The organism is Curtobacterium sp. KBS0715, assembly GCF_005938005.2.
In the GTDB taxonomy this organism is placed as follows: domain Bacteria; phylum Actinomycetota; class Actinomycetes; order Actinomycetales; family Microbacteriaceae; genus Curtobacterium; species Curtobacterium flaccumfaciens.
Genome location: NZ_VCCA02000001.1, coordinates 620,853 through 848,491, shown reverse-complemented (window position 1 = coordinate 848,491; position 227,639 = coordinate 620,853). Strand labels below are relative to the sequence as shown.

Genomic DNA, 227,639 nt, shown 5'->3' with positions numbered 1-227,639 from the left:
CACGCGGTCACCGCCGCGAGCGAGGCGAGGCGCTCCGTTCGACGCTGCCGTTGCAGCACGGGGTCGGGCACCGGTACCGCGGCGAGCAACCGCCGGGTGTAGTCGGTGGTGGGGTGCAGGAGCGTCGTGCCGGTGGTGCCCTGCTCCTCCACGACGCCCTGGCGCATCACCACGACGCGCTCGGCGAAGTGCTGCACGACGGCCAGGTCGTGTGAGACGAACAGGCACGCGAACCCCAGGTCGTCCTGCAGCTCGCCGAGGACCTCGAGCACGGTCTCCTGCACGCTGACGTCGAGCGCCGAGGTCGGTTCGTCGGCGACGAGCAACCGCGGTTCGAGCACCAGCGCCCGGGCGAGCGAGACCCGCTGGCGCTGCCCGCCGGAGAGCTCGCGCGGGGCACGGGACGCCAGGGTCCGCGGCAGCCGGACGGCGTCGAGCACCTCGTCGATGCGGCGACGGCGGTCGGCCGAGGACATCCCGCGACGGTGCACGGCGAGGGGCTCCGCGATGCACTCGGCCACGGACATCCGGGCGTCGAGGGACGCCACCGGGTCCTGCAGCACGACGCCGATGCCGGAGCGGAGGGCACGACGGTCGCGGCCCTTCGCGGTCCGCAGGTCCTGCCCGAACAGCGACACCGTGCCGGACGTCGGCTTGATGAGCCCGAGCGCCACCCGGGCCGCGGTCGACTTGCCGGAGCCGGACTCGCCGACCAGGCCGACGGTCTCACCGGCGTGCACCGCGATGTCGATGCCCGCGAGCGCGTGGACGGCGCGCGCCCCGCGCCCGAACGTCACCGAGACGTCCCGCAGGTCGACCACCGGGGCCGCACCGGGCCTCCCGGCCGTCTCGGTCGGTGTGTCGGCGACGGGAGCCGACGGACGATCGCCCGCCACGTCGAGCCGCGGCACCGCGGCGAGCAGCCGCTTGGTGTACTCGTGCTGGGGTCGGAGCAGGACGTCCTCGACCCCGCCGGTCTCGACGATCTCGCCCTGGAGCATCACCGCGACCCGATCGGCGAAGTCCGCGACGACACCCATGTTGTGCGTGACGAGCAGCACACCGGTGCCGGTCTCGGCGGCGAGCGCACGGAGGAGCTCGAGGATCTCGGCCTGCACGGTCACGTCGAGGGCCGTGGTCGGCTCGTCCGCGATGAGCAGCTTCGGCGCGTTCGCGATCGCCATCGCGATGACCACGCGCTGGCGCTGCCCACCCGACAGCTGGAACGGGAACGACCGGGTGCGCGACTCGGGGTCGGGGATGCCGACGCGACGGAGCAGGTCGACGGCCTCGGCCGCGGCGGCGGACGCGGAGACGTCCCGGTGGTTCCGGATCACCTCGGCGATCTGCGCACCGACGCGGGTGAGCGGGTCGAGGGCGGTCGCGGGCTCCTGGAAGACCATCGAGACGGTCGAGCCGCGCAGTGCCCGGAGCGCGGGTTCGCCGGCGCCGACGACCTCGTGGCCGGCGACGACGGCGCTGCCCGATGCCGTCGCGTTGCCGGAGAGCAGGCCCATCGCGGCGAGGGCGACGGTCGACTTGCCGGAGCCGGACTCGCCGACCAGGGCGAGGGTCTCGCCGGGGGCGACCGTCAGGGACACCCCCCGCACGGCGTCGACGGTGCCGGACTCGGTGCTGAAGGAGACGCCGAGGTCGGTCGTCCGCAGGATCGGTTCGGTCGTCATCAGCGGCCCCGTACGTCGAAGGCGTCCCGCAGTCCGTCGCCCACCGCGTTGAACGCGCAGACGACCAGGATCACGGCCAGACCCGGCGGCACGATGAGCCACCAGCGTCCGGAGTAGGCGGCGGTGAGACCCGCCGAGAGCATGCCGCCCCAGTCCGTCGCTGGCGGCTGCACGCCGAGCCCGAGGTACGAGACGTAGGCGACCAGCAGGATCGCGTCGGCGACCTGGAACGTCGCCGCGACGACGATCGTCGACACCGAGTTCGGCAGCAGGTGCTTGCCGATCGCGCGGGCGTGCGAGCCGCCGATCGCGCGCAGTGTCAGGACGTAGTCGCGGTTCTTGAGCGTCAGGGTCTCGGCGCGGATCAGGCGGGACGGCACGAGCCACGACACCAGGCCGAGGATGACGATGAGGCCGCCGACCCCGGGGTTCGTGATCGCCGAGATGACGAGCAGGATGAACAGGGCCGGGATCGCGATGCCGGCGTCGACGACGCGCATCATCAGGGCGTCGACCCAGCCGCCGACGTACCCGGCGACGGAGCCCCACAGCGTGCCGACGACGGTGGCCAGGACCCCGGCGGCGATGCCCACCATCAGGGAGACCTTGCCGCCGTACATCAGGCGGCCGAGGACGTCGTGGCCGACGGCGTCGGTGCCGAGCCAGTGCGCGGCGCTCGGGCCCTGGTTGGCCTGCTCGAGCAGCGTGTGGGTCTGGTCGGTCGGGTACACGAACGGGCCGACGAAGCAGAACAGCACGATGACGACGATCAGGGCGAGGCCGATCACGGCGAGGGTGTTGCCCCGGAACCGGCGGGCGGCGAGCCGGAACCCGGTGGCCGCGACGGTGACGGGGGCACCAGGGGCTTCGGGGGCCATCTGGACGGCGGTCATGCGCGGCTCGCCTTCACGTCATGGGTGGACGCAGTGTCGATGACTGACGTGGCGGTCATGCGCGGCTCGCCTTCACTCTGGGGTCGATCAAGGACTGTGCGACGTCGGCGAGCAGGGTGCCGATGACGGTCGCGATGGAGATGACGAGCACGCAGCCGAGCAGCGTCGGGTAGTCGGAGGACTGTGCGGCGTTCCAGAACAGCAGCCCCATGCCGGGGTAGTTGAACAGCTGCTCGGTCACCAGGGCGCCGCCGAACAGCACCGGCAGGTAGTACCCGAGCATCGCGACGACCGGGGTCAGCGAGTTCCGGAACACGTGCCGTCGCAGGATCGTCGCGGTCGAGGCGCCGCCGGCACGGGCGGTGCGGACGTAGTCCTCCTGCAGGTTCTCGAGCGTCGAGGCGCGCATGTACCGACTGAACACCGCGATCATCGCGAGGGCTCCGGTCACCACGGGCAGCACGAGTCCGGCGGGGTCCTGGAACACCTCGGCGAGGGTGGTGCCGCTCGGGGCCTGGGACGGCAGCCACGGCAGCTGCTGGCTGAAGACGATGATCAGGACGAGGCCGAGGAAGAACGCCGGCGTCGAGTAGAAGACGAACGCCAGGGCGGTGGCCGCGTAGTCGACCGCACCGTTGCGGCGGGCCGCCTGGAGCATCCCGACCGGGATCGCGACGACGAGTCCGAGCACCGCGGAGATGCCGGTGAGCACGAGGGTCTTCGGCAGACGCTCGGCGATGAGCTGCGAGACCGGCTCGTTGAGCGTGTACGAGGTACCGAGGTCGCCGGTCAGCAGACGACCGAGGAACCGCAGGTACTGCACGGGCAGCGGCTGGTCGAGCCCCTGCGCCTGGTTGAACTGGGCGATCTGCGTCGGGGTCGCGGAGACGCCGAGCACGCCGCGGGCGGGGCCGCCGGGCAGCGCGTGCAGCAGGCAGAACACCACGACGGTGACGATGAGGATCACCGCGAGCGCCTGCAGGACGCGCCTGGTGAGGTAGAGAGCTGTGGTCATGCGGCTTCCGATGGTCGGATTGGAGACGTGCGAGGGACGGGAGGCGCGGTGCGCGTCGGACGCGCACCGCGCCTCCCATCCGTGGTCACGGTCTTACTTGTTCCACTTCCACTGGGCCGGGTGGAAGTTGGCGAGCGAGTCCTGGTCGAAGCCGGACAGGCCCTTCTTGACGACCGAGATCTGGTAGTCGGGGCTCGGCAGCCAGATCACCGGCAGGTCCTTCGCGACCGCGGCGCTGTAGTCCTGCACGGCGGTGGCGTCGGTCGAGGTGGTGGTCGCGTCGATCAGGGAGTCGACCTCCTTGTTGGAGTAGCTGCCGAAGTTCGCCGAACCGCCGGTCTGGAACAGCGACTCACCGGTCGGGTAGGCCGGGAAGTACCAGCTGCCCGCGGTGCCGAAGAACGACAGGTCCCAGTCGCAGCTGGCCTCGTCCGAGGTGCAGGTCGGGGTCTGCGACAGCACGCTCGACACCGGTGCGGTCTTGATGGTGAAGTCGACGCCGGTCTTCGCGAGCGAGGACTGGATCGCGCTCATCATGTTGTCTGTCACGGTCGAACCGGACTGCGACAGCACCTGCATCGAGAACTTCGTGCCCTGCTCGACGCCCTCGCCGCACTGGCTGGCGGACGTGCCCGGGTCGGTGCAGACCATCGTGCCGCCCTGCTCCTCCCAACCGTGGCTGGTCAGCAGGTCCTTGGCCTTCGAGGTGCTGAACGGGTACGGGTTCGACTTCTGCACGTCGGAGACGTAGTCGGACTCCTGTGCCTGCGGGATCGGACCGTACGTCGAGGTGGCGGTGCCGTTGAAGACGACCTTCGACAGCGACTTCTGGTCGATCGACATCTGGACGGCCTGACGGGCGTACAGCTGCTTGAAGACGGCGCCCATCGTCGGGTTGTTGAAGTTGTACGGCATGTACGTGATGGCCCAGCCGGTCCACGGCTCGACCTCGTAGCCCTTCCCCGTGAAGGAGGACTCCTGGTCCATGTCGGTGGCGTTGATGTACCCGTAGTCGACCTCGCCCGAGCGGACGGCGTTCACCTCGGCGTCGGCCGTGGTGAACGGCAGCAGGTTGACCGTCGTGATCGACGGCTTCTCACCACCGTCGTACTTCTTGTTCGCCGTCAGGGTGACCTTGCCGGCCGTGGTGAAGGTCTTGACGCCGTACGGTCCGGAGATGGTCTTCCACAGGTCGTCGGTGGCGTAGTCGGAGATCTTGCCGGCGGCGGTGTTGAGGTACTTCCACACCTGCTTCGCACCGGCGGTGGTCTCGTCGGCGTTGGTCACCTTCGCGGTCGCGCTGGTCTTGTCCCAGGCGTGCTGGGGCAGCGGGATGATGTGGCTCAGCTGGTTGGCGAGCATCCAGTCCGAGTTGTAGGCCTTGTCGAACGTGATGGTGAAGTGCGTGTCGTCGACGGCCTTGAACGACGTCCAGTTGTCCGGTGCCTTGCCCTTGGAGTACGAGCCCCACTGGTCCTTGTTCGCCTTGATCAGGTTGAACCAGAACCCGACGTCGCGGCTCGTGATCGCCTCGCCGTCCGACCAGTGCCGGTCGCCGAGCGTCATGGTGACGCTCTTGCCGTCGTCGGCGAACTTCGCATCGGTGGCGACGGAGCCGGCTTTGTTCCACGCGATCTTGCCGGTGGAGCCGTCGTACGCGACGAGCGGCTCGTACAGCGACTGGGCGATGGAGCCGTTGTTCGTGTTGAGGTGCGCGGCGGTGCCGATCGGCAGGATCCAGTTCGGCGTGAAGTTGGCGGGGAGCGCGTAGTCGATCTCGTCGGTCGATCCCTGCGAGGCGTTGCCGCCTCCGGAACAGCCGGCGAGCAGCGCGCTCACAGCGATCGCAGCTCCGGTGAGGAGCGCCCAGCGACGGGGCTTGGACATGCGGTGTCTCCTTGTGCGAGGGACTTCGGGGAGGTGGAGCACGGGTGCCGGGCGGCACGAGGACAGTCAAGGACCAAAGCGATTGGAAAAACAAACATCTCGATGTAAAAACTGCGTTACTGCCGAACGGACGAAAGGGTGGACCGCTCGATCCGCCCCGTAGGCTCGCGGCAGAACGGACCACCGACCGGTGTTCCGCTCCCGTTCCGCCCGGATTGGAGAAAGTCGTGGCCGATCTCAGCGCCCGCGTCCTCGAGCTCGTCGCCTCGGGGCAGGCCGCCAGCCGGACCGAGATCGCGAAGGTGCTCGGAGCCGCCCCCTCGACCGTCTCGCACGTCGTCGGGCAGCTCCTGGAGCACGGGATCCTCGCCGAGGAAGGCACGGACGTCTCGACCGGCGGCCGCCCCCGCAAGGTGCTCCGCATCGGCGGCGTCGACGAGTACGCGGTCGCCGCGGACGTCGGTGGCGGGCACGCGCGCATCGGCGTGGTCCTGCCTGGAGGCGCGCTCGAGTCGGTCGCGAACGTCCCGTTCGCGCTCTCCGACGGTCCGACCGCCGGGCTCCAGCGCCTGGCCGCGCTGCTCGAGCGGCTCGCCGACGACCGTGGTCGCGAGGGGCTGCGGGGTGTCGGGCTCAGCCTGCCCGGGCCCGTCGACGTCGTCGCCGGCGTCGTGGACCTGCCGAGCCGGATGCCGGGGTGGAACGGGTTCCCCGTGGCCGCGTGGCTGAGCGACCGGTTCGGCCTGCCGGCGATCGTCGACAACGACGCGAACTGCATGGCGGCGGGTGAACAGACCGTGCAGGACCCGGCTCGACGCCAGACCATCACGATCAAGGCCGGATCGGCGATCGGCGCGGGCATCGTCATCGACGGCCGGCTCTACCGCGGGTCGACCGGGGCCGCCGGGGACATCACCCACGTGCGGATCGACGCCGCCGGGGACACCCCGTGCTCGTGCGGCAACACCGGCTGCCTCGAGACAGTGGCGTCCGGTGCCGCCCTGGTCCGGATCCTGTCGAACGCCGGGGTCGACGTCGCGTCGACCGCCGACGTCGTCCGGCTCGCCTCGGACGCGCACCCCGAGGCCACCCGTGCCGTGCGGATGGCGGGCAAGTACCTGGGCGAGGTGCTCGCCGCCAACGTGAACTTCTTCAACCCCGACGCCGTGTACCTGGGCGGCATCCTGTCGACCCTCGACCCGTTCATCGCCGCCGTGCGGAGTCAGCTCTACGAGAGCTGCCACCCGTTGATGACCCAGCACCTGGCCATCGAGCCGGTGTCGCTCGGCGCCGATGCCGGGCTCGTCGGCGCCGGGCAGTTCGCGCTGCAGCGGGGCCTCGCCGCCTCGCTCGAGGAGCTCTCCGCGCCCATTCCCCAGTCCACCACCAGGAACAGGAGCGTCCGTGTCTGAGACCGGTCCCGTCACCCCAGCCGTCCCCGTCGCCGCAGCCAGCACCGCTGGCGCCGCTGACGTCCGTCGCCCGGTCATCGCGATCGCCGGGCTCGCCATCGAGACCTCGACGTTCACGCCGACCCGGACCCACGCCCCCGCGTTCCACCCGGACCGCGGGGACGAAGCCGTCGCCCGCTACCCGTTCCTGGCGACCATGGCGGACCGGGCGGACTTCCGCGGGGCGCTCATCGGGCACGCGCTGCCCGGCGGGATCGTCGACCGGGCGTCGTACGAAACACTGGCCGACGAGATCGTGGAGCGGCTGCGTGCGCTGGGTCCGGTCGACGGGCTCTGGTACGACATCCACGGCGCGATGGTGGTCGAGGGGCTCGACGACGCCGAGACGGACCTGCTCGGCCGCATCCGCGCGGTCGTCGGCCCCGACGTCATCGTGTCCGCGTCGATGGACCTGCACGGCAACGTCACGCGCGAGCTCGCCCACCGGGTCGACCTCGTCACCTGCTACCGGATGGCCCCGCACGAGGACACCCTCGAGACGAAGGAGCGTGCCGTCCGGAACCTCGTCGACGTGCTCACCGAACGACCCGTCGGTGCGCAGCGCCCCGTGAAGGCCTGGATCCCGATCCCCGTCCTGCTGCCGGGCGAGCAGACCTCGACCCGTCTCGAGCCGGCGAAGTCCCTGTACGCGCAGGTCCCGCTCGTCGAGCAGACCGAGGGCGTGCTCGACGCCGCGATCTGGGTCGGGTACGCGTGGGCCGACCAGCCCCGCGACCAGGCCGTCACCGTCGTCACCGGGTGGGACGAGGCCGCCGTCGCCGCCGGTGCCGAGCGGCTCGCACGTGCGTTCTGGGACGTCCGCGAGGACTTCGTGTTCGTCGCCCCCACCGGCACGTTCGAGGAGTGCCTCGACGCAGCGCTCGCCCCGGGTGCCGCGAAGCCGTACTTCGTCTCGGACTCGGGTGACAACCCCACGGCCGGCGGCTCCGGGGACATGACCTGGGGCCTGACGCAGGTGCTCGCCCGCCCGGAGTTCCAGGACCCGTCCGGCCCGACCGTCATCTACGCGAGCGTGCCCGGACCGGCCGCCGTCGCCGCGGCGGTTGACGCCGGCGTCGGTGCGACGATCACCGTAACCGCCGGTGCCGAGGTCGACCACGTGCACGCGGGCCCGATCACGATGACCGGCCGGGTGCACGCGATCAAGCACGGTGACCGCGACGCCGAGACCGAGGTCGTGCTGCAGGTCGGCAGCGTCTTCGCGATCCTGACGAAGTTGCGGAAGCCGTACCACCACGAGCACGACTTCACCGACCTCGACCTGGCACCGCGGCAGGCGGACGTCGTCATCGTGAAGATCGGGTACCTCGAACCGGAGCTGTTCGACATGTCCGCGGACTGGATGCTCGCCCTCACCCCGGGCGGTGTCGACCAGGACCTGCTGCGCCTCGGGCACCACAGGATCGAGCGGCCGATGTTCCCCTACGATCGAGTGTTCCCGACGGCACCGGACCTCCGCGCCCGCATCGTCCCCGCCTCCAACGAACCGCTCGGAGCCCCTGCATGAGCACCACCGCCGCACTCGAGATCGCCGTGACCTCTCCGGCGGGTGCGATCACCGCGCGGGACGGCGGCGCCGACCGCGTCGAACTCTGCGTCGGGCTCGAGCTCGGCGGGCTCACCCCGTCGCAGGCCCTGGTCGAGACGACCCACGAGACCGGGATCCCGGCGCACGCGCTGGTCCGCTGCCGTCCGGGCGGGTTCGTGCACTCCCCCGACGAGGTCGAGCTCATGGTGCGCGAGGTCCGCACGGTCCTGCGCTCCGGGGCCGCCGGCGTCGTGGTCGGTGCCCTGCGCCCCGACCGGACCCTGGACGAGGACGCCCTCCGCCGCTTCGTGGACGCCGCCCGCTCGGTCAGCGCCACGGCCGAGGTCACCCTGCACCGCGCGATCGACCACGCGACCGATCCCGTCGCCGCTGCCGGGTCGCTCGCGGCGCTCGGGTTCACCCGCGTCCTGACCTCGGGTGCCGCCCCCACCGCGGTCGCCGGCGCCGAGACGATCGCGCGCATGGTCGAGGCCGCCGGGCCCGTGCAGGTGATGGCCGGCGCCGGGGTCACCCCCGCCGACGTCCGCGCCCTGCTCGCCACCGGCGCCGCAGCCGTGCACCTGTCGGCCAAGCGTCCGGCCGCGGACAGCACGCACGCCGGGGTGCCGATGGGCGCCGGGGACGACGGCTCGGCGCACTTCGTCACCGACGCCGAGGTCGTCGCGGCCGCGCGGCGCGCGCTCGACGCCTGAGTCGTTCACCGTCACACGGGAATGGCGGCCGTCGGCACCCGCTTGACGCCCCCATGACATCGTCAGCAGCGCGCCGCGGGTGGCTCAGCGTCACGTCCGTCGCACTCGGGTCGTTCGTGCTCGTCCTGTCCGAGTTCCTGCCCATCGGACTGCTCCCCGCCATCGCCGACGACCTGGACGTCGGCATCGGCACCGCCGGCCTGATGGTCGTCGCCACCGGACTGGTCGGCGCCGTCGCGGCACCGGTCGTCACCGTCCTGACCTCGCGACTCGACCGCCGGGTGGTGCTCGTGTCCCTGACCGTGCTGCTCGTGGTCGCCGACGGCCTCGCCGCGATCGCGCCGTCGTTCTGGGTGCTGCTCATCGCACGGATGCTGCTCGGTGTCGGCATCGGGGGCTTCTGGGCCATCGGCGCCGGGATCGCCGGGCGACTCGTCCGGCCGGAGCTGACGATCCGTGCGACCTCGCTCATCACGGCCGGCGTCTCCGTCGCGACCGTCGTGAGCCTGCCGCTCGGCGCCCTGGTGTCATCGCTCGCCAGCTGGCGTCTCGGCTTCGTGATCGGTGGGGCGCTCGGTGTCGTCGCGCTCGTCCTGCAGCTGGCGATGCTGCCGAGGATCCCCGCGCAGCAGCGGGTGCGGTTCGCCACGCTCGGGTCGCTGCTCCGCGTGCCCCGTGCCCGGGTCGGGCTCATCGCCGCGGCCTTCGTCTTCGCCGCCCAGTTCGCCGCGTACACCTACATCGCGCCGTACCTGCAGCAGCTCGTCGGCGTCGGCCCGGACACCGTGACGATCGCGCTGCTGGTGTTCGGCGTCGCGGGCATCGTCGGCAACTTCGCCGCGGGCTTCACGCTCGACCGCAGTGTCCTCGCCACCATCGGGGCGTCGAAGTTCGTGCTCGCGGCGGCCGTCGTGCTGCTGCCGCTGCTCGCCCACTCCGTCGTGGGGGTCTTCGTGCTGCTCGTCGTGTGGGGCCTGGTGTGGGGTGCGCTGCCGCTCGGGATGCAGACCTGGATGTCGACGGCGTCGCCGGCCGGGTCCGAGACCGGGCTCGCGCTGTTCGTCACGACGATCCAGCTCGCGATCGCCGCCGGTTCGGTGCTCGGCGGTGCCGCGGTGTCGTCGTTCGGTCTGGCTGCTGACTTCTGGCTGGCCGGCGGGGTCGCGATCGTCGGCGCCGTCGTGCTCGTCGCGATGGGGCTGCGGAAGTCGAGTGCCGTGCCGGTGGTCGAGCCGGTCGCGGCCGACCCGACGCCGACCGGCCCGGTGGCCGTCGCCTGCCCCTGACCCCGGTCGGGATCGGTCGCAAGACACCGGTGTTCGCGCACTGAACACGCGCAGACCGCGGTTCAACGGGTGAACACCGGTGTTTTGCGGAATCGGTCAGGCCAGGATGACCACGCGGTCGGCCGCGGCGATCGCCACCGGGTCGTGGGCCGCGTGCACGACCACGACCCCTGCCGCGGCCTCGTCGGCGAGCGCCGCCACCACGAGCGCAGCCGACACGGCATCGACCCCCGCGGTCGGTTCGTCCACCAGCAGCACCCCGGCACGCTGCGCCAGCCCGAGCGCGACGAGCGTCCGCTGACGCTGCCCGCCCGAGAGCTCCTCGACGGGCCGGTCGGCGAGGTCCGTGATCGCCATACGCTCGAGCTGCGCGTCGACGATCGCCCGGTCGGCGCGTCCGAGCGGCCGCCACCACGCGCGGTGCCGCCACCGCCCCATCGTGACGGCCGCGCGGACGGTGAGCGGGAGCGTGGTCGGCGGCACGGACTGGGTCACGTAGGCGACGCCGTCGGACGGGAGGCCCGTCACCCGCCCGGCGGTCGGCCGCACGACGTCCGCGACCACGTCGAGCAGCGTCGACTTGCCGGATCCGTTCGGTCCGGTGAGCGCGGTGACGACCCCTGCGGGGAACGTCACGTCGAGCGCGTCGAGGACAGTCCGGTCGCCGAGGACGGCCGTCACGCGGTCCAGGTGGACGGCGGGTCGGGGCTCGGTCGGCTCGGTCGCAGGCACCTGAGCACGCTATCAGTATCGATACTCGTTTTCATGTAGCGTCTCGGACCGTGACCTGGCTGACCGATCCGTTCTCCGTCGACTTCATGGTTCGCGCCCTGGTCGGCGGCTCCCTGGCGGCGGTCCTCTGCGCCGTGGTCGGCACGTGGGTGCTGGTCCGGGGCATGGCGTTCCTGGGCGAGGCGCTGTCGCACGGCATGCTGCCCGGCGTCGCGATCGCCACCCTGACCGGGATCCCGCCGGTGCTCGGCGCCGCGGTGAGTGCGGGCGTGATGGTGCTCGGCGTCGGGGCGCTGCGACGTCGCGCCCGACTGTCGTACGACACCTCGATCGGCCTGCTGTTCGTCGGGATGCTCGCGCTCGGCGTGATCATCGTCTCGTCCTCGCGGTCGTTCGCCACCGACGTCACCGCGATCCTGTTCGGCGACGTCCTCGCCGTCACCCGAACCGACGTCGGCGGCCTCGCGATCGCCGCAGCCGTGGCCCTGGCCGTCGCCGTGGCGTTCCACCGGCCCTTCACCGCGCTGGCGTTCGACACCCGCAAGGCCACGACGCTCGGACTGCACCCACGCCTGGCCGAGGTCGTGCTCATCGGGCTCGTCACCCTGGCGGTCGTCGCCTCGTACCGGGCCGTCGGCACCCTGCTCGTCGTGGGCCTGCTGCTCGCGCCGGCGGCCGCCGCCCGCGCCTGGACCCGGCACGTGGCCTCGACGATGCTCCTCGGCGCCGGGATCGGTGCCGCCGCCGTGCTCGTCGGGCTGCTCGTCTCCTGGCACGCCGGCACCGCCGCCGGCGCGAGCATCGCCGCGGTCGCCGTCGGCAGCGTGGTGGTCTCGCGCGCCCTGGCCGTCGTCGTCCTGCGGCGCACCCCGATCCCCACACCGGCGCGCGCGGCCGCGCCGGCCGTACCACGATCCGCCGCACCGTCTCGAGAGGGAGCATGAAGCACTCGACCACCAGTCGCGCCCCCGCGCGCCTCCTGTCCACCATCGGCCTCGCCACCGGCCTGGCCCTCACCGTCACCGCCTGTTCCACGGGCACCCCGTCGGCCGACAGCTCGACCGGCACCGCCCGCCCCCACGGCTACGTTGCGGGCGCGAGCGAGTCCCAGGAACCCCAGGTGCGCCTCCTGGCCGTGTCGGCGACCGGCGCGACCGCGCTGCACGACCTGCTCACCGAGGAGACCACCGAACTCGAGGACGTGGACGCACCGGAGCACTCGGCGACCGACGGCCGGTTCCTCGTCACGAGCGATACCGACCGCACCACGATCGTCGACGGCGGGTCCTGGACGGTCGACCACGGCGACCACACGCACTACTACGCCGCCGAACCCCGGGTCGTCGGCACGATCGACGGCGGCGGCCGGGTTGCGGTGCACTCGTCCGAGACCATGACGACGATCACCTGGCCGGACCGGGCCGAGGCCGTCGTGCTCGACCGTGAGGCACTGGGCCAGGGCGAGGTCGACGAGACCGCCCGGATCGACGCGAGCGTCCTGCTGCCGATGGGCGAGCAGCTCGTGGCGGCCCACGGCGACACGGTCCGCGTGCTCGACCCGGACGGCGAGGCGACCGCCGCCGCCGAGCAAACGTGCACCGACCCCGCCGGCGGGATCGTCACCCGCGCCGGTGCCGTCGTGGGCTGCGCCGACGGAGCGGTCGTGGTGGACGACGCCGGCGAGACCTCGTTCGTCGACCTGCCCGACGGCGCCGAGCGTCCGACGGCCTTCGCCGCACGTCCCGGCCGCCCCACCGTCGCGGGCCTGGCGGGCACGAGCGGGTTCTGGTTGCTCGACGTGCGTCAGGGCTCCTGGCGGCTCGTGCCGACCGATCGACCCCTGCGCGCCGTGGTCGCGGTGGACGACGAGGACGAGCACGTGGTCGGGGTCGACGACTCCGGGCGGGTGGTCGTCGTGACTGCTTCGACGGGGAAGGTGGCCACGACGAAGGCGCTCATCGACACCGGCGCAGACGACCCCGCGCCGCTGCTGCAGCTCGACGCCCAGCGCGCCTACCTGGCCGACCCCACGGACGGCACCGTGCACGAGATCGACTTCGCCGACGGCGCCCGGGTCGCCCGCACGATCGAGCTCCCCGTCGCCCCCGCCGCCTTCGCCGAGGTCGGACTGTGACGGGCACCAGGGCCCTGACCGCGGGCCTCGTCGCCGCGGTCGTCGCCCTCGTCGCCACCGGGTGCACCACCGCAGGCTCCGACCGCCCCCTCGTCGCGGTGACCACGAACATCCTCGGCGACGTCGTCAGCGAAGTCGTCGGGGACCAGGCCGACGTCATGGTCCTCATGCCCCCGGGCGCCGACCCCCACTCGTTCGAAGTCTCCGCGCAGGAAGCCGCGCGACTGCGGAGCGCCGACCTGGTGGTCGAGAACGGGCTCGGACTCGAAGAGGGGGTCGCCCGTCACGTCGCTGCGGCGGCCGAGGACGGCGTGCCGGTCTCCACCGCCGGGGACGCGTTCGACCCGCTGGAGTGGACCACCGAGGACGACAGCGGCCCCGACCCGCACTTCTGGACCGACCCCGCCCGGATGGTCGACGTGGTCGAGGCCATCGACCAGGACCTGCGCGACGCCGGCATCGAGCCGACCGGCACCGACGCCTACCTGGACGAGCTCCGCGACCTGGACGACACGATGACGACCGCGTTCCGGACCGTGCCCGAGGAACGCCGGGCGCTCGTCACGAACCACCACGTGTTCGGGTACCTGGCCGACCACTACGGGTTCCGGGTCGTCGGGGCGGTGATCCCGAGCGGGACCACCCTGGCCTCCCCCAGTGCCGCCGACCTGCGCGACCTGGCCGACGCGATCGACGAAGCGGGGGTCCGGACGATCTTCGCCGACGCCTCGCAGCCCGCGCGACTGGCCGAGGTGCTGGCCGAAGAGGTCGACCTGCACGTCGAGATCCGCCCGCTGGCGACGGAGTCCCTCACCGAGGACGGCGACGCCTCCACCTACCTCGGCATGATGCGCTCGAACACCGAGGCCATCGTCGACGGCCTGTCGACTGGTAATTGAGAATGAGAATCAATACAGTGAACAGCATGACGAACACGAAGACGCTCCGGGCCGTGTGGCCCGCCGCCCTGCTCGGCGCGGCCGCCCTGGCCCTGACCGGGTGCGCCACGAACACCGACGCCGGGTCCGACAGCACTGCGACCCCGAAGGCCGACGGGACCCGCATCACCCTGACCTACGACGGCGGCCTGCTGGTCCTCGACCAGGAACTGCGGGTCGTGGCCGACGACGCGATCGACGGCTTCACCCGGGTCAACCCGGCCGGTGACGGACGCCACGTGCTCGTCACCGTGCCCGAGGGCTTCCGGGTCCTCGACACGCAGGCCGAGCCCGCCCTGACCGACGCGGTGTTCCCCGCCGAAACCGGCGGCCACGCGGTCGTCCACGGCGACCGCACCGCCCTGTTCGCCGACGGCACCGGCGACGTGACGACGTTCGACCACACCGAGCTCGACGGCGCCGACCTGCCCGAGGTCGAGACGACGAAGTCCGAGGCCGCCCACCACGGCGTCGCGATCGAGCTCGAGGACGGCACGCTCCTGACCACCATCGGCACCGAGGAGAGCCGCTCCGGTGTGCGCGCCCTGGACGCCGACGGCAAGGAGACCACCCGGTCCGAGGAGTGCCCCGACGTGCACGGCGAGGGTGCGGTCAAGGGTGAGGTCGCGGTGTTCGGCTGCACCGACGGTGCGCTGGTCTACCAGGACGGCGCGTTCGAGAAGATCGACGCCCCGACCGACTACGGCCGCACCGGCAACCTGTTCACCACCGAGGACTCGTCCGTCGCGGTCGGCGACTACAACGACGACCCCGACAGCGAGGGCTACCTGCTCGACCAGATCGCCCTGATCGACGCGGCCTCGGGCGAGTACACCGTCGCGGACATGCCCGACGGCGTCGGCTTCACGTTCCGCGACCTGGCCCGCGGCCCCGGCGACGAGGCCGTCGTGCTCGGCGACGACGGCGCCCTGCACACCTTCGACGAGACCACCGGCGAGCAGCTGGAGTCGTACCCGGTGATCGACGCGTGGGAGGGCCCGACCGAGTGGCAGGACGCCCACCCGGCCCTGAAGGTCGAGGGTGACGTCGCCTACGTCACCGACCCCGCCGAGCAGAAGGTCCACGCCGTCGACCTGACCACCGGCAAGGTCATCGCCTCGAGCGACGAGCTGCCGGGCGTGCCCAACGAGATCGCGGTCGCGTAGCGACGATCGCGCGACGGGGTCCGGAGCACGACCCCGAGACGGACAGGAGGCCCGTGGCGATCCCGCCACGGGCCTCCTGTCCGCTGTCAGCGCGTGGACCGCGCGACGTCAGCCGCCGTGCGTCAGCCCTTGACCGGGATCGACTGCGCCTTGAGCGCCGCGATGGTCTTGGACTGCCCGGACTCGAGCGCCTCGGCCAACGTGCCCGAGCCGGACGCCGCCTGCCCGAAGCCGTCGGAGACGTCCGAGTAGGTCTGCGTCATCGTCGGGCCCCAGGTGAAGGGCTGGATGTCCTTCGCCGCGGTGGCGAACTCCTCGTAGATCTTCTGGCCGCCGTAGAAGTCGAGCCCCTCGGTCAGGGCCGGCAGGTCGGCGCCGGTGGTCGAGGCCGGGTACAGGTTGGCCTCCTTGTTCAGTGCGGAGAGCGCCTCGGTCGAGGTGTTCAGCCAGACCAGGAACTTCGACGCCTCGGCCGGGTGCGCGCTGCCCGCGAAGACGACGTTCGACGAACCACCCCAGGCGGCCGACTTGGTCTCACCGGACTTCCACTGCGGCATCGGCGCGACGGCCCACTTGCCGGAGGTCGACGGCGCACCGCTCGAGATGGTGTTCGCACCCCAGACCGCGGAGACCCAGGTCCAGTCCTTGCCGCTGTCGTAGGCGCTGTTCCACTGGTCGGTGAAGCTCGGAAGGGTGTTGACGAGCTTCTTGTCGATCAGGTCCTGCCAGTAGTCGGCGACCTTCTTCGACGCGTCGTCGTTCAGGTTGACCTTCCAGTCCTGGCCCGAGTTCTCGAACCACTGGCCACCGGCCTGCGAGACGAGCCCCGCGAACTGGTTGACGTCACCCTTGGCGAAGTTGGTGATGTTGCCGCCGAGCGCCTTGATCTTCACGGCGTCCTCGGCGTACTCCTCCCACGTCTTCGGGGCGTCGAGGCCGGCCTTCTCGAACAGGTCCTTGCGGTAGTACAGCGCCATCGGACCGGAGTCCTGCGGCACCGCGTAGACCGACTTCGACTCACCGAAGGTCACCTGGTTCCACAGGCCGTCGGAGAAGTCCTTCTTCGCGTCGCTGATGCCGGCGCACGCGCCGATGTCCTCGAGGCCGCCCTGCACACGGAACGCCGGCAGGGTGTCGTACTCGACCTGGCCGATGTCCGGCGCCTGCTTGGCCTTCAGCTGGTTGAAGAAGTTCTGGTAGGTGCCGCTGTTGCCGTTCGCGACGATCGAGACCTTGACCTGGATGTCCGGGTTGGCCTTGTTCCAGATCGCGACGACCTTGTCCATGTTCGGCACCCAGGTCGTGAAGTCGAGGGTGACCTTGCCGTCCGAGGGCTTGCAGCTGGCGGCCATGGTGTCGGATCCGCCGCCGCTGCTGCTGCCGCCGGTGCTGCAGCCGGCGAGGGCCACGGTGGCGGCCACGGCGATCGCGGCGACGCTGAGGAACTTCGTTGTCTTCATGCTGTTTCCGTTCGGATGTGGTGTGGGGAGAGCTGGTGCGGGAAGGGGTGCGGGTCGAGGGGCTACTTCAGGCCGCCGGAGCCCAGGCCGGAGCGCCAGAAGCGCTGCAGGCTCAGGAAGGCGATGAGCAGCGGGATGATCGAGACGAACGACCCGATGAGCACGAGGGTGCGCAGGTCCGGGTACTGGTTCACGCTCGAGTTCCACGTGTAGAGGCCGAGGGTGACGGGGAACAGCGACGAGTCGCGGAGCATCACGAGCGGCAGGAAGAAGTTGTTCCACACGGCGACGAACTGGAACAGGAAGATCGTCACGAGCGCGGGCGACATGAGCCGGACCGCCACGGTGAAGAACGTCCGGACCTCGCCGGAGCCGTCGATGCGGGCGGCCTCGATGATCTCGTCGGGCACGCTCGACGCCGCGAACAGCCGCGACAGGTAGACGCCGAACGGGCTGACGATGCTCGGCAGGAACACCGACCAGAACGTGTCGGTCAGGTCGACCTGGCTGAAGATGAGGAACAGCGGCAGGGCCAGGGCGGTCGCCGGCACGAGCACGCCGCCGAGGAACACGTTGAACAGGACCTCGCGGCCGCGGAACCGGTACTTGGCCAGGGCGTACCCGCACATCGCGGAGAGCACGGTGCCGAGCAGACCGGCGACCCCCGCGTAGGCGATGCTGTTCAGCAGCCAGCGCAGGTAGATGCCGTCCTGCCGCGTGAACAGCTCGACGAGGTTGCCGAAGAAGTCCTGCACCGAGGTGGCACTGAACCACAGCGAGAACGTCGAGTTGAAGTTCGCGGCGGTCTTGGTGGACGAGACCAGCAGCCAGAAGATCGGCAGCAGGAAGTAGAGGGTGAAGACCCCCATCACGATCATCGCGGCGCTGCGCGAGATGACGCTCTCACGGGGACCGCGCGCTCCGCGCTGGTGCGGACGGGAGGCCCGGTTCGGCTCGAGCGGTCGGCCGACGTCGCGGACGAGGTCACCTTGGGACGGGGCGTTGACGGTCATTCGGCGGCCTTCCGCTGGGTCAGTCGGAGGAACCCGATCGACAGGACGAACGTGGCGACGGCGAGGACGACCGAGAACGCCGCTGCGAGGTTGAAGTTCGGCACCGAGGACGTCGAGTAGACGAGCATGTTCGGCGTGAACGTCGACGAGATGGTCGAGGTGAACTGGCGGAACACGGTCGGCTCGGTCAGCAGCTGCAGGGTGCCGATGACGGAGAACACCGCGGTGAGGACGATGGCCGGCACCACGAGCGGGATCTTGATCGACAGGGCGATCCGGAGCTGGGACGCACCGTCGAGCTTCGCCGCCTCGTACACCTCGGCGGGGATCGCGAGGAGCGACGAGTAGATGATGAGCATGTTGTAGCCGACGTAGACCCAGGTCACGACGTTGGCGACGGCCCACAGCACGGTGCTGCCGCCGAGCAGGTCGACCCGCGAGGTCACCGCGGAGAACGGCGACAGGTCGGGGGCGTAGAGGTAGCCCCACATGATCGCGGCGATGACGCCGGGCACCGCGTACGGCGCGAAGAACGCCAGGCGGAAGAACCGCTTGCCGCGCAGCAGCGGGGAGTCGAGCAGCAGGGCGAACAGGAGCGCGAGCCCGAGCATCACCGGCACCTGCACGACGCCGAACAGCAGCACGCGGAGCACGGAGCTCCAGAACTCGCCGTCCTGGAACACCAGGGCGTACTGGCTCAGCCCGCCGAAGACCTGCGTCGGGGCGCCGAACGTGCCCTGCCGCTCGATCTTCTGCAGCGACTCCCACACGGCGTAGAGGATGGGGACCAGGTAGAACGCCGTGAACAGCACGGCGAACGGCAGGACGAAGATCGCGATGGCGCGGCGGTAGCGGAACCCGCCGCCCCGGCGTCGTCGGGTCGCGCTGGGCGACTGTGCGGTGGTGGTCATGAGCGGTTCCTGTCGGTGCGGATGATCTGGGTCCCGCCGGGGGCGATGGCGGTGGTCCCGGTGACGGGGCGGTCGGCGACGAGCTCGTGGCCGGCCTCGTGGTGCTCGACGGTGCGGTCGGAGTGGTTCAGCAGGAAGACCCACTCGTGGGTGTCGTCCCGGCGTCGCACGACCTCGAGTCCGGGGCGGACGGCGGGGTCGGCGCGGACCCCGGCCTCGTCGAGGACGCGGTGGACGAACCCGCCCAGCGCACCGGCGTCCAGCACCGTGGACGTGTACCAGGCGGTCCCGGTGCCGTGCTCGTTGCGGGTGACGGCCGGGCGGCCGGCGAGCGAGCCCTCGGCGTAGTCGACGACGCTCGTCGCACCGCGCAGCTCGACCGGCTCCGACCAGACGCTGCCGGTCGTGCCGTCGGACAGCGCGATCGTGGCGTCGGCGGCGAGCGGGAGGAACTCGTCCACCCGCACGCCGAGCAGGTCACGGAAGGCGCCCGGGTAGCCGCCGGTGCGGACCCGGTCGCGCTCGTCGACGATGCCGCTGAAGCAGCTGACGATCGCGTGCCCGCCGCCGGCGACGTGGTCGGCGATGACGGCCGCGTGCTCGTCGCGGACCAGGTACAGCTCGGGGACGACGACGAGCGCGTACCCGTCGAGCGGTGCACCGGGGGCGACGACGTCGACGGTCACGCCGAGGTCCCAGAGCGCGGCGTGGAACGCGTGGACCTGCTCCAGGTAGCGGAGCGCGGTGCTGGGGTGGGCCTCCAGGTCGGCGGCCCACTGGTTCTCCCAGCTGAACACGAGCGCGACGTCGGCGACGACGCGCGACCCGCGCAGTTCGCCGAGCCGCTCGACCAGGGCGCCGAGCGCGACCACGTCGTGCCAGGTCCCCGACTCGGTGCCGGCGTGCGGCAGCAGCGCCGAGTGGAACTTCTCGCTGCCCTGCACGGATGCGCGCCACTGGAAGAAGCAGACCCCGTCGGCCCCGCGGGCGATGTGCGCCGCGGTGTTCCGGAGCATCTCGCCCGGAGCCTTCGCGACGTTGTGCGGCTGCCAGTTGACGGCACCCGTCGAGTGCTCCATGAGCAGCCAGGGGGCGCCGCCGGCCAGGCCACGCGTGGTGTCGGCGGCGAAGGCGAGCTCGACGTGCGGCCGGGGCAGGCGGTGGTCCAGGTAGTGGTCGTTCGCGATGACGTCCATGTCGCCGGCCCACGACCAGTAGTCGAGCGCCGTGATGTGCGCGGCGACCATGAAGTTCGTCGTGACGGGCTTGTCGCTCAGCTCGCGCAGGACTGCTGCCTCGGCGCGGTGGTGGCCGAGGAGCTCGTCGGACGAGAACCGGTCGAAGTCGATGGTCTGCGCCGGGTTCGTGAACGACAGCGTCGCGCGGGGCGGCAGCACCTGCTCCCACGCGGAGTAGCGCTGGCTCCAGAACGAGGTGCCCCAGGCGGCGTTGAGTGCGTCGACCGTGCCGTACCGGGCCTGCAGCCAGCCGCGGAACGCCTGGGCGGAGACGTCGCAGTAGCAGTGCGCGTTGTGGCAGCCGAGCTCGTTCGACACGTGCCAGAGCCGCACGGCGGGGTGCTCGCCGTAGCGCTCGGCGGTGGCGCGGACCAGGGCGAGGGCGTGCTCGCGGTAGACCGGGGAGCTCGGGCAGAACGCCTGGCGGCCACCGGGCCAGCGGGTGGTGCCGTCGGCGACGACGGGCAGGACCTCGGGGTACCGGGTGGTGAGCCACGGTGGTGTCGAGGCGGTGCCCGTGCCGAGGTCGACCCCGATGCCCGCGCCGTGCAGCAGCTCGATGACGGTGTCGAGCGCGGCGAAGTCGTACTCACCCTGCCGCGGTTCGACGTGCGACCAGCCGAAGACGTTGATCGCGACGAGGTTCACGCCGGCCTCGCGCATGAGCCGGACGTCCTCGACCCACACCTCGGGGTCCCACTGCTCGGGGTTGTAGTCGCACCCGAACGCGAGGCCCGTCGAGCCGAGGCCGAGCGCGCCGGTGGCGGCCGTCGGCAGGGTGGTGGTCGTCACGGGGATCCTCGCTGATCGGGGCGGCCCCGGCCGCCTCGGTCGCGTGCGACCCCTTCGACGGCGAAGGCCACCCAGTGTTCTGGGAGCGCTCCCAGTCCGCACCGGCCGATCGGGGCCGGATGTTTCTGGGAGCGCTCCCAGATCAAACACCAGCGGCTGCACCCTGTCAACTGCGAGGCGTTCCGAGGGCTCCTCAGCGCCGGATATGGTTGCCCCATGTCCGAGGTCCGATCCGCTCGTCAGCGCGCCACGATCCAGGACGTCGCCGACGAAGCGGGGATGTCGCGCGGCACCGTCTCACGGGTGCTCAACGACGAGCCGTACGTCTCGCCGAAGGCGCGCGAGGCCGTGCAGGACGCCGTCCGACGCGTCGGCTACGTGCGCAGCGCCGCCGCCCGCAGCCTGGTCACCCGGCGTTCCGGGGCGATCGCGCTCATCGTCCACGAACCCTCGGTCGTGGTGCTCGACGACCCCAACATCGGCAACATCCTGATCGGCACGAACGCCGTGCTGTCCGACGCCGACCAGCAGCTCGTCACGATCATGGTCGACTCCGCCCGCGACAGCGAGCGCGTGGTCGAGTACCTGCGCGGCGGGTTCGTCGACGGCGCCATCGTGCTGTCCGCCCGCGACGGCGACCCGATCACCGGCGCGATCGAGGAGATCGGCATGCCCGCGTGCTTCGTCGGGCACCCGTCCGACGCCGCGAACATCTCGTACATCGGCATCGACAACCGCGCCGCAGCCGAGCAGATCACCCGGCGCCTGATCGACACCGGTCGTCGTCGGATCGGGATGCTCGCGTCCGGGCTCGACCGCGACTCCGGCCAGGACCGTCTGGCGGGGTTCACCGCGGCACTCGGCGAGCGCTTCGACCCCGGCCTCGTCGCCCGGAACCCCCTGTTCAGCTACACCGCCGGCGCCGAGGGCATGCGCGAGCTGCTCGAGCGCGCCCCGGACATCGACGGGGTGTTCGCTGCGTCCGACGCCGTCGCCGCCGGTGCGATGGACGTCCTGCAGCGCAGCGGCCGGAGCGTGCCGTCCGACGTCGGAGTGGTCGGGTTCGACGACAGCGCCTGGGCGCTGCGGTGCGACCCGCAGCTGTCGACGGTGCGGCAGCCGGCGCGCCTGCTCGGCGAGCAGGCGGCGCACCAGGTCCTCGAGCAGATCGGCGGCACCGACGACGGTCCACGCGGTCTGCTGTTGCCGACGGAGGTCGTCTGGCGCGGGTCCGCGTAGCCGGCCGCGGACGGACGGGAGGCCCGTGGCGGCGTCGCCACGGGCCTCCCGTCCGTCTGTGGGTGCGTCCTGCACCCGGCCGGGTCAGCCCTGCGGGGGCGAGTACAGCTGCAGGTCGTTGCCCTCGCTGTCCTTGAAGGGGATGATCTTGCCCCACGGGTGCTCGCTGATCTCGCCCTGGATGTCCGCGCCGCGCTCCTTGAGCGCGGCGACCTCGTCCTCGATGCTGCCGTCCGGCTGGAACGACACGACGGCGCCGCCGTCGCTCGCCTGGCTGGCTGACTCGCGCCCGTTCAGGCCGATCATCAGGCCGCCGGCGTCGATCTCGCTCCAGTCGTCGGACTGGTCCTTGACGGTGAGACCGAGCGTGTCGCGGTAGAACGCGACGGCGCGCTCCATGTCGCTGACCGGGACCCAGACTGCTGCGACTCCACTTGCCATGGTGTTTCCTCTCGTCGTGGTGTGCCGTGGACGGTAGGCAGCGCTCGTGCGCGGGGGCACAGGCTCGGTGTCCCCCGGTGCCGGGTCAGCCGGCCGCCGGACGCCACATGCTGATCGGGGTCGCCGCGCGGAACCCCGCGATCGGCGCACCGTCCGTGAACCCGTGCCGTCGGTACAGCCGACGGTTCACGGGGGTGGAGGACTCCAGGTACGCGCCGTCCGCCGTCCGGTCCGCCCGCTCGAGTGCGTGGCCGAGCAGCAGTCCGCCGATGCCCCGACCACGCGCTGACGCCGACACCCCGATCTCGGCGAGGTACCAGTGCGGGGTGACCGGTCGGGCGCGCTCCATGCGGCGCAGGTGGGCCACCGCACGGAGCACCCCTCCGAGCCCCAGGACCCGGAGGAACGCCGGCACCTGCCGCACGAAGGCCCGAACGCCCCCGCGCTGCCGACCGGGTGCCTGCCAGAAGGCGGCGCCGACCACCCGGCCACCGATCGTGGCGACGTCCACCCGTCGCGCGGGCATCGGCACCGACCGGATGAGCGCGGCGAACAGCCCGGTCAGCACGGCCGGGCGCTCCTCGCCGGGTCGCGGCGGCCGGAACTCGGCGAGCACCGGGTCGTCGGCGAAGGCCTCGGCGAGGACGGCCGCGGCCGCCTCGAGCTCGGCGGGTCCTGCTGCTCGGACGACGGTCTCCATGCTGACTCCTCGGGTGCTCGCTGATTTGGCCGCCTGGCCGACTTCATCCTCGCGGTCGGTCCTGCACGCGCCCCGTACGCTTCCTGTGATGACCGACGAGCAGCAGACGCGCGGGTACCGCAGCCGACAGCACCGGCGTGCGGAACTGCTCGACGCCGCCGCCCTGGTCGTGCGGGACGACGGCCTGCGCGGCCTCACCACCCGGGCCGTCGCCGCCCGAGCCGGCGTCGCCCACGGTGTCGTGCACTACGCCTTCGGGGCCCGGCGCAACCTGGTCGTCGCGCTGCTCGAGCGGCAGGCGCGTGCGGTCCTGCCGCCGGTGCTCGCGGCCGCCGACGAGCACGACGACCTCGCCGCCGCGCTCGAGGCGGGGATCTCGGCGTACCTCGACCTGGTGCGGCGCGAACCCGAGCGGTTCCGGGTGCTCGAGGCCCTCAGCGCGACGGCCCTCGCCCCGGACGGCGACGGGGACCTGCTCGACGCCGAACGACGACTCTGGCGCGACGGCGTGGTGGCCGGGATCGAGCGCTGGACCGCGCGGCACGGGGCGGCGCCGTCGGAGCCGGTGCCCGTGGTCGCCGAGGCCGTGATCACCCTGGTGGACGGGCTCGCCCGCGCCGCGTGGAGCGATCCGGACGGCACCGCGACCGCCCGATCGCGGGCGTTGCTGGTGCGCGGATTGACCACCGCGGTGACCGCCGTCGTGACCACCGCGGTGACCTCCGAGCACTGACCTGCAAACCGACCGGGGAAGCGCTCCGAATGTCATGTGTGCCGCACACTGCGGCGCGTACAGAAAAGAGGGCTGATCATGACCAGCAGCGCAGCAACCGCACGCACCACCTCCGGTTCGACGTGGACCCAGCGGGGCGCGTTCGTCTTCGGTGTCGTCTTCCTGATCGTCGGCATCGCCGGGTTCATCCCCGGACTCACCATGGACATGGGCTCGATGTCCATGGCCGGCCACGGCTCCATGGCCCTGCTCCTGGGCCTGTTCCAGGTGTCCGTCCTGCACAACATCGTGCACCTGCTCTTCGGCATCGTCGGGCTGCTCGCCGCCCGCCGTGCAGCCTCCGCACGCCTGTACCTCGTCGCCGGCGGCATCGTCTACGCGGTGCTCTTCGTATACGGGCTCTTCACCGCGGGCATGGCCGGTGGCGCGAACTTCGTGCCGCTGAACAGCGCGGACAACGTGCTGCACGCCTTCCTGGCCGTCGCGATGATCGTGCTCGGCTTCGTCCTGCCGCGGATCGGGACGCGCACCGCGCGCTGAACCGCAACACACGACGGACGGGAGGCCCGTGGCGACACCGCCACGGGCCTCCCGTCCGTCGTCAGGGGCGTCCGTCGTCCGCGTCGACGACACCCGGGGTCGGGCTCGTGCCCGTGAAGGCGTCGCGCATCGTGCCGACACCGCGCTCGCCCTCGCGGTTGAACGACCACCTGAGCATCGGGTCGCCGATCGGCAGGTCGTGTGCGGGGTGCGAACCCATCGGGGTGCTGTGCCACGTGTGCCAGGTCTTGCCGTACGAGTTCACCAGGTGCCCCATCAGCTCGGTCTCCACCGCGATCGGCAGGCCCGGAGCGACGAGCTCACCGGAGAACACCTCGTGGTTGTGCGGGTGCCACGACGCCTGCTCGTCCTCGGGCAGGTGCGCCTCCATCTGCACGTCGGGCTCGCCCTTCACGCAGTGGAAGCCGACCACGTAGACGTCGAAACCCCGCAGCGGCGCCGAGGTCTGCAGCACGGCGGCGCCGCGGTCGAGCAGGGCGAGCTCGAAGCCGCCGGCCGATCCGGGCGGGGTGACACCGGTCTTCCGGTCGTGCACGGTGGGGTTCAGGGGCATGGGGGCGTCCTTCCGTCCGTTCGAGATGCGCGCCATGCAACCCGGCAGCCCCTCGGAACGCTGTGCGGTTGCGGCGTACTGTCCGCTGCATGCCCGCACTCATCGACACGTTCACCCTGTCCAACGGTCTGCACATCCCGAAGATCGGCTTCGGCACCTGGCAGATCCCGTCCGGCTCCGACGCGTACGACGCCACGAAGACCGCCCTCGACCTCGGCTACCGCCACATCGACACCGCCCTGGCCTACGGCAACGAGGCGAGCGTCGGCGAGGCCGTCCGCGACAGCGGCATCCCCCGCGACGAACTCTTCATCACCACGAAGCTGCCGGCCGAGATCAAGACGGCCTCCGGCGCACGGGATGCCTTCGAGGAGTCGAGCAACAACCTCGACCTCGGACACGTCGACCTGTACCTGATCCACGCGCCGTGGCCCTGGAGCGACATGGGCTCCGACCACCGCGACGGCAACGTCGAGGTGTGGAAGGTCTTCGAGGAGCTCTACGACGCCGGCCGCACCAAGAGCATCGGAGTCTCGAACTTCGCCGTCGCCGACCTCGAGGACCTGCTCGGCCGCACGGACGTCGTCCCGCACGCCAACCAGATCCGCTGGTTCATCGGCAACACCCAGGACGCGACGACCGCCTTCGACCGCGAGCACGACATCCTGACCGAGGGCTACTCCCCGCTCGCCACCGGCGGACTGCTCGAGAACGAGCAGATCGCCGAGATCGCGGCGAAGTACGACAAGACCGTCGCCCAGGTCGCGATCCGGTACCTGCTCGAGAAGGACGTCCTGCCGCTGCCGAAGTCCACGACCCCGTCGCGCATCGCCGAGAACGCCGACGTCGACTTCGTGCTGGCCGCCGAGGACGTGGCCGCGCTCGACGCGCTCGAGGACACCGCGAGCTGACGCCAGCCCCACCCCGGACTGGAGGCGCGGTGCCAGCTGACACCGCGCCTCCGGTCCGTCAGACGGCGGGCTCCACCCCGATCTTCCGCAGCCCGAGCGCAGCCTTCTTCCGCACCCACGGGCGGTCGTCGGTCAACTTCTCCTCCAGGGCCTCGCGCGCTCGGGGGTTCGGCCGCTTGCTCAGTGCGAACACCGCATGCCCGCTGATGTCGTGGTCGTCCATGAGTTGCAGGAGGACGTCGACCGCTTCGGGCCGCTTCGACTTCCCCAGCGCGAGGGCCACCATCTGGCGAGCACGGCCGTACTGTGGATCGAGCGCGAGCGCCGCCACATCGTCGAAGTACGTGTCCACGTACGCGGTCTCGATCGAGTTCCCCACCGCCCAGCGCGTACCCGCTTCGTCGGTGAAGTTCCGGAACGCATCGATCAGCGCGGGCATAGCTACACCCTTTGCCGATGGGTTCGTCAGCGTACGAACGACTGCCCGCTGCATCGTCGGCGTCCGCGCCTTCCGCAGCCACTCGAGCAGCGTCGGTACCGCGTCCTTGTACCGGATACCCGACTGAGCGAAGGCGGACAGGCTCCGGAAGTCGTACCCCAGCGCCCGGAGGTCGGCCAGGATCGCCGACTGCTCGGCAGTTTCTTCTGGTGTGAGCGGCATCAGGACCCCGGGAGCACTTGGTGGATTTTGACCAGCTTCTGTCTTTGCGCCTCCAGGAGCCGCGGAGACGGGGTGGTGTTCGTTCGGAGATACAGGTTGAAGGTCACGCCTTCCTGCTTCGCGATCTCGGCAAAGTCACGCAGCTGCGAAGTCCATCCCTGGTACGAAACGTTCTTCACCTCGCTGAGACTGCTGCCTTCCTCAAAGAAGTCGGGGATACGATAGGCGACTTTCCCGCTTGGCGCATCGAACCGTTTTGAGTTCTTGTCCATCTGGAGGTAATCGGCGGCCCATGCCTCCCCGGACCTGCCCTTCGCTGCGTTCGCGGCCAGCCTGGACGCAACCGCCTCCGCCGCCGCCTCTGCATCCGCGCGAGCCTGCGCAAGCTGGTAGGTCCTTGCAGTAGCACGCCCCCCTGCCCCGGCCATGCCCACAGCGGCCGCGCCCTTCTCCGCAGTCCCCTCGAGGGGAAGGGCGTTGAACAGGTCGAGGAGCTGACCGAGCTGCCAGGCGGCCCATTGCGTGCGCGCCTCGCCTGCCAGTGCCTGCTTCCTGGAGACCTCGAAGTTCGAGTACGGTCCGACCGGTTGGGGCTGCGCGATGCGAACACCGCTGACGTACGTGTAGGTCGTTGCCGGCCGGGGTGCAGACGGTCGGCGCGGGATGGTCACCCAGACACGGCCGTTCGCGCCGTGGTTGATACCGCTCGGAGCGTGGGGGTTGACGTGCTCCACCCCACCGCCACAGTTGCCGCCTCCGCCGATGGCCAGGTAGCACTCGCCGGTCGCGTCGGTGTTGTTGACGGGGTCGTTCGCACCGTACCCGTACGCGTTGTTCTGACGAGGGTTGTCCGTCCCGGAGACCGGGTCGACCGACAGGAATCGTCCGAGCGACGCATCGTAGGCACGCGCTCCGAGTTGCACGAGCCCGGAGAAGTCCGACACGGGTGCGTTGAGGAAGCCACGCTTCGATCCCCACGTCGGCGAGGGCTCGCGCAGGTTGCCGAACGGATCGAACCAGCGTCGGACAACCTTGCCGTCCGAGACCGAACTCTCCAGGTCGGCGTTCCCGTCGATGTCACTGTCGAGGGCCTTGACGACCTGACCCGTCGGTTCGACGGAACGCTCTGCGATCAGGACGCCGGCGAGGGCGTACGTGCGCGTGGCTCTCGGCTCTGCGTCCGAAGGCTCCTGCCTGAGCTCGGTGTCACCGAGGAAGAGCGCGGCGCCATCGACCGGGTCGATCTGGAGCAGGAGCGCTCCTTCGGCGTCGTAGATCTCCTGCTGTTGCCCCGAGCCGGACTGGATCGACGACACACTGCCGTCGGCGCCGTACGACAACGAGAGGTCGTCGTTCTGGATGGTGTTGCCGGCGGGATCGTAATCGTAGGTCGAGTTCTCGACAGCTGATCCGGCTGTGGCCTTGGCAACCTGCTCCACGGCGTGCGGGTGGGCGGACCCTGGCGATGCATAGGAGTAGCTGGAGACGACGTCACCGCTGGCCACGTGCTTCGTTTCCGAAGTCCGGTTCCCGGTTTTCGTGTCGTACTCGTACGAGTTCCAGAAGGGGCTCGCGCCACCGAGACCGCCGACGACGGGATCATTCGCACAGCTCGCTGTCGGGGTCCATGCTTCGGTCAGTTCCTGCAGGGAGTCGTACGCGTAGCACTGGATTTCGCTCCCCGCTGCGCCCGTCGTCGACGTCGACGTGATCGATCCGGCAGCGTTCCTCGTGTAGGTCCGCTTCGCCTGGACGACCGTGGACGAACCCGTCCCGGTTTGATCCAGGATCCCGGTGAGCGCGCCGGTGGCCGCATCGCGCGTGTACGCCGTCGTGTTGACCACGGTGCCGTCACGATCCACCTGTGCGACCCGGTTGAGCGCGTCGTACGTCAGTCCGGCGTAGCTCTTGATGCCCGCGAGACTGCTCGGCGCCCCCAGTGCGTTGTACGTGTAGGTGGAGCGCTCCGCAGCGATACCCCCGATCGCGGGAGCGGTCACCGAAGCGAGCGATCCGTCGGTGTTGTAGGCCTGCTTCGTCGTGTAGGTGGTTCCCCCGAAAGCCGGAGCATCAGCCGGGATGCTGACCGTGCGCGCGGTCGGCTGGTTGGAACCGTCGTAGCCTCCGATCGAGGTCGTGTAGGCGCTCCCAGGGTGACCAGGAGTGGAACCGACGTACCGCGTGCTCGAACTGAGTTGTCCGATCTTGACAGAGTCGTAGGTCCACGAGCTGTCGATGGCGCCGTTCGTGCCACCGACGTAGCGGGCGGTCTCACGATCGAGGTCGTCGTACTGCGTGGTCAACGTCACGCCGCGCGCGTCGGTGCTGCTCGTCTGGCGACCCGCGGCATCGAAGGCGTACGTGGACGAGCCAGCGTCTGGATCGTTCGCTGCGACACGACGGCCCAGCACGTCGTAGGACCACGACCACCGGTTTCCCGCCGGGTCCTGCATCGAACTCAGCGCACCGCGCCCGTCGTAGGTGTAGCGCGTGTCTTGGCGCTCGGTCGAACCGAACGCACCGAGGTACTCACGGTAGGTCGTCTTCTTGCCGAGCGAGTTCGTGAAGATCGATGTCGGCGTCCCCCCTGCCGGCGGGAGGACGTCCACTTCGTCCGCACCGGAGTACCGGGTCGTCGTACGGTACTTCTCGACCCCGTACGAAGACGTGATCTCCGCCGTGGAACGGCCGACGGCGTCGTACTGCGTCTCGACGCTGGACTGGATCTGCTGCTGACTCACGGGGAGGAACAGCTTGTTGGACGGAGCGCTTCCGCTCGACCAGTAGTCGTTGTTCACCAAGGTGGGTCGGCCTTGACTGTCGTACGCCGTGTCGGAGACGACGCTGCCCCCGGAACTCGACGGGCGCTGCGTCTGCACTTGCCGGCCGAGCCCGTCGTAGAGCGTGAAGGCGGTGGTCGTTCCGGTCGCGTTGAGCGAGGTGGTCGCCACGGCGAGAGGGGCAGTCTGGGACTCGGTGTAGGCGTAGGCGTAGTTGGGCGCTGAAGGAAAAGCAGCCTTCGCCCGTCCTGGCATCCAGACCTGGGTCCGCCGACCGAGCGGGTCGTAGCTCGCCGTCGTGACGCTGCCGTCGAAGTCGGTCACGCTCAGGACCGAGTTCCGCCCCGGCTCCAGCGTCTCCGTGTGCTTCCAGCCCTTGACGTTCGTCGTGGTCACAGCCGTCACCGGGCCGCCGGTCGTCGGTGTGTAGGTCGTCGCCGTCGTCCGCCCGATCTCGTCAGTGGAGGAGGTCACCCTGCCCATCGCGTCGAACTGTGCAGCAGTGGCCTTCGTCCACACCGGAACCGACCCGGAGTACGACGAGACGGTCTCCACCTTCGTCGGATCAGCGCGCGTCGGGACGGCGCCGAGCGCATCGTTGTCGTACGTCGTCCGAACATCCGACATGACGTCGCTCACATCGGGCGTCTCCGTGTCGCACGGGACATCGACGACCTTCTCCTCGAGCGGTACGCCGACCAGCCAGGTGGTCGTGTTCGCCGGAGCGTAGGTCGTGGTCGAGCAGGTCGACCCAGCGTCGGAACTCCGCGTCTCTTCCTGGATCTCCTCACCGTGGGAGTCGTAGTCCTTCGAGGTGACCACTGACCTCGTCGCCCCAGAGGAAGTCGGCTCCGTCACCCTCGAGGTGCCCTCGTCGACACGACGAGCTTGCAGCGTTCCGTCGTCCGCCAGGACCGACGAAGACCACGGAGTCTGCACCGTGGTGGAGATGACCGCTCCGCCGACCCCGGCCCGGACGACCGTTTCACGCGTCCGTCCGGCGAGCCACGGTGAATCGTCCACTCCGGGCGCTCCGGTCACCGCGACGGACTTGGTGCCACCCGCGTCGGAAGCCCTGTCGCCGTCGAGCCCCCGGTAGAAGACGTACGCGGTGACCTGTTGATCGGCCGGCGAGGACTTGGCGCCATCGCGCACTTCTACGGTGTCGTAGCCAGCGTAGTTCGACCAGGTCCGGTACTTCGACGGCACGAACGGCGTATTCGAGTAGCGCCATGCCGGCTTGCCGGTGTACGCGTAGCTCGTCTCGTGCGGCCGGTCGTTGCCCCCACCGGTGCGGGGATCATCCACGACACTCGTCACGACGTACTTGTGGAAGAAGTCGAGTTTCGGTTCCTGCGCCGGAACGACGTTGCCCGTCCACCACTGCGGGAAGCACCGCCGCACGTTGTTCGCCAAGTCGCCCTTGAGCGACGGGACTTCTGCCGGCGTGCAGTCCTGGCCCGAGTAGTTGACGGATGTCACAGCACCTGTCTCGGAGGTGATGGACGAGATTCGCTGCTTGTCCAACGGCGCGAGGCCATCGACCGCCCAGACCCGGTTCTGCATCGCCACGCCGCCGAACTTCACGGCGGGCTCGGTGAGCGAGCTGCTCCCTGAGTACCCGGTGTGCTGCACCTGCGTCATCCACAGCGCAGCGTTCGTCCCGTCTCCCGGCGACGGGAACGAATGCGACAGCGTCCACTTGTCGACGGTCGCGTAGGAAGATCCCGACCGCACCGCTGTCGTCACCGTGTCCAACATGCCATCGGTCCAGAAGCTCGGGACAGTGGTGGCGGTGCATGCCGACGTGCAGAACTGGTCCCACGGCACGTCCGGGTAGTAGGTCGGCTTCGCGGGCTTCGTCGCGGCAGCTGTTATGGCTTCACTCGTGCAGTTTGCGTGGGTTGAGTCGCTGCACCGTCCGTACGCGTTGTAGCCGAAGGTGACTCGTCCGCTCGCGGCGTTGGCCGTGTAGACAGTGGCGGCAGTGAGTCCGTAGTCGATGTGATCGAGCTGGCCGCCTCGGACGTAGCTGGTGGCACCCGAACCGTTCTTGCCGTAGCTGTTCGTCTCCGCGTCGTAGTAGAAGGCCTCGGCATTCCCATGGACATCGACGACGTAGTCCAGGTTCCATCGCCACGCCTGTGTGCAGGACGACGCAGCGAACGTCGACGCATGGCAAGGCTCCCCGGCGTCGTTCCCGAACACCGGCACCGTCCAGGTCGAGTTGGTCGTGGCCTTTCCGGACGCCCATCCAGGCAGCTGGTTCTTCCCGAAGTAGTACTGCGTTCCGTCGGTCGTCGTGACGCGCCAGCAGTCGGTGTCGTAGGTCCCGTTCGGCGAGCAACCGGATCCGGTGCCGACGAGGTGCTCGATGCGTGACCCGTCATCGGATTGCATCTTCCACGTTCCGGAAGTCTTGTCGCGAACCAGCGCCGCATTGTGGCCAGCGAGGGAGAGCGTCGCGTTGTCCGCTTTCCAGCACTGGTCACCGGAGGTCTTCACCGGACCGGACGCACCGTCGTCCTGGGAACATGGCACGTACCGGCGCTCGATGGAGCCGGCCGCCGCGAGGTCCCACCCGTCTCCGACGGCCGAGGGCTGGTTGTTCGTCGAGCCGGTCTCGCCGTCGACACTCTGCGAGTCGTACGCAAGCGCGATGTTGGGGCTCGGGCCTGCCGGCGGTGCAGGAGCCGTCATCGGGTACTGCCAGGTGAAGTCTCCGGTCTGCGCGGACACGTCCCACGACCCGGATTCCTTCATGGACGTTGCGGAGAAGCTCCCCGAGCCACTGCTCGACGCCGTCGCACTCGTTGCGGCGAGGGTCACCGTGCGAGCAGCGAGCATCGGTGTCAGGACCACGCTCTTCGCCGAGGTCAACGTTGCCACCGGCACCGCCGCTGCCGCAGAGTACGGCTTGTCGCCGTCCAGCTGCACCCAGCGTGTGCGGTGTGCGTAGTCCGCACCGAACTGCTGTGCGAGCAGCTTGGTCGGTACCTTCACCGCGACGGGAGCAGCGTTCTTCCGGGTCGTCGGGCGTGTGAGCTTGATCACGATGCCTTGGAGGTGTTGGTGTTTCGCTGCGGCACGAGAGGCCACCCGTGCGGTCACGTGTTCGAGGACACCGGTCGAGGTGTCGGCACGTGCGGCGGCGACTTCGAGTCCCGTGTCACCGAGCGCGCGCCATGCCCCGCTCACCCGTGCTGCGGTCCCCCCGGCGGAAGCAGAGGTGACGAGGCCAGTCCCCGGCAGCTCCCCACCGAGGGAGAGATCCCAGCTGTTCGCCGTCAGGTGCTTCGTCGGAGTCGTGACCGTCTTCGATGACGACGCCTGGACGTGCTGGTCGATCGCACGCGCATGGCGACCCGAAACGGAGGTCCCGAGATCAGCGACGATGCTCGAATCGCCGGAATTGACGTAGGTCAAGACGGAGGTGGTGACCGCCACGACTGCGATCAGGGCGATCGATGCTCGAGTCCTCAGGCGCTGACGGGTCTGCGGCCGTGAACGGTGCCGGCTCACGCGTCAGCGCCTTCGACCGCAAAGCGAACGGTTACAGCTGCTCGATGCACGAGTCCCCCAGTTTTCGGTTCAGGGCCGCGCGCGGAGCTTCCGTGGACGGCTTCCGGATCGTATCGATCGGGAACACATAGACAGGTGCCCCCCGAACGCGGGTGACCCGGGCTCGATCCGCGGAGATCCGGGCCTCGCGCCTCTGCAGCTGTGAGGACTATCACCCTCCCGGCCATGCCCGCCGGTCCGGGCGAACTCCGCCTCGTGGCTGTGTGGTGTGCCGTGTTCGGGGGTCTTCGCCGGGTTCGGGGTCTCGCTACGGTGTGCTCGCGCAGTTCGCGCTCGGGATGTTCACAGGGGGTTCAATGCCGCACGGCAGAACCGTGGTCGCGACAGTGGCCACATCAGCGTTGGTGCTCGGTCTGCTCGCGACGACGGGCGCACCCGCGTTCGCCGACGGGTCCGCCACCACCACACCGACCATCGCGGACAGCCAGTCCTCCGCGACCTCGGCGGACGCCTCCGAGATCGCGCAGGCCCACGACCACGGCGTGACCGTCTCGGACGAAACCACCCCGACGAGCCTGCTCACGGCGAACCCGGACGGCTCGTTCACCGTGACACAGGACACCATCCCGGTCCGCACCCAGCAGGCCGGGCAGTGGATCCCCGTCGAGACCGACCTCGTTCCCGTCGACCAGTCCTGGATCGCACCGAAGGCCACCGACACCCACGTCCGGTTCTCCCGCGGCGGCACCGACACCCTCGCACAGGTCCAGACCGACACCGGCGCCTGGGTCAGCGAGTCCTGGCCCGCCGGCGGCACCCTGCCCTCGCCGACCATCGACGGCGCCACAGCCACCTACGCAGACGTCCTGCCCGAGGTCGACCTGCGCCTCACCGCAACACCGTCAGGCATGGCGGAAGTGCTCGTCGTCAACACGCCAGAAGCTGCCACGAACCCGGACCTGCAACAGGTCGAGCTGCAGATGCACGGCGCCACCGTCTCGACCTCGTCGACAGCATCAACAGCGACTGCGGCCGATGGATCCACCCTGCAGTCGTCGAAGCCGACCTGGTGGGACTCCTCCGACGGCGGCGATGCCGACGGCCCCGGCGGCGCAGGCAGCGCCACCCCCCTCGAGCACACCACGACCACCACCGCAGTCACGCTCGACGTCACCGACGCAACCGACACCGCACCGACGTTCCCCGTGTTCGTCGACCCCGACTGGTCCTCCGGTCAGAACGCACTCTGGTTCGACGACATCGCCTACCCCACCCAGTCCTACCTCAACGGCCAGGCAGCGAACGGCTACCAGAGCGTCGGCTACGCCGTCGAGAACGGCAAGACGTTCATGTCACGCGCGTTCTGGCAGTTCAACCTCGGCCCCCTCGACGGCAAACACATCACCGAAGCACACTTCAACGCCATCGCGAACTACAGCTGCGGCGAAGCCACCGTCCAGGCCTGGCGCTACGGCAACGTCACACCCGGACAGAACTGGAACGACGACCAAGCCAACCAAGGCCAATGGCGCGACCACATCTCCGACGCCGAGATCCCCAGCGTCGCCGGCTGCGCCATGCCCGGCAAAGCCGTCGGCTGGGACGTCACCCGCGGCGCCGCCGCCACCGCCGGCAACACCCTCCAGATCGGCCTCCGCTCCCCCACCGAAGGCAGCCTCAGCCGCAAACACTTCGCCTACAACGCCACACTCACCATCGAGTACAACACCGTCCCGAACGCCCCGACGCACTTCCGGATCACCTCACCGACCCGCACGTGCGGGGACTCGACTGATTCCGCCGCATGGATCAACAACGATGCGCAGAGCCTGACCCTCTCGGTGCAGAGCTCGGATCCCGACGGGGAGAACCTCGCGACGAAGTTCTACGTGTACAAGGCGTCGGACCTGGCAACGCACGTCGGTGACGGAGTCGTCTCGGTCCGAGCGGCACAGGGAACGCAGACGGCAGTCCTGCCGAAGGGCTACCTGCCCGACGGGGACTTCGCTGTCCGCGCGCGTTCGAACGACGACAGCGAGTGGGGCGACTGGTCGTCGTGGTGCTACATCCACTCCGACTCGACTCCTCCGAAGGCTCCTTCGGTGACGGGTGTGGACAAGCCGCACACCGTCGGGGTCGCGACCTCCGTCACCGCCACCACACCGACGGACGCGTCGATCGCCGGGTTCGCGTGGTGGGTGAGCGCTTCTCGCTCGGACATCCAGCCGGTCACGGCCGCAGCGAACACTGCCATCGGGTTCCCGGACTGCGGCCTGCACGACGGGATCGTGACGTACGTGTGTGCCACGTCCTCGCGGACCGCGACCATCCGGTTCGCACCGACCGACAACAGCAGCGTTCTCTGGGTGAAGAGCATCGACAAGGCCGGCAACGTCTCCGTCACCGCGGCATCCCCGGACACCTCGAACCAGGGTTGGCCCATCGTGGCGGACTCCGATCCCACCGTCGACAGCGAGAGCGCTGCACACACCTGGACGGGGAGCTCAGGGCACGTGGGAGGCGACGGCACTTCCGGATCACGAAGAGTCCTCCTCGACGAAGCATCGACCCCGACCAGCCCCCGGTCGTTGACCCTCGACCCGAGCGCGGTCACGAGCGGCCCCATCGATGACACCGGGTACGCCGGTCCGTTCGACGCCACGCGTGTCCACCAAGACGACCTCGTCCGGATCAACCGCTACTACGGCGACTACGGTCACATCGCCGTCACAGCGCGCACGCGAGCCGGCAAGGACTTCCAGTCCACGCTGGGCGAACTCCTGAGCCCCGCCGCACCCGCGCCTTCGCACAGTCGGCTGCTCTGGTCGTGTCCGACGTCGGTCGGCGACATGACGACCGGACGTGCCTGCAGCGACTCTGGTGTGCAGCTCGGCTACTCGTGGACGGTGGCGGCCGATGTGCCCACGGGGACGAAGCCCGTACACGCGTACCGGTGCGTGCACGGCGACGTCGACTACTTCACCTCCATCGACCCGGACTGCGAAGGCTTCACCAAGGACAGCGACCTCGGCTTCTTCGCCGCGGCAGGGACCAGCACGACCTCGGGTCCCATCGTGGACACGACGAAGAGCTACACGGTCTCCGCATGGCTCCGGCCCTCGAAGACCTCCGTCGACGAGACCAACACGGCGATGTCCCTCGACGGACAGACCAATTCGCCGTTCTACCTGCAGTACGTCGACGGCAAGTACCGCTTCTGCGTCAAGGAACAGACCGACACCCCGTCCGTCGACTGCACCAGTCCCGCTCAGACGTCCGCGTCCCCGGGCACGTGGGCCTTCGTCACGGGTGTCTGGGACCCCGCGAACAACCAGGTCCGGATCATGGTCAATGCGTCGTCGTCCGGGGTGGGCGTGACCGGTCACTCGCTCGGAGCAGGCGAGAGGTCGAGCAGCGGCGGCCTGCTCCTCGGCAGCGGTGTCAGCGACGGAGCGCCCGTTGATTCGTGGAGTGGTGACATCGCGATGCCGTCCATCACCCAGGGCGTCGCAACCCGGACGCAGCTGCGTTACTTGATGACCTCCGGGAGCTACCGCTACTGACGGTTGATCCGCGCCGCGTGCTGAGTGGATGTTCACAGGACGACGGCGCGGGTCTCTCCGACGGTGCATCGCCGAGTTCTCGGGGCTGAGCGGGGCGGGGATCCCCTCGTGGCTGTGTGGTGTGCCGTGTTCGGGGGTCTTCGCCGGGTTCGGGGTCTCGCTACGGTGTGCTCGCGCAGTTCGCGCTCGGGATGTTCACAGGGGGTTCAATGCCGCACGGCAGAACCGTGGTCGCGACAGTGGCCACATCAGCGTTGGTGCTCGGTCTGCTCGCGACGACGGGCGCACCCGCGTTCGCCGACGGGTCCGCCACCACCACACCGACCATCGCGGACAGCCAGTCCTCCGCGACCTCGGCGGACGCCTCCGAGATCGCGCAGGCCCACGACCACGGCGTGACCGTCTCGGACGAAACCACCCCGACGAGCCTGCTCACGGCGAACCCGGACGGCTCGTTCACCGTGACACAGGACACCATCCCGGTCCGCACCCAGCAGGCCGGGCAGTGGATCCCCGTCGAGACCGACCTCGTTCCCGTCGACCAGTCCTGGATCGCACCGAAGGCCACCGACACCCACGTCCGGTTCTCCCGCGGCGGCACCGACACCCTCGCACAGGTCCAGACCGACACCGGCGCCTGGGTCAGCGAGTCCTGGCCCGCCGGCGGCACCCTGCCCTCGCCGACCATCGACGGCGCCACAGCCACCTACGCAGACGTCCTGCCCGAGGTCGACCTGCGCCTCACCGCAACACCGTCAGGCATGGCGGAAGTGCTCGTCGTCAACACGCCAGAAGCTGCCACGAACCCGGACCTGCAACAGGTCGAGCTGCAGATGCACGGCGCCACCGTCTCGACCTCGTCGACAGCATCAACAGCGACTGCGGCCGATGGATCCACCCTGCAGTCGTCGAAGCCGACCTGGTGGGACTCCTCCGACGGCGGCGATGCCGACGGCCCCGGCGGCGCAGGCAGCGCCACCCCCCTCGAGCACACCACGACCACCACCGCAGTCACGCTCGACGTCACCGACGCAACCGACACCGCACCGACGTTCCCCGTGTTCGTCGACCCCGACTGGTCCTCCGGTCAGAACGCACTCTGGTTCGACGACATCGCCTACCCCACCCAGTCCTACCTCAACGGCCAGGCAGCGAACGGCTACCAGAGCGTCGGCTACGCCGTCGAGAACGGCAAGACGTTCATGTCACGCGCGTTCTGGCAGTTCAACCTCGGCCCCCTCGACGGCAAACACATCACCGAAGCACACTTCAACGCCATCGCGAACTACAGCTGCGGCGAAGCCACCGTCCAGGCCTGGCGCTACGGCAACGTCACACCCGGACAGAACTGGAACGACGACCAAGCCAACCAAGGCCAATGGCGCGACCACATCTCCGACGCCGAGATCCCCAGCGTCGCCGGCTGCGCCATGCCCGGCAAAGCCGTCGGCTGGGACGTCACCCGCGGCGCCGCCGCCACCGCCGGCAACACCCTCCAGATCGGCCTCCGCTCCCCCACCGAAGGCAGCCTCAGCCGCAAACACTTCGCCTACAACGCCACACTCACCATCGAGTACAACACCAAGCCGAACACGCCGAGCGGCATCACGATCACGAGTCCGACGCGCGCCTGTGGCACGAGTGACGCCAACAGCGCGTTCGTCAACAACGCAGCCCAGCCCATCACGTTGCAGGTCAAGGCGAGTGATCCCGATGGTGGACTCGTGCGCACGACCTTCCACGTCATGCGCTCCGACGACCCGGACACGATCGCCTGGTCGGACGGCGTCGACCTGACGAGCGCAGGGCCCCAGAGCGTCCAGATCCCGAAGGGCGCCCTCGCTGACGGCCACTACATGTTCCGTGCGAAGAGCAACGACGGTACCGACTGGGGCGGCTGGACGGGCTGGTGCTACTTCTCCTCCGACAGCACCGTGCCGAACCCTCCGACCGTCTCCGGGCTGCCCGCCTCGTACAGGGTGGGCACGAAGGTGACCGCCACGGTGACCGCCAGCACCAAGGACAAGGACATCCGCGGGTTCCAGTACTGGCTCTCCGACGGCGGCAGCCTCCAGCCGGTCCAGCCGGTTTCGGAAGCGGTGTCCACCGCGACCGGGTACCACTCGTGCGACCTCCGGGACGGCATCGTCGTCTACGTCTGCGCAGATGCCAGCGGTACGGCGAAGATCAGCTTCACACCGTCCGACAGCACGAGTCGACTGTGGGTGAAGAGCATCGACAAGGCCGCCAACGTCTCGACCGCGTACGCCGGGAGCGGCAGGGACGGCCTGGTGGTCCCCGGCAACAGCGTGGCCGCAGATGACGATCCCCGTGTCGGTACCGGTCCCTCGAACGCAGGACACGCCTGGTCGGGCCAGCAGGGCGAATCGGTGTCGGGTCGCGGAACCGTCGCCTCGCCGACCGTGATCGGCGACGACAGCTCGTACGCCGGTACCGGCGCACGGGCAGCGCAAGCGCTGACGCTCGACCCCACCACGAGCACGACGCCACTCGACGTGGGGGCGATCCCGTTGGGGGCCCCCTCCATCGAGCAGGACGACGTGGTTCGCGTCAACCGCTACAAGGGTGGGGGTGCGCACTCGACGTCTGCGACCGGCAAGACCTACGAGATGGGGCTCGGCGGACTGCAGGTCTACGGGCCGTCGGCCGACGTCCCGTCGAACATGATCCAGGTCAAGACCTGCACGAGTGGCATCTACACGGCCACGGTCACCGGCGCGTGCCCATCTGGTTTCACCATGCAGGTCGGTGCGGACGGCAAGCCCAAGGCGCTCGGGTACGCCTGGAAGACGGCAGCGGACGTCCCGGCCAAGTGGAACGGGTCAGCCGAGGTCTTCCAGTGCCTGTCCGGTGAGGACTACTTCCTGTCGCGCGACACCGCGTGTGAGGGCAAGACGAAGAAGTGGAGCCTCGGCTACTGGGCTGCCCTCTCCGGCTTCAACCGCACCGCCTCAGCGCCGATCGACACGACGAAGAGCTACACGGTGTCTGCCTGGATGAAACCGTCGGCGGCGCAGGAGGGTCGGTACGGAACGGCCGTGTCGATGGACGGACCGACCGGGTCGGTCTTCTACCTGCAGTGGGCGGGAGACGACTACCGCTTCTGCGTGAAGTCGCAGCCCGACCTGACGAGCGGCACGTGCGTGTCACCAGCGCGGACTCGGGGGCTGACGGACCAGTGGACGTTCGTCACCGGCGTCTGGGACGCGGACAACCAGCAGATCCGGATCGTGGTCAACCACGACGCTGCCGGCGAAGGCGTCGCCTACCACGCCCTGGGCGCGGACGAGCAGGCGAGCACCGGGGGGCTCCGCGTCGGTGGCGCAGTCAGCAGCGGCGGCCCGTCGGACACCTGGACCGGCGCGATCGCGATGCCGACGATCAGCCAGGGTGTCGCAACGATGACCCAGCTCCGGGTGTACTCCGTGCAGGGCACCTACGCGTACTGAAGCGGGGCACGATCACCTGATCGACAGATTGACCGCGACGACGCCGAGCACGAAGATCAGGACGATGACCACGAGGCCGATCGTGGGTACCAGCACCTGTCGCCGCACCGTGGGAGCACCAGACGCCCCGATGACCCAGGTCGTGATCGCGACGACGAGTGCGAGGAGCGGCACGAGGAACTGCGCGGTCTCCCCGACGGCGTACGAACACTGCAACGTCACGTCGAAAGCGCAGGGCGTGTACTGCTCCAGTTGCGCGGCGACCATCCCCGGCAGCGAGCCGATCGCCGCGAACACCTCGAGGAACACGAGGAAACAGAACGCGAGTCCGAGCAGCCACCAACCACGTGGACGGCGCTGGACTTCGTCGATGGATGACCGCTTCATGTGAGCCCGACCGTACCGCAGGGGCGACACGGAGCACGGACTCGTAGGGTCGAGTCGTACCGACCGCACACCCGGGTGGGTCCGTGCCCCACAGCGGACCTGACGACGGGAACAGATCGTCCCTGTTGCCGGTTGCACCACACGGTGTCGCAGCCAGTGACACGAGAGCCCAGGAGGCCACCATGACCACCACCGAGACCGCCATCCTCGCCGGCGGATGCTTCTGGGGAGCGCAGCAGCTCCTCCGTCGTCGTCCCGGCATCGTCAGCACCCGCGTCGGCTACTCCGGCGGCGACGTGCCGAACGCGACGTACCGCAACCACGGCGACCACGCCGAGTCTGTCGAGATCGTCTTCGACCCGTCCCAGATCTCGTACCGGGACCTGCTGGAGTTCTTCTTCCAGATCCACGACCCGTCGACGAAGGACCGCCAGGGCAACGACATCGGTCGCAGCTACCGTTCGGCCATCTTCTATACGACCGACGAGCAGAAGCAGGTCGCGCTCGACACCATCGCGGACGTCGACGCGTCGGGCATCTGGCCCGGCAAGGTCGTCACCGAGGTCACCGCGGCCGGCCCGTTCTGGGAGGCCGAGGACGAGCACCAGGACTACCTCGAGAAGAACCCGCACGGCTACACCTGCCACTTCGTGCGTCCGGGCTGGAAGCTCCCGCACCGTGACGAGGCGACCGCGGCCGTCTGACCTGACGACCGCCGCGGATCAGCGCGATCCGCCGAGCAGTTCCAACCAGTCCCCGGGAAGGCGATCCGCCGGCCCGGGGACTGCCTGCGTCACGGGGTGGCTGGTGGGGGCCGCGAGCTCGAGCCCCTCGGAGCGGGTGTCGTCGCGGTAGTCCCACGCCCAGGTCTCGCCGGGCTCGTAGCTCTGGATGACCGCGTGCCCGGTCTCCTCCCAGTGCCGCGTCGCGTGCGTGTTGAGGGAGTCGTCGCAGCAGCCGACGTGGCCGCACGCCGCGCAGCGGCGCAGGTGCACCCACCACGAGCCGGTCGCGTCGCACTCGACGCACCCGTCTCCGCTCGGTGCGATCTCGGGGTGGATCATCTCGGCCTGGTCCGTCATGGCCCCATCATGCCTGTGAAGGGCCACATGCGGTCGGGAGGCACGGGGCGGGCCCGCACCGCGCCTCCAGGCCGTCATCGGGTCGCGTCCAGGGCGAGGCGTGGGGCGGTCGTGCGGGTGGCCGGGCCAGGATGGCCCTGGGGCCGACAGCCGATCGGCTCGCAGAGGGAGGACACCGTGGACACAGCGCCGTACTCGCAGCCGTTGCGGGAGTACATCGAACAGCTGCGGACCGAGGGGTACAGCGTCGCGGACGGCCAGACGGCCGACCCGGAGCTGATCGACCCGCACGGCAACCCGGTGCTCACCTGGCAGGACGACTACCCGTACTCGGAGCGCCTGCCGCGGGACGAGTACGAGTACCAGAAGTACCTGCTGCAGATCGAGCTGCTGAAGTGCCAGTACTGGCTCGAGGACACCGGCCAGAAGGTCGTGGTGCTCTTCGAGGGGCGTGACGCCGCGGGCAAGGGCGGCACGATCAAGCGGTTCACGGAGCACCTCAACCCCCGGACCTCGCGGGTCGTCGCGCTGAGCAAGCCGACCGAGCGCGAGCGTGGTGAGTGGTACTTCCAGCGGTACGTGCAGCACCTGCCGGCCGCGGGTGAGATGGTCCTGTTCGACCGCTCCTGGTACAACCGCGCCGGCGTCGAACGGGTGATGGGGTTCTGCAGCGACGACGAGTACGAGTCGTTCATGACCCAGGTGCCGCAGTTCGAGCGGATGCTCGTCGACTCCGGCATCCACGTGACGAAGTTCTGGTTCTCGGTGACCCGGCGCGAGCAGCGGACCCGGTTCGCGATGCGCCAGCTCGACCCGGTGCGGCGGTGGAAGCTGTCCGACATCGACCTGCTGTCGCTCGACCGGTGGGAGGACTACACCGAGGCGAAGACCGCGATGTTCACCAGGACGAGCAAGCGCTACGCGCCGTGGACGATCGTGCGGTCGAACGACAAGAAGCGCGCGCGCCTCAACGCGATGCGGTACTTCCTGACGCAGTTCGACTACCCGGACAAGGCCGCCGACGTCATCGGCAAGCCGGACCCGCTCATCGTCCGCCGCGGCAAGCGGGACGTGGACGTCGAGTGATCCCCCGCCGGTGATCCCCCGCCGCTGATCCGCCCGCCGACTCGGAACGTTTACACGCCGAGGCCTGCCGTCACGCACTCGAAACAGACGGGCAACGGCGACGACACAGGGCCGCAAGACACTTGTCGCACTACCTGTCACCCGACAGGTACTCCGCGAAAGGTCTGCAGTCATGCGTTCTCCGCAAGCACCGCTCCACGCACCGCGCGCCACGTCCGACGTCGACACCCAGGGGCTCGCCCGCCTCGGCTACGAGCAGGAACTCCACCGCGGGGTCGGCTCGTTCTCCTCCTTCGCGGCGGGCTTCTCCTTCGTCTCGATCCTCACCACGGTCTTCCAGCTGTTCGGACTCGGCTTCGGGCTCGGCGGTGCTGCGTTCTTCTGGGCGTGGCCGCTCGTCTTCGGCGGCCAGCTGCTCGTCGCGCTGAACTTCGCGCAGCTCGCGGCCCGCTGGCCCATCTCCGGCGCGATCTTCCAGTGGTCGAGCCGCCTGGCCGGAGCCCGGTTCGGGTGGTTCACCGGCTGGACGATGATCATCGGCCAGATCCTCACCGTCGCGGTGGCGGCCATCGCCGTGCAGGCCGTGCTCCCCGCGATCTGGGACGGGTTCCAGGTCGTCGGCGGTCCGGGCGCGGACCCGTCCGTCGCGTCGCCGACCGGTGCCGCGAACGCGGTGGTCCTCGGTCTGGTGATGCTCGCCGTGACGACGATCGTGAACATCACGAGCGTCCGGCTGATGGCCCGCGTGACGAGCTTCGGCGTGCTCATCGAGATCATCGGCGTCGTCGTGCTCATCGGCGCCCTGTTCCTCCTGCCGCACCGCAGCGCCTCCGTGGTGTTCACGACCACCGGGTCGACGAGCACCGAGCCGTACGTGTGGGCGTTCCTGGCGTCCTCGCTGATGGCCGCGTACGTGATGGTCGGCTTCGACTCGGCCGGTGAGCTCGCCGAGGAGACCCACAACCCGCGCCGGACCACCCCGAAGACGATCGTCCGGGCACTCACGGTCTCCGGCCTCGGCGGCGGGCTGCTCATCATCGGCGCCCTCGTCGCCGCCCCGAGCCTGACCGACGGCAAGCTCGCCACGCAGGGCCTCGCCTGGGTGATCACCTCGACCCTGGGCGACGTCTTCGGGCGACTCCTGCTCTGCACCGTCGCCGTTGCGGTCTTCGCGTGCACCCTCGCCGTGCAGACCGCCGGAGCCCGGATGGTCTACTCGATGGCCCGCGAGAAGGCGCTGCCCTTCCACCGCACCCTCGCCCGGGTCTCGCCCCGCACCGGCACCCCGATCGCCGCGTCGATCGTCGTCGGGGTCGGCGCCGGGCTGGCCCTCGCCGTCAACATCGGGCAGTCCGCGATCTTCACCGCCCTGTCGAGCCTGTGCATCGCGATGCTCTACCTGGCCTACCTCGGGGTCACCGGGCCGCTGCTGGTCCAGCGGATCACGCTCCGTCGTACCGGGCTGCCGACCGGGGTGGACGAGGACGGCAAGCCGCTGTTCACCCTCGGTCGCTGGGGCATCCCGCTCAACGCCCTGGCTGTGGCGTTCCAGATCGGCATGGCGATCAACCTCATCTGGCCCCGGCCGGAGATCTACGACCTGACCGGCACCTCGTGGTGGCTGCAGTACAGCGCCCTGCTGTTCATCGGCGGCGTGCTGCTCGTCGGCTGGGCGTGGTCGAGCTGGCGGCACCGCACGCACGGGCCGATCACCCTGGCCGAGGTGCCCACCACCGCCTCGGTCCCCGCCTCCGTCGAAGCCTGATCCGGAAGGAACCCCATGCGCGACCTCCACCAGACCGACAGCGTGCTCGCCTCCCGGTCCGACGCACGCGCCCAGGCCGGCTCGCAGTCCGAGTACATGCCGTACCTGCCGGCATCGTCGTCACCGTTCGCCCCCGAGGGCGTCGACCCCGCACAGCTCGTCTGGGCCGAGACGGTGGCGCCGGGCGGGTACACCCACAAGGTGCTGGCCCGCGGGTCACGGTTGCGGTTCGACGACCCGACGGGTCAGGCCTGCGCCAACGTCCTGGTGTTCAACGCGCTCGAACCGTGGGAGCGGCTCAACGTCGCCGACACCCAGAAGATCCCGTGGCAGGCGTACCTGGGCCAGGGTTCGCCGCTGCTGAGCGGGGACGGCCGGGCACTCGCGACCGTGCTCGAGGACACCTCGGGGCACCACGACGCGTTCTGCGGCACCTCGACCGACGCCTGGAACGAGCGGAAGTACGGCGACGCGGCACCCGAGGGGCGCACCCCGAGCGGTCGGTCGCTGTTCGCGAAGGCCGCCGCCAAGCACGGGCTCACCAAGCGGGACCTGCCGCCGAGCATCTCGTTCTTCCAGGGCGTGCGGATCGACGCCGAGGGGGCGATGACCTTCACCGGTTCGGCCGGCGCGGGCACCCACGTCACGCTCGTCGCCGAGCTGCCGCTGCTCGTCCTGGTCGCCAACGTCGCGCACCCGATCGACCCGCGCCCGGACTACCTGGTCGGACCGCTGCGGGTGCACGCCTGGCGCGGCGCCCCGACGACCGCGGCCGACGAGCGGTTCACCGCGACGCCGGAGCTCACCCGCGCCTACCTGAACTCGATCGACCACGCGGAAGCCCGAGGCCTGTGATGACCGACACGACGACCCACACCCCCACCTCCACCGTCCCGGTCGGAGCCGTCCACGACCCGGACGTCGCCCTCGACTGGAGCGAGTCCCTGGTGCCGGGCGCCGTGGTCCGTGACGACCGGGTCGCCCCGCTCGCGCCGTGGTCCGCCGTGGTCCGCGCCGGTCAGGTGCTCACCATCGTCGACGTCGGCGGCAACCAGAGCGCCGACTGCCTGCTCTACGACGCCCACGACCCCGACGAGCGGTACAGCGTGCCGGACACCCTCGCCGCACAGGGCAACGCGTACGTCCGGACCGGCACCGTGCTGATGTCGAACGAGGGCCACCCGCTGATGACCGTCGTCGCGAACGAGATCGACCGGCAGGACACCATCGGCGGCGCGTGCTCGAAGGAGTCGAACACTCTGCGGTACGGGCACCACACCCGGTACCAGCACGGATGCCGCGAGAACTTCCTGGCCGAGGCCGGCCGCCACGGACTCGGTGCCCGCGACATCGTGTCGAACCTCAACTGGTTCATGAACGTGCCGGTCGAGGCCGACGGCGCCCTCGGGATCGTCGACGGCATGAGCGCCCCCGGCAAGCGGGTCGCGATCCGGGCCGAGCGGGACGTGCTCGTCGTCGTCTCGAACTGCCCGCAGATCAACAACCCCTGCAACGACTTCTCCTGCACACCGCTGCGCATGATCGTGGTCCAGCCGTGACCGCCGCGCCCGACCCCACCGGGACCGCCACCGTGAACCAGACCCCCCTCAGCACCGACACCGTCCTCGTCGCGAACCGCGGTGAGATCGCCCGCCGCATCATCCGGTCCGCAAAGGCGCTCGGCATGCGCACCGTCGCCGTCTACTCCGACGCCGACCGTGCGGCACCCCACGTCCGCGAGGCCGACACAGCCGTCCGGCTCGGACCCGCACCCGCCCGCGACTCGTACCTGCGCATCGACGCGGTGGTGCAGGCCGCGAAGGACACCGGCGCCGGACTCGTGCACCCCGGCTACGGGTTCCTGTCCGAGAACACCGACTTCGCCCGCGCCTGCGAGGACGCCGGCATCCGGTTCGTCGGGCCGACCGCCGACCAGATCGTCCGGTTCGGCGCGAAGCACACCGCCCGCGAGCTGGCCGCCGCCGCCGGGGTCCCGATGCTCGCCGGCACCGGGCTGCTCGCCAGCGTCGACGACGCCGTGGCCGAGGCCCAGCGCATCGGGCTGCCCGTCATGCTCAAGGCCACCGGAGGCGGCGGCGGGATCGGCATGCAGGCCTGCTCGACCCTCGACGAGGTCCGCGAGGCCTACACGAGCGTCGTCCGCCTGGCGACCGCGAACTTCGGGTCGGCCGGCATCTTCCTCGAGCGGCTCGTGCGGCCGGCCCGGCACGTCGAGGTCCAGCTCTTCGGCGACGGCGAGGGCCGCGTCGCGGTGATCGGCGACCGCGACTGCTCCCTGCAGCGCCGCAACCAGAAGGTCATCGAGGAAGCCCCCGCACCGGCGCTCCTCGAGCACGTCCGCGCCGAGCTGCACGCGTCCGCCCGCCGCCTGGCCGAGAGCGTCGGGTACCGCAGCGCCGGCACCGTCGAGTTCGTCTACGACCCGGTGCGCGAAGAGGCGTCGTTCCTCGAGGTGAACACCCGCCTGCAGGTCGAGCACCCGGTCACCGAGGAAGTCTTCGGCGTCGACCTCGTCGAGCTCATGCTCCGCCTGGCCCGCGACGGTGCCGCCGGCATCGACCCCGACGTGTTCGACCGCACCTGGACCCCGAACGGCCACGCCGTCGAGGCCCGCGTCTACGCCGAGGACCCGGCGAAGGGCTCGCTGCCCTCCAGTGGCCTCGTCACCCAGGCCGTGTTCCCGAGCGCGACCACGGCATCCGGCGAGCGCACCGGCATCCGCGTCGACGGCTGGGTCGAGACCGGCTCCGAGGTCTCCGCGTTCTACGACCCGATGCTCGCCAAGGTGATCGCCACCGGGGAGACCCGCGACGACGCGCTCGACCTGCTGCGCGACGGGCTCGCGGCCACCCGCATCGACGGCATCGTCACGAACGCCGGGCTCCTCCGTGCGCTGACCGACGACCTCGAGCTCCGCACCGCCACGCACTCCACCTCGACGCTCGACGCGACCGAGGACCCGGACCCGCGCATCGACGTCGTCGCCCCGGGCACCATGACGATGATCCAGGACCTGCCCGGCCGGGTCGGGTACTGGCAGGTGGGCGTCCCCCCGAGCGGCCCGTTCGACGCGGCGTCCTTCGCCGAGGCGAACCGCGCCGTGGGCAACCCGGACGGTGCCCCCGCGCTCGAGGTCACCGCCACCGGCCCGACACTCCGGTTCTCGGCCGCCGCGGTGGTCGCGCTCACGGGTGCGCCGGCGCCGGTCACCCTCGACGGCGAACCCGTGGCGCTGTGGGAGCCCGTCGAGGTCAGCGCCGGCCAGACCCTGGCGATCGGCACGGCCCCCGGTCCGGGCCTCCGCACCTACCTGGCGGTCCGGGGCGGCTTCGACGTGCCGACCTACCTCGGCTCGACCGCGACCTTCACGCTCGGTGGCTTCGGCGGTCACGCCGGTCGGGCCCTGCTCGCCGGCGACGTCCTGCGCCCGGGCTCCCCGGACTCGGACGCCCCGCACCCGGCGTTCCCGTCCGGAACCCGTCTGGGCCTGGTGGGCGGTCCGACCCCGGCCGACCGCCGCACCGCGCTGACCGACGCGTGGGAGATCGCCGTCACCGAGGGACCGCACGCCGCGCCGGACTTCTTCACCCGTGCCGACCTCGACGTCTTCTACGCCACCGACTACGCCGTGCACCACAACTCGGCGCGCACCGGCATCCGGCTCATCGGCCCGCGGCCGGAGTGGGCGCGGACCGACGGCGGCGAGGCCGGCCTGCACCCGTCGAACATCCACGACACCCCGTACGCGGTCGGTGCGATCGACTTCACCGGGGACACCCCGATCATCCTCGGACCGGACGGACCGTCACTCGGCGGCTTCGTCTGCCCCGCCGTGGTCGCCAGTGGGGACCTGTGGAAGCTGGGCCAGCTCCGACCGGGTGACACGGTCCGGTTCGTCCCCGTCCGCGAAGCCGACGCCGCCGCGCTCGACGCGCACCGGGCCTCCAGGACGGTGCCGCGCACCGGAGGCGACGGCGACGACGGCGTGATCGCCCGCATGGACGCGACCGACGTGCGGCCGAGCGTCGCGTACCGACGCGACGGCGACGACAACGTGCTCGTCGAGTACGGCGACATGACGCTCGACATCGCCCTGCGGATGCGCGTGCACGCGCTCATGACGAAGCTGCAGGAGCACACGCCGAAGGGGATCCTCGACATCACGCCGGGCATCCGCTCGCTGCAGGTGCACACCGACGCGTCCGTGCTCAAGGCGCGCGACGTGGCGGGGCTGCTCCGCGAGCTCGAGGACGAGATCCCGCCGACCGACCAGCTCGTCGTGCCGTCGCGCACCGTGAAGCTGCCGCTGTCGTGGGACGACCCGGCCACCCGCCTGGCGATCGAGCGGTACATGAACGGCGTCCGGAACGATGCCCCGTGGACCCCGTGGAACATCGAGTTCATCCGTCGCATCAACGGGCTCGAGAGCGTCGACGACGTCTTCCGCACCGTGTTCGACGCGAGCTACCTGGTGCTCGGCCTGGGCGACGTGTACCTCGGCGCCCCGGTCGCGACCCCGCTCGACCCCCGGCACCGCCTGGTCACGACGAAGTACAACCCGGCCCGCACCTGGACCGCCGAGAACTCCGTCGGCATCGGCGGCGCGTACCTGTGCATCTACGGCATGGAGGGTCCGGGCGGCTACCAGTTCGTCGGCCGCACCGTGCAGATCTGGAACCGGTTCCGCCGCGGCGGGCTGTTCCAGGAGAACCCGTGGGCGCTGCGGTTCTTCGACCGGATCGAGTGGTACCCGGTCGGTGCCGACGAGCTGCTCGAGCTGCGCGCCGAGACGGACGCCGGACGGGGCTCGTTCGAGACCGTCGAGGGCGAGTTCTCGATCGCGTCGTACAACCGGTTCCTGGCCGACAACGCCGGGTCCATCGCGGACTTCCGGGCGCAGCAGGCGCAGGCGTTCGGCGAGGAGAAGGAGCGGTGGCGGGCATCGGGCGAGTTCGACGTCCGTGACGAGCCGGCCGCCGTGGTGGCCGACGCCGTGACCGTGCCCGAGGGGTCGACGGCCGTGTACGCCCCCTTCACCTCGACCGTGTGGCAGGTGGACGTCCGCCCGGGTGACCGCGTGGACGAGGGGCAGAAGCTGCTGGCCGTGGAGGCGATGAAGATGGAGTCGATGGTGCACGCACCGGTGCCGGGCCACGTGCTCGAGGTGTACATCAAGCCGGGCGACCAGGTCGCACCGGGCCAGGTCCTCGCCGCGATCGGAGCGGCAGCGTGAGCGGCACGAGCGCCGGCGTGAGCGGGATCGGCGCGGCGAGCGCCGCCGTGAGCGGGATCGGCGCGGCGAGCACCGGCCCGACCGCCGCCACCGCGGCCGCCACGACGTCCGCCGCGGCCCGCGTCCGTGACGCCTTCGCCCGCATCGACGCCGTCGACCGGCCCGAGGTCTGGATCACCCTGCGCGACCGCACCGACGTGCTGGCCGAGGCCGAAGCCGTCGACCCGACGCTGCCCCTGGCCGGCCTGCTGTTCGCCGTGAAGGACAACATCGACGTCGCCGGCCTGCCCACCACCGCAGCCGCCCGCTCCTACGCCCACGAACCCGCCGCCGACGCCACCGCCGTCGCCCGGCTCCGCGCCGCCGGAGCCGTCGTCGTCGGCAAGACGAACCTCGACCAGTTCGCCACCGGCCTGGTCGGCACCCGCTCGCCCTTCGGTGCGGTCCGGAACGCCTGGGACCCGACGCGGATCTCCGGCGGCTCGTCGAGCGGTTCCGCCACGGCGGTCGCCCTGGGCATCGTCGACTTCGCGCTCGGCACCGACACCGCCGGGTCAGGCCGGGTGCCCGCCGCGCTCGGCAACCTGGTCGGGGTGAAGCCGACGAAGGGGCTCGTGCCGAACACCGGGGTCGTCCCCGCCTGCCGCTCGCAGGACTGCGTCACGGTGTTCGCCCGGTCGCTCGACCTGGCGCGCACGGCGGCCGAGCTGATGGCCGGTCCGGACGGCGTCGACCCGCTCGCGCGGCCCGACCTCGCCCTTGCCGACCTGCCCGCCGTCCCGCGCATCGCGGTGCCGCTGCCGTCGCAGCTCGAGGGGCTCGCACCCGGCTGGGCCGAGGCGTTCGCCGCGGCCGTCGACCGGTTCCGTGCGCTCGGACACCAGGTGGTCGAGGTCGACATCGCACCCCTGCTCGACGCCGCGTCGCTGCTCTACGACGGCGCGTTCGTCGCGGAGCGGTACGCGGCCGTCGGCGCCCACGTCGAGGCCCACCGCGACGAGGTCGGTGCCGACCTCGACCCGTCGGTCGCCGCGATCGTGCTCGGTGGCGCACGGCCGACCGCCGCGGAGCTCTTCGCCGACCAGGAACGACTCGACGCCTTCGGGGCAGCGGGTCGCGCCGCGCTCGAGGGCACGACCGCCCTGCTCACCCCGACGACGACCTGGCACCCGACGCTCGAGCAGGTCGCGGCCGACCCGATCGGCGCGAACAGCCGGATGGGTCGGTACACGAACTTCGCGAACCTGCTCGACATGGCCTCACTCGCGGTGCCAGCGGGCTTCGTCGACGGGCTGCCGTTCGGCGTCATGCTCACCGGTCCGGCGTTCACCGACCGGCGCCTGGCGGCGTTGGCGGCCGCGTTCGCCGCTCCGACCGTCGACCTGCTGGTCGTCGGGGCGCACCTGCGCGGTCAGCCGCTGAACGGACAGCTGGTCGCGTCCGGCGGATCGTTCGTCCGGGAGGCCCGCACCGCGTCCGACTACCGGCTGTACGCCCTCGACACGGTGCCGCCCAAGCCCGGGTTGGTCCGCGTGAGTCCGGTCGCGTCCGGCGCTGCTGCGCCGGGCTCGGGCTCGGGCATCGTCGGGGAGGTCTGGCGCCTGCCCGCCGCCGGCTTCGGCACCTTCGTCGCAGCCCTGCCGGCACCGATGGCGATCGGCACCGTGGCGCTCGACGACGGCACCGAGGTCACCGGGTTCCTGGTCGAGCCGTTCGCGGTCCAGGGGGCCGAGGACATCACCCACCACGGCGGCTGGCGCGCGTACCGGGAGCAGTCGTGACGGACACCGGCTGTCAGGATGGGGGCATGTCCCCCGACGACCGGCCCGTGCGCCCCGGCCGACCGCGGGTCGTGCCGAACGCCGACTCCGCGCTGAGCCCGCGCGACCAGATCCTCGACGCCGCCGCCGCGCTGTTCGTCGAGAACGGCATCAGCGCGACCTCGACCCGGGCGATCGCCGAACGGGTCGGGATCCGGCAGGCCTCGCTGTACTACCACTTCGCCGGCAAGGACGACATGCTCGTCGAGCTGCTCACGACCTCGGTGCGCCCGAGCCTCGAGCTGGTCCGCGGCCTCGAGCAGCTCGTGCCGGAGTCGGCTTCGGCCGCCGGTGCCCTCGCCGCGTTGGTCGTCGCCGACGTGGACACCCTCGCCCGCACGCCGCACAACATCGGCACGCTCTACCTGCTGCCCGAGGTGCAGGGCGAGCGCTACGACGGGTTCCGGGCCGAGCGCGTCGAACTGCAGGAGGCCTACGGGCGCCTCGGCTCGCGCGCTGCCAGCCCGGACGTCGCCGCCGGTGTCGCGCCGTCGCGCCTCGGTGCCGTGCTCATCCAGATCACCGAGACCGTCATCCAGCTCCGCCGGTCCGGCCCCGTGCAGGACGCGGACCGCGACGCCCTCGTCGCGACCTGCCTGCGCGCGTGCGGCCTCGACACCGCCGCCGTGGAGGGGGCCCGGCGCGACGCCGAGTCCCTGCTGGCCGCCGTCGCGGTCTGACCCTCCCTCTCCCCTCTGCAAGGAGTCACCATGACCACGATCACCCCCGCCGCACACCGTCCGCTCGCCGACGCGCTGCTCCCCCGCACCGCCGTCGTCAACACCGCGCTGGTCCTCGGCGGCGCGCTGCTGACCGCCGGTGCCGCGCACGTGTCCGTGCCGATCTGGCCCGTCCCTATCACCGGGCAGACCCTGGCCGCGCTGCTCGTCGGCAGTGCCCTCGGTGCCCGTCGCGGTGCCCTGTCGATGCTCGTCTACGCGCTGCTCGGTGTCGTCGGGCTGCCGGTCTTCGCGGACGGTTCGGCCGGGGTCGGCGTGCTCGTCGGCCCCTCCGGCGGGTACATCGTCGGCTTCGTCGCCGCCGCCGCCCTGGTCGGTTGGGTCGCCGAACGCTTCGGCGACCGCCCGCTGCGGAACGCGCTGCTCTCCTTCGCCCTCGGCACCGTCGTCACCTTCGTCGCCGGGATGGCCTGGCTCGCGGTGGCACTCGGCCTCGACCTGCAGCAGACCCTGCAGTACGGGCTCTACCCGTTCGTCCTCGGTGGTGTGGTGAAGACCCTGATCGGCGCCGGCGTGATCTCCCTCGGGTGGACCGCAGCCCTCCGCTCGGCAACCCACCGGTGAGCGCTCCGTCAGGACTCCGGCGCCGGCCGTAGGGGTTCCGTCAGGAGGCCTTCCGCGCCGCTCGAGCGCGCGAGAGCGTGTGGTCGTGACACTGACTGCGATCATGCCGACGCTCCGCGCGTCGCTCCCCGATCCGATGGACCCGTTCCTCTGGCCGGCCCACACCGTCGCGACCACCGACGATCTGCTGGTCTCGGCGATCTCGATGGTCCGGCTCGCCGACCTCACCGGCACCCCGACCGTGCACACCGCCGAGCAGTCCCCGCCCCGGTACCGCCCGCGCGGCTGGGCACCTCGCGACGTGAGCGTCGCCGTGGCGGCGGTCACCCGTGTGCGGCGACCGCGCACCGAGGTGGTGCTCCTGGAACTCGACGCGGTCCTGCCGACCTGCGCCGTGCTCGATCAGGTGCGCCTGATCGGACGCCGGAGCACCGCTCCCCTCTCCCCGATGTACGTCGTCACCCGCTGTGACGGTCAGGCCGACGGTCCGTTCCACCGCCTCCCGGCTCCGTTGCCCGCCGACGTCCGCGAAGGCGACCTGGTCTGCTTCCCGTGCCTGGCGACCGTCCGGCACCGCGACGTCGTCGAGCCGGTCCGGGCGGAACTCGCCCCGGTGCGCGCGGAACTCGCGCCGGTCGATCGATGACCACGGCGCTGCCGGTCCGCACCCGGCTGCTCGACGGCACCCACCTGTGGGGCCGGTACTCGATCCGACCCGTCGGGCGGACGCTGTGGAGCTCGCGGACCCTCGTCGTGTTCCCGCCCGGCACGACCACCGGCGAGCGCCTGCTGCTGCGTGCCTGGCACGTCTGGCCGGCCGTCGGGGCGGTCGTCGCCCTCGCCGCCCTGGTGCTCGCCGTCTCGGTCCCCGCCGTCGGCACGACCACCGCGCTGCTCCTCTACGGCGGTGGCTTCGCGGTCCTCGCCCGCGCCACCCGCTCGCTTCGACCGCGGGTGCGGTCCGTCACGGTGACGACGTTCCTGGGCGACGGCCGCCGCGAGGTCCACGGCGACGAACGCCTGCTCACCGGCTCCCTCGATGCGCTGTCGATCCTGGAGCAGGCGCTCCGGGCCGACCGCATCCGCCCCGTCGACTTCGAACTCATCTGGGCGGACGTGTGGAACGCCCTGGAGTCCCCGGACCCGGGCCACCGCGCGCAGCGGTCATCCTGAAGCCCGTTCCCGCGCCGCGCGTTTGTATGGGTCCGGGAAGGAGTACGCGATGAAGCACATCCACTACGACGCCACCACGATCCTGGTCGGTGACGACGTCGCCGACGCCGTGATCGAGTACGCCGCGGCCCTCGCCGGGGGCGACCGGGCCGACACCGTCGACGTCCCCGCCGTGGCCGACGACGGGACGATGACCACCACGAAGATCCTCATCGGGCCCTCGAGCGAGATCGTCATCGAGGACGCGGAAGAGGACGAACTCGAGATGGACAACGGGGAGTTCGTCGGGCGACTGCGCGCCGCCGCGAAGACCTTCGGGCACAGCGAGCCGATCCACGCGAACACGCGGTCGGACCTGGCGGACGCGGCGGAGGCTGCCGAGGAGTCCTGACGCCCGGGCGTCGCGCTGCAGCGTCGAAACGGAGAGGGTCTCCTGTACTGTGGTGGTCCGGAGAGCTTCTCCATTTATTGAGCCACAGCCTGGAGGCCCGCCATGCCCGAGCAGACCGCTCCCGCCGGGCGCGCCCCACGTTCACCGCACTCCCCGCGTCCCGCGCGCGCTGACGCGCTGCGGAACCGGGACCACATCCTGCGGGTCGCCGAGCGCGCGTTCACCGAGCACGGTGTGACCGGCTCGCTCGACGCGATCGCCAAGCAGGCCGGCGTCGGCGCCGGCACCCTGTACCGGCACTTCCCCACGCGCGAGGCCCTGCTCGCCGAGCTCCTCGCCGCGCGCGACGAGCACCTGGTGGCCCGTCGCGAGGCGCTGCGCGACGGCTCCGTGGACACCGGCGACGCCCTGCACGGCTGGCTCGACGCGGTCACCGAGTGGGCCGGCACGTTCGACGGGCTGCCCGAACCACTCCGCGCCGCCGCCTCGTCCGACTCGTCGCCGCTCGCCCTGACGTGCCAGGGGTTCATCACCACCACCGACGAGTTCCTCCGTGCCGCGCAGCGCTCCGGTCGTGCGCGTGCCGACGTCCGCGCGCGGGACCTGTTCCTCGCCGCATTGGCGACCAGCTGGGTCCGGGGCGCCGCGATGGCCGACGACTCGTCCTCCGCCGCGCTCTCCGCCCTGTCGCGGCGCGGTTGGGAAGCCCCTGCTCTCCCCTGACCTCCACCACTGTTGAAAGGGCACCACATGAACCGCATCGGCATCATCGGCAGCGGAGCAATCGGCACCGCGATCGCACGCCTGGCCGTCGCCGCCGACCTCGACGTCCTCATCGCGAACTCGCGCGGCCCCGAGTCGCTGCAGGACCTCGTCGCCGAGCTCGGCCCGCGTGCCCAGGCCGGCACCGTGCGACAGGCCGTCGAGTTCGGCGACGTGCCCGTCCTCGCGATCCCGCTCACCGCCTACCCGGCACTCGCCCCCGACCTCGACGCCTTCGCCGGGCGGACCGTGCTCTCGACGGGCAACTACTACCCCGGTCGCGACGGGCGGATCGAGCCGCTCGACACCCTCGCGACGACCACGGCGGAGTACGAGCAGACGCTCCTGCCCGGCACCCGGATCGTCAAGGCGTTCAACAACATCGTCGCGCACCACATCCCGAACCTCGCCGGCTCCGCGCCCCGCACCGCGCTGCCGATCGCGGGCGACGACGAGCAGGCCAAGGTCGTGGTCGCCGAGCTCGTGCAGCGGCTCGGGTTCGACACCGTGGACGCCGGCACCCTGGCCGACTCGTGGCGCTTCGAGCCGGAGTCCGGGGCGTACACGGGGATCTACGCGGCGAGTGCTGAGGGGTTCGCCGCGGACTACCTGGCCGATCAGGGATCACCATTGCCCGCCGAGCGGCTGCGGGACACACTGGCGGTGTCGCACCGGGCGGATGTGGCGAACCGGCAGTTCTGACGATCGCAACTCTTTGGGGGACCCTTGCGACGACGAGACCATCAGCTCCTCACTGCAGCAGCGGGCGTGGTCTGCCTCGCCGTGGTCACCGGGTTGTCCGCATGTGCCGCGCCTGGGGGTGCCTCTGGGCCGCAGCCCGATGCGATGAGCGCAGCGCGGGCGGAGAACATCCTCGACGCGAGCGCCGACCAGGCATGGCAGCTGGTCGCGTCACGCCATCCAGGGCTCGCGCGGCCCGCGGTCGACCGCGTCCGGACTGTCTCGCACGCCGACTGGGCCCCGACGCAGGAACGGTGCATGACCGCGGCGGGGTTCCCGCAGGCGAAGGCGATGCCCGACGCGAGCCTTTCCTCCGGACAAGTCGCGGCGGAACAGTCCGAGCCGTTCGCGGTCGCTGAGTACACGTGCGGGGCCGAGTACCCCATGGCCGCGAAGTACCAGACTGCCTTCAACGAGTCCCAGCTGGAGTGGCTCTACCGCTACTCCACGGGCGAGCTCACGAAGTGCCTGCAGGACCGCGGCATCGCGGTGGAGCGCGGCCCGAGCGAGCAGGAGTTCATCGACAGCGACGGGGCGTGGTCGCCGTACCGGTCGGTCGATCTGCCGCAGTCCCGGTACTACGAGCTCGTCACCGCCTGCCCGGAGATCCCGGACTCGATCTACGGCTGAGCGGTTCGGGAACGAACGGCGCTGAAGAACGAGACGAGCCCCGGTCGGAACCGGGGGCTCTTCGTCGCGTTGCTGGGAAGCCGTTTCACGGTTCTCAAAAATGCCGCGTAGTGACGCAAATGCCTGGGACACTAATGCGTCATACCTTCCTCCGACCGCTTCCGCGTTGTCGTCTGAGGTTCTCACGCGCGCACCGCTCTCGGGCCGCCGCGTGTGTCGGAGGGGCCGGGCAGGATGTCCAGATGCGACCCTTCCCCCACATAGATCTGCCCCTTGCCGGAACGCAGCCAGTTGAACGCAATGCCTGACGGAGCGACCCTCACCTCGACCGCAATCGGCGTGCTGGGCGTGATCGGAGGACTGGTCAGCACGGTCACCTCCGTCCGAGCCTCCGGAGCGCGACGCCACGTCGAACGGGCGGCCGGAGCATCGACCCTGCTGGCAAGCATTGACGCACTGCCATCAGCTCATTCCGCTGGCTCTCGTTTCGTCACCGCCGATGACGATGACGAGTTGCGCAGTGAACTGAGTCGAATCGTCCGTGAGAACGCGGCGGCGTACGTGCAACAGAACCCGACTCCCGTCGGCATCGACTTCGCCCGTGTCACCGTGCCCGCATACTTCGTCCTCTTCACAGCCTTCGGTGCCATGGGTCTGATCGGTGCTCACGAAGCGGATAATGAACCGGACAAGTTTGCACTCCGGATCATGGGTGGCGCATCGCTGCTGCTTGCCCTTGGTCTCGTCGCAGTGACCGCGCTGCTCGTCGACCGGATGGTAAAACGTAATCGCGTGCGTCGCCTCGCTGGCACCCCTGGACGGGAGCACTACTTCGGCCCCTTGGCCGAGGTATGGGAGATTGGTTCGGGGATGTGGCGAAACCGGCGTGCTCGACGACGAGACAACACTCTCGACGACGTCTCACCGACAGCGCGACGACAAGACCTTCGTCAGCAGTAGCGAGAGCCAACGCGTTCGCTAGACCAGATCGTCGCGGCGTGTCCCCACTCTCACGAACCTCTCTCGCGAACAGGCGGCGCCATTTCCACACCTGCTCGCCGATGCGCGATTTGCAGGATGGCACGCCGGCGTTCGGTTCGCCACTTCTCACGAGCATCGAGATCACTATCTGGCGGCATCAGTCCTTCCAAAGCCGCCGGAGGGCACGGCGCAACTGACGAAACTCCGTCCCAATACCGAAGTTCATCTGCAGCTTGCTCCAAGGCATCAACCGTGTCGGCGAGAAGCGCACGCACCGCGTATCCGACGGATTCCGCCGGTAGAAGCTTTAAATCTGCTTTCGCACCGTTTGCCACACGCCAAAGAGTCGTCAGTTCAGTCAGTCGGCGGCGTATCGGATGAGCGTCAAAACCGATACGAAGCGACAATCCGTGGCGCCGAATCTCCTCGGTGAGTTCAGCGAACGGCGGCCGTCGATGATTGAGCAGATACTGCCCAAGCATTTCGGAACTACCGTGAAGCGTGGGCCCGATACAAGCGATCCGGTCGGCTAGACGTCGCGCGTCCTCTGCCCGAAGGGTGTGTTGCCGAGCCTTGCGGTCATGTCGCAACTGCGTTCGAAAGAGCCATACCGCGCCCATTAAGGACACTGCGGTGGCAAGGAGCTGTCCGAGGACATCGACCGCGGTCGCCGGATCAAGGACCTTCTCGACGAACCCGCTCCACCATGCCTCAGGCGTCATCGTCAACTGCTTCGACTCGCAACTGGTCCGCAATCGTGTGAAGCCGAGCAGCGAGGTATCCGACACGGCGCATCCCGTGATCACTGATCCACGCGTGCAAGTAGACCGCCGGATTGGAGACGTCCCGTTCTCCACCTCTCGACAATGGTTCGTTTCGCGCCCCCTTCAACCCCGGCGACCGGTCGTCTTCAGCCGCGCGAACAGCTCGGTTGAACTCCTCCCGGCTGAGAGCGCTCCCATGAGCGATGACATTGCGAACCGACTTAGCAAGGATCAGCACACAGTGAGCTTCCGGATCCCCCACAACATCATGCACTTTGCGAGCGTAGTCCTGAGATAGATGTTTTGCCGCTTTTTCAGCCCAAGCGTTCGGGTCACTGAACGTGACGTTGTACCCATCGGGATCAATGAGGGAGTCGATCTGCTCAACATTAAGGCGGCTAGGGACCGCTGCCACGCCGGGAGATACCGCATTGATGATGTGCTGAACCTCTGGGCTCTTCTTCATCGCCGCGTCAAGAGCATCCTGCTGCAGCTTCACAAACCGTGCCGGTTGCTTTGAGATCGCGGCGATGTGCCAGCGATGCTGAAACAGTTCCCATTCCGTACCTATACGGAAGGCGAGGTCGGTCGTCAACCCCTTCCGAAGAGAGAGGTTCTTCTCCGATCCGCTTTCCCCAACCGCCCGGTAAACCTCCTCATAACGGTCCTGCGCGTCGGTAAGCCTGCTCTGGAAGTCTTGGATCACCCGGTCTGGATTCAGCACTTTAGCCACAGCGAGAGACTAGCAATACTCAGGTCTCTGCGAGCCGCGGGCTGTAGGCCCTTCGCGCAGGCCGCCCTGGCCCACTCCCGCCGCCACTCTCCATCCGGAAGACCACTTCACTTGTGCCAAGCAGCGCCCGTCCGACCTCGGCTCCGCCAGCAGCACCGGCACTCCAACCCGAGGTGCACTGCCGTGCGCCCGGAAGCCCGACTGCGATCGTGACGATGCGGACGAACTCGGGCTGATCATGGTGCCGAGGAGCAGGCAGCCATGGTGCGGAGCCGCGCGATCAGGAGAGTGCACCACGTCTACGCCGAAGCCACTTCCCCGAACGAAGAAAACCCCCGCGTGAACGGGGGTTTTCTGTGGCGGTACCGGTGGGATTTGAACCCACGGTGGAGTTGCCCCCACACATGTTTTCGAGACATGATCCTTCGGCCGCTCGGACACGGTACCGGGAAAGAGTTTACACGATCCCGGAGGCCCGTGATGACACCACGGGTCGGCTCCCCCTCCACAGGCGGTCACCTGCAGGGCTCTCGCCACACCCACAGGTCCTCCTCGTCTCCGGCAAGACCGGCGGGCGTACCGTCCACGGCATGAGATCCCGCACGCTCATCGCACTCCTCACCTCCGTCGTCGGCAGTCTCGGCGTCGTCGGTGCCGCAGCCGTCGGCGCCCGCGCCGGCGTGAAGGGCCAACGGGCAGCGGCGCAGAGGGTCGTCGACATGCTCCCGATCCACGCCGACTGGTGGCGCGAACGACAGCAGCACGAAGGGCAGCTGCTCTACGTGGCGATCGGTGACTCGGCAGCGCAGGGCGTCGGTGCGACGGCACCCGGCCGTGGCTACGTGGGGCTGCTCGCACGGCGCATCCGGCACCGTTCCCACATGTCGGTTCGGGTGGTGAACCTCAGCGTCTCCGGCTCGACCACGTGGGGTGCGAAGCGTGATCAGCTGCCGAAGCTCCGGCACTACGCGCCCGACATCTGCACGGTGTCGATCGGGGCGAACGACATCGCCGACTTCGACCCGGACAAGTTCGAGCGGAACATCCGGGCGATCTACGGCGCGGTGCCGTCGCACGCCGTGGTGGCCGAGCTGCCGTGCATGTTCGTGCCGGACCGGGAGCGCAAGGTGGCGGTGGCGAACGAGATCGTGCACCGGGTGGCCGACGAGTTCGGGCTGACGGTGGCGCCGCTGCACACCATCACGAAGCGGGTCGGGCTCCGCCGCACCTTCTTCAACAGCTACGGCGACCTGTTCCACCCGAACGACCGCGGTTACGAGATCTGGGCGAGCGCGTTCGAGCCCGCGGTCGACGCGCGCGTCGACACCGTGGCGGCGATCCGGCACTACCTGTCCGTGCGCGAGGCCGAGAACCTCGGTCGTGAAGCCGGGGCCGTGGCGAATGCCCGCGCCGAGCAGGACACCGACGGGGCCGAAGCACTCGACCACGCCTCGCGTCAGGGTCCGGGGCCGGTCGAGCGCCTGCGCCACCGCATGACCGGGTCGATCGCGGTGCCCGACGAACGAGACCAGTCGGACGAACCAAACGGACCGGACGAGCCGGGCGACCGCGCCGGTGATGTCGGCCGTACGGCCTAGCCTCGACGACATGGCGCGCCCGCAGTCCCTCTACCGTTGCACCGAGTGCGGCTGGACCAGCATCAAGTGGGTCGGCCGGTGCGGTGAGTGCCAGACCTGGGGCACCGTCGAGGACAGCTCTGCGGCGTCAGCGAGCACCCGGGGTACGTCAGCGGTCGCCGTCACCGGCGCCCGGGTCGCGCGACCGATCACCGAAGCCCGCGGCACCTCCGTGCAGCGCTGGCAGACCGGCATCGGCGAGTTCGACCGCGTCCTCGGCGGCGGCGTGGTGCCGGGTGCCGCGGTCCTGCTGAGCGGCGAGCCCGGCGTCGGCAAGTCGACCCTGCTGCTCGAGGTCGCCTCCCGAGCCGCAGCCTCGGGCAAGCGCGTCCTCTACGTCAGCGCCGAAGAGTCCGTCGACCAGGTCCGACTCCGTGCCGAACGCACCGGGGCGATGCACGACGACCTGTACCTGGCGAGCGAGGTCGACCTCGGCGTCATCATCGGCCAGATCGACCAGGTCCAGCCCGACCTGCTGATTGCCGACTCCGTGCAGACCATCTCGTCGAGCTCGATCGACGGCATCGCGGGTGGCACGTCCCAGGTGCGCGAGGTCGCCTCGACCCTGATCCGCATCGCGAAGGACCGCGCCCTGCCCGTCCTCATCGTCGGCCACGTCACGAAGGACGGCACGATCGCCGGCCCGCGGCTCCTGGAGCACCTGGTCGACGTCGTCTGCCACTTCGAGGGCGACCGGCAGACCGCGCTGCGCTTCGTCCGGGCGCTCAAGAACCGCTTCGGCCCCACCGACGAGGTCGGGTGCTTCGACATGGGTGGCGACGGCATCCACGAGGTCCCCGACCCGAGCGGCCTCTTCATGTCGAAGAACGCCACCCCGGTGTCCGGCACCTGCGTCACCGTCGCACTCGAGGGGCGTCGCGCGCTGCCGGTCGAGGTGCAGGCCCTCATCGTCCCGAGCTCGGCGCCGCAGCCACGCCGGGTCGTGAACGGTGTCGATGCCTCGCGCGTGGCGATGCTGCTCGCGGTGCTCGAACGCCGCGCCGGCCTCAAGCTGTCCGACGCCGACGTCTACGTGTCCACGGTCGGCGGCATGAAGCTCACGGAGCCCGGTGCCGACCTGGCCATCGCGCTGGCCCTCGCGAGCGCCGCACGAGACCGTCCGTACCCGCACACGCTCGCGGCCGTCGGCGAGATCAGCCTCGCCGGCGAGATCCGTCCGGCCACGGGCACGAAGCAGCGTGTGAACGAGGCCACCCGCCTCGGGTTCACGACGGTGCTCGGCTCGGACTCCGGGCACCTGCGCGAAGCCCTGCGTGTGGCGTTCTCGATGACGCAGTCGCCGCGCGAACGCGAGCTCGACCGCGCGTTCTGAGGCGCTACGCGCGCAAAGCGGCCAGCAGGTCCGCCGGCGCGGCCTGCATGGTGTGCGGGCCGGCGATGTCGAAGAACACGCCCTCGAGCATGTCGAGGTGGGCGGCCAGGAACTCCTCGAGCCGCGGCCCGTCGTAGACCATGACCTGCCGGATCTTCTCGTCCGGCACCATCGCCGTGTAGGCGTCCGCCGACGAGAACAGCAGCAGGATGCGCTTGTCCGACCCCTCTCGGCCGAACACCCGCACCTGCATGTCCTTCTTGCCGGTGACGAGTCGGGGGACGATCACGATGTCGTGGCGGAGCGCGAACGCCACCGCAGCGACGTCCTGCTTCGCGAGGGCTTCCTCGAGCTGTTCGCTCCGGAAGCGCTGTTCCTTGTCTGCCATCAGCTCAATTCCACCAGATTTTCGTCGTTCCGTGACGCACGGGTAGCCAGTCGGCCCAGAGCACGCTAGCCTGATGGAACCGCTTCGGCGGCGCTCAACGTCCGGGCGAGGTGGTTTGCCCCTCAACCCGGGCCCCAGGGTCACTGGCCGACAGGCCTGGCCCCGAACCCGTCCCGCCGGCACCTGCCCGCGTGGCGCATTACCCCCGTCGACGTACGTCGGGGTCTCCGTCGGTGCATCTGCACCTTGGCGGAAGCAAGAAAGCTAAGGAAACGCCATCATGGCATCTACCGGTACCGTCAAGTGGTTCAACAACGAAAAGGGCTTCGGCTTCATCGCCCCGGACGACGGCAGCGCTGACGTCTTCGCGCACTTCTCTGCGATTGCTGGCAACGGCTACAAGTCGCTCGAGGAGAACCAGAAGGTGGAGTTCGACATCACCGAGGGCCGCAAGGGCCCGCAGGCGGAGAACATCACCGTCCTCGGCTGATCACATCAGCTTGAACAGGCCCCGTCGTCTTCGGACGACGGGGCCTGTTGCTGTTCCCGGCGCCCTGCTCGGCATCTCGCACAACCAAAGCCACGCCGAACCACGCGAGCGCCTGGCGCGAATGCACTTCGGTTGTGCGGAACGGATCGGAACCGCGTACCGCGAACCGCGAACCGCGAACCCGCCGCCGCCGGCGCCGCCTACTGCAGGATGAACTGCACCGAGCTCTTCGACTCGAGGTTCCCGACGGCGACCTGCAGGTGGTAGCTCGCGCCTCCAGCGGTGACCGCCGGCCGTGACGAGTCGCACGTCGACGTGGACGAGCGGGTGCGGTCCCAGGCGATCGCCGGGGTCGTGAGCGTCTGACCGGACTTGATCGTGACGTCCTGGTTCGTGCCGCCGGTCTGGCAGTCCTTCGACGACCAGTACTGCTCCTGGCCCGAGCTGATGGTCAGCACCTGCTGCGCCGATCCGAGGTCCAGGTGGCAGGAGTTCGTGCCGGAGTTCTTGATCGACATCGCGATCTTCGGGTCCTCGGTGGGGCCGTAGGCCGACTTGTCGAGCACCGGGGTCAGGACGATCTGGTCCTTCGTGCAGGTCGACCCGTCGGCAGCAGCGGACTTCGACGCAGAAGCCGAGGCGGAAGCCGACGGCTTCGGCGCAGCGGACCGCGAGGACCCGGAACCGGACCCAGAACCGTCCGACGACGCACCGGCAGCAGACCCGGCAGCAGCAGAGGCACCAGCAGAGGCCGACGCACTCGGCGCCGCCGACGTGGCCCCGCTCCCCCGCCCGACGACGATGAGCACCACCACCAGGACGACGACCAGCAGCGCCCCGAGCACGAGCGCCCGGCGGCGCCAGTAGACGACCGGCTTCTCGGGCCCGACGGGGTGACGCAACGACGACATGCGCACAGGGTAGACAACGGCGCGTGCCGCACACGGCCACCCCGCCGGGCGGCACGAGAAAGCGTCAGAGGTTCTTCAGCATGCGGGTGTTGCCGAGGGTGTTCGGCTTGACCCGTGCGAGGTCGAGGAACTCGGCGACCCCTTCGTCCGACGAGCGGACCAGTTCGGCGTAGACGTCCGGTGAGACGACGCTCTCGCCGATCTCCAGGTAGCCGTGCTTCGCGAAGAAGTCGACCTCGAAGGTCAGGCAGAAGATCCTGGCGACGCCGAGTTCGCGTGCGTCGTGCTCGAGCGCTTCGAGCATCCGGTGCCCGACGCGCTTGTGGATCCACTGCTCGTCGAGGGCGAGCGTGCGCACCTCGGCGATGTCGTCCCAGAAGACGGCGAGCGCGCCGCACCCGATGGGAGTGCCGTCGGGCCCTTCGGCGATCCGGAACTGCTGGATCGAGCCGTACAGGGCGACGTTCTCCTTGCCGAGCAGGATGCGCCGGTCGACGTAGGGGGCGATGAGCCGCTGGATGTGGGGGACGTCCGAGGCGAGCGCGGGACGCACGAGGATCCCGTGGTCGTCGCGCTCGTGGAACGCGTGCTTGCCGTGCTCTGTCATCCGCCTCACACTACCGGGGTCGCAGGGGGACAGCCCTGCTGAGTGCCGCCCAGGTCGATCGGCCTACCGTCCGGTGCATGCCTCAGATCATCGAAACCGTCGACGTCAACGTCCCCGTCCGCCAGGCCTACGACCAGTGGACCCGTTTCGAGGAGTTCCCGCACTTCCTCGACGAGGTCGAGAAGATCGTCCAGGTGGACGACAAGACCACCGACTGGACCGTGAAGATCGCCGGCCAGGAGCGCGAGTTCCGGGCCCTCATCACGGAGCAGCACCCCGACGAGCGTGTCGCGTGGACCGTGAAGGACGGCGAGACCGACCACGCCGGTGTCGTCACCTTCCACAAGCTCTCGGACTCCGAGACCCGCGTCACCGTGCAGATCGATTGGGAGCCCTCCGGCATCCTCGAGAAGCTCGGCTCGGTCGTGGGCGTCGGCGGCCACGCTGTCAAGAAGGACCTGCAGAACTACAAGGAGCGCGTCGAGAACGCACCGACCCAGCCGGGCTGGCGCGGCGACGTGCAGGCGTAGTCCGCACCACACGACGGACGGGAGGCGCGGTGCCAGCTGGCACCGCGCCTCCCGTTCGTTCGTCCCCCGTTCGGCATCCCCCCATCGAAATGCCGACCTGACGAGCGAGCGCGAGCCTGGCAGAGTGGTGACACCGGCCGACGCGCTGGATCAGTTTTATCATGTCTGAGACAGATGTGAGAGTGGGGACACGTGATCGAGTACAACGACGACGACGCACACCGTCGGGAACTGTCGCGCAAACTGCAGCTCCTGATGGACGTCGTCGAGGCCAACTCGGGCCAGCGACCCCCGTACAAGGAGATCGCCGCCGAGATCGAGGCGCAGGGTGCGTCGATGAGTCGACCGCGCTGGGGCTACATGCTCGGCGGCAACGGTCCGGCCGTCCGCGACCAACGACTCCTGGCGGCCCTGGCGACCTACTTCGGCGTCCCGGCGGAGTACCTGACCGACGCGGCCGGCAACACGGACGTGCCGGAGCGGGTGCAGGCGCAGCTGGAGCTCGTGCTCGAACTCCGCAAGCGCGAGGTCGTCGCGTTCGCGACCCGGCGTCTGGGCGAGTTCGCCTCGGCGGACGAGATCCGCGACTTCACCGACCACCTGCGTCGCCTGGACGAATCGGGCGGCACCCCGTGAGCGGGTACCGCGACCGCTTCGACGCCCTGCGTCGGCAGACCGAGGCCCGACGCCGCGTGCAGCGCCTCGGGCTCCCCCGTCGGCTGTCCCTGCCGGAGCTGACCTCCCGCGCCGAGGCGGCGCTCGGCAAACCGATCCACGTGCGCACCACGGAGCTGCCGGGCGACCTGTCCGCGCGGCTCATCCAGCGCACCGACCACGCCCTGCTCGAGACCCGCCCCGGGCTGTCCGAGCGCTCCCGGGTGGCGTGCGTGCTGCACGAGCTCGCCCACGTGTTCATGGACGACACCGGCTGCGACCACCAGGCGTACACGGGGCTGCTCAGCGGCCGGACGGCGTTCACCCGCTCGCTCGACACCCCGCACGAGCAGGCCGTCGAACTCGTCGCCGACCAGCTCGCGCTGCGGATCGGGCTGCTCGACCCCGAGGGCCAGCCCGGGATCTTCCGGTGACGCGGTGACGCTGCACGTCTGGGGGTCGATCCCGGTCTGGCTGATCCTGGCGGTGCTGGTCGCCCGGCTGCTCCTGGTGCGCACCCAGTCGGCCAGCGTCACCTGGCTGATGGTCTGCTGCAGCTGCGTCGCCGTCGGACTCACGATCAACCAGCCCGACGTCACGACGTTCCTCGCCGGTGTGACGCACGTGCCCAACATCGCCGACCTGATCGGCCGCTGCCTGATGGTGTGCGGCATGTTCGCCCTCGCGCAGTCGGTCGAAGCCGCCGCGCGCTCCGCCAAGCTCCTGCGCGCCAGCCGCATCATCGGCTGCGTGCTCGTGCTCGTCGCCCTCGTCGTACTGTTCAGCCTCATCGACGCACCGACGCCCACGGCGCAGTTCATGGTGGCCTACGGTGACCAGCTGCCGACCGCGCTGTACTCGGCGGTGGAGATGACCTACATCGCCATCGTCATCGCCCGGTCGGCCGTCGCCGTGCTGCGCGGGTTCCGGAGCGGTGACGGGCTCGGCCGCCTGTACTGGCTCTTCGTGGTCGGTGCCGCCGGCCTCGTGCTCCTCGCCGGCATCGCGATCGCCCTCGACGCCGTGCACGTCGCCGGTGCGGACGGTGCGGTCGGGGTCCTGTCGAAGCTCTACACCCCGGTGTTCCTCGGCTCGATGGTCCTGCTCGCCATCGGCGCGGCCGGCGGCGTCCTGCCCGACGCCGCACGGGAGTTCCGCGACTGGCGGGCCGCCCGGCGCCGGTTCCGCGTGCTCGAACCGGAACTCCGGCGGCTCGAGACGGCATCGGGCAACACCGGGCTCTACTTCACGATCGTGTGGCAGCGTCGCCAGTGGCGGAGTCGGCAGCACCGACTGTCCGTCGAGATCGAAGACCGCGCGCGCGAGGCCGGGCAGGACGTTCCGGCCGCTGCGACGCTCACCACGGCACGACTCAGGGAGATCACATGACCGGCGCACGCATCACGGCACTCGGCACCGCGGCAGGAGCGGTCGGCACGCTCGGACTCGGCGCTTTCGTCGCACGGCGGTTGCTGTTCCCGACGCCGTACACGGCGACCGCCACGGTCCGCAGCGCCACGGACACCGAGGTCGAGCTGACCGCCACCCGCGACACCCGCCTGCCGGGCACCTACGACCTGCAGCGCGACGACACCCGGGTGCAGGTCGGCGCGATCGTCACCGCGAGCGGGGCCGGCAGCGACGGCGACACCGTCCGCCGCAGCGTCACCGTCCCCGTGGCGACCGGTGCGTGGGCCTGGGACGCCCTGCGGTACGACGGACCGGACGACGTGCCCGGCACCGAGCCCGAGGGCGCCACGACCCACGTGGTCCACGTGCACGGGCAGTCCCTCGGCCCGCGCCAGGTCCTGCGCGGTGTCGGGGTCTGGCGTTCGCTCGGCGCCTCGTCCGAGGTCGTCGACACCACCGACCTGCCGCTCCGCTCCCTCGACGCCGGTGCAGCAGACCGCATCGTCGCCGCCGTCCGCGCCGCCCGAGCCCGTGGCGCCCAGCGCGTCGTGCTCCAGGGCTGGTCCGCCGGCGCGCTCGCCTGCTCCGTCGCCGCCGCACGCGTCGACGTCGACGCAATCGTGGCCGTCTCACCCCTGCTCGACGTCGCCTCGGCACTCCGCGGGGCCGTCCGCGGCGCCCACCTGCCCGCGTTCGTCGGCACGGTCGCCGCGCGCATCGCGACCACGAACGTGCTGTCACGGCTCGCCGGGGCTCCGACCCCCGTGACGACGACCACCTGGCAGGACTCGTCGACGCCGACGCTGCTGATCCACTCCGACGCCGACGCCCTGGTCGCGGCCGACGACGTCGCCGCGCGGCAGGGCGCCACCACGGTCACGTTCCGCACGGCGCCGCACACGCTCGAGTGGAACGAGGACCCGGAGCGCTGGGAGCGCGCCGTCCGCGACTTCGCCGCACAGCTGCCCGACGCCGCCTGACGCGGCGGGCACCCGCCCACACCGCCGACCGGCACCACCCCCGGACGTGCAACGGCCCCGGTCTGCGAACAGACCGGGGCCGGCTGCGACTCGATCCGTTGGGGGGAACCGATCGAGCGCGACGCGCGAGGAGTTGGGGGGAACGTCTCGCGCGTTGTCATCACAGTACCCCCGGACGGGGGTCCGTGGCCGGAAGGACGCGCAGATCGGCGTTGCGGGATCTGAACGCGACCCGAGAACGGACAGGAGGCCCGGTGCCAGCTGGCACCGAGCCTCCTGTCCGTGGGGTGTCAGGCCCTAGGACTCGATCTCGCCCTGGGGCGTGTCGGTCGCGGCCTCGACCGCGGCTGCACCGGCGAGGACCTCTTCGCGGCCCGGCTGACGCCCGGTCTCGAAGTGGAACGCACCGTCGACGAAGTCGACCTTCACGTGGTCGCCGGCGTTGAGCTCACCCTGCAGGATGTGCTCGGACAGCTGGTCCTCGACCTCGTGCTGCATCGCGCGACGCAGCGGCCGAGCACCCAGGGACGGGTCGAACCCGACCTTGATGAGCTGCTCCTTGGCCGGCAGCGTGAGCTCGACGGTCATGTCGCGGTCGAGCAGGCGGTCCGCCAGACGCTTCACGAACAGGTCCACGATCTGCAGCAGCTCGGGCTGCGACAGCTGCGGGAACACGATCGTGTCGTCGACACGGTTCAGGAACTCGGGCTTGAAGTGCTTCTTCAGCTCCTCGTTGACCTTGCCGCGCATGCGGTCGTAGCCGACGGCCGAGTCACCCTCGACCTGGAAGCCCACCGGGCCACCGGCGATGCCCTGCGAACCGAGGTTCGTGGTCATGATGATGACGGTGTTCTTGAAGTCGACCACGCGGCCCTGACCGTCGGTGAGACGGCCTTCCTCGAGCACCTGCAGCAGCGAGTTGAAGATGTCCGGGTGGGCCTTCTCGATCTCGTCGAACAGGACCACGGAGAACGGCTTGCGGCGCACCTTCTCGGTGAGCTGGCCGCCCTCCTCGAACCCGACGAACCCGGGAGGGGCACCGAACAGGCGGGACACGGTGTGCTTCTCACCGAACTCCGACATGTCGAGGGAGATCAGCGCACCCTCGTCGTCGAACAGGAACTCGGCGAGGGCCTTGGCGAGCTCGGTCTTCCCGACGCCCGTGGGGCCGGCGAAGATGAACGAGCCGGAGGGACGGTTCGGGTCCTTCAGGCCGGCACGGGTACGGCGGATGGTCTTGGACAGGGCCGAGATGGCCTCTTCCTGACCGATGACGCGCTCGTGCAGTGCCTTCTCCATGAAGACGAGACGCGAGGTCTCCTCTTCGGTGAGCTTGAACACCGGGATGCCCGTGGCCTGGGCCAGGACCTCGGCGATGATGCCCTCGTCGACGGTGCCGGACGCGGCGACGTCACCCGCACGCCACTGCTTCTCGAGGCGGAGACGCTCGCCGAGGAGCTTCTTCTCCTCGTCACGCAGGCTCGCGGCCTTCTCGAAGTCCTGCTCCTCGATGGCGGCTTCCTTCGACCCGCGGACCGTCGAGATCTTCTCGTCGAACTCGCGGAGCTCCGGCGGCGCCGACAGGATCGACAGACGCAGGCGAGCGCCGGCCTCGTCGATCAGGTCGATGGCCTTGTCCGGCAGGAAGCGGTCCTGCACGTAGCGGTCCGCCAGGTTCGCCGCGGCGACGATCGCGCCGTCGGTGATGGACACCTTGTGGAACGCCTCGTACTTGTCGCGGAGACCCTTGAGGATGTTGATCGCGTGGGGCAGCGACGGCTCGTTGACCTGCACCGGCTGGAAGCGACGCTCGAGTGCGGCGTCCTTCTCGAAGTGCTTGCGGTACTCGTCGAGCGTGGTGGCACCGATGGTCTGGAGCTCACCGCGGGCGAGGAGCGGCTTGAGGATCGAGGCCGCGTCGATCGCGCCCTCGGCTGCACCGGCACCGACGAGCGTGTGGATCTCGTCGATGAAGACGATGATGTCACCGCGGGTGCGGATCTCCTTCGTGACCTTCTTCAGGCGCTCCTCGAAGTCACCGCGGTAGCGGGACCCGGCGATGAGCGACCCGAGGTCGAGCGAGTAGAGCTGCTTGTCCTTCAGCGTCTCGGGCACGTCGCCCTTGACGATCGCCTGGGCGAGGCCCTCGACGACGGCGGTCTTGCCGACGCCGGGCTCACCGATCAGGACGGGGTTGTTCTTGGAGCGGCGGGAGAGGATCTGCATGACCCGCTCCATCTCCTTCTCGCGCCCGATGACGGGGTCGAGCTTGCCGTCACGCGCGGCCTGGGTGAGGTTCCGACCGAACTGGTCGAGGACCTGCGAACCCTGCTGCGCGTTCTGCTGCTGCTCGCCGCCGACGGCGACCGCTTCCTTGCCCTGGTAGCCGGACAGGAGCTGGATGACCTGCTGGCGCACCCGGTTCAGGTCCGCGCCGAGCTTCACGAGGACCTGGGCTGCGACACCCTCGCCCTCGCGGATCAGGCCGAGCAGGATGTGCTCCGTGCCGATGTAGTTGTGGCCGAGCTGCAGCGCCTCGCGCAGGGACAGCTCGAGCACCTTCTTGGCGCGCGGCGTGAACGGGATGTGCCCGGTCGGCTGCTGCTGGCCCTGCCCGATGATGTCCTGGACCTGCTCGCGCACGGCGTCGAGCGAGATGCCCAGCGACTCCAGCGCCTTGGCGGCGACGCCCTCGCCCTCGTGGATGAGGCCGAGGAGGATGTGCTCGGTGCCGATGTAGTTGTGGTTGAGCATCTTCGCTTCTTCTTGAGCGAGGACGACAACACGACGGGCCCGGTCGGTGAATCTCTCGAACATGTGCTCTCCCTTGGCCCCTGATGAGCGGAGCCGACGCTGTGCCGGTCTCGTGTGAGTCCGGCCAAGTACTTCGAGAGTAACCAGCGCTCCCCCCGGGGGCTGCCCCTGTTCGCCGTGGGCGTGACCAGGGTGCGTCTTGTGCGCAGTGAGCGAACGACGAGACGGGCTGGGCCCCGCCGCCGGTACCGGACCGACGCGCCAGCGGCGGGTCGGCCGTGCCGGTGGGATAGGCCCGTGGCGGGATCGCCACGGGCCTCCAGTCCGCTTGTCGGTCGCGCCGGGTCAGGAGCGCCGCACCGCGCGACGCAGGTCGCGTCGGAAGCGGCGCGCGTCGACGCCCAGGGCGTCGAGGACGTCGTGCCCGGACCCGGCGAGCGGATCGTCGACCGAGTCGAGCACGGCGAGGACGACGTGCGGCGGTCGGATGCGCTCCGAACGGCCGGCGATCGTCGCGGCCCGGGCGAGCACGCGCATCGCAGCCGGCGTGCACGCGACGCGGTCGTGTTCGCCGGGGCAGGTGCTGTGTGCCCCGACGAAGGCGCGGATGCCGGAGCGGACGGCGTCGGGTGTGATCCGGTGGGCGTCGAGGACGGGCCGGAAGCGGGGCATGCCGGCGCAGAGCGTGACGGCCGCCAGCAGCAGGTGTTCGGCGTCGACGAAGCCGAAGCCGGACTCGTGGGATTCGAGGTCGGCGAGCAGCACGATCTCGCGGCCGTGCCGGACGGAAGGGAGGGCGACGGAGAGTTGAGCGGTCTGCATGTATTCAGAATATCGCATACCCCGGCGAACGACCAGCCCGCATCGGAGGTCGGCTCGGTACGATCCGCTCATGGAGCAGCCCGTCGTCGGCCTCGTCGTCCACCCGACCAAGAACGTGCAGGAGTCCGTGACGACCCTGCAGCGCTGGAACGCGTCCGGCCAGGGCGAGCTGCTCGCCCGACGCGCGGACGCCCAGCGCATCGGCGGTGGGGTCGACGTGGTCGACGACGACGACTTCACCGACCGCGTCGACCTGGTCGTGGCCCTCGGCGGCGACGGCACCATGCTCGGCGCGATGCGGCTCGTGGCGAAGCGCCCGGTGCCCGTCCTCGGCGTGAACTACGGCAACGTCGGGTTCCTGGTCGAGATCGAGCCGCCCGAGCTCGAGAGCGCACTGGAACGGCTGTCAGCCGGCGAGTACCAGCTCGAGCCGCACCACGCGCTCGAGGCACGGTTGTCCTGGGGCGGCGCCCGCACCGACTACCTGGCATTCAACGACCTGACCATCGTGCGGCGGCCCGGTGCCGGGCAGGTCTCGGCCGACCTCAGCGTCGGGGGCCTCGGGTACGGGTACTACCGGGCCGACGCCATCGTGGCCGCGACACCCGCCGGCTCCACCGCGTACAACTACGCCGCCGGTGGGCCGGTGCTCTCCCCCGCGCTGTCCGGCTCCGTGGTGACGCCGGTCGCGCCGATGGCCGGGATCGACCGCTCCGTGGTGCTCGCCGCGCGGGAGCGCTACCGGTTCGACATCGCCGAGGGCACCAGGAGCGCAGCGCTCGAGGTCGACGGGCTCGTGGTCGGCGAGGTGGCCACCGGGGCGCAGATCGACATGCGGCTCCGCAAGGACGCCGGCAGCGTGGTGCGCCTGGACGCCGAGCGGCACGGGCGCACCGGACGCGTGAAGCTCAGCCTGCTCGACCTGCCGGTGCGGCCAGACCAGCTGGTCGAGCTCATCCCGAGCGACCTGCGGCAGAAGCTCCGGCGCGAGATCGACGACTGACGCCGCGTCGGTGCTGGCCCTGGCACCGGGCCGGGCACCGGGCCTGGCCCCGGTCCGGGCCCCGGTCCGGACCCCGGCCCGGGCCCCGGTCCGGACTCCGGGAACGTGAATGGCCCGCTCGAGCAGTGCTCGAGCGGGCCGTCCCATCACCCCACCGGATCGTCTTCCCACAGAACGACCCGGTTTCCCCGCACCGGCACGGGTGAACGTGCCGACCGAAGTCCACTGACCTAGTCGGTCAGGTACAGCTGCATGTCCTGCGAGACCGCTTTGGCGAACAGACGCAGCTTGGCGCGCGACTCCACCCGGCTGACGGCCTGGCGGGTCGTGTGCACGATCTTCGAGATCTCGTCGAGGGTCATCGGCTTGTCGTCGTCCAGGCCGTAGCGCATGCGGATGACGTTCGCCTCGTCGCTGGGCAGCTCGGCGACGATGGAGCGGATGTCGCGGTGCAGCAGCGTCGTCTCGGTGAGCTCGTTCGGGCTCGCGGCGTCCTCGTCCTCGATGAAGTCACCGAGCTCGCTGTCGTCGGAGTCGCCGACCACGGTGTGGATCGAGACCGGCTCGTGCGAACGGCCCTTGAGGTCGACGAGTTCCTCGACGCTCATGCTCAGCTCGGCGGCGACCTCCTCCGGCATCGGCGCACGGCCGAGGTCGACGGTCAGGTCACGCTCGGTGCGCGAGATCTTGTTGATGAGCTCGACGGTGTGCACCGGGATGCGGATCGTGCGTGCCTTGTCGGCGAGACCACGCGAGATGGCCTGGCGGATCCACCAGGTGGCGTAGGTCGAGAACTTGTAGCCCTGCGTGAAGTCGAACTTCTCGACGGCACGGACCAGGCCGAGGTTGCCTTCCTGGATGACGTCCATGAAGGGCAGTCCACGCTGCGAGTACCGCTTGGCGATGCTCACGACGAGGCGGAGGTTCGAGGTGATCATGCGCTCCTTGGCGCGCTCACCGTCACGGACGAGCCAGCGGAGTTCACGCTGCAGGGTCTTCGCGAGACCCTTCTCGGTGGCGAGCTTCTCTTCGGCGAAGAGCCCGACCTCGATGCGGCGTGCGATCTGCGCTTCTTCCTCGGCGGTGAGGAGCGAGAGACGGCCGATGTGACGGAGGTAGTCGCCGACCTGGTCGACCGAGGCACCGCGGACACCGGCGAGCTGCTCGTCGGCCTCGACCTCGGTGTCGAGGGAGGTGGTGGCGGACTCGGCGGTCGCGGTCTTCGATGCCGATGCCTTCTTGGTGGCGGTGCGGCGGGTGGTGCTGGGTGCAGCCGTTGCGATCGTCATGGTGTTTCTCCCTGCGTTCGACGGTGATGGCTTCGTGGGGCGTTGCCGGGGGGTGCTGATGAGTAAAGCGGCCCGGAGGTGTACCCCACAAATCGTTCGGAGCGATTCTCAGGGTTCTCCGTGCTTCATCATCGAAAGCGTCCCCCGCGGGGTACAGCCCACCGCCAGTCTGGTCCCCCAATCGGCCCTGGATCAAGCGGATAACGCCGTGTTTCCGGCGTTGCAGGCGTGTTTCACCAGCGTTTCCGATCGTGTACCCCAGGCGACTGCGCACTCCGGACATGCAAAAGGGGTACGTCCGACCGGATCAGTGCGATCTGGTCGTCGTACCCCGAATACCGAATGGGTGGGGGTCACCAGGAGGGTTCGAGCCACCCGTCCCGGCGCTTGGAGACCTCGAGGTCTGCGTCTCGGTCGAACTCGTCGTACTCGCTCTCGATGTCACCGACGAGGCTGCGGCCCGTGAAGGGATGTGCGGTGGTTGCCATGCGGACGATGCTCACCCCGGCACGCGTCGGCGAGGTGAACGGTGCGTGACGGTCCGTCGGCGCTCAGACGTCGAGGTCGTCGACGTCGCCCTCGTCGTCGATGGGTGCGCCGTCGGCTCCGCGGTCGGTTCGATCGGCACCGTCGGGCAGGCCGGACGTGCCGGACACCGGGTGCCCGAAGGCGTCCTCCACGTCGAGGTCGTCGAGGTCCTCGACGGGTTCCGGGAAGGTCGGCATGCGCGACAGCGTCACACCGCGCGGTGAACGTCGGGTGAAGTCAGCGAAAGGACGTGCGCGCCGGTCAGCGCGCGGGGTGCAGGGTGCTGCGGCTGCGGCTGCGGCTACTCGGCTGACGTCGGAGCCGGCGCGGGACGACCGTGCTCACGCTCGAAGCGGGCGCGCTCTTCGGCCTCGACCTTGGCGTACGCGGCACGCTCGGTCCGGTCGGCACGCATGATCGCGCGCATCACGAACCAGAAGATCAGGCCGACGACGATGGTCGGCGTCAGGGCGAAGACGATCCCGCTTACGACTCCTTCAGGCACCCGAGCATCGTACCCCGACTATCTGTTCCGACCGGACTCGCAAGCTCGTCCGGGGCTGGCGTCGCGCAGCGCTGGCGCGCTGCCCTAAGCTCCAGCGCCCTTGACCAGCGGGAACAGGATCGTCTCGCGGATGCCCAGGCCCGTGATGGCCATGAGCAGGCGGTCGATCCCCATGCCCATGCCGCCCGACGGGGGCATCGCGTGTTCCAGGGCCCGCAGGAAGTCCTCGTCGACGCGCATCGCCTCGAGGTCACCGCCGGCCGCGAGCTTCGCCTGCTCGACGAACCGCTCCCGCTGCACGACCGGGTCGACGAGCTCGGAGTACGCCGTGCCGAGCTCGAAGCCGCGGACGTACAGGTCCCACTTCTCGACGACGCCCGGACGGGTGCGGTGCTGCCGGGTGAGCGGCGAGGTGTCGACCGGGAAGTTCATCACGAACGTCGGGCGGTCGAGCGAGTCGATGACGAAGTGCTCCCAGAGCTCCTCGACGTACTTGCCGTGCGTGGCGTGGGCGACCTCGACGCCCTCGGCCTCGGCGAGCGCCTGCAGCTCGGACAGCGGGGTCTCCGGAGTGATCTCGCGCCCCGCGGCCTCGGACAGCGAGCCGTACATGTCGATGCGGGGCCACTCGCCACCCAGGTCGTAGGTGCTGCCGTCGGGCAGGGTGACCTCGAGCGCACCACCGGTGACCGCGCGGGTCGCGTTCTGCACGAGCTCCTGCGTCAAGTCGGCCATCTGCTCGTAGTTGCCGTACGCCTGGTACGCCTCGACCATCGCGAACTCGGGCGAGTGCGACGAGTCGGCGCCCTCGTTCCGGAAGTTGCGGTTGATCTCGAACACCCGGTCGATGCCACCGACGACGGCACGCTTCAGGAACAGCTCGGGTGCGATGCGCAGGAACAGCTCGGTGTCGAAGGCGTTCGAGTGCGTCACGAACGGTCGGGCCGAGGCGCCGCCGTGCTGGGTCTGCAGCATCGGGGTCTCGACCTCGAGGTACTCGTGAGCAGTGAAGGTCTGACGGAGCGAGGCCATCACGGCTGCGCGGGCACGCACGGTGGCGCGGGCCTCGTCGCGGACGATGAGGTCGAGGTAGCGCTGGCGGACCCGCGTCTCCTCGTTGAGCTCGTTGTGCAGGTTCGGCAGCGGCAGGATCGCCTTCGCCGCGATCGCCCAATCGTCGACCATGATCGACAGCTCGCCGCGGCGCGAGGAGATCACCCGGCCGTGCACGAACACGTGGTCGCCCAGGTCGACGAACTCCTTCCAGCGGGCGAGGGACTCGTCGCCCACCTCGGCCAGGGAGACCATCGCCTGGATGCGCGAGCCGTCGCCCGACTGCAGGGACGCGAAGCAGAGCTTGCCGGTGTTGCGCGAGAACACCACACGACCCGCGATGCCCACGACGTCCTGGGTCTCCTCGCCGGTCTCCAGGTGCGCGTACTGCTCGCGCACCGCCGGGATCGTCGTGGTGATGGGGAGCTCGGCGGGGTACGCCTCGATGCCCGACTCCAGCAGCTTCGCCCGCTTGTCGAGCCGGACCTGTCGCTGCTCGCTGGTCTCCTGCTCGGCCAGTGCGGCGGCGTCGGCGATCGCGGTGTCGGGGGTGACGGTCTCGTCGGTCATGCGGGTGCGGCTCCGATGGTCGTGGGGGTCGGGGGAAATGCTACCCGCGCCGCGGTCCCGCCCCCGAACCGTGCCCGCCCGGCCGACAGTTCCCGCCCCCTCGGCAGAACTGAGCGGTGGGTCCCGACCACCCCGGGCTGCCGGGCGGCGGGGCTGCCAGGCTGCCAGGCTGCCGGAGCCGAGACCGCGGTCACAACACCCCGCCCGCACCACCCCCACCGGTCACGATCTGTCAGCTCGAGCACGCGCAACCGACACTTCACGACCGCTCGGGCGAACTGAACGGGGAGTCGTGACCACCCGGAGTCGCCGAGCTCGCCGAAACAGGAGCCGAGACCGCGGTCACAACACCCCGCCCGCACCACGCCCACCGGTCACAACCCGTCGGCTCGAGCGCGCGCAACCGACAGGTCGTGACCGCTCGGCGGAACTGAGCGGGGAGTCGTGACCACTCGAGCGCCCGGCCCCGACTTTCACCCGGCCCGACGTCCTACCCGCGCCGCGGTCCCGCCCCCGAACCGCTAGAGCGTCGACTGCCCGTCGGCGGCGGTCAGCGCGTTGTCGACGGCGGAGCGGACGAGTGCACCGAGGACACGACCCGGGTGTTCGACGCCGATGCCGGACAGGGTGCCCGCCGACTGGTCGACGATCGCGGTCGAGAAGCTCACGGCGGCCCGCACCGCATCGGCGTAGGCGGGCCGGTCACCCTCGGCGACGACGAACGGTTCGGCCCCCATCTCGACCACGAGCGCCTGCGCGATCGGCAGGACGGGCGCCGGGGCGGTCACCGCGCAGTACGCGTCGCGCAGCCGGGACAGGTCGACGCTCGTGCCCGTGAAGGCCATCGCGGGGTGGACCGCCAGCGGGATCGCACCGGCTGCCATCGCCGGGGCGAGGATGCCGACGCCGTGGTCCGGACTGGTGTGCACGACGAGCTGCCCCGGCTGCCAGATCCCGGCGTCCGCCAGCCCCTGCACGAGCGAGGCGAGCTGGTCGTCCGGCACCGCGAGCAGCACGAGTTCGCTCCGCTCGACCAGGTCCGGCGTCGCGAGCACCGGGGCGCCCGGCAGCATGGCCTCGGCGCGGTCACGGCTCTCGTCGGACACGGCGGTCACCCCGACGACGGCGTGCTCCGCGTTCGCCAGGGCCGCTCCGAGGACGGGTCCGACCCGTCCGGCGCCGACGATGCCGACCCCGAGGCGCCCGGCCCTCATCGTGCGGCTCCGGTCGGGGGGACGTCGCCCCAGCCGGCGGGGACGGCACCGGGCCGGTGGTCCGCCGTCGGTCCGGCAGGGGCTCCGGAACCGGGCACGGTGTCGGCCGCAGCGTGCGTGGCGGCCGCGGGACGGGCCTCCCGTTCGCGCCAGCGGTGGGTCGTGTCGACCGCGGCCGCCTCGACGGCACGCTGCGTCGTCTCCGACCACAGGCGCTGCGCGTCACGCGCGTCGAGCGCGCCGACGCGGGCCGAGACCGGACCGGCCACGGTGTGGACGTGGACGGCTGCGAGCCGCAGGGCACGCTCGAGGGGACCCTGCTCGACCTTGACGCTCTGCACCCGGGGCAGCGGCACGATGACGAGCGACCGCCACACGGCACCGAGCCGCAGCAGCACCGCACCCTGCACGAACCGGTAGCCGTTGCGCCGGAACGCGAACGGACGGAGCCAGGCGCCGCGACGTGGGGAGTGCACGAAGCCGCCGCGGTCGCCCGAGGTGGTGAGGCTGTCGTCGACGACGTCCACGGCTTCGGCAGCCCCTTCGCGCAGGGCTTCCTGCGAGGCCTCGGGGCCCGCGACGACGGTACCGACGAGCCCGGGAAGGATGATGTCGAGGACCTCGCGGACGTCCGCCGTGGTGCCCACGGGCAGGACGATCGAGGACACCTGCTGGTTGCTCGACGCCCCGTTGCCGGCGCTCGTCGCACGGTTGATGCGGATGTCCCACCAGCCGAACGGACGCCACAGCAGCGGCTGGGCGACGCTGACGGCGTGGATGCGGCCGGGCGGCAGCGTCTCGTTCGACGTCGAGACCAGCCCGAAGCCGATCCGGATGCCGTCGCGGGTCTCGGCGATCGTGTACTGCAGCGAGCGGGAGAACTTGCGGACGTAGTAGCCACCGGCACCGAGCACGGCGGGGAACAGCCCGAACAGCACCGCGAACTCGCCGGTGAGGGCGACGCTGACGATCATGCCGGCGATGACGAGCAGCAGGAACAGCGTCGTGCCGGACAACAGCATCGACGCGATGAGACGACCGGGGCGCACCTTGACGATGCGGGTCGCGTGCACGGCTGCCGGGTCGAGCTCGGGCGAGAACATCTCGTCGACGCGGTCCTGCAGTGCTCCGTGCGACTGCCGCGACGGACCGCCGTGGCCGTCGTCGTCCTTCGCCCCGGACGCGAGCACCAGGATCCGCTGCCGCAGGTCGTCGGCGGCACGGGCCCCGAGGTAGGCGAGCTGCACGTTGGCGTCGTTGCCGGCCTGCGCGATCTCGAGCTTGGCGGTGCCGAACACCCGGGGCACGAGCGGCCGCTGGATGTTGATGCCCTGGATCCGGTCGAGCCGGGCCTTGCGGTGGTTCCGGAACAGCACGCCCGAGCGCACCTCGACGATCTCGCCGGTGACGCGGAACTCGTGCATGCGCCAGGACAGGTAGAACAAGCCGATCAGCACCACGAGCAGCACCACGATGCCGAGCAGGACCCAGCCGACGACGCCGTGCTCGTACACGTACCGGACCGGGTCACCGTCCTCCTGCTGCTCGCCCGGGATGAAGAACTCGACGAGCTGGTCACGCAGGCTGTTGAGCACGTAGCCGAGGATGACGATGAGGAAGATCCCGCCCTTGAGCAACGGGGTGAGCGGGTGCAGGCGGTGCCACTCGCCGTCGGTCAGGGGTGCCGCGGCGGCCGCGTTGCCCCGGGTGGGCGGGGTGGGCGGAGCGGGTGGCGGGGTGCCCGGTCGGAAGGTCACGGACGACCCCTACAGTCCGGCGCGACGGGACTCGGCGAGCTCGACGAGGCGGTCGCGCAGCTCGTCGGCGTCCGCTGCCGGGACCCCCGGGATCCGGACGTTCGTCGCGGCCGCGGCGGTGACGAACTTCAGCTCGCTCATGCCGAGCGCCCGGTCGAGCGGCCCGCGGGCGACGTCGACGAGCTGCATCCGGCCGTACGGGACCGCCGTGAACCGCTGCCACATGAGCCCGCGGCGCACGACCAGGTCGTCGTCGCGGAGTGCGTAGCCGATGGCCCGGACCCGTCGGGGCGTGAGCGCGGCGGTGACCGCCGTGGTGACCGCGACCACGATGCCGATGGAGAGCCACACGGTGCCGGCCCCGGAACCGAAGCCGTCGGTGACGATCCCGATGAGCACGCAGCCCGCGGTGAGCACGACACCGATCACGAGCGTGGTGATGAGTTCGGTCCACACGAGCTTCGCGGACACCCGCTGCCAGGCGATCCCACCGAGGCCGAGGCCGGGCTCGTCGAGTCGTTCACGCGGCATCGCGGGCCTCCTGGGGTTGCTCGGTCAGTTCACCGTCGTCGAACCGTTGCGGGGATCGTCACGGTCGTCGTCGTCACCCGGAGGTGCGATGCACATGCGCTCCGCCACGAGTGCGCAGACCGTCAGGACGATCCCGCCCCCGACGGCGATCACGTTCGGCAGGGTCGAGCCTAGCGAAGGCGTCGCGGAACGGGTCAGCAGGTACAGCACGAGGCCGAGGGCGAACCCGCCCAGCAGCGTGCCGCAGATGCTGGACGCCTTCGCGAGCACGACGACCCGCGTCGCGTAGAGCGGGTCGACCGGCCGCTGGCGTCCGGCGCCGTCGCGCGCGTGCCGGCGCACCGGGCGCGCCATGAGCACGACCGCGACGCCGATGAAGGCGAGCGTGATGCCGAGCGGGATCGAGAACAGGAAGGTCGGCAGCTGGCGCGACGCCAGGACGGCGTCGACCGCGAAACCGGCGACCACCGTCACGACGGCGATGCTGATCAGCGTGGAGGCACGGGTGGGCTTCATGCGCTGGTCGCGCTCCCCGCCGGCCGGGAGGCCCGTGCCGGCTCCGCGAACAGGCGCGGCTCGTCGACGCGCTCGGTGTCGTCCCCCACGGCGGTGAGCAGGTCGGCCACCGGTCCGGCACCGGGCAGGACGGCCTCGGGGTCGGCGTCGAGCCACGGGGCGAGCACGAACGCGCGCTCCGCTGCCCGGGGGTGCGGCACGACCAGGGTGTCCGTGGCGATCCGCAGGTCGTCCACCGCGACGATGTCGAGGTCCAGGGTGCGGTCGCCCCACCGGACCTCGCGCGTGCGGCCGTGGGCGTCCTCGATGCCGTGCAGGGCATCGAGGAAGGCCTGCGGCTCGAGGTCGGTGTCGACGACCACGACGGCGTTCCGGTAGCGGGGCTTCGACGTGTCGAGGCCGTCGAGGGTCACGGCGACCGACTCGACCTCGCGGCTCGAGGCCACCGGCTCGACCCCGGGCAGGGCGGCGATCGCGGTGGCGGCGGCGCGGAGCGTGCTCCCCCGGTCGCCGAGGTTCGCTCCGAGGGCGACGACGACCCGGTGGGTCATTCTTCTTCCTCGTCCGGCACCGTGGCGCCGCGGGTGCGCCGGATGGTGATCGAGACGTCGGTGAACGGCACGGTGATCGGGGCCTGCGGCTTGTGCACCGTGACCTCGGTCGCCAGCGCGGCACGGTGGGTGAGCACGGCCGCGGCGATGCGTTCGGCCAATGTCTCGATCAGGTCGACCGGGTCGCGTTCGATCTCGGCGACGACCTGCTCGGCGAGGACGCCGTAGTGCACCGTGGCGTCGAGGTCGTCGCTGCCCGAGGCGGCACGGGCATCGAGCTCCACGGCGACGTCGACGACGAAGTCCTGGCCGTCCTCGCGCTCGTGGTCGAAGACGCCGTGGTGTCCGCGGGCGCGGACCCCGGTGAGTCGGATGGTGTCGTTCACGATCGAGCTGCCCTCCAGGCGTCCCAGACGTCGAGCACGGCACGGGTCGGTGCCGGGTCGTGCACGCGCACACCCCACGCGCCGCGTTCGGCGGCAAGCAGGCTGATGGCGGCGGTGGCGAGGTCGCGCTCCCTGGGCGGAGCACCCTCGGGGCTCCCGACTCCGTCGAGGAACCGCTTGCGTGAGGCGGCGACGAGCACCGGCAGGCCGATCGAGGCGAAACGCTCGTAGCCGGCCAGGATCTCCCAGTTCTGCAGGCCGTGCTTGGCGAAGCCGAGGCCCGGGTCGATCACGACCTGCTCCTGCCGGACACCGAGCACGATGAGTTCGGCGACCCGGAGTTCGACCTCGCGCCGGACCTCTTCGACCGCGTGGGTGTACTCGGCGTTGCGGTACATCCGGTCGCTGTGGCCGCGCCAGTGCATGACGACGAAGCCGACCCCCGTCGACGCCACGACCCGGGCCATGTCCGGGTCGGCGAGCCCGCCCGAGACGTCGTTGACGATCGCGGCGCCCAGGTCGACGGCACGTTCGGCCGTCGCGGCGTTCATGGTGTCGACGCTGACCGGGATGCCCTCGGCGACGAGCTGCTGCACGACCGGCAGCACACGTTCCTGCTCGACCGTCACGGGCACGCGCTCGGAACCGGGGCGGGTGGACTCCCCGCCGACGTCGATGACGTCCGCACCGGCCGCGACGAGGTCACGTGCGTGCTGCACGGCGCCGTCGTAGGCCTGGTGCAGCCCGCCGTCGCTGAACGAGTCGGGGGTGACGTTGAGGATGCCGAGCACCCGGGTGCGTTCCTCGGCCGGGCCACCGCGGTCACGGCGACGGCCGGTCACGACCTCCGGCACCGGCTGGGGTGCACGGAGGTCGATCGCGACCGTCGCCGGTTCGGCGGCGGCGGCGCGGGCACGACTCACCTCGGCGAGTCGACGCTCTCGTCGCGTCGGCAGCTCGGTCATGCCGGCCTACGCGGGGGCGATACCCGGGTTGCCGAACGGGCGACGACGGGTCTTCGAGGTCGACTCGGAGTCCGACGGGTCCGCTGCGGTCGAGGCGGCCTTGCCGGGCACGTCGATCGCGGGCAGGTTGCTGACCGGGCGCTTGTCGCTGGAGAGCCACTGCGGGCGCTCCGGCAGCTTGCGGACGTCCTTGAAGATCTCCACGAGCTCCGGGGCGTCGAGCGTCTCCTTCTCGAGGAGCTCGCCGGCCAGGCGGTCGAGGATGTCGCGGTTGTCGTTGAGCACCTGGTAGGCCTCGTCGTGCGCGGCCTCGAGCAGGGCACGGGTCTCGGCGTCGACCGTCTGGGCGATGGTCTCCGAGTAGTCGCGACCGGTGCCACCGCTCATGTCGCGGCCGACGAACGGCTCGCTCGAGCCGGACCCGAGCTTGACGGACCCGACGGCCTGGCTCATGCCGTACTCGGTGACCATCTTGCGGGCGGTGCCGGTGGCCTTCTCGATGTCGTTCGAGGCGCCGGTGGTCGGGTCGTGGAACACGATCTCCTCGGCGACGCGACCACCCATGGCGTAGGTGAGCTGGTCGAGGAGCTCGTTGCGGGTGACCGAGTACTTGTCCTCGAGCGGGAGCACCATCGTGTAGCCGAGGGCACGGCCGCGGGGCAGGATCGTGATCTTCGTGACCGGGTCGGTGTGCCGCATCGCCGCTGCCGCCAGGGCGTGGCCGCCCTCGTGGTACGCGGTGATCAGGCGTTCCTGGTCGGACATGATCCGGGTCCGTCGCTGCGGGCCGGCCATCACGCGGTCGACGGCCTCGTCGAGGGCACGGTTGTCGATGAGCTGCGCGTTCGAGCGGGCGGTCAGCAGGGCCGCCTCGTTCAGGACGTTCGCCAGGTCGGCACCGGTGAAGCCCGGCGTCTTGCGGGCGAGCAGCTCGAGGTCGACGCTCGCGGCGAGCGGCTTGCCCTTCGCGTGCACCTCGAGGATCTGCTTGCGGCCGGCGAGACCCGGAGCGTCGACGCCGATCTGGCGGTCGAAGCGGCCGGGGCGCAGGAGCGCGGGGTCGAGCACGTCGGGACGGTTCGTCGCGGCGATGAGGATGACGTTCGTCTTGCCGTCGAAGCCGTCCATCTCGACCAGGAGCTGGTTCAGCGTCTGCTCGCGCTCGTCGTTGCCACCGCCGATGCCGGCACCACGGTGACGACCGACGGCGTCGATCTCGTCGATGAAGACGATGGCCGGCGAGTTCGCCTTGGCCTGCTCGAAGAGGTCACGGACACGGCTCGCACCGACACCGACGAACATCTCGACGAAGTCCGAACCGGAGATCGAGTAGAACGGCACGCCGGCTTCACCCGCGACGGCGCGGGCGAGCAGGGTCTTGCCGGTTCCGGGAGGGCCGTAGAGCAGCACGCCCTTCGGGATCTTCGCCCCGACGGCCTGGAACTTCGCGGGCTCCTTGAGGAACTCCTTGATCTCGTGCAGTTCCTCGATCGCCTCGTCGGCACCCGCGACGTCGGCGAACGACACCTGCGGGTTCTCCTTGTTGTTGATCTTGGCCTTCGACTTGCCGAACTGCATGACCTTCGAGCCGCCGCCCTGGGCGCTCGAGAGCAGGAACCAGAACAGGGCACCGATGATCAGGAACGGCAGCAGGATGCCGAGCAGCGACAGGAACCAGTTGCCCTGTGCGACACGGTCGTTGTAGCCGTCGGGCAGGTTGGCGTCGTTGACCGCCTGCACCACTTCTTCGCCGCGGGGCGTGGAGTAGTAGAACTGCTCCTGCTTGTCGCCGTCCTTCAGGACGAGGTCGACCCGCTGCTCGGTGGAGTTGATGGTCGCGGACGAGACCTTGTCATCGGAGAGCTGCTCGAGACCCTTCTGGGTGTCGATCTCTTGCGTGCTGCCCTGGCTGATGACGCTCCAGCCGATGAAGATGCCCGCCAGCGCGATCAGCACGTAGAGGTACGGGCCGCGGAAGATGCGCTTGAAGTTCATGTGATCCGGGCGCGAGTGCCCGACACCTTTCTCTGCCGAAGTTGCGTGCAGGTCAGCATACGGCCGCGATTCTGTGGCGAGAATGGGTGTCCTCTGCGGGCGAACTCACCCCCGGGCCAGAGTCGGCCGAGTGCGACCCGAGCGCGGCGGGCCGCCCGTCAGGAGTAGACGTGCGGAGCGAGGACGCCGACGCCGCGCAGGTTGCGGTAGCGCTCGTCGTAGTCCAGGCCGTAGCCGACCACGAAGGCGTCGGGGATGTCGAAGCCCACGTACTTCACGTCGACCTCGACCTTGGCGGCCTCGGGCTTGCGCAGCAGGGCGACGATCTCGACGCTCGCGGCACCGCGGGACTGCAGGTTCTGCTTGAGCCACGACAGGGTCAGACCGGAGTCGATGATGTCCTCGACGATCAGGACGTCACGGCCGTGCAGGTCGGTGTCCAGGTCCTTGAGGATCCGCACCACACCGGACGACTTCGTGCCGGAGCCGTACGACGACACCGCCATCCAGTCCATCCGCGCCTGCATCTTGAGGTGGCGCGAGAAGTCCGCCATCACCATGACGGCACCCTTCAGCACCCCGACGAGCAGCGGGTCGCGGCCCGCGTAGTCGGCGTCGACGACCGCCGCGAGCTCGGCGAGCTTCTCGTCGATCTGCTCGGGGGTGAAGAGCACTTCGGACAGGTCTGCCTGGACGTCGGAGAGTTCCACCACGCCAGCCTAACCGGCGCTGAACTCGATGCGGTCGCCGGTCCGCGCGGCACGGACGCCCGGCAGGTCGATCGGGCCCTGTCCGCTCCAGTCCGTGACCAGCCGGCAGACCTCGAGCGTCTGCACGCGCGACAGCGTCACCCCGAACTCGCTCTCCACCGCCAGGCGCACGAGTCGCTGCCGGAGCGCCGGCGGGTTCGCCCCGAGCGCCCGCACCGACAGCGAGATGCCGGCCTCGGAGTGCTCGGCGATGTCCTCGGCGATCTCCTCGGCGAAGTGGTCGAGGGCGGCGGAGTCCTCGCGCAGCTGGTCGGCCGTCCGGGCGAGGGCCTCGGGCACCCCGGCACCGAGCTCCCGTTCGAGCACCGGCAGCAGGGTGTTCCGCACCCGCACCCGCGCGTACGCGGGGTCGTCGTTCTGCGGGTCGTGCCACGGCGCGAGCCCCGCTGCGGCGCACGCCTGCCGGGTCGCGTGGCGCCGGACCGACAGGAGCGGCCGGCCGTACGCCGGGCCACCGTCGCGGCGGGCGAGCGGCTGCATGCCGGACAGGCTGTCCGGCCCGCTGCCGCGCAGCAAGCCGAGCAGCACCGTCTCGGCCTGGTCGTCCAGGGTGTGGCCCAGCAGCACCAGGGGTGACCCGGCGGCGGCCGCGACCTCGGCGATCGACGCGTGGCGGGCCTCCCGGGCGGCGCCTTCCGGCCCACCGTCGGAGCCGACCGTGACCCTGCGGACCGTCACCGGGTCGAGTCCCAGCTCGGATGCCTGCCGGGAGGCGCGACTCGCGACCGCCTCGGAGCCCGCCTGGAGTGCGTGGTCGACGACCACTGCCCCGGCCCGCAGACCCTGCTTGCCCGCTTCGAACGCGGTGGCCGCCGCCAGGGCGAGGGAGTCCGGTCCGCCGCTCAGTGCGACGAGGACCAGGTCGTCTGCGGCGACCACACCGTCGTCGACGGCTGCGGCGAGCAGGTCGCGGACCGCCAGGCGGGTCTCGGCGACGGCGGGGTCGAGCCGGGGACGCGGAGAGTTCACCCGGTAACGTTAGCCGCGCTTTCGCAACACACGACAGTCCCCGAAGCAGACACAGGAGCGCAACATGGCCGCGTACGACGTCGTCGTCGAGATCCCCAAGGGCAGCCGCAACAAGTACGAGGTGGACCACGAGACCGGTCGCGTCTACCTCGACCGCGTGCTGTTCACCTCGTTCGTCTACCCCACCGACTACGGGTTCTTCGAGAAGACCCTGGCCGACGACGGTGACCCCGTGGACGCGCTGCTGCTGCTCGAGTTCCCGACGTTCCCCGGCGTCGGCGTCAAGGTCCGCCCCGTCGGCGTCTTCAAGATGAGCGACGAGGCCGGCAACGACGAGAAGGTCCTCGTGGTCCCCGCCAAGGACCCGCGCTGGGCACACATCCAGGACATCTCGGACGTGCCGGAGCAGACGAAGGCCGAGATCGCGCACTTCTTCGAGCGCTACAAGGACCTCGAGCCGAACAAGTGGGTCAAGGCCGAGGGTTGGGGCGACGCCGCCGAGGCCGAGCGCATCGTGCAGGCCGGTCAGGCCGCGTACGTGCCAGGCTCGCACTGACGATCCCCTGACGACGAACGGCGCCCGCTCTCCTTCCGGAGGGCGGGCGCCGTTCTGTGTCGTGCGTGGTGGGCTGCTGTCGCGCGGGGCGGGGCGGCGCGGGGCGGGGGCGTACCTGGTGGAAACGGGCGTACCTGGTGGGTTGGTCCGTGCAGGTACGCCCGATCTCGCTTGGTACTGCATCCGCTCTGGGAAAGAACGGGCGCACCGGGAGCTGGCTACAGGGAACCGCTCGGGCGCGCGACGTACGGCATGAGCTGGTTCGGCAGCCAGATCGCGCGCTCGACGACGCCGACGCCGGGGCGCGCGGCCTCGACCATGGTGCCGTAGCTCGTCACGATCGAGTCGTGGTACGCCCCCGAGGCGGTGCCGTTCGACGAGTAGAACAGGATGTCGCCGGGCTGGCGCTGGGACAGCGGGACGAGGCGACCGATCGACTTGAAGTAGTTGTACTGCCAGACGACGTTGTGCCCACCGGTCGCGATGCCCTGCGAGTTGTAGGCCATCATCACGAGTCCGGAGCAGTCCCAGGTGGTCGGGCCGGCGCCGCCGAGGACGTACGCCTCGCCGAGCTGCCCTCGGGCGTAGGAGATCGCGCCGGCGGCCCTCGAGGGGCTGCTCGGGGCCGGTGCGGGGGCGGGTGCTGGCGCAGGGGCCGGGGCGGGAGCAGGGGCGGGTGCCGGCTTGCTCGGCGTGCTGGGAGTGCTCGGCTTGCTCGGGGTACTCGGCTTCGCAGGGGTGCCGGGGTTCGACGGGGTGCTCGGCTTGGACGGCGTGCTCGGGACAGCCGGGGTGGAGGTCCCGCCACCGGTGCTGCCGGCGCCGCCCGTGTTGCCGGTGTTGCTGCCGCTCGTGCCCCCGCCGGTGGCGTTCCCGGTACCGGAGTCGTTCCCGGTGCCGGCGTCGCCCGTCTGCTTGGCGATGGCGGCCGCGGCGGCCTTCGCCTGCTGCGCGCTCCAGTACGCGGTCTCCGTCGCGACGCTCGTGCCCTTCAGGTACGCGAGCTGGCGCAGGACCTCGGCCTGCTGGTCCTGTTCCTTCTGCACCCGCGCCTGGGCGCCTGCGGCCACGTCGTTGGCCGTCGCGAAGGTGGTCTTCGTCGCCTCGGTCGCCTTGCTCAGGGCCTTCTCGGCGGCGGACTGCTGGGCCGCCAGGGACTCGACGGTCTTCTGGTCGGCACGTGCCTCGGCCAGGACGGTCGCGGAGCGCTCGGACAGGTGCGACATCGTGCCGACGCGGTAGAGCAGGTCCTTCGAGTCCGACGAGTCCATGAGCATCGTCGTCGACAGGTCACCGCCGCCCGTGCGGGACAGCTCGACCACGAGCCCGGCGACCTGGCCGGCCGAGTCGTCCGCCCGGTCCTTCGCACGCTTCGACTGCGCGGACAGGTCGGCGAGGGTGTCCTCGGCCTCCTGCTGCTGCGACGCCGCCAGGGCGTACGCCTGCCCGGCCTGCTGCTCGGCGACACCGGCCTGGTCGGCGGCGTCCTGCAGCGTGCCGAGCCGGTCGCTCAGCTCGTCGACCGTCTGCTGGGCGTCGGCCGCGTCGGACTTGGCGGCCTTGACGTCGTCCCAGGACGGACCCGAGGGCGCGGCCTGGGCCGGTCCGGCGATGACGACCGACAGGCCGATGCCGACCACGGCGATGGTCGCGATCCCGCAGGAGAACGAGCGAGCGGAGGTGGTCATGACGTGGAAGGACTCGTTCCGGTGGCGCTGATGCTCATACCGAGATCCCCCGCGCTGCCATGAAGGGGACGGGGTCGACGGCAGCGCCGTTGACCCGGGTCTCGAAGTGGAGGTGGCACCCGGTCGACCAGCCGGTCGAGCCGATCTTGGCGATCTGCTGCCCCGCGGTGACGTGCTGGCCGGCGGCGACCATGATCCCGCCGTCGACGACGTGGCCGTACGCGGTGGAGATGCCGCCGCCGTTGTCGAGGATGACCTCGTTGCCGTACCCGCCACCGTTGCCGGCGAAGGTGACGGTGCCGTCGTGTGCCGCGTAGATCGGGGCGTAGCAGGCCGGGGCCAGGTCGACGCCGGCGTGCAGGGCGCTGACGTGGGTGTACGGGTCGACGCGGTAGCCGTAGGGGCTGGTCTGGTACCCGCCGGCGGGCCGGACCCAGCCGGACGCGTTCGCGCTGCCGCCGCCGGTGCCGCCCTGGCTCGTGGCTGCGGCCTTGGCTGCTGCCTTCGCGGCGGCTGCGGCGAGGCGGGCCTGGCGGGCCTTCTCGGCGGCGACGCCCTTGCGGTAGTCGGCCTCGACGCCGCGCTGCTTCGAGGTGAGCGCGGTCAGCTGCGCCTCGAGCCGGGACTCGTTGTCGTTCTGGGCGTCCACCGCGGTCTGTGCGGCGTCGGCGGCACCCTGGGCCTGCTGCATCTTCGACTGCGCGGCGTCGGCGAGGTCGCCCAGGGCTGCTTTCGCGGTGTCCGCCTTGTCGGCCTGGGCCTGGGCGGTGCCGCGGTCCTGCGAGGCCTGCGAGTAGATGCCGTCGGCCTGCTCGCTGAGCTTCGACATGGCACCGAGCTCGTAGAGCAGGTCGCCGGAGTCCGAGGGGTGCGTGAGGATGTCCGTCGTCACGTCGTCCGCGCTGGCCCGACCGAGCTGCGCGGCGAGCTGACCGGCCTGCGCTTCGGACCGCGCGGCGGTCTGTTCGGCCTCGTCGGCCTGGGACTGCAGCGACTTCTGCTTGAGCGTCGCCTCGTCGAACTTGCTCTGCGCGGCCTGGTACGCCTCGCCCGCGGCCTGTGCGGCCTTCTGCTTGGCAGCCGCCTCGCTCTTCAGCGACGAGATGAGCGACTTGATCTCGCTGACCTTGGCCTGCTGGGCGCTGGTCGACGACTTCGCCTGCTGCACCTCGTCCCAGCTGGGGTAGCTCGCAGCGCTGGCGGACGACGTCGGGGCGAGGGCCGCGAGCGTGCCGGCCGTGAGCGCGACGGCGACCGCGGCGGCGATCAGGCGGCTGCGGGTGCGGAGGGAGAAGGGAGTGGAGGTCGACATGTATCTCGATTTCGTAACAGCGCGGCAAGGCTCACGCACGTAACACTGTTAACAGGTGCAACAGTAACAACACGGGTCGCAGGCTCGACAGCCCCTCGGACGAGGGGTGCGACCGCCGACGATGCTCGCACCGACAGCATCCGAGACCCGTGCGCTGACGCCGCGACACGCCGGGGATGCACGGTTGGCGGGGTCGGATTTGTGAAACCCGGGGGGCATCCGTATGCTTGTCCATCGGTAGCGCGATGCACTGCTTGCGGCCCTATCGTTTAGTGGCCTAGGACACCGCCCTTTCACGGCGGCAGCACGGGTTCGAATCCCGTTGGGGTCACTCTTTGAGTGAGCGAGCAAGTAGTACTGAACAACACCACAGCAATTCAATATGGCCCTGTAGCGCAGCTGGTTAGCGTGCCGCCCTGTCACGGCGGAGGTCGCGGGTTCAAGTCCCGTCAGGGTCGCCACGGCTGGATAGCTCAGTTGGTAGAGCGTTCGACTGAAAATCGAAAGGTCCACGGATCGATGCCGTGTCCAGCCACCGGTGAAGGCCCCCTGCTTCGGCAGGGGGCCTTTTCCGTTGTCTGGGCGGTGTGACCTGCTCGCAAAACACCGGTGTCCGCGCATCGAGCCGCGGCATGCGCGTGTTCAACGGGCGAACACCGGTGTTTCGCGGAGGGCCTAGGCCTCGCGCGTCTTCGGGCTGCTGTCGTTCGTCTTCGCGGGGTCGCGCTCGACCACGGCGCCCAGGGCATCGTCGATCCGCGACATGAGCTCCGCGGGGATCGTGACGCCGGCAGCGCCCGCGTTGTCGTGCACCTGCTCCGGACGCGAGGCCCCGATGATCGCGCTCGCGACGTTGTCGTTCTGCAGGACCCAGGCGACGGCGAGCTGCGCCATCGACAGGTCGAGCTCGTCGGCGACCGGCTGCAACTCCTGCACCGAGGACAGCACCTCGTCGCGCATGAACCGCTTGATCATGTCCGCGCCGCCCTTGTCGTCGGTCGCGCGGGAGCCCTCGGGCAGCGGCTGACCCGGCTTGTACTTGCCGGTGAGCACCCCCTGGGCGATCGGGGACCAGACGATCTGCGAGATGCCGAGTTCCTTCGAAGTGGGGACGACCTCGTCCTCGATGACCCGCCACAGCGCCGAGTACTGCGGCTGGTTCGAGATGAGCTGGAAGCCGAGGTCCTTCGCGAGCGCAGCACCCGCACGCAGCTGGTCCGCGGTCCACTCGCTGACGCCGACGTACAGGACCTTGCCCTGGCGCACGATGTCCGCGAAGGCCTGCATCGTCTCTTCGAGCGGGGTCTCGTGGTCGTAGCGGTGCGCCTGGTACAGGTCGACGTAGTCCGTCTGCAGCCGCTGCAGCGAGCCGTCGATCGACTCGAGGATGTGCTTGCGGGACAGCCCGGTGTCGTTGTGGCCCTTCGGACCGGTCGGCCCGAAGACCTTCGTGGCGATCTCGAGGGACTGGCGCAGCTCCCCCTTGAGTGCTTCACCGAGGACCGTCTCCGCGCCGGTGTTGGCGTAGACGTCGGCGGTGTCGAACGTCGAGATGCCGACCTCGAGGGCGGCCTTGACGCAGGCGATCGCCGCGTCGTTCTCGACCTGGGATGCGTGGGTGAGCCAGTTGCCGTAGGTGATCTCGGAGACCTTGAGGCCCGAGTTGCCGAGGTAGCGGTACTCCATGTGCGTGTCACTCCTGTCGTGGGGCGCGTCGGTGCGACCCGAACCGTGACGGTAGTCGGCTCGGACGGTGCAGGATCACATGGGACGACGGCGCGACGCGGTGCCGCCGGAGAGCGAGGGAGCATCCATGACCGGAGCGAGCGTGTTGTTCATCGGCGGGAGCGGCGTCATCAGCGCCGCCTGCGTCCGGGAAGCCGTCGAGCAGGGGTTCGACGTCACCGTGCTCAACCGGGGGACCACCGGGGGCAGGCCGATCCCGGAGGGTGTGACGCGCCTCCAGGCCGACGTGTCGGACCGCAGCGCACTGGCGGACGCACTCGGCGACCAGCGCTTCGACGTGGTCGTGAACTGGATCGCCTTCACGCCGGACCAGGTGCAGGCCGACGTCGACTTCTTCGCCGGGCGGACGCGGCAGTACGTGTTCATCAGCTCGGCCTCGGCGTACCAGACGCCGGCGACGCACCTGCCGATCACGGAGTCGACGCCGCTGAAGAACCCGTACTGGCAGTACTCGCGCGACAAGATCGCGTGCGAGGAGCTGCTGCTGCAGGCGTACCGGGAGCAGGACTTCCCGGTGACGATCGTGCGGCCGTCGCACACCTACGACGAGACGAAGCTGCCGCTGACCGGCGGCTGGACCGCGGTTGCTCGGATGCGTGCCGGCAAGCCGGTCATCATCACCGGCGACGGCACCTCGCTGTGGACCCTGACGCACAGTCGCGACTTCGCGGTCGGGTTCACGGGGCTGCTCGACCGGGCCGAGGCGATCGGTGAGCCCTTCACGATCACCAGCGACGAGGCGCCGACGTGGAACGCCATCGCGCACGAGATCGCGGCGGCGGCCGGGGTCGAGGACCTGCGGATCGTGCACGTGCCGGCGGATGCCATCGCCGCCGCGGACGCTGAGTGGGGCGCGGCGCTGCTCGGCGACAAGGCGAACAGCTCCGTGTTCGACAACAGCAAGGTCCGGTCGCTCGTGCCGTGGTACCGGCCGCGCACGACCTACCGGCAGGGTGTGCGCGAGGTCATCGCCTGGTACGAGGCGCACCCCGAGGAGCAGGTCGTCGACGAGCGGATCGATGCACTGATGGACGAGCTGGCGGCGCGCTGGGCGGTGTGAGCCGCACTGGTTGACGCGCGCCGGCGCACGCAAGACACCGGTGTTCGCGCTCCGCACCGCGGGATGCGGGGGTTCAACGCGCGAACACCGGTGTTTTGCGGATCAGGTCAGGCGCGCGCCGTCAGGACGTCGGCCAGGGTCCCGATCGCGAAGCGCACCTCGTCGTCGGTGACGACCAGGGGCGGCGCGAAGCGGATCGTCGACCCGTGGGTGTCCTTCACCAGGAGCCCGCGGTCGGCGAGGTCCTTCGAGATCGCCTTGCCGGTGCCGAGCGCGGGGTCGATGTCGATCCCCGCCCAGAGTCCGGCGACCCGGTGCGAGACGACACCCTTGCCGAGCAGGTCGTCGAGCAGGCCGCGCAACAGCGGTTCGCCGTCGAGGGCCCGCTGCTGGAACGTGCCCTCTCCGAGCATCGCCACGACCTCGGCACCGACGGCCGCGGCGAGCGGGTTGCCGCCGAAGGTCGACCCGTGTTCGCCGGGGCGCAGGACCCCGAGGACGGCAGCCGAACCGACGACCGCCGACACCGGCACGATGCCGCCGCCGAGGGCCTTGCCGAGCGTGATGAGGTCGGGGCGGACCCCGACGCGCTGCACCGCGAGCGTGTGCCCCGTGCGACCGAGGCCGGACTGGATCTCGTCGGCGATGAACAGCGCGCCGAACTCGTCGCAGACCGCGCGGACGTCAGGAAGGTAGGACTCCGGCGGGATGACCACGCCGCCCTCGCCCTGGATCGGCTCGAGCAGCACGGCGACGACGGTCTCGTCCATCGCCTCGCGCAGAGCCGCAGCGTCGCCGTACGGCACCGTGCGGAAGCCGGGCGTGAACGGTCCGAAGTCATCGTGGGCCGAGGGGTCGTCCGAGAACGAGATGATCGTCGTGGTGCGGCCGTGGAAGTTCCCGGACGCGACGATGATCGTCGCCCGCTCGGCCGGCACGCCCTTGACGCGGTAGCCCCAGGCGCGGGACACCTTGATCGCGGACTCGACGGCCTCGGCACCGGTGTTCATCGGCAGGACCATCTCGGTCTCCGTCAACGCCGCCAGTGCTGCGGCGAACGGCCCGAGCTGGTCGTTCACGAACGCCCGGCTGGTCAGCGTCACGCGGTCGAGCTGCGCCCGTGCGGCGTCGAGCAGCCGCGGGTTGCCGTGGCCGAAGTTCACCGCGGAGTACGCGGCGAGGCCGTCCAGGTACTGCTTGCCGTCGACGTCGGTGACGGTCGCTCCGGCACCCGACGCGATGACGACGGGCAGCGGGCTGTAGTTGTGCGCGAGGGCGCGGTCCTCGACGGCGAGCGCCGCCGCGGTGTTGACCCCGAGCGACGCTGCCGCCGACATCAGCTGACCCCGAGCGAACGCGCGACCGAGGTGCCGGTGCCGACCGGGTGCAGGTCGAGGGTGCAGCACTTCACGCCGCCGCCGCCGAGCAGCAGCTCGGACAGGTCGACGCCGATCGGGTTGTAGCCCTTCTCCCGCAGCTGCTCGGCGAACCGGACAGCCCGGGCGGCGATCACGACGTTGTACCCGTCGGAGTACGAGTTCAGGCCGAGGATCGCGGCGTCTTCTTCGGTGGCGATGATCGCGTCGGGGAAGCGCTCGCGCAGGATCGCCAGCGACGGCTCGTCGAAGGCGCTCTCCAGGTACGCGATGTTGCTCGTCCCGTCGACGGAGGGCTCGGGGTCGAGCACGGCGATCGCGGTGTCGAGGTGGTAGAAGCTCGGGTTGATGAGCTTGAGGGTGACGACCTCGCGGCCGTAGATCTTCGCGAGCTCGTCGTGCGAGGTGCTGTCCGACCGGAAGCCGGTGCCGGCGAAGATGGTGTCCCCGATGAGCAGGAAGTCGCCCTCGCCCTCGTTGGTCTGCTCCGGCTCGGCGACGGTCAGACCGGCCTGGCGGAACCAGTCCATGTACGCGGGGCCCTCGGGCTGGCGCTCCGGGTACTGGAACTTCGCGCCGTACGCGATGCCGTCGAGGACGAACCCGCCGTTGGCCGCGTAGACCATGTCCGGCAGGCCGTCGATCGGGTCGATGTACGAGATGTCGAAGCCGAGCTCCTCGTAGACGGCGACGAGCGACTCCCACTGCTCGACGGCCTTCGACGTGTCGGTCGGCTCCTCCGGGTGCATCCACGGGTTGATCCGGTAGCTCACGGTGTAGAAGTCCGGCTTGCACATCAGGATCGTGCGCTTGGTGGCGACACGGGCCGGGGTGGCGACGGACTCGGGTGCGGGTGCGGTGTTCGACATCAGTCCTCCTGGAAGGGACCGGGGCCCGAGCCTGCCAGGAACCGAAACGGAACGAGGAGAAGAGCTCCGGTGAGATGCAGGCTCACTCACCGCAGCGGACCAGGTCGACGCCACTCAGAAGTCTGGCATGAACCGTCCGACGAGTGCAGTCCCCCGCCTGCGGGACCGTGACACCCGTTCGGGTGACGCACGTTTCGTGCGCGAGACCCATCAGCCTCGCAACAAGTCCGCGTACGATAGGGACAAATGGATACGCTCGACCACCGCATCCTGGATCAGCTCCGGGACAACGCCCGCGCCGGCTACGGCGACATCGGGTCGGTGGTCGGACTCTCGGCCTCGGCCGTCAAGCGCCGCGTCGACCGGCTGGTCGGTGACGGCGTCATCCAGGGCTTCACGATCAAGGTCGACCCCGCCGTCGAGGACCGCGGCACCGAGGCCTGGGTCGAGCTCTACTGCCGCGGCACCGTCTCGCCCGACGAGCTGCGTGCCCTGCTCGACACCGTCCCCGAGGTCATCGACGCGGGCACGGTCACCGGCAGCGCCGACGCCGTCGTGCACATGCGCTCGAAGGACCTGTCCGCGCTCGAGGAGGCGCTCGACAAGGTCCGCCTCGCACCCCAGGTCGACCACACCCGCTCCGCGATCGTGCTCTCCAAGCTCGTCAGTCGAGAGACCGCGTAACGTCCCACGCATGGGACGGAAGACGGTCTGGAGGCGCGACTCGGCACCCACGGGATCGCGCCCGGCCCGGCAGCTGGTCACCGCTGCGAGCGTCGCCTACGTCGCGAACTGCCTGTGGGGCACCGCGGTCGCCGTGCGGCTGATCCGCACGAAGAAGCTCCGCGTCGTGCACCACGGCCTGTTCGTCGTGACCGCGACCCTGACCGGCGTCGCCGCGACGACCCCCGCGTGGACGCGCGACCGAACCGCACTGTTCCTGCTGCCGGCACTCGTGCCCCTGGCGGTCGCTCCACGCACGAACCCGCGCTCCGGAGCACACTGGAGGGTCGCGGTCGCCGCCGCACCGTCCTACCTGGGGGCCGTGCTCGCACGCAGGCGATCAGAGAGGTGAGCAGTGGAGCTGTTCGAGGCCATCCGACGACGACGCACGACGAACGGGCCGTTCCTGCCCGATCCGGTGTCGGACGAGCACCAGCGGCTGCTCATGGAGCTCGCCGGCCGGGCGCCGTCCCAGCTCAACAGCCAGCCGTGGCGCTTCGTGCTGATCGAGGAACGCCAGACGATCGACCGCGTCGCCGAGATCAGCGGCAGCTCGATGACCCGCACCATGGCCGAGGGCACGTTCTTCGAGCGGTACAAGCCGTACTTCCGGTTCTCCAAGGCCGAGATGGACGAGCGGCGCGACGGCATGCTGTTCGACAAGCTCCCCGGGCCGCTGCGGCCGTTCACGAAGCAGGTGTTCACGAAGCGCGGGCAGCTGCTCATGAACACGCTCCGGGTGCCGCAGACCCTGGGTGAGGAGAACCGGAAGCTCGTCGCCGGGTCACCGCTGCTGCTCGGCGTGATGCTCGACCGCCACGAGTACCGGAAGGAGGAGCTGTCCGGCTTCTACTCGGTGTTCAGCATGGGCGCGGCGATGGAGAACATCTGGCTCGCGACGACCGAGCTCGGCCTGGGGATCCAGTTCGTGTCCTTCCCGATGGAGACCCCCGGCGCGTGGGAGGAGATCGAGGGACTGCTCCGCGTGCCCGAGTCGCTCGAGCTGATGGCCGTCTACCGGATCGGGTACCTGCCCCCGGAACGACGACGGCCGGCCATCGACTGGACGTCGAGCGAGCGGAAGCGTCCCTCGCAGTACGTGTTCCGCGGCACCTGCGACACCCCGCAGCGCGGGTGGGACGACGCACCCGTCGCAGCCCACATCGAACCGGAGGCGACCACATCGTGACCGACACCCGACCCACCCAGAGCACCCCGGGCCTCCAGGCCGTCGCCCCCGGCCTGCCGGGCCGCCCCTGGATCTCGCAGGACTGGCTCGACGTCGTCTTCGTGCACTGGCGCGTCGACGTGTCGGCGGTGGCCCCGCTGCTGCCGGCCGGCACGCGGCCCGACACGATGGCGCTCGACGGCACCGACGACGGGGTGACCACCTGGGTGGGCCTCATCGCGTTCCGGTTCGAGGACACCCGGTTCCCGCCGTTCTCGACCGGGAGCATCGGCGACTTCGTCGAGCTGAACGTCCGCGTCTACACGGTCGACGAGCAGGGGCAGCGCGGGGTGGTGTTCCTGTCGCTCGACGCCGGCAAGCTCCTGCCGACCATCGGCGCACGCGTCGCGACCGGACTGCCGTACCGGTGGGCGATCGCGGAGTCGCGCAGCGGTGACGGCCGAGTGGGGTACGCGATGCGGCGGCACGGCACCCACCTGCGGTCGATGCTCGACGTCCGTGTGGGCGAGGTGCTCGACGAGCCGGGGCCGCTCGAGACGTTCCTGACGGCTCGGTGGGGCATGCACGTGCACCGGGCGGGGCGGACGCGGTTCTGGCCGAACGAGCACGAGTCGTGGCCGTTGCACCGGGCCTCGGTGGTGTCGCTGCGGGACGACCTGGTCGGAGCGGCGGGGCTGCCCTTCGGGCTGACCGAGCTCGAGCCGGACTCGGTGCTCTACTCGCCGGGGGTCACGACGCGGTTCGGTCGGGGGCGCTGAGGCACGGCTACGGCAACGTCGGGGGACAGCGGCTGAGTGGTGCACGGTCGACCGCAGGTACAAGGGAGCCATGACTCGAGTGGCAGTGGTGACCGGTGGATCCGCAGGACTGGGACGGGCGACCGTCCGGGAGCTCGCCGCACGGGGGTGGGACGTGGCCGTCCTGGCCCGCGGGCAGGAGGGCGTCGACGCCGCCGTCGCCGAGGTCGAGGCAGCCGGGCGACGCGGGCTGGCCCTGGTCGCCGACGTCTCCGACCGCGACGCCGTCGAGGCCGCGGCCGACCGCGTCGAGCGGGAGCTCGGACCGATCGACCTGTGGGTGAACGGCGTGATGGTCGGGGTGTTCGGGAAGTTCCTCGACACCGCCCCGGAGGACTTCGAGCGCGCGCTGCACGTGACCTACCTCGGCTTCGTGAACGGCACCCGGTCGGCGCTGTCGCGGATGGTCCCCCGCGGTCGTGGGCACGTGATCCAGGTCGGTTCGGCGCTCGGGTTCCGGGGGATCCCGCTGCAGGCCGCGTACTGCGGCGCGAAGCACGCGATCGTCGGGTTCACCGAGTCCGTCGTCTCCGAGCTGCGCGAACAGGGCAGCAAGGTCAAGGTGTCCCGCGTGGACATGCCGGCCCTCAACACGATCCAGTTCCAGTGGGTGAAGTCGAAGCTGCCGCACCACCCGCAGCCGGTCGCCCCGATCTACCAGCCCGAGGTCGGCGCCCGCGCCATCGCCGCCGTGGCCGAACGACCGCGCAGCCGCACCTGGGTGGGCGAGTCGACGGTCTACACGATCCTCGGCAACCGGATCAGCGGACGCTTCGCCGACTGGTACGCCGCCAAGACCCTGGTCGACGGGCAGCAGGCACCGGACAAGGACGGCCTCGAGATGCGGGACAACCTGTACGAGCCGGTTCCGGGCGACCACGGCGCGCACGGGGTCTTCGACGAGTCAGCGCATGCCTGGTCGCCGCAGACCTGGTGGGTGGAGCACCGCCGGGTCGGCAACGGCATCATCGGGGCGGTGCTCGGTGCGGCCGGTGCCGCTGCACTCGTCGCGGGACGCCGACGATGAGCCGCCGGTCGTCCGCCGGTGACGGGGCAGCCGTCGTCGAGCTGGCGCGTGCCGGGCTCGGCCTGTGGCACCTGAGCCGTGCGGCCCGAGGGTCGGACCAGGCCGTGCTGCACGGCGTGCTCGGGGTCCGTCAGCTCGCACAGGCTGCGCTCGTCGCGCGGGCTGGTTCCGGCAACGCGCACACCCTGAGCGCCGTCGTGGACGCCCTGCACGGCGTGACGATGGTGCCGCTGGCCGTCGCCGATCCGCGTCGACGCCGGTTCGCGGTCGACCAGCTCTGGATCGCCGCGGTGCTCGCGGTCGCCGAGGCAGCGGTCGTCGGTCGCGGCGGTCGTCGCTGACTCCTGTCGGGGGTGCTCGGTAGCGTCCCCGTCATGAGCACGATCTACTCCGTCGCGTCCTCGCTGGACGGCTTCGTCGCTGCGCCCGACGACGACCTCGACTGGCTGCTGCAGTTCGGTTTCGAGCCGTTCCAGGAGCACCACGACCGGTTCTTCGCCGGCGTCGGGGCGATCGCGATGGGGTCGACGACGTACGAGTGGCTGCTCGAGCACGACGACACGTGGGCGTACCCGGACCTGGCGACGTGGGTGTTCACGACCCGAGACCTGCCGGTGCCCGACGGCGTCGACGTGCGTTTCGTCTCGGGCGAGGTCGGCGACCACCAGGCCGACCTCGAGCGCGAGGCCGCCGGGCGTGACGTCTGGGTCGTCGGCGGCGGACTGCTCGCGGCGCAGTACCAGCAGGCGGGCATCCTCGACGAGCTGCGGGTCACCGTGATGCCGGTCGCACTCGGCGGCGGAGCGCCCCTGCTGCCGGTCGCCGCACCGACCCCGGTGTTCGAGCTCGTCGGCACCACGCAGTTCGACGGCGGGGCGGTCGAGCTCCACTACCGTTCCGCAGCAACCGCGGCGTAGCGTCCGGAGCATGAGCGACAACGAGCAGACCGAGCCCGTCATGGACGGTGCCACCGATGCCACGAACCACGAGAAGCTGCAGGGCCTGATCGAGCAGGTCGACCACGACCACGCCGGCGAGGGCGCCGGCGCGATGGCGGACCACCTGCGCGACCGCATGGACGAGACCGGCGTCGAGGACGAAGACGCGGGTGACGCCGAGGACTGATCCTCGAGTCAGTTCGTGAGCAGAAGAGGTCGGGTCCCGTCTGGGAACCCGACCTCTTCTGCTCACGAAGCGGAACGCACGAAGCGGAACGCGCGAAGCGGAACGCTCGCGACGCGCGCAGCGCCTAGACGCGCAGCTCGGAGAAGTCGCTGTCGACGTCACCGAACCGGTGCGCGGTGATCGACACCGACTGCTCGCGCAGGTACGGCAGCATCTCGATCACGCCGGCCTCGACCACGGGGGCGTCGTGGATCGCGACGTCGATGCTCGCGCCCAGGGCTTCTTCGAGGGCGAGCGGGTCACCGCCGAGCAACCGGATCCGGGCACCGGGACCACCGAACGCCGTGTGGGCCGGCCGGTCCTGCCCCTGCGACAACACGGCCTCGAGCGCGTCGACCGGCTGGTCGTCCTGGTCGGTGGACCAGTCCGCCAGGAACACGGCTCCCGACGACGCGCGGGCGTGGAACTCCTGGTCGGACTCGACCAGGTGGTCGACGACGTCGAGCGGGGACCGGTTCGACGCGAGCAGCTGCGTGAGCGGGCCCGGCAGCGGCCGAGCCGTGCTGAGCAGGATGTGCGCGCGTGCCGAGGTCGCGGCGACGAGCGTCCGGACGAGGTCCACGGTCGAGGCGTCCTCGGCCTGGCGCACGATGACGGACTGGGGTCGGTGGCGCAGCACGTTCCGCTGCACCACGAGCCCGGACAGGTCCCGCGACCGGAAGAGCGTCTCTCGTGCATGCACGTCGCTCAGGGCTCCGGCGCGGACACGGTCGAACTCCTCGAACGACAGCCCGCTGCGCGCGGCCTCGATCACCGCGGTGACGCGTGGGGGCAGGCCGTGCAGCTGGATGCTCTTGTGCACGGTCCGGGGTGTGGGCTGCCAGCGGCCGAGGGTCGCGACGTACATCGGGCCGCCGGCCTTGGTGCCGGTGCCGACCGAAGAACCCTTCCAGCCACCGAACGGCTGGCGCCCCACGACGGCACCGGTGATGCCGCGGTTGACGGACAGGTTGCCGGCGTGGACCCGGGCCAGCCACTCGGACACCTCGTCGACGTCGAGCGAGTGGATGCCCGCCGCCAGCCCGAAGTCGGTGCCGTTCTGGATGGCGATCGCCTGCTCGAGGGTCTCGGCGCGCATGATGCCGAGCACCGGGCCGGAGTGCACGGTCTGGTGGAAGTCGCTGCCGGGTCGGACGCCGTCCCGGATGCCCGGCGACCAGAGCCGGCCGGAGTCGTCGACCGCCTCGGGTTGCACGAGCCAGGACTCCCCCGGCCCGAGCTCGGTCAGTCCCTGGCGGAGCGTGCCCTGCGGTTCGGCGATGAGCGGGCCGACCTGCGCCGTGGGGTCGTCCGGCCACGCGACCCGGAGCGTGCGGGTGGCGTCGACGAGCTGCCGCTGGAAGCGCTCGCTCTCACCCACGGACCCGACCAGGATCACGAGGGACGCCGCCGAGCACTGCTGTCCGGCGTGCCCGAAGGCGGACTGCACGATGTCCTGCACCGCCAGGTCGAGGTCGGCGCTCGGCGTGACGACGATGGCGTTCTTGCCGCTCGTCTCGGCGGTGAGCGGCAGTCCGGCACGCCACCAGCGGAACGAGCGGGCGGTGTCCGACGAGCCGGTCAGGATGATGCGGTCGACCGTGGGGTGGCCGATGAGGTCGCGGCCGAGTTCGTCCTCGGCCAGGTCGACGAGCTGCAGCAGCGAGTGCGGCACCCCGGCGTCCCAGAGCACGTCGGCGAACACGGCACCGGAACGCTTCGCCTCGGGCGCGGGCTTGAGCACGACACCGCTGCCCGCGGCGAGCGCCGCCAGCACGCCACCGGCGGGGATCGCGACCGGGGAGCTCCACGGCGGCACGACGACGATCAGCCGCGGCGGCACGAACTGCGCGCCCTCGACGTCACCGAGGCGGCGGGCGCTCTCGGCGTAGTAGTGGGCGGCGTCGACGGCCTCGGTCACCTCGGCATCGGCCTCGGCGAAGGTCGTGCCCGTCTCGGCGGCCATCACCTCGATCAGGTCGGCGCGGCGGGTCTCGAGTTCGTGCCCGATGAGGTCGAGGAGCTCGGCACGGTCGGACGGGTCCTGCCGCCCCCAGTTCACGCCGGCCTGGGCGGTCCGCGCCATGATCCGCTCGAGCTTGGACCGGTCGGCGACCTTCGCGCCGCGGATGGTCTGTGCGCCGAGCTGCGAGCGCGGCACCCGGCGCAGGACGTCGAGCGCCCAGGCCCGGTTCGCGGCGACGGACGGGTCGGTGTCGGGGGCGTTGCGGAACGCGTCGCGCAGGACCGGTTCGCCGAGGGCACGGTGGCGGTCCTGCGTGCGGTGGCTGGCGGGGACGGGCTCGTCGAGTGCGGCGACGGACGCCAGGAACCGGCTGTGCTCCCGCTCGAAGACGCTGGCGTCGTGGTCGATGTCGGCTGCGGCGGCGATGAAGTTCTCGGGGCTCGCGCTCTCCTGCAGGCGCCGGGCGAGGTACGCGATGGCCGAGTCGAACTCGTCCGGCTGCACGACGGGCGTGTAGAGCAGGACCTGCCCGACGTCGGCCCGGACGGCCTGGGCGTGGGTGGACGCCATGCCCAGCAGCATCTCGACGTCGACGGCGTCGGTGACCCCTCGGCGCTGCGCGAGCACCCACGCGGTGGCGAGGTCGAACAGGTTGTGTCCGGCGACCCCGATCCGCACGGCGTCGGTGCGCTCCGGCGTCAGTGCGGTGTCGAGCATCCGGAGGTAGGCGGTGTCGGTCTCGCGCTTGCTGCCCCAGGTGGCGAGGGGCCACCCGTGCAGGATCGCGTCGACGTGCTCCATGGCGAGGTTCGCGCCCTTGACGAGCCGCACCGTGATCGGGGCACCGCCGCGTGCCCGGCGTTCCTGTGCCCACTCGGTCAGCGCGTCGAGCGCTCCCGCGGCGTCGGGCAGGTAGGCCTGCAGCACGATGCCGGCCTGCAGGTCGGCGAACTCGTCACGGTCGAGCAGCGCCCGGAACACGGCGAGGGTGACGTCGAGGTCGCGGTACTCCTCGATGTCGAGGTTGATGAACTTGGCGGGGCGTCCGGAGGCCGTCGGCGCCGCGGCCAGGCGGTAGAGCGGGACGAGTCGGTCGACGACGCGCTCGACCGTCTGGTCGAAGGCCCACGGCGAGGTCTGCGGCACGACGGAGCTCACCTTGATCGACACGTGGTCGACGTCGTCGCGGGCGAGCAGGTCCATGGTGCCCTGCAGGCGTCGATCGCTCTCGGCACTGCCGAGGACGGCTTCGCCGAGCAGGTTCACGTTCAGTCGGGTGCCCGGACCGCGGACCTTGGCGAGGGCCGGGCCGAGCTTGCTCGTGCTCGCGTCGATGACCAGGTGCCCGGTCATCCGGCGCAGGATCCGACGTGCGGTCGGGATCACGGCCCACGGTGCCATGGTGGCGAACCCACCGCCGAGCGTCACCGCCCCGCGCAGGTACCAGGCGAGGAAGTCGGGGACGTCACGGCTCAGCTGCTCGAGGTTCCGTGCCGCCACGCGGGGGTCTTCGGGGCGGACGACCTTGTCCACGAAACCCCGGGTGAAGTCGAGGCCCTGCTCGTCGCGCAGGACCTCGGCCAGACGGACCGCACCCGGGTCGGGCTTCGCCCCGGCGGACGCCGCCAGCCACCGGCGCACGAGCGCGACGGCGTCATCGGTGGTGTCCTGGAGGCGAGCACTCGGCATCCCCCGATCGTATGCCGCACGTCCGACGCGACCTCGGAGCACGCCGTACGTCGGCCAGGAGTCATCCGAGCGGATGAAAGGGGTCGCTGGGCGGACCGACCGTCCGCCCGGTGGATACGCTGGTCGGCATGTCGACGGAGGGCAACGGTGGCCACGACTGGGTCACCTGGGACGCGTACCACGACGCCTGGCGACGACTCGACCGGGCGCTCGACCGAGCCGTCCAGGCGGGCGCCGGCATCTCCGTCCCCGAGTTCGAGATCCTGATCGGCCTGCACCGCGACCCGGACCACCGTCTGCGCGTCCGGGACATCGCCGCGGGCATCGGCTGGGAGAAGTCTCGCGTCAGCCACCAGGTCACGCGGATGGTCTCCCGCGGCCTGGTCGAGCGGGCGGACTGCCCGAGCGACGCCCGCGGCAGCTGGGTGGTGATGACCGCGGACGGCCGTCGCGCGGTGCTCGCCGGCATCCGCGCGCACACCGGTGCGCTCGAGGACCTGTTCTGGAGGCCCGTGGGGACCGACGCCGAGACGCTGCGGTCCGTCAGTGCGCGCGTCCAGGAGGCCATCGGCCCCGACGACGCCTCGGACGAGGCCGACGTCGGCTAGAGCGTGACGACGGCGAGCGCGCCGCGCTCACCGCGCAGCCGGACCTGCACGCTCTTGATGTCGTCCCGCGGGATGTCCGTCGACGCCGACAGCCCTCGTGCGTCCGCGCCGGCAGCAGTCCACGACCCCACGGTCTGCGTCGTGCCGTCGGTCCGGACGACCACCAGGTCGTAGAGGATCGACCCGTCCGGCGACCACTCCTTGCCGCCGTACGAGCACCCCCAGTCGAAGCGGGTGCCCCACTGCTCGCCGCTGATGGCGAGCTGGACGTCGAGTCCCTGCACCCCGGTCATGTCGTAGCGGTCGGCGGAGGCAGCTGCCGTCGGAGCGGCACCGGCCTGCACCGTGGTGCGCTCCCCCGCGGCACCGACCGCGAGCCCGCCCAGGACGGCGGCGACCACCGCGAGCCCCGCGGTGGCGGCGACCCAGACCCGGCGACGGCGGCGACGGTGTCGGACGCGGTGCGCGACGGAGGCGAGGTCGCTCTCGGAACGGGTGTCGGGCCTCCCGTCCGGTTCTGCGATCTCGATCGCCTGGTCGGCCGGCAGCTTGCCGAGCAGCCCCGGCAGACCGACCAGCTCGGCGACGGCGGCCGCACAGCGGTCGCACGTCTCGAGGTGCCGCTCGTACTCCAGTCGTTCACCGGCCGGGAGCGACCCCAGGACGTACGCCGCATCCCACTCCGCGTACTTGTCGTCGCTCATCGGGTCACTCCTCGTTCCTGCAGTGCGAGCCGGAGGGCTCGCAGCCCGTAGTGCAACCGCGACTTGGCGGTGCCCTCCGGGATGTCGTGTCGCCGCGCGATCTCCGGCACCGTGTGGCCGAGCCAGTACGCGTCCACCACCACGCGGCGGTGGTCCGGGGTCAGCGACGCGAGTGCGTCGGCGACCACGATCCGGTCCAGCACGGCGTCCGTGCTGTCCGACTCGATCCGTTCGACCTGGTGCTCGGTGCCGTGCTCGCGGCGGTTGCGCGCCGACCGCGCGTCGTCGACCACCAGGTTGCGCGCCACCGTGAACAGCCACGCGCGTGCGCTGTCGGGTGCCCGTTCGAGCACGGCCGGACGCTGCCAGGCGCGGACCATCGTCTCCTGCACGACGTCCTCGACCGTCGAGCCGTCCCGCGTGAGGTGCCGGACGTACCGCGTGAGCGCGTCACCGTGCTCGCGGTACAGCGTCGCGAGCAGCTCGTCCGCGGAACGACTCGTCACGGTCACTTCCCGAGGTCGAGGGAGAACTCGACGGAGCCCTTCCCGTCCACGGTGACGAAGCCGAGCGAGGGGGCCTTCACGCCGTAGTCGGCGAACGTGATCGGCACGGTGCCGGCGACCTGGACGGTCCCGCCCTTGCCGACCGCGACCTGCGCGTCGGCCGTGACCGGCTTCTCGACGCCGTGCAGGTCCATCGTGCCGGTCAGGGTGACGTCCTGCGTGGAGCCGTCGAGCGCCTTCGTGACGTCGACGGGCTTCGTCAGCTCGAACGTGGCAGTGGGGTACTTGTCGGTCTGCAGCGCGGTGGAGCGGAAGTACTCGTCGCGGGCTGCTTCGGGGGTGCTGATCTTGCCGACCTGGACGGTGACGGTCGCCTTGGTGAGGGAGCCGCCGTCGACGACGGCGGTGCCCTTGACGTCCTTCGTGCGACCGACCACGTTCACATCATTCCCCTGCAGGACCTCGTGCACCCGGTACCCGGCGTACGAGCTGCTCGTGCTGGTCCAGGTGCCGTCGGCGTCCTTCGCGTCGAGGGTGCCGGACGAGGACGCCGACAGCGAGGGTGCTGCGGCGGCCTGGCCGTTGACGGTGTTCGCGTAGATGACGGGGCAGGCGATGACGGCTGCTGCCGCCACGACGACGACGCCGGCGGAGATCCCGATGATGACCTTGGTGCGTTTGCGGAGTGCCATACCCAGACGACGAGACGGCCGGGCGGATCGTTCAAACGGATTTCAGTCGGAGGTGCGGGCGCGGTCCTGGTCGGCGCGGTCCTGGTCGGCCCGGTCATCGTCCGCCGCTGTGTCGTCCGCGGTCACGGCGTCGGCGGCCGGGGTCTCGCCGCGCATCCGGACGAGGCTCGCCAGCGTCGACACGGCCATCGCGGCGACGATCACCAGCAGGGACACCCACGTGTTGATCTCCGGCGCCCACTCGATGTGGTGGCCGCCGTTCAGGAACGGCAGCTCGTTGTCGTGCAGCGCGTGCAGGACGAGCTTCACGCCGATGAAGGCCAGGATCACGGCGATGCCGTACTTCAGGTAGACCAGACGCTCGAGCAGTCCGCCCAGCAGGAAGTAGAGCTGGCGCAGACCCATCAGCGCGAAGACGTTCGCGGTGAACACGATGAAGGGGCTCTCGGTGATGCCGAAGATCGCCGGGATCGAGTCGAGCGCGAACAGCAGGTCGGTGGTGCCGATCGCGATGAGCACGATGAGCAGCGGCGTGAAGTGCCGGACACCGTCGTGGTGGGTGCGGAACTTCATGCCGTCGTACGTGTCGGTGAGACGGACCCGGCGGCGGAGCAGCCGGACGATGAAGGTGTCCTTCTGGTCGTCCTCGTCCTCGCCGCGGAGCTGCTGGATCGCCGTCCAGATCAGCCAGGCGCCGAAGATGTAGAAGATCCACGAGAAGTTCTCGATGAGCTGCGCGCCGACCAGGATGAAGATCCCGCGGAGCACGAGCGCGATGATGATGCCGAGCAGCAGCACCTCCTGCTGGATCTTCTTCGGCACCGAGAAGCGCGCCATGATGATGACGAAGACGAACAGGTTGTCGATGCTCAGGCTGTACTCGGTCAACCAGCCCGCCAGGAACTGCCCGGCGGAGTCGCCACCGGCGAAGACCAGCATGAGCACCGCGAAGATCAGTGCGAGCCCGACGTAGATGCCCACCCAGATGCCGGATTCGCGCAGCGTCGGCACGTGCGGGCGACGCGCGACGATGAGCAGGTCGGCGAGCAGGATCGCGACCAGGGCGATCATCGAGCCGACTTCGAACACGACGGGGAGCTCGGGCATGCGGAGCCTTCCTTGCTGGTGGTGGGGCGGGCGGCTTCGTGAGCGACCCGCACCAGTCTCCGGCATGATCCGGGCGGTGGCGAACCCCGGGGCTGCGTGCGGCGGACAGAGCCGTGCTGTCAGCGCGCTGACGTCACCGCGTCCGCGACGGTCCGTGCGACCTCGGTGGCGGGGGCCTCGGTCGCGTCGATGACCTCTGCCTCGGCATGCAGCCAGCCGCGCGCCGCCTCGGCGTAGGCGTCGACGTACGCGAACCGGAACGTCGACGGCCCCACGATCGGGTCGTTCTGGATCCGGTCGCGGAGCGTCGGCCCGTCGACGTGCAGCACGAAGTGCCGGACCGGGATCCCGTGGGAGGCGAGCCCCGCGGCGATCTCCCGCCAGTAGGCCTCGACCAGGACCGTCATCGGCATGATGAGCGGCCCGCCCACGTAGTCGTGCACCCGGCGAGCGGTCTCGACCACGAGCGGCCGCCACGGGTCCCAGTGCTGGAAGTTGTCGCTGGCCGGCAGCGCCGGCGTGACGTCCATCAGCACCTCGCCGACCTTCTCGGCATCGAGGATCCGCGAACCGGGCAGCAACGGCTGGAGCAGTCGACTCGTCGTCGTCTTCCCCGCCCCGTGGGTTCCGTTCAACCAGACGATCACACCAGGACCCTAGCCGCCGACCACCCCGTGGGGCGGTCGGCGGCTGGTCGGGCGGTCAGTCAGCGGTTCGGCCCGCCGGCAGGTCGGCCGGTCAGCGACCGCTGAGGTCGTACGGACGCACGGTGGAGTCGACCGTCGTCAGGTACCCGCCCCCGGCGAGCGCCGTCGGCAGCGTGATGGTGCGGAGCACGGAGGGCTTCGCACCGGTGGTGTCGATCTGGGTGATCTCCCCCTCGTCGCCCCGCGTCACGAACACACTGCGGCCGTCGTCGGTCGCCGCGGTGAACCGCACCGAGGCCCCGGCGGCCGACTGTCCGGCGACGGGCCCCTTGTGCAGCGGCGTGAGCGGGACCGAGGTCGTCCGGCCGGAGTAGACACCGTCGGCCTGCTTCCGCACCAGGACGAGCGAGTCCCCGGTGCCCGAGGTCAGCGCGATGGCGGCGAACCGTGCGGTGACGGCGACCCGGGTGAAGGACCCGGTGCCGAGGTCGACGCTGTGGATCCTGCTCGAGGACGTCGACGAGGTGGTCAGGTACGCGGGGACGGTGTTCCACGGGGTGCCCGCAGCCGTGCTGCCGGCCTGGGTGCCGACCACGGTCGTCCCGTCCGGCGCCATGCGTGGCCGGTAGCTCTGCACGCTCGGCTTCGGGTACGCGACGGACCGGGAGCCCGTGAAGCCGGTCCGCGTCACCCGGACGGTCTGCACGCCGGCGGCCAGGTCGGAGCCGATCACCGTCCCCGTGGCGTTGACGACCGGGCCGTGCGGGTACGCGCCGAGGGGCGTGGTCGCGACGGGGCGCGGGTGGGTCGCGCCGCGCATGATCGCGGACACGGAGTAGGCGTCGAGGCGTCCACCCGCGGTGACGACCAGGCGCAGGGGGCTGCCGACCAGGAACGTCTCGACCTCTTCGGTGCCGCGCTTGCCGGTCGTGGCGAGCTGCACCGCCGAGGTGTCGATCCGGGCGGTGCGCTCCACCTTCCGTTGCAGGTCGATGACCGTGACCCGCTGCCGCTCGGAGCCGTCGAAGTCGGAGCCGACCGCCAGGTGCCGGCGCGCGGTGTCGGTCGACAACCATCCGGCACGCTCCCAGCGCCCGTCGGCGTTCGGGATCGCGTAGTGCTGCGCGATCCGTGCGGTGCCGCGGGGACCGATCGCCATGACGTCGAGCTGGGGCTTCGACTCGTCCATGAACGCGATCCGGCCGTGGCCGAGCTGCACGGAACCCGCGTGGGTGCCGAACTCGATCCCGCTCAGGGTGGCGGTCCGCCTGCCCGTGACGGCGTCGTTGACGTACACGCGCTTCGCCGTCGGGTCAGCCGTGACGAGCCAGCTGTGGTGGGCGGTCCGGGTCACGGCGGGAGCGGCCGAGGCGGGGACGGCGATCGCCGTGGCGACGAGCGGGACGAGCCCGGCCAGGACGAGCGCGGGGAGGAGACGCAGGGATCGAGGGGACATGGAACTCCTGTCGAGAAGACCGGACGGTGATCGCCCAGTTGAGAACCATTATCACCAAGCTCCCCGCCTTCCACCATGAGACCGTGCCAAGGTCGAGCCGTGCAGAACTCCACGACAGTCGTCATCGCCGGATGCGGCGACCTCGGGGCCGAAGCCGGCCTGCGCTTCGCCGGCCTGGGCCACCACGTGATCGGACTCCGCCGCCGCGCCGAGCTGATCCCCGCGCCGATCACCGGCCGGAGCGTCGACCTGCGACACGAGGTCCCCGAGATCCCGGCCGACACGAGCGTCGTCGTCGTGGCCTTCGCCGCCGGCAGCCGCGACGTCGACGAGTACCGCGCCACCTACGTCGACGGCCTGCGCAACGTGCTCGACGGCATCGACGCATCGGAGGCCGACCCCCGGCTGCTCGTCGTGTCCTCGACCGCCGTGTACGACGTCTCGGACGGCAGCGAGGTCACCGAGGAGACACCCGCGCGCGCGGCGACCCCGACCGCCGAGGTCCTGGTCGAAGCGGAGGTCCTGCTGCGCGAACGCGCTCCCGGCGCCGTGCTGGTCCGGCTGTCGGGCGTCTACGGTCCGGGCCGCGAGCGGCTCATCGACCAGGTCCGATCCGGTGCCGCACGGCTGGCGCCGGGGACCTCACCGCACACGAACCGCATCCACCGCGACGACGCCGCAGCAGCGCTCGTGCACCTGGCGGCGCTGCCGGATCCGGCACCGCTCTACCTGGGCACCGACGACGAACCGAGCCGGCTGGACGACGTGCTGCGGTTCCTGGCCGACGAACTCCACGTCGCCGAGCCGTCGACGGGCGACGGTGACGCGCGGCAGGCCGGCGGCGACAAGCGCCTGTCGAACGCGCTGCTCCGGTCGACGGGATGGGCGCCCCAGTACCCGACGTTCCGTGAGGGCTACCGCGCCGTGCTGGCGGGCGAGGGCACCCGCCACCCCTGACCTTTGACGAGCCGCGCGGTCGGGACCGGTTGACACCGCCTCCCGACGCCGGTACGAATACCAGCATGGGGAATATCGGCGGCATCGTTGCTGCAACCGGATCGGTGTCGCTCGCGGACAAGGGGGCCGATCTGATCGTCGCGCTGGTCGCTGCCGTGATCATCGCTGTGTTCAGCCTCGCCGTCGGGGGGAAGGGCAAGGGCAAGTCCGCGAGTGGATCGGGATCACCGTTCCAGCAGGTCACGAACAACAGCGGGACGGTCGTCCAGGCGGGACGAGATGCACGCGACCTGCACTTCTACGACCAGCGGATGTCGATCCAGCAGAACGTGACGGTCCAAGCGCAGAACAACCAGTCGAGTTCAGGAGGCGGCGACTGGGGGCCGATCATCCTCGCAGCCGCGGTGGGCCTGGTCGCTGCCCTCGGCTTCGTCTCGTACTCGAACCTCGCGTTCGGACTGCTGCTCGGTGCGGCCGTCGGCGGCGCGGTCGGGTTCGTCGTCGCGCTGGCCCGATCAGCGAGACTCGGCGTGCTCGGCGACCGCCGGGTGATCCGCATCATCATCGTCGTCGTCGTCCTCGCGGTCGAGGGCGTGCTCATCGCCACGTTCGCGCTGCACCGGACCTGGGGCAGCCATCGCCTGAGCGACTTCCAGGCCCTCGCGGAGAGCGTCAGGGGCAACGACTCGTCCTGGTCGATCGAGTACCCCATCGAAGTCGCTCGCGCCCTGCACGGCCCGGCGATCTGGCTGAGCGGTCTCCAGATCACCGTGGTCTTCCTGGCCGCACTCGCCGCGGTGCTCTTCGCGATCGTGCAGATCCTCGAATGGCAGAACATGCTCCGCATCGTCGGTGGGACAGTGTCCGGTCGGGCGTCAGCGCGCGCCGAGAAGTTCGCTGCGGCGTCGGTCAAGTCCGAATTCGGGTACGTCGTGCCGCCCGTGCTCCTGGTCGCCGTCATGTGGATCGTGGACGCCTTGGGCAACGGAGACCTCACCCAGGTGTTCCAGTAACGGCCGGCGAGCCGTCGCTCGCGCTCAGTGCCCCCGGTGGTCCTGGATCGTGATCCGCGGCCCGAACGACGGCTTCCGGAACCCGGAGCCGCCGATCAACCGCACGACACGCTCCCGGTGCCCGCGCCAGGGTTCGAGCAGCTCGAGCATCCCGTCGTCGTCCACGGGGGCACCGGTCAGTGCCCAACCGACGAGCGCCGGCACGTGGAAGTCCCCCACGCTGGGTGAGTCCGGGTCGCCGTGGGAGCGCTGGGCCGTCTCGGCGGCGGTCCACCGACCGACCCCGGGGATCGACTGCAGCTTCGTGGACACGACCTCGCCGCCGCGGCCGTGCACCAGGGTCCGTTCGAGTGCCGGCGCGAGCTTCACGGCGCGCATCACGGTGGCCGAGCGCCCCGGTTCGATGCCTGCCCGGTGCCACTCCCAGCTCGGGATCCGCGCCCACGTCGGAGCGTCCGGCGGCACCATCATGCCCGCGGGTGCCGGACCGGGCGCCGGGGTGCCGTGCCGACGGAGCAGGTACCGCCACGCACCCCAGGCCTGGCGTGAGGTCACCTTCTGCTCCATGATCGCCGGCACGAGCATCGCGACCACGGTGTTCGTGCGGAGCAGCCGGAGCCCGGGCTGCCGGTGTCGTGCCGCGGCCAGGAACTCGTTACCGGAGACGTCGAACGACGACCAGTCGTCGCCGCGTCCGAGCAGATCGGGGGCGTGCTCGACCGCCCACGGGGCTCCGCTGCCCCACGCCGACACGGCGATGGTGTCGTCGGCCCGGCGGATCGCCACGGAAGCGGGACCACGGGGCGTGCGCAGCGCGAGCCACACGACGCCGCCGACCACCTGGAAGGCCGGGTCGCCGGAGCCGCGCTGCAGGGGCCGCAGGGTCGACGCGACGTCCACCGCGCCTCCAGGCCGGTACACCGTGTCGACGCGAGACGCGTCACCGGACGCACCAGCGTCGTCGACGGCGGCGGAAGCGAGCAGGGACACACGGGGATGGTAATGCGGAACCACCGTCAGTCATGATGGGCACTGATCCCCACCACCCGACGACGGAAGTTCACCATGCGCATCGGCATCCTCACCTCCGGGGGCGACTGCCCCGGCCTGAACGCGGTCATCCGCGCGATCGTCCTGAAGGGCATCGCCATCTACGGACACGACTTCGTCGGCTTCCGCGACGGGTGGCGCGGGGTGGTCGACGGCGACATCGTCCCGCTCGGCCGCAAGGACATCCAGGGCATCGCGAAGCAGGGCGGCACGATCCTCGGCACCAGCCGCACCAACCCGTTCGAGGGCCCCAACGGCGGGGTCGAGAACATCTCCGCGACCCTGCAGCGGCACGGGATCGACGCGATCGTCGCGATCGGCGGCGAGGGCACCCTGGCCGCCGCGAAGCGCCTGACCGACGCCGGCCTGCAGATCGTCGGCGTGCCGAAGACGGTCGACAACGACCTGGGCGCGACCGACTACACCTTCGGCTTCGACACCGCCGTCGCCATCGCGACCGAGGCCATGGACCGCCTGCGCACCACCGGTGAGTCGCACTCGCGCTGCATGGTCGCCGAGGTGATGGGTCGGCACGTGGGCTGGATCGCGCTGCACTCCGGCATGGCCGCGGGCGCGCACGCGATCCTCATCCCCGAGCAGAAGACGAGCATGGAACAGATCGCGAAGTGGGTGCGGGCCGCGTACGACCGCGGTCGCGCACCGCTCGTGGTGGTGGCCGAGGGCTTCGTCCCCGACCACGAGGACACGGCGCACACCGAGCGCGGACTCGACGCCTTCGGGCGCCCGCGACTCGGTGGCATCGGCGAGCGCCTCGCGCCCCTCATCGAGGAGATGACGGGCATCGAGACGCGGGCCACGACCCTGGGGCACATCCAGCGCGGTGGCACGCCGACCGCGTACGACCGGGTGCTGTCGACCCGGCTCGGGCTGGCGGCGATCGACTCGGTCGTCGAGGAGCGCTGGGGCCGGATGGTGGCGCTGCGGGGCACCGAGATCGAGCACGTCTCGTTCGAGGAGGCGCTCGGCGAGCTCAAGACCGTGCCGCAGGCGCGGTTCGACGAGGCCGCCATCATGTTCGGCTAGGTGGGGCGGGCTGGGGTCGTGGCGGGGCTGGGCTGGGCTGGGCGGTTTCGGGCGTACCGGGTCGAATCGGGCGTACCTGGTCGGATGTTCTGCCCCGGTACGCCCCAATCCACCAGGCATCGCACGCGTTCTGGGAAAGAACGGGCAGGCCGCCGGGAGGCCCGGGGTAGCGTCCGGCGCATGACCCGCGCCGTCCTCGTGTCCAGTACAGCCCCGCCCACCGTCACCGACGTCGACCTGCCGGATCCGGCCGAGGGCGAGGCCCTCGTCGACGTCACGTACTCGAGCGTCAACTACAAGGACGGCCTGGCTCTCGCGCGGAACCCCGGCGTCGCCCGGCTCGATCCACTCGTGCCGGGGATCGACGTCGTCGGCACGGTGTCGGGGCTCGGGCCGGGCGTGCACGAGGTCGCGATCGGTGACCGGGTGGTGTTGAACGGCGCTGGCCTGGGTGAGACCCGGCACGGGGGCTGGGCAACGCAGGCCGTGGTGCCGTCCGGGTCGCTCGTCGTGCTGCCCGAGGCGATCGACGACTCGTTCGCGGCGGCCATCGGCACCGCGGGGTTCACGGCGATGCTCAGTGTGCTGGCGCTCGAGCGCTTCGTCGCGCCGGACGACGGGCCGGTGCTGGTGACCGGGGCGTCCGGCGGGGTCGGCACCGTGGCGATCGCACTGCTGGCGGCCCGCGGGTACCGGATCACGGCGTCGACCGGTCGCGCGGCCAACACGGACTCGCTCCGCCGACTCGGGGCGACCGAGGTGGTCGACCGCGGCACCCTGTCCGAGCCGGGCAAGCCGATGCAGCGCGCAACCTGGGCCGGAGCGGTGGACAGCGTCGGCGGGACCACGCTGGCGAACGTCCTGGCCTCGACTCCGTGGGGCGGTGCCGTGACGGCGTGCGGGCTGGCGCAGGACTCCGCGCTGCCGACGACCGTGTTGCCGTTCATCCTGCGGTCGGTCTCGCTGCTCGGGATCAACTCCGTCGATGCCCCGCTCGAGCTCCGACGTCGGGCCTGGGACCGGCTCGCGACCGACCTCGACGCGGCGCTCCTGGCCGACGTCACCCGCACGGTCACGCCCGAGCAGGCCATCGCGGTGGGGGCCGAGGTCGTCGCAGGCCGGGTGCACGGCCGGACTGTCGTCGCCGTGGCGGGCTGATCCGGGATGTTTCCCGAGCGGTTGATTTAGCAAACGTTTGCATATTGGCACGCTAGGATTTCGAGTGTCGATTTCGTCCTCGAGGAGATGACATGCCGGTCCCCAAGTCCACCGTGGAGAGTTCTCCCCGGAAGCTCCTGCGCGATGTCGTCTACGACAAGATGCTCGCGGCCCTGCGCGATGGCACGCTGCAGCACGGCGAGCGCCTGAACGACGACGAGCTGGTCCAGTGGCTGGGTGTGAGTCGCACCCCGATCCGCGAGGCGATCGCGAAGCTCGTCGACATCGGCCTGGTCGAGATGGAGGCGAACCGGTACACCCGCGTCGCCACCCCGACCTTCGAGGACTGGGTCATCGCGACCCGCGCGACCGCCGGGTTCTTCGAGCTCAGCCTGCGCTGGGGCGTCCCCGAGTACAGCGACGAGGACGTCGAAGCCCTCACCGTGCTGCTCGACAAGGCCGACCGCATGCGCAAGGTGCGGGACTACGGCTTCAGCGGCGCCCTCACCGAGATCATCGAGTTCGCCGTCGAGCACTCCGGGAACCCCCTGGTGCAGAACGCGGCCGTCGGCGCCATGGAGCGGGTCCGCTTCACGCTCAACCCCACGCCGGCGTTCGAGCAGTACGGATCCGAGGCGTTCTTCTCGATCCTGCACGAAGCCCTCTCCGAACGCGACGGCGAAGGCGCTGCCGAGGCCGGACGCGCCCTCACCCGCAACTTCGAACAGCACATCGAGGCGGTCCGCGCCGACCGCGGCTGATCCCCGTGGTCGACGGCGAGTGGGGTGACGCCGACCCGTGGGCGGCGTCGAACGACGACGCGTACGAGGCGCTGCTCGCCCATGTCCGCGCCGGGCCCCGCGGACCCGTCGCCGTCGACCTCGACGCGATGCGCTGGGCATGGGCCGTCCCGCGCGGCCACGTGCGGGGTGCGGCCGCACGTCTGGAGGACCTGGGGCTACTGACCCGACGTCCGGACGACACGTGGCTGTACGAGGAACTGTCCGACGCCGACCTGTCGGATGCGCTCGACGACTGGATCGCCCTGATCGGCCCGGCGCTCCGGACCACGATCCCGACGCTCACCGCCGAGCAGCGCGGTGAGTACGAGCGCTTGGTCGCACGTGCCGCACTGACCGCGGCCCTGCGGCTGCCGGAGCACCCCACGGCTTTCTCCGCCACCTGCCAGTTCTGGTTCGGCCACTGCCCGAACGCCCTGGTCCGCGACCTCGGCCATCGGGCGTTCGAGCGGTTGCGCTGGGCCCGCGTGCCGACCCGGGCTTGGTCGGTCCACGACGTCGACGCCTGGTTCACCACGTCCACCCGGGCGCTGGACACCGGCGACCCGGCCGACGCCACCGCGGCAGCCGAGGTGCTGGACGATCTGTTCGACGTCCACCGCCGGAACATCGGGGTACCCCGGACCAGTCGACCGGCCGACGACGCCTCCGAACGGCGCGCGGGTGCCGTGCACCGCGCACTCCTCCGCGACGTGCGTTCGGGTTCGCTGCCAGCGGGATCGACGCACTCGCTCGAGGGCCTGGTGGCCCGGACGGGAGCCCCGCCCCAGGCGGTGCTCGAAGCGGTCCGGTGGCTGCACGACCTCGGCCTGGTCGAGGGCGGCGGCGGTGGGTACCGTGTCGTCGAACCGTCGCTCACCACGTGGCGCGACACGATGGAGCTGATCAGCGGGGTGTTCGCCCACGCGACCGTCCGCGTCCTGCCCGGACTCGACGGTCCGGCGCTCGACGAGTTCCACCGGCTGGTGGAACGCGCCCGCGCCGACGGCCAGGTCCGCGACCACCGCTACACCGAGAGCGCCTTCGCCGTCACCCGGTTCCTGTCCGAGCAGTCCGGCAACCGCTGGACGCGTGCGGCGCTGCGCCTCGTGATGTCCAGGCTCGCGTACGCACTGCCCGAGGCTCCGGCGTTCCGGCAGTGGGACGCGGAGGCACTCTGGCTCTCGCTCGACGCCACCGCCGGCAGCGGTGACGTCGGGACCGCTCGGCTCGCAGCTCGCTTGTTCGTCGACGTCGCACGGGCGCACGTGGACGACGTCACGGCGCGGTGGGGCACGATGGGGTCATGACCGACGCGCACGACGACGTCCTGATCCACGCCACCGGGGTCCGCGTCACGCGCTCCGGCCGCGACCTGCTGCACGACGTCGACTTGACCGTCCGGCGCGGGGAGCACTGGGCGCTGCTCGGACCGAACGGTGCCGGCAAGTCCACGCTGCTCGCTGTCCTCGGCGCGACCGGACACCCCACCGCCGGTACGGTCGAGGTCCTCGGCCGCCGCCTCGGACGCGTCGACGTCCGCGAACTCCGGGAGCACATCGGCCACGTCGACCCTCGGCACCGGATGCTGTCGCCGCTCACGGTGCTCGAGACGGTGCTCACCGGGCTGACCGGCACGACGGACCTCATGATGCGGTGGGAGCCCTCGGCCGAGCAGGTCGCGCTGGCCGAGCAGCACATCGCCGACGTCGGACTCAGCGCACGACGGGACGCCCGCTGGCCGGTGCTGTCGCAGGGTGAGCGGGGACGCGCCCTCATCGCCCGCGCTCTGATGTCCGAACCCCAGCTGCTGCTGCTCGACGAGCCGGCGACCGGCCTCGACGTCGCCGCACGGGAGCACCTGCTCGAGACCGTCGACGCGCTGCGGCACCGGCACCCCGAGCTGGGCAGCGTCATGGTGACCCACCACCTGGAGGACCTGCCGGCCTCGACGTCGCACGCGATGCTGCTCCGCGACGGCGCCGTCGTTGCTCAGGGCACCTCGGACGAGGTCATCACGTCGTCGGCGGTGTCGCACGCGTTCGACTTCCCGCTCGCGATCCTGCGGTCGGAAGGGCGCTGGGCGGCACGCCGATCCGCCTGACGCGTGCTTGAATGGCCGTTCAGTGTCCGCGGCCCGTGTCGGGGAGGGACCCCGGCACCGCCCCACGGTGTCACGCCGCGGACCGTCACCAGGGGGAACCATGACGAACACGCCGCCGCCCTACCCGGGGTCGGAACCGCAGCCGAACGACGGGCAGCCGAACACGGGCCAGCCGAACGGCCAGCAGTACCCGCAGCAGCCCGCCGGCCAGCCCTACGCGCAGCAGCAGCCGCCCGCCGGCCAGCCGTACCAGGCCCCGGCCGGCGCCGCTCCCTACGCACCCCCGCCCAAGTCGTCGTCGTCCCGAGGCAAGCGCGTCCTGATCTCGGTGCTCGGCGTCGTCGTGGCCGTGGTGGTGGCGTTCCTCGTCCGTCAGGGCCTCAACGCGGCCTTCAGCGACTCCACGGAAGAGAAGGTCTCGAAGGCCGTCGAGCAGATCCGCGAGCAGAGCAACCTGCCCAAGCAGGTCGACTCGGTCACGACGTGGACCGGGATCGAGGCCGAGGGCGCCGCGATCCACTACGACTACACGGTGTCGGCGAACGTCGACCCGGCCTCGATCACCGAGGGGGCCATCCGCGACGCCGTCGGGCCGAACCTCTGCTCGAACAGCGAGACGAAGAAGCTCCTCGACGAGGACGTCGACATGCGGTACACCTACGAGTTCGAGGGCTCGTCGAAGACCGTCGACACGACCTTCACGAAGGCAGACTGCTCCTGAGCCCCGACGCCCGTCACACGGTCGCGGCGGCAGCAGCCCTCGCGGCCGCGGGCAGGGCGTCGAGGATCCGTCCGACCGCACGGTCGTCGTGTGCGGCCGTGACGAACCACGCCTCGAAGACGCTCGGCGGCAGGGTCACCCCGGCGTCGAGCATCGCGTGGAAGAACGGCGCGTAGCGGAACACGTCCTGCGCCCGCACGTCGTCGTAGTTCCGCGGTGTCTGCTCGGTGAACGCGAACGAGAACAGGTTGCCGGCGCGCTGCACGGTGTGGGCGACGCCCTCGGCCGACAGGGCGTCCGACGTGGCCGCGGAGATGACCGCAGCCGTGCGGTTCAGCGACTCGTACACGGACGGCGTCGCGGCCCGCAGCGTGGCGATGCCGGCGGCGACGGCCAACGGGTTCCCCGACAGGGTCCCCGCCTGGTACACCGGCCCGAGCGGGGCGAGGAAGTCCATGACCTCACGCCGACCGCCGAGTGCGGCGAGCGGCATGCCACCGCCGATGACCTTGCCGAACGTGATGAGGTCGGGCTTCCACCCGGCACCGTCCGGCACGACCTTCGACGCCTCGAGGCCCCACCAGCCGGCAGCACCGACGCGAAACCCGGTCAGGACCTCGTCGACGATGAGCAGCGCCCCGTGCGACCGGGTGATCTGCGCCAGGGCACGGTTGAAGCCGCGCTCCGGTGCCAGGACGCCCATGTTCGCCGCGGCGGACTCGACGATGACGGCGGCGATGCGCTCGGAGTGCTCGTCGAAGGCCCGGCGGACGGCGTCGAGGTCGTTGTACGGCAGTACGAGGGTCTGCGCCGCGGTCTCGGCGGTGATGCCCGCACTGCCCGGCATGGCCAGGGTCGCGACGCCCGAGCCGGCCTCGGCCAGCAGGGAGTCCGAGTGCCCGTGGTAGTGCCCGGCGAACTTCACGAGCAGGTCGCGACCGGTGTAGCCGCGGGCCAGCCGGATCGCCGTCATCGTGGCCTCGGTGCCGGTCGACACCATCCGGAGCTTCTCGATGGGGCCGTCGCCGTCCACCGACACCCGCTGCTTCACCAGTTCGGCAAGCTCGGTCTCACCGGGGGTCGACGCCCCGAACGACAGCCCGCGCGCGGCGGCCTGCTGCACGGCCTCGACCGTGCCGGGGTGGGCGTGCCCGAGGATCGCGGGGCCCCACGACGCGACGAGGTCGACGTACTCGCGACCCTCGGCGTCGGTGACGTAGGCGCCCTTCGCGGACACCAGGAACCGCGGGGTACCGCCGACCGACCCGTAGGCGCGGACCGGGGAGTTCACACCACCCGGGATCGCGTTCTTGGCACGGCCGAAGAGCTGGTCGTTCGTGGTCATTCGGGGGCCTTCCCGGTCGAGGCGATGCCGGCGACGTCCGCGGTGCTGCCCGAGGTGCGGAGGCCCGCTTCCTCGTTGAGCTTCCGCGCGATGTCGACGGCGAAGTAGGTCAGGATCGCGTCGGCACCGGCGCGCTTGATGCCGACGAGCGACTCCATCGCGGCGGCGTCGCGGTCGATCCACCCGTTCTGCGCTGCTGCGGTGATCATCGCGTACTCGCCGGAGATCTGGTACGCCCAGACCGGGACCGGCGAGGTGGCCGCGGTCTCGGCGAGCACGTCGAGGTAGCTCATCGCGGGCTTCACCATCACGATGTCGGCGCCCTCGTCGACGTCGAGCTCGACCTCGCGGAGCCCCTGCCGACCGTTCGCGGCGTCGATCTGGTACGTCCGGCGGTCGCCGACGAGCGATGACGACACGGCCTCGCGGAAGGGTCCGTAGAACGCCGAGGCGTACTTGGCGGCGTAGGCGAGCAGCGCGGTCCCGCCGTGCCCGGCGCCGTCGAGGGCGTCACGTGCGGCGGCGATCTGGCCGTCCATCATGCCGCTCATGCAGACGAGCTCGGCACCGGCCTCGGCCTGCGCGACCGCCATGTCGCGGTAGCGCAGCAGGGTGGCGTCGTTGTCGACGGAGCCGTCGGCTGCCAGCACACCGCAGTGTCCGTGGTCGGTGAACTCGTCGAGGCACAGGTCGGACTGCACCACGAGGGCATCACCGACCTCTTCCTTTGCCACCCGGATGGCCACGTTGAGGATGCCGTCCGGGTCGGTCGCGCCGGAGCCGGTGGCGTCCTTCGTGGTCGGGACGCCGAACAGGTTCACGCCACCCACACCGACCGACGCGGCGTCGACGAGCGCGCGGCGGAACGAGTCGAGGGAGTGCTGCTGCACCCCCGGCATGCTCGAGATGTCCACGGCGTCGATCGCGCCTTCGCGGATGAACATCGGCAGCACGAGCTCGGCCGGGTGGAGCCGGGTCTCGGCCACGAGTCGTCGCATCGCGGGGGTGGCGCGGAGCCGACGGGGGCGGACCTGGGGGAAGCGTCCAGTCACGGGTGACCTTCCTGGTGGGGGGTGGTTGGGTTCAGTGCCTCGACGACGGCGTCGAGCAGGGCTTCTGCGGACCTGGTGCGTCCGACCGCGTGCACGGGCAGTCCGGCCGCACGGGCGTCGGTCGCGGTCCCGGGGCCGATGCAGGCCACGATGGTGCGGGGGTCGAGCGGGGTCATCCGGCGCGCGATCTCGCGGGCGACGCTGCCGCTCGTCACGAGCACCGCAGCGGGCGTCGTCTCGAGGGTGATCGGCTCGTCGCCGGTCCCCACGGTACGGTACGCGACCACGTCGTCCACGTCGATGCCGCGGGCACGGAGGCCGTCGACGAGGGTCGGTGCCGCGATCTCGGAGCGGGGGAACAGCACGGTGCCGTCGGTGTCCGGCAACTCCTGCACCAGGCCCGCGGCGGACGTCTCGGTCGGCACCAGGTCGACGACCCAGCCCGCAGCGCGCGCGGCACGGGCGGTCGGCTCGCCGACCGCAGCGACGCGCACCCCGGCCGGGAGGCCCGCCACGCGTTCCGACAGGACCGTCACGGCCGTCGCGCTGGTCACCACCACCCATGCGTAACCAGCCACGGGGGTTCGTTCGCCGACAGCAACGGGTGATCCGGACCTCCCGGCCCCACCGGACGCGACCAGGCGGCGGACCGCAGCGTCGAGCGCGGAGGGGTCGGACGGCGGAGCGTCCGTGATGAGGGGGACGACGACGGGCGCGAGCCCTCGAACCCGCGCCGCTTCGGCGACCCGGTCCCCCCACGCACCGCCACGCGGGACGAGGACGACCGGGGGTCGCGCCTCGTCCGTCGCGGTGGTGGAGGGTTCCGTGGTGACCGCCTACTCGGCCGGCGTCGCGAGGCCGGGACCCGCGGTGTACGGCCCGTCCGTGGTGTCCTCGGCGACGGTGGTCGCCAGGTCGGCGAGGTCGGCAGCGCCGTTCTCGAGCAGCTCGGTCGCCACGCGACCGCCGACCGCGAGCGCCTCGTCGAGACGGTCCTGCGCCGACCCGTCGAGCACGGCCGCGTGCGACGCGGTGCGGTACTCGGTGCCGTCGGGGCGGTAGACGGTCGCGGACACGAGCAGGAGCTCGGCGTCCACCACGGCCGTCGCACCGATCGGGGCGGAGCAGCCGGCCTCGAGCTTGGCGAGGACCTCGCGCTCGGCCGTCACCGTCAGGCGGGTGGGGGCGTGCTCGATCTTGCGGAGTGCGGCGAGCAGCCCACGGTCGGTCTCGTCCGAGCGGATCTCCACCGCGAGCGCGCCCTGTCCGGGAGCACTGGGCCAGAAGCCGAGGTCGAGCAGTTCCGTGGCGGCCGACAGGCGGTCGATGCGCCCGAGGCCGGCGGCGGCGAGCACCACGGCGTCGAGGTCGTCGTCCACCCGGCCGAGGCGGGTGTCGATGTTGCCGCGGATGTCGACCACGTCGAGGTCGGGGCGCTGCGCACGGAGCTGCGCGGCACGGCGGGGCGAACCCGTGCCGACCTTCGCGCCCTCGGGCAGGGTGTCGACGGTGGCGCCGTTCCGGGCGACGAGGACGTCACGGGCGTCCGCACGCTTCGGCACGGCACCGATCGTCAGGCCCGGGTACGGCGCGGTCGGCAGGTCCTTGAGCGAGTGCACGAGCACGTCGACCTCGCCCGCGACGAGCGCTTCACGCAGGGCGCTGGCGAAGACACCGGTGCCGCCGAGCGACGCGAGGGAGGCACGGTTCGTGTCGCCCTCGCTCGTGACGGTGACGAGTTCGACGGGGCGACCAGCCGCCTTCGCCAGGCGGTCGGCGACGTCCTGTGACTGCGCGACCGCGAGCCGGCTGGCACGGGTGCCGAGCCGGATCGGGGTCGGGCCGTCGTGCCCGGTGGCGCTGGGGTCGTTCACGGTCGTGTCGGTCACGGAGCGACGCCCGCGGCAGCGGGCTTGAACCCCGCTCGCACGTTCTCGCAGCACCCGGGACGGCACACGTCGTACCAGGGGCCGATGTCGGTCATGTGCGGACGCTCGGCCTTGGGCGTGCCGTTGACGCGCTCGAGCACCAGGTCGACGAGACCGGACACGTAGGCCGGGTCGATGCCGGGGGTCTGCGTGCGGAGCGACCAGAAGCCGAGCTCACCGGCGGTCTCGGTGGCTTCCTCGTCGAGGTCCCACATGACCTCCATGTGGTCGCTGACGAAGCCGAGCGGGACGATCAGCACGGCACGCGTCGGGCCGCCCTTGAGGTCCTCGTTCATGTAGTCGTTGATGTCGGGCTCGAGCCACGGCTGCGTCGGGGGGCCGGAGCGCGACTGGTAGACGAGCTTCCAGGCGGGCTTCGACGTGCCCTGCAGGTGCGCGTGCTCGGGCTGCTCGAGGAGCTCGGCCCAGGCCTGGTCGAGGACGACCTCGCCGACGGCCAGGTGCTGCGCCTCGTACGCGCCGTGCTCGTCGAACCCGCGGTAGTCGGGGCCCGAGCGGGCGGCGTCGGTCGAGGGGATGGAGTGCGTCGAGAAGAGCACCTGCAGCTCGGTCGCGACGTCGAGGCCCTCGTTCTCGGCGATCGCGCGGGCCATGCCGTCGCGGACGCCGTCGATGAACGGGCGGACGAAGCCCGGGTGGTCGAAGAACTGGCGGATCTTGTCGATCTGGATGGTGTCGATCAGACCGGTCTCGTTGAGCACGCGGGCGTAGTCCTCGCGGTACTGCCGGCAGCTCGAGAACGACGAGTACGCGCTCGTGGCGATGGCGACGAGCTTCGTGTAGCCCTTGTCCGCCGCCTCGGTGAAGGCTTCTTCGAGGTAGGGCTCCCAGTTGCGGTTGCCCCAGAGGACCGGCATGTCGATGCCGCGCGACGCCAGCTCGGCCTCGAGCGCGGCCTTGAGCGCACGGTTCTGCGCGTTGATCGGGCTCACGCCGCCGAAGTGGCGGTAGTGGTGCGCCACCTCTTCGAGACGCTCGTCCGGGATCCCGCGGCCGCGGGTGACGTTCCGCAGGAAGGGGATGACGTCGTCCTGGCCCTCGGGGCCACCGAAGCCGGCGAGCAGGATCGCGTCGTAGGCGGTCGGGGTCTCGACGTGCTCGGGACCGGACGCCGCCGCGGGGGTGGCGGCGAGGACCTGGCCGTTCGTGATCATGCTGGTGTCGGTCATGACAGCACCTCCGGGAGTTCGGCGGTCGTCACGCGACGACCCGTGAAGAAGGGGACCTCTTCGCGCACGTGCATGCGCGCTTCGGTGTAGCGGAGATCGCGCATCAGGTCGACCAGGTCGACGAGGTCCGGGCTCTCGAGCGGCAGGATCCACTCGTAGTCGCTCAGGGCGAAGGTCGCGATGGTGTTCGTGAGCACGCGACGGTACTTCGCGCCGGCGACGCCGTGGTCGCGGAGCATCTTCGAGCGCTCCTCTTCCGGCAGCAGGTACCACTCGTAGGAGCGGACGAACGGGTACACCGTGATCCACGCCTCGGGATCCTTGCCGCGCAGGAACGCGGGGGTGTGCCGCTTGTTGAACTCGGCCTCGCGGTGCATGGCCATCACGTGCCAGACCGGCTCGGCGTCCTGGAACAGGCCGGTGCGACGGATCTCGCGCAGCACGGCCTGGATGGCCTGCGCGTCGTCGCCGTGCAGCCAGACCATGACGTCGGCGTCGGCACGGAAGGCCGAGACGTCGTAGAAGCCACGGATCGTGACCCCGCGCTCGGCGGCGCTGGCGATCACGGTGTCGAGTTCGGCCACGGCGTCGTCGCCGACGCGGTGGACCGGACCGAGGGGCCGGCGGAACACAGCCCAGAGGGCGTAGGCCGTCAGCAGGTTCGGGTCGATCCCGGAGTCCGGGTGACCGGTCTCGGCGGGTTCCGTGTGGGGGTGGTCGTGCGCGGGCACGGGCCCGGTGTTCGTGGGCGCGTCGGAGCTCATGGATCCATTGTCCTATCGGTTGCCAGGGTGTTGGCCGCCCCGCATCCGGTGGACCGCGCTCGGGCGGTCTACCGCCGTCGGAGCACCAGCACGACGATACCCCCGACCACCGCCACACCGGCTGCGAGACCGGCCAGGTAGGGCACCGGCTTCTCGTCGAGGCCGCGCTTGAACTTCGACGCCGCGATCCCGATCTGCTTCGGGACGTTGAGCTTGTCCTCGATCGCGTCGAGGGTGTCGAACAGCTGGGCGCGGGTCGCGGCGACGCGAGCAGCGAGATCGTCGTGCGGGTCGGTCACGGTTCCTCCGTCGGTGGTGCGGCTGTCGGGGCTGTCGGCGCTCAGGAGCGGCCGTCGACGTCCGGCTTGCGGCTGCCGTACTGCGTCGGCGGGGTCGGCTTCTTGCCGAGGCCCTTCACCGCGTTGATGTCGTCCTTGACGCTGGCGATCGTGCGCTTCGGGGTGATCGGCAGGCCCTTCTTCAGGCGCTTCCAGCCGATCAGGCCGAGGATCGCGGCGATGATCAGCATCACCACGGCCACCACCAGTGCGGCCAGCCACGCCGGCATCACGGTCGCGAGGCCCATCACGGCTGCGGTCAGCAGGACGCCGATCGCGTAGAGCACGACGACGAGCGCACCGACCAGCAGACCGGCTGCGAGGCCGAAGATCTTCGCCTTCGCGAGCATCTCGGCCTTGAGCAGGTCGATCTCGCCCTTGACCAGGCCCTTGACGAGCTTCGGGACGTCGCCGACCAGGCCGAACAGCGAACGCGACTTGCGATCGCGGGTGTCGGTCATGAGGTGGTGGTGTCCTTCTTCTGGCCGACCTTGCGGACGGCCTTCTTGGTCGTCTCACCGATGAACTCGGCGACGTCCGGGGTCTTGTCGGCGATGAAGTCCTCGGCGACGTGCACGCCCTTCTGGACGCCGTTGCTGTTCCAGACCTTGCCGCTGACGGTCTTGATCTGCTCGTACCGCGCCCGTCCGGCTCGCGATCCCAGGACGTACCCGAGTGCGGCGCCGGCGACGAACAGGAGCTTTCCGCGCATGTGCGATTCCTCCGTGCATTGGTTGTGCGGTGGTCATGCACCGAACGGAATACGTCCGGCGGTCTCACCAACAGTAGCCCTCAGGGGCTGCGCGGTCCGCTCAGGAACCGAGGATCTCGTCGGCTGCCGTCCGAGCGGCGGCGATGATGCCCGCCAGACCCCGTCCGGTCGAGGCCTCACCGATGCCGACGACGCCCTCGGCCAACCCGGCCGCGGCCAGGTCCGGTCCGTACCAGCCGACGCGTGCGGCGCCGCTGACGCGGTCGGCCGTGATCGGCACACCGAGGAGCGTGGACGCGTCCTGCAGCGCGCGGCTGCCGACGGGGTCGGTCGGGTCGACCGGGAGGCTCGTGGCGACGCCCGCAGGGTCCGTCCCGGTGGTCGCGTAGCTGAGCCGCAGGACCTGGCGTCCGTCCGCCACGTCGGCCAGCCACGGCCACTTCACGGTCGCGTGCGTGAGGGCCTTCGCCGCCACCGCCTGGGCGTCGGGGTGCACGAGCATCCCGGTGCCGCGCGGGGCGGCATCGAGCTCCGGCTGGTCGACGACGAGCGTGACGAGCTGGATGCCCGTCCGGTCGGGGGCTGCCGTGCGCTCTGGGTCGGCGACGGAGGACAGGGTGTGCTGGGCCGGCAGCCGTTCGGTGGAGCCGTCGGCGCTGACGACCTCGACCGCGTGCGCCTCGATGCGGGTTGCCCGGGTGTGCAGCCGGACGTCGACCCCGTAGGTCTCCATGTCGGCGACGAGCTCGTCCACCAGGCGCACCGTCCCACCGCGGATCCCCTGCACCGGGGTGCCGGCAGCCGCGCGCGCCCGCAGCGACAGCACGGCCCGGGCGAGTGAGCCCTCGCGGAGCAGTGCGGCACGCAGGCCCGGAGCCACCCGGTCGGGGTCGAGCTGGTCGGGGTGCGTGGAGTGCACGCCACCGGCGATCGGCACCACGAGGTCGTCGAGCACCCGCTCCCCCATGCGCCGACGGACGAGTTCGCCGAGCGACGAGGCCTTGGCGCCCACCGGTGCCGGCAGCAGCGAGTCCATCTGGGCGCGCAGGCCGCCCTTCTGCCCGACCACGGCCAGCACGTCGGCGGCCATCGGGGTGCTCGGGATGCCGAGGAGCCCGGTCGCCGGGATCGGGGAGGTCCGGCCGTCGCGGGTCATCAGCCAGGCGCCGCGCGGGTCGGGGGCGACGACGTCGTTGCCGAGTCCGAGCTCGATCGCCAGGCGGCCGACGGCGTCCGTGCGGGTGGCGAACGAGTCGGCCGCCATGTCCAGGTCGATCCCGCCGACGGTGTGCCGACGGATCATGCCCCCGAGCTCGCCCGAGGACTCGACGAGCACCACGTGGGCGCCGCCCTTGGCGAGGTCACGGGCGGTGACGAGCCCGGCGACCCCGCCGCCGACCACGACGACGTCGGTCACGCGCCGGCTCCGTCCTGCGCTGCACCGTCGTCCGTGCGACCGTCGCCGAGCGAGTGGACCAGTTCGACCACCCGGGTCAGGACGGCCGGGTCGGTCTCGGGCGGGACCCCGTGGCCGAGGTTCACGATGTGGGCCCGTGCGGCACCGCCCCGACGGACGACGTCGCGGACGTGCGCTTCGAGGACGTCCCACGGCGCCGAGAGCATCGCCGGGTCGATGTTGCCCTGCACGCTGACGCCGGTGCCGACGCGCTGGACCGCCTGGTCGAGCGGCAGGCGCCAGTCGACCCCGACCGCGTCGACGCCGACGGTGTCCGTGCCGAAGGTCGTCATGTCGGCCAGGACCTCGCCGCTCCCGACGCCGAAGTGGATGCGCGGCACCCCGAGCTCGGCGACGTGCGACATCGCCCGGGCGGAGTGCGGTGCGACGGACCGGACGTAGTCGGCGCGGGACAGCGACCCGACCCACGAGTCGAAGAGCTGCGCGGCCGAGGCCCCGGCGAGCACCTGTGCCCGGAGGAACATCCCGGACACCTCGGCGGCCCAGGCGAGCAGCCGCGACCAGGTCTCGGGGTCGGCGTGCATGAGCGTGCGGGCGCGGATGTGGTCCTTGGACGGGCCACCCTCGACCAGGTAGGCGGCAAGGGTGAACGGTGCCCCCGCGAAACCGATCAGCGGGGTGTCGCCGAGCTGCTCGACCGTGCGTCGGACGGCCTGCTCGATCGGGGCGAGGGCCGCGGGGTCGAGCTGCTCGAGGGCGTCGACGTCGGCGGGGGTGCGGATCGGCGACGAGAGCACCGGCCCACGACCGGGGACGATCTCGACGTCCACTCCGGCGAGCTTGATCGGCACGACGATGTCGCTGAAGAAGATGCCCGCGTCGACCCCGTGCCGGCGGACCGGCTGCAGGGTGATCTCCGACGCCATCTCCGGGTCGAGGCACGCGTCGAGCATGGCTGTGCCGATCCGAAGCTCCCGGTACTCCGGAAGGGACCGTCCGGCCTGCCGCATGAACCACACCGGGAGCGTCTCCGGACGGTCACCCCGCAGGGCCCGGACCAGGCGGGAACCACTCGTCCGCCCTGATGCCAGGGGGTGGGAGTCGGGGAGGGATGTGGTCGTCGCTTCGGTCACCGGATGATTCTCCCATCGAGCGCGTTACCATTGACTACGTGCTCATCTGTCTCACGGCGTCGCATCGCAACGCCAGCTTCGATCTCCTGGAGCGACTGAGCATCGGTGCACCCGCGGCAGCCAGCCGACTCGTCACGGATGCCGGCGTCCTGGACGGTGCCGTGGTGCTCGCCACCTGCAACCGCTTCGAGGCGTACCTCGACATCGCGGGCGACGAGAGCGACTCCGCCGTCTCCGCCACCGTGCAGGCCGTGGCCGCCGCGAGCGACCTGGACGCCACCGAGGTGCTGGACTCCGTCAACGTGCTGGACGGCAAGGACGTCGTGCAGCACCTGTTCGCCGTGTCGAGCGGACTCGAGTCCGTCGTCGTCGGCGAGACCGAGATCTCCGGCCAGGTCCGTCGCTCGCTCGAGGACGCCCGGTCGAACGGCACCACCACCTCGGACCTCGAGCGCCTGTTCCAAGAGGCCGCGCACACCTCACGCGGCGTCAAGACCCGCACCCGCATCGGCGCCGCCGGCCGGTCGCTCGTGCGCCTCGGCCTCGAACTCGCCTCGTCGCGGGTCACCGACTGGGCCCGCACCCGCGTGCTGCTCGTCGGCACCGGCAGCTACGCGGCCACCACCATCGCCGCCCTGCGTGACCGCGGCGCCACGAACATCCAGGTGTTCTCGCCGTCGGGCCGGGCTCCCTGGTTCGCCGCCAAGCACGACCTCGTCGCCGCCCGCGACCTGCGCCAGGCCATCGGCGAGAGCGACGTCCTGATCACCTGCACCTCGAGCGAGGTCCCGGTCGTCGCACCGGCCGACCTCGACGACGGGGTCCGCCGCATCGTCATCGACCTCGGGCTCCCCCGCAACGTCGACCCCGCGGCCGCCGGTGTCGACGGCGTGGAACTGCTCGACCTCGAGACGATCAGCATCCACGCCCCGATCTCCGAGCTGAACGCCGAGTCCGAGGCCCGCGCGATGGTCGACGACGCCGTGTCCCGGTTCCGCGCCCAGGCGATGGAGCAGTCGACGACCCCCGCGCTCGTGGCGTTCCGCAAGCACGTGTTCGACATCCTCGACGACGAGATCGAGCGGGCCAAGCGCCGCGCGGACGCCGACGGCGAGTCCGTCGAGCACACCGAGCGGGCGCTCCGGCACCTGGTCGGCGTCCTGCTGCACCGTCCCTCGGTCCGCGCTCGTGAGCTCGGTCGCGCCGGTCGCGGCGAGGAGTTCGTCGGGGCGATCGACTCCCTGTACGGCGTCCGGCCGGAGGCTGAGCCGGAGCTGCCGTCGCCCGTTGTCCCGCTCGCCGACCGCACGGCACTGGGCCCGACCGCCTCGGATCGCGACGACCAGGCGGACGCGAGCTGAGCCTCCAGGCCGCTCCGCAACCGCCCACGCTGCGCGTGAGTGCGCTGCTGCTGGTGCGTGACCGACGTGTCCTGATGGTGCGCGCCCGGGCGCGCGACGTGCTCTACCTGCCCGGCGGCAAGGCGGAGCCGCACGAGACCGACGTCGAGGCCGCCGTCCGCGAGGCGCTCGAGGAGACCGGCCTGCGGCTCACCGCCGACGACGTCGACCCGTTCGGCGTCGTGCTCGAGCCCGCCCACGGGCAGGCTCCGGGGACCATGGTCGCGATGACGCTGTTCCTGGTCCGGCCGGGAGGCCCGCTGGACTCCGCCACGCCCGTCGCCTCGGCCGAGGTGGACGAGGTCGAGTGGGTCACCTCCGCCGACGCGGACCGCTGCCCGCCTGCGGGCGTGGAGACGCTCCGCCGCCTGGTGGCGGCGGAGCTCATCGACTGACCGTCAGGCGCAGAGCGACGACGCAGAGGAGCCCATGCTCGAGGATGAGTACTCATCCTTGAGCATGGGCTCGCTTCCGCTCGGGTTCGTCAGGCCTTGTCGGTGTCGGTGTACTCGCCGACCTCGCCGTTCTGGACCGGCTCGGCCTCGCCGGGGATGTCCGAGTCGACGTACTCGCCGTCGGGTCCGTCCCCGGTCGGACGCGTCTCGCCGGGGATGTCGCTCGAGACGAACTCGCCGACGGGCTCCGTCGACTCGACGTGCTCCTCGCCCGGGATCTCGCTGTCCGTGAAGGCTCCGGCGCGGGGTTCGACCCCGTCCGCGCGACCCTCGTCGCCTCGTGCCTGTTCGTGCTTGCCCGTCATGTCCGACCTCCGCTGCTCGGGTTGCTTGCCTCGGAGTGTGCCCGTGATCCCTGGACGCCGACCGAACCGGATGCGGCGTTCGGTGGTTGCCTGTGCACCATGCAACGCAGCAGCCGATCGAAGTTCCTGCTCGTCGTGACCGGGCTCGTCGCCGTCGGGACCCTGGCGGGGTGCGCCTCGGACGGGCAGCCCGCCGCCACCGAGACCGTCACCGCGCCCGCGCCGTCGCCGTCCGCGTCGGCATCTGCGCCGCAGTCGTCCGAGGAGTCCGCCTCGGCAGCACCGTCCACCGGGTCCGGCTCGTCCGCCGGATCCGGTGCCACCGGCGAGGCTTCCGGCGACCGGTGCGCGGTGCCGTCGCTGGCCGGTCGCATCGAGGCCGGCAGCGGTGGTGCCGCCGGCAGCGTCATCGTGCACCTGGTGCTCGAGAACACCGGGTCGACGACCTGCACCGTGCAGGGGTGGCCCGGCGTCTCGTTCGTCGGGGGTGGCACCGGCAAGCAGATCGGAGCGGCGGCGATCGCGGAGAAGAGTTCCCCGCACCCGACCGTCACACTCGCTCCCGGCAAGACCGCCGTCGCACCGCTCAAGATCGTTCGAGCCGAGAACTACTCGGCGGGCGACTGCTCGCCCGAGACCCCGGACGGCTTCCGCGTGTACCCGCCCGGGTCGAAGCAGTCCCTGTTCGTGAAGGACACCGACTTCCAGGCGTGTGCGTCGGCCGATGCCTCACTGCTGGCCGTGCAGGCGTTCGTGCCGGAGGGGCAGGCGACCTCGTAGCGGTCGGGCACGATGGGCACCGTGACCACCACGAACAGCGACGAACGACCCGGCACCGATGAGCTGGTGGCGCTGTACGACGCCGTCGGGTGGACCGCGTACACGCAGGACCCCGCAGCCCTGACCGCGGCGATCGCCGGCTCCCACACCGTGCTGACGGCCCGCGACGACGACGGGCGCCTGCTCGGTCTGGTCCGCACGGTCTCCGACGGGGTGACGATCGTGTACGTGCAGGACGTCCTGGTCCTGCCGTCCGCGCACCGGTGCGGTATCGGCGGCGCACTGCTCGACGCCGTCCTGCAGCGGTACGCCGGCGTTCGCCAGACGGTCCTGCTCACCGACGACGAGCCGGGGCAGCGGGCGTTCTACGAGTCGCGTGGCTTCGTCGAGGCCCACGACATGGAACCGCAGCCGCTGCGCTCCTTCGTGCTCCTGCGCTGAGCACGGATGGGTCTCGCGACCGATTCCGTGCGGCGTGATGCCGTTCCTAGACTCGGACGCATGGGGGCTCGCGCACGGACACGTTCAGCGGCAGCCGTCGCGACCGCGCTCGGCGTCGTGCTCGCCCTCGCCGCGTGCACGTCGCCACCACCGCCGGCTGGGTCGGAATCGGCGCTCGCGAAGCTCATCACCCGGATCGAACGACTGCCCGGGGTCGACACGGCCGACGGCGAGGTCCGTCCGGTCGACGCGAAGGACGATCGGAACCACTGGATCGCGTCGCTCGAGGTCACGACCGACACCACCGACCTCGCCGTCGCCGAACGGATCCGCCACACGGCAGCGCGGGGTGTCACCGGGACGACGCTGACGGTGAGCGTGGACGTGCCGCGCGGCCGGGCCTCGGCTCCGGTCATCATCGACCCGATGGACGCCGACGTCGTCGAGCTGGCCGGTCGGTTGCGTGCGGAGCCCTTCGTGCGTCGGCTGTGGCTGACGCCGTCCGATGCAACGATCCGGCTCGTGCAGGGCATCAGCTTCAGCGACGCCGTCGAGCAGGCCCGGCCGATCCTCGATGATCACCCGGCCTCCCTGCTCCGTGGTGACGTGTCCGTGGGCATCACGGCGACACAGCCCGGCCGAGCACTCCTGCGCACGATCGACGGGTTCGTCGGCGACGGTCACCACGACGTCGAGCAGTTGTACTACTCACCGGGCACGACCTACGCCGACGCGGCCCAGGCCCCGGCCGACACAGCGCAGGCCCCCACCGGCACGGCTGCCGAGGCCGAACGCCCGTACCTGTCGATCTCCGGCGAACGACTCGGCGCCGTCGCCGACGTCCTCGTCCGGACGAAGGACGAAGCCGCCGATGCACACCGCGCTCCGCGCACCGCGTTCTCCGTCGGCCTCGACGGGACGAGCGGCTGGCTCGGACTCCCCCTCGACGCCGAGAAGCCGCAGGACGCCACTGCCCCGGGCACCCCGACGTCGGGCCCGTCGCCGACCCCGTGGGTGCCCGCCGACGTCAGCGACCGGGCCGCGACGCTCCGAGCGTTCCTCGAGCGCTCCGCCGACGCCGCCGGGGTCCCGGCAACCGTGACCACGGGTACCGAACAGTGCGCCCCGACCGGGTCCAGCTGGTCGCCCGACGCGACCGGCACCCGCGCGACGGCGTCCAGCGTCGTGCCGGTGTTCCAGATCGTCGACGACGCGCAGGAGCCGTTCGACGCCGTGACCGCGCTGTGGACGTCGGAGGGCTTCAGGGTCAGCGGCCGGGCGATGGGGCGGGACTACTGGTCGTCGTCGACCGGGGCGGACCCCGCCACGGCGAGCATCCGGGGCACCGTCGACGGGCTGAGCCTGAGCGCCGAGTCGGTCTGCGTCCCCTGACCGAACGCGTTCAGGACTCGGGGTCGTCCATGATCTCGCGCACCTCTTGCGCACAGCGGCAGGCCTCGGCGATGCGGGCGGCCCAGGCCAGTGCATCTGCCCGGCTCTCGACATCGATCACCGAGAAACCCCCGATGAAGGTGTCCTTACCGGGGCGTGTGGCGGGATCGTGGACGGTGCCGTCGGTCTCGACGACCGCGCCGGCCGACGCTTCCATCATCCCGCCGCCGAACACCCACACACCGGCGGACTTCGCCTGTCGGACGACGGCGTGCGACGCCTCGGAGACGGCCGGCAGGTCGGCCATGGGGAACACCATCGTGCCCTCGTCGAAGGAGATCAGGTACCGGGTCATGCCCAGCATCATGCTCCTCAGCGACGAGCCGGGGCGTGCACGGCCTCGAGCACCTCGGTGCCCATGGTCCGCAGCGCCTCGACGACGGCCAACCGCCGCTGCAACGAGGCGTCGTCGAAGGTCACCGTCACGGCGTAGCTGACCGACGACCCGGGCCCCCGCAGGATCCCCGCCTCGGCCCGCACGCCGGTGCTCGACCCGGTGACCGCGACGACCTGCAGCCCGTGGTCGAGCGCACGGTGCGCCAGGGGGTCGAGCCCGAAGGACCCGGCGACCAGGTTCAGGTCACTCGCCAGGGACAGCCAGCCGAGCACCCGGTTCGACACCGCCTCGTCGACGACCTCGCCGAGCGCCAGTCCGCGCATCACCCACGACAGCTCCCCGGTCGGTGCGACGGAGGCGTCGGGGGCGTCGTCCGGGCCGCGGCGGTCCCGCACGCGGTCGATCAACGCCGTGCGCTCGATGCCCAGGGACTCCGCGCGCTCCCGGACGGCGTCGATGCCCACGGTCGACAGCAGTGCGTTCATGGCCCAGGCGTCGGCGGTGGCCCCCACCAGGGTCGCCAGGTCGGGCACCTGCATGGTCGGCTCCTGCAGGAACTGCCACAGGCCGGCGCCGGTCGCGGTGTCGCGGGCCATGCGCTGCAGTCGGTCACCGTGCAGGCGGCCGTCCTCGAGCTGGGCGGCGACCTCGATGAGCAGCAGGACGCGGCCCAGGCTCGCGACCGGCTGCACCAGGGTGTCGTCGATCGCGAGCAGGGCCTTGCCGCTGGAGGTGTCGATCACCGAGGCGCTGACCCCGGCGCCCTCGAGCGCGAGGGCGCCGAGGGCCTCGGTGGTGGCGGTGAAGCGGTCGTCGGGCCGGCCGCTGTGCCGCCCACGACCGCGGCCGCCACCTGCTGGGCGGTCGTCCGGTCGCCGGCGGCGCGACGACCGGGCCGCGTCCGGCTCCGTCATCACCAGATCGCGACGCGCTCGGCGGGGTCGAGGTACATCGCGTCCTGCTCGGTCACGCCGAAGGTGTCGTACCAGACGTCGATGTTCCGCACGACCTGGTTGCAGCGGAACTCGTTGGGCGAGTGCGGGTCGATGCTCAGCAGACGAGCCGCCTCTTCCGGGCGGATCGCCATGCGCCAGGCCTGTGCCCAGCTCAGGAAGAAGCGCTCGGCACCGGTGAGGCCGTCGACGACCGGGGGCTCCTGGCCGTCGAGCGACAGCAGGTACGCCTTCCACGCGATCGACAGGCCACCGAGGTCGCCGATGTTCTCGCCGATCGTCAGGGCACCGTTCACGTGGCTGTCGGGTACCTCGGTCGGCACCAGGGCGTCGTACTGGGCGATGAGGGCCTTCGTGCGCTCCTCGAACGCCGCCCGGTCGGCCTCGGTCCACCAGTTCTCGAGCTTGCCGTCGCCGTCGTACTGCGACCCCTGGTCGTCGAAGCCGTGGCCGATCTCGTGCCCGATGACGGCACCGATCGCGCCGTAGTTGGCGGCGGCGTCGCGGTTCGCGTCGAAGAACGGGAACTGCAGGATCGCGGCCGGGAACACGATCTCGTTGAACCCGGGGTTGTAGTACGCGTTGATCGTCTGCGGCGTCATGAACCACTCGTCGCGGTCGATCGGCTTGCCGATCTTGCCGAGCTCGCGGTCGACCTGGAACGAGGCGACGGCGCGGACGTTCGCGACCAGGTCGTCGGACAGGACGGGCAGCGCCGAGTAGTCGCGCCACTTCACCGGGTAGCCGATCTTCGGCGTGAACTTGTCGAGCTTGTCGAGCGCACGGGCACGGGTCTCGTCGGTCATCCAGTCGAGCGCGGTGATGCTCTGTCGGTACGCCTCGACCAGGTTGGCGACGAGGTCGTCCATCTTGGCCTTCGAGGTCTCGTCGAAGTGCTCCTGCACGTAGATGCGGCCGACGGCCTCGCCCATCGCGCCCTCGACCAGCGAGACGCCACGCTTCCAGCGCTCGCGCTGCTTGGGCGCACCGGTCAGTGCGGTGCCGTAGAACGAGAAGTTCGTGGCCGAGAACGCGCTCGTCAGGTACGCGGCGGAGCCACGGATGACCTGCCAGCGCAGCCAGTCCTTCCAGACCTCGAGCGGCTGGTCGTTCAGCAGGTCGGCCAGGCCGGTGATGAACGAGGGCTCGCGCACCACGACGGTCTCGAACGCGCCGGCCGGGGCGTCGATGGCCTGCCACCAGGTCTGCAGGTCGACGCCCTTCGCGAGCGCGGCGACCTCGGCCCAGGGCAGCTTGTTGTAGGTCTTCTGGCTGTCGCGGGTCGTGACGTTGTCCCAGTGCTGGGCGGCGAGCGCCGTCTCGAGCGCGATGACGTGCTCGGTTCGGGCGCCGCCGTCGTCGAGGCCGGCGAGCGGGAACATCGCCGCGACGAACTCGCGGTACTTCTCGCGGATGTCGGCGAAGCGCTCTTCGCGGTAGTACGACTCGTCGGGCAGCCCGAGGCCGGACTGCTCCAGGAACACGACGTAGGACTCGGGGTCGCCCGGGTCGTTGTCGACGAAGAGCTGCAGGAAGCTCGGCAGGCCGATGCGCTCGAAGCGGCCGACGGCGGCGATGACCTCGGGCACGGACTGGATCTCGGTGATCTCGGCGAGCAGGTGCTCGATCGGTGCGGTGCCGAGCTCCTCGAGCCGCGCTTCGTCGGTGAAGGAGGTGAAGAGGTCACCGACCTTGCGCTCCTCGGTGCCGGGGGCGGCCTGCTGCGAGCGCTCGATGATGTCGCGCACGGCGATCTCGGCGGCTTCGGCCAGCACCGTGAAGGAGCCGTACCGGGCTTTGTCGTCGGGGATCGGCGTCGCCTCGATCCAGGTCCCGTTCACGTGGCGGTACAGGTCGTCCTGGGGGCGCACCGCGGGGTCGAGTTCGTCAGTGTGGATGCCGGAGGCACGTGCGACGTCGGTCATGCGGTCCACGATAGCCACCGACCCCATGGGGCAGGTCGATCCGGGTCGTCACCGGTGCATCGCTGCCGGTACGGTCATCGCATGGGACTTCCGTGGAAGCTGCACGGAGACGGCAAGACCGTCTCCGCGACGACGATCGTGGCACCCGACGAACGGCTCACCTGGCCCCGGACGATCGGCCTCGGCGTGCAGCACGTCGTCGCGATGTTCGGCGCCACGTTCCTGGTGCCGCTGCTGACCGGGTTCCCGCCGTCGACGACGCTGCTGTTCAGCGGCATCGGCACGATCCTGTTCCTGCTCATCACGGGCAACCGCCTGCCGAGCTACCTCGGCTCGTCGTTCGCGTTCATCGCCCCGATCGGTGCGGCGACCAAGATCGGCGGCATCCCGCTCGCCCTGTCCGGCATCATCGTCGTCGGTGCGCTGCTCGCGATCGTCGGGCTCGTCGTGCACCTGGCCGGCGCCGGGTGGATCGACCGGCTGATGCCCCCGGTGGTCTCCGGCGCGATCGTCGCACTGATCGGCTTCAACCTGGCTCCGGCGGCCCGCGACAACTTCACGGCGGCCCCGGTCATCGCGCTCATCACCCTGGCGGCGATCATCCTGGTCACCGTCCTGTTCAAGGGCCTGATCGGCCGGCTGTCGATCGTCATCGGTGTGCTCGTCGGCTACGTCGCGGCGCTCATCGGCGGCCAGGTCGACTTCTCGAAGGTCGACGCAGCACCGTGGATCGGTCTGCCGGAGTTCACCGCTCCCGCGTTCGACCCCTCGCAGCTCGCGATCTACCTGGCGTTCGTGCCGGTCGTCCTGGCGCTGGTCGCCGAGAACGTCGGCCACGTCAAGGGCGTCGGGCAGCTGACCGGCCGTGACCTCACGCCGCTCACCGGTCGGGCGCTCTTCGCCGACGGCATCTCGACCGTGCTGGCCGGCGTCGGCGGCGGCTCCGCCACCACCACCTACGGCGAGAACATCGGTGTCATGGCCGCCACCCGCGTCTTCTCCACCGCCGCCTACTGGGTCGCCGCCATCGCGGCCGTCCTGCTCGGCCTGTCGCCGAAGATCGGCGCCGTCATCTCCTCGGTGCCGGCCGGCGTGCTCGGCGGCGCCACCACCGCGCTCTACGGCCTGATCGGCGTCATCGGCATCCGGATCTGGGTCGAGAACCGAGTCGACTTCTCGAAGCCGAAGAACCAGCTGACGGCCGGAATCGCCCTGATCATCGGCATCGCCGACTTCACGTTCCGCTTCGGCCAGGCGAGCTTCGGCGGCATCATCGTCGGCACGATCGCCGCGATCGTCGTCTACCACGTGATGGACGTCATCGGCCGGGCCCGCGGCACCGACGAGCCGTCGACCGAGGTCGCCGACCCCGCACACGCCGCCACCGGCGCCGTCCCCGCGGAACCGCGCGCCGACTGACGCGAGTGGTCGGCCGGAACGCGCGTCCGGCCTGACGACGTGGGACCACCGGACTGGAGGCCCGTGGCGGACACGGCCACGGGCCTCCAGTCCGTCACGGGGTCGCGTCCACCCCGCCCGGCGACGACGACGGGTCGGCATCGCCGACAGAATGGGTCGGTGCACCGACCGACGCGACCCGCTGTGACCGCTGAGCGGCGCGCGGTCGACCGCGACATCGTGCGGCTGGCGGTGCCCGCGCTCGGAGCGCTCGTGGTCGAGCCGCTGTTCCTGCTGACCGACACCGCGCTCGTCGGGCACCTCGGGGCGACGCCGCTGGCGGCCGTCGGACTCGCGAGTGCCGTGCTGTCGACGGTGACCGGGCTGCTGGTGTTCCTGGCGTACTCGACGACCCCGGCCGTGGCACGGGCACTCGGTGGTGGCGACCGTCGCGGAGCCGTGCACGCGGGCATCGACGGGATGTGGCTCGCGCTCGTGCTGGGGGTGGTGCTGGCGCTGGTCGGGTGGCCGCTCGCCGGGCCGCTCGTCGACCTGTTCGGCGCCTCGGCCGAGGTGTCGGCCGCCGCGACCGCGTACCTGACCATCTCCCTGATCGGGCTGCCGGGCATCCTGGTCGTGACCGCCTCGACCGGGCTGCTGCGTGGGCTGCAGGACACGAAGACCCCGCTCGTCGTCGCGACCATCGGGTTCGTCGCGAACGGGCTGCTCAACGCCGTCCTGATCTACGGCGCCGGCTGGGGCGTCGAGGGATCCGCCGCCGGCACCGTCATCGTGCAGTGGGCGATGGCCGTCGTCTACGTGCGCATCGCGGTGCGCGCCGCTCGGTCATCCGGGGCGCCGCTGCGACCCGGCGCCTCCGGCGTCGCCCGGGCCCTGCGGTCGGGGGCGTGGCTGTTCCTGCGGACTGCGTCGCTGCGGATCGCGATGCTCGCGACCGTCGGGGCCGCTGCCGGGCTGGGGACCACCGGGTTGGCGACGACGCAGGTCGGGCTGACCGTCTTCTCGACGCTGGCGTTCGCGCTCGACGCCCTGGCGATCGCCGGGCAGGCGCTCGTCGGACACGGACTCGGCGGACGTGACCCGGAGCGGGTGCGACTGGTGACGCGACGGCTCGTGCTGCTCGGGATCGCCGGCGGTGTGCTGCTCGGGGTGCTGACCCTGGCCGTGAGCGGGGTGCTCGGGCCGGTGTTCTCGGACTCGCAGGCGGTGCGGGACGCCCTGCCCGTCGTGCTGGTGCTCATCGCCGTCGGGATGCCCGTCGCGGGGTACGTCTTCGTGCTCGACGGGGTGCTGATCGGCGCCGGTGATGCGCGGTACCTGGCCATCGCCGGAGGCCTGAACCTCGTCGTGTACCTGCCGCTGCTCTGGTGGGCCGGTGGGACGCTCGCAGGGCTGTGGGCGGCCTTCGCCCTCGGGTACGTCGGGGTCCGGGCGGTGACGCTCGGGGTGCGGGCGCACCGGCGCGGCTGGGTGGAACAGGCGTTGGCGCGGTGAGCGGGCCTGCTGCTTCTGCGGCACCGTCGTCCTCGGTGGCTTCGTCGGCCGTGCTCGCCACGGTCGGCATCGGGGTGCAGGGCATCGCGAAGCTGCTCGTGACCGTCGTCGTCGGGCGGGTGTTCGGCACCGAGACCCTCGGGCAGACCACGGCGCTGCTGTCGCTCTCGGTCTTCGTCGCCCTGCTCTGGCCGAACGCCGCGGGCAACACCGCGTCGCGGTTCCTGGCCATCGCACTGCGGGGTCGTCGGTCCGACGCCGCGGTGAACCGGCTGCTCGGGGCGTCGATGCTGGTGTCGAGCGTGGTGCTCGCGGCGGTCACCGTGCCGATCGCGCTGGCCTGGGGCAACGGCCCCGGGATGGTGCTCGGTGGTGCCGCGGTCGTCGTCGGCTACGGCCTCTACTGCTACGCCCGCGGCGCGCAGCTCGGCTACGACCGGGCACCCCGGGTCGCACTCTGGGACTCCGTGACGAGCGTGTTGGCGCTCGGGTTGCTCGTGGTGGCGTGTGTCGCGCGGCTCGAGCCCTTCGTGCTGCTGCCCCTGGCCATCGGGTACACGGTGTTCGCGATCGCGTGCTGGCCGCGGGGCAACGGCTTCTCGCCGGCTTCGCGCGAACCCGCCGCCGGGGTCCTCGGGTTCGCGGCGTGGAACGTGCTGGCGGTGGTGACCTCGAACGGGTTGCTGCAGTTGACGATGATCTCGGCGCAGGTGACGTCGTCGGCGCACGACGCCGGTGTCTACGCGGCTGCCTTCACCCTGGCAACGCCGGCATCGATGCTCGGGCAGGCGTTGGGGCAGGTGCTCGTGCCGGCGTTCGCGCACCGGACCGATGGTGGATCGTTGCGCTCCCGCGGGGCCCTGCTGCTCGTCGTCGGGTTCGCTGCGGCATCCGCCGTCGTGTTCGGCCTGGTCGCCCTGCTCGCCGGGTGGTTCCTGCCGATCGTCTACCCCGCCGAGGGCGCCGCTGCCGTCGCCGACCTGCGGTACCTGATGGTCGCGGTGTGGGTGTTCACCGTCGGGCTCGTGCCCGCCGCGTTGCTGCTCGCCGCAGGACGCTCGCGCCAGGTCGCCCTTGCCTCGGTCGCCGGGTTCGTCGTCGGGGCTGGTCTCATGGCGGTGCTCGGACCCGTCGCAGGTGTCGCGGGTGGCACCACGGGGTTCTTGGTGGGGAGTGCCGTGAACCTCGTCGCGGTGGTGGGGCTCGGGGTGCGGCGGCGCTGACCGACAGCTGAAGTGCTCACGCTCAAAGCGGCAGCCCTTCTAAGCTCGTACGGTCGGAGGCGGTCCCCTCCTCCGCATGAAGGTACTAAGCCTCATAGAGGCACGTTGCGCAAAGACGCTGGCAGCGAAGGCGAGCATGATCCGTCAGAGGACAAAAGCGGCGCGCATGACCCAGTTATCCCCGCCGTGTAGCGCCACACGAACACCGCACAGTCGCGCTACCTGCTCTCTTTCACGCCGGTAAGGCCGGCATATGTTGAGTCGGCGGAACTGCAAAATCGACGGGCCAGCGAAACACTGTCGCACCTTCCCCCTAGAAACGGATTGCCCATGGAGCACTCAACACCCCGAGCACCACGGGGTCGCCAATCCACGAACTGCGACCCCGGACCCTCCATCGATTCGACGCCTAAGCTCTAGTCACCCCAGGCGTCCGCTACATCTTGCGCATCGTCCGCCTTCCGAGCGGCGTCGACCTTCCGCGCGGCCAAGCCCACCGCCCTGACTGCGTCGGCGACGGCGGTTAGTTTGTCGCTGTGGTCCTCCGTCTGCGCGAGCCTGTCAGATGGGAACGGCCGGGCACGGAAACCTGCATCAAGCAAAGGCGCTTGGAGCCTGCTCTTCTCCGGATACCCGAATAGCCCCTCCATCGCTGTCGTGACTGCGTAGTTGCTAGCTCCGTAGCTCTGGGCGTAGCTTCCGCGCCACGGAGTCCCTGCCGTCTGTCGCACTTCCTCCGCGACCTCCTCTGCAACCGCGGCCAACGCAGCTCGCAAGTCCTTCATGCCTACCGGACCCAGCGCACGGACTTGATCGGGATTCGTTTCGACCGCTTCTCGTGCGAGCGCTTCGACCCGCGACGGCAAGGCTCGGGTGACAGCGTCGACCAGATTGCGACCAGCAGCCTGCTCCGCCTCCTGTGCGCTGTCGTACTCGCGTTGTGCAACATCTAGAGCTTGGCGTGTTTCCTCAGTCATGCGTCAAGTCTAGAAAACACGATCGGCAGGCGCCAGCCTGAGGATCATGTCGTAGCCCGGCCTGGTCCAACGGCGGCTTGTGCGAGACCCGAGCCGCAAGAACAAATAGAGTCAGCTCATAAGATGGGGCCCCGGACAGACGCGCCAAATTTCGCCGACTGGCGGCCTCGACAGGTGCACGAGATGTCCACCTCGGCAGCATAAGCCATGACACGCGCGAGACCGCTCATCGCCCCTACAGAAATCCGTCTGCTACGGACGCAACGGCCGACTACTTTCCTGCCCGGCCGTCACCGCACTTTTACTTTGGTCTCACCGCACACCATTCATTGAGCTGTTCAAGTCGGGTCGACTAAAGTCTTTCTCGTTGATTCGAACCGCGCGACTAGCCGCGCAAACGATTGACTTCTAGAAGCAGCCAAGGCGAAGTCGATCCGCGACGCCAGCTTTGCCTGATCGACACTCTTTGTATACCGCTGCGACGCCTTTATCTGCGCCAACCCGTTAGCGCCCGGTGTGTACGTCATCCCCGCATCGAGTGTTGTTTCAGCAGAGGCATAGATCCAATCTTCGAAATTACGCTCCGCCAACGCGAGCAACACGGGCAGACGACCTGCCGCACGAGGGAGCAAGTCCTCGGCCCTCTCCTTGATGCATTCCTTATCAGAGTCGGCGACGATCACTACTACTTGCGCACCTTCACGCGCCGACGCAATACGCACGAAGCCTTCTATCCCGCCTGGCTTCGTTAGGTTACTCAGCCCATTAGCGGCAATTGGGGCCCCCAGCATGTTCGGACGAAAATCACTAACTTCGTGAAGATAGCGCTGAAGAAGAACACGAACGGCTCCGTGATCCCCTGGCCCCTCCACTATGAGCTGAACCGCCCCCTTGCGTGCCAAGGTTACTGGTCCTCGGGGTCGAGAGCATGCGAACGCATAAGCTCACCGACAGTTAGAAGCTGTTCGCGCACAACCTCCCGCGTCTCCATGGAGACTGCGGCAATTCGCGAACGGTCGCCATCAGTCCACACAACCCTGACTGCATCCACATCGATTTGGTCCACAATATCCGATGAGTGGGTCGTAATCACCATCTGAGTCTCGGCCGACTCTGATTTGAGAATGTCCACCAGCGCGCGCAACGCTCCAAGGTGAATCGCGATCTCCGGCTCTTCAAACACAATCATCGAAGGCCTTACCGGCTGGAACAGCGCCACGAGAATGCTGAACGCGCGCAGGGTCCCGTCAGACATCTGTCGCGCACTGAACTCGCGCACTCCGTTCGGCGTTTGCTGACCGAAGGTAAGCGTTTGCTGACCCGCGAGTGACGAAACTTCAACCTTCGTAATGCCTGGCACTATCGCATTCATGTACTCCAGAACTTTGCGACGACGGTCAGCGTTGAACGAGTCGTATACCGAGACTACGTTCGACCCGTCCGGCTCGAACGATCCCAACGAGGTAGGCTCCTGGAAGTCACGAAGGACCTGCGGATTGATTTCCACTGTTTGGAGGCGAGACAGCGCCTGATAGACCAAGAAGCCGGCGAACGATTGCGCCCCGGTTACAGCACTGTGCCCCGGAGCAACCGCGGTAGTAAATTTCTCCTGCGACCTCGCATCAATCTCATTTGAGGTTACTGTTCTACCGTCGCTCTTAAAGTAATATCGCTCGCCACGGTTGTAGACAGCTGCAGACTCACTCTTCACTCGGTAAGTTCCACCAGCAACGGATGAAAATGCTATCTCATAATAGGATTCGGTTTCACTTGCGTCATTAAGCCGGAACGCGATTCGTAGAGACGGATTATTCGGTCGCCCGTTACTGCGATGCCGTAATTGGTCGAACCCTCCGCGACGAGCGACGGCAACAGGCAGTCCGTGAGAGCCTATTTCACGTAGAAGCTTGATCGCACTAACGAAATTCGATTTGCCGCTAGCATTGGGCCCCACAAGGGCAATGAGGTCGGAGAACTCTACTGTTGCCGACTTGTAAGACAAAAAGTTCTTGAGCGTCAAAGAGACAAAATGAGGCTCCGAAAAGAATGTCGACTGCGCCTCTGGTTCGCCCATAGCTGCACTCTAGTGGGTTTCGAACGGAGAGGGACCGCTGACGTGACGCCTCCGGCGAACGCCTCGGCATCAGCCCGCCGACTGCTAGCACAGACTGGACGCGCTTCGAGGTCGTGAACTCGCTTGGTGCGTTGAGGTATCCCCAGCGCGACAGTGATTCTCCCTCTTGAGCGCGTTGTTCTGAGGTTGACCTTGGGCGCTCAACCACTGGAGTGTTCGCGGGTCTTGCCCCCCTTGCCACACCCTCACCGAGCCGATGCCTGCGTCAGCGGGTGCCAGGCGACGGCGGCGGCCCCGTCGTGTCCCCCACCCGCAACTCCGACGTGAAGGACGCCGGCTGCGGTTCCGCCCCCTCGAGCATGGCCAGGGCGGCACGTGCGGCGGCCTGGCCCTTCTGCACGAACGGCTGCACAAGGGTGGTCAGGTGTCGGATCGGGGTGCGGTGGAGCAGGCTGTCGTCCACCGTGATGCCGTCGAAGCCGACGACGCTGACGTCCTCGGGCACGCGGAGTCCGGCATCGAGTGCGGCCGAGATGACCCCGACGGCGATCAGGTCACTCTGCGCGATGACGGCGGTGGGGCGGGGGCCGTCCGGCGCGAAGAGCTCGGTGCCTGCGAGACGTCCCTCTTCCACCGAGCTGCCGGCGGTCTCGATGGCGACGGCGTCCGGGTAGACCTGGCGCACACCACGCAGGCGTTCGAGCGTGGTGAAGGCGATGCCCTCGTCCTGACGGGCTGCGTCGATCGGGCCACGGCGGCGTGCGGCGTCGAGGGGCAGGGTCACGACGGTCACGTCCCGGTGGCCGAGCCCCTGCAGGTACTCCGCAGCACGGCGCGAGGCATCGCGGTTGTCGAGCTGGACGGGGACAGCACCCTCGATCTCGTCCGCCTCGATCGCGACGACGGGGATCTGCCGACGGCGCAGCACCGCGACGGCCGGGTCGATCCGGACGTTGCACCCGACGAGCACGACGGCGTCCATCGGCGCATCCACCAGCGGGCCGGCACCCTGCTCGTCGTCGAGCGGACTCCGGACGAGCAGCAGCGAGGCACCGGCAGCACCGGCGACCTCGGCGATGCCGTCGAGCGTCAGGACGTTCACCGGGTCACGGAAGGCATCGCTCAGGCGCTCGTCCATCACGACGCCGATGACGCCGGAACGACCGCGGCGCAGGGAACGAGCACGGGGGTCGGGGCCGCCGTAACCGAGGTCGGCGGCGGCGGCGAGCACGCGGGCCTTGGCGTCCTCGGACACCGGGCCGAGACCGCTGAAGGCGAGCGAGGCCGTCGACGGCGCGACACCGGCAGCACGGGCGACCGCTGCCAGCGTCGGGCGCGACGAACGGGCGACGCCGCCGCGGGAAGGCGACGCGCCGGGTCCTGTTGCCGGTTCGTCCATCGCCCGTTAGCGTAGCCGGAACAAGCAGTCGAATCGATTCGACAGCCGCAAGACCAGCACCGACACGCACCAGAACGCGCACCACCGAGCGCGCCGCAGCACGATGGGAACCACCATGACGACGCCGTCCACCCGCACCGTCCCGACCACCGAGGCCTGGATCATCGCGGTGTTCGTGGTGTTCACCCTGTCCGGGCTCGACATCGCGACGTGGCTGGGGCGGATCCCGAGTGTCCGCGACTCCCTGGGGGCGAGCACGTTCGAGATGGGCCTGCTCGTCCTCGGCATGGCCGTGGGTTCCATCGGCGGTCTGACCTTCGCCGGCCACATCGTCGCGAAGCTCGGTGCCCGTCGGGGCGTGCAGGTGGCTGCGGCGTGCCTGGCGGTCGGGATGATCTTCGCCGGGGTCGCGGTCACGCTCGGGTGGGGCTTCGCCGCCATCTGGATCGCGCTCATCGCGTTCGGGTTCGGCAACGGCCTGTGCGACGTGTCGATGAACGTCTCCGGCGCCGCCGCCGAGAAGGCCGGCGGCCGCACGATCATGCCGCTGTTCCACGCCGCGTTCAGCCTCGGCACGCTCGCCGGTGCAGGCCTCGGTGCGCTGGCCGAGCGGTTCGAGATCCCGGTCTCGTGGCACTTCATCGTGCTCGTCGTCATCACGAGCGCCGCCATGCTCGTCGCCGTCACGAAGTTCCAGGACGAGCACCGGTTCGAGCAGCCGGTGTCGACCGACACCAGCCCGGTCGCGACCCCGCTCACCCGCTGGCAGGTCTGGGCACAGCCCTCGACGCTGCTCATCGGCGTGATCGTGCTCGGCATGGCGCTGGCCGAAGGGTCCGCGAACGACTGGCTGCCCCTCGCGATGATCGACGGCCACGGGCTCGACAACGCCGGCGGTGCCGCCGTGCTGACGGTGTTCCTGGCCGCGATGACCGCCGGTCGCGTCGCCGGCAGCCCGCTGATCGACAAGTTCGGCCGCGTGCCGATCCTGCGCATCAGCGCCGCCGTCGCGGTGGTCGGCCTGGGCATGCTGATCTTCATCGACAACGTGCCGCTCGCGATCGTCGGGGTCGTGCTCTGGGGCCTCGGTGCCAGCCTCGGCTTCCCGATGGGCATGTCCGCCGCGGCCGACGACCCCCGCACCGCGGCCGCCAAGGTCAGCGCGGTCGCGACGATCGGCTACGTGGCGTTCCTGGCCGGGCCGCCGCTGATCGGGTTCCTCGGCGAGGAGATCGGCCTGCTCGGCGCGCTGCTGATCGTCTTCGTGTTCATCATCGCGGCCGGCCTGGCCTCGGGTGCGGCGCGCGAGACCGGCGCCGCCGCCCGGCCCGCCCGCGGGACCGACAAGAGCACCACCGAGCACGAGCACGACACCGCGACCAGCGAGACCGAGCGAGCCAGCGACCGCAGCTGACGCAGCGAGCCCTCAGCCGCCGTCGCCCGCCCGCGCCCGCGTCGCCAGGTGCAGGGCGAGCCGGGTCTCCGGGTCGGACAGGTCGACCCCGAGCAGCCGCTCCACCCGCGCGACGCGGTCGGACACGGTGTTCCGGTGCACCCCGAGCACCGCGGCGGTCTCGGCGATCGACGACTCCGCGTCCAGGTAGGCGGCGAGCGTCGTCAGGAGCGCGCCGCCACCGCGCTCGAGCGGTGCGAGCAACTGCCGCGAGGCCGGCAGGAACGTGTCCGTCTGCGTCCACGCGAGCAGCAGCTGCGCGAGCCCGAGCCGGTCGACGTGCACGAAGTGCCCCGACTCCGGACGGCTCGCGGCCAGGCGGGCGGCGTCGCCGGCCTCGCCGAGCGTCCGGACCAGCCCGGCAGGGCCCGCCTGCAGACTGCCGACGCCCACGTTGGTCTCCACGGTGGTGCGGAGTGTGTTCTGTGCGCGCCGCAGCCGACCCGCGATGTCGGCCACTGCCTCCCGGCCGGGTTCGTCGGGTTCCGACAGCCACAGCACCCAGCCGTCCGCCTGTTCGACGACGACCGCGTCGAGTCCCTCGGCCCGCACCGCGGCGTCGACCTGCTGGCGGAGCGCGACCAGGTCGACGCCCTGCCGCGCGACCACGCGTGCGCCGACGTGCCAGGCGTCCAGCCGCCACCCGGCGGCGATGGTCCGCTGCACGAGCTGCGGGGCGGGCGCCCCGTCCGCCGCGCGGAGTTCGTCGAGCATCGCCATCCGGTAGCGGGCGTCGCGCTCGTCGTCGAGCCGGGTGAGCAGCAGCCGGTGCCCGACGGCGACGGCGGCCACCCGGAGTGCACTCGCGACCACCTGCTGTTCGGCGGCGATCGGGACGGGCAGGCCGACGGCCAGCCAGGCGCGCGGTCCGATGCCGGTGCCGACCGGGATCGCCACGAGCGTCTCGTCGACGCCCTCGGCGGTCAGCACGTCGCTGGTGCCGGCGCGGCGGACGAGCGCGGCGCGGGCCGCGTCGTCGACGGCGGCTCCGCGGAGTGCCAGGCCCGAGGCGTCGAGGAACCGCACCGGGTGGCCGAGCGAGCGGTCGAGCCGGGTGAACAGGTCGTCGAGTTCGGGGCCGGCGTCGAGCGCGACGCGGGAGGCGTCGAGGGCGGCCCGGGCCGCCGGACCCATCCCGGTGCCGATGAGTTCGTGCAGGCGGACCGAGGTCGCCCACGGGTCCGGGGTGGCGAGCACGGCGACGCCGAGCCGGTCGGCGAGCGTCGTGGTGCCGGGGCCGAGTTCCAGTGCCCCGTCGACGACGAGCAGGGTGGTGCCGGCCGCGGACGCCCGGCGCAGCAGCACGTCGAAGCGCGCGTCCGCGCGGTCGACGGGGGTGAGCAGCACGACGACGTCGTCGCCCTGTGACAGGGACCGGCCGACCTGGTCGGGGGTCCCCACGACCCCGCGGACGCTCCGGACCGCGGTGCTGCCCGGGCCGACGAGCAGGCGGGTGCCGGGTGGCAGGAGCGGCAGCAGGTCGCCGACGGCGTTCACGCGAGCACCTGGCCCACGGCCTCGGGCACGACGTCCGCGTCGATGCCGAACGCCCGCGGTCCCATGCGCGCGGTGCGGTCGGGGTCCGCCCACCACCACGGTGCCGACGGCAGCACGAGCACCGCGAGTTCGTTGCCGACCCGCGTCCGGTCGGTCGCCACCGGCGCGAGCGAGCGTGCGTCGACGACGGTGATGACGCTCGGGGTGCTGGCGACCGGCAGGCCGTCGACCAGGCAGTGCACGTACTCGCTGCCCGCCTCGACCCGGGCGACCGCACCGGTGCCGGCGTCGCGGATGGCCAGGCTGCTGCGGACGAACGCGAGCGCGTCCCCCTCGCGCTGGACGTCGATGACCCGGCCCTGCGCGACGACCCGGCCGCCGATGAGCGCGGCGAGTTCCGCCGCGTCGCGTGCGCCGCCCGCTGCGCGTCCGATCCGGAGGGCGCGCTGCACGCTGCCGACGACGGCTCGCTCGCGCAGCAATGCGACCGGGACCGGGCCGATCGCGAAGGCCGCCCAGCCGCCGCTGTACGAGACGGCCTCGCGCCAGACCGTCTCGACGTCGTGGGGGTGCCGGGCGTCGACCACGATCCGCAGACCGCTCGTGGTGGCCGCGGCGGCCGTGACCGTCGTGGTCGGGCCGACGAAGACCGACAGCTGGTCGATGCGCGGGACCGCGCGGCCGACCAGGTCCGCGTCCACGAGCGGCAGTCCGGCGGCGTGTGCGGTGAGGGCTGCGGCCGGTCCGGTCACGCCGCCGATCTGCGCGGCGACGACGGCGTCGGCACGGGTGCCCGTCCAGCGTTCGACCGCCGCGAGCGCGGCCGGCAGCTCCTCGCCGCTCGGCATCTTCTCCTCGAGCACGGTCGTCGACCCGATCAGCCCGACGGCCACCACCGATCCGAGCGTGGGGTCATCGAGGTCGACGACCGGCACACTGCGGTCGCCGAGCGCGAAGCGGAGCGCGCTGACCATGTGGTCGACGCGGCCGCCACCGCCGCAGCCGAGCAGGGCGGTGCCGCGTCCGAAGACGGTCGCGTCGTCGGCCTGGAGGCCCGCCACACCGCCGCCCCGCTGCTCACCCTGGTCCATGGGTCCATTCTGCTGCCGTGGTCGCGTCTCGGGGCCGGAGCCCGGCGCCGGGGGTCGGGTGCACGGGCCGCACGCCGGGGTCGGCGCGCGGCCGTTCGTCAGCCGACCGCCGGGGCGGCCGGGCGGACGTGCTCGTGCAGGTCCTCGACCGGGACGAACGGTTCGTCGAGCCCGAAGCACGACGGCCCGAACACGGCGAGCGCCTCCGGGGTCCGCATCAGGTCGGGCGTCGAGATCCCGATGACCCGGACGCGCTGCCCGAACCGCAGCCGTTCGGTGGTGATCGGCTCGGCGGTCTCGGCGTCGAGGACGCAGATCAGGTCGGGCACGACGGCGACGAGCTGCCCGTCACGCCGGGCGACGAGGTTCTCGTTCTGGAACCGGAGTTCGAGCTCGGAGCCGTCGGTCCCCTGCACGGTGGCACGACCGCGGGCGAACCCGTCGACCGTGCGGCGCTCGACGTCGACGACCTTGCCGTCGAACAGCTCGCGCAGGTGCGTGTAGATCGTCGTGCCGAGGGCCTCGGCGAGCGCGTCGATGGGGTCGCGGTGGGCTTCACGGGCGACTCGGATGGCCCGACCGACGGCGAGTGCCAGGGAGAGCGTGCGCGGGACGGCGGTCTCCCGAACCTGGCGGCCGGACATCGCGTACTCGGCGATGTAGGCGACGCCGCCGAGCCGGATGGTGACCCCGCGGGCGAGCCACTCCATCTTCTTGTTGTCCGTGCCGGTCTCGATGATGACGCCGTGGCCGCTCTCGTCGCTGATCGCCAGTGGACTGCCGGGGACCCCGTACACCGAGAACGTCTCCATCTGCAGCTCGGGGAACGCGCGGCCCATGCCGTCCGCGTCGACCACGGGCAGGCCGCCGATGGCGCCGACGAGCAGCGGGATCATCGAGTTGATGCCGCCGCACTCGATGGGCATCGTCGCGGTCGCCGTCCGGCCCAGGTGGGCCTCGAGCCGTCGGAGGGCGCCGAGGGGTTCCGGTCCGGCGGGGATGCGTTCGAGCACCACGGTCGGTGCGCCCATCTGTGCGGTGGGGATGACGAGGGCGTCGTCGGGCACCTCGGACGGGTCGAGGATCGTGACGGGGCCGTGCTGTTCGATCGCGGCACGGACCAGGAGCATCCCGATGGTGGGGTCGCCTCCGCCGCCGGTGCCGAGCAGCGCGGCGCCGCGGGCCAGGTCGGGCAGGTCGTCGACGTCGAGGATCCAGCTCATCGTTGCACTCCCGTGCTCGTCTCGCCCGCGCTCGTGGTGCCGTCGTGGCGGACCGCGGGGGTGTCGTAGCCGAAGTACCGCGGGCCGGCCAGGCGCAGGCCGTCCGGGGAGTGCCAGCGCTCGTCGGCCGGTGCCGTGACGATCCGGATGCGGGCGCCGAACCGCAGGGCCTCGGTGGTGATCGGCTCGCCGGTCTCGGCGTCCAAGGTGATGATGAGGTCGGGAGCCGTGGTGCGGACCTGGCCGGCCACCTCGACCAGCAGGTGCTCGTTCTGGAACCGGAGCACCGCCTCCAGGCCGGTGTCGCTGCCGGAACCGGCGATGCGGGCCGTGCCACGGGCGAACCCGGTGACGGTCTTGCGCTCGATGTCGGCGACCTTGCCCTCGAACACGACCGTGCCGCCGAGCACCTCGGTGACCGCCGCGACGGGGTCGGCGTTCTCGCTGCGTGCGCGGACCAGCGTCTCGCCGAGCCGGACGCTCAGCGACAGGCTGCCGCGGACGAACGACTCCTTCACCTGCGCGCCGGACATGGCGTACTGCGCCGTGATCGCGGAGCAGCCCATCTCGACCGTCGCCGTGCGGGCGAGCCGCTCTGCCCACCGGTTGTCCACCGTGTCGAAGACCACGGTGTTGCCCTTCTCGTCGGCCAGGGCCATCGGTGTCGCACTGACCCCGGACAGGGTCGGCAGCACCATCTGCACCTCGGGGAAGGCACGGCCCATGCCGTCGCCGTCGACCAGGGGCAGGCCGAGCTCGGCCGCGGCGACGATCGGGGTCGTCGAGTTCACGCCGCCGACCTCGATGCAGGCCAGGTGGGTCGGGGTCACGTTGAGGAACGCCGACAGGCTGCGGATGGCCTCGGCGAACTGGCCGGCGGACGGCAGCTTCTCGACCATCACCGTGGGAGCGCCGATCATCGCGACCGAGAGCACCACGGCGTCGTCGGGCAGGTCCTCGACCTGGACGATCTCGACCGGGCCGTGGGCGCGGACGGCGGCCTCGGCGAGCAGGCGTCCGATGTAGGGGTCACCGCCGCCGCCGGTGCCGAGGATCGCGGCGCCGCGGGCGAGGGCGGAGCAGTCGGCGCCGATGGCGGTGAGGAGGGGTGCTGCGGGCGCGGTTTGCGTGGCTGCGGCGTGCGCGGCTGCCGCTTGTGCGGCTGCGGCGCGGGGCGCGGCGTGCGTGGCGCTCATCGGACCAGCGTCCCGAGTGCCAGGTCGCCGACGGCCTTGGCGCGGATCCGCGTCGCGTTGCCCGGCAGGTACGGGATCGGGACCTCGTCGAAGTCGACGATGTCCACCGAGCCGGGGTCGGCACCGGCCGCGATGGCCCGGTCGACCGCCTCTTGCCGGGCCTCGTCGACCACGGCGGACCGGCGGCCGTCGCTGATCGCGTAGACCTTGTCGACCTCGCCGCTGACCTGCGCGATCGCCGCACCGATGGCGTTGGCGACCGAGTAGTGCTCCGGGCGGTGCACGGTGCCGAGTCCGGGCAGGGTGTCGGGCAGCAGCACCGAGCCGCCGCCGACCGCCACGACGGGCAGCGGGTCGGACGAGGTGCGCATCCGCTCGACGATGTCGGCGACGCGCTCCGCGATGACGTCGAGCGCGCGGGCGGCGACCTCGGCCGGCACCCCGGCGACGAGCGACGGGTCCCCGATCGCACCGCGGCCACCGCGGACGGCCACGTCGGTGGCGGTCAGGGTGGTGCCGCCGAAGACCAGGCCCTCCTCGGTCAGGCGGTACCCGACGGAGTCCGGCCCGACGACGCTGCCGTCCTCGCGGATGCGGGAGCCGCCGCCGATGCCGACGGACAGGACGTCGGGCATCCGGAAGTTCGTGCGGATGCCGGCGACGGCGACCTCGCCCGTGGCCTCACGCGGGAAGCCCGCGGTCAGGACGCCGACGTCGCTCGTCGTGCCGCCGACGTCGACGACCGCACAGGTGTCGAAGCCGGACAGCACCGCTGCGCCGCGCATCGAATTGGTCGGACCTGAGGCGAACGTCGCGACCGGGTAGCGCCGGGCGTACTCGACGTCCATCAGGGTGCCGTCGTTCTGGCTCAGGAACAGCGGTGCGTCGATGCCGCTGCCCGTGACCGACCCGGACAGGCCGTCGACGATGCGGTCGGCGAGCTCACGGAGCGCCGCGTTGATGATCGTCGCGTTCTCGCGCTCGAGCAGGCCGATGCGACCGATCTCGGACGACAGCGAGAACGCCACGTCCGGCCCGAGCTCGGCAGCCATGATCTCCTGCGCGCGCTGCTCGAACTCGTCGTTGATCGGGGAGAACACCGACGAGATCGCGACGGAACGGATGCCCGCGGCCGCGATGGCACCGGCGTGCCGCTTGAGTTCCTCGGGGTCGAGCTCCGAGATGACGCGGCCGTCGAACTCGTGGCCGCCGTGGGCCAGGAACGGCTGCGCGTGCACGGCCGACACCAGGTGCCCGGGCCAGTCCGTGAACGGGGGCAGTGACGCCGTCGCAGGCAGGCCCAGACGGACCGCGGCGGTCGGGGCGAGGCCGCGTGCCTCGACCAGGGCGTTGATGAAGTGGGTGGTGCCGATCATCACGCCGTCGACGTCCGTGGGGCCGAAGGCGTGCTGCTCGCGCAGGCCGTCGAGCGCGGCGACGATGCCCGAGGTGACGTCGGGGGTGGTGGACCGCTTGACCGCCGCACGGACGGTGCTGCCGTCCATCAGGACGGCGTCCGTGTTGGTGCCGCCGACGTCGATGCCGATGCGCATGGGGGTTCCCTTCGGTGGTGCGGGTGCGGGGTGCGGTGGTGCGGGCGTGGGGTGGTGCTGGTTCGTGGGGTGGTGCTGGTCGCGGGGTGGTGCTTGGGGGGACCGGCCGCGCCGTCGCGCGGATCAGGGGTGCGGCGACGCGACCGGCCGTTCGGGGAGCGCCCGGGTCAGGCGGCCGGGGTGGCCGGTGCGGCGACCGGGGCCGCCTCGGTCCGACTGACACCGACGCCGCGGATCAGCCCGACCTTGCCGGCGACCACGTAGAGCACGAAGGCGATGACCACGGAGTTGATCGACGGGATGCCGACGGCGACGAAGTACCCGATGAGCGAGGCGACCGCCCAGATGACCAGGGTGGCCGGCACCCAGGTGGGCGAGGTCGCCGGGATGTTCTCGGCGTCGCTCAGCTCGCGACGCCAGCGCTTCACGACGAAGTACTCCGCCACCATGATCCCGGCGATGGGCGGGAAGACGACCCCGAGCACGGACAGGAACGGCGTGAGGGCCCCGAGGAACCCGACCGCGGCGAGCACCGAGCCGACGACGCCCATCACGAGCGTCACGAGCCCGCGGTTCACCTGCTTGCCGAACACCGCGTCGATGAAGTTCGTGACGCCGAGGCTCGAGCTGTAGATGTTCCAGTCGTTGATCTTGAACGTGCCGAGCAGGATCACGAGGATGCCGACCCAGCCGACGCTCGACGTGATCACGCGGGTGATGTCCGCGGAGCCGACGGCGTGGGCGAGCAGGACACCGGCCAGGCCGATGACGTACTCGCCGAGGGTCACGCCGAGCAGCGTCTGCTTGACGACGTCGCCGACCGACCGGTTGAAGCGCGTCATGTCCGGCGTGATCACCGCACCGACGATGAACCCGCCGGCCACCAGGGTGGTCCCGGCCACGAAGCTCAGCTCCGGACCGGCCGGGGCACGCGCGGCGAGCTCGGCGATCGAGTGCCGGCTCAGCTCGACGATGACCGCCCAGCCGACGAGCACCAGGAACAGCGGCACGGTCACGTTCGCCAGCCACTGCATCGAGTGGAACCCGCGCAGGACGATCGCGGTGACGAGCAGCCCGAACACGAGCGACCACGCCCAGGCGGGCAGGATCGGCAGGATCGAGACCAGGCCGGCCGCCGAGACACCCGACTGGATGCCGAACCAGCCGATCAGGCTCAGCCCGATCGCCAGCCCGACCAGCGCCGAGCCGGCCTTGCCGAAGCCCGTCCAGCGGGCGATGACCGAGGTGTTCAGGCCCTCCTTGACGCCGATGACGCCGACGAGCACCGAGACGATCTCCAGGATCACGGCGCCCAGGGTGATCGCCCAGAAGGCGTCCCAGAAGCTCATGCCGAAGCCGAGCGTCGCACCGAGCAGGAACTGGGACAGGGCCGAGATCTGCCCGAAGCGCTGCACGGCGACCTGGAACCAGCCGTAGCGCGCGGACATCGGGACTCGGCTGAGCGAGTAGTCGTCGACGGCGACCGACTCGGAACGGGGGGTTCGTGGTGCTGACACTGCGGTCTCGCTGGCCATCGTGGCTCCTCGGGGAGGGGTGTCGGCGTGGGCCGATCGGGGTGGGAGCCACGGTAGAACGGCATCGGATTGCGGTACATGTGCAGAACGTCGTTACGGGCGTGTGAATCCGTGCGCGCCGCACAGGCCGCGCGCCTCGTCCGGCCGACGACACCGCGCCGGTTAGGCTTCCGGGGTGCGTCTCGTCATCGCCCGGTGCTCCGTCGACTACGCGGGCCGGCTCTCAGCCCACCTGCCGCTCGCGACCCGCCTGCTCATGCTCAAGGCGGACGGCTCCCTGCTCGTGCACTCCGACGGCGGGAGCTACAAGCCGCTGAACTGGATGAGCCCGCCCTGCTCGATCGAGATCACCGAGCCGGACGACGAGCAGTCGAGCGCCGGCATCACGCAGGTGTGGACGGTGACGCAGAAGAAGACGCAGGACAAGCTCATCGTCTCCCTGTACGAGGTCGTGTCCGACGAGACCCACGACCTGGGCGTCGACCCGGGCCTGGTGAAGGACGGGGTCGAGGCGCACCTGCAGCAGCTCCTGGCCGAGCAGATCGAGCTCCTCGGTGACGGCCACACCCTGGTCCGCCGCGAGTACATGACGGCGATCGGACCGGTCGACATCCTGGCCCGCGACGACGCGGGAGCGAGCGTCGCGGTCGAGATGAAGCGCAACGCCAACATCGACGCCGTCGAGCAGCTCACCCGGTACCTCGAGCTCATGAACCGCGACCCGCACCTGCGTCCGGTGCAGGGCGTGCTGGCGGCGCAGACGGTGGCACCGCAGGCACGAACCCTCGCCGAGGACCGCGGTATCCGCGTCCTCGTGCTCGACTACGACGCGATGCGCGGCATCGAGGGCGGCCACACCCGCCTGTTCTAGAACAGGCCGGACCCGGGTCCTCCTTCTGGGGTACGGAGACCTGAGGTTTCCGTGTCAATCGCATGTGACGCCCCTCGAAAGAGGGGTGAACCTGCGACCCCTGTGACCAAACCTGTAAGAGTTGACAGGGGGGAGTCGCGGGGCGACCGGCGCAGCTGTCCTCCGTCATCTCGTCGCCCTCCGGGGCGGTGCCGGCCGTGATCGATGTCGATAACGGAAGAGGAATGGGGAAGACCATGACGTCACTCGCGTCACGTGTGAACAGCGATCGATCGATCGCGAACCTGCAGATGGACCGCACCAACTGGTCCGGAGCACCAGGGGAGCTGCCCGTGCTGGCCACCCCGGCCACCGTCACGGCCGCTGCCGCGTTCGTGGCAGCCAACAAGGGAGCGGTCGCCGGCGCGGCTGCCTTCGCCGGGCTGTTCGGTGCCGGCGTGTGGGTCGGCGTCGCGACGGCCGACTAGGGGTGGTGACGATGCTGCTCGAGAAAGTGAACGCGGACGCCGCGCTCGCGACGTTGCCCTTCGCCGACGTGTCCAGCCGAGGGTTGCGCGCCTCCGTCCCGGTTCTCGCGACGCCCGCCACGGCCGCGGCCTTCTGCCCCGGTTTCGTTGCTGCGTTCAAGGGCGCAGCGGCGGGTGCCGCCGCCTTCACAGCCGGGTTCACCATCGGTCAGGCCATCGGCTGACCACCTGTGCCGGCCGACGGTTCCTCGTCGGCCGGCACCCCGCTCGACCGCGCAGCGGTCGGGTCACGTACGTCCTCGTCCAGACGGGTCGCACAAGCGACTCCCTCGCCCAGGAGGCCACACACCCATGCACCAGCGACCCGCGAGCGGGGACCGAGCGTGAACGCCCGGTCCGTCCTCGCGCACCTCCCTCCGCTCCGCGCACCCCGTCTCCGGGCGATCACAGCCGGCATCGGCGACGTGCTGACCGCCGTGTCGCGACCGCGCACGGCGCTGCTCGCGGCCGAACGGATGAGCGCGGTCACGCAGGTGCTCAGCAGCGTCGAGTACCTCTTCAGCCGACGTGACCAACGTCCCGGCGGCCTGGGTGACTGGACGTACGGTCGCAGCGCGATGGCTACCCGGTTCCCTCGGCTGATGCCGTTCCTCGACCGCGTCTCGGACGAGAAGATCGACAACGTCGTCCACGTGCTCCGGATCGGCGCGGGGTTGTCGCTCTTCCTGCCGTTGCACGTGACGGCACACCGGGCCCCGGCGAACGCCTTCCTCGCTGCGAGCGCGCTCGTGCTGCACCCGAAGAACCACTACGGCTCGGACGGGTCCGACCAGCTCGCCTTCCTCGTGCAGACCTCGGCAGCCCTCGGCCGTGTCGGTCGCGGTTCACCCCGAGCGGCCGAAGCGGCGGTGTGGTTCCTGGCGATGCAGGCCGCGTTGTCGTACAGCGTCTCCGGCCTGGTGAAGATCGTGAGCCGGACGTGGCGGACCGGCGAGGCGCTCCCGGGGATCCTGCGCACCCGCACCTACGGCGACGAGGGCCTCTACCGGTTCCTGACCGCGCACCCCCGCCTCTCCCGACTCGCCGCGCACACTGTCCTCGTCCTCGAGACCGCGTTCCCGCTGGTCTTCGTGCTGCCGACCCGCGCGGCTTACGCGGTCGTCGGTGCGATGGCCGCGTTCCACCTGGCGAACGCGCGGTACATGGGACTCGCCCGGTTCGTGTGGGCCTTCATGGCGACCTACCCGGCCATCCTCTCGGTGGTGCAGGGGCGCGCGGCGCGGTCGCTGACGGCAGGCGCGCACCGCTCGCCCGCTCGGCTCCCGGCGATCGTCGCCTCGGTCACCGGCCTCCTCGCCGTCGTCGGCGTCGGTTCCGCGCTGGTGCGCCGCGCCGGGATCGAGCGAGCGGACGGGCCGGAGGCCCGGCGGCACCGCACCCCGTCACGGAACGTGCTGTCCTACCGCCTCCGGCGCGCACCCGGTGCGGAGGCTCTGCCGCTCGTCGTGTTCGAGAGCGGCCACCAGTCCTCCGCCACCTACTGGCACTGGTACGGCGAGGAGCTCGCCGGACGGGTCGACACCCTGTTCTACAGCCGTGCCGGGTACGGCGCGAGCAGCTACTTCTCACGTGACAGCTACAGCCTGCAGGAGTCCGTCGACGACCTGGTCGACCTGGTCGACGCGGTCGCCGCCGATCGGGACGTCGTGCTGGTGGGGCACTCGCTCGGCGGGTACCTCGTCACCCGTGCGGCGGAGCGTCTGGGGTCACGGGTGACCGGGATCGTGCTCATCGACCCGACGCACCCGGGCGAGGTCGCCGTGTCCGCGGTGCAGGCCGAGGGTGCCCGCATGCTCGACATGTCGATGCGACTCGTCGCACCCTCGCTCCGGCTCGGACTCGGTGTGATGCTCGACGTCCCGCCGTGGGTGTCCCTGTACCCGGACGAGGTCGCAGCGCGGCTGCGGGCCGAACTGCGGGACCACGCCCTGTGGTCCACCGCCAAACGGGAGTGGACGAGCCTGTACCAGGTGTTCCGCGCACCGGTGGGGAGCCTGCCGACGACCTCGGCTCGTGTCGACGTCGTCGCTGCCGACCGTACCCTGCGGGAACACCCGCACCAGCGGGCGCTCGACGAGGAGTTCGTGGCCGTCGGTGCCGACGGTCGTCTCACCGTGGTCGACGGAACCGATCACCTCGGTCTCCTCGCCGACCGTGCCGTCGTCACCCGGATCGCCGCCGTCGTCCTCCAGCACACGACGCCGCGGGTGCCCGTGGAAGCGGAGGGTGCGCGCTGATGGGCCGCCGACCCGCACCCACCACCGTCATCACGACCGCCGTCGAGGCGGTGTTCGCCGGCTGGTTCGTCCTGACGCTCCTGACCCAGCACCCGCAGCGGAGCTTCGACCGGCTCCGCAGCCTGGACCCGGTCGGGCTGACGATACCGAACTGGCGGTTCTTCGCTCCGGAGCCGGCCACCCAGGACTTCCACCTGATGTACCGGACACGCGGTGCGGACGGCCAGGTGTCCCCGTGGCACGAGGCCTCCAGCATCGTCCGCCGGCGGCTCGTGCACGCGTTCTGGTTCCCCGGCCGACGCCGAGAGAAAGCGTTCTTCGACGTCGGCATCGACCTCATCGCGCTCAACTCGCTCGAGGTCGAGCAGATGCAGCAGGCGTCCTCGTACCGGCTCGTGGCCAACTACATCCGGCACGCCGTCGAACGCCGCGAGCGCGCCGGCGACCTCGAACCGGGCAGCGACGCCTTCCAGTTCATGGTGGTGCTCTACAGCGGCTACGACGAGTCCGGCGATCCCGAGTACCGCTTCGTCTCCGGGCTCGTTCCGCGGATCGAGGGTGCGGAACTGCCCGCGCCGACGGAGGACCGATCGTGATCGACAGCAACATCGACCGGGACCGGGACCGGGACCGCCAGGACATCGACCGCTCCGGTGGGTACGGCGGAGCGTGGGCGAGCGTCTACGACCGGGTGTTCGAGCACGGTGGCGCGCTCGAGGCCGAGGCGCTCGGGAGCCTCGTCGCTCCCGAGTCCCGGATCGTCGAACTGGGTGCCGGGACCGGCCGGGTGGCGATCCCGCTGGCGCGTGCGGGACACACCGTGCGCGCCGTGGAGGTGTCGTCCGCGATGGTGGACCGCCTGCGGGACAACCTCGGTGCCGAGGACGCCTCGACCCGAGCCCGGACGACGGTGGTCGACGCGGACATGCGGGACCACTCCGAACCGAGCGGATCGGCCGACCTCGTCGCCTGTGTCCTCGGCTCGATCTCCTGCCTGCCCGACCCGGCCGACCGGGAAGGCGTTGTGCGACGAGCCTCGTCCTGGCTCGCGCCGGGTGGCCACCTCGTGGTCGAGGCGTACGACCGAGCGACCGCGGTCGGCAGGTTCGGCATCGAGCCCCTGCCGGTCGTCACCGAACGCCCGGACGGTGCACGCCTGACGTCGACCTACCGTCTGGACACGGCGGCGGACACCTGGTCCGTCGCGCACCGGTGGGAGGAACCGCGGTCCGTGACGCAGTTCGACGAACGGGTCGCCTTCGTCGAGCCCGACGAACTCGCCGCGTGGGCGGAGGACGCCGGCCTCGAACGGGTCGCGCTGCTCGGCGACTGGTACGGCACGCCCTACGAAGCGGGCGAGAACCCGCTCTGGGTCGCGGTCCTCCGGCGGCCGGCATGAACCCGGCCGGCACCATCGAGGTCCGCGACCTCGACAAGCGCTTCGGGTCCCGGCTCGTGCTCGACGGGGTCTCCTTCACCGTGCCGTCGGGGCAGGTCACCGGCTTCATCGGCAGCAACGGCGCCGGCAAGAGCACGACGATGCGGATCCTGTTGGGCCTGCTCGAGGCCGACGACGGGACGGTCTCGGTCGGTGGGCGCCCGATCGACTCCGCCTACCGCAGCGGCATCGGGTACATGCCCGAGGAACAGGGTCTGTACCCGGAGATGCGGGTCGGTGACCACCTCGTGTACCTGGCCCGGCTCCACGGCATGGGACGCCGACAGGCTCGTGCCGAGGTCGCGCGGTGGGGGGACGTGCTGGGGATCCGGCATCGTTTCGGCGACGTCGTCCGTGAACTCAGCCTGGGCAACCGGCAGCGTGTGCAGCTCGTCGCCGCCTTGCTCGGCGACCCCACGGCGCTCGTGCTCGACGAACCGTTCTCGGGCCTGGACCCGAGCGGCGTCGACGCGATGGGCGCGGTCCTCGCCGACACCGCACGATCCGGCCGCCCGATCCTGTTCTCGAGTCACCAGCTCGACCTCATGGAGCGCGTGTGCGACCGGGTGGTCATCATCCACGACGGGCGGATCGTCGCCGAGGACCGGGTCGACGACCTCCTCGAGGGGACGGAGAACCTCCACGTCGTGCGCACCGCCACCCCCGTCGCTCCGGGTGTGCTCGCCGAGCTCGGTGCGGACGTCGTGACGAGCGGCCGCCATGCGCTCAGCGGCACGACGACCGATCCGGATCGCCACGTGGTCCGGGTACCGTCCGGCACCGAGGCGGACGTCTTCCGACGCCTGGCCGCCGGCATCGACGTGATCGGCGTCGAGCGGGCCCGCGCGACCTTGTCCGACCTCTACCGAGACGCGGTGACGCAGGATGCTCTCTGATCGACCACGGCTCGACCTCCGACAGGTCGGCCACATCGCCGGCCGCGAGGTCCACGTCGGACTGCGCATGCGGTCGTTCTGGATCGGCATGGTGGTCAGCTGTCTCTTCATCGTGGCGCTCGCGCTCGTGCCCGGACTGCTGGCCGGCAACACGGCCCCGACCGCGCTCGCGTTCGCCGCGACGCCCGAGGCCGTCGCCGCGCTCTCGGCGGACGACCGGGGCGCGGTCCCCGGCGTGGACATCCGTCCCGTCGACTCCGCGGGCGAGGCGGCCAGGGCCCTCGATGCCGGCGACGTCGCGGGGACGGCAGCGGTGGCCGACGGCCGGGTCACGGTCACGATGGCCGACAGCGCCGACGAGGCCGCCGGCCTGGCCGTCGCAGCCGCGATCAGGACCGGCACACTCGAGATGATGGTGGCCGACGCCACCGGGAGTCCGGTCTCGGTCCCCGAACCGGTGGTCCGTGCCGTCTCCGATTCGTCCGGCGACGCGGCACGACTCGTGCTCGCGTACGTCGTGTCCATCGTGCTGTTCACCCAGATCGCCGGCCTCGGCGGGTCGGTCGCGCAGGGAACGATGGAGGAGAAGACGACGCGGGTCGTCGACATCCTGTTCTCGCGCGTGCGCCCCGTGTCCCTGCTCGTCGGCAAGGTCGTCGGCACGGGGCTCTTCGGTCTCATCCAGATGGCGATCCTCGCCCTCGTCGGGATCGGCGCCGTGCGGGTGTTCGGGACGGCTGGCCTGCAGGACCTCATCGCCCCGGCGGCGCTCGTCAGCATCATGTGGTTCGTCCTCGGGTTCGCCTTCTACGGCTTCATCTACGGGGCGGTCGCCGCCACCGCGAAGCGGCCGGAGGCACTGTCCTCGTCGTTGCTGCCACTCCAGCTGCTGAACGCAGCGGTGTTCGTCGTCGCGATCCTCGCGCTCCAGGGCATCGGGGATCCGTGGGTCCGCGTGATGAGCCTGATCCCGCCGTTCTCCGCGATCCTCATGCCGATGCGGCTCGCTGCCGGCGAGGTCGCCGGTGTCGACCTCGTGGCGTCCGTGGCGGTGATCGCCGCGGCCACGGTGATCGCCGCGGTCGGCGGCGCGAGGGTCTACCACCGGTCCATCACCGGCCGCCGCAGCCGTCTCCGCAGGCCGGTCCGCTCGCCCCGGGCCCGCCCGCAGCACCCGAACCCCTGACAAGCACCACACCCACCGCACAACACCGACAGGAGCACAACGTGGAGACCACAACAATCATCTGGATCGTCGTCATCGCCGTGATCGCCGGCCTCTCGCTCACCGCCGGGGGTTGGTTCTCGCGGAAACGCCGCTGATCGGCGAGCGCCGTCGGTCGACGTCGCCCTCCGGGCGCTACGAGGACCGTCCGGTCCCCGGCCTGGAGGCGCGGCGCCGGTCCACCCCGTCGCCGCCGCGACCCCGGGTGGTCGCCCGCCACCGCCCGGCTAGGGTGGACAGGACATGACCAGCCCGTTCTCCGCCATCCTGTTCGACCTCGACGGCACCATCAGCGACTCCGCGCCGGGCATCCTCGAGAGCCTGACGCACACCTTCCGCACCGTCGGCGTCCCGGTGCCGGACCACGACACCCTGATGTCGTTCGTGGGCCCGCCGATCATGGACACGTTCCGGGTCGCGATGGGCATGGACGACGAACTGGCCGACCGCACCCTCGCCGTCTACCGCGAGCACTACTTCTCGCACGGGGCGCTCGACTCCGCGATGTTCCCGGACATCGACGTCGTGCTGCGCACCCTGCACCAGGCGGGGCTGCCGATCTCGACGGCGACGAGCAAGCCGGAGACCCCGGCGACCTACATCCTCGAGCACTACGGGCTCACCGGGGACATCGACATCATCACGGGTGCGAGCGACGACGAGGTGCGGTCGAGCAAGGCCGACGTCGTCGAAGAGGCGCTGCGACGCCTCGAGGCCCACGGCTTCGACATCAGCCGCCCGGTGCTGATCGGCGACCGGAAGCACGACGTCGAGGGCGCGACCGTGCACGGCGTCCCGGTCGTCTTCGCCGAGTGGGGCTACGGCTCCCCCGACGAGGCCGAGGGCACCATCGCCCGCGCCGCCACCCCGCTCGACCTGCTGCCGATCCTGCTGCCGTCCGCGACGCCGTCCGCATGAGCGGCGACGTCGTCCGGCGCGGGCTCCGCGGTGCCGCCTGGCTGCTGCCGGCGGCGATCGTCCTGATCGCACTGAACTTCCGCGGTCCGATCGTCGCGACCGCCCCGGTCATCGGCGACGTCCGCGCCGACCTCGGCCTGACCGCGACGATCGCCGGGCTGCTGACCACGATCCCGGTGCTGTGCTTCGCCCTCGCGACGCCGTTCGCCAGCTGGGTCATCGCGAAGGCCGATCCCGAGCGCGCGGTCTCGCTGTCGCTCGTCATCGTGCTCGCCGGCACCGTCGTGCGCTCGATGCCCTCGTCGGCGGCGCTGCTGATCGGCACCGCGGTCATCGGCATCGGCATCACGATCGGCAACGTGGTGATCCCGGTGGTCATCCGGCGGGACACCTCACCGGAACGCGTCGGCCTGGTCACCGGCGTGTACACGTCGGCGCTCAACGTCGGGTCGATGATCACGTCGCTCGGCACCGCTCCCCTGGCCGCACTGTGGGGCTGGCCGGTCGCCATCGCGATCTGGGCGGTCTTCGCACTGATCGCCGCCGCCGCCTGGACCTACGCGGTCGGTGCTCGGGCCGCCTGGCGACGCCCGCTGCCGTCCGAGCGGGACGAACCGCTGCCCGTCACCGGGCCCATCGACCAGGTGCTCGACACCGGGGCGATCCGGACCGCCCGCGCCGCCGAGGCCGCACGGGTCGCCGCCGCCGAGCCCATCCGACCGGCACGACGGCTCATCACGTGGGGCCTGACGCTCGCCTTCGGTGGTCAGGCGTTCTCGTACTACGCCCTCACCGCGTGGATCCCGACGCTGCTGCACGACGAGATCGGGTTCTCGAAGGCGTCGTCGGGCGCCAGCTCGTCGGTGTTCCAGATCCTGGCCGTCGTCGGGGCGCTCGGTGTCCCGTTGCTCGCGACCCGGTGGCGTCCGGCGGCGATCATCGCCCTGGTCGGCACGCTGTGGCTGGCGATGCCGCTCGGGCTGCTGTTCGCCCCGCAGCTCTGGTTGCTGTGGTCGGTGCTCGGCGGCGCGGCCCAGGGTGGCGGCATCACCGTGATCTTCATCGTGATCGTTCGGATCGTCTCGAGCGACGCCGACGCCCGCCGGATGTCCGCGTTCGTGCAGGGCGGCGGGTACCTGCTCGGCTCGGCCGGGCCGCTCGTCGCCGGTGCCCTGCACGGTGCGACGGGGAACTGGACGGCACCGCTGCTCGTCGTGCTCGTCGCGGTGCTCACCCTCGGCGTGGTCGGGACGTTCGCCGCGCGACGGGTGTCCTGACCCCGAACCCGAACACCGGCTGAGACCCCGCTCCGGCTCGCCCCCCGAAGGGCTGACCGACGGGGCCCGGACCCGCACGACCCCTCAGCGCACGGACCGGCCTCGGGGCGAGCTGGCGGCACGGTCCCGGCCGGTCGTCACCCCGGACCGCCAAGGTCCGGAGGGTGGACATCCGACGACCCGCCCGGTGGCGGGACCAGCCGCTCGCAGCACGGCTCACCCTGTTCGTCATCGCGGCCGGTACGACCGTGCTGCTCGCCTGGAACCTGGGCCGTGGCGGGGACTTCAGCTTCTACCAGGCGTCGGCGCGGTCGATGTCCGAGTCGTGGCGGGCACTGCTCTCCGGTTCGTTCGACCCGTCGGCGACGGTGACGCTCGACAAGCTCAGCGGCTTCGCGGTGCCGCAGGCGCTGAGCATCCGGCTGTTCGGGCACTCCACCGCCGCGATCGCGTTCCCCCAGGTCGTCGAGGGGCTCGTCACCCTGTGGGCCTGCTCGTTGGTCGGACTCCGCTGGGCCGGGGTCGGCACGGGCCTCGTCGCCGCCGCCGCAGCCGGGTCGACGCCGGTCTTCGTGTCGATGTTCGCGCACCCGATGGAGGACGGCATGGTCACGGCCGCGCTGGCCGTCGCCCTGCTGTGCTGGCAGCACGCGGCACTGACCGGGCGCTGGTGGCCGCTCGTCGCCGCGGGCCTGGCGGTCGGCGTCGGGTTCCAGGCGAAGATGGTGCAGGCGTGGTTCGTCCTGCCGGCGCTGCTCCTCGGCACCCTGCTGGCCACGGCGCGGCACGACGGCGGCACGCTCCGCCTGGGCATGCGGGTGGTCCGCGCCGGGGTGCTCGGGATCGTCGCGGTCGGGGCGTCCCTGTCGTGGGTCACGGCACTGGCGCTCACCCCGTCCGGTTCGCGGCCCTGGGTGGACGGCTCCACCGACGACAGTCCGCTCGCGATGGTGTTCGGGTACAACGGCATCGACCGGTTCCTGCCCGGCGCGGTCCCCGGGTCCGTCCGGTCGTTCGCCGTGCCGGTCGGCCCGCACACCTGGCGCGGCGGCGCGGCCGGGTTCGGCAAGCTGCTCGGACCGCACCTGGCATCGCAGATCGCCTGGCTCCTGCCCGCGGCGGTGTTCGGCGTGGTGGTCGCGGCCGTGGTGCTCGTCCTGCGACGAGCGGAACGGCTCGACGGACCCGGTTCCTCGTTCGGGCACGCGTTCGACACCCGTGCCGGATCCGCCACCCTGGCCGTCCTGGTCGTCTGGTTCGGCACCGCGGCAGCCGTGCTGTCGGTGGCCGCGGTGCCGCACACCGCCTACGTCGCCGCGATCGGCGTGCAGCTCGCCCTGCTCGCCGCCCTCGGGTGGCGCGGTGCGGTCGGACTGGTCCGCGCGCGGTCACGGGTGCTCCGGGCGCTCCCGGTCGTCCTCGCCGTGGCGCAGCTCGGCTGGGTGGTGTTCCTCGCCCGGGGCACCGCGATGCCGCGCGTGCTCGCCTGGCCGGCGATCACGCTCGCGACGGTCGCCGTCGTCGCCGGCGTGGTGGCGGTGTGGTGGCGACCCCGCTGGGAGGCGACGCGCGGACCGCGCCGGCACCGGGCCTCCCGGACGGCCATCGCGCTCACAGCCGGACTCGCGCTGCTCGCCGGACCCGCCGCGTTCTCCCTGCAGGCCCTCGACGCGACCCGCGACGGCAGCGGCGTCGACGCGTCGGTCGGGCCGTGGCCCGCGCGTTGGCCGGCCCCGATCGGCAGCCCGGACGTCTTCCACGTGTCGCGCCCGGACCCCTGGGGCGGGTCGACGCCCTACCCGCGCGCACTCCGCCGGCTCGTCGCGACCGCGCGACGGCTGGAGGGAGACCGGCACGACGAACCGCTGTTCCTGACGGACACGTGGCGCGTCTCCGCGCCGATCATCGACGCGACGGGCCTCCCGGTGCTGACGGACGGCGGGTTCTCGGGTACCGTGCCCGTCTTCACGGCGCAGCAGATCCGCCGGAGGATCGCCGACGGCCTGCGCGTCCTCGTCGTCGAGGCCCACGCGCCGCGCACCGACCCGGTCCTGCGCGCCGCACTGGCCGGGGGCTGCCGCGCGGTCACGGGGGTCGCGCGGCACGCACGTCCGCCGGTGCGACCGCGCCGGACCGCCGGCATCACGTGGACGGTTTGGCACTGCGGGCTGCCCGGGCCGTCGGTCGGACCCGGTGCGCACCACCACCGCCGAGGATCAGCTCGCGGCGAGCACCTCGCGCAGGGACATCGGCGGACGGCCGGTGATGCGTTCGACGTCGCCGGACACGTGCGCGAGCGCCCCCTCGGCGATGGCCGTGTAGGTGCTCACCCAGGCGTCGGCCTGCCACGGCTCCGGGTTCCACTGCGCACGTGATGCGTACGCCTCGTCGAGGGTCTCCGGGTGGTAGCTGACGGTGCGGCCGCGGACCTCGGACACGATCGCCGCCGCCTGGGCCAGGGTGATCGCCTCGGGGCCGGTCAGCTCGTACGTCTGGTCGCGGTGGGCGTCCGGGTCGTGGAGCACCGCGGTCGCGACGCGGGCGACGTCGGCACGGGCGACCGCGGCCATGGCGCCGTCGCCGGCCGGGCCGCGGATCACGCCGTCCTCGCCGACCAGGTCCTCGACGAAGTCCAGGTAGAAGCTGTCGCGCAGGAACGTGAACGCCATCCCGCTGTCGCGGATCGCCTGCTCCGTCGCCCAGTGGTCGCGGCCGAGCGTGAAGGTCGCGTCGGGAGCCGCGCCGAGGAACGACGTGTAGACGACGTGCCGCACGCCCGCGTCGGCCGCCGCGGCGACGAACGCCCGGTGCTGGTCGAGGCGGTCCTGGGCCTCGGCCGCCGAGACCATGAGCAGCACCTCGACGCCCTGCAGCGCCGCTCGACTCGCGTCGGCGTCGGCGAACGTCGCGACGGCGACCTCGGTGCCCGGGAGTTCCGGCGCACGCGAGGCGTCGCGCACGAGCATCCGGAACGGCACGGCGTCCGCGGCGAGCGCCGCGCTCACGGCGCCCCCGATGTTGCCGGTCGCTCCGGTGATGGCGATGGTCATGGTCGCTCCTCGTGTCGGTGTCGGTGTCGGTGTCGCGTGGTGGTGGTCGGGGTCTCGTGGTTGTCGGGGTCGCCTGGTGGTCGTCGACGGTCGCGTCGGTCGGTGGTCACGTCCACACCGTCCTGGAGGCCCGGATCACCGTGGGCGCGACCCTCGCGGCGTTCACGCCGTCCACCTCCACCGCCCATGCGCGGGCGGCGTCGTGGTCGCGGCCGTGCCGCATGTGCCGGCCGACCAGGCGGTCGAGCCGCACGTCGTCGTCGACGGCGCAGAACCAGGTCTCGGTGAAGAGCGCCGGCAGCGCCGACCACGGTGCCGTGTCGTCGAGCAGGTAGTTGCCCTCGGACACCACGAGTCGGGCTGCGCGGGGCACCGCGATGCTGCCGGCGACGGGCTCGTCCACGCGACGGTCGAAGTCCGGTGCCCACACCACGTCCTCGTCGGCGGCGACGAGTCGGCGGACGAGCGCGACGTACCCGTCGGCGTCGAAGGTGTCCGCCGCGCCCTTGCGGTCGTGCCGGCCGAGGGCGTCGAGCGCCGCGTTCGACAGGTGGAAGCCGTCCATCGGGACCTGCACCGCGGTGCCCGCACCCAGGCGGTCGTCGACGGCGGTGACGATGCGGCGGGCGAGCGTGGACTTGCCGGCACCAGGTGCTCCGGCGATCCCGAGCACGGTGCGGTGGCTCGAACGGGCCAGTTCGACGGCACGCTCGACGGCCTGGTCGACGGTCGTGCCGGAGTCGCTCACGGCTTCATCCTCGCAGAGCGCACCGACGGCGGGCCGCGGTGGTTCACTTGCCGCATGGTCGATGCGACGAAGGCGTTCAGCGGGTTCTCGGTGCGCGACGTGCCCGAGGCGAAGGCGTTCTACGAGGACGTCCTGGGGGTCGAGGTCGCCGAGGACCACGGCATGCTCTTCCTGCAGCTCGGCGGCGGACACCAGGTGCTCGTCTACCCGAAGGGCCCGGGTCACGAACCGGCGGCCTTCACGGTGCTGAACTTCCCGGTGCCGGACATCGACGCGGCGGTCGACGAGCTCACCGCGAAGGGCGTCGTGTTCCTGCAGTACGAGGGGGTGACCGACGATCGGGGTGTGAACCGGAAGGGCGGGCCGCTCATCGCCTGGTTCACCGACCCGTCGGGCAACGTCCTCAGCGTCATCGAGGAGTGAACATGTTGTATTCCGAAAGCTCGCGTCGGCGCTGCTGATCGTCCTACCGTCCTCTCACCGACGAGAGGACGGCCATGACGAAGGTGCTGGGACGGCAATGGACCCGCGAGGAACTCCTCGCCGAGCGCGAACGAGTCCGCGCAGAGTGGAATCTGGACGAGCGGGAGTTCGCGCCGACCGCGCAGTGGCGCGACCTGTTCACCGACGAGTACCTCACGCAGAACTGGCTCGACAGCATCTCCGCCCTGCTGGGTGAGCGATGAACGAGCAGGCCGAGTCGGCGGCGCGGCACCAGGCGACGATCGCGCAAGCGCTCCTGGACGGAGCCCTGCCCGAGCACGGTGCGTCGATCGACTACGCCCTCGACGAGCGCAGTGGAACCTTCATGGTGCAGTCAGTCGCCGCGACCGGAAGGGGCACCCCGGTCCGTTTGACCGTGGGCGAGGTCCACACGGCAGACCTGGCCCCGTGGATGCGGTTCCGGTGGGTCGATCACCTCGATGCTCTCGTGGTCAGCGAGAGCAGGTACGCCGTTCTGCTCGCGGACGAACGGCAACCACTCGTCCGCTTCGAGTTCCAGGAGGCGTTGACGGCCACGCCCCAGTCGCACTGGCACCTGCACGCCGAGCGCGGCGCGTTCAGTTCGCTGCTGGCAAGAGCCCGCGACCACGGTTCCGGTCGGCGTGACGCGGCAAGGTTGTCGTCATTGCACTTCCCGCTCGGCGGCCCGCACTTCCGGCCGAGCCTCGCCGACGTGGTCGAGTTCGTCATCGTCGAGTGCGGCGTGGACGCGTTACCGACGTGGCGGGAGGCCGTGCACGGGTTCCGGAATCGTTGGCGCCGTGAAGAAGCTGCTGCGACCACGCGGCAGTTCCCGGCTGAGACAGCACAGACGCTCCGCAGCCTCGGGTGGGGTGTCCAGCCTCCTGTGCCCGCCGACGTCCCCTCGCAGTTCGCCGTCCTGACCGCCGGGTGATGCGGTCAGCGGGCCAGGGCACCCGCCCAGCCGAGGGCGATCGGCACGAGCAGGCCGTGGCGGTGGTGCGGGAGCTCGGCGACGGGGATCCACCGCGACTCGTCCGTCGAGCCGTCGAGCTCGTGCCGCAGTGCTCCCCCGGTGATGGTCGCCCGGAAGACCACCTGCACGGCCTTCATCGGCCGGCCGTTGGCGTGGATGCGGCGTTCGACGGGGACGATGTGGTGCCGGACCCCGAGCAGGGCACCGGCCTGGGCCTCGTACCCGGTCTCCTCGCGGATCTCCCGCACGACGGCCTGCTCGACGGTCTCGTCGAACTCGACCCCGCCGCCCGGCAGCGTCCACGTGCCCGCGTCGGGGTGACGCAGCTTCGCCAGGAGCACGCGGTCACCGTCCGTGATCACGCCGTAGGCGGCGAGCCGGGTGTCGTAGTCCGTGTACTCCATGGGCCGACCATGCCAGGTGGGTGCACCGACGTCTGCCAGCCGCGCCGGGCCTCCAGGCCGTGGACCGGGGTGGCTCGGACGCTCCACCAGCCCGCCGACCGGTCACGACCCCCCGCGGCCCGCACGCCGAGCGGTCACAGACCGTCGGCCCCGCCGCCCGCGAACGACGGAACGTGACCACGCGAGGCAGCCCGTGCGGTGTGTCGCGACCACCCCGCGGGCCGGGAGGCGCGAGTCGCCGCCGCCACGGGCCTCCCGGCCGTCCGGCGTACCGTCGGGACGTCCACGCCGGCGCGCGGTCAGGACACCCCGATGGCTGCCCGCCGAGCGGTCACAAACCGTTGCTTGCGGCACCGCCAGACGACGGAACGTGACCACGCGACACTGCACGCGCGGGGAGTCGTGACCGCTCGCCGCGCAAGGCCCCGGACCCGACGTGCTCGCCCGACCCGGATCAGGCGTCGACGCGTGCCGCTGCCCAGCCCACGCGCATCCGGGCGGCCGCCCGGTCGAAAGCGCTGAGCGGCTCCCCGTCGTCGCGGATGACGGACTGCAGCTGGAGCCCCTCGTACAGCGCCATGAGCTGCTCGGCGGCGTGCCGGGGCGAGGCGCCACGGGGCTCCCGGCCGGCGACGACGTCACGGACCAGGGCGAGGGTGACGTCCTCGAACGCCCGCGTGTACTGCGCGCGGAACCACCCGGCGGCCGGGTGGTCGGGGTTCGAGGCGGCGCTGAGCACGGCGACCCGGAGTCGCACGAGGGCCGGGTCCTCGACGCCCGCGGCGAGTCGGGCTCGCAGGTAGGCGACCGTGCCGTCCCGCTCCGCGATCGGCCAGAGCTCGCGTCGGCTGCCGTTGTTCCACTTGTCCATGACCGCGACCACCAGCAGTTCCCACATCGGGTACGCCCGGTGGAACTCGTCGGCGGTGACCCCGGCGTGCTCGGCGACCTCGTCGGGCCCGACGCGGTGGAAGTCCCCGGCTCGGTAGGCACTGATCGCCCCGGCGACGATGCGTGCACGGAGGTCGACGTCGGTCGTGGGCATGCTGACGATTGTGCGGGGCCGGTCAGCGGCCCGCGACCGCCAGTTCAGGGGGCGCGGCCACCGTCACCGGCTCCCGGTCAGCCGCGGTCGAACGTCAGCGTCTCGTCATCGGGGGCCCGGACCTCGCCGGTGCGGGCGAAGTCGGCCCAGATCGCCCGGAAGGCCCGGCCGCGGCGCTCGACCTCGGGCCAGTCGCGTTCGGGGACGAACCGGGTGCCTGCCCAGGCCTCGCGGCCACCGAGCAGCAACGGCAGGTCGCTCATGTGCACGGCTCCGGTCGGGGCGCTCGTGACACCGCGGTGCAGTCGGTAGGAGGTCGCCCGGCCGCCGGCGCGTCGGTGCCGTTCGGTGAACCGTCGGGCATCGCGCCCGTAGATGACATCGGACAGCGGGCGCACGACCCACCACCGCAGGGCCGACCGCAGCACTCGCGACCGGGTGACCCGACGCAGCCCGGGTACGAGCGGCACGTACATGCCGGCCTCGTCCGAACCGGAGCCGATCAGGACGTCGACGTCGGGCGCGACCCGGCTCCACGCGGCGTCGAGGTCACGCTCGGCGGGCAGCGGCGCGAACCCGTACTGGGTGCCGAACGGCATGCCGGCGGCGAGCCCGTACGGCGCGGCGGCCCGGGTACCGAGCGCCTGCCGGTCGAGCAGGTCCTCGAGCGGGGTGTCGGCGTGCACGGTGCCGACCGCCCGGACCATCGCACGGTTCATCCGCGCCCGACGACGGGACAGCCCGAGCGGCGCGCTCTGGATGATCGCGCGGCGGAAGAGCCCGCCGGCGCCGGCACTGATCATCAGGTGCGCAGCTGCGTCCCCGCCGGCCGACTGCCCGAAGACGGTGACCAGGTCGGGGTCGCCACCGAACGAAGCGATGTTCGCGCGCACCCAGCGCAGCGACTCGACCAGGTCGAGGAGCCCGAGGTTCGCCGGGATCGTCTCGCCGTCACCGAGGAACCCGAGCACGCCGAGCCGGAACGTGACCGACACCACGATCACGCGCTGCTCGGTCACCAGGTCGCGGGCGTCGTAGATCGGCAGGTCGCCACCGCCGATGACGTACGATCCGCCGTGGATCCAGACCATCACCGGCAGCTGTTCGCCCGGACGGACGTCGGCGGGCAGCGTGATCGAGAGCCGCTGGCAGTGCTCGTCGACCTCGATGCCCTGGATCGGGTTGAGCAGCAGGTCGACGAACTCCTCGTGCGGCTGCGGTGCGACCGGCGACGGGGTCGACGCGTGCAGCTCACCCACGAACGGTGGCATCGGCTGCGGCGGGGCGAACCGTTCGGCCTGCGCGTACGGGATCCCGAGCACCCGCACCACGTCGCCGTCGACCGTCCCGACGATGCGGCCGGCGGGGGTGTCGAAGGGGGCTGGGGCGGCGGCGAGCATGTGGATCACGCTATCGGGGCCCGCTGACGCAACCAGGCAGACGGACGGGAGGCCCGTGGCGGCGTCGCCACCCCTCCCTCGCAGGCTCGGTCGGCGCGGCCCGCGTGTCGCTGGCGCGACACCGCTGAGCGTGCCGCGCCCGTCCTCCTCTTGTCGCGTTGCGCGACGGGCGCTACCGCACCCGCTTGATGGGGATGACGACGAGTGCGCCGATGATGGCGATCGCGCCGGCGGCCCAGCACATGAGCGTGTAGTTGTCGGCGGCGTCCCCGGACCCGATCTTCAGGAAGAACAGTGCGACGGCCGGGGCGAGCGACTGCGGCAGCGCGTTGGCGATGTTGATGACGCCGAGGTCCTTGCCGGGACGGTCGGCGTTCGGCAGGACGTCGACGACGAGTGCGGTGTCGATCGCGGAGTAGATGCCGTACGCGAAGCCCATGATGACCTCGGCGACGTAGAAGCCGTTGACCGTGTCGGCGTGCGCGAGCACGATGAGTCCGACCGCGAACATCGCCGTGGAGCCACCGACGAACACCTTGCGGCGACCGAGCTTGTCCGAGGCCCAGCCGGACAGCGCCGCACTGACCAGCAGCGCGATCGTGTAGAGCAGCACACCGAAGGCGACGGCGGCCGTCGCCTCCTTCGCGCTCTCGATGCCGAGGTGCTGCTCCATGTAGAGCAGGCGGTACGTCGTGAACATGAAGGTCGCGAAGATGATGAGGAAGCGCGACCACCACGCGAACGCGAAGTCCGGGTTCTTGACCGGGTTCGTCCAGAACGACGCGATGAGGTTCAGGAACGTGAACTTCTTGAGCTTGTAGGTCGGCAGGTCGTCACGGGCGACGACGGCGTACACGGCGACCAGGATGATCGCCAGGATGCCGGGCGCGATGAACAGCACGGGCAGGTTCGCGACGAAGAAGACCGACAGGTAGGTGCCTGCGAGCACGGCGATGTTCTGCGCGAGCGCGATGATGCTCGAGGACCGGCCGCGCTGCAGCTGCGGCACGTTGTCGGCGAAGCTCGCGAGCAGGGTGGCGAGCGTGGCGTTCGCGGCGAGCTGGGCGAGCAGCCAGGCCAGCGTCAGGTTGAGGACGTCGGGCGAGTAGGCGATCCAGGCGAGGGCGATCGCGAAGACCACGACACCGCTGAGCAGCCAGGGGCGACGACGACCCCAGCGCGTGCGGGTGCGGTCGGACAGGGCACCCGCGAGGGGGTTCATGATGAGCGCACCGAACGCGCCGATCGGCAGCACCGAGCCGATGACGTTCGCAGCGTCGTCGCCGACCAGGGCCTGCGCCTTGAGCTGCATGCTCACGTAGACGGGCGCCATGAGCGCGACGAAGAGGCCGAACTGCCCGAGGAACAGGGCGATCTGGTAGCCGATGCCCACCTTGACCGTGCTGACGGGCTGGGTGATGCCCTCTTCCGGGTTGAGCAGTGCCGGGCTGCCGGGTTCGGGTGTGCTCATGACGCCTCCTTGAGTCGATGAAAACCTTGCCTGACAAGGTTTTTCCGACGCGAGCATACATCGACACGTGTTGTCTGCAACACCGGCCGCGTCACACGGGGCAGCAAAAACTACACACCGGGTGGTTTTTGGGGTAGCGTCGTCATCGATCTCGCCGCGGAGCATCGCTCCTCGACGGGCCGCGACACCCAGACAGGATCGAAGGAGCCTCTGCAATGCCCACCACTTCTGTGCAGCTGTACTCGCTGCGCGACGCCATCGCCGAAGACCTCGAAAAGGCCATCGCCCGTGTCGCCGAGATCGGGTACGAGAACGTCGAGCCCTACGCGTTCGTCGAGCGCGCCACCGACCTCGAGCGTGCGTTCGCGGCCACCGGCCTCAAGGCTCCGTCCGGCCACGTCGCCGTGATCGACGCCGAGGACACCGCGCCGATCTGGGACGCCGCCGAGCGCCTCGGCATCCGCACCGTCATCGACCCGTTCATCCCGACCGACCGCTGGCAGACCGCCGACGACGTCGCGAAGATCGCCGAGCGCGTCAACGAGCTGACCGCCGAGGCCGCCGGCCGTGGCCTGCAGTTCGGGTACCACAACCACCAGTGGGAGTTCACGAACAAGGTCGACGGCCGCACCGTCTACGACCTGTTCGTGTCGCAGCTGTCGCCGGAGACCGTCCTCGAGGTCGACACCTTCTGGGCGACCGTCGGTGGCGCCGACGCCCCTGCCGTGCTCAAGGGCCTGGGCGACCGCGTCGTCGCGATCCACGTCAAGGACGGCAAGGTCGACGGTGACATCCGCACCGCGCTGCCCTCGTCCGAGAGCGCCCTCATCGTGCCCGAGGCGCTGCAGCGCGCCTTCGAGAACCAGACGCCGGCCGGTCAGGGCGACGTCGACGTGACCGCGATCCTCGCCGCCGCACCGCAGGCGATCCGCGTGGTCGAGTTCGACGCGTACAAGGGCGACGTCTTCGAGGGCATCACCGAGTCCCTCACCTGGCTCAAGGACAACGACAAGTGAGCCGTGTCGGGATCGGCATCATCGGTGCCGGCAACATCTCCACGCAGTACCTCGAGAACCTGACCAAGTTCGCCGACGTCGAGGTCCGCTTCGTCGCCGACGTGCTGCTCGAGCGGGCCGCTGAGCAGGCGGCCACGTACGGGGTCGCCTCGTCGGGATCGGTCGAGGAACTCCTCGCCCGCGACGACATCTCGATCGTGATCAACCTGACGATCCCGGCCGCACACGCCGAGGTCGACCAGCAGATCATCGACGCCGGCAAGCACGTCTGGAGCGAGAAGCCGATCGCGACCGACCACGCGTCGGCCGCCGCGGTGCTCGAGTCGGCGAAGGCCAAGGGCCTGCGTGTCGCGACCGCTCCGGACACCGTGCTCGGCGCGGGCATCCAGACGGCGCTCCGGGCCATCGCCCGCGGTGACATCGGCGAGCCGCTCTCCGCGACGACGCTGTTCCACGTCCCCGGGCCCGAGGCGTGGCACCCGAACCCGGACTTCCTGTTCGCCACCGGTGCCGGCCCCCTGTTCGACATGGGCCCGTACTACGTGACGACCCTGGTGCACGCGTTCGGCACCGCCTCGCGCGTGCAGGCCGTCTCGTCGAAGTCGCTCGACCGTCGCACGATCGCGTCCGGCCCCCGCGCCGGCGAGACGTTCCCGGTCGAGGTCCCGACGCACCACGCGGCCCTGATCGAGTTCGCCGGCGGGCAGTCCGCCCAGTCGACGTTCTCGTTCCAGCACGCCCTGCCGCGCATGGGCTTCGTCGAGATCAACGGCACGCTCGGCACGATCTCGCTGCCGGACCCGAACACGTTCGAGGGCTCGTCGCAGCTCTGGCGCTACGGGCAGGACGAGCCCGAGACGCTCGAGGCGGTCGGCTCCACCTGGGGTCGTGGCACCGGTGTCGTCGAGCTCGCCCGCGCCATCGCCGAGGACCGCCCCGAGCGTGCCTCCGGCGCCGTCGCGCTGCACGTGCTCGACGTGCTGCTCGGCATCCGTGACGCGGCCGAGTCGGGGTCCGCCGTCGACATCACGTCGACCGTGGACGCGATCCCGCCGCTGCCCGAGGACTTCGACCCCGCGGCAGCCGTGCTGACCGCGGGCGCGAACGCCTAGGAGCGCCCAGGAGCGCCACGCGCACCACTTCGTGAGCAGCAATGGTCGGATCCCGAACGCGGACCCGACCATTGCTGCTCACCAAGCGAAACCGCGCGAGCCCCGCCCCGCGTCAGACCAGCGCGGTGAAGGACGCGTCGCGCACGAGCAGCGTCGCCGCGTCGCCCACCACGGCCTGGTCGGGGTCGCTCGACAGCCCGAGGGACCAGCTGCCCCCACCCGGACGCTCCGGCAGCGTGAACTCCACCGTGGTGTCCGACGCGTTCAGCAGCACGGCCACGGTGTCGTCGCCCTGGTGCAGCACGAGCGTCACGGCCCGGTTGCCCCCGTCCGCCCAGTCGCCGTCCTCGAACCCGGCGGCGTCGGCACGGAGCACGGTCACCGTCGACTCCGAGTCGCCCGGCGCGGTGCGGAACCACTCCGGACGCAGGGCCTGGTGCTGCCGACGGAACGCGATGGCCGCCGTGGTGAAGGCGAGCAGGTCCTGGTCGGCGGCGGCCCAGTCGAACCACGAGATCTCGTCGTCCTGGCAGTACGCGTTGTTGTTGCCGCCCTGCGACCGGGCGAGCTCGTCGCCACCCAGGATCATCGGCACGCCGGCGGAGAGCAGCAGGGTGCCGAGGAAGTTGCGGCGCTGCCGGTCGCGGTAGTCGTTCACCGCCCCGTCGTCGGTCGGGCCCTCGACGCCGCCGTTGAACGAGGTGTTGTCGCTCTCGCCGTCGTTGTTGTCCTCGCCGTTCGCCTCGTTGTGCTTGTCGGCGTACATCGTGAGGTCGGCCAGGGTGAAACCGTCGTGGGCGGTCACGAAATCGATCGAGCACAGCGGGGAGCGCCGCGAGCCCTCGTAGACGTCCGGGCTGCCCAGGACCCGCTGGACGGCGTCGCCGAGGGCGCCCTCGTCGCCGCGCCAGAAGGCCCGCAGGTCGTCGCGGTACTTGCCGTTCCACTCGGACCAGTCGGCCGGGAACCCGCCGACCTGGTAACCGGCGGTGTCCCACGGCTCGGCGATCATCTTGACCTCGCGCAGCACGGGGTCCTGGTGGATGATGTCGAGGAACGCGGAGTGCTTCTCGGCCTCGCCGTCCTGGCGGGTGAGCGTCGTGGCCAGGTCGAACCGGAAGCCGTCGACGTGCATCTCCTCGACCCAGTAGCGGAGCGAGTCCATGATGAGTCCGAGGGCCGCCGGGTGCCCGACGTTCAGGCTGTTGCCGGTGCCGGTGGTGTCGAAGTAGTTCGCCTCGTCACCCTCGACCAGCCGGTAGTACGACTGGTTGTCGATCCCCTTGAACGACAGCGTCGGGCCCATGTGGTTGCCCTCGGCGGTGTGGTTGTAGACGACGTCCATGATGACCTCGAGCCCCGCGGCGTGCAGGGCCTTCACCATCTCCTTGAACTCGGCGACCTGCTGCCCGGCGGTACCTGCGGACGAGTACTCGTCGTGCGGCGCGAAGAAGCCGATGCTGTTGTAGCCCCAGTAGTTGCGGAGCCCCTTGTCGAGGAGCGTCGAGTCCTGCACGAACTGGTGCGTCGGCAGCAGCTCCACCGCGGTGACGCCGAGGTCGGTGAGGTGCTTGATCGCTGCCGGGTGGGCCATGCCGGCGTAGGTGCCGCGGATCTCCTCGGGGACGTCCGGGTGCTGCTTCGTGAAGCCCTTGACGTGCACCTCGTACACGACGGTGTCGGCGAGCGGGGTCCGCAGCAGGGTGTCACCGTCCCAGTCGAAGGACCGGTCGGCGACGACCGACTTGGGCATCGCGCTGGCCGAGTCGGTCTCGTCGATCTGCTCGGGCTCGTTCATGTCGTGACCGAAGAGCGCCTGGCCCCACTCGTACTCGCCGTCGATCGCGGTGGCGTAGGGGTCGAGCAGGAGCTTCGCGCCGTTGTGGCGGAGGCCGTTCGCCGGGTCCCACGCACCGTGCACGCGGAAGCCGTAGCGGGTGCCGACGGTCACCCCGGGGACGACGTCGTGGAAGGTGTAGCCGGTGCGGTTGCGGAGCTCGGTGCGGTGCTCGGTGCCGTCGTCGTCGAAGGTGCAGAACTCGACCCGCTCGGCGGTGCTCGAGAACAGGGCGACGTTGGCGCCCCCGTCGACGAGCGTGACGCCGAGCGGGGTGCGCGTGGAAGTGGTCATGCTGCCCTTCTACCGGCCGGTCGCTGTGCCACCGGCGGTGTGGGCGTACCCCTGGCCGCTCAGCGCACCGGCGGGACGAGCTGCTCGAGCAGCCGCAGCACCCGCTCGCCGTCGACGGCGTCCGGGTCGAGCAGCCACTGGACCTGCAGTCCGTCGGATGCCGCGATGCTCAGGCTCGCCAGGTCGACCGGGTCCAGGTCTGCGCGGATCCGGCCACTCGCCTGGTCCGCCTCGATCAGCACGGCGAGTTCGGCGCGAAGGCGGGCGAAGCGTTCGCGCATGAAGTCGCGCGTGGCCGGGTGGCCCTCCTGCACGGCGTCGGCCGCGAGGGTCGTGTACAGCTGCACCAGCCCCGGCACGGCCCGGTTGCGCGATGCGCTCTCGCGCATGTCGCCGATCGCCGACTTCATCCGGTCGGGCGCGCCCTGCTCGCGGACCTCGTGCTCCCGGTAGACGGCGAGCAGCAGTTCGTCGCGACTGGGGAAGTAGTGGCGGAGCGCCGCGTGCGTGATCCCGAGGGCTTCGGCCACCGAGCGGAGCGACGATGCGTCGACCCCCTGCTCCGCGACCATGCGGATCATCTCGTCGAGGATCTGCGTGCGCCGCTCGGCGCCCTTGCGGTACCCGCCGCGGCGCGGCTGGGCCGCGTCGGCGTCGTCCGCGGGGTGGGTCATGCACCCAACTTACCGCTGGAAGGTTTTCTCGCCACCGTCCGGTCTGGAGGCCCGTGGCGGGCGCACCACGGGCCTCCCGTCCGTATCCGGTCGCGTCGCACCCGCCTGGTCGCGTCAGCCGGGTGCGCTCGCGTCAGTCCTGGTCGTCGACCGTGTACTCGTCGACCGGCGCGGGCGTGCCCGCGGCGAGCGCGTCGACGATCTTCGTGAGCGAGTCGGCGAGGACGGCGTTGTCCGTGTCGGGGAGTTGTTCGAGCACCTCGACGACGGCCGCGTGGAAGCGCGCGTACGAGGCGTCGATCTTCTCGGCGGCCCGGTCGGTCGGGGCGAGCACCTGCGCACGACGGTCGGTGGGGTGCGCCGTGCGGGACAGCAGGCCCTTCTGCACGAGCCCGTCGACGATCTTGGTGACCGAGGCGTTCGAGACGGCGAGCATCACGGCGAGGTCCTTCGGGCCCATCGTGCGGCCGTCCCGGTGTGCCTGGAGCATGTACCGGACGGCGAGGAACTCGTTCTTCGACAGGCCGCTCTCGATGCGGGCGGACTCGATCTGCTGGTCCTCGGCGTGCTGCAGGCGCAGCAGCGCGTCGACGGCGGTCTTCGCGACCCCGGACTCGGGTTCGCGGGCGTAGAGGTGGACGTGCTCTCGACGGACGACGGTCAACGGCATGGGGTCATGCGCTCCTTGCTAAACGGCAGGCGTGCTGAAGAAGTCCGCGTAGGACGGTTCGGGACGACCGGCGAGCAGCGAGGGGTCCTGGATGCGACGCTCGACGTACGCGTCGATGATCGCCGGGTCGGTGAGACCGACGCGCGTGTGACTGCCACCGATCCGTGCCGTCCGAGGCATTCCGGAGTACGTGCTGTGCATGTCGTGTCCCGCCCTTCTTGCTTGCCGTGTGTCCCCTGCGGACGGCTGAACTCTTTCACAAAGTGAACGGTCAGTTCAACGAACCATTCGCACTGTGTACGTTTTGCGCGCCGAACGGTTCGGCGGAGCCCGTCAGGGTCGTGAGGAGCTGCAGGAGCGCCGCTCGTCGCGGCTCGTCGAGCGGTGCGAACAGGGAGTCGAGCACCCCCTCGGCGATGCGACGTCCCTCGTCGAGCACCCGCCGACCGTCCTCGGTGATCGCGTGCTCGATCCGCCGACCCCGACCGGCGGTCCGGGTGATGAGCCCGCGGTCGAGCATCCGGTTGGCGAGGGTGCCGAAGGCCTGGTCGCTCTGGAACGTCGCGACGGCGAGGTCGTGCCCCGATGCGTGGGGCATCCGGTCGATGGCGCGCAGGGCGTCCCACTGCACGAGCGTCACGCCGAGGTCACGGAGGGCGGCGTCCATCGTGCGGTGGTTGCGGTACTGCGCCCGCTTGACGGCGTGGCCCAGGGCTTCGAGGTCGGTCGGCATGGTGCTACGGTATCAATACTCGTACATAAACATGTTGATACGGAGCACCCATGACCGACACCCACACCCGCACCGCGCTCGTCCTGCACGGTGGCGGCGGCCCCCGGACCGTCGCGCCGATCGTCGCGCACCTCGCACCCGCCCTCCACGTCGTCGCCCCCACATACCCCGGGTGGGACGGCACCCCGCGCCCGGACGGGATCGACTCCGTCCCGGCCCTGGCGACCGCGTACCTCGAGCAGCTCGTCACCGCCGGGGAGCAGGACGTCGTGGTGGTCGGGTCCTCGATCGGCGGCTGGATCGCCCTCGAGATGGCCCTGCAGGCAGCTGGCGACGACCGGTACGCCGGGGTCGTCGGTGCTGTGGTCGACATCGACGGGGTGGGTGCGGTGGTCGAGGGCGAACCGATCGCCGACTTCTTCGCCCTCGATGCCCGCGGGCTGGCCGAGGTCGCCTGGCACGATCCCGCGCGGGGGTACCAGGACCCGGCGTCCGTCACCGAGGAACAGCGGGCGGTGCAGCGGTCGAACGGGCAGACCATGGCGGTGATCGCCGGCCGGTCGATGAGCGACCCGAGCCTGCTCGGTCGACTCGGGGCCGTACGGGTGCCGACGCTCGTGATGTCCGGCGCGAGCGACCGGGTCGTGACCCCGGCGTACGGTCGTGCGGTCGCTGCGGCCGTGCCGGGTGCGGTGTTCGCCGAGGTCCCGGCGGCCGGGCACCTGCCTCACCTCGAGGCCCCCGACGCGACGTGGGCGGTCATCGACCCGTTCCTGGCGCCCCTGCTCGGCTGAGTTCTCGGCGTCCTCTGAGCGATCTCTTGGCACTCGCCAGGGTCGAGTGCTAAAACGGTGGCAGTTGAGTCGAGGGGACTCAACGAGAACCACGAAGGAGTTGATTTCGATGACGATGAACTTCGACCCGTTCCGCGAGCTCGACCGACTCGCGGGTTCGCTCCTCGGCACCGCAGCTGGTCCGCGCTCGATGCCGATGGACCTGTACCGCACCGGGGACCACTACGTCCTCGACGTCGACCTGCCCGGCATCGACCCGGGCTCCGTCGACATCGACGTGGACGGCTCCGTCCTGACCATCCGCGCCGAGCGCACCCTGGGCGCGCCCGAGGGCTCGCAGTGGCTCACGCGTGAGCGCCAGCCCGGCACGTTCGTCCGGCAGCTGACGCTCGGCGACGGCCTGGACGCCGAGCGCATCACCGCCGGGTACGACAACGGCGTGCTGAGCGTCACGATCCCCGTCAAGGAGTCCGCGAAGCCGCGCAAGATCGCCGTCACCGTCGGCGGCGCGTCCGAGCATCTCGCGGTCGGTTCCGGCGCCGCCGCCGAGTGAGGAGCTGAGCGATGACGTCCGTCCTGCTGAACGCGGTGGTCGCGGTCCTCGTCGTCACCGCGGCGCTCGCGCTGACGAGCCTGGACCGGCGCACCGCCGTGCTCCTCGGGGCCACCGGCAGCCTGACCGGCACGTTCCTGACCTGGGTCGCCGCGCCCCGGCTGTTCGAGCAGTCGCTCCTGGTGCCCTGGGTCGCGGCGGTCCTCGGCACGGCCCTGCTGATCGCGGGGTGGAGCGCGGTCCGCGCCTACTCGGGCATCTTCGAGGCACCACGCGACGAAGAACCCGAGACGGGGGCGCTGATGACCGTGGGCGGGTCCGCCCCGTCGGCGCGGTGACCACCTGACGGACAGGAGGCCCGGTGCACGTCGTGCGCCGGGCCTCCTGTCGTTCCGTCGGTCGCGTGGGCGACCGTCGGGACTACTCCTTGTTCAGCTTGTCCTGCACCAGGCCGGCCGTCTTCTCGACGACGTTCGGCAGCTCGGTGGTGCCGTAGAGCCGGACGTCGGGGTGCGTGGGCGGGGGCATCGGGACCGAGGTCGTCGGACCGTCGTGGTACGAGTACTCGCCCTTGCCGTCGAACGAGGGGCCGCTCGCCCACGGGCCGTTCTTCGCCTCGGCACCGTCGGAGAAGTTGAGGTACTGGTAGTTGACCTCCTGGTTCTCCTTCGACTGCGGGAAGTTGCTCGGCACGGGGAAGCCCTCGACGCCCTTCTCGCGCAGCTCGGCGGCAGCGGTCGCCCACATGTTCTGGTGCATGGTGTCGCGGGCGATGAGGAACGACAGCAGGTCCCGCACGCCGTGGTCGTCGGTCATGTGGTAGAGCCGGGCGGCCTGCACACGACCCTGCATCTCGGCGTTCTCGTTGGCCGTGAAGTCGGCGAGCAGGTTGCCGCTGGCGGTGATGTACGAGCCCTGCCAGGGGTTGCCGTTGCTGTCCACCGGACGGGCGCCCGCACCCGCGACGATCGCGTGCTGGACGTCGGTGCCGCCGACGATCGCGGCGACCGTGGGGTCGTCCTGCAGCGCGTCCTCGGTGATGCCGAGCGGGGACTTCTCGAGCAGCTGCGCGATCATCGTCGCGAGCATCTCGACGTGGCCCATCTCCTCGGCGCCGATGCCGAACACCATGTCGCGGTACTTGCCGGGGATGTGCATGTTCCACGCCTGGAACTGGTACTGCAGCGCGACGGAGATCTCTCCGTACTGGCCACCGAGCACCTCCTGCAGCTTGCGGGCGTAGACGGCGTCGGGCTTGTCGGGCGTTGCCGTGAACTGGAGTTCCTGCTTGTGGAAGTACAAATCGTGCTCCTTCGTGTCGATCGAGCGATTGCACGGCCGATGGTTCGCCGGGGGCACTGGGCGGCCGTCCAAGGTGGCCGGATCACGCAGACGGCAGGTTCACCCGGCAGGACGAGTCCCTTCGGTCGACCGCCCGATGCCCTCGGCCGTCCCGTTGCGCAGGCTGGGAGCATGCAGACCTCGACCAAGCACACGATCGCCACCCTGCTGCTCTGCGCGGCGATCGTGGTCGCCACCGTCATCGCACTCATGGCCATGACCCCGCCCGCGTGACGCCGGTACGGCATGGGAGGATCGCTCTCGTGACCGAACGGGGCAGGTTCCTCCGGCCGCTCGCCACCCGGTCGATCGCCGTCGACGTGGCCTGGGCGGCCCTGGCGGCGTTGGTCTTCCTGCTGCCCATCGACCTCGAGCTCGAGCACGCGAGCCTCGCCGCGGTGCTGTCGGCCTCGGTGGCGATCGCCCTGCGTCGCATCTCCCCGTCCGCCGCGATGGCGATGGTCGTCGTCCTCGGGGTGATCCAGGTCGGCGGCGGCGAGCGCCCGTCGCTGGTGGACCTCGCGCTCTTCGTCGTGATCGGCACCGCCGCGGTCGTGGGCACCCGCACCGAGGTCGTCGCCTCGGGCGTGCTCGCGGTCGTCGCCGGGGCGGGTGCGACGGTCTACCTGGCGTCGACCGGCTTCCGGTTCCTCGTGCTCATCAACGGCCCGCGCGACCAGGCCTTCCTGGCGATGGCCGCCCCGGTGACCGCGCTGCTCGGGGTCTGGGCGGGCGGCGTCGCCGTCCGGGCCTTCCGCTCCCGCGACCGAGAGTCGGAGCGCCGCGCCGACGCCGAGGCCGCAGCATCGCGTGCCGAGGCCGTCGCCACCGAGGCCGAGGCCACCGCCACCCGCGCGATCGACGTCGCCGAGTCCGAACGCATCCGCGCGGACATCGCCCGCGACGTGCACGACGTCGTCGGCCACTCGCTCGCGGTCATCATCGCGCAGGCCGACTCGGTGCCGTTCCTCGACGACGAGGCGCGCATCCGAGCGGTCAGCGCCACCATCGCGAGCACCGCCCGGAGCTCCCTGGTCGAGGTCCGACAGGTCCTCGGGCACATCGACGGCTCCGCCGAGGCGACCGGCCCGGGCTCGCTCGAGGAGATCGTGCAGGGCATCCGCGACGCCGGGGTCGACGTCGACCGCACGGTGCGCGGGGTCCCGCTGGCCCTGCGCCCGGACACCGGCACCGCCGCCCGCCGCGTGCTGCAGGAGATGCTCACGAACGCCCTGCGCCACGGCGCCCCCGGCAACCCGGTCGTCGTGCGGGAGACCTGGCGGAACGCGGACCTGGTGCTCGAGGTCGAGAACGTCGCCGGCGACGGCACCACCGCCGGCTCGGGCCGTGGGATCGACGGCATGGACTCGCGCCTCGGCGCCCTCGGTGGGTCGTTCGACGCCGCCGTGCTGGACGACGTGTTCACGGCACGCGCCCGCATCCCGTTCGACGTCCAAGGGGGACCCGTCCGATGACCGAACCGATCAGGATCCTGCTCACCGACGACCAGGCGCTGTTCCGCGCCGGGCTCCGGGTGGTGCTCGACGCCCAGGACGACATGCGCGTGGTCGGTGAGGCCTCCGACGGCGCCGAAGCGCTCGCGCTCATCCCCGAGGTGCGCCCCGACGTGGTGCTGCTCGACATGCGGATGGCCGGCATGGACGGCGTGGAGACCGTCCGGCAGCTCTACTCAGGCGCCGTCCCGGGTCCGCTGCCCCGCGTCGTCGTGCTCACCACCTTCGGGCTCGACCCGGCGGCGGCGACCGCGATCCGGCTCGGCGCCAGCGGGTTCCTGCTCAAGGACACCACGCCGCCGTTCCTGTTCGCCGCGGTGCGGGCCGTGCACGAGGGCAGCTCGGTCATCGCACCGAACGACCTCGCGCAGCTGTTCGGCACCGACGTGGCGCGGGCCCCCGCACCGCAGCCGCCGGAGTTCGCGACCCTGACCGAGCGGGAGCGCGTCGTGTTCGGGTGGGCGTCCCGTGGGCTCTCGAACGCCGAGATCGCCACGAAGGAGTACGTCACCGAGTCGACGGTGAAGACCCAGATCTCGAGCATCCTCGGCAAGCTGTCACTGCGCGACCGGGTGCAGCTCGTCGTCTACGCACACGACCACGGGCTGGCGGGCGCCCGCGAGGACTAGTCCGCGGCGATCCGGTCGAGCCACTCCGCGAGCATCGTCCGCTCGGCTGCCGACAGTCGATCGAGCCGGGGCGCTGCGGCACGGAGCGTGATCGCGGCGCTCGTCACGGCGTCAGTCCCCCGACCGCGACCACCCGGGGCCGCGCCGCCGTCGTCCCTCGTCGGCCCGCTCGGCACGAGGATCCGCCCGAGCACGGCGTCGAGGACGTCATCGGCGAGTGACGGGTCCCGCTCGTCCGCCGGAGCGGCCAGGATCGCGAGCACCGCACCGGTGCCGGCCGCGTGCACGAGCTCGACCGCGCGGTGTTCCGGCACGGCCAGTCGCCCGGCCTCGGCCACCCGCCGGATGCGTTCGGCGAGCAGCGCGGTACCGGCGCGGGCGGCTGCCGACCGACGGCCGCGCTCCGGGTCGCTCAACAGCACGAACAGGTCGGGGTTCGCCAGCCCGAAGCCGATCGTCATCGACCACCCGGTGCGCAGGTCCTCGACGGGGTCGGTCGCCTCGTCACGAGCAGCCCGCACGGCGTCGGCCTTCATCGCCGAGAACGTCGCCATCGCGTGCTCGGCGACCGCTTCGAGCAGACCGTCCTTGTCGCCGAACAGCCGGTAGATGGTCGGTGCCTGGACGCCTGCGCCGTCCGCGACCGCCCGCGTGGTCACCGCCGCGGCACCGCGTTCACGCAGCATGGTGCCGGCGACCTCGACGATGCGCGAACGCGTCTCGTCGCGCTGGCTTCCCTGCTCGATCACGGAACAACGATAACGGATCTGTGCTATCACTGTGTTACCAGCGCTACCGACGTGCTGTTTCCACCGATACGGAGAAGTCATGATCGTCATCACCGGGGCCACCGGAGCCCTCAACGGCGCGACCGCCGACCACCTGCTCGAGCACCTCGCGCCGTCCGACCTGGCGGTGGTGGCCCGTGATCCAGCCCGAGCACAGCGGTTCGCCGACCGCGGCGTCGAGGTCCGCCGAGGCGACTACGCCGAACCGGAGACCCTGCCGGCAGCCTTTGCGGGCGCCGACCAGCTCCTGCTCGTCTCGTCGAGCGACCCGGCCGCCGACGCCGTCGCGCTGCACCGAGCCGCGGTCGACGCAGCCGTCGACGCCGGCGTCGGCCGGGTCCTGTACACGAGCCACCAGGGCGCCGCGCACGGTTCGCCCTTCGTGCCCGCAGCGCACCACGCCGCCACCGAGGACCTGCTCCGCGACTCCGGCCTGCCGTGGACGAGCCTGCGGAACGGCTTCTACGCGCACAGCGCCGCCTGGATGACGGGCCCGTGGCAGGAGACCGGCACGGTGTCCGTCCCCGTCGACGGCCCGGTGTCGTGGACCGCCCGCGAGGACGCCGCCGAGGCGGCCGCCGCGATCCTGCTCGCCGACCAGCCGTTCGACGGGCCGGTGACGCTCACCGCTCCGGACGCGCCGACCTTCGCCGACCTGGCTCGGCAGGCGTCCGAGGTGTCCGGTCGGACGATCGGGTTCGAGGCCCTGGGCGAGGACGAGTGGCGTGCCCGTGCGCTGGCAGCGGGGCAGGACCCGCACATGGTCGCGTTCCTGCTCGGCATGTACCAGGCCGCCGAGCGGGGCCTGTTCGCCGGCACCGACCCGCTGCTCGGCGAACTGCTCGGTCGCGCCCCACGGCGGGTCCGCGACCAGCTCAGCTGAGCGCCACGACCTCGTCGAGGATCGCCTCGACCGCTGCGGGGTCGTGGGCGAACCGTCCGAGGAACAGCCCGCCGATCCGGCCCTGCCCCCGCGTGAGCAGACCCGGTCCGGCACTGCCGCCGTAGAGGACGGTGCTGCCGCGCAGCTCGGGCCGGGTGGCGAGGTGCTGCTCGATCCCGGCGAGCACCGCCACGATGTGGTCGTCCGGTGCGGGTGCCGGTGCGCCGATCGCCCACACCGGTTCGTAGGCGACGGTCAGGGGCCCGGCGAGACCGTCCGCGACGGCGGTCGAGACGGCCCGGTCGAGCTGCGCGGTCACCGCCGCCACCGCTTCCGTCGGATCGGAGGCCCGGTCCGGCTCCCCGACGCAGACCAGCGGACGCAGGTGGTTCCGGAAGGCCGCGTGCACCTTCCCCGCGATCGTCGTGTCGTCCTCGTGGAAGAGGGAGCGCCGTTCGGCGTGCCCGATCTCGACCAGGTCGACACCGATCTCCCGCAGTTCGGCGCCGGAGACCTCGCCGGTGAACGCGCCCGCGTCGGCCCACGACAGGTCCTGCGCGGCGAGCTGCACACCGGTGCCTTCGAGCAGGTCACGCACCGGGACGAGGGCCGGGAACGTCGGCGCCACGAAGAGCGACGCCGCACCCGAGCGCACCGCGGGGTGTCGCCGGGCGATGTCGGCGACCTCGGCCGCCCACGACAGCGTCCGGGCGTGCGAGAAGTACGTCTTCAGCGACACCCCGACGGTGATCACGGGGCGACCGTCTCCACGACGAGGGCGAAGGACAGCGCACCGGGGTCCGCGGTGCCGACGGCCTGATCGGCGTGGGTCCGTGCCCGGCCCATCTTCGGCACCAGGGACTCAGTGGCGTCCGCTGCCTGTCGGGCGGCGCGGACGGCGTCGCCCCAGGCCTCGGCGAGCGCCGCCCCGGCGTCGAGCCGGGTGCGGAGCACCTCGTCGAACGGCACCAGGGCGTCCACCATCGTCTTGTCACCGACGGTGGCGCCGAACGCGAGCACGGCCTCGGTGGCCGCGCGGACCCCCTGCGCGACGGTGGCACCCGACGGACGCGAGTCGTCCCCGACCACGCGACCCAGTGCCTCCAGGGCGGCACCCCAGATCGCACCGGACGTGCCGCCGGCCTTGTCGGACCAGGCATCCGCGGCGACCAGCAGGACGGTGCCGGCACCGGCACCGCGGGTGACCGCGTCGGCGGCTGCGACGTCGGCGGCGTGCGATCCGCGCTGCATCCCGATGCCGTGGTCGCCGTCACCGGCCACGGCGTCGATGCGCCCGAGTTCGTCGGCGTGCTCGTCGAGGACGGCGCGGACCGCGGCGAACCCGGCGGCGACCTGCTCGGCGACCGCACGGGACTCGTCGGTCGCCGGGCCGATGCCGACGCCCTCGGCGTCCGCCGCCACGGTGGACGGGTCGACCCGCTGTTCGGCGACCGCACCGCCCTTGCGGTAGGCGGGCGTGTCCGCGGGTGCTGCCCAGAGTTCCTCGAGCTCGTCGTCGAGCCAGAACAGCGTCAGGGAGACCCCGGCCATGTCGAAGCTCGTGACGAGTTCGCCGACCTCGGGCTCCACGATGACGACCCCGGCGTCCGTCAGGAGCCGCTGCACCGAGCGGTAGACGACGAAGAGCTCCTCGTACTTGACCGAGCCCAGGCCGTTCAGGATCGGGACCACCCGCTGGCCCTCGAGCGCCACGCCGTCGGGCAGTTCGTCGAGCAGACGGGACACCAGCAGCTCGGCCAGCCCGTCGGCGGTGGGCACGTCCGTCTCGTCGATGCCACGCTCGCCGTGGATGCCCATGCCGACCGCCATCCGACCCTCGGGCACCGTGAACAGGGGTTCCTCGGCGCCGGGCAGGGAGCACCCGGAGAACGCGACGCCGAAGCTGCGCGTCCGGTCGTTCGCCCGTTCGGCGACGGCGGTGACCGTGTCGAGGTCATCCCCGCGCTCGGCGGCGGCGCCGGCGACCTTGAAGACGCAGAGGTCACCCGCGATGCCGCGGCGCTTCGCGCGGTCGTCGGCCGGGGCGCTCGTCACGTCGTCGGTGACGCGGACCGTCCGGACCGGGATGCCGTCGGCCTCGAGCGTGCGCGCCGCGGCGTCGAAGTTCAGGACGTCACCGGCGTAGTTGCCGTAGCTGAGTAGCACACCGCCACCGTGCTCCGCGGCCTTCGCGACCCCGGTGACCTGCTGGGCGCTGGGGCTGGCGAACAGGTTGCCCATCGCGGCACCGGCGGCCAGGCCGTGTCCGACCAGTCCGCCGAACGCGGGGTAGTGGCCCGAGCCGCCACCGATCACGACCGCGACCGTGCCGTCGGGACTCGTGGTGGAGCGGGCGACCCCGCCGTGCACCTTCCGCACCCACCGCTCGTTCGCGGCGACGAAGCCGTCGGTCGCCTCGTCGGCGAAGTCCGCCGGGTCGTTGAACAGTCTGGTCATCGCTTGCTGCCCTTCGGGTCGGTGGTGCGGACGTGCGAGGTGTCGAGCAGTTCGTCGGCCTTGGCCCCGCGGAAGAACTTGGTGCAGAAGATCATCACTGCGGCGACGAACGCCAGGACGCCGAGCGAGACGATCCCGAACGCACCGCTGTCAGTGGGCACCACCTCGTTGATCGCGGTGCGCATGATCGGGGCGACGAACCCGCCGAGGTTGCCGAGCGAGTTGATCAGGCCGATGCCCGCGGCGGCCGCGGCACCGGTCAGGAACGCCGTCGGGTACGCCCAGGTGATCGGGCCGACGGCCAGGAAGCTCGCGACGGCCAGGGTGATGAACAGGATGCCGAGCACCGGCTGCCCGTTCGCACCCGCCCACGCCGAGCCGAGGATCGACAGGCCGGTCGTGACGTAGAACAGGGTGCCCCAGCGACGACGGCGTCCGACGGAGTCCGCACGCGACCCGATCAGGTAGCAGGCGACGAGTCCGACGAGCCACGGGATCGCGGACACCAGACCGACCTGCCAGCCGACGTCCTGCCCGAGCAGCGAGGACACCTGCTGCGGCAGGTAGAACGTCGTGCCGTAGACGGCGACCTGCAGGCAGAAGTAGATGATCGTGAAGTACCAGACGCGCCCGCTCGCCATCGCGCGCCAGATGCCCTTCGGGCCGTCCTCGCTGCGGGCGGTGTCCTCGCGCTCCATGGCCGCGGTGAGCGACGCCTTCTCGCCCGGTTCGAGCCACTTCGCCTGCTGCGGACTGTTCGTCAGGAACACCAGGGCCGCGATGCCCGCCAGCACCGCGAGGATCCCCTCGCCGGCGAACATGACCTGCCAGCCGTGGAACGGCGTGACCTGGTCACCGACGCTGATGAGGCCGCCGGACAGCGGGGCGCCGATCATCTGTGAGAACGGCTGCGCCAGGTAGAAGATCGCGAACATGCGCACGCGCACCTTGTTCGGGAACCACTCGGACAGGTACATGATCACGCCCGGGAACAACCCGGCCTCGGTCACACCCAGGATGAACCGCAGGATGATGAACATCGTGTCGTTCGTCGTGAAGGCGAACAGTGCGGCGACGATGCCCCACGTGACGGCGATCCGGGCGAGCCAGAAGCGCGCACCGAACCGCTTGAGCAGCAGGTTCGACGGGATCTCGAAGATCGCGTAGCCGATGAAGAAGATGCCGGCGCCCAGGGCGAAGGCGGCGTCGGAGATGCCACGGTCGACGCGCAGGGCCTCTTCGGCGAAGCCGACGTTCGTGCGGTCGAGGAACGCGACGAAGTACAGGATGACGAGCATCGGCATGAGGTGCTTCGTCGCCTTGCCGATGGCGGACTTCAGGCCGGGGTCGTTCGTCGACCCGAGCGCGGGGGCAGGGGGTAGTGACACGGGTTCGCTCCTTTGCGAGCACGGTGCGGTCGTTCTGGCGTCCGGCGGTCGGTTCGGTCGTCCGGACGGGAGGCACGGATCGCGTCGCCCGGTCGGCGCGCGTTCCGTGGGCGGCTGGCCCTAGTGCATGTACAGGCCGCCGTCGACGTTGAGCGTCTGGCCCGTGACGAACCCGGCGTCCTCGCTGATCAGGTACGCGACGGCGGCGGCGATGTCCCGCGGGGTGCCGATGCGCGGCAGCACGCCGTCGGCGGCCATCTCGGCCTTCCGCTCCTCGGACAGGGTGCCGCCCATGATGTCGGTGTCGATCGGACCGGGGGCGATCGCGTTGACCGTGACGCCGCGCGGGCCGAGCTCGCGCGCCAGTCCGCGGGTCAGGCCGATCACGCCGGCCTTCGCCACCGTGTACGGGGTCTTGCTGAAGGTGCCGCCGCCGCGCTGGGCGGAGACGGACGACAGGTTCACGATGCGCCCGTAGCCGGACCGCACCATCGACTCCGCCGCCCGCAGGCTGGCGAAGTGCACGCCGTCGAGGTTGATCGACAGCACCCGGTGCCACTCTCCCTCGGGCAGGTCGAGGTAGGCGTGCGCGGACGACACCCCGGCCAGGTTCACGAGTGCGGTGATCGGCCGGAGCTCGGCCTCGATCGTGTCGAAGGCGGCACGCACGGCGGACTCGTCGGCGACGTTCGCACCGACACCGACGGCCCGCACGCCGTGCTGTTCGCGGATCTCGGCGGCGACCTGCTCGCTCGCCGTCTGGTCGAGGTCGATGATCCCGACGTCCCACCCGGCCTCGGCCAGGTGGTGGGCGGTGGCGCGGCCGATGCCCCGCGGTGAGGCGGCACCGGTGAGGACGACGGTGCGGTCCGGGTGCTGGACGGCTGACTGGTTCTGGTCGCTCATGGTGTCCCTCCCGCCTCAGTGGATCGGTGCCGGGCCGAGCTCGTCGAGGAGCTTCTGCATCGCCACGTACGCCTTGTTCCGGTAGGCGACGAGTTCGGGCGTGCGGTCGGCGGGGACCTCGAGGTACCCGGCGCCGGACTTCGTGCCGAGCTCACCGGCGTCCACGTGCTGCTGCAGCGACGGCGGGGTGGCGAAGCGCTCGGGCCAGCGGGTCTGCAGCGACTCGAAGCAGAACGCGTAGACGTCGAGCCCTGCCATGTCGGCGATCGCGAACGGGCCGAAGAACGGCAGGCGGAACCCGAACGTGGTGCGCACGATGGTGTCGATGTCGTCGGGGCTCGCGATGCCCTCGTCGGCGATCTTCGTGGCCTCCTCGAACAGCGCGTACTGCAGGCGGTTCAGGACGAACCCGGTCGAGTCCTTCACCCGCGCCGACTGCTTGCCGGTCGCGGCGACGACGGTCTCGCCGACCTCGACCGCGTGCTCGTTCGTGGTCGGGTGCGGGATGAGCTCGACGCCGGGGATGAACGGTGCCGGGTTCGAGAAGTGCACCCCGAGGAACCGCTCCGGGCCCACGACCGCCTCGGCCAGCGACTCGATCAGGATCGTCGAGGTGTTCGAGCCGATCACGGCGTCGGGGCGGGCGGCCTCGCTGATGCGGCGGAGCGTCGCGTGCTTGATCTCGAGCTTCTCGGGCACGGCCTCTTCGATGAAGTCGGCGTCGGCGACGGCGGCCTCGATCGACTCGGCGGCGCTCAGGTGTGCGCGGACCCGTTCGACGGCGTCCTCGGGGAACAGCCCGTCGGCGACGAACTGTGCGGTCTCGGTGAGCAGCCGCTCCAGGTTCTGCTGGGCGATCTCGGCCGAGACGTCGGCGATCCGGACGGTGTGGCCGGCGAGGGCGAGGACCTGGGCGATCCCGCCGCCCATGTAGCCGGACCCGACGACGGCGATGTCGATGTCGAGGGTGCTCATCGGATTGCTCCTTCGGTGCTGGTTGCTGCAGTCGGGGTCGCCGTCGCGTCGAGCTTCGTCGTCGCGAGGACGGATCGGATGTACTGCTGGTTGGTGGCGCAGACGCCGAGGCTGTCCCCGCCGTACTGCTCGGTCATGACGATCCCGCGGAACCCGTCGGCGACGGCGTCGCGCAGGACCTGGCGGTAGTTGATGAGGCCCGTCTCCATGGTGCTCGGCGCACTCGTCGCCCAGCTCCCGTCGCCGGCCTCGTCACGCGTGTAGTTCTTCACGTGCAGGTAGTTCGTGTGCGGCATGGTCTTCGCGAAGAGCTCCCGCCAGTCCTCGACGGGACGGTGCAGACGGATGAGGTTCGCGACGTCCGCGTTCAGCCCGACGTTGTCGAGCCCGATCTCCTCGACCAGGCGGACCGCGCTGTCGGCGGTGCCGAGGTACGTGTCCTCGTACAGCTCGAGCGCCATCGGCAGCCCGACGCTCGCAGCGTGCTCGCCGAGCTCCCGCAGTCGCTTGACCGCGGCGTTCCAGACCTCGGGGTCGTCGGGGTCCTTCGGGCCCGGCGCCGTCCAGAACCACAGCGCCCGCTTCTGGGCGTCGGTGAACGGCTGGTGCAGCCCGGTCGAGAACACCTGCATGCCCCACTCGGCCGCCGCGTCGATCGTGCGGTGGGCGTACGCGAGGTTCTCGTCCTCGTGCCCGGGCTGGATGACGCTCTTGCGTTGCAGGTGCACCGACGGGATGCCGATGCCGTGCGCCTTCGCGACGGCGAACAGCTCGTCACGGCGCGAGGCTTCGAGGTCAGCGGGCCGGATGTGACTGTCGGCGAGTTCGGCGAGCGAGAAGCCGACGGCCTCGATCTGCCCGAACACCTCGTCCCACACCTCGGCGGGGGCGTCGTGGAAGGCCGTCCCGTCGCGGGTGACCTGCGCGAACCCGTGCAGGCAGGCGGCGATCGGCCAGGTCTCCGACGTCCAGGTGGTGGGGTCCCAATCCTGGTCGACCCAGTCCTGTGGAGTGGTCACGGAATGCTCCCTTGCATGTCGTGGTGGTTCAGCGGTGAACCTCTTTCCTATAGGAAAGATACTCGCACGTCGCCGGAACGCAACCCCTCCGCCTCAGCTGGTGTGCGACGCGTCCGCGCGCGAACGCAACCGGACGGCGTCGATGTGGAGCCGCATCGCGGCGACGGCCGACGTCGGGTCCGCAGCCAGCGCCTCCAGGATGGCCCGGTGTTCCTGGACCGCACGATCCGTGTCGTCCCCGCCACCCTCGACGATCTGCCGCATGCGGTGCACGCGCGTCGTGATGATCTCGGACATCTCCTCGAGGAACGGGTTCCGTGTCGCGTCGAAGATCAGCTGGTGGAACTGCCAATCGCTGCGGAAGAAGCGGGCCATCAGCTCCTCCGGCGCGTGCGCAGCACCGACGGACGCGACCTCGGCGGCCACCGCCGCCTGCTCGTCGAGCGCTGCCGCCAGTCGCTCGCGCAGGCCGTCGACGTCGCCGCGGGCCGCGAGTTCGACGGCGCCGCTCTCGACGATGAGCCGGGCGTCGAACAGGGCCTCGAGCTGGTCGCCGGCCAGGGGCGGGGAGACCCGGTACCCCTTGTTCGCTTCACGGGTGACGAGGCCGGTGCGTTCGAGTTGCACCAGGGCTTCGCGGACCGGGGTCGGCGAGACCCCCAGCGAGCGAGCGAGGCCGTCGATCGACAGCCGCATGCCCGGTTCGACGTCGTGACCCATCAGGACCTCGAGCACCCGGTCGTAGACGCGGTCGCGCAGGCCGAGCTGCGTGATGCGCTCCGTCCCGAAGCCGGGCATGGTCGTGGACATGGGTCGATCCTAGAGAATCCACGACTCGGGCTTGGTGCGCGGGCCCCGCGTCACTCAGCGCCGCCACCGGGCATCCCCATCTGCGAAGTTGCCTCGGGCTCACCCCGCGCCAGTTGGACATCCGTCCTTGTCACAAGCGTCTCCTACTTCCACCCCGCTCCGACCTCGCGATACAAGAGGTCCCAGGCGCCGGATAGAGCGGCCACAGCCCCGGGAACCGAGATTAGGGCGAACCGTTGTGCTACCGATGCCTCGCCAGTTAGGCGACGCACCCGGAACCATCGCAAGAATCGGTGACGCTCTCTTGGGACGCCTACCGCTTGCACCCGCTCAAGGAACAGACCTCCGGGGGCTTGGTTAAGGTAGATCCCTATTCTTTTTCCCGGGAGACCAGGTCCACAGCCACCCAACGAGTAGGCCGACAAACAGATTCGCAATACCGATCACAAGAGCAGCCGGAGATGTTGCATCCCCGATTGCGATGACAAGGTAAACAGTCAACCAAAGGGGGAAAATAATTGCCCCTAAAATACGCGCAAGGCGTACCAGTCTGAAGCGGTCCACGCTATGCCATTCCTGTCAGCTGCAGAAGTGAATTTGTCACGAATCCGCCCACGAACCCTGAAACCAGCCCTGTAGCGGCTCCTAGACCGCAACCAGGGAGAGCGCCGACTCCGCCGGCCAGCGTTCCGACCGCTCCTCCCGCAAGGCATCCGCCAGCCGCAGAACCGATTCCACTTGCCGCACCTGTCACCGTAGCTTGCCACAAGTCGTACTGACCCGTCGGGTCAGAGTGATTGATGGGATCCCCGGCCGCGAACGCGTAGCGATTTGCATTGGTTGGGTCGAGGGGTGCGTCGAGGGTGTCACGTTCGATCCACGCTCCCGTGGTGCTGGACTGCCACCGGTACCCGAACTTGGTGAGCCCGTTTTCGGTGCTGCTCGAGCGGAGGCCACTCTTGAACCCGTAGGGGTTCTGCTTCCACTGCGCGCTGTCGCCGCCGACGGTGACGGTCTCGACGCCGTAGGGGTCGTAGGAAACCGTGTACGCGGTCTTGCCAGTGTCAGCGATCGCGGCGACAGGGTTGCCGGTGCCGTCGATGACCCACATGCTCGTGGTGCCGTCGGTGGTCTGCAGGTCCAGCGGCTGTCCCGTACCCGGGTCGCTGATCACCGACGCGGTTCCGGTGCCGGCGACGGTGCGACTGGTGATCACGGGGACACCGTTGGAGTCGGACGTGCCATACGTGTAGTCGTACTCGGCTCCTCCGTCGGTGACCTGCGAGAGCAGCTTGTTCATGTCGCCGCCGGCGTACTCGTAGCGGGTGGTGACACCGTCCTTCGTGGAGGACGTCATCTGCTGCGCGCCGTTGTACGTGAATGTCTGCCCGGGCGCCTTCACCATGTTGCCGACACCGTCGTACGCATACCCGTCAGACGTGATCTGCCCGGCGGTGTTGTAGGTAAGCGTCTGCGACGACGTGACATCGCCGCCGCGCTTGGCGGTGAGCCGGTTCCCGGCCGCGTCGTACGTGTACGCCCACGTGATGTTCCTCGCACCGCCGGCCTGCGCTGCCTTGGTGAGGCGGCCGTTCGAGTCGTACGTGTACGTGGTCGTCTGCTGGGTGATGTTGTCCTTGACCCACTGGATCCTGTCCGTGGCGTTCGGGCTCTTCGTCGCCGAGCAGTCACCCCCGGCGTCGATACCGGTGATGTAGCAGTACGTCAGGCTCACGACGGACTTGGACGGGTCGTCGGCGTCCACGGCGCGAACACCGGTGACGTGGTCGGACACGCCGTAGGTGATCGTCTGGTGCGCCTGCCACGACGTCGGGTCCTTGGTCGGATCCGAGTTCTCGACAGCGCCGAGCCAGGTGTCCGTGCGGCGGCCGTGGTCGTCATTCTTGTAGACCTGCTTCGCCGTGCCGCCGTTCGCGGTCGGGTAGGTGGTGCGGGTCAGGACATTGGCGACGTCGTAGTCGTGCGTGACGGTGCCGTGGGCGTCGGTGACCTTGGCCGTGTTGCCGGCGAGGTCGTAGCCGTAGGACACGGTGCTGCCGCCGGCGGTGTTCACCGTCGAGGTGAGCCGGTTCCGCTGGTCGTAGGTGTTGGTGATGGTGCCGGTCGCGGACTGCTCGGTGAGCTGATTGCCGTTGCCGTCGTAGGTGTTCGTCACCGTTTCGGTGCCGTCATCGAACGCGGTCGTCAGGAGACGGTCGTCGTTGTCGTACGTGTACGTCGTGACGCCGCCGTCACCGTCGGTGTGGTTCTTCACGCGGCCGAAGTCGTCGTAGGAGTACTTCTGCTCCCCGACCGTGTTCGCCGGCGCCGTGATCGCCAGCAGCTGGTCGTGGGTGTCGTACGAATACGTCGTCTTCCGGTCACGGTCGCTGTCGCCGGGAGCCGTCGCGGACTTCACCGCACCCCACGCGTACGGGTCGGTGCCCTTCTTGTTGTACTCGAGCTCTGCCTTTGCCGCCTCCGGACCGGAGCCGCCCGTGGCGGTCGACGTTCGGTTGCCGGGGCCGTCGTAGCCGTAGTTGGTCTCGTTACCCGAACTGTCGGTCACCTTCGACGGCAGGTACGCGGCCGATCCGGAACCGTACGTCGCCGAGTTCTTCGTGCCCGCGCCGGACTCCGACTGCGTCAGGGACTGCTCGTTGTTCGCCCCGTAGGTGTTCTTCGACGTCGACGCGCTTGCGCCCGCGCCGACACTCGAGTTCTCGACGCCGTTGTTCGTCGACTTGTAGGAGCGGGACTGTTCCCGCTTCGCGGCGTCGACGACGTTCGTGACGAGGTCGTTCCCGTCGAGGGTGTAGTTGGTGTACTTCGTGTCCGCCACCGCGACCGACTGATCAGACCGCGGGTCAGCGACCAGCGTGGTGGTGTCGTCCTTGAACGAGAACCGCGTCACAGCGGTCCCCGGCGAACCGGCGGTGGTGTTGCGCTGCTCGACCTTCGTGACCCGGTCGGACGAGTCGTACGTGAACGCCGTCACGCCGCCGGTGGGCGCCGTGATCGAGGTGAGGTCCCCGCTGGTGTACCCGAACGTGGTCTTCTTGCCGAGCGCGTCCGTGTACGTGGTGATGTCGCCGGTGCTGTTCTTCGTCCACGACACCGAACGCGAGCTCGAGCCGCTGGTCTGCGAGAACGTCTGCACACCGTTGGCGTACGACGAGTTCGCCGTCCGGGCCCCGGTGACACCCGCGGTCGAGACGAGGGACTTCAGGGTGAAGCCGGGCTCGTCGGAGTTGAAGCTGATCTGGTTCTTGTTCCGGTCCACGATCGAGGTGGGCTGGCCCGCGAGGTTGAAGTGCGTCGTCGAGTTCGACGTCCACCCCTTCAGCGTGTACTCGTGCGTCGTGCTGTTGTCGACGCGGGTCAGCGTCTGCTGCAGACCGGCCGGGCTGATGAACGCACCCTGCGCCCCCGACGGCCGGAACTGCCACGTCGTCCCCACGGCGTCGGTGTAGATGACTCCGTCGGCGTTCGCGGTGAGGTTCCCGGCGCCGGCGAGAGCGTACTGCCACCGGTTCGCGTCCATCGTGTTGACGTCGCCGACGGTGGTGCTGCGCGAGTTGTACGCGGCGCCGATCGTGGTGTTCTCGGTCACTCCCGGCAGGCTCATCGCCGTCGTGGTGACCAGCAGGTTGCCGGTGCCGACGTCGACGGAAGCGTCGGTCTGGTCCGTGATCGGGAACGGCAGTGTCGTCGCCGAGGTCCGCTGACCGGTCCGGTTCGTCTTGCCGGGGCCGCCGGGGAGCGAGTTGTACGCGCCCTGCAGGTCGACGAGGTAGTTCATCGCCCCCGTGCCCATGTTCTTGATGCGGATCTTCCCGTTCGCACCGACCGGCGCGACGACGGTGTTCGTGACCTTCGAGGTCCGGTCGCTGCTGATCGCCGACGACTCCGGCTCCGCCGCACCGTCGGCCCACATCTTCGCGTACGAGTCGGCGCCGCTCTCGTTGACCGCGGTGAACGTGACGGCGACCGCAGACAGGCCACCCTCGACCGTCGGAGCCCCCTGCACCCCGCCGACCTGGACCGTGAACGATGCGCCCGAGGCGATGCTCGAGCCGTTGCGGGTGTCGATGAGCCGGCCGTTCAGCGGGGTGAACCCGCCACCCGGGTTCGACTTGAGGAAGTACCCCTGGATGTCGACGACGAGGTCGATCTTGCCGCCGTCCTCAGCGGTGTCGATGCTGAACTTGCCGTCGGCGTTCAACGCGACCTGTGCGTTCATCGCGGTCGACTGGCCCGCGACCGAGTTGTAGTTCAGGACACCCGTGCTGCGGGTCTCACCGGTCGGCGTCGGGCGGACGTAGCCGGCCTTGGCCTCGCGGTTGATCACGATGATGTTCACCGCGACCGCAGCGGCACCAGCGGGGATGCCGTTCGAGCCGGTCGCCTGGATGGTGCGCTGCGAACCTGCGGGGATCTGACCCTGCGCGGCACCGATCCCACCACGCGAGTCCAGGACACGGGAGGGGGACATCGCCACGAACCCACCGGCAGAGACACCGTTCTTCGTCGAGGTGTAGTAGCCGGTGACGTCGATGACCACCTTCGACTGCGCCGTCTCGGTCCGCACCTGGATCGTGCCGTCATCCGCGACCGCGAGCAGGCCCGTGTTCGACGTGTTCCCGCCGACTCCAGAGTTGTAGATCATCATCAGCGTCGTCGTGTCGGCAGCGTCGGCGCGCATCTGCAGCTGCCCCGACCCCGACGGGTCGGCGATCGTGACCATCATCGTCACCGCGCCGATCCCGGACGACGGCAGTCCGGCGACTCCGGCGACCTTCACCGTGCGGAACACGCCCTTCTCGGTCGCACCACCCAACACGCGGGCGTTGGAGGGCATCGGCACGTACTGCCCGCCCGTCCCGGTCACCACGGCCTGCGCCGGTGCCGGCTGGGACACCACCACCAACAACGAACCCAGCAAGGCGACCAACGTCACCACTGCCAGCATCACTCCACGAACACGACCGGACCACGACGCAGCGAACACGCGAAAAGAACCCCTCTAGGGTTGCCCCAGCTCAGCAGTCCCCATGACGGCGCTGTGCAACCACTCAGAACGGTACGGAGCATCCCTCACGCTCGCTCCCCCAGATCGGGGGGTCGAAAGTTGCAGGACGAAACCGATACGGCACTGCGCCGCACGCCCTGCGGAGCAGGACGGTAGCGTGCCGCCATGCACTGGGGAGACACCGGACTCGACGACGACCAGATCGCGTTCGTGCAGCAGATGCTCCGCGATGCCGTCGTCGTGGCCGATGACTCGTGGGGGCTCCTCGACACGAGGGTCCTGCACGTCCGCGCTGGCGTCGATCGCTTCACCGTGAAGGCCTCCGGCCCGACCAACACCCACTTCCCCCGCGAGCTCGACGCACACCGCACCGCCACCGCCGCACTCCGGGCGAGCGGGGACACCGGTGCCCTCGTCGCCGCGAACGAGGAGCACCGCGTCCTCGTGCTCGAACGCGTCCCCGGGCACCTCGCCCTCGGGACCCCGGACGAGCACGACCCCGACGTCCACCGTCAGGCCGGCGCACTGCTCCGACGGCTGCACGACCAGGACACCCGCCACGACCCGACGTTCCTGCAGCACGAGCAGGCGAAGGCGCTGGCCGCGCTCGACACCCCGCACCGGATCCCCGCGGGAGTCGTCGCCAGCGCACGAGCGGCACTGGGCGAACTCCCGACCGACCGCACGACGCAGGCCCTCGTGCCGACCCACGGCGACTTCCACCCGCGCAACTGGATCGCCGACGGCGGCCGACTGCGCGTCATCGACTTCGGCCGCTTCGGCTGGCGCCCCGCGTCCTTCGACCTCACCCGCCTCGCGGTGCTGCACTGGCAGCACGATCCCGCCCTCGAAGCGGCGTTCTTCGCCGGGTACGGGGATGATCCGCGCACTCCGGACGCGTGGCGCTGGCTGCAACTCCGCGAAGCAGTGGGTACCGCGACCTGGGCCCACGCGGTCGGCGACGAGGGCTTCGAGGCCCAGGGCCACGACATGCTCCGCCGCGCCCTCGCCGCGTTCTGACCCGTCAGGCCCGGACGCAGCTCACGGCACCCGCACGAAGCGCGGCGCCCCACGGTCCCGCAGTCGGAACCCCAGGTGCTGGTACAGCCCGATCGCCCCGGTGTTCCCCGCGGCCGCGTGCATGAGCGGGGTCTCCCCGCGCTCTCGGATCCCGAGCGCGACGGCGAGCACCAACCGGCGCCCGAACCCCTGCCCCCGGTACGCCTCGTCCGTGCACACCGCGCTGATCTCGGTCCACCCCGGCGGGTGCAACCGCTCCCCCGCCATGGCGACGAGCCGCCCGTCCCGCCGGATGCCCAGGTACGTGCCCAGCTCGATCGTGCGCGGCAGGAACGGCCCTGGCTTCGTCCGCTCCACCAGGGCGGTCATCTCCGGCACGTCGTCGGGCGTCAGCACGACGGCTTCGTCGTCCGGTGCACCCTCGATCGCCTCACCGGTGAGCTGCACGCCGCCGGCACCCTCGACGAGCTCCCACCCCTCGGGCAGGACGGCAGCCGCACCGACGCCGAGCATCCCGCCCGACCCGAGCAGCGCCCGGACGTCCTCCCAGTCCTGCGCGGTGGGTCGCTCGGGGATCCCCGTCCACACCGACACGTCGGTCTGGTAGCGGACGACGTCGCCGCGCCGCTCGGCGAACCGTGCGTGGTGGCTGTTCAGCGCGGCCATCGCGGGTGCGTCGAGCATCCGCGTCGGCGTGCCGTCGTCGGCGATCGTCAGGTCGAGGGTCCGGAGCGCTTCGCCGCGGGCATCACCACCACGGAACCCGAGGTCCTCGATCCGCCGACGATCGCCGTCCGCCCACCCGGCGGTGTCCGCGACGACCCCGGAGGCGTACTGGTTCGTGGCACGGTGGACGACCTGCTCGACCTCCGCTGCCGAGGCCACGAGGACCTCTCCCGGTCGAGGCAGCGCGGTCGAGGTCGGCGCAGTCGTCGTCATGCCACCATTCTCCGCCCGCGGCGAGCGCCGCCGACGCATCGTTGCACCCGGTGACGCCGTGCTGCGGATCGCACGGTGCGAGGGGCCCACGACCCGCCCCGTCTCACCCCAGCCGCGCCGCCACGAACTCGACCATCCGCCGCACGAGCAGCGCCTGCGACGACGCCCGCCGGTACTCGTGCCCCTCACCCTCGAGCTCCAGGTACTCCACGTCGTGCGCCCGCTCCCGCAGCGCCGCGACGACCTGGTGGGCCTCACCGATCGGCACGTTCGTGTCGAGCTCACCGTGCACGACGAGCAGCGGCGCCGTGACGTCGTCGATCGCCCGCATCGGCGACAGTGCCGCGAGCAGGGCTTCGTCCTCGACGGGGTGGCCGTACTTCGTGGCGGCAGCAGCCGCGATCCACGGTTCGGTGTCCCGGTAGAAGGTCGCGAAGTCGCTCATCCCGCACACCGCGACCCCGGCCGCGAACACGTCGGGCGTGAACGCCAACGACGCGAGGGTCGCGTACCCGCCGTACGAGCGCCCCTCGACGGCGACCCGGGACCGCTCGGCGTACCCGTTCGTCACCAGGAACCGCGCGCAGTCGACGACGTCGGCCAGCGCGTTCCACCGCAACGCCAGGTCGTCGGCGTGCACGAACTCGTGGCCGTACCCGCTGGAGCCACGGATGTTCGGTGCGAACACGGTCACCCCGGCGGCGGCGAGCGCCTGGTGCTGCGGCGAGAACGTGGGTCGTTCCTGCGACTCCGGTCCGCCGTGCAGGTGGACGAGCGCTGCGCGGCCGGGAGGCACGGCACCAGCACCAGGGTCGGCGCCCGCCGCCGACGCGGTCGGCTCCACGGCCCGGTACAGCCACCCGGTCAGCTCCAGTCCGTCACGGGCGGCGAACCGCTCGAGCGTCGGCTCGACCAGCTGCACGTCCGGCAGCACCGGCACGTCGGTGACCCGGCTCCAGGTCAGCGCGTTCGTGTCGAGGCGCCACAGTTCGCGCGGCCGGGTCGGCCCCTCGACGGCGAGCAGCACGCTCCGGCCGTCACGGCTGAGCACGGGATCGGTGACGACGTACCCGGGCAGGTCCGGCACGGGGGTGCGCGACGCGTCGTGGGTGTTGATGAGGTCGAGCTCACTGCGACCGTCGACGTTCCAGACGAGCAGCAGGGTGCGGCCGGCGTCGTCGGCGTCGAGGTACTCGAGTTCGGCGTCGTCGCGTTCAATGATCCGCCGGGGTGTGCCGCGCCAGCCGTGCGGCCCGACCGGCTGCGCGACGAGCCCGCGGCGGGGCAGTCCGGCCTCGGTGGCGACGTAGGCGACGAGCGGGCTGGTCTCGCTCGCGGGCGAGGGCCGCAGGAACGCGATCTCGGCGGACCCGTCGGGGTCGTCGGCGAACAGGGCGTGGCTCTCGTCGGTCAGCCGGTCGACGACCACGACGAACTCCTGGCCGCGCTGGCCGTCGCTCAGCACGACGAGCCGTTCCTCCACCGACAGGTCGAGGATGTGGATGAGCTCCCCCACGGCCAGGTCGTCGCGATCACCGGTGACCGGGTCGACCAGGTACGCACGGGCCGGCTGCTCGGGCTCGGTCGAGGGCAGGGTGATGACGACCCGGTGGCCGCTGCGGCTCCACGGTCCGAGTTCGGCGTGCTGGTACCGCGAGCCGGCGATCTGCGCGGCGTCGGAGCCGTCCGGCCGCACCACCCAGACCTGTTGCTTCACGCCGCCGTCGGTCGCGATGGCGACGGCGAGCCACTCCCCGTCGGACGACCACGACACCCGGATCACGGGGTCGTCGGAGAGCGCGATCCGCACCGGTTCCGGCAGCTCGCGGTCGACGACGACGTCCTGCACGAAGACCTCGGGGGTGCCGTGCCGGTCGCTCACGAACGCCACCCGCCGGGCGTTCCGGGTCATGGTCGGTCCCCACGACCCCCAGGCGGCGGTGAGCCGCGCACCCAGGTCGGCCGCGGCCCTGGTGGTGACCGACGGCTCGACGGTGGCCGACGACGCGACGCCCTGCGCGCCTCCAGTCCGGACGGAACCCACGGTCACCGCACCCCCTGCTGCTGCAGCCACATCTCGATCAGGCCGAGCTGCCAGAGCGCGTTCGCGCCGATCGCGGTCCTGGTGCTGTTCGGGTCCTGCAGCATCCGCTCGACGGTGGCGGGGTCGAAGAGCCCGCGCTCCCGCGCCTCGGGTGCGTGCAGCGCGTCGCGGACGCGCTCCAGGTACGGACCCTCGAGCTGCCGGATGGCGGGGACCGGGAACGAGCCCTTGCTGCGGTCGATGACGGCGTCGGGCACGATCCCGCGCGAGGCGCGCTTCATCACGCCCTTGCCGCCGTCGGTGAGCTTCATCGACGGCGGGATCGCGGCGGCGAGCTCGACGAACTCGTGGTCCAGGAACGGCACGCGGGCCTCGAGCCCCCACGCCATCGTCATGTTGTCGACGCGCTTCACCGGGTCGTCGACGAGCATGATCGTGGTGTCGCTGCGGAGCGCGGCATCCACGCTCGTCTCCGCGCCCGGCCGTGCGAACTGGCGGTCCACGAACGCCGACGGGGTGTCGTCGTCGCTCTTCCACCGCTCCCCGAGCATGCCCTGCAGCGCCGGCCAGCGGCGGTCCATGAACACGGAGCGGTAGGCCTCAGCGGCCTGGTCGCGCGGCACGTCGGCGAGCGGCGGGTACCAGTCGTAGCCGGCGAGCACCTCGTCGGCGCCCTGGCCGGACTGCACCACCTTGACGTGCTGCGAGACCTCCTGCGACAGCAGGTAGAAGGCGACGCAGTCGTGGCTGACCATCGGCTCGCTCATGGCGGCGACCGCACCGTCGATGCCGTCGAGCAGCCGCGACGAGGGGATGTGGATGCGGTGGTGGTCGGTGCCGAAGTGCCGGGCGACCTGGTCGGAGTACTCGAACTCGTCGCCGGACTCGCCGCCCGCCGCCTCGAACCCGATGCTGAACGTGGCGAGGTCCTGCTGCCCGGCCTCGGCGAGCAGCCCCACGACGAGCGACGAGTCGATCCCGCCGGAGAGCAGCACCCCGACGGGGACGTCGGCGACCATCCGGCGCTCGACGGCGGTGCGGAGCGACCCGATGAACGCCTGCTCCCAGTCGCGCTCGGACCAGTCGGCCCTGGCGGGGTCACGCTCGAAGCGGGGCTCCCAGTAGACGGTGTCGTGCGCGGTGCCGTCGGGTTCGATCACCCGGACGGTCGCGGGCGGGAGCTTGCCGACGCCGGCCAGGATCGTGCGGGGCGCGGGGACGATCGAGTGGAAGCTCATGTACGACGCGAAGGCGACGGGGTCGATGGACGTGTCGACGCCGCCGGCGCTCGTGCCGCCGCTGCCGCCCGTGCCGCCGTTGCCGGCGTCGCCCGCCAGGATCGCCGGCAGGGAGCTCGCGAACCGGAGCCCGCCGGGGACGGGCGCGACGTAGAGCGGCTTGATGCCGAGCCGGTCCCGCGCCAGCACGAGTCGGCCGCTGCCGTGCTCCCAGATGGCGATGGCGAACATCCCGATCAGGTGGTCGACGAACGCGGTGCCCCACTCGGCGTACGCCAGGGCGATGACCTCGGTGTCCGACGTCGACGCGAACCGGTGCCCCTTGCCGTGCAGCTCGTCGCGGAGCTGCCGGTAGTTGTAGACCATCCCGTTGTAGGCGATCGTGAGCCCCGCCTCGGCCAGCACCATCGGCTGCGCGCCCGCGGTGGACAGGTCGACGATGGACAGCCGTCGGTGCCCGAGCGCGACCGGGCCGCGAGCCCACAGGCCGTCGCCGTCCGGGCCGCGGTGCGTCATGCAGCCGGTCATCCGGGCGACCGCCCCGACGTCCGGCGCTCGGCCGTCGAACCGGATCTCGCCCGCGAGTCCACACATCAGCGCTCTCCCTCGGTGTCCGCCGGGGCGGGTTCGGTGTCCGCCGGGGCGGGTTCGATGTCCGCCGGGGCGTTCCCCACGATCCACGTGTCCTTCGCGCCGCCGCCCTGCGACGAGTTGACGACCATGCTGCCCTCGGGCGCGACGCGCGTCAGGGCGACGTCGGCCAGGTGCACGTCGTCCGGTCCGGTCCCCGTCGCGTAGACGAAGGCCCGCAGGTCCACGTGCCGCGGGTCGAGACCGGCGGGTCCGATCGTCGGGTGCGAGGACAGCTGCACCACCTCCTGCCCCACCCACCCGGCGGGGTCCGCGGCGATCTCCCGCCGTCGCTCGGCCACCTCGGGCGCGCTCGCGCTCGGTCCGATCAGGACCCCGCGGCCGCCCTCGCCGTCGACCGGCTTCGTCACGAGTTCCCCGACGCGGTCCAGGACCGACAGCCGTTCGACCTCGATGCTCGTGCGGTACGTCGGCACCGATGCCAGCAGGGGTTTCTCGTCGAGGTAGTACCAGATCAGGTCCGGCACGGTGACGTACATCGCCTTGTCGTCGACCAGCGCGTTGCCCGGCGCGTTCGCCAGGTAGACGCGTCCCGCCTCCGCCGCGTCGAGGATCCGCGCCCCGAGGTGGGGAGCGTGCTCGGCGGTCAGCGCACTGACGTCGCGGTCGATCCGCAGGTACAGCCCGTCGAGCACGTCGCCCGTCGTCGCGTCGACCACGCGTCCGTCACGGACGTCCAGGTCCGACCCGGACAGGAGGCGCAACCCGGCCCCGTCGGCCAGCCTGCGGTGCTCGAACCACGCGCCGGCGGCGGGGCCGTCGCTGACCAGCGCGATCACGGGGTCCGTCGCGCCGGTCACCGCAGTGGTGTTCGCGCAGAGGGTCCGGCGGAGCCGGTCGGTCACGCCGTGCGGGTCGCGCAGGTGCGCCGGCCGCGGGGCGTCCGGCACGACGTCGTCCATCAGCTCGCGCAGGGCGATGCCGTACGCGACGCCCGAGGGCGAGCGGACGTTGTCCTCGAGCACCCGCCAGCCGCCGAACTCGTTGCGCACCAGGTCGAACCCGAGCACCGGCGCACGGACGGCGGTCGCCGGCAGCCGGGTGACGTCCGGGTCCCAGCCCTTCGCGCCGACGAAGTGGTCCGCGTCCAGCACGCCGTCGGCCACGATCCGCCGGTCGCCGTACGCGTCACGCAGGAACAGCTCGATCGCGCGGGCACGCTGCCCCAGGCCACGCTCGAGCTGTGACCACTCGTACGCGCTGATCGTCCGGGGCACCAGGTCGCAGCCGAACGCCTGCGCCCCGCCGTCCACCACGAAGCCGACGTGGTGCTCGCGGGTCCAGACGTCGCGAGCGGTGCAGCGCTCGATCGCGGTCTCGGCGTCCCAGCCGTCGAAGAACGCCGCCAGGTCACGGAACGCCGGACGAGGGCGTGCACCGGGGCCGACCGCCTCGTCGCCGGCGCGGACGCGGTACCCGTGGATCGGGACCACCGGGTCCTCGTCGCGTCCGGACGGGAGCCCCGCGGTGTCCTCCACCACCAGGGCGACGACGTCGTCGATCTCCCCGCGCTCGGCGTACGCGGTGCGCTGCCGGTCGGTGGAGTTGCCGCGGGCCAGGGTCGCGTCGAGCAGCTCCGTCACCGTCCCCCAGTCACCGAGCTCCTCGAGCTCCGGGCGCAGGCGGGACACGAGCTGGCGTACCGCGACCTCGGCGGGCAGCCGTTCGGGGTGCTGCCCCAGGCCGACGAGTTCCCCGCTCAACCCGGAGCGGGCGGCCTGCCACATCGCCGCACGGTGCAGGGGTTCGCTGCGCGGGTGCCACTCGGCGCCGGACACGACCGACTTCTCGGCCTTGCGCACGGCGGCGCGGAAGAGTCCGGCGATGAGCACGGCGTCGTCCACCACCGGGGTCGCGTCGCAGACCCGGAGTTCGAGCGTCGGTGCGTGCGACGACGGCCGCACATCGAAGTAGGCCATCTTCTTGTCGGCGATCACGCCCGATGCGATCAGGTCGTCGAGCACCCGGTCGTACTCGGCGGCGTCCTCGACCGGACCGAAGCTGCCGGCCGACGGCCACCGCTGCCAGATGATGCTGCGGAACGAGGCGTACCCGGTGTCCTGCCCGTTCCAGAACGGACTCGACGCGCTCAGGGCCAGCAGCACCGGGAGCACCGGCGCCACCCGCTGGGCGATCAGCACCGCCAGGTCGCGGTCGCTCACCCCGACGTGCACCTGCAGGCCGCAGATGAGCTGTTCGTCGACGAGCATCCGGTACTGCTCCTGCATCCGGCCGTACCGACCGCCGGAGCTCAGCTCGAAGTCGGCGTACTCCGACCTCGGCGCGGTGCCGACGGCCGCGATGGTGACGCCGGCCGGGGCGATCGCGGCGCTGAGCTCACTCCGCAGGTCGACGATCACCCGCCGCAGGTCGTCGAGGGTCCGCACCACCGGGGTGTTCGTCTCGATCGTCGTGCGCTGCAGCTCGGCGCCGAAGCGGTCGGTGGGCAGTTTGGGCAGAAGGCGCGGGGCCTTCGCGGAAAGTCGGCCGGACTCGAGGTCGATGAGGTGCAGCTCTTCCTCGGCGCCGAGCGTCAGCTCTGCACTCATGGCTGGAACCTACGCGTGTGCCCTGTGGCGCGCACCGCGGCACACCGCCCGACTCGTGCCCGTAACACTCCCGTCCACCGGTCGTCACGTCCCCTGAACTCCCGTCCGCACCGTGCGACCCGCGCCACCCCGTGCGAGGTTCCACGCTCCGTGCCCGGTTACAAGCGCGCACCACGCGCGCAACCCCGCACCAGCCCACGCACCTCGCACCGTGCAACCCGCGCCGATCGCGCACCGGCCCGCGAAAGCCGCACCGTGCTGTGGACGCACCACCCGCAGTCGGGAGGCACGGCGCCAGCCCCGCCACGCGCCTCCCGTCCGCACCGTGCGCACCTCTTCACCCCGTGCGAAGTTCCACGCACCGTGCGCCGCTACAAGCACGCACCCTGCGGCCAACCCCGCACCAGCTCACGCACCTCGCACCGTGCGGTGGACGCCCCGCACAGGCGGACGGGAGGCACGGCGCCAGCCCTCCACGCGCCTCCCGTCCGCACCGTGCGACCCGCGCCACCCCGTGCGAGGTTCCACGCACCGTGCGCCACTACAAGCACGCACCCTGCGGCCAACCCCGCACCAGCCCACGCACCTCGCACCGTGCGGTGGACGCCCCGCACAGGCGGACGGGAGGCGCGACACCAGCCCCGCCACGCGCCTCCCGTCCGCACCGTGCGCACCTCTTCACCCCATGCGAAGTTCCACGCTCCGTGCGCCGCTACAAGCGCGCACCACGCGCGCAACCCCGCACCAGCTCACGCACCTCGCACCGTGCGGTGGACGCCCCGCACAGGCGGACGGGAGGCGCGACACCAGCCCGCCACGCGCCTCCCGTCCGCACCGTGCGCACCTGTTCACCCCGTGCGAAGTTCCACGCACCGTGCGCCGCTACAACCCCGCACCACGCGCGCAACCCCGCACCAGCCGACGCACGCGACACCGTGCCGGTGCCAGCGCGCGCACGCCGCACCGTGCGACCCGCGCCAACCCCGCACCAGCCCGCGCACCCCGCACCGTGCGTGCCGGCGCCTACCCCCGCGTGCGCGCCAGCCGCCGGTTGAGCGCCCCGTTCAGCAGCGCGACGAGCAGCCCCACCGCGAACACCAGCGTCCCGAAGCACAGCACCTGCGGCGGCATCCCGGCCTTCGCGGCGCCGTAGACGAACAGCGGGAAGGTCACCGCGGGCCCGGCGACGAACGAGGTGATCACGTAGTCGTCGATCGACATCGCCAGCGCCAGCAGCCCGGCGGCGAGCATGCCCGGTGCCAGCAGCGGCAGGGTGACGAGCCGGAAGGCCTGGAACGGCGTCGCCCCGAGGTCACCCGCGGCCTCTTCGAGCGCCCGCGAGGTCCCCGCGATCCGAGCCCGCAGCACCACGACCACGTAGGCGACGTCGAACGCCACGTGCGTGATGAGCACGGTCAGGAACCCGGTGCCGAGCCCCACCGACAGGAAGAACGAGAGCGACGCGGAACCGACGACGATCGAGGGCGCCGCGATGTCCGCGAACACGACGGTGTTCACGACACCGCGACCCGGGAACCGGTACCGCTCCAGCGCCAGCGCGAGGGGCAGCCCGATCGCGACGGAGATGATGGCGGCCAGGAACGCGACGAGCACCGAGGTGACGAACGCCGCCCCGAGCCCGGACACGTTCACCAGGTTCGCGTACCAGTAGGTCGTGAAACCGTTCCAGGCGAACGACAGCCGGTTGGTGGGGGCGTCGTTGAACGAGTACACGACCATGTAGACGATCGGCACCAGGGTGATCGCGATCGTCACCCAGTACACGATGGCGAGCCAGGGCCCCCGACGGTTCACGCCGTGGCGACGCGGACGGCCGGCGACGGAACCGGTCACGGGCGAGGCCGGAGCTGCGGCGGATCGGGACGGTGCGACGGCGGTCATACGAGGTCCTCGAGGTCGTCGGTGCCGGAGACGCGGGCGTAGATGAACAGGATGATGCCGAGCACGACCATGAGCACGGTCGACAGGGCTGCGGCGACGTTGTACTGCTGGTTGCCGGAGTAGGCGTCCTGGATCGCCTGACCGATCGTGTACGTGTTCGTGCCGCCGAGCAGGGCCGAGTTCACCGGGTCGCCGACGCTGTCGATGAAGACGAGCAGCACCCCGGCGAAGATGCCCGAGCGGGACAGCGGCAGCGTGGTGTGCCAGAACGCCCGGAACTTGCCGGCGTACAGGTCGTTCGCGGCCTCGCCGAGTCGAGGGTCGATGCGCTCGAGGGCGGCGTAGATCGGCAGCACCATGAAGGCCAGGTCGTTGTAGGCGTCGCCGAAGATCACCGCGCCGCCGGTGCCGAGGATGTGGAAGTCCTTGCCGGCCAGCCCGAGCGACTGCAGCGTCGTGACGACCGGGCCCTGCGACGCGAGCACGAACGCCCACATGTCGGTCCGGATGATGAACGACACCAGGAAGCTGATGAACACGAGCATGAGCAGCGGGTTCTTCCACCGCGGGGACACCCGGAACGCGATGAAGTACGCCACCGGGTACCCGACGACGATGCAGGCGATCGTGGCGGCGGCTCCGTACCAGAGCGACCGGAGCAGGAACGTCAGGTAGGGCACCTGCGGGTCGACGAACAGCGAGCCGTAGATCCCGAAGTTCCAGGTGAACGTGTAGCCGTCGTCCGGGTTGCCGGTCATGAGCGAGACGATCAGCCCGGACACCAGCGGGATGACGAAGAACACGCAGAGGTACGCGGTGCCGACGAGCGCCAGGAAGAACGGTGTGCTCCGACGGCGTCCCCGCCGCACCGGCGCCGGGCCGGCGGAACCACCGGGAGCGAGCCCCGGCGCCACTCCGACCGCGCTCACGACTGCACCACCGCGTTGAAGATGCCGTTCCACTCCGAGTACTCGTCGTAGTTCTCGAACACCCGGAACTCGTGCGACTGCTCCAGCACGTCCGCAGAGGGGAACACGAGCGGGCTGTCCGCCACGGTGGCGTCGTCGAGTTCGTCCCGCACGTAGTCCTCGGCCGCGGGCACCGGGCAGACGTAGTTGACCCAGTCCTCGACGATCCCGGCGACCTTCGGCGTGTAGTAGAAGTTCATCCACTCCAGCGCCGACACCGGGTTCGCGGCCTGCCGTGGGATGAGCATGTTGTCGTGCCAGGTCATCTGCCCCTCTTCCGGCGTGACGAACTCCAGGTCGGGGAACCCGGACTGCTGCGCCTGGAACACGTCGCCCGACCACGCCTGGGTGATCCAGGTGTCGCCGTTCTCCAACCGGTTGATGTAGCTCTGGTCGTAGAAGCCGGTGACGCTCGGCCGCAGTTCGCGCAGCCAGGCCTGGGCCTTCCGCCAGTCGGCGGGCGTCGAGGTCTCCGGGTCGATGCCGAGCGCGAGCAGTCCGAGCGACCCGAGTTCGGTGTTGTCGCTCATCAGCCCGATGCGGCCCGTGAACGCCGGGTCCTGCAGGTCCTTGAGCGAGGTGATCTTCCGCCCCGTGTACTTCGGGTTGTAGGCGAGCCCGGTGAACCCGGTCTGCCAGACGACGGAGTGCTTGTTGCCCGGGTCGTAGATGGGGTCCTTGACGGAGTCCGACGCGTTCGCGGCGAAGTTCGGCAGCCGCGAGTGGTCGAGTTCGCACACGAACCCGTTCTTGATCATCTGGGTCAGCTCGAACCCGTTCGTCATGACGACGAGGTCGTAGCCGGTCGCACCGTGCGCCCGCAGGATCGGTGAGACGGTCGCGTAGAAGGTCGCGTTGTCCTGGATCACCGCCTGGTAGTCGACCGCGATGCCGGTCTCCTGCTTGAACAGCGCCAGGGACTCGGACTTGCCGTGGTCGGAGTCGATGTACAGCGGCCAGTTCGCGAAGTTCAGCGTGCCGGTCGCCTTCGCGTCCTTCCAGAACGCCGCCCAGTCGACGGTGTCCTCGGCGCCGGCGGCGGCGGAGCCCTTGATGCTGCAGCCGGTGAGCAGGGCGGCCAGCGCGGCGGCCCCGCCGCCGGCCAGCAGGCCGCGTCGGCTGACGCGGGCCGACGTCAGCCCGCGCAGCAGGTCCGGACCCGGCACCGCGCCGGTCACGCGAGCGATCCTGCCGTGGCGGGGACGGCCTGGAGGCCCGGGTCGTCCTGGGTGGTGACGGTCGCGCCGGACGCGGGGTGCGCCTCCAGGCCGAAACCGTGGTCGACGCCCCACGTGAGCCAGACCTCGGTGCCGGTCGCGATCCGCGGCCCGCCCTTCGAGTTCTGCGCGAACACCGAGACACGACCGGCGCCCGGCACGTCGACCAGGTACTGGGTGCTGACGCCGGAGAACGAGACGTCCACGACCCGACCGGGGCCGAGGATGTTCCGTCCGGCCTCGGGGGTCGGTTCGGCGGTGCGGATCTTGAGCTTTTCGGGCCGGACGCCGACGACGACGCGACCGGTGGTGGCGACGGCTCGGTCGGCCGGCACCGCGATGGAGCCGGCCGCGGTGGCGACGACGAGCAGGCCGGCATCGGTGCCGCGGACCTCGCCCTCGAGCAGGTTCGACTGGCCGAGGAAGTTCGCGACGAACGCCGTGCGCGGCAGCTCGTACAGGTCCTGCGGGCTGCCCATCTGCTCGATCCGGCCGCCGTTCATGACGGCGACCGTGTCGGCCATCGTCATCGCCTCTTCCTGGTCGTGGGTGACGTGCAGGAACGTGAGCCCGACCTCGGCCTGGATCGTCTTCAGCTCGAGCTGCATCTGGTGGCGGAGCTTCAGGTCGAGGGCGCCGAGGGGCTCGTCGAGCAGCAGCAGGGCCGGCCGGTTCACGATCGCGCGGGCCAGGGCGACGCGCTGCTGCATGCCGCCGGAGAGCTGGGCGGGCCGCTTCGACGCCGACCCCTCGAGCTCGACGAGCCGCAGCGCTTCCGTGGCCTTCGTCATCGGGTCCGGGATCCGGCGCCGCTTCAGCCCGAACGCGACGTTGTCGAGCACGCTCATGTGCGGGAACAGCGCGTAGTTCTGGAACACCGTGTTGACGGGCCGTTGGTACGGCTTCGTGTCGGTGACGTCCTGGCCGCCGATGGTGATGGTGCCGCTCGTGGGTTCCTCGAGCCCGGCGACGAGCCGCAGGGTCGTCGTCTTGCCGCAGCCCGACGGGCCGAGCAACGCGAAGAACGAGCCGGCGGGCACCGTCAGGTCGAGGCTGTCCACCGCGGTGTGGCCGGGGAAGGACTTCGTGATCTGGTCGAGCCGGAGATCGGCTCCCGATTCGGCGAACGTTCCGGTCATTGCCATGGTGCCTCCAGGGGGTGGTCGGCCTCAGCCGATGTAGGACATGACGTGCTTGATGCGGGTGTAGTCGTCGAAGCCGTACTGGGACAGGTCCTTGCCGTACCCGCTGTGCTTGAACCCGCCGTGCGGCATCTCGGCGACGATCGGGATGTGCGTGTTGATCCACACACAGCCGAAGTCCAGGTCACGGGCGAAGCGCATGGCACGCGCGTGGTCGGTCGTCCACACCGAACTCGCCAGGCCGTACTCGACGCCGTTCGCCCACGTCAGGGCCTGCTGTTCCGTCGAGAACCGCTGCACGGTCTGCACGGGGCCGAAGATCTCCTGCTGCACGGCACGGTCGTCCTGGCGCAGGCCGGCGACGATCGTGGCCTCGTGGAAGTACCCGCGGTCGCCCTGTCGTGCGCCGCCGAGCTCGATCGTCGCGTGGTCGGGCAGCGTGTCCAGGAACGACTGCACGTGCGCGAGCTGGTTCGCGTTGTTGACGGGACCGTAGTGACCGTCCGACCCGGTTCTCGCGTTGACGCGTGCCTCTGCTGCGAGCGCTGCGACGAACTCGTCGTGGATGCCCTGTTGCACGAGCAGCCGGGTGGCGGCGGTGCAGTCCTGTCCGGCGTTGAAGAACCCGGCGGCGACGATCCCGGCCACCGCCGAGGGGATGTCCGCGTCGTCGAACACGATCACGGGTGCCTTGCCGCCGAGCTCCAGGTGCGTGCGCTTGAGGTCACCGGCGGCGGCGCGGGCGACTTCCATGCCGGCACGGACGGACCCGGTGATGGACACGAGCTGCGGGGTGGGGTGGTCGATCATCGCGGCGCCGGTGGTGCGGTCCCCCACCACGACGTTCAGGACCCCCGGCGGCAGGAACTCGGCGGCGACCTCGGCGAGCAGCAGGGTCGACAGGGGTGTCGTGTCGCTCGGCTTGAGCACGGTGGTGTTCCCCGCGGCGAGCGCCGGCGCGACCTTCCACACCGCCATGTTGAGCGGGTAGTTCCACGGGGTGACCTGGGCGACGACACCGATGGGCTCGCGCCGGACGAACGAGGTGTGGTCGGCCAGGTACTCGCCCGCGCTCCGGCCCTCGAGGTTCCTGGCGGCTCCGGCGAAGAAGCGGATCTGGTCGACGGAGAGCAGGATCTCGTCCTCGACCAGGGAGGCGCGGGGCTTCCCGGTGTCGAGCGACTCGAGGTCGGCGAACTCCGACGCCCGCTGCTCCATCGCGTCGGCGATCCGGAACAGGGCGAGCTGCCGTTCGCCGGGGGTGGTGCGGCGCCAGGTCTCGAACGCGGTCGCGGCCGCACCGAAGGCGGCGTCGACGTCGGCGGGGGTGGACACCGGGGACGTGCCGTAGACGTGCTCGTCGGTCGGGTCAACCAGGTCGAACGTGGTGTCGGCGGTCGACTCGACGAAGGCGCCCCCGACGAAGTTCCGCAGGACCCGGGTGTCGGTGTCCGCCGTCGCCGTGCTCTGTGCGTCCAGCATGGCGGTGATCCTGACACGGATTCCGGCCGCACGGAAGAAGGATCCGGAGGTTGTGGAGAACCGTAACAACGGAAATCGTCGCGAAACACGGTGTTCACAACGGAATCCCTTGCGCACCCCGAACCTCGCTGCCATGCTGTCCGGCATGGCGGCAGCACCACGACGTCCGGGACCGATCGACGACACCTCGAAGCGGATCATCGAACAACTCCAGGCGGACGGGCGCCGCCCGTACGGCGAGATCGGCAAGGCCGTCGGTCTCAGTGAAGCGGCGGTCCGACAGCGCGTGCAGAAGCTGACCGAGACCGGCGTCATGCAGATCGTCGCGGTCACCGACCCGATGCAACTGGGCTTCCACCGCCAGGCGATGATCGGCATCCGGGTCAGCGGCGACACCCGAACCGTCGCCGATGCCCTGGAGCAGCTGCCGGCGGTCGACTACCTCGTGATGACCGCCGGCAGCTTCGACCTGATGGTCGAGGTCGTGTGCGAGGACGACGACGACCTGATCGAACTGCTCAACGGCACCATCCGGGCCATCCCGGGCGTCGCCGGCACCGAGACCTTCGTCTACCTGCAACTCCGCAAACAGCTCTACGACTGGGGAACGCGATGACCATCTCCGACCAGAAGACCGAACAGCCCACCCGCCTCGGCTCGTACGACCCGTTCGCACCGGTCGACGACGCCGACCTGCAGCGGAAGTCCCGGGACCACCTGTGGATGCACTTCGCCCGGCACGGTGCGAACCAGGCCGGCGCCGACGTGCCGATCATGGTGCGCGGCGAGGGCCACCACGTCTACGACAGCCACGGCAAGGAGTACATCGACGGGCTGTCCGGCCTGTTCGTCGTCGCCGCCGGGCACGGGCGGAAGCGCCTGGCCGAGATGGCCGCGAAGCAGGCGGAGACGCTGAGCTTCTTCCCGATCTGGTCGTACGCGCACCCCGCGGCGATCGAGCTCGCCGACCGGTTGGCCGAGCACGCCCCCGGTGACCTCAACAAGGTCTTCTACTCCACCGGCGGCGGCGAGGCGGTGGAGACCGCCTTCAAGCTCGCGAAGTACTACTGGAAGCTCCAGGGCAAGCCGATGAAGCACAAGGTGATCTCCCGTGCGGTCGCCTACCACGGCACCCCGCAGGGCGCCCTGGCGATCACCGGCATCCCGGCGATGAAGGAGATGTTCGAGCCCCTGACCCCCGGTGGCTTCCGGGTGCCGAACACGAACTCGTACCGCGCCGAGGAGATGGGCTTCCCCGGCGGCACCGAGGAGCAGTTCGGCTTCTGGGCGGCGGAGCGGATCCGCGAGATGATCGAGTTCGAGGGCCCCGACACCGTCGCCGCGGTGTTCCTCGAGCCGGTGCAGAACTCCGGCGGCTGCTTCACCCCGCCGCCCGGGTACTTCCAGCGGGTGCGCGAGATCTGCGACGAGTACGACGTGCTGCTCGTCTCGGACGAGGTGATCTGCGCCTTCGGTCGGATCGGCACGATGTTCGCCTGCGACACCTACGGCTTCGTGCCGGACATGATCACGTGCGCCAAGGCGATGACCTCCGGGTACTCCCCGATCGGCGCGACGATCATCAGCGATCGCCTGTTCGAGCCGTTCTCCAAGGGGGACACGACCTTCTACCACGGCTACACGTTCGGCGGGCACCCGGTGTCGGCCGCCGTCGCGATGGAGAACCTCGACATCTTCGAGGAAGAGGGGCTGCTCGCCAACGTGCAGCAGAACGCCCCGCTCTTCCGCGCCGAGCTCGACACCCTGCTCGACCTGCCGATCGTCGGGGACGTCCGCGGAGACGGCTACTTCTACGGCATCGAGCTCGTCAAGGACAAGGCCACCAAGACGACCTTCGACGACGACGAGTCCGAGCGGCTGCTGCGCGGGTTCCTGTCGAAGGCGCTGTTCGACGCGGGGCTGTACTGCCGGGCCGACGACCGCGGTGACCCCGTCGTGCAGCTCGCACCGCCGCTGACCATCGGGCAGCCGGAGTTCCGCGAGATGACGTCGATCCTGCGGAGCGTCCTGTCCGAGGCCTGGACGAAGATCTGACCGTGGGCGGCTACCGGGGCGTCTCGTTCTGGCTCGACCAGCTCGCGTCCACCGGACGCGACGACCTGACGCCCCGGCCGCCGCTCGACGGCGACACGACGGCCGACGTCGTGATCGTGGGCGGTGGACTGACGGGTCTCTGGACCGCGTGGTACCTGCACCGAGCCGACCCGGGCCTCCAGATCGTCGTCCTGGAACGCGAGATCGCCGGCTTCGGCGCGTCCGGTCGGAACGGCGGCTGGTGCTCGGCGCTGTTCCCGCGGTCCGCCTCCGCGATCGCCGAGGAGCACGGGCGCGACGCCGCGCTGGCGCTGCGGGCCGCCATGCGCGACACCGTCGACGAGGTCGGCCGCGCCGCGGCCGAAGCCGAGGTCGACTGCGACTACGTGAAGGGCGGGACCGTCCTGTACGCACGCTCCGCCGTGCAGGAACGCGCCGCCCACGACGAGGTCGCGTCCTCCGCGGCATGGGGCGACGACATGACGTGGCGGCTCGCCCGAGCGGGCGACGCCGCCGGATCGGCGGGGGTCGCGTGGACCCCGGACTGCGCGCGCGTGCAGCCCGCCGCGTTGGTACGTGGCCTCGCGGCAGCCCTGGAGGCCCGTGGCGTCCGGATCGCGGAGCACACGCCCGTCTCGTCCTGGGATCGCGGGCGTGTGGTCACCTCGCGCGGCACCGTCACGGCGGGCGCCGTGGTGATCGCGGTCGAGGGCTACGGCGCCCAGCTGGAGCAGACGAAGCGGCGGATCCTGCCGCTGTACTCGCTCATGATCGCGACGGCCCCGCTGCCGGCGTCCGCGTGGGAGCGCATCGGGCTCGAGCACGGGCAGACGTTCTCCGACTACCGGCACCTGCTCGTGTACGGGCAGCGCACGGCCGACGACCGGCTGGCGTTCGGCGGCCGCGGAGCCCGCTACCACTGGGGGTCCTCGATCACGCCCGGGTACGACCGGGTGCCGCGGGTGTTCGAGCACCTGCGGAGGGCCCTGGTCGACCTGTTCCCCGTCGTCGCGGACGCCCCGGTCACGCACACGTGGGGCGGACCGCTCGGGGTCCCGCGCGACTGGTGCGCCTCGGTGACCTGGGACGGCCACGTCGGCAGCGCCGGCGGGTACGTCGGGGACGGCCTGTCGACGACGAACCTGGCCGGACGGACCCTCGCCGACCTCGTGCGCGGGGAGTCGACAGCACTGACCGCGCTGCCGTGGGTGAACCACCGATCGCCCGACTGGGAGCCCGAGCCGCTGCGGTTCCTCGGGGCGAACGCGGGACTCGTCGCGACCGACCTTGCCGACCGCGAAGAGGCGCTGACCGGGCGGCCGAGTCTGGCGGCCCGGCTGATGGCACCGCTGACCGGAGGACACTGATGGCTGCCGGTCGCGACGCCGACGTCGTGGTCGTCGGGGCGGGGGTCGCCGGACTCGCCGCTGCCCGGGCGCTCGCACTCGGCGGGCAGCGGGTCGTCGTGCTCGAGGCCCGCGACCGGATCGGCGGGCGCACCTGGACCGATGCGTCGATCGGGGTGCCGGTCGACCTCGGCGCCTCGTGGATCCACGGGGTCGACGGCAACCCGCTCTGGGCCCTGGCGTCGGCGTTCGGCATCGACACCGTGGAGTTCACGGTCGGCAGCTTCCAGTTCGACGGCCGACCGATCGCGTGGCACGACCCGTCCGGCGCCGCACTCTCCGCCGAGGACACGTCGGCGTTCGTGGCGGACCTGCACACCGTCGACGCGGCCCTCGACGCCGTCGTCGCGCAAGCGCCCCCGCCCTCGACCTACGCGGCCGCCGTCGACACCGTGCTGCGGTCGCTGCAGTGGCAGGGCGACCGGGCCGCACGGGTCCGCGAGTACACGGCCCACCGCTCCGAGGACCTCTGCGGGGCCCCCGTGACCGTCCTCGACGCGCACGGCCTCGACGAGGAGCACGTCCCCGGAGACGAGGTGGTGTTCCCCGGCGGCTACGCCCAGTACGCCCGCGCGCTGGCCGAGGGTCTCGACGTCCGGCTGTCGTCGGTCGTGCGGTCGGTGACCCAGGCCGACGACTCGGTGACGGTGGGGCTCACCGACGGCACCGCCGTGGTCGCCCGGCAGGTCGTCGTCACGGTGCCGCTCGGGGTGCTGCAGGCCGGCGACGTGGTGTTCGATCCACCCCTGTCCACGCCGGTGACCGGAGCGCTCGACCGGCTCGGGATGGGCACCTACGACAAGGTGTTCCTGCGGTTCCCGTCACGGTTCTGGGGCGACTCGTGGGTGGTCCGGCAGCAGGGGTCCGCCGGGGTCGACTGGCACTCCTGGTACGACATGTCCCGGGTGACCGGTGCGCCGGTGCTCGCCGCCCTGGTCGGTGGTGCCGGAGCCCGTCGGCTCGAGACCCTGCCGGACGCCATGGTCGTCGACGAGGGGGTGGTGGCGCTGCGGAAGATGTTCGGCGCGTCGGTCCCCCGGCCCGAGGCGTTCCGGATCACCCGGTGGGCCGAGGACCCGTTCTCGCGGGGCTCGTACTCGTACCTGCACGTCGGGGCGTCACCCGACGACCACGACCTGCTCGGCACCCCGTCCGGCCGGGTGCAGCTCGCCGGCGAGGCCACCTGGAGCGACGACCCGGCGACGGTGCACGGTGCGCTGCTGTCCGGGCTGCGCGCGGCCGGGCGGTTGCTCGGCACCCAGGTCGAGCCGCTCTCGCTCGCCGACCCGCTGTCCACGCCCTGAGCGCACCCCCGCGGGTGTCGGCCCGTGCGACACTCGCTCCGTGACCCCGACGAGGACCCGACCGAGACACGAACACCGGGCACCGGTCGCCGTCGCGGTCCTGGTGAACCTGGCGCTGAGCCTGTTCCTGCCGGACGAGGTGCTGTTCTTCCCGTCGTGGGTGGTGCCCGTCCTGGGCGTCCTGCTGCTCGCCCCGCTCATCGTGTTCAACCCGCGGCGTCTGACGCGCGAGACCACCTGGTCGCGGTGGCTGTCGTTCGCGCTCGCGGCCCTGCTCACCGTCGCCAGCCAGCTCACCGTCATCCGGACCATCACCGAGCTGCTCGGCGGGCACGCGGACGGTTCGGCCGTGCTGCTCACCGCGCTGCAGGTCTGGGTGAGCACGATCATCGTGTTCGGGCTCGTCTACTGGGAGCTCGACCGCGGGGGTCCGGTGGCACGGCGTCGCCCCGAGCTGTGGGCGGGTGCCGAAGCGGACTTCCAGTTCCCGCAGGAGACCGACCCGAAGACCGCGGACTGGCGGCCGGTCTACCTCGACTACCTCTACGTGGCGATGACGAACATGATGGCGTTCAGCCCGACGGACACGATGCCGATGACCGTCCGGGCGAAGATGATCATGGCCTACCAGGCGCTCAGCGGGTTCATCCTGCTGGCACTGGTCATCTCGCGCGCGGTCAACATCATCAGCTGACCCACCCGACGGGCACCCCGCGCGAGATGCGCGGGGTGCCCTGGGGCTCAGCCCTTGCGCCACAGCTCGACCAGGAACCGGGCCACGGTCACGAGCAAGCTCGCGATCCCCAGCCACGGCACCGGACGGCCGCGACGCGGTTCGGTGTCGTTCGGCATCGGACCACCTTCGTGTCAGCGCCGGCGGACACGAGAAGTGCAGGCCGAGGGATGCAACTCGCTCGACGAGCGCGTTACACTGGCTCCGAGTTTCAGGCTCGGGACCCAGTTCGTCCCTCGTTCTCCACTCGGAGGACAAATCGAAGCCCACCACTGTTGCTGCAGTGGTGGGCTTCTTCTCTGCCCGGGCCCACGTCCCGGCGACGACACGAACCCGGGACCAGCATACTGATATCCGACAGCCGAGCCGGGGTCTTGCTTCAATTGACCGCGTGATCAACAATGGCCGCATGGACGTCGTCACCGCACCCTCGCTCCCGTCGCCGCTGCACGCCGACACCGGCGCACCCCGCCGGTCCCTCCGCATCGCCCTCGTGCAGATGCAGTGGCTCCCCGACCCGGACGAGCACCGGGCCCAGCTCGCCGACGGCATCGCGACCGCCGCAGCGCACGGAGCCACCGCGGTGTTCCTGCCCGAACTGACGCTGCGCCGCTACCCGGGCGACTCCCCGGCGAGCGGGACCCCGAAGGACCTCGCCGAGTCGCTGCAGGACGGTCCGACCGTCGCCTTCGCCCGTGCCCGGGCGATCGAGCACGGGGTGTTCGTGCACGCCTCCCTGTACGAGCGGCCGGACGACGACGACCAGCCCGACGACCCACGCGGGTACAACACCGCCGTCCTCGTCGCGCCCGACGGCACCCTGGTCGGCCGGACCCGGAAGACCCACATCCCGATCAGCGCCGGCTACCACGAGGACACGTACTTCCGCCCGGGGACGGACGACGATGCCTTCCCGGTGTACGAGCCCGCCGGACTCGGCGCGCGCCTCGGGCTGCCGACCTGCTGGGACGAGTGGTTCCCCGAGGTCGCCCGTTCCTACGGTCTCGCCGGGTCCGAGGTGCTCGTGTACCCGACGGCGATCGGCTCCGAACCGACCTTCCCCGACTTCGACACCGCGCCGATCTGGCAGCGGGTGATCGTGGCGAACGGCATCACCGCCGGGCAGTTCATGGTCGTGCCGAACCGGTGGGGCGACGAGGGCGACATCACGTTCTACGGCTCGTCGTTCATCTCGGACCCGTTCGGCCGCGTGCTCGTCGAGGCTCCCCGTGACGCGAGCGTGGTGCTCGTCGCCGACCTCGACCTCGACGCCCGGACGGAGTGGCTCCGGCTGTTCCCCTTCTACCTGACCCGGCGCCCCGACCTGTACGCCGGGCTCGTCGACCCCGTCGACGAGCAACGCCACGCGTACGGCGCACGCGACGCGATCGACGCGGCCCTGGCCGTGGAACCGGCCACCGACGGGCGCGGGGCGCGCGCATGACGTGGGTGATGCCTCCCGAGACGGCTCCGCAGGAACGCACCTGGATGGCCTTCCCGCGCCCCGGCCTGACGCTCGGCGACGACGCGGCGAGTGCCGAGGCCGCGCGCACGGCGTGGGCGACCACGGCCAACACGATCAGCGAGCACCAGCCGGTGACCGTCGTCGTGGACCCGGTCGCCCGCGCGGATGCCGGTCGCCTGCTGTCGTCCGGCGTGGACGTGCTCGAGGCGCCCCTCGACGACTTCTGGATGCGCGACATCGGTCCGACGTTCGTCGTCGACGACGTGACCGGGGAGCTCGGCGCCGTCGACTGGGTCTTCAACGGCTGGGGTGCGAACCCGTGGTCGACGTGGACCCGTGACGCCGAGGTCGCCGCGACGGTCGCCCGTGCTGCGGGAGCCACGCGGATCCCGTCGTTGCTCGTCAACGAGGGCGGGGCGATCCACGTCGACGGCACCGGCACCGTGCTCGTGACGGAGACGGTGCAGCTCGACCCGCGCCGGAACCCGTACGCCGACCGGGAGCGCGTCGAGCTGGAGCTGGCACGCACGATCGGCGCCACACGGGTGGTCTGGCTGCCCCGCGGTCTGACGCGCGACTACGACGGCTTCGGCACCCGGGGCCACGTCGACATGGTGGCGACCTTCGCCGACCCGGGCACGGTCCTGCTGCACGCCCAGCCGGATGCGGGCCACCCGGACCACCTGGTCATGCCCCAGATCCGGCGAGCGCTCGAGCAGGCGACCGATGCGACGATCATCGAGTTGCCCGCCCCGTCGACGCTGTCGGACGACGGTGGAGCGGTGGACTGGAACTACGTGAACCACGTCGTGGTGAACGGTGCCGTGATCGCCTGCGCCTTCGGCGACCCGGTCGCTGACGACCGCGCCAGGGGCATCCTCGCCGACGCGTACCCGGGCCGACGGGTCCGCTCGATCGACGCGCGACAGGTGTTCGCGCGCGGCGGCGGGCTGCACTGCATCACGCAGCAGCAACCGGTGGCCTGAACCACTGCCGCGGTGTACAGCGGGTGCCGATCACCTGTACACCGCGGCCGGTCCGCCCACTGCCGACCCGTCGGTATGGTGCTCCGAACTGATCCGGGCGCCGCTGCCCGGCCCCGAAGAGCAGGGAAGTCACATGGCATCACCGATCGCGGTCACCGCGCCGGCAGCACCGGTGCGCGGCGGGTCGCTGAAGCGGAGCCTCGGGCTCTGGGCGATCGTCGGACTCGGCCTCGGCTACATGACCCCGACGGTCGTGTTCGACACCTTCGGCATCGTCTCCGGGCAGACCGACGGCGCGGTGCCGAGCGCGTACCTCATCGCCCTCGTCATCATGGCGCTCACCGCGATCAGCTACGGGAAGATGGTGCGCGTCTACCCCGCGGCCGGTTCCGCGTACACGTACGTCCGGGAGTCGATGCACCCGAACCTCGGCTTCATGGTGGGCTGGGCGTCACTGCTCGACTACCTGCTGCTGCCGATGGTGAACGCCCTGATCATCCGGCTCTACCTGGAGCAGGTGTTCCCGGGGCTGCCCCCGTGGGTGACCGTCGTCGTGTACACGGTGTTCGTGACGACGGTGATCTGCCTGTCGATGCGCGGCACGTCGAACCTCAACATGGTGCTGCTCATCGGTGCGGTCCTGGCGATGATCGCGTTCGTGGTCTTCACCGTCATCGAGCTCACCCACGGTGCCGGTGCGGGCACGATCGTCAGCGCGGAACCCTTCGTGCACGACGGCGTGACGATGTCGGCCCTGCTCACCGGGGCGACGGTGGTCTGCTTCTCGTTCATCGGCTTCGACGCCGTGACGATGTACACGGAAGAGGCGAAGTCCATCCGCATCATGCCGAAGGCGATCATGCTGACCGTCCTGCTCGGCGGTGCGATCTTCCTGGTCTCCGCCTACTTCGCCCAGCTCCGCTTCCCCACCAACGCACCGTTCGGCGAGTTCACCGACGACCCGCTCCCCCAGATCGGCCTGCTCGTCGGCGGTCCGGTGTTCCAGGCGGTCCTGGTGTCGGCCGGGTTCGTCGCCGCACTCGCCTCGGGTCTCGCGTCGCACGCCAGCGTCGCCCGCATGCTCATGGTGATGGGTCGGAACAACGTGCTGCCGAAGCGGGTCTTCGGCTACGTGCACCCCCGCACGCACACCCCGGTGTTCAACGTCGTCTTCGTCGGCGCGGTCACCCTGCTGGCGATGAGCTTCTCGCTCGACACGATCGCGGCCTACATCAACTTCGGCGCGCTCATCGCGTTCACCTTCGTCAACGCCACCGTGATCGTGCACTTCGCGATCCGGAACGGGCGCCGTCACACGGCGGGCGACCGCTGGCGCTACATCGTGCTGCCGGGGGTCGCGATGCTCCTGACCGGGGTGCTCTGGACGCAGCTCCATGCCGACGCCCTGATCGCAGGAGGAGTGTGGGCGGCGATCGGGTTCGTCTACCTGCTCGTCATCACCAAGGGCTTCCGGGTCGCACCGAAGGGCTTCGACGAGAACCAGCCCGTCACCGGTGTGAACAAGCAGCTGACCGACCAGGCCTGACCGCCACCACGAGAGGACGCCATGTACGCCGTCACTGACCCCACCACGGGCACGACCCTCGAGACCTACCCGACCATCACGGACGCCGAGCTGCACGACGCCGTCGCAGCCGCCGACCGCACCCACAGCGAGTGGTCACGGACGACGACGGTCGCCGACCGCGCGGCCCTGCTCCACCGGGTCGCGGACTTGTACCGGGAGCGGCACGCCGAACTCGCCGCCACGATCGTGCGCGAGATGGCGAAGCCGATCGACCAGGCCGAGGGCGAGGTCGACTTCTGCGCCGACATCTACGACTACTACGCGGACCACGCGTCGGAGTTCCTGGCCGACCAGCCGATCACCCTGGCGGACGGGTCCGAGGGGTCCGCGTTCATCCGCAAGGCCTCCATCGGCGTCGTGCTCGGCATCATGCCCTGGAACTTCCCCGCCTACCAGATCGCCCGGTTCGCCGGACCGAACCTGGTCATCGGCAACACCGTGCTGCTGAAGCACGCACCGCAGTGCCCGGAGTCCGCCCTGGCCATCGAGCGGATCTTCCACGATGCCGGCTTCCCGGACGGCGCCTACACGAACGTGTTCGCGACGAACGACCAGGTCGCCGACGTCATCGCCGACCCGCGCGTGCAGGGCGTCTCACTCACCGGTTCGGCGCGCGCCGGTGCCGCGGTCGCCGAGATCGCCGGCCGGAACCTGACGAAGGTGGTGCTCGAACTGGGCGGCTCCGACCCCTTCATCGTGCTGTCCACCGACGACCTGGACGCCGTCGTCGAGTCCGCCGTCACCACCCGGCTCGAGGGCAACGGGCAGGTCTGCAACGCCCCGAAGCGGTTCCTGGTGGTCGACGGCCTGTACGACGAGTTCCTGGCGAAGTTCACCGCGGCGATGTCGGCGGTCGAACCGACCGATCCGAGCGTGCCCGGTGCCGAACTCGGCCCGTTGTCGTCACCAGCCGCGGCCGACCGGCTGCAGGAGCAGCTCGATGCCGCCGTCGAGCAGGGTGCGACCGTCGTCACGGGCGGCGATCGCCAGGGCAACGCCTTCCTGCCGACGATCCTGACCGACGTCACACCGGACAACGACGCCTACCGCGAGGAGTTCTTCGGCCCCGTCGCCGCCGTGTACCGCGTCGCCGACGAGGACGAGGCGATCGCCCTGGCCAACGACACCCCGTACGGCCTCGGCTCGTACCTGTTCACCACCGACGCCGACCAGGCACTCCGGGTCGCCGACCGGATCGAGGCCGGCATGGTCTACGTGAACATCGTCGGCGCGGACAGCCCGGAGCTGCCGTTCGGTGGCGTCAAGGGCAGCGGCTTCGGCCGCGAGCTCGGCCCCCTGGGGGCCGACGAGTTCGTGAACAAGAAGCTGATCCGCATCGGCTGACCGACGCGGAGACGCCGGCGTCTCCGCGAGACGCCGCCGAATCCGGCGGCGTCTCGCTGACGTGACGGCGTCCGATCAAGACGCCGGTGTGTTGCAGCCGGCCCCACGACGGACGGGAGGCGCGGTGCCAGCTGGCACCGCGCCTCCAGTCCGTCCGCGGGTCGCCGCTACTGCTGCGGGTCGGCGGGCTCGCCGCCGGAGTCCGTGTCGCTGTCCTGCTGCGGGTCCTCCGTCGCGTCGCCCGTGGGCGACCCGTCCGGCAGGTCCTCGGTGTACTGCTCCTGGTCCTTGGTGGGGTCGCTGGACCCGTTCGCTGCGTCACTCATGGCCCGGACGGTACGCGTCGGCGCCTGGACGGGGCACCCAGCCGTAACCCGCCGAGGTGATTACCGTGCCGCAGTGGGCTGTGGAACGACCGCCAGGATCTCCTCGGCGACCTCACGACCGATGCGCACGGCACCGTCGACGTGCTGGTAGCCCTGCCCGGCCAGGTCGCTCGAGGCGAACCGGATCGGACCGACCGCGGCGCGCTGGTCGGCGCCGTAGCGGACGAGCCCGCCCAGGTCGAAGCTCGCCGCGTAGGCGCCGCGCGTCCACTCCTCGGTGCCCCAGTCGCTCTCGTAGTAGACGACGGGCGACAGGGCCTCGTCGCCGTAGTAGTGCGCCAGCGAGGCGAGCACCCGGGCCCGGCGTTCCTCGGTCGACAGCGCGAACAGGTCATCCGCGTGCTGGTCGGAGACGAACCCGACCAGGGTCCCCTGCTCCGAACCGTGCGAGGTGTTGTCGTACGCCTCGTGCACGACCTCGTACGGGCTGAACGCGGTGCCGGACAGGCCCGCCGCACGCCAGAAGGGACGGTCGTAGACGGCGTGCACCTTGATCACGAAGCCCATCGACAGGTGCTGGTGCAGCTGGTGCTGGCGTCGGGGCAGCGGCGGCTCGTACGAGATCCGCGAGTACAGGGGCGGCGGCACCGCGACGAGGGCCTGTCGGGCGTGCACCTCGATCCCGCCGTCGGCGAGCGCGACGACCCCGTCGTCGCCCCAGCGCAGCGTCCGGACCGGGGCGTTCAGGTGCACGTCGTCGCCGAGGCGCTCGGCGAGCCGCTCGGACACCTGCTGCATGCCGCCGACGACCCGCTTGTCGAGGATGAAGTCGGCGTCGACCAGGTTGGTGAAGCTCCCGGCGGACGCCGCCATCAGCAGGGCCTGCAGCGCCGAGAACGCGTGGGCGGGCTTCGTGAGCATGGCGCCGGCGATGAACAGCTCGACGTTGTCGGTCGCGACCCGGTCCGGGCTGAGGTCGTGCAGCCAGGCGCGGAACGAGACCTCGTCGAGGGCGGCCGCGTCCGGGGTCTCCCAGGGGCGGGCGGGGTCGACCTTCGCGACGTACTCGTCGACGACGGCGACGAGCCGTTCGATCTCGTTCGCCGTGGCCTCGGGCAGGGGGAAGATGTCGCCGGTGTACTCGGTCCGCGTGCCGTCGGCGTCGACGTAGACGCTGGAGCCCTCGCGGTACCGGTCGTACGTCTGCAGGCCGAGCTCGTCGAGGGTCTCGAGCAGTGCGGTCTGATCGGGCGAGACCCACTGCCCGCCGATCTCCAGGGTCACCCCGTCGATGTCGTTCGTCCAGGTGCGGCCCCCCACGCGGTCGCGGGCCTCGAGCACGGCGACCCGCAGGCCGGCGGCCCGCAGGCGGTTCGCGGCGGTGAGACCGGCGACACCGGCTCCGATGACGACGACGTCCTTCTCGATCATCGAGCTGCTCCCTGTGCGGTCGTGGTGCTGTCGGTGTGCCGGAACGGGTCCGGGGTGAGCGTGTACATGGTCTCGAGGTACTCGGCGATGCCCTCGCCGCCGCCCTCGCGACCGAGGCCGGACTGCTTCACGCCGCCGAACGGGGCCGAGGCGTTCGACACGACCCCGGTGTTCAGCCCCAGCATGCCGGTCTCGAGCCGCTCCATCAGGCGCTGCCCGCGTGGCGGGTCCTCGGTGAACGCGTAGCCGACCAGACCGTACTCGGTGTCGTTCGCGGCGGCCACGGCCTCGTCCTCGGAGCGGAACGTGCGGATCGCGAGCACCGGCCCGAAGATCTCGTCGTCGAGGATCGCGCTGCCGGGTCGCACGTCGGTCAGGACGGTCGGTGCGTAGAAGGTGCCGGGCCCGTCGACCGGGTGTCCGCCGGTCCGGAGCGTCGCTCCGCGCTCGACCGCGTCGGTGACCAGGCGGTGCGCCTTGTCCACGGCTCGGGCGTCGATGAGCGGCCCGATGGCCACGCCGTCCTCGGTCCCCCGGCCGACCCGCATCGCGGCGACCCGCTCGGTGACCCGGCGGGTGAACTCGTCGGCGACGTCCTCGTGCACCAGGAACCGGTTCGCGGCGGTGCAGGCCTGGCCGGTGTTCCGGAACTTCGCGGCGAGCGCGCCCTCCACCGCCAGGTCGAGGTCGGCGTCGGCGAACACCAGGAACGGTGCGTTGCCCCCGAGCTCCATGCTCGTCCGGAGCACGTTCTGCGCCGCCTGGCCGAGCAGTGTGCGTCCGACCGGCGTGGAACCGGTGAAGGACAGCTTGCGCAGGCGGCGGTCGGCGATCACGGGCGCGGAGACTTCGGCGGCCCGGGTGGTCGGGACGACGTTGACGACGCCGGCGGGCACACCGGCCTCGACGAGCAGGTCGGCGAACAGCAGGGTGGTCAGCGGCGTCAGTTCGGCCGGCTTCACGACGACGGTGCAGCCGGCGGCGAGCGCCGGTGCGATCTTGCGGGTCGCCATCGCCAACGGGAAGTTCCACGGCGTGATCAGGAACGCGGGTCCGACGGGCTTGTGCGAGACGGTGGCACGGCCGGTCCCCTCGGGGTTGGTGCCGTACGAACCGCCGATCCGGACCGCTTCCTCCGAGAACCAGCGGAGGAACTCGCCGCCGTACGCGACCTCGCCGCGGGCCTCGGCCAGGGGCTTGCCCATCTCCAGCGTCATCAGGAGCGCGAACTCCTCGCGTCGCTCCTGCAGCAGGTCGAAGGCGCGGCGCAGCACCTCGGCGCGCTGCCGCGGGGGCGTGCTCGCCCAGCCGTGCCGTGCGGCGACGGCGGCGTCGAGCGCCTTCCGGCCGTCCTCGGGCGAGGCGTCGGCGATGTGCAGGAGTGTTTCGCCGGTCGCAGGGTCGACGACGGCGAAGGTACCGCCGTCGGCCGCCGGCTGCCAGACACCGTCGACCAGGAGGCCCGTGGGGACGCGGTCGAGCACCGCCTGTTCGGCGGCTGGTCCGGTGGCGTCGGGGACGCTGGGCCACGCTGTGGCGGGGATCGTCGCGCTCACGACGCGGCCAGCCCGTCGAGGACGACGGTCAGGCCGTCGCGGAGCAGGTCGTCGTCGATCGACAGCGGCGGCAGGAAGCGCACGACGTTGCCGTACGTGCCGGCCGTGAGGGCGATGACGCCGTGCTCGAACGCGTGCTGCACCACCCGTCCGGTGAGCCCGG

General features: G+C 70.9%; 210 protein-coding genes, 4 tRNA genes and 1 pseudogene (3 of these 215 running past the window's edge). 103 read left to right on the top strand and 112 right to left on the bottom strand.

What is annotated here, in order from left to right; genetic code table 11:
* Positions 1-3, bottom strand: partial view of an ROK family protein gene (locus tag FFG40_RS04160; protein WP_138802341.1) — the beginning only. It extends 921 nt beyond the left edge of the window; the window shows 3 of its 924 coding nt (coding positions 1-3); its start codon is at positions 1-3; its stop codon lies beyond the left edge, outside the window.
* Positions 1-1,685, bottom strand: partial view of an ABC transporter ATP-binding protein gene (locus FFG40_RS04155; protein ID WP_138802340.1) — the 5' portion only. Its footprint begins 1 nt before the window's first position; 1,685 of the gene's 1,686 nt are visible here — the first part of the coding sequence; the start codon lies at positions 1,683-1,685; the stop codon is cut by the window's left edge — 2 of its three bases fall inside, at positions 1-2. Before FFG40_RS04155 ends, FFG40_RS04160 begins: the two co-directional genes overlap by 4 nt.
* The gene (locus tag FFG40_RS04150) at positions 1,685-2,578 is read right to left on the bottom strand and encodes an ABC transporter permease (RefSeq protein ID WP_027467217.1); all 894 of its coding nucleotides are present in this window, start codon (positions 2,576-2,578) and stop codon (positions 1,685-1,687) included. The genes FFG40_RS04155 and FFG40_RS04150 overlap by 1 nt, the downstream gene beginning before the upstream one ends.
* Positions 2,579-2,633: 55 nt before the next feature.
* Positions 2,634-3,593 carry an ABC transporter permease gene (locus FFG40_RS04145; protein WP_027467218.1) on the bottom strand — a complete coding sequence of 320 codons (960 nt, stop codon included), beginning with the start codon at positions 3,591-3,593 and terminating at the stop codon, positions 2,634-2,636.
* A 93-nt stretch (positions 3,594-3,686) separates the two neighbouring features.
* Positions 3,687-5,480 (bottom strand): peptide ABC transporter substrate-binding protein, encoded by a 1,794-nt coding sequence (locus FFG40_RS04140; RefSeq protein WP_138802339.1) that lies wholly within the window; start codon positions 5,478-5,480, stop codon positions 3,687-3,689.
* Positions 5,481-5,707: 227 nt separating this feature from the next.
* Between FFG40_RS04140 and FFG40_RS04135 the strand changes: the two genes are divergently transcribed.
* From FFG40_RS04135 to FFG40_RS04120, 4 genes are read left to right on the top strand one after another with little or no spacing between them, the layout of a single operon-like run.
* Positions 5,708-6,892 carry an ROK family protein gene (locus tag FFG40_RS04135; RefSeq protein ID WP_083404204.1) on the top strand — a complete coding sequence of 395 codons (1,185 nt, stop codon included), beginning with the start codon at positions 5,708-5,710 and terminating at the stop codon, positions 6,890-6,892.
* The gene (locus FFG40_RS04130; RefSeq protein WP_138802338.1) at positions 6,885-8,459 is read left to right on the top strand and encodes a M81 family metallopeptidase; all 1,575 of its coding nucleotides are present in this window, start codon (positions 6,885-6,887) and stop codon (positions 8,457-8,459) included. The genes FFG40_RS04135 and FFG40_RS04130 overlap by 8 nt, the downstream gene beginning before the upstream one ends.
* Positions 8,456-9,193, top strand: coding sequence for a copper homeostasis protein CutC (locus FFG40_RS04125; protein ID WP_071245156.1), 738 nt, complete (start codon positions 8,456-8,458; stop codon positions 9,191-9,193). The genes FFG40_RS04130 and FFG40_RS04125 overlap by 4 nt, the downstream gene beginning before the upstream one ends.
* Before the next feature lie 53 nt (positions 9,194-9,246).
* Positions 9,247-10,479, top strand: a complete 1,233-nt coding sequence (locus FFG40_RS04120; RefSeq protein WP_138802337.1) for an MFS transporter — start codon at positions 9,247-9,249, stop codon at positions 10,477-10,479.
* Between the two features lie 96 nt (positions 10,480-10,575).
* Here the strand turns inward: FFG40_RS04120 and FFG40_RS04115 are convergent, their stop codons facing one another.
* Positions 10,576-11,211 carry a metal ABC transporter ATP-binding protein gene (locus FFG40_RS04115; protein ID WP_260678785.1) on the bottom strand — a complete coding sequence of 212 codons (636 nt, stop codon included), beginning with the start codon at positions 11,209-11,211 and terminating at the stop codon, positions 10,576-10,578.
* Positions 11,212-11,261: 50 nt separating this feature from the next.
* On the opposite strand from FFG40_RS04115, the gene aztB reads away from it, so the two are divergent.
* From aztB to FFG40_RS04095, 4 genes are read left to right on the top strand one after another with little or no spacing between them, the layout of a single operon-like run.
* The gene (aztB, locus tag FFG40_RS04110; RefSeq protein ID WP_138802336.1) at positions 11,262-12,155 is read left to right on the top strand and encodes a zinc ABC transporter permease AztB; all 894 of its coding nucleotides are present in this window, start codon (positions 11,262-11,264) and stop codon (positions 12,153-12,155) included.
* Positions 12,152-13,345, top strand: a complete 1,194-nt coding sequence (locus tag FFG40_RS04105) for an ABC transporter (protein ID WP_138802335.1) — start codon at positions 12,152-12,154, stop codon at positions 13,343-13,345. The genes aztB and FFG40_RS04105 overlap by 4 nt, the downstream gene beginning before the upstream one ends.
* On the top strand, positions 13,342-14,244 hold the full coding sequence (locus FFG40_RS04100) for a metal ABC transporter substrate-binding protein (RefSeq protein ID WP_260678784.1): 903 nt from the start codon (positions 13,342-13,344) through the stop codon (positions 14,242-14,244). The genes FFG40_RS04105 and FFG40_RS04100 overlap by 4 nt, the downstream gene beginning before the upstream one ends.
* A gap of 26 nt (positions 14,245-14,270) precedes the next feature.
* Positions 14,271-15,449, top strand: a complete 1,179-nt coding sequence (locus FFG40_RS04095) for a hypothetical protein (RefSeq protein ID WP_138802334.1) — start codon at positions 14,271-14,273, stop codon at positions 15,447-15,449.
* Positions 15,450-15,571: 122 nt separating this feature from the next.
* Here the strand turns inward: FFG40_RS04095 and FFG40_RS04090 are convergent, their stop codons facing one another.
* The 4 genes from FFG40_RS04090 to FFG40_RS04075 all read right to left on the bottom strand — a co-directional run bounded on the left by FFG40_RS04090 (position 15,572) and on the right by FFG40_RS04075 (position 20,863).
* Positions 15,572-16,909, bottom strand: a complete 1,338-nt coding sequence (locus FFG40_RS04090) for an ABC transporter substrate-binding protein (RefSeq protein WP_138802333.1) — start codon at positions 16,907-16,909, stop codon at positions 15,572-15,574.
* Positions 16,910-16,971: 62 nt separating this feature from the next.
* Positions 16,972-17,922 (bottom strand): carbohydrate ABC transporter permease, encoded by a 951-nt coding sequence (locus FFG40_RS04085; protein ID WP_228516621.1) that lies wholly within the window; start codon positions 17,920-17,922, stop codon positions 16,972-16,974.
* Complete coding sequence (locus tag FFG40_RS04080; RefSeq protein WP_027467229.1) at positions 17,919-18,833, bottom strand: carbohydrate ABC transporter permease; 915 nt, start codon at positions 18,831-18,833, stop codon at positions 17,919-17,921. Before FFG40_RS04080 ends, FFG40_RS04085 begins: the two co-directional genes overlap by 4 nt.
* Positions 18,830-20,863, bottom strand: a complete 2,034-nt coding sequence (locus tag FFG40_RS04075) for a beta-galactosidase (protein ID WP_138802332.1) — start codon at positions 20,861-20,863, stop codon at positions 18,830-18,832. The genes FFG40_RS04080 and FFG40_RS04075 overlap by 4 nt, the downstream gene beginning before the upstream one ends.
* 216 nt (positions 20,864-21,079) lie before the next feature.
* Between FFG40_RS04075 and FFG40_RS04070 the strand changes: the two genes are divergently transcribed.
* The gene (locus FFG40_RS04070; protein WP_138802331.1) at positions 21,080-22,102 is read left to right on the top strand and encodes a LacI family DNA-binding transcriptional regulator; all 1,023 of its coding nucleotides are present in this window, start codon (positions 21,080-21,082) and stop codon (positions 22,100-22,102) included.
* Between the two features lie 84 nt (positions 22,103-22,186).
* Here the strand turns inward: FFG40_RS04070 and FFG40_RS04065 are convergent, their stop codons facing one another.
* Entirely contained in the window at positions 22,187-22,543 is a 357-nt protein-coding gene (locus FFG40_RS04065) for a VOC family protein (protein ID WP_027467232.1), read from the bottom strand.
* Positions 22,544-22,628: 85 nt separating this feature from the next.
* Complete coding sequence (locus FFG40_RS04060) at positions 22,629-23,243, bottom strand: GNAT family N-acetyltransferase (RefSeq protein WP_138802330.1); 615 nt, start codon at positions 23,241-23,243, stop codon at positions 22,629-22,631.
* An 88-nt stretch (positions 23,244-23,331) separates the two neighbouring features.
* Between FFG40_RS04060 and FFG40_RS04055 the strand changes: the two genes are divergently transcribed.
* Both FFG40_RS04055 and FFG40_RS04050 read left to right on the top strand, forming a co-directional pair.
* The gene (locus FFG40_RS04055; protein ID WP_185974079.1) at positions 23,332-23,976 is read left to right on the top strand and encodes a TetR family transcriptional regulator; all 645 of its coding nucleotides are present in this window, start codon (positions 23,332-23,334) and stop codon (positions 23,974-23,976) included.
* A gap of 78 nt (positions 23,977-24,054) precedes the next feature.
* On the top strand, positions 24,055-24,516 hold the full coding sequence (locus tag FFG40_RS04050; RefSeq protein WP_027467234.1) for a DUF4383 domain-containing protein: 462 nt from the start codon (positions 24,055-24,057) through the stop codon (positions 24,514-24,516).
* A gap of 61 nt (positions 24,517-24,577) precedes the next feature.
* On the opposite strand, the gene FFG40_RS04045 is transcribed toward FFG40_RS04050, so the two are convergent.
* On the bottom strand, positions 24,578-25,090 hold the full coding sequence (locus FFG40_RS04045) for a DUF1264 domain-containing protein (RefSeq protein WP_138802328.1): 513 nt from the start codon (positions 25,088-25,090) through the stop codon (positions 24,578-24,580).
* A gap of 89 nt (positions 25,091-25,179) precedes the next feature.
* Here FFG40_RS04045 and FFG40_RS04040 point away from each other — a divergent pair, with 89 nt between their 5' ends.
* On the top strand, positions 25,180-26,001 hold the full coding sequence (locus tag FFG40_RS04040; RefSeq protein WP_138802327.1) for an aldo/keto reductase: 822 nt from the start codon (positions 25,180-25,182) through the stop codon (positions 25,999-26,001).
* A gap of 58 nt (positions 26,002-26,059) precedes the next feature.
* Here FFG40_RS04040 and FFG40_RS04035 read toward each other — a convergent pair whose 3' ends face one another.
* Together FFG40_RS04035 and FFG40_RS17000 are read right to left on the bottom strand one after the other, a co-directional pair.
* Positions 26,060-26,662 (bottom strand): HEAT repeat domain-containing protein, encoded by a 603-nt coding sequence (locus FFG40_RS04035; protein ID WP_138802326.1) that lies wholly within the window; start codon positions 26,660-26,662, stop codon positions 26,060-26,062.
* Complete coding sequence (locus tag FFG40_RS17000) at positions 26,662-29,925, bottom strand: putative toxin (RefSeq protein WP_185974078.1); 3,264 nt, start codon at positions 29,923-29,925, stop codon at positions 26,662-26,664. Before FFG40_RS17000 ends, FFG40_RS04035 begins: the two co-directional genes overlap by 1 nt.
* 2,071 nt (positions 29,926-31,996) lie before the next feature.
* Between FFG40_RS17000 and FFG40_RS16995 the strand changes: the two genes are divergently transcribed.
* The 3 genes from FFG40_RS16995 to FFG40_RS04020 all read left to right on the top strand — a co-directional run bounded on the left by FFG40_RS16995 (position 31,997) and on the right by FFG40_RS04020 (position 39,997).
* Entirely contained in the window at positions 31,997-32,401 is a 405-nt protein-coding gene (locus FFG40_RS16995) for a hypothetical protein (RefSeq protein ID WP_185974077.1), read from the top strand.
* A 949-nt stretch (positions 32,402-33,350) separates the two neighbouring features.
* The gene (locus FFG40_RS04025; RefSeq protein ID WP_143882743.1) at positions 33,351-36,527 is read left to right on the top strand and encodes a LamG domain-containing protein; all 3,177 of its coding nucleotides are present in this window, start codon (positions 33,351-33,353) and stop codon (positions 36,525-36,527) included.
* A 239-nt stretch (positions 36,528-36,766) separates the two neighbouring features.
* A complete protein-coding gene (locus FFG40_RS04020) occupies positions 36,767-39,997 on the top strand; it encodes a LamG-like jellyroll fold domain-containing protein (protein WP_185974076.1) in 3,231 nt (1,076 codons plus the stop codon).
* A 12-nt stretch (positions 39,998-40,009) separates the two neighbouring features.
* On the opposite strand, the gene FFG40_RS04015 is transcribed toward FFG40_RS04020, so the two are convergent.
* Positions 40,010-40,384, bottom strand: coding sequence for a hypothetical protein (locus FFG40_RS04015; protein WP_138802322.1), 375 nt, complete (start codon positions 40,382-40,384; stop codon positions 40,010-40,012).
* A gap of 182 nt (positions 40,385-40,566) precedes the next feature.
* Here FFG40_RS04015 and msrA point away from each other — a divergent pair, with 182 nt between their 5' ends.
* A complete protein-coding gene (gene msrA / locus FFG40_RS04010; RefSeq protein ID WP_111024046.1) occupies positions 40,567-41,088 on the top strand; it encodes a peptide-methionine (S)-S-oxide reductase MsrA in 522 nt (173 codons plus the stop codon).
* 18 nt (positions 41,089-41,106) lie between these two features.
* Here msrA and FFG40_RS04005 read toward each other — a convergent pair whose 3' ends face one another.
* On the bottom strand, positions 41,107-41,466 hold the full coding sequence (locus FFG40_RS04005) for a UBP-type zinc finger domain-containing protein (RefSeq protein WP_071404761.1): 360 nt from the start codon (positions 41,464-41,466) through the stop codon (positions 41,107-41,109).
* A gap of 177 nt (positions 41,467-41,643) precedes the next feature.
* Between FFG40_RS04005 and ppk2 the strand changes: the two genes are divergently transcribed.
* The 15 genes from ppk2 to FFG40_RS03930 all read left to right on the top strand — a co-directional run bounded on the left by ppk2 (position 41,644) and on the right by FFG40_RS03930 (position 57,352).
* Positions 41,644-42,552: a polyphosphate kinase 2 gene (gene ppk2, locus FFG40_RS04000; protein ID WP_138802321.1), complete on the top strand. Its 909-nt coding sequence runs from the start codon at positions 41,644-41,646 to the stop codon at positions 42,550-42,552.
* A 172-nt stretch (positions 42,553-42,724) separates the two neighbouring features.
* Complete coding sequence (locus FFG40_RS03995; protein WP_138802320.1) at positions 42,725-44,317, top strand: APC family permease; 1,593 nt, start codon at positions 42,725-42,727, stop codon at positions 44,315-44,317.
* A gap of 15 nt (positions 44,318-44,332) precedes the next feature.
* Positions 44,333-45,172 carry an urea amidolyase associated protein UAAP1 gene (locus FFG40_RS03990; protein ID WP_111032603.1) on the top strand — a complete coding sequence of 280 codons (840 nt, stop codon included), beginning with the start codon at positions 44,333-44,335 and terminating at the stop codon, positions 45,170-45,172.
* Positions 45,172-45,876, top strand: coding sequence for an urea amidolyase associated protein UAAP2 (locus FFG40_RS03985; protein ID WP_138802319.1), 705 nt, complete (start codon positions 45,172-45,174; stop codon positions 45,874-45,876). Before FFG40_RS03990 ends, FFG40_RS03985 begins: the two co-directional genes overlap by 1 nt.
* Positions 45,873-49,571 (top strand): urea carboxylase, encoded by a 3,699-nt coding sequence (gene uca, locus FFG40_RS03980; RefSeq protein WP_221935152.1) that lies wholly within the window; start codon positions 45,873-45,875, stop codon positions 49,569-49,571. The genes FFG40_RS03985 and uca overlap by 4 nt, the downstream gene beginning before the upstream one ends.
* Positions 49,568-51,352, top strand: a complete 1,785-nt coding sequence (atzF, locus tag FFG40_RS03975) for an allophanate hydrolase (protein WP_260678783.1) — start codon at positions 49,568-49,570, stop codon at positions 51,350-51,352. Before uca ends, atzF begins: the two co-directional genes overlap by 4 nt.
* Positions 51,353-51,378: 26 nt before the next feature.
* A complete protein-coding gene (locus FFG40_RS03970; protein WP_138802318.1) occupies positions 51,379-52,071 on the top strand; it encodes a TetR/AcrR family transcriptional regulator in 693 nt (230 codons plus the stop codon).
* Between the two features lie 30 nt (positions 52,072-52,101).
* Positions 52,102-52,695, top strand: a complete 594-nt coding sequence (locus tag FFG40_RS03965) for a biotin transporter BioY (RefSeq protein WP_138802317.1) — start codon at positions 52,102-52,104, stop codon at positions 52,693-52,695.
* A gap of 85 nt (positions 52,696-52,780) precedes the next feature.
* The gene (locus FFG40_RS03960) at positions 52,781-53,341 is read left to right on the top strand and encodes a hypothetical protein (RefSeq protein WP_138802316.1); all 561 of its coding nucleotides are present in this window, start codon (positions 52,781-52,783) and stop codon (positions 53,339-53,341) included.
* Complete coding sequence (locus FFG40_RS03955) at positions 53,338-53,868, top strand: DUF6611 family protein (RefSeq protein WP_138802315.1); 531 nt, start codon at positions 53,338-53,340, stop codon at positions 53,866-53,868. Before FFG40_RS03960 ends, FFG40_RS03955 begins: the two co-directional genes overlap by 4 nt.
* A gap of 49 nt (positions 53,869-53,917) precedes the next feature.
* Positions 53,918-54,259: a hypothetical protein gene (locus FFG40_RS03950; protein WP_071404752.1), complete on the top strand. Its 342-nt coding sequence runs from the start codon at positions 53,918-53,920 to the stop codon at positions 54,257-54,259.
* Between the two features lie 102 nt (positions 54,260-54,361).
* Positions 54,362-54,982 carry a TetR/AcrR family transcriptional regulator gene (locus FFG40_RS03945; RefSeq protein WP_138802314.1) on the top strand — a complete coding sequence of 207 codons (621 nt, stop codon included), beginning with the start codon at positions 54,362-54,364 and terminating at the stop codon, positions 54,980-54,982.
* Positions 54,983-55,009: 27 nt separating this feature from the next.
* A complete protein-coding gene (locus FFG40_RS03940) occupies positions 55,010-55,723 on the top strand; it encodes an NADPH-dependent F420 reductase (RefSeq protein WP_138802313.1) in 714 nt (237 codons plus the stop codon).
* A 144-nt stretch (positions 55,724-55,867) separates the two neighbouring features.
* Positions 55,868-56,392 carry a hypothetical protein gene (locus FFG40_RS03935; RefSeq protein ID WP_138802312.1) on the top strand — a complete coding sequence of 175 codons (525 nt, stop codon included), beginning with the start codon at positions 55,868-55,870 and terminating at the stop codon, positions 56,390-56,392.
* A 273-nt stretch (positions 56,393-56,665) separates the two neighbouring features.
* Positions 56,666-57,352, top strand: a complete 687-nt coding sequence (locus FFG40_RS03930; protein WP_138802311.1) for a hypothetical protein — start codon at positions 56,666-56,668, stop codon at positions 57,350-57,352.
* Between the two features lie 50 nt (positions 57,353-57,402).
* On the opposite strand, the gene FFG40_RS03925 is transcribed toward FFG40_RS03930, so the two are convergent.
* The 3 genes from FFG40_RS03925 to FFG40_RS03915 form a co-directional block, all read right to left on the bottom strand.
* Positions 57,403-58,095: a hypothetical protein gene (locus FFG40_RS03925; RefSeq protein WP_138802310.1), complete on the bottom strand. Its 693-nt coding sequence runs from the start codon at positions 58,093-58,095 to the stop codon at positions 57,403-57,405.
* Positions 58,085-58,870 (bottom strand): hypothetical protein, encoded by a 786-nt coding sequence (locus tag FFG40_RS03920; protein WP_138802309.1) that lies wholly within the window; start codon positions 58,868-58,870, stop codon positions 58,085-58,087. Before FFG40_RS03920 ends, FFG40_RS03925 begins: the two co-directional genes overlap by 11 nt.
* Positions 58,871-59,227: 357 nt before the next feature.
* Positions 59,228-59,317 (bottom strand) — tRNA-Ser (locus FFG40_RS03915).
* Positions 59,318-59,460: 143 nt separating this feature from the next.
* Here FFG40_RS03915 and FFG40_RS03910 point away from each other — a divergent pair.
* Positions 59,461-60,468, top strand: a complete 1,008-nt coding sequence (locus tag FFG40_RS03910) for an SGNH/GDSL hydrolase family protein (RefSeq protein WP_138802308.1) — start codon at positions 59,461-59,463, stop codon at positions 60,466-60,468.
* A 10-nt stretch (positions 60,469-60,478) separates the two neighbouring features.
* Positions 60,479-61,840: a DNA repair protein RadA gene (radA, locus tag FFG40_RS03905; protein ID WP_185974075.1), complete on the top strand. Its 1,362-nt coding sequence runs from the start codon at positions 60,479-60,481 to the stop codon at positions 61,838-61,840.
* Positions 61,841-61,844: 4 nt separating this feature from the next.
* Here radA and FFG40_RS03900 read toward each other — a convergent pair whose 3' ends face one another.
* On the bottom strand, positions 61,845-62,228 hold the full coding sequence (locus FFG40_RS03900; RefSeq protein ID WP_017887661.1) for an SseB family protein: 384 nt from the start codon (positions 62,226-62,228) through the stop codon (positions 61,845-61,847).
* Positions 62,229-62,508: 280 nt separating this feature from the next.
* On the opposite strand from FFG40_RS03900, the gene FFG40_RS03895 reads away from it, so the two are divergent.
* The gene (locus tag FFG40_RS03895; RefSeq protein WP_017887662.1) at positions 62,509-62,718 is read left to right on the top strand and encodes a cold-shock protein; all 210 of its coding nucleotides are present in this window, start codon (positions 62,509-62,511) and stop codon (positions 62,716-62,718) included.
* A gap of 200 nt (positions 62,719-62,918) precedes the next feature.
* Here FFG40_RS03895 and FFG40_RS03890 read toward each other — a convergent pair whose 3' ends face one another.
* Both FFG40_RS03890 and FFG40_RS03885 read right to left on the bottom strand, forming a co-directional pair.
* Positions 62,919-63,629, bottom strand: coding sequence for a hypothetical protein (locus FFG40_RS03890; protein WP_138802306.1), 711 nt, complete (start codon positions 63,627-63,629; stop codon positions 62,919-62,921).
* 64 nt (positions 63,630-63,693) lie between these two features.
* The gene (locus tag FFG40_RS03885; RefSeq protein WP_071245253.1) at positions 63,694-64,236 is read right to left on the bottom strand and encodes an amino-acid N-acetyltransferase; all 543 of its coding nucleotides are present in this window, start codon (positions 64,234-64,236) and stop codon (positions 63,694-63,696) included.
* 77 nt (positions 64,237-64,313) lie between these two features.
* Between FFG40_RS03885 and FFG40_RS03880 the strand changes: the two genes are divergently transcribed.
* The 5 genes from FFG40_RS03880 (at position 64,314) to FFG40_RS03860 (ending at position 67,810) form a co-directional block, all read left to right on the top strand.
* The gene (locus FFG40_RS03880) at positions 64,314-64,766 is read left to right on the top strand and encodes an SRPBCC family protein (RefSeq protein WP_138802305.1); all 453 of its coding nucleotides are present in this window, start codon (positions 64,314-64,316) and stop codon (positions 64,764-64,766) included.
* Positions 64,767-64,958: 192 nt separating this feature from the next.
* Positions 64,959-65,402, top strand: coding sequence for a hypothetical protein (locus FFG40_RS03875; protein WP_035809351.1), 444 nt, complete (start codon positions 64,959-64,961; stop codon positions 65,400-65,402).
* Complete coding sequence (locus FFG40_RS03870) at positions 65,399-65,854, top strand: hypothetical protein (RefSeq protein ID WP_027467071.1); 456 nt, start codon at positions 65,399-65,401, stop codon at positions 65,852-65,854. Before FFG40_RS03875 ends, FFG40_RS03870 begins: the two co-directional genes overlap by 4 nt.
* Positions 65,855-65,858: 4 nt before the next feature.
* Positions 65,859-66,809, top strand: a complete 951-nt coding sequence (locus tag FFG40_RS03865; RefSeq protein WP_111234390.1) for a hypothetical protein — start codon at positions 65,859-65,861, stop codon at positions 66,807-66,809.
* Positions 66,806-67,810 (top strand): hypothetical protein, encoded by a 1,005-nt coding sequence (locus FFG40_RS03860; RefSeq protein ID WP_138802304.1) that lies wholly within the window; start codon positions 66,806-66,808, stop codon positions 67,808-67,810. The genes FFG40_RS03865 and FFG40_RS03860 overlap by 4 nt, the downstream gene beginning before the upstream one ends.
* 297 nt (positions 67,811-68,107) lie before the next feature.
* Here FFG40_RS03860 and FFG40_RS03855 read toward each other — a convergent pair whose 3' ends face one another.
* On the bottom strand, positions 68,108-70,627 hold the full coding sequence (locus tag FFG40_RS03855; protein ID WP_027467068.1) for an ATP-dependent Clp protease ATP-binding subunit: 2,520 nt from the start codon (positions 70,625-70,627) through the stop codon (positions 68,108-68,110).
* A 282-nt stretch (positions 70,628-70,909) separates the two neighbouring features.
* Positions 70,910-71,386 carry a Clp protease N-terminal domain-containing protein gene (locus tag FFG40_RS03850; protein ID WP_027467067.1) on the bottom strand — a complete coding sequence of 159 codons (477 nt, stop codon included), beginning with the start codon at positions 71,384-71,386 and terminating at the stop codon, positions 70,910-70,912.
* A gap of 70 nt (positions 71,387-71,456) precedes the next feature.
* Here FFG40_RS03850 and FFG40_RS03845 point away from each other — a divergent pair, with 70 nt between their 5' ends.
* The gene (locus FFG40_RS03845; RefSeq protein WP_027467066.1) at positions 71,457-72,389 is read left to right on the top strand and encodes an NAD(+)/NADH kinase; all 933 of its coding nucleotides are present in this window, start codon (positions 71,457-71,459) and stop codon (positions 72,387-72,389) included.
* A gap of 230 nt (positions 72,390-72,619) precedes the next feature.
* On the opposite strand, the gene FFG40_RS03840 is transcribed toward FFG40_RS03845, so the two are convergent.
* From FFG40_RS03840 to tilS, 15 genes are all read right to left on the bottom strand, one after another.
* A complete protein-coding gene (locus FFG40_RS03840) occupies positions 72,620-73,678 on the bottom strand; it encodes a sigma-70 family RNA polymerase sigma factor (protein WP_035809350.1) in 1,059 nt (352 codons plus the stop codon).
* Between the two features lie 353 nt (positions 73,679-74,031).
* Positions 74,032-74,166 carry a hypothetical protein gene (locus FFG40_RS17260; protein WP_258320880.1) on the bottom strand — a complete coding sequence of 45 codons (135 nt, stop codon included), beginning with the start codon at positions 74,164-74,166 and terminating at the stop codon, positions 74,032-74,034.
* A 63-nt stretch (positions 74,167-74,229) separates the two neighbouring features.
* Positions 74,230-74,403, bottom strand: a complete 174-nt coding sequence (locus FFG40_RS16990) for a hypothetical protein (RefSeq protein ID WP_185974074.1) — start codon at positions 74,401-74,403, stop codon at positions 74,230-74,232.
* A 104-nt stretch (positions 74,404-74,507) separates the two neighbouring features.
* Positions 74,508-74,711 carry a hypothetical protein gene (locus tag FFG40_RS03835; RefSeq protein WP_071245264.1) on the bottom strand — a complete coding sequence of 68 codons (204 nt, stop codon included), beginning with the start codon at positions 74,709-74,711 and terminating at the stop codon, positions 74,508-74,510.
* An 84-nt stretch (positions 74,712-74,795) separates the two neighbouring features.
* The gene (gene lysS, locus FFG40_RS03830; protein ID WP_111057558.1) at positions 74,796-76,334 is read right to left on the bottom strand and encodes a lysine--tRNA ligase; all 1,539 of its coding nucleotides are present in this window, start codon (positions 76,332-76,334) and stop codon (positions 74,796-74,798) included.
* Positions 76,335-76,855: 521 nt separating this feature from the next.
* Positions 76,856-77,548: a Rossmann-like and DUF2520 domain-containing protein gene (locus tag FFG40_RS03825; protein WP_260678782.1), complete on the bottom strand. Its 693-nt coding sequence runs from the start codon at positions 77,546-77,548 to the stop codon at positions 76,856-76,858.
* Entirely contained in the window at positions 77,545-79,305 is a 1,761-nt protein-coding gene (locus FFG40_RS03820; RefSeq protein ID WP_138802302.1) for a PH domain-containing protein, read from the bottom strand. Before FFG40_RS03820 ends, FFG40_RS03825 begins: the two co-directional genes overlap by 4 nt.
* Positions 79,306-79,314: 9 nt before the next feature.
* Positions 79,315-79,836, bottom strand: coding sequence for a PH domain-containing protein (locus FFG40_RS03815; protein ID WP_138802301.1), 522 nt, complete (start codon positions 79,834-79,836; stop codon positions 79,315-79,317).
* Between the two features lie 24 nt (positions 79,837-79,860).
* Positions 79,861-80,352 (bottom strand): DUF3180 domain-containing protein, encoded by a 492-nt coding sequence (locus FFG40_RS03810; RefSeq protein ID WP_027467060.1) that lies wholly within the window; start codon positions 80,350-80,352, stop codon positions 79,861-79,863.
* Complete coding sequence (folK, locus tag FFG40_RS03805) at positions 80,349-80,903, bottom strand: 2-amino-4-hydroxy-6-hydroxymethyldihydropteridine diphosphokinase (RefSeq protein WP_111057561.1); 555 nt, start codon at positions 80,901-80,903, stop codon at positions 80,349-80,351. Before folK ends, FFG40_RS03810 begins: the two co-directional genes overlap by 4 nt.
* Positions 80,900-81,289 (bottom strand): dihydroneopterin aldolase, encoded by a 390-nt coding sequence (folB, locus tag FFG40_RS03800; protein ID WP_027467059.1) that lies wholly within the window; start codon positions 81,287-81,289, stop codon positions 80,900-80,902. Before folB ends, folK begins: the two co-directional genes overlap by 4 nt.
* Entirely contained in the window at positions 81,286-82,254 is a 969-nt protein-coding gene (folP, locus tag FFG40_RS03795; protein WP_138802300.1) for a dihydropteroate synthase, read from the bottom strand. Before folP ends, folB begins: the two co-directional genes overlap by 4 nt.
* Positions 82,255-82,260: 6 nt before the next feature.
* A complete protein-coding gene (gene ftsH, locus FFG40_RS03790; protein ID WP_027467057.1) occupies positions 82,261-84,249 on the bottom strand; it encodes an ATP-dependent zinc metalloprotease FtsH in 1,989 nt (662 codons plus the stop codon).
* Positions 84,250-84,407: 158 nt separating this feature from the next.
* Positions 84,408-84,959, bottom strand: a complete 552-nt coding sequence (hpt, locus tag FFG40_RS03785; protein ID WP_017887686.1) for a hypoxanthine phosphoribosyltransferase — start codon at positions 84,957-84,959, stop codon at positions 84,408-84,410.
* Between the two features lie 9 nt (positions 84,960-84,968).
* Positions 84,969-85,988: a tRNA lysidine(34) synthetase TilS gene (gene tilS, locus FFG40_RS03780; protein WP_138802299.1), complete on the bottom strand. Its 1,020-nt coding sequence runs from the start codon at positions 85,986-85,988 to the stop codon at positions 84,969-84,971.
* Between the two features lie 64 nt (positions 85,989-86,052).
* Here tilS and FFG40_RS03775 point away from each other — a divergent pair, with 64 nt between their 5' ends.
* Complete coding sequence (locus FFG40_RS03775) at positions 86,053-86,544, top strand: inorganic diphosphatase (protein ID WP_027467055.1); 492 nt, start codon at positions 86,053-86,055, stop codon at positions 86,542-86,544.
* A gap of 218 nt (positions 86,545-86,762) precedes the next feature.
* Here the strand turns inward: FFG40_RS03775 and FFG40_RS17355 are convergent, their stop codons facing one another.
* Positions 86,763-88,232 carry an NlpC/P60 family protein gene (locus FFG40_RS17355; protein ID WP_185974073.1) on the bottom strand — a complete coding sequence of 490 codons (1,470 nt, stop codon included), beginning with the start codon at positions 88,230-88,232 and terminating at the stop codon, positions 86,763-86,765.
* A 34-nt stretch (positions 88,233-88,266) separates the two neighbouring features.
* Positions 88,267-89,544 (bottom strand): M23 family metallopeptidase, encoded by a 1,278-nt coding sequence (locus tag FFG40_RS03765; protein WP_138802297.1) that lies wholly within the window; start codon positions 89,542-89,544, stop codon positions 88,267-88,269.
* A 258-nt stretch (positions 89,545-89,802) separates the two neighbouring features.
* On the opposite strand from FFG40_RS03765, the gene FFG40_RS03760 reads away from it, so the two are divergent.
* The 3 genes from FFG40_RS03760 (at position 89,803) to FFG40_RS03750 (ending at position 90,079) form a co-directional block, all read left to right on the top strand.
* Positions 89,803-89,875: transfer RNA gene (locus FFG40_RS03760), tRNA-Glu, on the top strand.
* A 53-nt stretch (positions 89,876-89,928) separates the two neighbouring features.
* A tRNA-Asp gene (locus FFG40_RS03755) sits at positions 89,929-90,005 on the top strand.
* Between the two features lies 1 nt (position 90,006).
* Positions 90,007-90,079, top strand: a tRNA-Phe gene (locus FFG40_RS03750).
* Between the two features lie 140 nt (positions 90,080-90,219).
* Here the strand turns inward: FFG40_RS03750 and FFG40_RS03745 are convergent.
* On the bottom strand, positions 90,220-91,230 hold the full coding sequence (locus FFG40_RS03745; protein WP_138802296.1) for an aldo/keto reductase family protein: 1,011 nt from the start codon (positions 91,228-91,230) through the stop codon (positions 90,220-90,222).
* 127 nt (positions 91,231-91,357) lie between these two features.
* On the opposite strand from FFG40_RS03745, the gene FFG40_RS03740 reads away from it, so the two are divergent.
* Entirely contained in the window at positions 91,358-92,350 is a 993-nt protein-coding gene (locus FFG40_RS03740) for an NAD-dependent epimerase/dehydratase family protein (RefSeq protein WP_138802295.1), read from the top strand.
* A 107-nt stretch (positions 92,351-92,457) separates the two neighbouring features.
* Here the strand turns inward: FFG40_RS03740 and rocD are convergent, their stop codons facing one another.
* On the bottom strand, positions 92,458-93,687 hold the full coding sequence (gene rocD / locus FFG40_RS03735) for an ornithine--oxo-acid transaminase (RefSeq protein ID WP_071245285.1): 1,230 nt from the start codon (positions 93,685-93,687) through the stop codon (positions 92,458-92,460).
* Positions 93,687-94,595, bottom strand: a complete 909-nt coding sequence (gene ddaH / locus FFG40_RS03730) for a dimethylargininase (protein WP_138802294.1) — start codon at positions 94,593-94,595, stop codon at positions 93,687-93,689. The genes rocD and ddaH overlap by 1 nt, the downstream gene beginning before the upstream one ends.
* A 246-nt stretch (positions 94,596-94,841) precedes the next feature.
* On the opposite strand from ddaH, the gene FFG40_RS03725 reads away from it, so the two are divergent.
* The 8 genes from FFG40_RS03725 (at position 94,842) to FFG40_RS03690 (ending at position 99,456) form a co-directional block, all read left to right on the top strand.
* The gene (locus FFG40_RS03725; protein WP_017887694.1) at positions 94,842-95,279 is read left to right on the top strand and encodes an Lrp/AsnC family transcriptional regulator; all 438 of its coding nucleotides are present in this window, start codon (positions 94,842-94,844) and stop codon (positions 95,277-95,279) included.
* 10 nt (positions 95,280-95,289) lie between these two features.
* Positions 95,290-95,670: a hypothetical protein gene (locus FFG40_RS03720; protein ID WP_111234288.1), complete on the top strand. Its 381-nt coding sequence runs from the start codon at positions 95,290-95,292 to the stop codon at positions 95,668-95,670.
* 3 nt (positions 95,671-95,673) lie between these two features.
* Positions 95,674-96,507, top strand: coding sequence for a nitroreductase family protein (locus FFG40_RS03715; protein ID WP_027467047.1), 834 nt, complete (start codon positions 95,674-95,676; stop codon positions 96,505-96,507).
* The gene (locus FFG40_RS03710; protein ID WP_196783350.1) at positions 96,504-97,265 is read left to right on the top strand and encodes a YqjF family protein; all 762 of its coding nucleotides are present in this window, start codon (positions 96,504-96,506) and stop codon (positions 97,263-97,265) included. The genes FFG40_RS03715 and FFG40_RS03710 overlap by 4 nt, the downstream gene beginning before the upstream one ends.
* A gap of 70 nt (positions 97,266-97,335) precedes the next feature.
* The gene (locus FFG40_RS03705; RefSeq protein WP_027467045.1) at positions 97,336-98,331 is read left to right on the top strand and encodes an SDR family oxidoreductase; all 996 of its coding nucleotides are present in this window, start codon (positions 97,336-97,338) and stop codon (positions 98,329-98,331) included.
* Positions 98,328-98,672 (top strand): hypothetical protein, encoded by a 345-nt coding sequence (locus FFG40_RS03700; protein WP_138802293.1) that lies wholly within the window; start codon positions 98,328-98,330, stop codon positions 98,670-98,672. Before FFG40_RS03705 ends, FFG40_RS03700 begins: the two co-directional genes overlap by 4 nt.
* A gap of 33 nt (positions 98,673-98,705) precedes the next feature.
* A complete protein-coding gene (locus FFG40_RS03695; protein WP_138802292.1) occupies positions 98,706-99,248 on the top strand; it encodes a dihydrofolate reductase family protein in 543 nt (180 codons plus the stop codon).
* Positions 99,249-99,258: 10 nt separating this feature from the next.
* Positions 99,259-99,456, top strand: a complete 198-nt coding sequence (locus FFG40_RS03690) for a hypothetical protein (RefSeq protein WP_035809337.1) — start codon at positions 99,259-99,261, stop codon at positions 99,454-99,456.
* Between the two features lie 124 nt (positions 99,457-99,580).
* Here the strand turns inward: FFG40_RS03690 and FFG40_RS03685 are convergent, their stop codons facing one another.
* A complete protein-coding gene (locus tag FFG40_RS03685) occupies positions 99,581-103,150 on the bottom strand; it encodes a bifunctional proline dehydrogenase/L-glutamate gamma-semialdehyde dehydrogenase (protein ID WP_138802291.1) in 3,570 nt (1,189 codons plus the stop codon).
* 128 nt (positions 103,151-103,278) lie between these two features.
* Here FFG40_RS03685 and FFG40_RS03680 point away from each other — a divergent pair, with 128 nt between their 5' ends.
* On the top strand, positions 103,279-103,758 hold the full coding sequence (locus FFG40_RS03680) for a MarR family winged helix-turn-helix transcriptional regulator (RefSeq protein WP_138802290.1): 480 nt from the start codon (positions 103,279-103,281) through the stop codon (positions 103,756-103,758).
* Here the strand turns inward: FFG40_RS03680 and FFG40_RS03675 are convergent.
* The 6 genes from FFG40_RS03675 to FFG40_RS03650 form a co-directional block, all read right to left on the bottom strand.
* The gene (locus FFG40_RS03675; protein WP_138802289.1) at positions 103,755-104,462 is read right to left on the bottom strand and encodes a zf-HC2 domain-containing protein; all 708 of its coding nucleotides are present in this window, start codon (positions 104,460-104,462) and stop codon (positions 103,755-103,757) included. The two genes, FFG40_RS03680 and FFG40_RS03675, sit on opposite strands and share 4 nt — an antisense overlap.
* Positions 104,459-104,974, bottom strand: a complete 516-nt coding sequence (locus FFG40_RS03670) for a sigma-70 family RNA polymerase sigma factor (RefSeq protein ID WP_071245305.1) — start codon at positions 104,972-104,974, stop codon at positions 104,459-104,461. The genes FFG40_RS03675 and FFG40_RS03670 overlap by 4 nt, the downstream gene beginning before the upstream one ends.
* The gene (locus tag FFG40_RS03665) at positions 104,971-105,660 is read right to left on the bottom strand and encodes a YceI family protein (protein WP_138802288.1); all 690 of its coding nucleotides are present in this window, start codon (positions 105,658-105,660) and stop codon (positions 104,971-104,973) included. Before FFG40_RS03665 ends, FFG40_RS03670 begins: the two co-directional genes overlap by 4 nt.
* Positions 105,661-105,702: 42 nt before the next feature.
* Positions 105,703-106,767 (bottom strand): TerC family protein, encoded by a 1,065-nt coding sequence (locus FFG40_RS03660; protein WP_138802287.1) that lies wholly within the window; start codon positions 106,765-106,767, stop codon positions 105,703-105,705.
* Between the two features lie 119 nt (positions 106,768-106,886).
* Positions 106,887-107,414, bottom strand: a complete 528-nt coding sequence (locus FFG40_RS03655; RefSeq protein ID WP_138802286.1) for an AAA family ATPase — start codon at positions 107,412-107,414, stop codon at positions 106,887-106,889.
* A 91-nt stretch (positions 107,415-107,505) separates the two neighbouring features.
* Complete coding sequence (locus FFG40_RS03650; protein WP_138802285.1) at positions 107,506-108,870, bottom strand: hypothetical protein; 1,365 nt, start codon at positions 108,868-108,870, stop codon at positions 107,506-107,508.
* Between the two features lie 99 nt (positions 108,871-108,969).
* Here FFG40_RS03650 and FFG40_RS03645 point away from each other — a divergent pair, with 99 nt between their 5' ends.
* Both FFG40_RS03645 and FFG40_RS03640 read left to right on the top strand, forming a co-directional pair.
* Positions 108,970-109,827: an NAD-dependent epimerase/dehydratase family protein gene (locus FFG40_RS03645; RefSeq protein ID WP_138802284.1), complete on the top strand. Its 858-nt coding sequence runs from the start codon at positions 108,970-108,972 to the stop codon at positions 109,825-109,827.
* Positions 109,828-109,892: 65 nt separating this feature from the next.
* Complete coding sequence (locus FFG40_RS03640) at positions 109,893-110,840, top strand: hypothetical protein (protein ID WP_138802283.1); 948 nt, start codon at positions 109,893-109,895, stop codon at positions 110,838-110,840.
* Between the two features lie 24 nt (positions 110,841-110,864).
* Here FFG40_RS03640 and FFG40_RS03635 read toward each other — a convergent pair whose 3' ends face one another.
* Positions 110,865-111,830 (bottom strand): DNA-3-methyladenine glycosylase, encoded by a 966-nt coding sequence (locus tag FFG40_RS03635; RefSeq protein WP_138802282.1) that lies wholly within the window; start codon positions 111,828-111,830, stop codon positions 110,865-110,867.
* A gap of 75 nt (positions 111,831-111,905) precedes the next feature.
* Here FFG40_RS03635 and FFG40_RS03630 point away from each other — a divergent pair, with 75 nt between their 5' ends.
* The 6 genes from FFG40_RS03630 (at position 111,906) to FFG40_RS03605 (ending at position 117,696) form a co-directional block, all read left to right on the top strand.
* Complete coding sequence (locus FFG40_RS03630) at positions 111,906-112,934, top strand: 6-phosphofructokinase (RefSeq protein ID WP_111022389.1); 1,029 nt, start codon at positions 111,906-111,908, stop codon at positions 112,932-112,934.
* A 180-nt stretch (positions 112,935-113,114) separates the two neighbouring features.
* Positions 113,115-114,092 carry an acryloyl-CoA reductase gene (locus FFG40_RS03625; RefSeq protein WP_138802281.1) on the top strand — a complete coding sequence of 326 codons (978 nt, stop codon included), beginning with the start codon at positions 113,115-113,117 and terminating at the stop codon, positions 114,090-114,092.
* A 92-nt stretch (positions 114,093-114,184) separates the two neighbouring features.
* The gene (locus FFG40_RS03620) at positions 114,185-114,853 is read left to right on the top strand and encodes a GntR family transcriptional regulator (protein WP_138802280.1); all 669 of its coding nucleotides are present in this window, start codon (positions 114,185-114,187) and stop codon (positions 114,851-114,853) included.
* A 5-nt stretch (positions 114,854-114,858) separates the two neighbouring features.
* On the top strand, positions 114,859-116,181 hold the full coding sequence (locus tag FFG40_RS03615; RefSeq protein ID WP_138802279.1) for a hypothetical protein: 1,323 nt from the start codon (positions 114,859-114,861) through the stop codon (positions 116,179-116,181).
* Positions 116,178-116,975 (top strand): ABC transporter ATP-binding protein, encoded by a 798-nt coding sequence (locus FFG40_RS03610; RefSeq protein WP_138802278.1) that lies wholly within the window; start codon positions 116,178-116,180, stop codon positions 116,973-116,975. The genes FFG40_RS03615 and FFG40_RS03610 overlap by 4 nt, the downstream gene beginning before the upstream one ends.
* 100 nt (positions 116,976-117,075) lie before the next feature.
* Positions 117,076-117,696 (top strand): hypothetical protein, encoded by a 621-nt coding sequence (locus FFG40_RS03605; RefSeq protein ID WP_138802277.1) that lies wholly within the window; start codon positions 117,076-117,078, stop codon positions 117,694-117,696.
* Between the two features lie 13 nt (positions 117,697-117,709).
* Here the strand turns inward: FFG40_RS03605 and hemL are convergent, their stop codons facing one another.
* The 11 genes from hemL to hemE form a co-directional block, all read right to left on the bottom strand.
* Positions 117,710-119,041: a glutamate-1-semialdehyde 2,1-aminomutase gene (gene hemL / locus FFG40_RS03600; RefSeq protein WP_138802276.1), complete on the bottom strand. Its 1,332-nt coding sequence runs from the start codon at positions 119,039-119,041 to the stop codon at positions 117,710-117,712.
* Positions 119,038-120,093, bottom strand: coding sequence for a porphobilinogen synthase (hemB, locus tag FFG40_RS03595; protein ID WP_313900826.1), 1,056 nt, complete (start codon positions 120,091-120,093; stop codon positions 119,038-119,040). The genes hemL and hemB overlap by 4 nt, the downstream gene beginning before the upstream one ends.
* Complete coding sequence (locus FFG40_RS03590; RefSeq protein WP_259411494.1) at positions 120,090-120,671, bottom strand: uroporphyrinogen-III synthase; 582 nt, start codon at positions 120,669-120,671, stop codon at positions 120,090-120,092. The genes hemB and FFG40_RS03590 overlap by 4 nt, the downstream gene beginning before the upstream one ends.
* A 258-nt stretch (positions 120,672-120,929) precedes the next feature.
* Positions 120,930-121,982: a hydroxymethylbilane synthase gene (gene hemC, locus FFG40_RS03585; protein WP_260678781.1), complete on the bottom strand. Its 1,053-nt coding sequence runs from the start codon at positions 121,980-121,982 to the stop codon at positions 120,930-120,932.
* Positions 121,979-123,211, bottom strand: a complete 1,233-nt coding sequence (locus tag FFG40_RS03580) for a ferrochelatase (RefSeq protein ID WP_027467028.1) — start codon at positions 123,209-123,211, stop codon at positions 121,979-121,981. Before FFG40_RS03580 ends, hemC begins: the two co-directional genes overlap by 4 nt.
* On the bottom strand, positions 123,208-123,975 hold the full coding sequence (gene hemQ / locus FFG40_RS03575) for a hydrogen peroxide-dependent heme synthase (protein ID WP_250895791.1): 768 nt from the start codon (positions 123,973-123,975) through the stop codon (positions 123,208-123,210). Before hemQ ends, FFG40_RS03580 begins: the two co-directional genes overlap by 4 nt.
* Positions 123,976-124,043: 68 nt before the next feature.
* Complete coding sequence (locus tag FFG40_RS03570) at positions 124,044-124,274, bottom strand: DUF3618 domain-containing protein (RefSeq protein ID WP_071404475.1); 231 nt, start codon at positions 124,272-124,274, stop codon at positions 124,044-124,046.
* A 41-nt stretch (positions 124,275-124,315) separates the two neighbouring features.
* Positions 124,316-124,774: a phage holin family protein gene (locus FFG40_RS03565; RefSeq protein ID WP_071404474.1), complete on the bottom strand. Its 459-nt coding sequence runs from the start codon at positions 124,772-124,774 to the stop codon at positions 124,316-124,318.
* Positions 124,771-125,025 carry a hypothetical protein gene (locus FFG40_RS03560; RefSeq protein WP_017887727.1) on the bottom strand — a complete coding sequence of 85 codons (255 nt, stop codon included), beginning with the start codon at positions 125,023-125,025 and terminating at the stop codon, positions 124,771-124,773. The genes FFG40_RS03565 and FFG40_RS03560 overlap by 4 nt, the downstream gene beginning before the upstream one ends.
* Positions 125,026-125,125: 100 nt before the next feature.
* Positions 125,126-126,442, bottom strand: a complete 1,317-nt coding sequence (locus tag FFG40_RS03555; protein ID WP_138802274.1) for an NAD(P)/FAD-dependent oxidoreductase — start codon at positions 126,440-126,442, stop codon at positions 125,126-125,128.
* Positions 126,439-127,575 (bottom strand): uroporphyrinogen decarboxylase, encoded by a 1,137-nt coding sequence (gene hemE / locus FFG40_RS03550; protein ID WP_138802273.1) that lies wholly within the window; start codon positions 127,573-127,575, stop codon positions 126,439-126,441. Before hemE ends, FFG40_RS03555 begins: the two co-directional genes overlap by 4 nt.
* Positions 127,576-127,613: 38 nt before the next feature.
* Between hemE and FFG40_RS03545 the strand changes: the two genes are divergently transcribed.
* Entirely contained in the window at positions 127,614-128,936 is a 1,323-nt protein-coding gene (locus tag FFG40_RS03545; protein ID WP_138802272.1) for a glutamyl-tRNA reductase, read from the top strand.
* Positions 128,937-128,971: 35 nt separating this feature from the next.
* Positions 128,972-129,370, top strand: a complete 399-nt coding sequence (locus FFG40_RS03540) for an NUDIX domain-containing protein (RefSeq protein ID WP_260678780.1) — start codon at positions 128,972-128,974, stop codon at positions 129,368-129,370.
* 89 nt (positions 129,371-129,459) lie between these two features.
* Here FFG40_RS03540 and FFG40_RS03535 read toward each other — a convergent pair whose 3' ends face one another.
* A complete protein-coding gene (locus FFG40_RS03535) occupies positions 129,460-129,735 on the bottom strand; it encodes a hypothetical protein (protein ID WP_138802271.1) in 276 nt (91 codons plus the stop codon).
* Positions 129,736-129,834: 99 nt separating this feature from the next.
* On the opposite strand from FFG40_RS03535, the gene FFG40_RS03530 reads away from it, so the two are divergent.
* From FFG40_RS03530 to FFG40_RS03520, 3 genes are read left to right on the top strand one after another with little or no spacing between them, the layout of a single operon-like run.
* A complete protein-coding gene (locus FFG40_RS03530) occupies positions 129,835-130,515 on the top strand; it encodes a DUF4232 domain-containing protein (RefSeq protein WP_138802270.1) in 681 nt (226 codons plus the stop codon).
* Between the two features lie 21 nt (positions 130,516-130,536).
* Positions 130,537-130,956 (top strand): GNAT family N-acetyltransferase, encoded by a 420-nt coding sequence (locus FFG40_RS03525; protein ID WP_260678779.1) that lies wholly within the window; start codon positions 130,537-130,539, stop codon positions 130,954-130,956.
* Between the two features lie 60 nt (positions 130,957-131,016).
* Positions 131,017-132,348: a hypothetical protein gene (locus FFG40_RS03520; RefSeq protein ID WP_138802268.1), complete on the top strand. Its 1,332-nt coding sequence runs from the start codon at positions 131,017-131,019 to the stop codon at positions 132,346-132,348.
* A 10-nt stretch (positions 132,349-132,358) separates the two neighbouring features.
* On the opposite strand, the gene FFG40_RS03515 is transcribed toward FFG40_RS03520, so the two are convergent.
* Genes FFG40_RS03515 through FFG40_RS03505 form a run of 3 tightly spaced genes read right to left on the bottom strand, consistent with a single transcriptional unit; the run spans position 132,359 to position 135,623 of the window.
* Complete coding sequence (locus FFG40_RS03515; protein ID WP_138802267.1) at positions 132,359-132,703, bottom strand: YciI family protein; 345 nt, start codon at positions 132,701-132,703, stop codon at positions 132,359-132,361.
* Positions 132,704-132,720: 17 nt separating this feature from the next.
* Positions 132,721-133,659, bottom strand: a complete 939-nt coding sequence (locus FFG40_RS03510; RefSeq protein WP_138802266.1) for a serine hydrolase — start codon at positions 133,657-133,659, stop codon at positions 132,721-132,723.
* Positions 133,659-135,623, bottom strand: coding sequence for a M13 family metallopeptidase (locus FFG40_RS03505; RefSeq protein ID WP_138802265.1), 1,965 nt, complete (start codon positions 135,621-135,623; stop codon positions 133,659-133,661). Before FFG40_RS03505 ends, FFG40_RS03510 begins: the two co-directional genes overlap by 1 nt.
* Before the next feature lie 81 nt (positions 135,624-135,704).
* Between FFG40_RS03505 and FFG40_RS03500 the strand changes: the two genes are divergently transcribed.
* From FFG40_RS03500 to FFG40_RS03490, 3 genes are all read left to right on the top strand, one after another.
* Complete coding sequence (locus FFG40_RS03500) at positions 135,705-137,042, top strand: uracil-xanthine permease family protein (protein WP_071248865.1); 1,338 nt, start codon at positions 135,705-135,707, stop codon at positions 137,040-137,042.
* Between the two features lie 183 nt (positions 137,043-137,225).
* Positions 137,226-138,536, top strand: coding sequence for an MATE family efflux transporter (locus FFG40_RS03495; protein ID WP_138802264.1), 1,311 nt, complete (start codon positions 137,226-137,228; stop codon positions 138,534-138,536).
* A gap of 35 nt (positions 138,537-138,571) precedes the next feature.
* Positions 138,572-139,759 carry a lipopolysaccharide biosynthesis protein gene (locus FFG40_RS03490; RefSeq protein WP_138802263.1) on the top strand — a complete coding sequence of 396 codons (1,188 nt, stop codon included), beginning with the start codon at positions 138,572-138,574 and terminating at the stop codon, positions 139,757-139,759.
* Between the two features lie 416 nt (positions 139,760-140,175).
* Here the strand turns inward: FFG40_RS03490 and FFG40_RS03485 are convergent, their stop codons facing one another.
* From FFG40_RS03485 to FFG40_RS03470, 4 genes are all read right to left on the bottom strand, one after another.
* The gene (locus tag FFG40_RS03485; protein ID WP_138802262.1) at positions 140,176-140,736 is read right to left on the bottom strand and encodes a hypothetical protein; all 561 of its coding nucleotides are present in this window, start codon (positions 140,734-140,736) and stop codon (positions 140,176-140,178) included.
* Positions 140,737-141,074: 338 nt separating this feature from the next.
* Positions 141,075-141,638 carry a DUF4276 family protein gene (locus tag FFG40_RS03480; RefSeq protein WP_138802261.1) on the bottom strand — a complete coding sequence of 188 codons (564 nt, stop codon included), beginning with the start codon at positions 141,636-141,638 and terminating at the stop codon, positions 141,075-141,077.
* A 2-nt stretch (positions 141,639-141,640) separates the two neighbouring features.
* A complete protein-coding gene (locus FFG40_RS03475; protein WP_138802260.1) occupies positions 141,641-142,810 on the bottom strand; it encodes an AAA family ATPase in 1,170 nt (389 codons plus the stop codon).
* 265 nt (positions 142,811-143,075) lie between these two features.
* The gene (locus tag FFG40_RS03470) at positions 143,076-144,209 is read right to left on the bottom strand and encodes a substrate-binding domain-containing protein (protein WP_138802259.1); all 1,134 of its coding nucleotides are present in this window, start codon (positions 144,207-144,209) and stop codon (positions 143,076-143,078) included.
* A gap of 115 nt (positions 144,210-144,324) precedes the next feature.
* Between FFG40_RS03470 and FFG40_RS03465 the strand changes: the two genes are divergently transcribed.
* Positions 144,325-145,623: an MFS transporter gene (locus FFG40_RS03465; protein WP_138802258.1), complete on the top strand. Its 1,299-nt coding sequence runs from the start codon at positions 144,325-144,327 to the stop codon at positions 145,621-145,623.
* A 12-nt stretch (positions 145,624-145,635) separates the two neighbouring features.
* Here the strand turns inward: FFG40_RS03465 and FFG40_RS03460 are convergent, their stop codons facing one another.
* From FFG40_RS03460 to FFG40_RS03435, 6 genes are all read right to left on the bottom strand, one after another.
* A complete protein-coding gene (locus tag FFG40_RS03460; protein ID WP_138802257.1) occupies positions 145,636-147,159 on the bottom strand; it encodes a helix-turn-helix domain-containing protein in 1,524 nt (507 codons plus the stop codon).
* Positions 147,156-148,250 (bottom strand): DUF917 domain-containing protein, encoded by a 1,095-nt coding sequence (locus FFG40_RS03455; RefSeq protein ID WP_138802256.1) that lies wholly within the window; start codon positions 148,248-148,250, stop codon positions 147,156-147,158. The genes FFG40_RS03460 and FFG40_RS03455 overlap by 4 nt, the downstream gene beginning before the upstream one ends.
* A 98-nt stretch (positions 148,251-148,348) precedes the next feature.
* Positions 148,349-149,473, bottom strand: coding sequence for a DUF917 domain-containing protein (locus FFG40_RS03450; protein WP_138802255.1), 1,125 nt, complete (start codon positions 149,471-149,473; stop codon positions 148,349-148,351).
* Entirely contained in the window at positions 149,470-150,669 is a 1,200-nt protein-coding gene (locus FFG40_RS03445; protein ID WP_260678778.1) for a DUF917 domain-containing protein, read from the bottom strand. Before FFG40_RS03445 ends, FFG40_RS03450 begins: the two co-directional genes overlap by 4 nt.
* On the bottom strand, positions 150,666-152,222 hold the full coding sequence (locus tag FFG40_RS03440) for a hydantoinase/oxoprolinase N-terminal domain-containing protein (RefSeq protein ID WP_138802254.1): 1,557 nt from the start codon (positions 152,220-152,222) through the stop codon (positions 150,666-150,668). Before FFG40_RS03440 ends, FFG40_RS03445 begins: the two co-directional genes overlap by 4 nt.
* Before the next feature lie 167 nt (positions 152,223-152,389).
* Positions 152,390-153,757: a cytosine permease gene (locus FFG40_RS03435; protein WP_138802253.1), complete on the bottom strand. Its 1,368-nt coding sequence runs from the start codon at positions 153,755-153,757 to the stop codon at positions 152,390-152,392.
* 175 nt (positions 153,758-153,932) lie between these two features.
* On the opposite strand from FFG40_RS03435, the gene nucS reads away from it, so the two are divergent.
* The 11 genes and pseudogenes from nucS to FFG40_RS17250 all read left to right on the top strand — a co-directional run.
* A complete protein-coding gene (nucS, locus tag FFG40_RS03430) occupies positions 153,933-154,628 on the top strand; it encodes an endonuclease NucS (protein WP_027466993.1) in 696 nt (231 codons plus the stop codon).
* 224 nt (positions 154,629-154,852) lie between these two features.
* A complete protein-coding gene (locus tag FFG40_RS03425; protein ID WP_123339258.1) occupies positions 154,853-155,095 on the top strand; it encodes a hypothetical protein in 243 nt (80 codons plus the stop codon).
* A 5-nt stretch (positions 155,096-155,100) separates the two neighbouring features.
* Entirely contained in the window at positions 155,101-155,319 is a 219-nt protein-coding gene (locus FFG40_RS03420; RefSeq protein ID WP_138802252.1) for a hypothetical protein, read from the top strand.
* Positions 155,320-155,478: 159 nt separating this feature from the next.
* Positions 155,479-157,392, top strand: a complete 1,914-nt coding sequence (locus tag FFG40_RS03415) for an alpha/beta fold hydrolase (RefSeq protein WP_138802251.1) — start codon at positions 155,479-155,481, stop codon at positions 157,390-157,392.
* On the top strand, positions 157,392-157,988 hold the full coding sequence (locus FFG40_RS16980) for a DUF5819 family protein (protein WP_123339260.1): 597 nt from the start codon (positions 157,392-157,394) through the stop codon (positions 157,986-157,988). Before FFG40_RS03415 ends, FFG40_RS16980 begins: the two co-directional genes overlap by 1 nt.
* Complete coding sequence (locus tag FFG40_RS16975; protein WP_185974071.1) at positions 157,985-158,791, top strand: bifunctional 2-polyprenyl-6-hydroxyphenol methylase/3-demethylubiquinol 3-O-methyltransferase UbiG; 807 nt, start codon at positions 157,985-157,987, stop codon at positions 158,789-158,791. The genes FFG40_RS16980 and FFG40_RS16975 overlap by 4 nt, the downstream gene beginning before the upstream one ends.
* Complete coding sequence (locus tag FFG40_RS03405; RefSeq protein WP_138802250.1) at positions 158,788-159,726, top strand: ABC transporter ATP-binding protein; 939 nt, start codon at positions 158,788-158,790, stop codon at positions 159,724-159,726. Before FFG40_RS16975 ends, FFG40_RS03405 begins: the two co-directional genes overlap by 4 nt.
* Positions 159,716-160,912, top strand: coding sequence for an ABC transporter permease (locus FFG40_RS03400; RefSeq protein WP_138802249.1), 1,197 nt, complete (start codon positions 159,716-159,718; stop codon positions 160,910-160,912). The genes FFG40_RS03405 and FFG40_RS03400 overlap by 11 nt, the downstream gene beginning before the upstream one ends.
* A gap of 282 nt (positions 160,913-161,194) precedes the next feature.
* Positions 161,195-161,869, top strand: coding sequence for an HAD hydrolase-like protein (locus tag FFG40_RS03395; protein WP_138802248.1), 675 nt, complete (start codon positions 161,195-161,197; stop codon positions 161,867-161,869).
* A complete protein-coding gene (locus FFG40_RS03390; RefSeq protein ID WP_138802247.1) occupies positions 161,866-163,146 on the top strand; it encodes a CynX/NimT family MFS transporter in 1,281 nt (426 codons plus the stop codon). Before FFG40_RS03395 ends, FFG40_RS03390 begins: the two co-directional genes overlap by 4 nt.
* A 314-nt stretch (positions 163,147-163,460) precedes the next feature.
* Positions 163,461-164,006 (top strand): annotated as a pseudogene (locus FFG40_RS17250) (ArnT family glycosyltransferase); the annotation flags it as partial.
* A 1,356-nt stretch (positions 164,007-165,362) separates the two neighbouring features.
* On the opposite strand, the gene FFG40_RS03380 reads toward FFG40_RS17250, so the two are convergent.
* Together FFG40_RS03380 and FFG40_RS03375 are read right to left on the bottom strand one after the other, a co-directional pair.
* Entirely contained in the window at positions 165,363-166,196 is an 834-nt protein-coding gene (locus FFG40_RS03380; protein ID WP_138802245.1) for an SDR family oxidoreductase, read from the bottom strand.
* A 106-nt stretch (positions 166,197-166,302) separates the two neighbouring features.
* Positions 166,303-166,944, bottom strand: a complete 642-nt coding sequence (locus FFG40_RS03375; protein WP_138802244.1) for a nucleoside/nucleotide kinase family protein — start codon at positions 166,942-166,944, stop codon at positions 166,303-166,305.
* Between the two features lie 54 nt (positions 166,945-166,998).
* Here FFG40_RS03375 and FFG40_RS03370 point away from each other — a divergent pair, with 54 nt between their 5' ends.
* From FFG40_RS03370 to FFG40_RS03360, 3 genes are all read left to right on the top strand, one after another.
* Entirely contained in the window at positions 166,999-167,367 is a 369-nt protein-coding gene (locus FFG40_RS03370; protein WP_185974070.1) for a VOC family protein, read from the top strand.
* A 74-nt stretch (positions 167,368-167,441) separates the two neighbouring features.
* Positions 167,442-167,630: a hypothetical protein gene (locus tag FFG40_RS03365; protein ID WP_138802243.1), complete on the top strand. Its 189-nt coding sequence runs from the start codon at positions 167,442-167,444 to the stop codon at positions 167,628-167,630.
* Positions 167,627-168,343 (top strand): hypothetical protein, encoded by a 717-nt coding sequence (locus tag FFG40_RS03360; protein ID WP_138802242.1) that lies wholly within the window; start codon positions 167,627-167,629, stop codon positions 168,341-168,343. The genes FFG40_RS03365 and FFG40_RS03360 overlap by 4 nt, the downstream gene beginning before the upstream one ends.
* 5 nt (positions 168,344-168,348) lie before the next feature.
* Here FFG40_RS03360 and FFG40_RS03355 read toward each other — a convergent pair whose 3' ends face one another.
* From FFG40_RS03355 to FFG40_RS03340, 4 genes are all read right to left on the bottom strand, one after another.
* Complete coding sequence (locus tag FFG40_RS03355; RefSeq protein ID WP_138802241.1) at positions 168,349-168,789, bottom strand: NUDIX hydrolase; 441 nt, start codon at positions 168,787-168,789, stop codon at positions 168,349-168,351.
* Positions 168,790-169,243: 454 nt separating this feature from the next.
* The gene (locus FFG40_RS03350) at positions 169,244-169,834 is read right to left on the bottom strand and encodes a TetR/AcrR family transcriptional regulator (RefSeq protein WP_138802240.1); all 591 of its coding nucleotides are present in this window, start codon (positions 169,832-169,834) and stop codon (positions 169,244-169,246) included.
* A 77-nt stretch (positions 169,835-169,911) separates the two neighbouring features.
* On the bottom strand, positions 169,912-171,234 hold the full coding sequence (locus FFG40_RS03345; protein WP_138802239.1) for a carboxylesterase family protein: 1,323 nt from the start codon (positions 171,232-171,234) through the stop codon (positions 169,912-169,914).
* 172 nt (positions 171,235-171,406) lie between these two features.
* The gene (locus FFG40_RS03340) at positions 171,407-172,705 is read right to left on the bottom strand and encodes an MFS transporter (protein WP_051597042.1); all 1,299 of its coding nucleotides are present in this window, start codon (positions 172,703-172,705) and stop codon (positions 171,407-171,409) included.
* A gap of 215 nt (positions 172,706-172,920) precedes the next feature.
* Here FFG40_RS03340 and FFG40_RS03335 point away from each other — a divergent pair, with 215 nt between their 5' ends.
* The gene (locus tag FFG40_RS03335) at positions 172,921-173,721 is read left to right on the top strand and encodes a sugar phosphate isomerase/epimerase (protein WP_185974069.1); all 801 of its coding nucleotides are present in this window, start codon (positions 172,921-172,923) and stop codon (positions 173,719-173,721) included.
* Positions 173,718-174,833: a Gfo/Idh/MocA family protein gene (locus FFG40_RS03330; RefSeq protein ID WP_071248781.1), complete on the top strand. Its 1,116-nt coding sequence runs from the start codon at positions 173,718-173,720 to the stop codon at positions 174,831-174,833. Before FFG40_RS03335 ends, FFG40_RS03330 begins: the two co-directional genes overlap by 4 nt.
* Before the next feature lie 112 nt (positions 174,834-174,945).
* On the opposite strand, the gene glgX is transcribed toward FFG40_RS03330, so the two are convergent.
* From glgX to FFG40_RS03310, 5 genes are all read right to left on the bottom strand, one after another.
* On the bottom strand, positions 174,946-176,964 hold the full coding sequence (gene glgX / locus FFG40_RS03325; RefSeq protein ID WP_138802238.1) for a glycogen debranching protein GlgX: 2,019 nt from the start codon (positions 176,962-176,964) through the stop codon (positions 174,946-174,948).
* 59 nt (positions 176,965-177,023) lie between these two features.
* On the bottom strand, positions 177,024-177,638 hold the full coding sequence (locus FFG40_RS03320; protein ID WP_042538020.1) for a TetR/AcrR family transcriptional regulator: 615 nt from the start codon (positions 177,636-177,638) through the stop codon (positions 177,024-177,026).
* 133 nt (positions 177,639-177,771) lie between these two features.
* On the bottom strand, positions 177,772-178,308 hold the full coding sequence (locus FFG40_RS03315; RefSeq protein WP_138802237.1) for a MarR family winged helix-turn-helix transcriptional regulator: 537 nt from the start codon (positions 178,306-178,308) through the stop codon (positions 177,772-177,774).
* Between the two features lie 18 nt (positions 178,309-178,326).
* On the bottom strand, positions 178,327-178,488 hold the full coding sequence (locus FFG40_RS16970; RefSeq protein WP_185974068.1) for a hypothetical protein: 162 nt from the start codon (positions 178,486-178,488) through the stop codon (positions 178,327-178,329).
* 91 nt (positions 178,489-178,579) lie between these two features.
* Positions 178,580-179,041, bottom strand: a complete 462-nt coding sequence (locus tag FFG40_RS03310) for a MarR family winged helix-turn-helix transcriptional regulator (RefSeq protein WP_138802236.1) — start codon at positions 179,039-179,041, stop codon at positions 178,580-178,582.
* A 50-nt stretch (positions 179,042-179,091) separates the two neighbouring features.
* Here FFG40_RS03310 and FFG40_RS03305 point away from each other — a divergent pair, with 50 nt between their 5' ends.
* The 3 genes from FFG40_RS03305 to FFG40_RS03295 all read left to right on the top strand — a co-directional run bounded on the left by FFG40_RS03305 (position 179,092) and on the right by FFG40_RS03295 (position 180,726).
* A complete protein-coding gene (locus FFG40_RS03305) occupies positions 179,092-179,835 on the top strand; it encodes an alpha/beta fold hydrolase (RefSeq protein WP_138802235.1) in 744 nt (247 codons plus the stop codon).
* Positions 179,836-179,944: 109 nt separating this feature from the next.
* Entirely contained in the window at positions 179,945-180,388 is a 444-nt protein-coding gene (locus FFG40_RS03300) for an Hsp20/alpha crystallin family protein (protein ID WP_138802234.1), read from the top strand.
* Positions 180,389-180,399: 11 nt separating this feature from the next.
* Entirely contained in the window at positions 180,400-180,726 is a 327-nt protein-coding gene (locus FFG40_RS03295; RefSeq protein WP_138802233.1) for a hypothetical protein, read from the top strand.
* Positions 180,727-180,808: 82 nt separating this feature from the next.
* On the opposite strand, the gene FFG40_RS03290 is transcribed toward FFG40_RS03295, so the two are convergent.
* Entirely contained in the window at positions 180,809-181,690 is an 882-nt protein-coding gene (locus tag FFG40_RS03290; protein ID WP_138802232.1) for a manganese catalase family protein, read from the bottom strand.
* A 302-nt stretch (positions 181,691-181,992) separates the two neighbouring features.
* Between FFG40_RS03290 and FFG40_RS03285 the strand changes: the two genes are divergently transcribed.
* Entirely contained in the window at positions 181,993-183,204 is a 1,212-nt protein-coding gene (locus tag FFG40_RS03285; protein WP_260678777.1) for a sensor histidine kinase, read from the top strand.
* Positions 183,201-183,872, top strand: coding sequence for a response regulator transcription factor (locus FFG40_RS03280; protein ID WP_138802231.1), 672 nt, complete (start codon positions 183,201-183,203; stop codon positions 183,870-183,872). The genes FFG40_RS03285 and FFG40_RS03280 overlap by 4 nt, the downstream gene beginning before the upstream one ends.
* Here FFG40_RS03280 and FFG40_RS03275 read toward each other — a convergent pair.
* A complete protein-coding gene (locus FFG40_RS03275) occupies positions 183,869-184,621 on the bottom strand; it encodes a TetR/AcrR family transcriptional regulator (protein ID WP_260678776.1) in 753 nt (250 codons plus the stop codon). The genes FFG40_RS03280 and FFG40_RS03275 overlap by 4 nt on opposite strands.
* Before the next feature lie 79 nt (positions 184,622-184,700).
* On the opposite strand from FFG40_RS03275, the gene FFG40_RS03270 reads away from it, so the two are divergent.
* Positions 184,701-185,543, top strand: a complete 843-nt coding sequence (locus FFG40_RS03270; RefSeq protein WP_138802229.1) for an NAD(P)H-binding protein — start codon at positions 184,701-184,703, stop codon at positions 185,541-185,543.
* On the opposite strand, the gene FFG40_RS03265 is transcribed toward FFG40_RS03270, so the two are convergent.
* From FFG40_RS03265 to FFG40_RS03230, 8 genes are all read right to left on the bottom strand, one after another.
* Positions 185,536-186,297, bottom strand: a complete 762-nt coding sequence (locus FFG40_RS03265) for a triose-phosphate isomerase family protein (RefSeq protein WP_138802228.1) — start codon at positions 186,295-186,297, stop codon at positions 185,536-185,538. The genes FFG40_RS03270 and FFG40_RS03265 overlap by 8 nt on opposite strands.
* Positions 186,294-188,000, bottom strand: coding sequence for a dihydroxyacetone kinase family protein (locus FFG40_RS03260; protein ID WP_138802227.1), 1,707 nt, complete (start codon positions 187,998-188,000; stop codon positions 186,294-186,296). The genes FFG40_RS03265 and FFG40_RS03260 overlap by 4 nt, the downstream gene beginning before the upstream one ends.
* Positions 187,997-189,388: an MFS transporter gene (locus tag FFG40_RS03255; RefSeq protein ID WP_035809316.1), complete on the bottom strand. Its 1,392-nt coding sequence runs from the start codon at positions 189,386-189,388 to the stop codon at positions 187,997-187,999. Before FFG40_RS03255 ends, FFG40_RS03260 begins: the two co-directional genes overlap by 4 nt.
* A gap of 120 nt (positions 189,389-189,508) precedes the next feature.
* Complete coding sequence (locus FFG40_RS03250; protein WP_138802226.1) at positions 189,509-190,294, bottom strand: SDR family NAD(P)-dependent oxidoreductase; 786 nt, start codon at positions 190,292-190,294, stop codon at positions 189,509-189,511.
* A gap of 15 nt (positions 190,295-190,309) precedes the next feature.
* The gene (locus FFG40_RS03245; protein WP_138802225.1) at positions 190,310-191,269 is read right to left on the bottom strand and encodes a 3-hydroxyacyl-CoA dehydrogenase family protein; all 960 of its coding nucleotides are present in this window, start codon (positions 191,267-191,269) and stop codon (positions 190,310-190,312) included.
* Entirely contained in the window at positions 191,266-192,288 is a 1,023-nt protein-coding gene (locus tag FFG40_RS03240) for a sugar phosphate isomerase/epimerase (protein WP_138802224.1), read from the bottom strand. Before FFG40_RS03240 ends, FFG40_RS03245 begins: the two co-directional genes overlap by 4 nt.
* A gap of 93 nt (positions 192,289-192,381) precedes the next feature.
* Entirely contained in the window at positions 192,382-193,098 is a 717-nt protein-coding gene (locus tag FFG40_RS03235) for a GntR family transcriptional regulator (protein ID WP_017887786.1), read from the bottom strand.
* A 565-nt stretch (positions 193,099-193,663) separates the two neighbouring features.
* Positions 193,664-198,058 (bottom strand): RHS repeat-associated core domain-containing protein, encoded by a 4,395-nt coding sequence (locus tag FFG40_RS03230; RefSeq protein ID WP_185974067.1) that lies wholly within the window; start codon positions 198,056-198,058, stop codon positions 193,664-193,666.
* Positions 198,059-198,295: 237 nt separating this feature from the next.
* Between FFG40_RS03230 and FFG40_RS03225 the strand changes: the two genes are divergently transcribed.
* Positions 198,296-199,150 (top strand): aminoglycoside phosphotransferase family protein, encoded by an 855-nt coding sequence (locus FFG40_RS03225; RefSeq protein WP_138802222.1) that lies wholly within the window; start codon positions 198,296-198,298, stop codon positions 199,148-199,150.
* 21 nt (positions 199,151-199,171) lie between these two features.
* Here the strand turns inward: FFG40_RS03225 and FFG40_RS03220 are convergent, their stop codons facing one another.
* The 9 genes from FFG40_RS03220 to FFG40_RS03180 form a co-directional block, all read right to left on the bottom strand.
* Positions 199,172-200,089, bottom strand: coding sequence for a GNAT family N-acetyltransferase (locus tag FFG40_RS03220; RefSeq protein ID WP_221935150.1), 918 nt, complete (start codon positions 200,087-200,089; stop codon positions 199,172-199,174).
* Positions 200,090-200,192: 103 nt separating this feature from the next.
* Positions 200,193-202,139, bottom strand: coding sequence for a prolyl oligopeptidase family serine peptidase (locus FFG40_RS03215; protein ID WP_138802221.1), 1,947 nt, complete (start codon positions 202,137-202,139; stop codon positions 200,193-200,195).
* Positions 202,136-203,965, bottom strand: coding sequence for an N-acetylglutaminylglutamine amidotransferase (locus FFG40_RS03210; RefSeq protein ID WP_138802220.1), 1,830 nt, complete (start codon positions 203,963-203,965; stop codon positions 202,136-202,138). Before FFG40_RS03210 ends, FFG40_RS03215 begins: the two co-directional genes overlap by 4 nt.
* The gene (locus FFG40_RS03205) at positions 203,965-206,571 is read right to left on the bottom strand and encodes a carboxylate--amine ligase/circularly permuted type 2 ATP-grasp protein (RefSeq protein WP_260678775.1); all 2,607 of its coding nucleotides are present in this window, start codon (positions 206,569-206,571) and stop codon (positions 203,965-203,967) included. Before FFG40_RS03205 ends, FFG40_RS03210 begins: the two co-directional genes overlap by 1 nt.
* Positions 206,572-207,594: 1,023 nt before the next feature.
* Positions 207,595-208,473: an ABC transporter permease gene (locus tag FFG40_RS03200; RefSeq protein WP_138802219.1), complete on the bottom strand. Its 879-nt coding sequence runs from the start codon at positions 208,471-208,473 to the stop codon at positions 207,595-207,597.
* Positions 208,470-209,402: an ABC transporter permease gene (locus tag FFG40_RS03195; protein WP_138802218.1), complete on the bottom strand. Its 933-nt coding sequence runs from the start codon at positions 209,400-209,402 to the stop codon at positions 208,470-208,472. Before FFG40_RS03195 ends, FFG40_RS03200 begins: the two co-directional genes overlap by 4 nt.
* Positions 209,399-210,619 carry a PotD/PotF family extracellular solute-binding protein gene (locus FFG40_RS03190; protein ID WP_071248717.1) on the bottom strand — a complete coding sequence of 407 codons (1,221 nt, stop codon included), beginning with the start codon at positions 210,617-210,619 and terminating at the stop codon, positions 209,399-209,401. Before FFG40_RS03190 ends, FFG40_RS03195 begins: the two co-directional genes overlap by 4 nt.
* Positions 210,616-211,803, bottom strand: coding sequence for an ABC transporter ATP-binding protein (locus FFG40_RS03185; protein WP_138802217.1), 1,188 nt, complete (start codon positions 211,801-211,803; stop codon positions 210,616-210,618). The genes FFG40_RS03190 and FFG40_RS03185 overlap by 4 nt, the downstream gene beginning before the upstream one ends.
* Positions 211,804-211,827: 24 nt before the next feature.
* Positions 211,828-213,282: an aminobutyraldehyde dehydrogenase gene (locus tag FFG40_RS03180; RefSeq protein ID WP_138802216.1), complete on the bottom strand. Its 1,455-nt coding sequence runs from the start codon at positions 213,280-213,282 to the stop codon at positions 211,828-211,830.
* A gap of 133 nt (positions 213,283-213,415) precedes the next feature.
* Between FFG40_RS03180 and FFG40_RS03175 the strand changes: the two genes are divergently transcribed.
* The 9 genes from FFG40_RS03175 to FFG40_RS03135 all read left to right on the top strand — a co-directional run bounded on the left by FFG40_RS03175 (position 213,416) and on the right by FFG40_RS03135 (position 224,163).
* Positions 213,416-213,898 (top strand): Lrp/AsnC family transcriptional regulator, encoded by a 483-nt coding sequence (locus FFG40_RS03175; RefSeq protein ID WP_035809531.1) that lies wholly within the window; start codon positions 213,416-213,418, stop codon positions 213,896-213,898.
* The gene (locus tag FFG40_RS03170; RefSeq protein ID WP_083404460.1) at positions 213,895-215,337 is read left to right on the top strand and encodes an aspartate aminotransferase family protein; all 1,443 of its coding nucleotides are present in this window, start codon (positions 213,895-213,897) and stop codon (positions 215,335-215,337) included. Before FFG40_RS03175 ends, FFG40_RS03170 begins: the two co-directional genes overlap by 4 nt.
* Before the next feature lie 2 nt (positions 215,338-215,339).
* Positions 215,340-216,704 (top strand): FAD-binding oxidoreductase, encoded by a 1,365-nt coding sequence (locus tag FFG40_RS03165; RefSeq protein ID WP_138802215.1) that lies wholly within the window; start codon positions 215,340-215,342, stop codon positions 216,702-216,704.
* Entirely contained in the window at positions 216,704-218,047 is a 1,344-nt protein-coding gene (locus tag FFG40_RS03160; RefSeq protein ID WP_138802214.1) for an NAD(P)/FAD-dependent oxidoreductase, read from the top strand. The genes FFG40_RS03165 and FFG40_RS03160 overlap by 1 nt, the downstream gene beginning before the upstream one ends.
* 40 nt (positions 218,048-218,087) lie before the next feature.
* Positions 218,088-218,741 (top strand): DUF1345 domain-containing protein, encoded by a 654-nt coding sequence (locus FFG40_RS03155; RefSeq protein WP_138802213.1) that lies wholly within the window; start codon positions 218,088-218,090, stop codon positions 218,739-218,741.
* A 448-nt stretch (positions 218,742-219,189) separates the two neighbouring features.
* Positions 219,190-220,224, top strand: coding sequence for a nitrilase-related carbon-nitrogen hydrolase (locus tag FFG40_RS03150; protein ID WP_138802212.1), 1,035 nt, complete (start codon positions 219,190-219,192; stop codon positions 220,222-220,224).
* Positions 220,221-221,231 carry an agmatine/peptidylarginine deiminase gene (locus FFG40_RS03145; protein WP_138802211.1) on the top strand — a complete coding sequence of 337 codons (1,011 nt, stop codon included), beginning with the start codon at positions 220,221-220,223 and terminating at the stop codon, positions 221,229-221,231. The genes FFG40_RS03150 and FFG40_RS03145 overlap by 4 nt, the downstream gene beginning before the upstream one ends.
* Positions 221,232-221,364: 133 nt before the next feature.
* Entirely contained in the window at positions 221,365-222,777 is a 1,413-nt protein-coding gene (locus tag FFG40_RS03140; RefSeq protein ID WP_138802210.1) for an APC family permease, read from the top strand.
* A gap of 21 nt (positions 222,778-222,798) precedes the next feature.
* Positions 222,799-224,163 carry an NAD-dependent succinate-semialdehyde dehydrogenase gene (locus tag FFG40_RS03135; RefSeq protein WP_138802209.1) on the top strand — a complete coding sequence of 455 codons (1,365 nt, stop codon included), beginning with the start codon at positions 222,799-222,801 and terminating at the stop codon, positions 224,161-224,163.
* Between the two features lie 167 nt (positions 224,164-224,330).
* Here the strand turns inward: FFG40_RS03135 and FFG40_RS16965 are convergent, their stop codons facing one another.
* The 4 genes from FFG40_RS16965 to gabT all read right to left on the bottom strand — a co-directional run.
* Entirely contained in the window at positions 224,331-224,489 is a 159-nt protein-coding gene (locus FFG40_RS16965; RefSeq protein ID WP_155896911.1) for a hypothetical protein, read from the bottom strand.
* A 60-nt stretch (positions 224,490-224,549) separates the two neighbouring features.
* Positions 224,550-225,920 (bottom strand): NAD(P)/FAD-dependent oxidoreductase, encoded by a 1,371-nt coding sequence (locus FFG40_RS03130; RefSeq protein ID WP_138802208.1) that lies wholly within the window; start codon positions 225,918-225,920, stop codon positions 224,550-224,552.
* Positions 225,917-227,404: an NAD-dependent succinate-semialdehyde dehydrogenase gene (locus FFG40_RS03125; RefSeq protein ID WP_138803405.1), complete on the bottom strand. Its 1,488-nt coding sequence runs from the start codon at positions 227,402-227,404 to the stop codon at positions 225,917-225,919. The genes FFG40_RS03130 and FFG40_RS03125 overlap by 4 nt, the downstream gene beginning before the upstream one ends.
* A gap of 68 nt (positions 227,405-227,472) precedes the next feature.
* On the bottom strand, positions 227,473-227,639 hold the 3' portion of the coding sequence (gene gabT, locus FFG40_RS03120; protein WP_138802207.1) for a 4-aminobutyrate--2-oxoglutarate transaminase. Its footprint extends 1,195 nt past the window's final position; only the last 167 of its 1,362 coding nucleotides appear in the window; its start codon lies off the right edge, out of view — the gene reads right to left on this strand; its stop codon occupies positions 227,473-227,475.

What these genes read in the sequence shown, in the direction of transcription:
- FFG40_RS03485 (WP_138802262.1), bottom strand. Translation starts at nt 140,736, where the DNA reads ATGACTGAGGAAACACGCCAAGCTCTAGATGTTGCACAACGCGAGTAC.
- FFG40_RS03885 (WP_071245253.1), bottom strand. Translation starts at nt 64,236, where the DNA reads ATGACAGAGCACGGCAAGCACGCGTTCCACGAGCGCGACGACCACGGG.
- ftsH (WP_027467057.1), bottom strand. Translation starts at nt 84,249, where the DNA reads ATGAACTTCAAGCGCATCTTCCGCGGCCCGTACCTCTACGTGCTGATC.
- FFG40_RS03630 (WP_111022389.1), top strand. Translation starts at nt 111,906, where the DNA reads ATGCGCATCGGCATCCTCACCTCCGGGGGCGACTGCCCCGGCCTGAAC.
- FFG40_RS03910 (WP_138802308.1), top strand. Translation starts at nt 59,461, where the DNA reads ATGAGATCCCGCACGCTCATCGCACTCCTCACCTCCGTCGTCGGCAGT.
- FFG40_RS03185 (WP_138802217.1), bottom strand. Translation starts at nt 211,803, where the DNA reads ATGGCAATGACCGGAACGTTCGCCGAATCGGGAGCCGATCTCCGGCTC.
- FFG40_RS03390 (WP_138802247.1), top strand. Translation starts at nt 161,866, where the DNA reads ATGAGCGGCGACGTCGTCCGGCGCGGGCTCCGCGGTGCCGCCTGGCTG.
- FFG40_RS04015 (WP_138802322.1), bottom strand. Translation starts at nt 40,384, where the DNA reads ATGAAGCGGTCATCCATCGACGAAGTCCAGCGCCGTCCACGTGGTTGG.
- FFG40_RS04005 (WP_071404761.1), bottom strand. Translation starts at nt 41,466, where the DNA reads ATGACGGACCAGGCCGAGATGATCCACCCCGAGATCGCACCGAGCGGA.
- FFG40_RS03810 (WP_027467060.1), bottom strand. Translation starts at nt 80,352, where the DNA reads ATGAAGCCCACCCGTGCCTCCACGCTGATCAGCATCGCCGTCGTGACG.
- FFG40_RS03945 (WP_138802314.1), top strand. Translation starts at nt 54,362, where the DNA reads ATGCCCGAGCAGACCGCTCCCGCCGGGCGCGCCCCACGTTCACCGCAC.
- FFG40_RS03675 (WP_138802289.1), bottom strand. Translation starts at nt 104,462, where the DNA reads ATGAGCGACGACAAGTACGCGGAGTGGGATGCGGCGTACGTCCTGGGG.
- FFG40_RS03450 (WP_138802255.1), bottom strand. Translation starts at nt 149,473, where the DNA reads ATGAGCTGGATCCTCGACGTCGACGACCTGCCCGACCTGGCCCGCGGC.
- FFG40_RS03245 (WP_138802225.1), bottom strand. Translation starts at nt 191,269, where the DNA reads ATGAGCACCCTCGACATCGACATCGCCGTCGTCGGGTCCGGCTACATG.
- FFG40_RS03660 (WP_138802287.1), bottom strand. Translation starts at nt 106,767, where the DNA reads ATGCCCGAGCTCCCCGTCGTGTTCGAAGTCGGCTCGATGATCGCCCTG.
- hemQ (WP_250895791.1), bottom strand. Translation starts at nt 123,975, where the DNA reads ATGAGCTCCGACGCGCCCACGAACACCGGGCCCGTGCCCGCGCACGAC.
- FFG40_RS03320 (WP_042538020.1), bottom strand. Translation starts at nt 177,638, where the DNA reads ATGACCCACCCCGCGGACGACGCCGACGCGGCCCAGCCGCGCCGCGGC.
- FFG40_RS03765 (WP_138802297.1), bottom strand. Translation starts at nt 89,544, where the DNA reads ATGTCGACCTCCACTCCCTTCTCCCTCCGCACCCGCAGCCGCCTGATC.
- FFG40_RS03860 (WP_138802304.1), top strand. Translation starts at nt 66,806, where the DNA reads ATGACCGGCGCACGCATCACGGCACTCGGCACCGCGGCAGGAGCGGTC.
- FFG40_RS03160 (WP_138802214.1), top strand. Translation starts at nt 216,704, where the DNA reads ATGGCTGCCGGTCGCGACGCCGACGTCGTGGTCGTCGGGGCGGGGGTC.
- FFG40_RS03270 (WP_138802229.1), top strand. Translation starts at nt 184,701, where the DNA reads ATGATCGTCATCACCGGGGCCACCGGAGCCCTCAACGGCGCGACCGCC.
- FFG40_RS03560 (WP_017887727.1), bottom strand. Translation starts at nt 125,025, where the DNA reads ATGCGCGGAAAGCTCCTGTTCGTCGCCGGCGCCGCACTCGGGTACGTC.
- FFG40_RS04055 (WP_185974079.1), top strand. Translation starts at nt 23,332, where the DNA reads ATGACCGACGAGCAGCAGACGCGCGGGTACCGCAGCCGACAGCACCGG.
- FFG40_RS03150 (WP_138802212.1), top strand. Translation starts at nt 219,190, where the DNA reads ATGGACGTCGTCACCGCACCCTCGCTCCCGTCGCCGCTGCACGCCGAC.
- FFG40_RS04060 (WP_138802330.1), bottom strand. Translation starts at nt 23,243, where the DNA reads ATGGAGACCGTCGTCCGAGCAGCAGGACCCGCCGAGCTCGAGGCGGCC.
- FFG40_RS03990 (WP_111032603.1), top strand. Translation starts at nt 44,333, where the DNA reads ATGCGCGACCTCCACCAGACCGACAGCGTGCTCGCCTCCCGGTCCGAC.
- FFG40_RS04125 (WP_071245156.1), top strand. Translation starts at nt 8,456, where the DNA reads ATGAGCACCACCGCCGCACTCGAGATCGCCGTGACCTCTCCGGCGGGT.
- FFG40_RS03260 (WP_138802227.1), bottom strand. Translation starts at nt 188,000, where the DNA reads ATGACCAGACTGTTCAACGACCCGGCGGACTTCGCCGACGAGGCGACC.
- FFG40_RS03580 (WP_027467028.1), bottom strand. Translation starts at nt 123,211, where the DNA reads ATGACCGACACCAGCATGATCACGAACGGCCAGGTCCTCGCCGCCACC.
- FFG40_RS03360 (WP_138802242.1), top strand. Translation starts at nt 167,627, where the DNA reads ATGAACGAGCAGGCCGAGTCGGCGGCGCGGCACCAGGCGACGATCGCG.
- FFG40_RS04045 (WP_138802328.1), bottom strand. Translation starts at nt 25,090, where the DNA reads ATGCCCCTGAACCCCACCGTGCACGACCGGAAGACCGGTGTCACCCCG.
- FFG40_RS03505 (WP_138802265.1), bottom strand. Translation starts at nt 135,623, where the DNA reads ATGACCGACGTCGCACGTGCCTCCGGCATCCACACTGACGAACTCGAC.
- FFG40_RS03845 (WP_027467066.1), top strand. Translation starts at nt 71,457, where the DNA reads ATGGAGCAGCCCGTCGTCGGCCTCGTCGTCCACCCGACCAAGAACGTG.
- FFG40_RS03370 (WP_185974070.1), top strand. Translation starts at nt 166,999, where the DNA reads ATGGTCGATGCGACGAAGGCGTTCAGCGGGTTCTCGGTGCGCGACGTG.
- FFG40_RS17355 (WP_185974073.1), bottom strand. Translation starts at nt 88,232, where the DNA reads ATGACCACCTCCGCTCGCTCGTTCTCCTGCGGGATCGCGACCATCGCC.
- FFG40_RS03985 (WP_138802319.1), top strand. Translation starts at nt 45,172, where the DNA reads ATGACCGACACGACGACCCACACCCCCACCTCCACCGTCCCGGTCGGA.
- FFG40_RS03965 (WP_138802317.1), top strand. Translation starts at nt 52,102, where the DNA reads ATGACCACGATCACCCCCGCCGCACACCGTCCGCTCGCCGACGCGCTG.
- FFG40_RS03405 (WP_138802250.1), top strand. Translation starts at nt 158,788, where the DNA reads ATGAACCCGGCCGGCACCATCGAGGTCCGCGACCTCGACAAGCGCTTC.
- FFG40_RS04095 (WP_138802334.1), top strand. Translation starts at nt 14,271, where the DNA reads ATGACGAACACGAAGACGCTCCGGGCCGTGTGGCCCGCCGCCCTGCTC.
- FFG40_RS03740 (WP_138802295.1), top strand. Translation starts at nt 91,358, where the DNA reads ATGACCGGAGCGAGCGTGTTGTTCATCGGCGGGAGCGGCGTCATCAGC.
- FFG40_RS03455 (WP_138802256.1), bottom strand. Translation starts at nt 148,250, where the DNA reads ATGGACCAGGGTGAGCAGCGGGGCGGCGGTGTGGCGGGCCTCCAGGCC.
- FFG40_RS03970 (WP_138802318.1), top strand. Translation starts at nt 51,379, where the DNA reads ATGTCCCCCGACGACCGGCCCGTGCGCCCCGGCCGACCGCGGGTCGTG.
- FFG40_RS03840 (WP_035809350.1), bottom strand. Translation starts at nt 73,678, where the DNA reads ATGACGATCGCAACGGCTGCACCCAGCACCACCCGCCGCACCGCCACC.
- FFG40_RS03335 (WP_185974069.1), top strand. Translation starts at nt 172,921, where the DNA reads ATGCCCACCACTTCTGTGCAGCTGTACTCGCTGCGCGACGCCATCGCC.
- glgX (WP_138802238.1), bottom strand. Translation starts at nt 176,964, where the DNA reads ATGACCACTTCCACGCGCACCCCGCTCGGCGTCACGCTCGTCGACGGG.
- FFG40_RS03620 (WP_138802280.1), top strand. Translation starts at nt 114,185, where the DNA reads ATGCCGGTCCCCAAGTCCACCGTGGAGAGTTCTCCCCGGAAGCTCCTG.
- FFG40_RS04080 (WP_027467229.1), bottom strand. Translation starts at nt 18,833, where the DNA reads ATGACCACCACCGCACAGTCGCCCAGCGCGACCCGACGACGCCGGGGC.
- FFG40_RS03130 (WP_138802208.1), bottom strand. Translation starts at nt 225,920, where the DNA reads ATGATCGAGAAGGACGTCGTCGTCATCGGAGCCGGTGTCGCCGGTCTC.
- FFG40_RS03890 (WP_138802306.1), bottom strand. Translation starts at nt 63,629, where the DNA reads ATGTCGTCGTTGCGTCACCCCGTCGGGCCCGAGAAGCCGGTCGTCTAC.
- FFG40_RS03530 (WP_138802270.1), top strand. Translation starts at nt 129,835, where the DNA reads ATGCAACGCAGCAGCCGATCGAAGTTCCTGCTCGTCGTGACCGGGCTC.
- FFG40_RS03305 (WP_138802235.1), top strand. Translation starts at nt 179,092, where the DNA reads ATGACCGACACCCACACCCGCACCGCGCTCGTCCTGCACGGTGGCGGC.
- folK (WP_111057561.1), bottom strand. Translation starts at nt 80,903, where the DNA reads ATGACCCACCGGGTCGTCGTCGCCCTCGGAGCGAACCTCGGCGACCGG.
- FFG40_RS03340 (WP_051597042.1), bottom strand. Translation starts at nt 172,705, where the DNA reads ATGAGCACACCCGAACCCGGCAGCCCGGCACTGCTCAACCCGGAAGAG.
- FFG40_RS03475 (WP_138802260.1), bottom strand. Translation starts at nt 142,810, where the DNA reads ATGGGCGAACCAGAGGCGCAGTCGACATTCTTTTCGGAGCCTCATTTT.
- FFG40_RS03880 (WP_138802305.1), top strand. Translation starts at nt 64,314, where the DNA reads ATGCCTCAGATCATCGAAACCGTCGACGTCAACGTCCCCGTCCGCCAG.
- FFG40_RS03365 (WP_138802243.1), top strand. Translation starts at nt 167,442, where the DNA reads ATGACGAAGGTGCTGGGACGGCAATGGACCCGCGAGGAACTCCTCGCC.
- FFG40_RS04050 (WP_027467234.1), top strand. Translation starts at nt 24,055, where the DNA reads ATGACCAGCAGCGCAGCAACCGCACGCACCACCTCCGGTTCGACGTGG.
- FFG40_RS03925 (WP_138802310.1), bottom strand. Translation starts at nt 58,095, where the DNA reads ATGACGCCTGAGGCATGGTGGAGCGGGTTCGTCGAGAAGGTCCTTGAT.
- FFG40_RS03695 (WP_138802292.1), top strand. Translation starts at nt 98,706, where the DNA reads ATGAGCACGATCTACTCCGTCGCGTCCTCGCTGGACGGCTTCGTCGCT.
- FFG40_RS03140 (WP_138802210.1), top strand. Translation starts at nt 221,365, where the DNA reads ATGGCATCACCGATCGCGGTCACCGCGCCGGCAGCACCGGTGCGCGGC.
- FFG40_RS03145 (WP_138802211.1), top strand. Translation starts at nt 220,221, where the DNA reads ATGACGTGGGTGATGCCTCCCGAGACGGCTCCGCAGGAACGCACCTGG.
- FFG40_RS03895 (WP_017887662.1), top strand. Translation starts at nt 62,509, where the DNA reads ATGGCATCTACCGGTACCGTCAAGTGGTTCAACAACGAAAAGGGCTTC.
- FFG40_RS03435 (WP_138802253.1), bottom strand. Translation starts at nt 153,757, where the DNA reads ATGGCCAGCGAGACCGCAGTGTCAGCACCACGAACCCCCCGTTCCGAG.
- FFG40_RS03535 (WP_138802271.1), bottom strand. Translation starts at nt 129,735, where the DNA reads ATGACGGGCAAGCACGAACAGGCACGAGGCGACGAGGGTCGCGCGGAC.
- FFG40_RS03315 (WP_138802237.1), bottom strand. Translation starts at nt 178,308, where the DNA reads ATGCCGTTGACCGTCGTCCGTCGAGAGCACGTCCACCTCTACGCCCGC.
- FFG40_RS03665 (WP_138802288.1), bottom strand. Translation starts at nt 105,660, where the DNA reads ATGGCACTCCGCAAACGCACCAAGGTCATCATCGGGATCTCCGCCGGC.
- FFG40_RS03720 (WP_111234288.1), top strand. Translation starts at nt 95,290, where the DNA reads ATGGGACGGAAGACGGTCTGGAGGCGCGACTCGGCACCCACGGGATCG.
- FFG40_RS03395 (WP_138802248.1), top strand. Translation starts at nt 161,195, where the DNA reads ATGACCAGCCCGTTCTCCGCCATCCTGTTCGACCTCGACGGCACCATC.
- FFG40_RS04040 (WP_138802327.1), top strand. Translation starts at nt 25,180, where the DNA reads ATGCCCGCACTCATCGACACGTTCACCCTGTCCAACGGTCTGCACATC.
- FFG40_RS03465 (WP_138802258.1), top strand. Translation starts at nt 144,325, where the DNA reads ATGACGACGCCGTCCACCCGCACCGTCCCGACCACCGAGGCCTGGATC.
- FFG40_RS03705 (WP_027467045.1), top strand. Translation starts at nt 97,336, where the DNA reads ATGACTCGAGTGGCAGTGGTGACCGGTGGATCCGCAGGACTGGGACGG.
- FFG40_RS03855 (WP_027467068.1), bottom strand. Translation starts at nt 70,627, where the DNA reads ATGTTCGAGAGATTCACCGACCGGGCCCGTCGTGTTGTCGTCCTCGCT.
- FFG40_RS03350 (WP_138802240.1), bottom strand. Translation starts at nt 169,834, where the DNA reads ATGCCCACGACCGACGTCGACCTCCGTGCACGCATCGTCGCCGGGGCG.
- FFG40_RS03440 (WP_138802254.1), bottom strand. Translation starts at nt 152,222, where the DNA reads ATGCGCATCGGCATCGACGTCGGCGGCACCAACACGGACGCCGTCCTG.
- FFG40_RS03520 (WP_138802268.1), top strand. Translation starts at nt 131,017, where the DNA reads ATGGGGGCTCGCGCACGGACACGTTCAGCGGCAGCCGTCGCGACCGCG.
- FFG40_RS03510 (WP_138802266.1), bottom strand. Translation starts at nt 133,659, where the DNA reads ATGACGGAGCCGGACGCGGCCCGGTCGTCGCGCCGCCGGCGACCGGAC.
- FFG40_RS03850 (WP_027467067.1), bottom strand. Translation starts at nt 71,386, where the DNA reads ATGCAGACCGCTCAACTCTCCGTCGCCCTCCCTTCCGTCCGGCACGGC.
- FFG40_RS17260 (WP_258320880.1), bottom strand. Translation starts at nt 74,166, where the DNA reads ATGGCAACCACCGCACATCCCTTCACGGGCCGCAGCCTCGTCGGTGAC.
- FFG40_RS03900 (WP_017887661.1), bottom strand. Translation starts at nt 62,228, where the DNA reads ATGGCAGACAAGGAACAGCGCTTCCGGAGCGAACAGCTCGAGGAAGCC.
- lysS (WP_111057558.1), bottom strand. Translation starts at nt 76,334, where the DNA reads ATGACCGACGAGACCGTCACCCCCGACACCGCGATCGCCGACGCCGCC.
- FFG40_RS03180 (WP_138802216.1), bottom strand. Translation starts at nt 213,282, where the DNA reads ATGCTGGACGCACAGAGCACGGCGACGGCGGACACCGACACCCGGGTC.
- FFG40_RS17000 (WP_185974078.1), bottom strand. Translation starts at nt 29,925, where the DNA reads ATGGGCAGGGTGACCTCCTCCACTGACGAGATCGGGCGGACGACGGCG.
- FFG40_RS03815 (WP_138802301.1), bottom strand. Translation starts at nt 79,836, where the DNA reads ATGCCGCGTGAACGACTCGACGAGCCCGGCCTCGGCCTCGGTGGGATC.
- FFG40_RS03995 (WP_138802320.1), top strand. Translation starts at nt 42,725, where the DNA reads ATGCGTTCTCCGCAAGCACCGCTCCACGCACCGCGCGCCACGTCCGAC.
- FFG40_RS03300 (WP_138802234.1), top strand. Translation starts at nt 179,945, where the DNA reads ATGACGATGAACTTCGACCCGTTCCGCGAGCTCGACCGACTCGCGGGT.
- FFG40_RS04120 (WP_138802337.1), top strand. Translation starts at nt 9,247, where the DNA reads ATGACATCGTCAGCAGCGCGCCGCGGGTGGCTCAGCGTCACGTCCGTC.
- FFG40_RS03515 (WP_138802267.1), bottom strand. Translation starts at nt 132,703, where the DNA reads ATGACCCGGTACCTGATCTCCTTCGACGAGGGCACGATGGTGTTCCCC.
- FFG40_RS16970 (WP_185974068.1), bottom strand. Translation starts at nt 178,488, where the DNA reads ATGCCTCGGACGGCACGGATCGGTGGCAGTCACACGCGCGTCGGTCTC.
- FFG40_RS03605 (WP_138802277.1), top strand. Translation starts at nt 117,076, where the DNA reads ATGACGAACACGCCGCCGCCCTACCCGGGGTCGGAACCGCAGCCGAAC.
- hemL (WP_138802276.1), bottom strand. Translation starts at nt 119,041, where the DNA reads ATGACCACGAACGACCAGCTCTTCGGCCGTGCCAAGAACGCGATCCCG.
- radA (WP_185974075.1), top strand. Translation starts at nt 60,479, where the DNA reads ATGGCGCGCCCGCAGTCCCTCTACCGTTGCACCGAGTGCGGCTGGACC.
- FFG40_RS04065 (WP_027467232.1), bottom strand. Translation starts at nt 22,543, where the DNA reads ATGGCAAGTGGAGTCGCAGCAGTCTGGGTCCCGGTCAGCGACATGGAG.
- FFG40_RS03825 (WP_260678782.1), bottom strand. Translation starts at nt 77,548, where the DNA reads ATGAGGGCCGGGCGCCTCGGGGTCGGCATCGTCGGCGCCGGACGGGTC.
- FFG40_RS03500 (WP_071248865.1), top strand. Translation starts at nt 135,705, where the DNA reads ATGGGACTTCCGTGGAAGCTGCACGGAGACGGCAAGACCGTCTCCGCG.
- FFG40_RS03400 (WP_138802249.1), top strand. Translation starts at nt 159,716, where the DNA reads ATGCTCTCTGATCGACCACGGCTCGACCTCCGACAGGTCGGCCACATC.
- FFG40_RS03640 (WP_138802283.1), top strand. Translation starts at nt 109,893, where the DNA reads ATGGGGAATATCGGCGGCATCGTTGCTGCAACCGGATCGGTGTCGCTC.
- FFG40_RS03955 (WP_138802315.1), top strand. Translation starts at nt 53,338, where the DNA reads ATGACCACGGCGCTGCCGGTCCGCACCCGGCTGCTCGACGGCACCCAC.
- FFG40_RS04140 (WP_138802339.1), bottom strand. Translation starts at nt 5,480, where the DNA reads ATGTCCAAGCCCCGTCGCTGGGCGCTCCTCACCGGAGCTGCGATCGCT.
- folP (WP_138802300.1), bottom strand. Translation starts at nt 82,254, where the DNA reads ATGACCGAGCTGCCGACGCGACGAGAGCGTCGACTCGCCGAGGTGAGT.
- FFG40_RS03680 (WP_138802290.1), top strand. Translation starts at nt 103,279, where the DNA reads ATGTCGACGGAGGGCAACGGTGGCCACGACTGGGTCACCTGGGACGCG.
- msrA (WP_111024046.1), top strand. Translation starts at nt 40,567, where the DNA reads ATGACCACCACCGAGACCGCCATCCTCGCCGGCGGATGCTTCTGGGGA.
- FFG40_RS03345 (WP_138802239.1), bottom strand. Translation starts at nt 171,234, where the DNA reads ATGCTCGCCGCCGCCCCAGCCCCCTTCGACACCCCCGCCGGCCGCATC.
- FFG40_RS04085 (WP_228516621.1), bottom strand. Translation starts at nt 17,922, where the DNA reads ATGACCGTCAACGCCCCGTCCCAAGGTGACCTCGTCCGCGACGTCGGC.
- FFG40_RS16995 (WP_185974077.1), top strand. Translation starts at nt 31,997, where the DNA reads ATGGAGCCGGCCGCCGCGAGGTCCCACCCGTCTCCGACGGCCGAGGGC.
- FFG40_RS03745 (WP_138802296.1), bottom strand. Translation starts at nt 91,230, where the DNA reads ATGGAGTACCGCTACCTCGGCAACTCGGGCCTCAAGGTCTCCGAGATC.
- FFG40_RS16990 (WP_185974074.1), bottom strand. Translation starts at nt 74,403, where the DNA reads ATGCCGACCTTCCCGGAACCCGTCGAGGACCTCGACGACCTCGACGTG.
- FFG40_RS03935 (WP_138802312.1), top strand. Translation starts at nt 55,868, where the DNA reads ATGAGCGCAGCGCGGGCGGAGAACATCCTCGACGCGAGCGCCGACCAG.
- FFG40_RS04035 (WP_138802326.1), bottom strand. Translation starts at nt 26,662, where the DNA reads ATGCCGCTCACACCAGAAGAAACTGCCGAGCAGTCGGCGATCCTGGCC.
- FFG40_RS03225 (WP_138802222.1), top strand. Translation starts at nt 198,296, where the DNA reads ATGCACTGGGGAGACACCGGACTCGACGACGACCAGATCGCGTTCGTG.
- FFG40_RS04145 (WP_027467218.1), bottom strand. Translation starts at nt 3,593, where the DNA reads ATGACCACAGCTCTCTACCTCACCAGGCGCGTCCTGCAGGCGCTCGCG.
- FFG40_RS03355 (WP_138802241.1), bottom strand. Translation starts at nt 168,789, where the DNA reads ATGGAGTACACGGACTACGACACCCGGCTCGCCGCCTACGGCGTGATC.
- FFG40_RS04070 (WP_138802331.1), top strand. Translation starts at nt 21,080, where the DNA reads ATGTCCGAGGTCCGATCCGCTCGTCAGCGCGCCACGATCCAGGACGTC.
- FFG40_RS03235 (WP_017887786.1), bottom strand. Translation starts at nt 193,098, where the DNA reads ATGTCCACGACCATGCCCGGCTTCGGGACGGAGCGCATCACGCAGCTC.
- rocD (WP_071245285.1), bottom strand. Translation starts at nt 93,687, where the DNA reads ATGTCGGCGGCAGCGTCGCTCGGGGTCAACACCGCGGCGGCGCTCGCC.
- FFG40_RS03310 (WP_138802236.1), bottom strand. Translation starts at nt 179,041, where the DNA reads ATGCCGACCGACCTCGAAGCCCTGGGCCACGCCGTCAAGCGGGCGCAG.
- FFG40_RS03380 (WP_138802245.1), bottom strand. Translation starts at nt 166,196, where the DNA reads ATGACCATCGCCATCACCGGAGCGACCGGCAACATCGGGGGCGCCGTG.
- FFG40_RS04150 (WP_027467217.1), bottom strand. Translation starts at nt 2,578, where the DNA reads ATGACCGCCGTCCAGATGGCCCCCGAAGCCCCTGGTGCCCCCGTCACC.
- FFG40_RS03700 (WP_138802293.1), top strand. Translation starts at nt 98,328, where the DNA reads ATGAGCCGCCGGTCGTCCGCCGGTGACGGGGCAGCCGTCGTCGAGCTG.
- FFG40_RS16965 (WP_155896911.1), bottom strand. Translation starts at nt 224,489, where the DNA reads ATGAGTGACGCAGCGAACGGGTCCAGCGACCCCACCAAGGACCAGGAG.
- FFG40_RS03445 (WP_260678778.1), bottom strand. Translation starts at nt 150,669, where the DNA reads ATGAGCGCCACGCACGCCGCGCCCCGCGCCGCAGCCGCACAAGCGGCA.
- FFG40_RS03200 (WP_138802219.1), bottom strand. Translation starts at nt 208,473, where the DNA reads ATGACCGCCGTCGCACCGTCCCGATCCGCCGCAGCTCCGGCCTCGCCC.
- FFG40_RS03175 (WP_035809531.1), top strand. Translation starts at nt 213,416, where the DNA reads ATGCTGTCCGGCATGGCGGCAGCACCACGACGTCCGGGACCGATCGAC.
- FFG40_RS03205 (WP_260678775.1), bottom strand. Translation starts at nt 206,571, where the DNA reads ATGAGTGCAGAGCTGACGCTCGGCGCCGAGGAAGAGCTGCACCTCATC.
- FFG40_RS03170 (WP_083404460.1), top strand. Translation starts at nt 213,895, where the DNA reads ATGACCATCTCCGACCAGAAGACCGAACAGCCCACCCGCCTCGGCTCG.
- FFG40_RS03220 (WP_221935150.1), bottom strand. Translation starts at nt 200,089, where the DNA reads ATGACGACGACTGCGCCGACCTCGACCGCGCTGCCTCGACCGGGAGAG.
- FFG40_RS03940 (WP_138802313.1), top strand. Translation starts at nt 55,010, where the DNA reads ATGAACCGCATCGGCATCATCGGCAGCGGAGCAATCGGCACCGCGATC.
- FFG40_RS03775 (WP_027467055.1), top strand. Translation starts at nt 86,053, where the DNA reads ATGGCCGCGTACGACGTCGTCGTCGAGATCCCCAAGGGCAGCCGCAAC.
- FFG40_RS16980 (WP_123339260.1), top strand. Translation starts at nt 157,392, where the DNA reads ATGGGCCGCCGACCCGCACCCACCACCGTCATCACGACCGCCGTCGAG.
- FFG40_RS03650 (WP_138802285.1), bottom strand. Translation starts at nt 108,870, where the DNA reads ATGTCCCCTCGATCCCTGCGTCTCCTCCCCGCGCTCGTCCTGGCCGGG.
- FFG40_RS03565 (WP_071404474.1), bottom strand. Translation starts at nt 124,774, where the DNA reads ATGACCGACACCCGCGATCGCAAGTCGCGTTCGCTGTTCGGCCTGGTC.
- FFG40_RS03210 (WP_138802220.1), bottom strand. Translation starts at nt 203,965, where the DNA reads ATGTGTGGACTCGCGGGCGAGATCCGGTTCGACGGCCGAGCGCCGGAC.
- FFG40_RS04105 (WP_138802335.1), top strand. Translation starts at nt 12,152, where the DNA reads ATGAAGCACTCGACCACCAGTCGCGCCCCCGCGCGCCTCCTGTCCACC.
- FFG40_RS03625 (WP_138802281.1), top strand. Translation starts at nt 113,115, where the DNA reads ATGACCCGCGCCGTCCTCGTGTCCAGTACAGCCCCGCCCACCGTCACC.
- FFG40_RS03250 (WP_138802226.1), bottom strand. Translation starts at nt 190,294, where the DNA reads ATGAGCGACCAGAACCAGTCAGCCGTCCAGCACCCGGACCGCACCGTC.
- FFG40_RS03685 (WP_138802291.1), bottom strand. Translation starts at nt 103,150, where the DNA reads ATGCCGAGTGCTCGCCTCCAGGACACCACCGATGACGCCGTCGCGCTC.
- FFG40_RS03295 (WP_138802233.1), top strand. Translation starts at nt 180,400, where the DNA reads ATGACGTCCGTCCTGCTGAACGCGGTGGTCGCGGTCCTCGTCGTCACC.
- FFG40_RS03470 (WP_138802259.1), bottom strand. Translation starts at nt 144,209, where the DNA reads ATGGACGAACCGGCAACAGGACCCGGCGCGTCGCCTTCCCGCGGCGGC.
- FFG40_RS03725 (WP_017887694.1), top strand. Translation starts at nt 94,842, where the DNA reads ATGGATACGCTCGACCACCGCATCCTGGATCAGCTCCGGGACAACGCC.
- ddaH (WP_138802294.1), bottom strand. Translation starts at nt 94,595, where the DNA reads ATGTCGAACACCGCACCCGCACCCGAGTCCGTCGCCACCCCGGCCCGT.
- FFG40_RS03280 (WP_138802231.1), top strand. Translation starts at nt 183,201, where the DNA reads ATGACCGAACCGATCAGGATCCTGCTCACCGACGACCAGGCGCTGTTC.
- FFG40_RS03135 (WP_138802209.1), top strand. Translation starts at nt 222,799, where the DNA reads ATGTACGCCGTCACTGACCCCACCACGGGCACGACCCTCGAGACCTAC.
- FFG40_RS03950 (WP_071404752.1), top strand. Translation starts at nt 53,918, where the DNA reads ATGAAGCACATCCACTACGACGCCACCACGATCCTGGTCGGTGACGAC.
- FFG40_RS04090 (WP_138802333.1), bottom strand. Translation starts at nt 16,909, where the DNA reads ATGAAGACAACGAAGTTCCTCAGCGTCGCCGCGATCGCCGTGGCCGCC.
- FFG40_RS03425 (WP_123339258.1), top strand. Translation starts at nt 154,853, where the DNA reads ATGGGGAAGACCATGACGTCACTCGCGTCACGTGTGAACAGCGATCGA.
- FFG40_RS03690 (WP_035809337.1), top strand. Translation starts at nt 99,259, where the DNA reads ATGAGCGACAACGAGCAGACCGAGCCCGTCATGGACGGTGCCACCGAT.
- FFG40_RS03610 (WP_138802278.1), top strand. Translation starts at nt 116,178, where the DNA reads ATGACCGACGCGCACGACGACGTCCTGATCCACGCCACCGGGGTCCGC.